The 222260-nt window shown below is 65.0% G+C and carries 217 protein-coding genes, 1 tRNA gene, 2 rRNA genes, 1 pseudogene and 1 riboswitch (2 of these 222 only partly in view); of the genes and pseudogenes, 101 read left to right on the top strand and 120 right to left on the bottom strand.

Going from position 1 to position 222260, the window contains the following annotated elements; genetic code table 11:
* From ACVCNR_RS06375 to ACVCNR_RS06360, 4 genes are all read left to right on the top strand, one after another.
* Positions 1–2255 (top strand): 23S ribosomal RNA (locus ACVCNR_RS06375) (it extends 559 nt beyond the left edge of the window).
* 198 nt (positions 2256–2453) lie between these two features.
* Positions 2454–2568, top strand: a 5S ribosomal RNA gene (gene rrf, locus ACVCNR_RS06370).
* A 233-nt stretch (positions 2569–2801) separates the two neighbouring features.
* A riboswitch (TPP riboswitch) is annotated at positions 2802–2916 on the top strand.
* Positions 2917–3005: 89 nt separating this feature from the next.
* Positions 3006–3653: a TenA family protein gene (locus ACVCNR_RS06365; protein ID WP_447074156.1), complete on the top strand. Its 648-nt coding sequence runs from the start codon at positions 3006–3008 to the stop codon at positions 3651–3653.
* Positions 3654–3656: 3 nt separating this feature from the next.
* Positions 3657–4322, top strand: coding sequence for a TenA family protein (locus ACVCNR_RS06360; protein ID WP_447074155.1), 666 nt, complete (start codon positions 3657–3659; stop codon positions 4320–4322).
* A gap of 95 nt (positions 4323–4417) precedes the next feature.
* On the opposite strand, the gene ACVCNR_RS06355 is transcribed toward ACVCNR_RS06360, so the two are convergent.
* Both ACVCNR_RS06355 and ACVCNR_RS06350 read right to left on the bottom strand, forming a co-directional pair.
* Positions 4418–5128 (bottom strand): L,D-transpeptidase, encoded by a 711-nt coding sequence (locus tag ACVCNR_RS06355; protein WP_447074154.1) that lies wholly within the window; start codon positions 5126–5128, stop codon positions 4418–4420.
* A 19-nt stretch (positions 5129–5147) separates the two neighbouring features.
* Positions 5148–5819 carry a DsbA family protein gene (locus ACVCNR_RS06350; RefSeq protein WP_447075650.1) on the bottom strand — a complete coding sequence of 224 codons (672 nt, stop codon included), beginning with the start codon at positions 5817–5819 and terminating at the stop codon, positions 5148–5150.
* Positions 5820–6078: 259 nt separating this feature from the next.
* On the opposite strand from ACVCNR_RS06350, the gene ACVCNR_RS06345 reads away from it, so the two are divergent.
* The gene (locus ACVCNR_RS06345) at positions 6079–7449 is read left to right on the top strand and encodes an ATP-binding protein (protein WP_447074153.1); all 1371 of its coding nucleotides are present in this window, start codon (positions 6079–6081) and stop codon (positions 7447–7449) included.
* Positions 7450–7451: 2 nt separating this feature from the next.
* Here the strand turns inward: ACVCNR_RS06345 and ACVCNR_RS06340 are convergent, their stop codons facing one another.
* The 4 genes from ACVCNR_RS06340 to ACVCNR_RS06325 all read right to left on the bottom strand — a co-directional run bounded on the left by ACVCNR_RS06340 (position 7452) and on the right by ACVCNR_RS06325 (position 11372).
* A complete protein-coding gene (locus tag ACVCNR_RS06340) occupies positions 7452–8252 on the bottom strand; it encodes a TlpA family protein disulfide reductase (RefSeq protein ID WP_354197598.1) in 801 nt (266 codons plus the stop codon).
* A gap of 10 nt (positions 8253–8262) precedes the next feature.
* Complete coding sequence (dsbD, locus tag ACVCNR_RS06335; RefSeq protein WP_447074152.1) at positions 8263–10083, bottom strand: protein-disulfide reductase DsbD; 1821 nt, start codon at positions 10081–10083, stop codon at positions 8263–8265.
* A 33-nt stretch (positions 10084–10116) separates the two neighbouring features.
* The gene (locus tag ACVCNR_RS06330) at positions 10117–10620 is read right to left on the bottom strand and encodes a thioredoxin family protein (protein ID WP_447074151.1); all 504 of its coding nucleotides are present in this window, start codon (positions 10618–10620) and stop codon (positions 10117–10119) included.
* An 89-nt stretch (positions 10621–10709) separates the two neighbouring features.
* Entirely contained in the window at positions 10710–11372 is a 663-nt protein-coding gene (locus ACVCNR_RS06325; protein WP_447074150.1) for a response regulator, read from the bottom strand.
* Positions 11373–11515: 143 nt separating this feature from the next.
* Between ACVCNR_RS06325 and ACVCNR_RS06320 the strand changes: the two genes are divergently transcribed.
* Together ACVCNR_RS06320 and ACVCNR_RS06315 are read left to right on the top strand one after the other, a co-directional pair.
* A complete protein-coding gene (locus ACVCNR_RS06320) occupies positions 11516–12964 on the top strand; it encodes a metal-dependent hydrolase family protein (RefSeq protein WP_447074149.1) in 1449 nt (482 codons plus the stop codon).
* A 7-nt stretch (positions 12965–12971) separates the two neighbouring features.
* Positions 12972–13787, top strand: a complete 816-nt coding sequence (locus ACVCNR_RS06315; protein WP_447074148.1) for a DUF481 domain-containing protein — start codon at positions 12972–12974, stop codon at positions 13785–13787.
* 4 nt (positions 13788–13791) lie between these two features.
* Here ACVCNR_RS06315 and ACVCNR_RS06310 read toward each other — a convergent pair whose 3' ends face one another.
* Together ACVCNR_RS06310 and iolG are read right to left on the bottom strand one after the other, a co-directional pair.
* On the bottom strand, positions 13792–14904 hold the full coding sequence (locus tag ACVCNR_RS06310; RefSeq protein WP_447074147.1) for a Gfo/Idh/MocA family protein: 1113 nt from the start codon (positions 14902–14904) through the stop codon (positions 13792–13794).
* On the bottom strand, positions 14901–15911 hold the full coding sequence (gene iolG, locus ACVCNR_RS06305; protein WP_447074146.1) for an inositol 2-dehydrogenase: 1011 nt from the start codon (positions 15909–15911) through the stop codon (positions 14901–14903). Before iolG ends, ACVCNR_RS06310 begins: the two co-directional genes overlap by 4 nt.
* Before the next feature lie 122 nt (positions 15912–16033).
* Between iolG and ACVCNR_RS06300 the strand changes: the two genes are divergently transcribed.
* The 9 genes from ACVCNR_RS06300 (at position 16034) to iolB (ending at position 25656) form a co-directional block, all read left to right on the top strand.
* Positions 16034–16870 (top strand): MurR/RpiR family transcriptional regulator, encoded by an 837-nt coding sequence (locus ACVCNR_RS06300; protein WP_447074145.1) that lies wholly within the window; start codon positions 16034–16036, stop codon positions 16868–16870.
* Positions 16871–16994: 124 nt separating this feature from the next.
* Positions 16995–17939: a sugar ABC transporter substrate-binding protein gene (locus ACVCNR_RS06295; protein WP_354197581.1), complete on the top strand. Its 945-nt coding sequence runs from the start codon at positions 16995–16997 to the stop codon at positions 17937–17939.
* A 117-nt stretch (positions 17940–18056) separates the two neighbouring features.
* A complete protein-coding gene (locus ACVCNR_RS06290) occupies positions 18057–19205 on the top strand; it encodes an ABC transporter permease (protein ID WP_447074144.1) in 1149 nt (382 codons plus the stop codon).
* A gap of 1 nt (position 19206) precedes the next feature.
* Positions 19207–19986 carry an ATP-binding cassette domain-containing protein gene (locus tag ACVCNR_RS06285; RefSeq protein WP_447074143.1) on the top strand — a complete coding sequence of 260 codons (780 nt, stop codon included), beginning with the start codon at positions 19207–19209 and terminating at the stop codon, positions 19984–19986.
* On the top strand, positions 19983–21905 hold the full coding sequence (locus ACVCNR_RS06280) for a bifunctional 5-dehydro-2-deoxygluconokinase/5-dehydro-2-deoxyphosphogluconate aldolase (RefSeq protein ID WP_447074142.1): 1923 nt from the start codon (positions 19983–19985) through the stop codon (positions 21903–21905). Before ACVCNR_RS06285 ends, ACVCNR_RS06280 begins: the two co-directional genes overlap by 4 nt.
* Complete coding sequence (gene iolD / locus ACVCNR_RS06275; RefSeq protein WP_447074141.1) at positions 21902–23728, top strand: 3D-(3,5/4)-trihydroxycyclohexane-1,2-dione acylhydrolase (decyclizing); 1827 nt, start codon at positions 21902–21904, stop codon at positions 23726–23728. Before ACVCNR_RS06280 ends, iolD begins: the two co-directional genes overlap by 4 nt.
* A 20-nt stretch (positions 23729–23748) precedes the next feature.
* The gene (gene iolE / locus ACVCNR_RS06270) at positions 23749–24657 is read left to right on the top strand and encodes a myo-inosose-2 dehydratase (RefSeq protein WP_447074140.1); all 909 of its coding nucleotides are present in this window, start codon (positions 23749–23751) and stop codon (positions 24655–24657) included.
* A complete protein-coding gene (locus ACVCNR_RS06265; RefSeq protein WP_447074139.1) occupies positions 24654–24863 on the top strand; it encodes a hypothetical protein in 210 nt (69 codons plus the stop codon). The genes iolE and ACVCNR_RS06265 overlap by 4 nt, the downstream gene beginning before the upstream one ends.
* Positions 24856–25656, top strand: a complete 801-nt coding sequence (gene iolB, locus ACVCNR_RS06260; RefSeq protein ID WP_447074138.1) for a 5-deoxy-glucuronate isomerase — start codon at positions 24856–24858, stop codon at positions 25654–25656. The genes ACVCNR_RS06265 and iolB overlap by 8 nt, the downstream gene beginning before the upstream one ends.
* A gap of 54 nt (positions 25657–25710) precedes the next feature.
* On the opposite strand, the gene ACVCNR_RS06255 is transcribed toward iolB, so the two are convergent.
* The 4 genes from ACVCNR_RS06255 to ACVCNR_RS06240 all read right to left on the bottom strand — a co-directional run bounded on the left by ACVCNR_RS06255 (position 25711) and on the right by ACVCNR_RS06240 (position 29053).
* A complete protein-coding gene (locus tag ACVCNR_RS06255) occupies positions 25711–26250 on the bottom strand; it encodes a copper chaperone PCu(A)C (RefSeq protein WP_447074137.1) in 540 nt (179 codons plus the stop codon).
* Positions 26251–26340: 90 nt separating this feature from the next.
* The gene (locus tag ACVCNR_RS06250) at positions 26341–26694 is read right to left on the bottom strand and encodes a hypothetical protein (protein ID WP_447074136.1); all 354 of its coding nucleotides are present in this window, start codon (positions 26692–26694) and stop codon (positions 26341–26343) included.
* A 116-nt stretch (positions 26695–26810) separates the two neighbouring features.
* On the bottom strand, positions 26811–27983 hold the full coding sequence (locus ACVCNR_RS06245; protein WP_447074135.1) for a Gfo/Idh/MocA family protein: 1173 nt from the start codon (positions 27981–27983) through the stop codon (positions 26811–26813).
* Between the two features lie 14 nt (positions 27984–27997).
* Complete coding sequence (locus tag ACVCNR_RS06240) at positions 27998–29053, bottom strand: sugar phosphate isomerase/epimerase family protein (protein ID WP_447074134.1); 1056 nt, start codon at positions 29051–29053, stop codon at positions 27998–28000.
* A 117-nt stretch (positions 29054–29170) separates the two neighbouring features.
* Here ACVCNR_RS06240 and mgrA point away from each other — a divergent pair, with 117 nt between their 5' ends.
* The 3 genes from mgrA to ACVCNR_RS06225 all read left to right on the top strand — a co-directional run bounded on the left by mgrA (position 29171) and on the right by ACVCNR_RS06225 (position 31334).
* On the top strand, positions 29171–30217 hold the full coding sequence (mgrA, locus tag ACVCNR_RS06235) for an L-glyceraldehyde 3-phosphate reductase (RefSeq protein ID WP_447074133.1): 1047 nt from the start codon (positions 29171–29173) through the stop codon (positions 30215–30217).
* Positions 30218–30331: 114 nt separating this feature from the next.
* Positions 30332–30736 carry a Fur family transcriptional regulator gene (locus tag ACVCNR_RS06230; protein WP_354197557.1) on the top strand — a complete coding sequence of 135 codons (405 nt, stop codon included), beginning with the start codon at positions 30332–30334 and terminating at the stop codon, positions 30734–30736.
* Between the two features lie 52 nt (positions 30737–30788).
* Entirely contained in the window at positions 30789–31334 is a 546-nt protein-coding gene (locus ACVCNR_RS06225; RefSeq protein ID WP_447074132.1) for a hypothetical protein, read from the top strand.
* Here the strand turns inward: ACVCNR_RS06225 and ACVCNR_RS06220 are convergent.
* From ACVCNR_RS06220 to polA, 3 genes are all read right to left on the bottom strand, one after another.
* Positions 31282–32358 (bottom strand): D-alanine--D-alanine ligase family protein, encoded by a 1077-nt coding sequence (locus tag ACVCNR_RS06220; RefSeq protein WP_447074131.1) that lies wholly within the window; start codon positions 32356–32358, stop codon positions 31282–31284. The two genes, ACVCNR_RS06225 and ACVCNR_RS06220, sit on opposite strands and share 53 nt — an antisense overlap.
* 134 nt (positions 32359–32492) lie before the next feature.
* Complete coding sequence (locus ACVCNR_RS06215; RefSeq protein ID WP_447074130.1) at positions 32493–32885, bottom strand: RDD family protein; 393 nt, start codon at positions 32883–32885, stop codon at positions 32493–32495.
* A gap of 49 nt (positions 32886–32934) precedes the next feature.
* Entirely contained in the window at positions 32935–35865 is a 2931-nt protein-coding gene (gene polA / locus ACVCNR_RS06210; protein WP_447074129.1) for a DNA polymerase I, read from the bottom strand.
* Positions 35866–36436: 571 nt separating this feature from the next.
* Between polA and ACVCNR_RS06205 the strand changes: the two genes are divergently transcribed.
* The 5 genes from ACVCNR_RS06205 to ACVCNR_RS06185 all read left to right on the top strand — a co-directional run bounded on the left by ACVCNR_RS06205 (position 36437) and on the right by ACVCNR_RS06185 (position 39327).
* Positions 36437–37822: a M20/M25/M40 family metallo-hydrolase gene (locus tag ACVCNR_RS06205; protein WP_447074128.1), complete on the top strand. Its 1386-nt coding sequence runs from the start codon at positions 36437–36439 to the stop codon at positions 37820–37822.
* 7 nt (positions 37823–37829) lie between these two features.
* Complete coding sequence (locus ACVCNR_RS06200) at positions 37830–38450, top strand: ribonuclease D (protein WP_447074127.1); 621 nt, start codon at positions 37830–37832, stop codon at positions 38448–38450.
* Between the two features lie 79 nt (positions 38451–38529).
* Positions 38530–38757 (top strand): hypothetical protein, encoded by a 228-nt coding sequence (locus tag ACVCNR_RS06195; protein ID WP_354197543.1) that lies wholly within the window; start codon positions 38530–38532, stop codon positions 38755–38757.
* A 146-nt stretch (positions 38758–38903) separates the two neighbouring features.
* Positions 38904–39158, top strand: a complete 255-nt coding sequence (locus ACVCNR_RS06190) for a GlsB/YeaQ/YmgE family stress response membrane protein (protein WP_354197541.1) — start codon at positions 38904–38906, stop codon at positions 39156–39158.
* Positions 39159–39180: 22 nt separating this feature from the next.
* Positions 39181–39327 carry a hypothetical protein gene (locus tag ACVCNR_RS06185; RefSeq protein WP_354197539.1) on the top strand — a complete coding sequence of 49 codons (147 nt, stop codon included), beginning with the start codon at positions 39181–39183 and terminating at the stop codon, positions 39325–39327.
* Between the two features lie 81 nt (positions 39328–39408).
* Here the strand turns inward: ACVCNR_RS06185 and ACVCNR_RS06180 are convergent, their stop codons facing one another.
* Positions 39409–39711: a DUF982 domain-containing protein gene (locus ACVCNR_RS06180; RefSeq protein WP_354197538.1), complete on the bottom strand. Its 303-nt coding sequence runs from the start codon at positions 39709–39711 to the stop codon at positions 39409–39411.
* Positions 39712–40041: 330 nt separating this feature from the next.
* Between ACVCNR_RS06180 and ACVCNR_RS06175 the strand changes: the two genes are divergently transcribed.
* The 9 genes from ACVCNR_RS06175 to ACVCNR_RS06135 all read left to right on the top strand — a co-directional run bounded on the left by ACVCNR_RS06175 (position 40042) and on the right by ACVCNR_RS06135 (position 50044).
* A complete protein-coding gene (locus tag ACVCNR_RS06175) occupies positions 40042–40491 on the top strand; it encodes a universal stress protein (RefSeq protein WP_354197536.1) in 450 nt (149 codons plus the stop codon).
* Between the two features lie 205 nt (positions 40492–40696).
* Positions 40697–42964 (top strand): transglycosylase domain-containing protein, encoded by a 2268-nt coding sequence (locus tag ACVCNR_RS06170; protein WP_447074126.1) that lies wholly within the window; start codon positions 40697–40699, stop codon positions 42962–42964.
* Between the two features lie 200 nt (positions 42965–43164).
* Positions 43165–44334 (top strand): MFS transporter, encoded by a 1170-nt coding sequence (locus ACVCNR_RS06165; protein WP_447074125.1) that lies wholly within the window; start codon positions 43165–43167, stop codon positions 44332–44334.
* A gap of 84 nt (positions 44335–44418) precedes the next feature.
* Positions 44419–45168, top strand: a complete 750-nt coding sequence (locus ACVCNR_RS06160; protein ID WP_354197657.1) for an SDR family NAD(P)-dependent oxidoreductase — start codon at positions 44419–44421, stop codon at positions 45166–45168.
* A 167-nt stretch (positions 45169–45335) separates the two neighbouring features.
* Complete coding sequence (gene cysG / locus ACVCNR_RS06155; RefSeq protein ID WP_447074124.1) at positions 45336–46784, top strand: siroheme synthase CysG; 1449 nt, start codon at positions 45336–45338, stop codon at positions 46782–46784.
* On the top strand, positions 46781–47086 hold the full coding sequence (locus ACVCNR_RS06150; protein WP_354197528.1) for a DUF2849 domain-containing protein: 306 nt from the start codon (positions 46781–46783) through the stop codon (positions 47084–47086). Before cysG ends, ACVCNR_RS06150 begins: the two co-directional genes overlap by 4 nt.
* Before the next feature lie 34 nt (positions 47087–47120).
* Positions 47121–48791, top strand: a complete 1671-nt coding sequence (locus ACVCNR_RS06145) for a nitrite/sulfite reductase (protein ID WP_354197526.1) — start codon at positions 47121–47123, stop codon at positions 48789–48791.
* The gene (locus tag ACVCNR_RS06140) at positions 48766–49533 is read left to right on the top strand and encodes a phosphoadenylyl-sulfate reductase (RefSeq protein ID WP_354197524.1); all 768 of its coding nucleotides are present in this window, start codon (positions 48766–48768) and stop codon (positions 49531–49533) included. Before ACVCNR_RS06145 ends, ACVCNR_RS06140 begins: the two co-directional genes overlap by 26 nt.
* Positions 49508–50044 (top strand): DUF934 domain-containing protein, encoded by a 537-nt coding sequence (locus ACVCNR_RS06135; RefSeq protein ID WP_447074123.1) that lies wholly within the window; start codon positions 49508–49510, stop codon positions 50042–50044. Before ACVCNR_RS06140 ends, ACVCNR_RS06135 begins: the two co-directional genes overlap by 26 nt.
* 18 nt (positions 50045–50062) lie before the next feature.
* Here ACVCNR_RS06135 and ACVCNR_RS06130 read toward each other — a convergent pair whose 3' ends face one another.
* Entirely contained in the window at positions 50063–50275 is a 213-nt protein-coding gene (locus ACVCNR_RS06130) for a hypothetical protein (RefSeq protein ID WP_447074122.1), read from the bottom strand.
* Positions 50276–50491: 216 nt separating this feature from the next.
* Here ACVCNR_RS06130 and grpE point away from each other — a divergent pair, with 216 nt between their 5' ends.
* Both grpE and ACVCNR_RS06120 read left to right on the top strand, forming a co-directional pair.
* Positions 50492–51100 carry a nucleotide exchange factor GrpE gene (gene grpE / locus ACVCNR_RS06125; protein ID WP_447074121.1) on the top strand — a complete coding sequence of 203 codons (609 nt, stop codon included), beginning with the start codon at positions 50492–50494 and terminating at the stop codon, positions 51098–51100.
* A gap of 99 nt (positions 51101–51199) precedes the next feature.
* Positions 51200–51832 (top strand): trimeric intracellular cation channel family protein, encoded by a 633-nt coding sequence (locus ACVCNR_RS06120; protein WP_354197516.1) that lies wholly within the window; start codon positions 51200–51202, stop codon positions 51830–51832.
* A gap of 422 nt (positions 51833–52254) precedes the next feature.
* Here the strand turns inward: ACVCNR_RS06120 and olsB are convergent.
* The 6 genes and pseudogenes from olsB to ACVCNR_RS06090 form a co-directional block, all read right to left on the bottom strand.
* A pseudogene (gene olsB / locus ACVCNR_RS06115) lies at positions 52255–53124 on the bottom strand (l-ornithine N(alpha)-acyltransferase); the annotation flags it as partial.
* Positions 53125–53242: 118 nt separating this feature from the next.
* Positions 53243–55537, bottom strand: a complete 2295-nt coding sequence (locus tag ACVCNR_RS06110; RefSeq protein WP_447074120.1) for an ATP-binding protein — start codon at positions 55535–55537, stop codon at positions 53243–53245.
* 86 nt (positions 55538–55623) lie between these two features.
* A complete protein-coding gene (gene acuI, locus ACVCNR_RS06105) occupies positions 55624–56613 on the bottom strand; it encodes an acrylyl-CoA reductase (NADPH) (RefSeq protein WP_447074119.1) in 990 nt (329 codons plus the stop codon).
* 49 nt (positions 56614–56662) lie between these two features.
* Positions 56663–57175 (bottom strand): signal peptidase II, encoded by a 513-nt coding sequence (gene lspA, locus ACVCNR_RS06100; RefSeq protein WP_447074118.1) that lies wholly within the window; start codon positions 57173–57175, stop codon positions 56663–56665.
* Positions 57172–58026, bottom strand: a complete 855-nt coding sequence (locus ACVCNR_RS06095; protein ID WP_447074117.1) for a TrmH family RNA methyltransferase — start codon at positions 58024–58026, stop codon at positions 57172–57174. The genes lspA and ACVCNR_RS06095 overlap by 4 nt, the downstream gene beginning before the upstream one ends.
* On the bottom strand, positions 58023–59063 hold the full coding sequence (locus ACVCNR_RS06090) for an RsmD family RNA methyltransferase (protein ID WP_435521593.1): 1041 nt from the start codon (positions 59061–59063) through the stop codon (positions 58023–58025). Before ACVCNR_RS06090 ends, ACVCNR_RS06095 begins: the two co-directional genes overlap by 4 nt.
* A gap of 185 nt (positions 59064–59248) precedes the next feature.
* On the opposite strand from ACVCNR_RS06090, the gene ACVCNR_RS06085 reads away from it, so the two are divergent.
* Complete coding sequence (locus tag ACVCNR_RS06085; protein WP_447074116.1) at positions 59249–60100, top strand: alpha/beta hydrolase; 852 nt, start codon at positions 59249–59251, stop codon at positions 60098–60100.
* Positions 60101–60107: 7 nt separating this feature from the next.
* On the opposite strand, the gene lhpI is transcribed toward ACVCNR_RS06085, so the two are convergent.
* The 4 genes from lhpI to sppA all read right to left on the bottom strand — a co-directional run bounded on the left by lhpI (position 60108) and on the right by sppA (position 62770).
* Positions 60108–61073 (bottom strand): bifunctional Delta(1)-pyrroline-2-carboxylate/Delta(1)-piperideine-2-carboxylate reductase, encoded by a 966-nt coding sequence (gene lhpI, locus ACVCNR_RS06080; protein ID WP_447074115.1) that lies wholly within the window; start codon positions 61071–61073, stop codon positions 60108–60110.
* A gap of 40 nt (positions 61074–61113) precedes the next feature.
* Positions 61114–61449: a DUF1049 domain-containing protein gene (locus ACVCNR_RS06075; protein ID WP_354197496.1), complete on the bottom strand. Its 336-nt coding sequence runs from the start codon at positions 61447–61449 to the stop codon at positions 61114–61116.
* Between the two features lie 3 nt (positions 61450–61452).
* A complete protein-coding gene (locus ACVCNR_RS06070; protein ID WP_354197494.1) occupies positions 61453–61737 on the bottom strand; it encodes an integration host factor subunit beta in 285 nt (94 codons plus the stop codon).
* A gap of 82 nt (positions 61738–61819) precedes the next feature.
* Positions 61820–62770: a signal peptide peptidase SppA gene (gene sppA, locus ACVCNR_RS06065; protein WP_447074114.1), complete on the bottom strand. Its 951-nt coding sequence runs from the start codon at positions 62768–62770 to the stop codon at positions 61820–61822.
* 232 nt (positions 62771–63002) lie between these two features.
* Between sppA and lptC the strand changes: the two genes are divergently transcribed.
* The 6 genes from lptC (at position 63003) to ptsN (ending at position 68216) form a co-directional block, all read left to right on the top strand.
* Positions 63003–63725, top strand: coding sequence for an LPS export ABC transporter periplasmic protein LptC (gene lptC, locus ACVCNR_RS06060; RefSeq protein WP_447074113.1), 723 nt, complete (start codon positions 63003–63005; stop codon positions 63723–63725).
* Complete coding sequence (locus tag ACVCNR_RS06055) at positions 63712–64287, top strand: LptA/OstA family protein (protein WP_447074112.1); 576 nt, start codon at positions 63712–63714, stop codon at positions 64285–64287. The genes lptC and ACVCNR_RS06055 overlap by 14 nt, the downstream gene beginning before the upstream one ends.
* An 8-nt stretch (positions 64288–64295) precedes the next feature.
* Complete coding sequence (lptB, locus tag ACVCNR_RS06050) at positions 64296–65096, top strand: LPS export ABC transporter ATP-binding protein (protein WP_354197486.1); 801 nt, start codon at positions 64296–64298, stop codon at positions 65094–65096.
* 227 nt (positions 65097–65323) lie between these two features.
* Entirely contained in the window at positions 65324–66847 is a 1524-nt protein-coding gene (gene rpoN, locus ACVCNR_RS06045; RefSeq protein WP_447074111.1) for an RNA polymerase factor sigma-54, read from the top strand.
* Between the two features lie 250 nt (positions 66848–67097).
* Positions 67098–67685, top strand: a complete 588-nt coding sequence (hpf, locus tag ACVCNR_RS06040) for a ribosome hibernation-promoting factor, HPF/YfiA family (protein ID WP_447074110.1) — start codon at positions 67098–67100, stop codon at positions 67683–67685.
* A gap of 66 nt (positions 67686–67751) precedes the next feature.
* On the top strand, positions 67752–68216 hold the full coding sequence (ptsN, locus tag ACVCNR_RS06035) for a PTS IIA-like nitrogen regulatory protein PtsN (RefSeq protein WP_354197480.1): 465 nt from the start codon (positions 67752–67754) through the stop codon (positions 68214–68216).
* 178 nt (positions 68217–68394) lie between these two features.
* On the opposite strand, the gene ACVCNR_RS06030 is transcribed toward ptsN, so the two are convergent.
* The 5 genes from ACVCNR_RS06030 to ACVCNR_RS06010 all read right to left on the bottom strand — a co-directional run bounded on the left by ACVCNR_RS06030 (position 68395) and on the right by ACVCNR_RS06010 (position 71759).
* Positions 68395–68664, bottom strand: coding sequence for a BQ00720 family protein (locus ACVCNR_RS06030; protein WP_354197478.1), 270 nt, complete (start codon positions 68662–68664; stop codon positions 68395–68397).
* Positions 68665–68723: 59 nt separating this feature from the next.
* Positions 68724–69149 carry an Hsp20 family protein gene (locus tag ACVCNR_RS06025; RefSeq protein ID WP_447074109.1) on the bottom strand — a complete coding sequence of 142 codons (426 nt, stop codon included), beginning with the start codon at positions 69147–69149 and terminating at the stop codon, positions 68724–68726.
* Positions 69150–69296: 147 nt separating this feature from the next.
* Entirely contained in the window at positions 69297–70208 is a 912-nt protein-coding gene (locus ACVCNR_RS06020) for a ribokinase (RefSeq protein ID WP_447074108.1), read from the bottom strand.
* A 72-nt stretch (positions 70209–70280) separates the two neighbouring features.
* Complete coding sequence (locus tag ACVCNR_RS06015) at positions 70281–71177, bottom strand: methylated-DNA--[protein]-cysteine S-methyltransferase (RefSeq protein ID WP_354197472.1); 897 nt, start codon at positions 71175–71177, stop codon at positions 70281–70283.
* A gap of 87 nt (positions 71178–71264) precedes the next feature.
* A complete protein-coding gene (locus ACVCNR_RS06010; protein ID WP_354197470.1) occupies positions 71265–71759 on the bottom strand; it encodes a DUF2244 domain-containing protein in 495 nt (164 codons plus the stop codon).
* A 22-nt stretch (positions 71760–71781) separates the two neighbouring features.
* Here ACVCNR_RS06010 and nth point away from each other — a divergent pair, with 22 nt between their 5' ends.
* Positions 71782–72582 carry an endonuclease III gene (nth, locus tag ACVCNR_RS06005; protein ID WP_447074107.1) on the top strand — a complete coding sequence of 267 codons (801 nt, stop codon included), beginning with the start codon at positions 71782–71784 and terminating at the stop codon, positions 72580–72582.
* 214 nt (positions 72583–72796) lie between these two features.
* Here the strand turns inward: nth and ACVCNR_RS06000 are convergent, their stop codons facing one another.
* The 3 genes from ACVCNR_RS06000 to ACVCNR_RS05990 form a co-directional block, all read right to left on the bottom strand.
* Positions 72797–73288 (bottom strand): NUDIX hydrolase, encoded by a 492-nt coding sequence (locus ACVCNR_RS06000; protein ID WP_354197466.1) that lies wholly within the window; start codon positions 73286–73288, stop codon positions 72797–72799.
* Positions 73289–73351: 63 nt separating this feature from the next.
* Positions 73352–73642 carry a hypothetical protein gene (locus ACVCNR_RS05995; protein WP_447074106.1) on the bottom strand — a complete coding sequence of 97 codons (291 nt, stop codon included), beginning with the start codon at positions 73640–73642 and terminating at the stop codon, positions 73352–73354.
* 125 nt (positions 73643–73767) lie between these two features.
* On the bottom strand, positions 73768–73977 hold the full coding sequence (locus tag ACVCNR_RS05990) for a Flp family type IVb pilin (RefSeq protein ID WP_447074105.1): 210 nt from the start codon (positions 73975–73977) through the stop codon (positions 73768–73770).
* A 312-nt stretch (positions 73978–74289) separates the two neighbouring features.
* Here ACVCNR_RS05990 and ACVCNR_RS05985 point away from each other — a divergent pair, with 312 nt between their 5' ends.
* The 3 genes from ACVCNR_RS05985 to ACVCNR_RS05975 all read left to right on the top strand — a co-directional run bounded on the left by ACVCNR_RS05985 (position 74290) and on the right by ACVCNR_RS05975 (position 76595).
* Positions 74290–74631, top strand: a complete 342-nt coding sequence (locus tag ACVCNR_RS05985; RefSeq protein WP_354197460.1) for a hypothetical protein — start codon at positions 74290–74292, stop codon at positions 74629–74631.
* 16 nt (positions 74632–74647) lie between these two features.
* Positions 74648–75313 (top strand): peptide-methionine (S)-S-oxide reductase MsrA, encoded by a 666-nt coding sequence (msrA, locus tag ACVCNR_RS05980; protein WP_447074104.1) that lies wholly within the window; start codon positions 74648–74650, stop codon positions 75311–75313.
* A gap of 343 nt (positions 75314–75656) precedes the next feature.
* Complete coding sequence (locus ACVCNR_RS05975; RefSeq protein ID WP_447074103.1) at positions 75657–76595, top strand: transposase; 939 nt, start codon at positions 75657–75659, stop codon at positions 76593–76595.
* Positions 76596–76651: 56 nt separating this feature from the next.
* On the opposite strand, the gene ACVCNR_RS05970 is transcribed toward ACVCNR_RS05975, so the two are convergent.
* Together ACVCNR_RS05970 and upp are read right to left on the bottom strand one after the other, a co-directional pair.
* Complete coding sequence (locus ACVCNR_RS05970) at positions 76652–76861, bottom strand: SlyX family protein (protein ID WP_354193885.1); 210 nt, start codon at positions 76859–76861, stop codon at positions 76652–76654.
* Positions 76862–76890: 29 nt separating this feature from the next.
* Positions 76891–77520, bottom strand: coding sequence for a uracil phosphoribosyltransferase (gene upp / locus ACVCNR_RS05965; protein ID WP_354193886.1), 630 nt, complete (start codon positions 77518–77520; stop codon positions 76891–76893).
* A gap of 243 nt (positions 77521–77763) precedes the next feature.
* Here upp and ubiE point away from each other — a divergent pair, with 243 nt between their 5' ends.
* The 5 genes from ubiE to coaBC are packed head-to-tail and all read left to right on the top strand — an operon-like array spanning position 77764 to position 82103.
* Complete coding sequence (gene ubiE, locus ACVCNR_RS05960) at positions 77764–78540, top strand: bifunctional demethylmenaquinone methyltransferase/2-methoxy-6-polyprenyl-1,4-benzoquinol methylase UbiE (RefSeq protein ID WP_447074102.1); 777 nt, start codon at positions 77764–77766, stop codon at positions 78538–78540.
* A gap of 13 nt (positions 78541–78553) precedes the next feature.
* Complete coding sequence (ubiB, locus tag ACVCNR_RS05955; protein ID WP_447074101.1) at positions 78554–80128, top strand: 2-polyprenylphenol 6-hydroxylase; 1575 nt, start codon at positions 78554–78556, stop codon at positions 80126–80128.
* 60 nt (positions 80129–80188) lie between these two features.
* On the top strand, positions 80189–80449 hold the full coding sequence (locus ACVCNR_RS05950; RefSeq protein WP_447074100.1) for a FitA-like ribbon-helix-helix domain-containing protein: 261 nt from the start codon (positions 80189–80191) through the stop codon (positions 80447–80449).
* Complete coding sequence (locus ACVCNR_RS05945; protein ID WP_447074099.1) at positions 80446–80874, top strand: type II toxin-antitoxin system VapC family toxin; 429 nt, start codon at positions 80446–80448, stop codon at positions 80872–80874. The genes ACVCNR_RS05950 and ACVCNR_RS05945 overlap by 4 nt, the downstream gene beginning before the upstream one ends.
* Positions 80871–82103: a bifunctional phosphopantothenoylcysteine decarboxylase/phosphopantothenate--cysteine ligase CoaBC gene (gene coaBC / locus ACVCNR_RS05940; RefSeq protein ID WP_447074098.1), complete on the top strand. Its 1233-nt coding sequence runs from the start codon at positions 80871–80873 to the stop codon at positions 82101–82103. The genes ACVCNR_RS05945 and coaBC overlap by 4 nt, the downstream gene beginning before the upstream one ends.
* A 54-nt stretch (positions 82104–82157) precedes the next feature.
* Here coaBC and ACVCNR_RS05935 read toward each other — a convergent pair whose 3' ends face one another.
* The 5 genes from ACVCNR_RS05935 to ACVCNR_RS05915 form a co-directional block, all read right to left on the bottom strand.
* Positions 82158–82634, bottom strand: a complete 477-nt coding sequence (locus tag ACVCNR_RS05935; protein WP_354193892.1) for a DUF992 domain-containing protein — start codon at positions 82632–82634, stop codon at positions 82158–82160.
* Between the two features lie 158 nt (positions 82635–82792).
* Positions 82793–83629 (bottom strand): tetratricopeptide repeat protein, encoded by an 837-nt coding sequence (locus tag ACVCNR_RS05930; RefSeq protein WP_447074097.1) that lies wholly within the window; start codon positions 83627–83629, stop codon positions 82793–82795.
* 148 nt (positions 83630–83777) lie between these two features.
* Positions 83778–84026, bottom strand: coding sequence for a 30S ribosomal protein S21 (gene rpsU, locus ACVCNR_RS05925; protein ID WP_035024510.1), 249 nt, complete (start codon positions 84024–84026; stop codon positions 83778–83780).
* Between the two features lie 164 nt (positions 84027–84190).
* Positions 84191–85699, bottom strand: coding sequence for a helicase HerA domain-containing protein (locus tag ACVCNR_RS05920; RefSeq protein ID WP_447074096.1), 1509 nt, complete (start codon positions 85697–85699; stop codon positions 84191–84193).
* Between the two features lie 148 nt (positions 85700–85847).
* Positions 85848–86606: an SDR family oxidoreductase gene (locus ACVCNR_RS05915; protein ID WP_447074095.1), complete on the bottom strand. Its 759-nt coding sequence runs from the start codon at positions 86604–86606 to the stop codon at positions 85848–85850.
* Between the two features lie 231 nt (positions 86607–86837).
* Here ACVCNR_RS05915 and ACVCNR_RS05910 point away from each other — a divergent pair, with 231 nt between their 5' ends.
* From ACVCNR_RS05910 to ACVCNR_RS05885, 6 genes are all read left to right on the top strand, one after another.
* Positions 86838–88091: a sarcosine oxidase subunit beta gene (locus ACVCNR_RS05910; protein WP_354193896.1), complete on the top strand. Its 1254-nt coding sequence runs from the start codon at positions 86838–86840 to the stop codon at positions 88089–88091.
* Between the two features lie 10 nt (positions 88092–88101).
* Positions 88102–88458: a cupin domain-containing protein gene (locus ACVCNR_RS05905; RefSeq protein ID WP_354193897.1), complete on the top strand. Its 357-nt coding sequence runs from the start codon at positions 88102–88104 to the stop codon at positions 88456–88458.
* A 12-nt stretch (positions 88459–88470) separates the two neighbouring features.
* The gene (locus ACVCNR_RS05900) at positions 88471–88767 is read left to right on the top strand and encodes a sarcosine oxidase subunit delta (RefSeq protein ID WP_447074094.1); all 297 of its coding nucleotides are present in this window, start codon (positions 88471–88473) and stop codon (positions 88765–88767) included.
* A gap of 46 nt (positions 88768–88813) precedes the next feature.
* The gene (locus tag ACVCNR_RS05895) at positions 88814–91810 is read left to right on the top strand and encodes a sarcosine oxidase subunit alpha (RefSeq protein WP_447074093.1); all 2997 of its coding nucleotides are present in this window, start codon (positions 88814–88816) and stop codon (positions 91808–91810) included.
* Positions 91803–92396: a sarcosine oxidase subunit gamma gene (locus tag ACVCNR_RS05890; RefSeq protein ID WP_447074092.1), complete on the top strand. Its 594-nt coding sequence runs from the start codon at positions 91803–91805 to the stop codon at positions 92394–92396. Before ACVCNR_RS05895 ends, ACVCNR_RS05890 begins: the two co-directional genes overlap by 8 nt.
* A gap of 71 nt (positions 92397–92467) precedes the next feature.
* Entirely contained in the window at positions 92468–92695 is a 228-nt protein-coding gene (locus ACVCNR_RS05885; RefSeq protein WP_447074091.1) for a hypothetical protein, read from the top strand.
* Between the two features lie 88 nt (positions 92696–92783).
* Here the strand turns inward: ACVCNR_RS05885 and ACVCNR_RS05880 are convergent, their stop codons facing one another.
* The 7 genes from ACVCNR_RS05880 to ACVCNR_RS05850 form a co-directional block, all read right to left on the bottom strand.
* Positions 92784–93023, bottom strand: coding sequence for a DUF680 domain-containing protein (locus ACVCNR_RS05880; RefSeq protein WP_447074090.1), 240 nt, complete (start codon positions 93021–93023; stop codon positions 92784–92786).
* Between the two features lie 256 nt (positions 93024–93279).
* Positions 93280–94218, bottom strand: coding sequence for a transposase (locus tag ACVCNR_RS05875; RefSeq protein ID WP_447073907.1), 939 nt, complete (start codon positions 94216–94218; stop codon positions 93280–93282).
* Positions 94219–94702: 484 nt separating this feature from the next.
* Complete coding sequence (locus tag ACVCNR_RS05870; RefSeq protein WP_447074089.1) at positions 94703–95392, bottom strand: TetR/AcrR family transcriptional regulator; 690 nt, start codon at positions 95390–95392, stop codon at positions 94703–94705.
* A gap of 50 nt (positions 95393–95442) precedes the next feature.
* The gene (locus ACVCNR_RS05865) at positions 95443–95913 is read right to left on the bottom strand and encodes a MaoC family dehydratase (RefSeq protein WP_447074088.1); all 471 of its coding nucleotides are present in this window, start codon (positions 95911–95913) and stop codon (positions 95443–95445) included.
* A 109-nt stretch (positions 95914–96022) separates the two neighbouring features.
* Positions 96023–99151 carry an efflux RND transporter permease subunit gene (locus tag ACVCNR_RS05860; RefSeq protein WP_447074087.1) on the bottom strand — a complete coding sequence of 1043 codons (3129 nt, stop codon included), beginning with the start codon at positions 99149–99151 and terminating at the stop codon, positions 96023–96025.
* Positions 99152–99267: 116 nt separating this feature from the next.
* On the bottom strand, positions 99268–100416 hold the full coding sequence (locus ACVCNR_RS05855; protein ID WP_447074086.1) for an efflux RND transporter periplasmic adaptor subunit: 1149 nt from the start codon (positions 100414–100416) through the stop codon (positions 99268–99270).
* Positions 100417–100641: 225 nt separating this feature from the next.
* Positions 100642–101469 (bottom strand): MurR/RpiR family transcriptional regulator, encoded by an 828-nt coding sequence (locus ACVCNR_RS05850; RefSeq protein ID WP_447074085.1) that lies wholly within the window; start codon positions 101467–101469, stop codon positions 100642–100644.
* Between the two features lie 142 nt (positions 101470–101611).
* On the opposite strand from ACVCNR_RS05850, the gene ACVCNR_RS05845 reads away from it, so the two are divergent.
* The 11 genes from ACVCNR_RS05845 to ACVCNR_RS05795 all read left to right on the top strand — a co-directional run bounded on the left by ACVCNR_RS05845 (position 101612) and on the right by ACVCNR_RS05795 (position 113829).
* Positions 101612–102412, top strand: a complete 801-nt coding sequence (locus ACVCNR_RS05845; RefSeq protein WP_354193907.1) for an N-formylglutamate amidohydrolase — start codon at positions 101612–101614, stop codon at positions 102410–102412.
* Positions 102405–102917 (top strand): TRAP transporter small permease subunit, encoded by a 513-nt coding sequence (locus ACVCNR_RS05840; protein ID WP_447074084.1) that lies wholly within the window; start codon positions 102405–102407, stop codon positions 102915–102917. The genes ACVCNR_RS05845 and ACVCNR_RS05840 overlap by 8 nt, the downstream gene beginning before the upstream one ends.
* Positions 102914–104239, top strand: a complete 1326-nt coding sequence (locus tag ACVCNR_RS05835) for a TRAP transporter large permease (protein ID WP_354193909.1) — start codon at positions 102914–102916, stop codon at positions 104237–104239. The genes ACVCNR_RS05840 and ACVCNR_RS05835 overlap by 4 nt, the downstream gene beginning before the upstream one ends.
* 75 nt (positions 104240–104314) lie before the next feature.
* On the top strand, positions 104315–105379 hold the full coding sequence (locus tag ACVCNR_RS05830) for a TRAP transporter substrate-binding protein (protein ID WP_354193910.1): 1065 nt from the start codon (positions 104315–104317) through the stop codon (positions 105377–105379).
* A 99-nt stretch (positions 105380–105478) separates the two neighbouring features.
* Positions 105479–106849, top strand: a complete 1371-nt coding sequence (locus tag ACVCNR_RS05825; protein ID WP_354193911.1) for a glutamine synthetase family protein — start codon at positions 105479–105481, stop codon at positions 106847–106849.
* A gap of 102 nt (positions 106850–106951) precedes the next feature.
* Positions 106952–108340 (top strand): aldehyde dehydrogenase family protein, encoded by a 1389-nt coding sequence (locus ACVCNR_RS05820; protein WP_447074083.1) that lies wholly within the window; start codon positions 106952–106954, stop codon positions 108338–108340.
* A gap of 133 nt (positions 108341–108473) precedes the next feature.
* The gene (locus ACVCNR_RS05815) at positions 108474–109646 is read left to right on the top strand and encodes an iron-containing alcohol dehydrogenase (RefSeq protein ID WP_447074082.1); all 1173 of its coding nucleotides are present in this window, start codon (positions 108474–108476) and stop codon (positions 109644–109646) included.
* Positions 109647–109869: 223 nt separating this feature from the next.
* Entirely contained in the window at positions 109870–110970 is a 1101-nt protein-coding gene (locus tag ACVCNR_RS05810) for an ABC transporter substrate-binding protein (protein ID WP_354193914.1), read from the top strand.
* Positions 110971–111068: 98 nt separating this feature from the next.
* A complete protein-coding gene (locus tag ACVCNR_RS05805; RefSeq protein WP_447074081.1) occupies positions 111069–111956 on the top strand; it encodes an ABC transporter permease in 888 nt (295 codons plus the stop codon).
* The gene (locus ACVCNR_RS05800; RefSeq protein ID WP_447074080.1) at positions 111953–112744 is read left to right on the top strand and encodes an ABC transporter permease; all 792 of its coding nucleotides are present in this window, start codon (positions 111953–111955) and stop codon (positions 112742–112744) included. The genes ACVCNR_RS05805 and ACVCNR_RS05800 overlap by 4 nt, the downstream gene beginning before the upstream one ends.
* Before the next feature lie 20 nt (positions 112745–112764).
* The gene (locus ACVCNR_RS05795) at positions 112765–113829 is read left to right on the top strand and encodes an ABC transporter ATP-binding protein (RefSeq protein WP_447074079.1); all 1065 of its coding nucleotides are present in this window, start codon (positions 112765–112767) and stop codon (positions 113827–113829) included.
* Here ACVCNR_RS05795 and ACVCNR_RS05790 read toward each other — a convergent pair.
* The 3 genes from ACVCNR_RS05790 to ACVCNR_RS05780 form a co-directional block, all read right to left on the bottom strand.
* Positions 113803–115539 (bottom strand): ABC transporter permease, encoded by a 1737-nt coding sequence (locus ACVCNR_RS05790; protein WP_447074078.1) that lies wholly within the window; start codon positions 115537–115539, stop codon positions 113803–113805. The two genes, ACVCNR_RS05795 and ACVCNR_RS05790, sit on opposite strands and share 27 nt — an antisense overlap.
* 42 nt (positions 115540–115581) lie before the next feature.
* Positions 115582–116604 (bottom strand): extracellular solute-binding protein, encoded by a 1023-nt coding sequence (locus tag ACVCNR_RS05785; protein WP_354193918.1) that lies wholly within the window; start codon positions 116602–116604, stop codon positions 115582–115584.
* Positions 116605–116718: 114 nt separating this feature from the next.
* Positions 116719–117750 (bottom strand): ABC transporter ATP-binding protein, encoded by a 1032-nt coding sequence (locus ACVCNR_RS05780; protein WP_447075648.1) that lies wholly within the window; start codon positions 117748–117750, stop codon positions 116719–116721.
* 235 nt (positions 117751–117985) lie between these two features.
* Here ACVCNR_RS05780 and ACVCNR_RS05775 point away from each other — a divergent pair, with 235 nt between their 5' ends.
* Positions 117986–118831, top strand: a complete 846-nt coding sequence (locus ACVCNR_RS05775; protein WP_354193919.1) for an EamA family transporter — start codon at positions 117986–117988, stop codon at positions 118829–118831.
* 10 nt (positions 118832–118841) lie between these two features.
* Here the strand turns inward: ACVCNR_RS05775 and ACVCNR_RS05770 are convergent, their stop codons facing one another.
* Positions 118842–119870 carry a serine hydrolase domain-containing protein gene (locus tag ACVCNR_RS05770; protein ID WP_447074077.1) on the bottom strand — a complete coding sequence of 343 codons (1029 nt, stop codon included), beginning with the start codon at positions 119868–119870 and terminating at the stop codon, positions 118842–118844.
* A 1662-nt stretch (positions 119871–121532) separates the two neighbouring features.
* Here ACVCNR_RS05770 and ACVCNR_RS05765 point away from each other — a divergent pair.
* The 3 genes from ACVCNR_RS05765 (at position 121533) to ACVCNR_RS05755 (ending at position 125699) form a co-directional block, all read left to right on the top strand.
* A complete protein-coding gene (locus tag ACVCNR_RS05765; RefSeq protein WP_447074076.1) occupies positions 121533–123209 on the top strand; it encodes a hypothetical protein in 1677 nt (558 codons plus the stop codon).
* A gap of 466 nt (positions 123210–123675) precedes the next feature.
* A complete protein-coding gene (locus tag ACVCNR_RS05760) occupies positions 123676–124764 on the top strand; it encodes a thymidylate synthase (protein WP_447074075.1) in 1089 nt (362 codons plus the stop codon).
* Positions 124761–125699 (top strand): alpha-glutamyl/putrescinyl thymine pyrophosphorylase clade 3 protein, encoded by a 939-nt coding sequence (locus tag ACVCNR_RS05755; RefSeq protein ID WP_447074074.1) that lies wholly within the window; start codon positions 124761–124763, stop codon positions 125697–125699. The genes ACVCNR_RS05760 and ACVCNR_RS05755 overlap by 4 nt, the downstream gene beginning before the upstream one ends.
* Here ACVCNR_RS05755 and ACVCNR_RS05750 read toward each other — a convergent pair.
* From ACVCNR_RS05750 to ACVCNR_RS05740, 3 genes are all read right to left on the bottom strand, one after another.
* Positions 125684–126721, bottom strand: coding sequence for an ImmA/IrrE family metallo-endopeptidase (locus ACVCNR_RS05750; protein WP_447074073.1), 1038 nt, complete (start codon positions 126719–126721; stop codon positions 125684–125686). The genes ACVCNR_RS05755 and ACVCNR_RS05750 overlap by 16 nt on opposite strands.
* Before the next feature lie 1148 nt (positions 126722–127869).
* Complete coding sequence (locus ACVCNR_RS05745) at positions 127870–128496, bottom strand: retropepsin-like aspartic protease family protein (protein ID WP_447074072.1); 627 nt, start codon at positions 128494–128496, stop codon at positions 127870–127872.
* A gap of 552 nt (positions 128497–129048) precedes the next feature.
* Entirely contained in the window at positions 129049–129417 is a 369-nt protein-coding gene (locus tag ACVCNR_RS05740) for a hypothetical protein (RefSeq protein WP_447074071.1), read from the bottom strand.
* 101 nt (positions 129418–129518) lie between these two features.
* Here ACVCNR_RS05740 and relB point away from each other — a divergent pair, with 101 nt between their 5' ends.
* A complete protein-coding gene (gene relB, locus ACVCNR_RS05735; RefSeq protein WP_447074070.1) occupies positions 129519–129767 on the top strand; it encodes a type II toxin-antitoxin system RelB family anti-toxin in 249 nt (82 codons plus the stop codon).
* Here the strand turns inward: relB and ACVCNR_RS05730 are convergent.
* The 3 genes from ACVCNR_RS05730 to cpdR form a co-directional block, all read right to left on the bottom strand.
* Positions 129764–130795 (bottom strand): site-specific integrase, encoded by a 1032-nt coding sequence (locus tag ACVCNR_RS05730; protein ID WP_447074069.1) that lies wholly within the window; start codon positions 130793–130795, stop codon positions 129764–129766. The genes relB and ACVCNR_RS05730 overlap by 4 nt on opposite strands.
* A gap of 106 nt (positions 130796–130901) precedes the next feature.
* Positions 130902–130976: transfer RNA gene (locus ACVCNR_RS05725), tRNA-Val, on the bottom strand.
* A 68-nt stretch (positions 130977–131044) separates the two neighbouring features.
* The gene (gene cpdR, locus ACVCNR_RS05720) at positions 131045–131407 is read right to left on the bottom strand and encodes a cell cycle two-component system response regulator CpdR (protein ID WP_183831847.1); all 363 of its coding nucleotides are present in this window, start codon (positions 131405–131407) and stop codon (positions 131045–131047) included.
* Between the two features lie 152 nt (positions 131408–131559).
* Between cpdR and ACVCNR_RS05715 the strand changes: the two genes are divergently transcribed.
* On the top strand, positions 131560–132501 hold the full coding sequence (locus ACVCNR_RS05715) for an N-formylglutamate amidohydrolase (protein ID WP_354193921.1): 942 nt from the start codon (positions 131560–131562) through the stop codon (positions 132499–132501).
* 93 nt (positions 132502–132594) lie between these two features.
* Positions 132595–133368, top strand: a complete 774-nt coding sequence (gene hisN, locus ACVCNR_RS05710; protein ID WP_354193922.1) for a histidinol-phosphatase — start codon at positions 132595–132597, stop codon at positions 133366–133368.
* Between the two features lie 54 nt (positions 133369–133422).
* On the opposite strand, the gene ACVCNR_RS05705 is transcribed toward hisN, so the two are convergent.
* Positions 133423–134388, bottom strand: coding sequence for an alpha/beta fold hydrolase (locus ACVCNR_RS05705; protein WP_354193923.1), 966 nt, complete (start codon positions 134386–134388; stop codon positions 133423–133425).
* 438 nt (positions 134389–134826) lie between these two features.
* Here ACVCNR_RS05705 and ACVCNR_RS05700 point away from each other — a divergent pair, with 438 nt between their 5' ends.
* Positions 134827–135297, top strand: a complete 471-nt coding sequence (locus ACVCNR_RS05700; protein ID WP_354193924.1) for an Hsp20 family protein — start codon at positions 134827–134829, stop codon at positions 135295–135297.
* Positions 135298–135365: 68 nt separating this feature from the next.
* On the opposite strand, the gene ACVCNR_RS05695 is transcribed toward ACVCNR_RS05700, so the two are convergent.
* Positions 135366–136415 carry a threonine aldolase family protein gene (locus ACVCNR_RS05695; RefSeq protein WP_354193925.1) on the bottom strand — a complete coding sequence of 350 codons (1050 nt, stop codon included), beginning with the start codon at positions 136413–136415 and terminating at the stop codon, positions 135366–135368.
* A gap of 446 nt (positions 136416–136861) precedes the next feature.
* Here ACVCNR_RS05695 and gltB point away from each other — a divergent pair, with 446 nt between their 5' ends.
* Positions 136862–141589: a glutamate synthase large subunit gene (gltB, locus tag ACVCNR_RS05690; RefSeq protein WP_447074068.1), complete on the top strand. Its 4728-nt coding sequence runs from the start codon at positions 136862–136864 to the stop codon at positions 141587–141589.
* A gap of 194 nt (positions 141590–141783) precedes the next feature.
* The gene (locus ACVCNR_RS05685; protein WP_354193927.1) at positions 141784–143238 is read left to right on the top strand and encodes a glutamate synthase subunit beta; all 1455 of its coding nucleotides are present in this window, start codon (positions 141784–141786) and stop codon (positions 143236–143238) included.
* 316 nt (positions 143239–143554) lie between these two features.
* Here ACVCNR_RS05685 and ACVCNR_RS05680 read toward each other — a convergent pair whose 3' ends face one another.
* Together ACVCNR_RS05680 and ACVCNR_RS05675 are read right to left on the bottom strand one after the other, a co-directional pair.
* Positions 143555–144793 (bottom strand): SGNH/GDSL hydrolase family protein, encoded by a 1239-nt coding sequence (locus ACVCNR_RS05680; protein WP_447074067.1) that lies wholly within the window; start codon positions 144791–144793, stop codon positions 143555–143557.
* Between the two features lie 98 nt (positions 144794–144891).
* A complete protein-coding gene (locus ACVCNR_RS05675; RefSeq protein ID WP_354193929.1) occupies positions 144892–146115 on the bottom strand; it encodes a lytic murein transglycosylase in 1224 nt (407 codons plus the stop codon).
* 209 nt (positions 146116–146324) lie between these two features.
* Between ACVCNR_RS05675 and galU the strand changes: the two genes are divergently transcribed.
* Positions 146325–147209: a UTP--glucose-1-phosphate uridylyltransferase GalU gene (gene galU, locus ACVCNR_RS05670; protein WP_354193930.1), complete on the top strand. Its 885-nt coding sequence runs from the start codon at positions 146325–146327 to the stop codon at positions 147207–147209.
* A 55-nt stretch (positions 147210–147264) separates the two neighbouring features.
* On the opposite strand, the gene ACVCNR_RS05665 is transcribed toward galU, so the two are convergent.
* Complete coding sequence (locus ACVCNR_RS05665; RefSeq protein WP_447074066.1) at positions 147265–148806, bottom strand: outer membrane beta-barrel protein; 1542 nt, start codon at positions 148804–148806, stop codon at positions 147265–147267.
* A gap of 181 nt (positions 148807–148987) precedes the next feature.
* Here ACVCNR_RS05665 and ACVCNR_RS05660 point away from each other — a divergent pair, with 181 nt between their 5' ends.
* On the top strand, positions 148988–149980 hold the full coding sequence (locus ACVCNR_RS05660; protein WP_354193932.1) for a KpsF/GutQ family sugar-phosphate isomerase: 993 nt from the start codon (positions 148988–148990) through the stop codon (positions 149978–149980).
* 114 nt (positions 149981–150094) lie between these two features.
* Positions 150095–150559, top strand: coding sequence for a DUF411 domain-containing protein (locus ACVCNR_RS05655; RefSeq protein ID WP_447074065.1), 465 nt, complete (start codon positions 150095–150097; stop codon positions 150557–150559).
* 33 nt (positions 150560–150592) lie between these two features.
* Here ACVCNR_RS05655 and ACVCNR_RS05650 read toward each other — a convergent pair whose 3' ends face one another.
* The 9 genes from ACVCNR_RS05650 to ACVCNR_RS05610 form a co-directional block, all read right to left on the bottom strand.
* Positions 150593–151060 (bottom strand): NfeD family protein, encoded by a 468-nt coding sequence (locus tag ACVCNR_RS05650; protein ID WP_354193934.1) that lies wholly within the window; start codon positions 151058–151060, stop codon positions 150593–150595.
* 21 nt (positions 151061–151081) lie between these two features.
* A complete protein-coding gene (locus tag ACVCNR_RS05645; RefSeq protein WP_354193935.1) occupies positions 151082–152032 on the bottom strand; it encodes an SPFH domain-containing protein in 951 nt (316 codons plus the stop codon).
* 94 nt (positions 152033–152126) lie between these two features.
* Entirely contained in the window at positions 152127–153140 is a 1014-nt protein-coding gene (gene hemH, locus ACVCNR_RS05640; protein ID WP_447075646.1) for a ferrochelatase, read from the bottom strand.
* 165 nt (positions 153141–153305) lie between these two features.
* Complete coding sequence (gene omp10 / locus ACVCNR_RS05635) at positions 153306–153686, bottom strand: outer membrane lipoprotein Omp10 (protein ID WP_354193936.1); 381 nt, start codon at positions 153684–153686, stop codon at positions 153306–153308.
* A gap of 83 nt (positions 153687–153769) precedes the next feature.
* A complete protein-coding gene (locus ACVCNR_RS05630; RefSeq protein WP_447074064.1) occupies positions 153770–155233 on the bottom strand; it encodes a homospermidine synthase in 1464 nt (487 codons plus the stop codon).
* Positions 155234–155359: 126 nt separating this feature from the next.
* Positions 155360–156292: a heme-dependent oxidative N-demethylase family protein gene (locus tag ACVCNR_RS05625; RefSeq protein ID WP_354193938.1), complete on the bottom strand. Its 933-nt coding sequence runs from the start codon at positions 156290–156292 to the stop codon at positions 155360–155362.
* Between the two features lie 35 nt (positions 156293–156327).
* Positions 156328–156993 carry an aminotransferase class IV family protein gene (locus ACVCNR_RS05620; RefSeq protein ID WP_447074063.1) on the bottom strand — a complete coding sequence of 222 codons (666 nt, stop codon included), beginning with the start codon at positions 156991–156993 and terminating at the stop codon, positions 156328–156330.
* The gene (locus ACVCNR_RS05615; RefSeq protein WP_447075644.1) at positions 156942–158042 is read right to left on the bottom strand and encodes an aminodeoxychorismate synthase component I; all 1101 of its coding nucleotides are present in this window, start codon (positions 158040–158042) and stop codon (positions 156942–156944) included. Before ACVCNR_RS05615 ends, ACVCNR_RS05620 begins: the two co-directional genes overlap by 52 nt.
* Positions 158043–158106: 64 nt before the next feature.
* The gene (locus tag ACVCNR_RS05610; RefSeq protein ID WP_354193940.1) at positions 158107–159954 is read right to left on the bottom strand and encodes a M3 family oligoendopeptidase; all 1848 of its coding nucleotides are present in this window, start codon (positions 159952–159954) and stop codon (positions 158107–158109) included.
* A gap of 147 nt (positions 159955–160101) precedes the next feature.
* Here ACVCNR_RS05610 and ACVCNR_RS05605 point away from each other — a divergent pair, with 147 nt between their 5' ends.
* Both ACVCNR_RS05605 and ACVCNR_RS05600 read left to right on the top strand, forming a co-directional pair.
* Positions 160102–161604: a sigma-54-dependent transcriptional regulator gene (locus ACVCNR_RS05605; RefSeq protein ID WP_447074062.1), complete on the top strand. Its 1503-nt coding sequence runs from the start codon at positions 160102–160104 to the stop codon at positions 161602–161604.
* Positions 161605–161878: 274 nt separating this feature from the next.
* Positions 161879–163633 (top strand): peptidoglycan L,D-endopeptidase MepK, encoded by a 1755-nt coding sequence (locus tag ACVCNR_RS05600; RefSeq protein WP_447074061.1) that lies wholly within the window; start codon positions 161879–161881, stop codon positions 163631–163633.
* Positions 163634–163724: 91 nt separating this feature from the next.
* Here ACVCNR_RS05600 and ACVCNR_RS05595 read toward each other — a convergent pair whose 3' ends face one another.
* Together ACVCNR_RS05595 and ACVCNR_RS05590 are read right to left on the bottom strand one after the other, a co-directional pair.
* Entirely contained in the window at positions 163725–164369 is a 645-nt protein-coding gene (locus ACVCNR_RS05595) for a 2-dehydro-3-deoxy-phosphogluconate aldolase (protein ID WP_447074060.1), read from the bottom strand.
* Positions 164370–164443: 74 nt separating this feature from the next.
* The gene (locus tag ACVCNR_RS05590) at positions 164444–165319 is read right to left on the bottom strand and encodes an N-acetylmuramidase domain-containing protein (protein ID WP_447074059.1); all 876 of its coding nucleotides are present in this window, start codon (positions 165317–165319) and stop codon (positions 164444–164446) included.
* Positions 165320–165512: 193 nt separating this feature from the next.
* On the opposite strand from ACVCNR_RS05590, the gene trhO reads away from it, so the two are divergent.
* The 6 genes from trhO to ACVCNR_RS05560 all read left to right on the top strand — a co-directional run bounded on the left by trhO (position 165513) and on the right by ACVCNR_RS05560 (position 170324).
* Positions 165513–166439, top strand: coding sequence for an oxygen-dependent tRNA uridine(34) hydroxylase TrhO (gene trhO / locus ACVCNR_RS05585; RefSeq protein WP_354193944.1), 927 nt, complete (start codon positions 165513–165515; stop codon positions 166437–166439).
* A gap of 166 nt (positions 166440–166605) precedes the next feature.
* The gene (locus ACVCNR_RS05580; RefSeq protein WP_354193945.1) at positions 166606–167340 is read left to right on the top strand and encodes a tellurite resistance TerB family protein; all 735 of its coding nucleotides are present in this window, start codon (positions 166606–166608) and stop codon (positions 167338–167340) included.
* Positions 167341–167519: 179 nt separating this feature from the next.
* Positions 167520–168275 (top strand): SDR family oxidoreductase, encoded by a 756-nt coding sequence (locus ACVCNR_RS05575; RefSeq protein WP_447074058.1) that lies wholly within the window; start codon positions 167520–167522, stop codon positions 168273–168275.
* A 96-nt stretch (positions 168276–168371) separates the two neighbouring features.
* Positions 168372–169058: a GNAT family N-acetyltransferase gene (locus ACVCNR_RS05570; RefSeq protein ID WP_354193947.1), complete on the top strand. Its 687-nt coding sequence runs from the start codon at positions 168372–168374 to the stop codon at positions 169056–169058.
* A 13-nt stretch (positions 169059–169071) separates the two neighbouring features.
* Positions 169072–170082: a cation diffusion facilitator family transporter gene (locus ACVCNR_RS05565; RefSeq protein WP_447074057.1), complete on the top strand. Its 1011-nt coding sequence runs from the start codon at positions 169072–169074 to the stop codon at positions 170080–170082.
* A 41-nt stretch (positions 170083–170123) separates the two neighbouring features.
* On the top strand, positions 170124–170324 hold the full coding sequence (locus tag ACVCNR_RS05560; RefSeq protein WP_354193949.1) for a hypothetical protein: 201 nt from the start codon (positions 170124–170126) through the stop codon (positions 170322–170324).
* Here ACVCNR_RS05560 and ACVCNR_RS05555 read toward each other — a convergent pair whose 3' ends face one another.
* The 3 genes from ACVCNR_RS05555 to ACVCNR_RS05545 form a co-directional block, all read right to left on the bottom strand.
* Entirely contained in the window at positions 170325–171401 is a 1077-nt protein-coding gene (locus ACVCNR_RS05555) for a nickel/cobalt transporter (protein WP_447074056.1), read from the bottom strand.
* Between the two features lie 10 nt (positions 171402–171411).
* Positions 171412–172086, bottom strand: a complete 675-nt coding sequence (locus ACVCNR_RS05550) for a DUF1007 family protein (RefSeq protein WP_354193950.1) — start codon at positions 172084–172086, stop codon at positions 171412–171414.
* Positions 172087–172157: 71 nt separating this feature from the next.
* On the bottom strand, positions 172158–173057 hold the full coding sequence (locus ACVCNR_RS05545) for a LysR family transcriptional regulator (protein ID WP_447074055.1): 900 nt from the start codon (positions 173055–173057) through the stop codon (positions 172158–172160).
* Positions 173058–173635: 578 nt separating this feature from the next.
* Between ACVCNR_RS05545 and odc2 the strand changes: the two genes are divergently transcribed.
* Together odc2 and ACVCNR_RS05535 are read left to right on the top strand one after the other, a co-directional pair.
* A complete protein-coding gene (odc2, locus tag ACVCNR_RS05540) occupies positions 173636–174769 on the top strand; it encodes an ornithine/lysine decarboxylase (RefSeq protein WP_447074054.1) in 1134 nt (377 codons plus the stop codon).
* Positions 174770–174916: 147 nt separating this feature from the next.
* Positions 174917–175510, top strand: a complete 594-nt coding sequence (locus tag ACVCNR_RS05535; protein WP_447074053.1) for a GNAT family N-acetyltransferase — start codon at positions 174917–174919, stop codon at positions 175508–175510.
* A gap of 61 nt (positions 175511–175571) precedes the next feature.
* Here ACVCNR_RS05535 and ACVCNR_RS05530 read toward each other — a convergent pair whose 3' ends face one another.
* The 7 genes from ACVCNR_RS05530 to flhA form a co-directional block, all read right to left on the bottom strand.
* Positions 175572–175856 carry an SCP2 sterol-binding domain-containing protein gene (locus tag ACVCNR_RS05530; RefSeq protein ID WP_354193954.1) on the bottom strand — a complete coding sequence of 95 codons (285 nt, stop codon included), beginning with the start codon at positions 175854–175856 and terminating at the stop codon, positions 175572–175574.
* A 157-nt stretch (positions 175857–176013) separates the two neighbouring features.
* A complete protein-coding gene (locus ACVCNR_RS05525) occupies positions 176014–176529 on the bottom strand; it encodes a hypothetical protein (protein ID WP_354193955.1) in 516 nt (171 codons plus the stop codon).
* 19 nt (positions 176530–176548) lie between these two features.
* Positions 176549–176971 (bottom strand): hypothetical protein, encoded by a 423-nt coding sequence (locus ACVCNR_RS05520; RefSeq protein ID WP_354193956.1) that lies wholly within the window; start codon positions 176969–176971, stop codon positions 176549–176551.
* 9 nt (positions 176972–176980) lie between these two features.
* The gene (locus ACVCNR_RS05515; protein WP_354193957.1) at positions 176981–177523 is read right to left on the bottom strand and encodes a rod-binding protein; all 543 of its coding nucleotides are present in this window, start codon (positions 177521–177523) and stop codon (positions 176981–176983) included.
* Positions 177524–177594: 71 nt separating this feature from the next.
* A complete protein-coding gene (locus ACVCNR_RS05510; RefSeq protein WP_447074052.1) occupies positions 177595–177978 on the bottom strand; it encodes a hypothetical protein in 384 nt (127 codons plus the stop codon).
* Positions 177979–177982: 4 nt separating this feature from the next.
* Entirely contained in the window at positions 177983–178744 is a 762-nt protein-coding gene (fliR, locus tag ACVCNR_RS05505) for a flagellar biosynthetic protein FliR (protein ID WP_447074051.1), read from the bottom strand.
* A 63-nt stretch (positions 178745–178807) separates the two neighbouring features.
* Positions 178808–180895 carry a flagellar biosynthesis protein FlhA gene (gene flhA / locus ACVCNR_RS05500; protein WP_354193960.1) on the bottom strand — a complete coding sequence of 696 codons (2088 nt, stop codon included), beginning with the start codon at positions 180893–180895 and terminating at the stop codon, positions 178808–178810.
* A gap of 153 nt (positions 180896–181048) precedes the next feature.
* Between flhA and ACVCNR_RS05495 the strand changes: the two genes are divergently transcribed.
* Positions 181049–181771, top strand: a complete 723-nt coding sequence (locus tag ACVCNR_RS05495; RefSeq protein WP_447074050.1) for a class I SAM-dependent methyltransferase — start codon at positions 181049–181051, stop codon at positions 181769–181771.
* A 27-nt stretch (positions 181772–181798) separates the two neighbouring features.
* On the opposite strand, the gene ACVCNR_RS05490 is transcribed toward ACVCNR_RS05495, so the two are convergent.
* From ACVCNR_RS05490 to ACVCNR_RS05340, 31 genes are all read right to left on the bottom strand, one after another.
* The gene (locus tag ACVCNR_RS05490) at positions 181799–183445 is read right to left on the bottom strand and encodes an MFS transporter (protein WP_447074049.1); all 1647 of its coding nucleotides are present in this window, start codon (positions 183443–183445) and stop codon (positions 181799–181801) included.
* A 171-nt stretch (positions 183446–183616) separates the two neighbouring features.
* Positions 183617–183883, bottom strand: a complete 267-nt coding sequence (gene fliQ / locus ACVCNR_RS05485; RefSeq protein WP_354193963.1) for a flagellar biosynthesis protein FliQ — start codon at positions 183881–183883, stop codon at positions 183617–183619.
* A gap of 48 nt (positions 183884–183931) precedes the next feature.
* Entirely contained in the window at positions 183932–184378 is a 447-nt protein-coding gene (gene flgD / locus ACVCNR_RS05480) for a flagellar hook assembly protein FlgD (RefSeq protein ID WP_354194288.1), read from the bottom strand.
* 5 nt (positions 184379–184383) lie between these two features.
* A complete protein-coding gene (gene flbT / locus ACVCNR_RS05475) occupies positions 184384–184824 on the bottom strand; it encodes a flagellar biosynthesis repressor FlbT (RefSeq protein ID WP_354193964.1) in 441 nt (146 codons plus the stop codon).
* Positions 184821–185168: a flagellar biosynthesis regulator FlaF gene (flaF, locus tag ACVCNR_RS05470; protein WP_354193965.1), complete on the bottom strand. Its 348-nt coding sequence runs from the start codon at positions 185166–185168 to the stop codon at positions 184821–184823. Before flaF ends, flbT begins: the two co-directional genes overlap by 4 nt.
* 15 nt (positions 185169–185183) lie before the next feature.
* Positions 185184–186233: a flagellar hook-associated family protein gene (locus ACVCNR_RS05465; protein ID WP_447074048.1), complete on the bottom strand. Its 1050-nt coding sequence runs from the start codon at positions 186231–186233 to the stop codon at positions 185184–185186.
* A gap of 8 nt (positions 186234–186241) precedes the next feature.
* Positions 186242–187678 (bottom strand): flagellar hook-associated protein FlgK, encoded by a 1437-nt coding sequence (gene flgK, locus ACVCNR_RS05460; protein WP_447074047.1) that lies wholly within the window; start codon positions 187676–187678, stop codon positions 186242–186244.
* A 26-nt stretch (positions 187679–187704) separates the two neighbouring features.
* Positions 187705–188949 carry a flagellar hook protein FlgE gene (locus ACVCNR_RS05455; RefSeq protein WP_447074046.1) on the bottom strand — a complete coding sequence of 415 codons (1245 nt, stop codon included), beginning with the start codon at positions 188947–188949 and terminating at the stop codon, positions 187705–187707.
* Positions 188950–189034: 85 nt separating this feature from the next.
* Positions 189035–189703, bottom strand: a complete 669-nt coding sequence (locus ACVCNR_RS05450) for a response regulator transcription factor (RefSeq protein WP_354193969.1) — start codon at positions 189701–189703, stop codon at positions 189035–189037.
* Between the two features lie 189 nt (positions 189704–189892).
* Positions 189893–190483, bottom strand: coding sequence for a transglycosylase SLT domain-containing protein (locus ACVCNR_RS05445; RefSeq protein WP_354193970.1), 591 nt, complete (start codon positions 190481–190483; stop codon positions 189893–189895).
* The gene (locus tag ACVCNR_RS05440; RefSeq protein WP_447074045.1) at positions 190413–191633 is read right to left on the bottom strand and encodes a flagellar hook-length control protein FliK; all 1221 of its coding nucleotides are present in this window, start codon (positions 191631–191633) and stop codon (positions 190413–190415) included. The genes ACVCNR_RS05445 and ACVCNR_RS05440 overlap by 71 nt, the downstream gene beginning before the upstream one ends.
* Positions 191630–192937: a MotC family chemotaxis protein gene (locus ACVCNR_RS05435; RefSeq protein ID WP_447074044.1), complete on the bottom strand. Its 1308-nt coding sequence runs from the start codon at positions 192935–192937 to the stop codon at positions 191630–191632. The genes ACVCNR_RS05440 and ACVCNR_RS05435 overlap by 4 nt, the downstream gene beginning before the upstream one ends.
* Complete coding sequence (locus tag ACVCNR_RS05430; protein WP_354193973.1) at positions 192934–194178, bottom strand: MotB family protein; 1245 nt, start codon at positions 194176–194178, stop codon at positions 192934–192936. The genes ACVCNR_RS05435 and ACVCNR_RS05430 overlap by 4 nt, the downstream gene beginning before the upstream one ends.
* Positions 194175–194786: a hypothetical protein gene (locus ACVCNR_RS05425; protein ID WP_354193974.1), complete on the bottom strand. Its 612-nt coding sequence runs from the start codon at positions 194784–194786 to the stop codon at positions 194175–194177. The genes ACVCNR_RS05430 and ACVCNR_RS05425 overlap by 4 nt, the downstream gene beginning before the upstream one ends.
* Entirely contained in the window at positions 194786–196456 is a 1671-nt protein-coding gene (gene fliF, locus ACVCNR_RS05420) for a flagellar basal-body MS-ring/collar protein FliF (protein ID WP_447074043.1), read from the bottom strand. Before fliF ends, ACVCNR_RS05425 begins: the two co-directional genes overlap by 1 nt.
* Before the next feature lie 118 nt (positions 196457–196574).
* On the bottom strand, positions 196575–197507 hold the full coding sequence (locus tag ACVCNR_RS05415; protein ID WP_447074042.1) for a flagellin N-terminal helical domain-containing protein: 933 nt from the start codon (positions 197505–197507) through the stop codon (positions 196575–196577).
* A 195-nt stretch (positions 197508–197702) separates the two neighbouring features.
* Positions 197703–198638, bottom strand: a complete 936-nt coding sequence (locus ACVCNR_RS05410) for a flagellin N-terminal helical domain-containing protein (protein ID WP_447074041.1) — start codon at positions 198636–198638, stop codon at positions 197703–197705.
* A gap of 186 nt (positions 198639–198824) precedes the next feature.
* Complete coding sequence (fliP, locus tag ACVCNR_RS05405; RefSeq protein ID WP_354193978.1) at positions 198825–199556, bottom strand: flagellar type III secretion system pore protein FliP; 732 nt, start codon at positions 199554–199556, stop codon at positions 198825–198827.
* The gene (locus ACVCNR_RS05400; RefSeq protein ID WP_447074040.1) at positions 199553–200044 is read right to left on the bottom strand and encodes a flagellar basal body-associated FliL family protein; all 492 of its coding nucleotides are present in this window, start codon (positions 200042–200044) and stop codon (positions 199553–199555) included. The genes fliP and ACVCNR_RS05400 overlap by 4 nt, the downstream gene beginning before the upstream one ends.
* Before the next feature lie 11 nt (positions 200045–200055).
* The gene (gene flgH, locus ACVCNR_RS05395) at positions 200056–200760 is read right to left on the bottom strand and encodes a flagellar basal body L-ring protein FlgH (protein WP_354193980.1); all 705 of its coding nucleotides are present in this window, start codon (positions 200758–200760) and stop codon (positions 200056–200058) included.
* Positions 200757–201335 carry a MotE family protein gene (locus tag ACVCNR_RS05390; RefSeq protein ID WP_354193981.1) on the bottom strand — a complete coding sequence of 193 codons (579 nt, stop codon included), beginning with the start codon at positions 201333–201335 and terminating at the stop codon, positions 200757–200759. Before ACVCNR_RS05390 ends, flgH begins: the two co-directional genes overlap by 4 nt.
* Positions 201336–201337: 2 nt before the next feature.
* On the bottom strand, positions 201338–202576 hold the full coding sequence (locus ACVCNR_RS05385; protein ID WP_354193982.1) for a flagellar basal body P-ring protein FlgI: 1239 nt from the start codon (positions 202574–202576) through the stop codon (positions 201338–201340).
* The gene (gene flgA, locus ACVCNR_RS05380) at positions 202573–203058 is read right to left on the bottom strand and encodes a flagellar basal body P-ring formation chaperone FlgA (RefSeq protein ID WP_354193983.1); all 486 of its coding nucleotides are present in this window, start codon (positions 203056–203058) and stop codon (positions 202573–202575) included. The genes ACVCNR_RS05385 and flgA overlap by 4 nt, the downstream gene beginning before the upstream one ends.
* Before the next feature lie 3 nt (positions 203059–203061).
* Complete coding sequence (gene flgG, locus ACVCNR_RS05375; RefSeq protein WP_354193984.1) at positions 203062–203850, bottom strand: flagellar basal-body rod protein FlgG; 789 nt, start codon at positions 203848–203850, stop codon at positions 203062–203064.
* Between the two features lie 10 nt (positions 203851–203860).
* Complete coding sequence (gene fliE, locus ACVCNR_RS05370) at positions 203861–204169, bottom strand: flagellar hook-basal body complex protein FliE (protein ID WP_435521550.1); 309 nt, start codon at positions 204167–204169, stop codon at positions 203861–203863.
* Positions 204169–204585, bottom strand: a complete 417-nt coding sequence (gene flgC / locus ACVCNR_RS05365) for a flagellar basal body rod protein FlgC (RefSeq protein WP_447074039.1) — start codon at positions 204583–204585, stop codon at positions 204169–204171. Before flgC ends, fliE begins: the two co-directional genes overlap by 1 nt.
* A gap of 5 nt (positions 204586–204590) precedes the next feature.
* The gene (flgB, locus tag ACVCNR_RS05360; protein ID WP_354193987.1) at positions 204591–204971 is read right to left on the bottom strand and encodes a flagellar basal body rod protein FlgB; all 381 of its coding nucleotides are present in this window, start codon (positions 204969–204971) and stop codon (positions 204591–204593) included.
* Positions 204972–205045: 74 nt separating this feature from the next.
* A complete protein-coding gene (locus ACVCNR_RS05355; protein ID WP_354193988.1) occupies positions 205046–205741 on the bottom strand; it encodes a hypothetical protein in 696 nt (231 codons plus the stop codon).
* Positions 205731–207128 carry a flagellar protein export ATPase FliI gene (fliI, locus tag ACVCNR_RS05350; RefSeq protein ID WP_354193990.1) on the bottom strand — a complete coding sequence of 466 codons (1398 nt, stop codon included), beginning with the start codon at positions 207126–207128 and terminating at the stop codon, positions 205731–205733. The genes ACVCNR_RS05355 and fliI overlap by 11 nt, the downstream gene beginning before the upstream one ends.
* A gap of 12 nt (positions 207129–207140) precedes the next feature.
* Positions 207141–207863: a flagellar basal-body rod protein FlgF gene (gene flgF / locus ACVCNR_RS05345; RefSeq protein WP_354193991.1), complete on the bottom strand. Its 723-nt coding sequence runs from the start codon at positions 207861–207863 to the stop codon at positions 207141–207143.
* A 7-nt stretch (positions 207864–207870) separates the two neighbouring features.
* Positions 207871–209682, bottom strand: a complete 1812-nt coding sequence (locus ACVCNR_RS05340; RefSeq protein WP_447074038.1) for a DUF1217 domain-containing protein — start codon at positions 209680–209682, stop codon at positions 207871–207873.
* A 165-nt stretch (positions 209683–209847) separates the two neighbouring features.
* Between ACVCNR_RS05340 and motA the strand changes: the two genes are divergently transcribed.
* From motA to ACVCNR_RS05310, 6 genes are read left to right on the top strand one after another with little or no spacing between them, the layout of a single operon-like run.
* A complete protein-coding gene (motA, locus tag ACVCNR_RS05335; RefSeq protein ID WP_354193993.1) occupies positions 209848–210723 on the top strand; it encodes a flagellar motor stator protein MotA in 876 nt (291 codons plus the stop codon).
* A 28-nt stretch (positions 210724–210751) separates the two neighbouring features.
* Positions 210752–211675, top strand: coding sequence for a FliM/FliN family flagellar motor switch protein (locus tag ACVCNR_RS05330; protein ID WP_354193994.1), 924 nt, complete (start codon positions 210752–210754; stop codon positions 211673–211675).
* 28 nt (positions 211676–211703) lie between these two features.
* The gene (fliN, locus tag ACVCNR_RS05325; RefSeq protein ID WP_354193995.1) at positions 211704–212081 is read left to right on the top strand and encodes a flagellar motor switch protein FliN; all 378 of its coding nucleotides are present in this window, start codon (positions 211704–211706) and stop codon (positions 212079–212081) included.
* A 55-nt stretch (positions 212082–212136) separates the two neighbouring features.
* Complete coding sequence (locus tag ACVCNR_RS05320; protein WP_354193996.1) at positions 212137–213153, top strand: flagellar motor switch protein FliG; 1017 nt, start codon at positions 212137–212139, stop codon at positions 213151–213153.
* A gap of 8 nt (positions 213154–213161) precedes the next feature.
* On the top strand, positions 213162–214244 hold the full coding sequence (gene flhB / locus ACVCNR_RS05315; protein WP_354193997.1) for a flagellar biosynthesis protein FlhB: 1083 nt from the start codon (positions 213162–213164) through the stop codon (positions 214242–214244).
* Entirely contained in the window at positions 214241–214690 is a 450-nt protein-coding gene (locus tag ACVCNR_RS05310) for a BspJ family T4SS effector nucleomodulin (protein WP_354193998.1), read from the top strand. The genes flhB and ACVCNR_RS05310 overlap by 4 nt, the downstream gene beginning before the upstream one ends.
* Here the strand turns inward: ACVCNR_RS05310 and ACVCNR_RS05305 are convergent.
* From ACVCNR_RS05305 to ACVCNR_RS05295, 3 genes are all read right to left on the bottom strand, one after another.
* Complete coding sequence (locus tag ACVCNR_RS05305; protein WP_447074037.1) at positions 214680–215441, bottom strand: helix-turn-helix transcriptional regulator; 762 nt, start codon at positions 215439–215441, stop codon at positions 214680–214682. The genes ACVCNR_RS05310 and ACVCNR_RS05305 overlap by 11 nt on opposite strands.
* On the bottom strand, positions 215438–216166 hold the full coding sequence (locus ACVCNR_RS05300) for a helix-turn-helix transcriptional regulator (protein WP_354194000.1): 729 nt from the start codon (positions 216164–216166) through the stop codon (positions 215438–215440). The genes ACVCNR_RS05305 and ACVCNR_RS05300 overlap by 4 nt, the downstream gene beginning before the upstream one ends.
* Positions 216167–216509: 343 nt before the next feature.
* Entirely contained in the window at positions 216510–217541 is a 1032-nt protein-coding gene (locus ACVCNR_RS05295) for a histone deacetylase family protein (RefSeq protein ID WP_447074036.1), read from the bottom strand.
* Between the two features lie 103 nt (positions 217542–217644).
* Here ACVCNR_RS05295 and ACVCNR_RS05290 point away from each other — a divergent pair, with 103 nt between their 5' ends.
* The 3 genes from ACVCNR_RS05290 (at position 217645) to amaB (ending at position 220956) form a co-directional block, all read left to right on the top strand.
* Positions 217645–218019: a YciI family protein gene (locus ACVCNR_RS05290; protein WP_354194002.1), complete on the top strand. Its 375-nt coding sequence runs from the start codon at positions 217645–217647 to the stop codon at positions 218017–218019.
* Positions 218016–219287 (top strand): RNA polymerase sigma factor, encoded by a 1272-nt coding sequence (locus tag ACVCNR_RS05285; RefSeq protein WP_447074035.1) that lies wholly within the window; start codon positions 218016–218018, stop codon positions 219285–219287. Before ACVCNR_RS05290 ends, ACVCNR_RS05285 begins: the two co-directional genes overlap by 4 nt.
* A gap of 154 nt (positions 219288–219441) precedes the next feature.
* A complete protein-coding gene (gene amaB / locus ACVCNR_RS05280; protein WP_447074034.1) occupies positions 219442–220956 on the top strand; it encodes an L-piperidine-6-carboxylate dehydrogenase in 1515 nt (504 codons plus the stop codon).
* Positions 220957–221004: 48 nt separating this feature from the next.
* On the opposite strand, the gene ACVCNR_RS05275 is transcribed toward amaB, so the two are convergent.
* Positions 221005–222260: the 3' portion of a helix-turn-helix domain-containing protein gene (locus ACVCNR_RS05275; RefSeq protein WP_447074033.1), read on the bottom strand. Its footprint extends 157 nt past the window's final position; the window shows 1256 of its 1413 coding nt (coding positions 158–1413); the start codon falls outside the window, past its right edge; its stop codon occupies positions 221005–221007.

Below are 222260 nucleotides of genomic sequence, written 5' to 3'. Positions count from 1 at the left end.
AGTACCTGAAACCGATTGCCTACAAACAGTGGGAGCCCGCAAGGGTGACCGCGTACCTTTTGTATAATGGGTCAGCGACTTAGTGTGTCGAGCAAGCTTAAGCCGGTAGGTGTAGGCGCAGCGAAAGCGAGTCTGAACAGGGCGTTCAGTTCGACGCATTAGACCCGAAACCGAGTGATCTAGCCATGAGCAGGTTGAAGGTAAGGTAACACTTACTGGAGGACCGAACCCATAACTGTTGCAATAGTTCGGGATGACTTGTGGCTAGGGGTGAAAGGCCAATCAAACTCGGAAATAGCTGGTTCTCCGCGAAATCTATTTAGGTAGAGCGTCGACCGAATACCCCCGGGGGTAGAGCACTGGATGGGCTATGGGGACTCACCGTCTTACTGATCCTAACCAAACTCCGAATACCGGGGAGTACTAGTCGGCAGACACACGGCGGGTGCTAACGTCCGTCGTGGAAAGGGAAACAACCCTGACCTACAGCTAAGGTCCCCAAGTTATGGCTAAGTGGGAAAGGATGTGAGGATCCCAAAACAACCAGGATGTTGGCTTAGAAGCAGCCATCATTTAAAGAAAGCGTAACAGCTCACTGGTCTAAATAAGGGTCTTTGCGCCGAAAATGTAACGGGGCTCAAGCCATACACCGAAGCTTAGGGTTCGTGAGCAATCACGAGCGGTAGCGGAGCGTTCTGTAAGCTGATGAAGCCGTACCCGTGAGGGGCGGTGGAGGTATCAGAAGTGCGAATGCTGACATGAGTAACGTAAGGGGAGTGAGAGACTCCCCCGCCGAAAGTCCAAGGGTTCCTGCTTAAAGTTAATCTGAGCAGGGTTAGCCGGCCCCTAAGGCGAGGCCGAAAGGCGTAGTCGATGGGAATCACGTTAATATTCGTGAGCCTGGAGGTAGTGACGGATCGCGTGTATTGTCAGGTCTTATCGGATTGATCCTGGCAGTGAAGCGGTCCCGGGAAATAGCTCCTCCTTATAGCCCGTACCCGAAACCGACACTGGTGGACTGGTAGAGTATACCAAGGCGCTTGAGAGAACTATGCTGAAGGAACTCGGCAAATTGCACGCGTAACTTCGGAAGAAGCGTGACCCTTTTGCGGGCAACCGTAAGAGGGTGGCACAGACCAGGGGGTAGCGACTGTTTATCAAAAACACAGGGCTCTGCGAAGCCGCAAGGCGACGTATAGGGTCTGACGCCTGCCCGGTGCCGGAAGGTTAAGAGGAGAGGTGCAAGCTTTGAATCGAAGCCCCGGTAAACGGCGGCCGTAACTATAACGGTCCTAAGGTAGCGAAATTCCTTGTCGGGTAAGTTCCGACCTGCACGAATGGCGTAACGACTTCCCCGCTGTCTCCAGCATAGACTCAGTGAAATTGAATTCCCCGTGAAGATGCGGGGTTCCTGCGGTTAGACGGAAAGACCCCGTGCACCTTTACTATAGCTTTACATTGGCATTCGTAGTGGCATGTGTAGGATAGGTGGTAGGCTTTGAAGCCAGGGCGCCAGCCTTGGTGGAGCCACCCTTGAAATACCACCCTTATTACTATGGATGTCTAACCGCGGCCCGTCATCCGGGTCCGGGACAATGTATGGTGGGTAGTTTGACTGGGGCGGTCGCCTCCTAAAGAGTAACGGAGGCGCGCGATGGTGGGCTCAGAACGGTCGGAAATCGTTCGCTGAGTGCAATGGCATAAGCCTGCCTGACTGCGAGACTGACAAGTCGAGCAGAGACGAAAGTCGGTCATAGTGATCCGGTGGTCCCGTGTGGAAGGGCCATCGCTCAACGGATAAAAGGTACGCCGGGGATAACAGGCTGATGACCCCCAAGAGTCCATATCGACGGGGTTGTTTGGCACCTCGATGTCGACTCATCGCATCCTGGGGCTGGAGCAGGTCCCAAGGGTATGGCTGTTCGCCATTTAAAGCGGTACGTGAGTTGGGTTCAGAACGTCGTGAGACAGTTCGGTCCCTATCTGCCGTGGGTGTAGGAATATTGACAGGATCTGTCCCTAGTACGAGAGGACCGGGATGGACGTATCTCTGGTGGACCTGTTGTGGCGCCAGCCGCATAGCAGGGTAGCTATATACGGACGGGATAACCGCTGAAGGCATCTAAGCGGGAAACCCACCTGAAAACGAGTATTCCCTCAAGAACCGTGGAAGACGACCACGTTGATAGGCCGGGTGTGGAAGAGCGGCAACGCTTGAAGCTTACCGGTACTAATAGTTCGATCGGCTTGATCGTTCTCATTCCTAATGTTCATCGCTGCGCGATGTCTGTTATCGCTCACGCTGGTTCCGCCCTTCGGGCGGCGCTGCGCGGGCGCGGCGCACAAGCGCCGACGGTCGGTCGACCTTGCAGCCTGACGGCTGAAAGGCGATCAAGGCAGACACGCAAAACATCAGCACAAAACAGCTTCTCAGATAACATGCGCTTTGCCGACCTGGTGGTCATGGCGGGGCGGCTGCACCCGTTCCCATTCCGAACACGGCCGTGAAACGCCCCTGCGCCGATGGTACTTCGTCTCAAGACGCGGGAGAGTAGGTCGCTGCCAGGTCTGCTAAACGCATGAAAATCTTCTCATCGTCATCCAGAACAGCTCATTTTCCTGATTTCGGAACGCCGCCCTTCGGGGCGGCGTTTTGCGTTTGCGGCGAGGCTGTGGCTGCCACGCCTCGTGGAGTTGACCGGACAGGGGGAGTCCCGCTGCCCCTCTCTGAAAATTTGGTGGACCCTTTGCCGTTGAAGCGAGGCGAGGGGTGACAGGCCAATCCTTATTTCCTAAAAGACGATCTCACCAAGGGGAGTCCCGCAAGGGGCTGAGAGACCGCTGGCGCAAGCAGCGCGGTGACCCTTCGAACCTGATCCGGATCATGCCGGCGAAGGGATGGCGAATTTCAAGCTGCCTTTTGCCGGCCTCCTTGCGAGGCCGCCCATGCCAGAAACAAAGCCTGAAACAGACGGTCTCGCTGTCATCCACGAAAGGACAGCACGATGACCGAACGCTTCACCGAAACCTTGAAACGAGAAAGCCAGCCGGCCTGGACGCGGGCGGTCGAGCACCGCTTCGTCCAGGAACTGTTTCAGGGCATGGTGCCCGACGAGGTAATGGCCTCCTATCTCGTGCAGGACCACCGCTTTCTCGACAGCTTCCTGACCTTGCTGGGCGCGGCCATCGCCACCAGCGACAGTTTCGAGGCGCGGCTGCGCTTCGGGCGCTTTATCGGCATGGTGTCGGGGGAGGAGAACACCTACTTCCTGCGCGCGTTCGACGCGCTCGGCGTCAGCGAAAAGCAGCGGGCGGCCATTGCCGACACGCAGCCCACCACCGGTTTCAAGTCGATCATGCGCGAGGCGGCGGCCACGCGTTCCTATGCGGCGGCACTTGCCGTGCTCAATGTCGCCGAATGGCTCTATCTCGACTGGGCCATGAAGGCGCTGGCGCCGCTGCCGCGAAACTTCGTCCACGCGGAGTGGATCACCCTGCACGACAATCCCGATTTCCGGGATTTCGTGGCTTTCCTGCGCGCCGAGCTTGACCGTGTCGGGCCGGCGGAATCGGAGACGAGCCGCGATTTCTTCTCGCGTGCCGTGGCGCTGGAACTGGCGTTCTTCGATGCAGCCTATGAGAGTGGAGAGTAAGCAATGGATGTGTTCGAACGGCTGAAGCAGGCTGCCGCCGCTGACTGGCAGAGCTATGTCGGTCATGAATTCGTGTGGCAGCTCGGCGCGGGCACGCTGCCCGAGGCGGCGTTCCGGGCCTATCTGGTGCAGGACTATCTGTTCCTCATCCAGTTCTCGCGCGCCTGGGCGCTCGCGGCTTACAAGAGCCGCACCATTCCCGAAATCCGGGCGGCGCAGGCGGGGCTTTCCGGCATACTCGACGAGACGGAGCTGCATGTGCGGCTGTGCGGGCGCTGGGGGCTCTTGCCCGAGCAACTCCACTCCGTGCCGGAGCATCAGGCAACCGTCGCCTATACCCGTTTCGTGCTCGACTGCGGCGCGGCCGGCGACCTGCTGGACCTCCATGTCGCGCTCGCGCCGTGTGTCATCGGCTATGCCGAGATCGGCAAGGCATTGGCGCCAAACGGCGTCGCCGCACTGAAAGACCACCCGTACCGTGAATGGATCGGCGAATATGCCGGGGATGCATTCCAGCAGCTTGCCGTCGGTTCACGCAACCTGCTCGACGATCTGGCGGCGCGCTCGATGACGGAGCGGCGTTTCGGGGAGCTTGCCGCCCTGTTCGGCAAGGCCTCGCGGCTGGAGGCGGATTTCTGGCAGATGGGGCTGGATGCCGCCCGAGGCTGACACGAAAAACCTCCCCGGCAGCGGTTTCGGCCGGGGAGTTTTCTGGCGGGAGGCATGTCGTTGCCGCAAAGCCGCCGCGCCTTTTTCGCGACTGCTTAGAGGATGACGATCTTTGAGCCGGGGCGGGCACGCTGATAGAGGTCGACGACGTCCATGTTCAACATGCGGATGCAGCCGGCCGAAACCGCCTTGCCGATGCTGTTCGGCTGGTTGGTGCCATGGATGCGGTAGTAGGTATCCTTGCCGTCCTTGAACAGGTAGAGCGCGCGCGCGCCGAGCGGATTGGTCGGGCCGCCTTCGACGCCGTTCTCATATTTCTTGTACTGCTCGGGCGCGCGGGCGATCATCGAGTCGGTCGGGCGCCAGCGCGGCCATTCCTGCTTCCAGGCGAGATCGGTGACGCCGCTGAACCCGCGCCCGGCGGCACCCACGCCGACGCCGTAGCGCAGCGCCTTGCCATTGGCCTGGACGAGGTAGAGGAAGCGGTTGGCGGGATCGACGACGATGGTGCCAGGCGCATAGTCGCTGCGATAGTCGACCATCTGGCGGTGATATTTTTCCGGGATCTTGGACAGGTCTTCCTGCGGAAGCGGGAAACGCTCATTGGGGCGCGGCCCATAGCGCGGCGGCGTGACCGAAGCCTGTTCGACCGGCGCGGGCGCGGGCTCGGCCACAGGCGGCGCGGGCGCAGGGCTGGTCACGGTCATCTCGGAAGATGTGGCGCAGGCGCCCAGCCCCATGCAGGCCAGAAGCGCCAGCGCAGTCCATACGCGCCGTGCCGGCCGCTCGTCCATTGCGTCGGTCATATGCCTGAAGTCCTTCGTATCAGTTGCTGTCGCGCGCTCGCGCGTCGGAGATAACCTGCCGGAAGCCCGCTTCGTCGAGCGCGGAGGCGACGAGGAAGGGGCCGATGAGGAAGACCGGGGTGCCGGCAAGGCCGAGCGCGTCGGCCTGCGCGCCATGACGCTGCAGGAGGGCGGTGATCTCGGCGTCCTTCGCCTTCATGTCATGCTCCAGCCGGGCCATGTCGAGCCCGGCTCCGGCCACCGCCTTGCGCATCCTGTCTTCCTCGACCCTGCCGCCCTTGATGGCCATCAGCGCATGATGGGCCTCGCCGTACCTGCCCTGGCGGTGGGCCACCAGCGCCAGCCTGGCGCCGTAGATCGAGGCCGAGGTGAGGATCGGCCAATCCTTGTAGACCAGTCGCACCTTGCCGTCGGCACGCACGACCTTGTTGAGCGGATCGACCGTCTTCTTGCAGAACGGGCAGTTGTAGTCGAAGAAATAAACGATGGTGACATCGCCCTTGGCGTTGCCGGCCTTCGGGTCCGCCGGATCGTTGAGGATCATCTCGGTGCTGAGCCCGTCGTCGGCGGATGCCTGCGCCGGGGTGACGATGCCGGCCGCCGCCAGCGCCGTCAGCGCCAGTGCCGCGCGGCGGTTGAGCGCTGTGGGGCCATGGGTTTCGGAAGAACCGATGTTCGCGAGCTGCGGCATGATCCGGTGCGGGGTGATCGACATGGAAACGGCCTCGATTTCTGCTGGTCGGGCCGACAGGGTTTGGTGGACCTTAAGGCAGGCTTAAGGGCAAAAGGAAAGCCTGCGTACACGTAAAAAATCCGGTGTTGCAGACAGCGCACAGCTTCCGTTCGGGCAGCCGGCGCTCCCTTTCTTAAGATTGCCTTAAGGCGCCGGCATGAGGCAGGGAAACCGTCATGCCGCCGAACAGGCGGCGAGGCGAGCGGAGACGAGGCTTATGCGTTCCATGCGAACCCGACTGTTCGCGATCCTGATCCTGATCACCGGGCTGGTGTGGCTTTCGGCGGTGAAGTGGATCTACTTTTCCACCGGTTCGCAGCTCGAGCGGGTGCTCGACGCGCGGCTGATGGAGGCGGCGCGCATGGTCAACTCCATGGTGACGCGGCGCGCCCTTGCCACGGCCGGGGATGCGATCGTGCCGCCGATCGCGACGGAGCCGCACTCCGCCTACAACCGCCAGCTTTCCTGCCAGATATGGTCGCTGGAAGGCACGCTGCTCAGCCAGTCGGACGGAGCGCCGCAGGCGAAGCTGTCGGAAAAGGCCCCCGGCTTTTCCAACGCCGTCATCGATGGCGAGACCTGGCGCGTCTATACGGTGGACAATCCCGAAGCCGGGGTGCGGGTGATGGTCGGCGATCGCGTCTATTTCCGCGATCATCTGGTGAACAACGTCATTGCCGGCGTGCTGCTGCCGGCGCTGCTTATCCTGCCGGTACTGGCGGGGCTGATCTGGCTGAGCGTCGGGCGGGGGCTGACGCCGCTCAGCCGCATCGCCAGGGAGTTGTCCACGCGGCCGGCTTCCGATCTCGGCTCCATCGAGGCTCCGGGCGCGGCGAGCGAGTTGCAGCCGGTGGTGAAGGCGATCAATGCGCTGTTCCGGCGCGTCTCCGAGGCGCGCGAGCGCGAGCGCGACTTCATCGCCTTCGCCGCGCATGAATTGCGCACGCCGATGTCCGGCCTGAAGACACAGGCGCAGATTGCGCTGGCGAGCGCCGACCCGGCGATCCGGGAAAAGGCGCTTTCCCAGATCGTGGCCGGGGTCGACCGGACCGGGCGCCTGGTGCGGCAGCTGCTGGATATCGCCGCGCTGGAAGCCGGGGCCGGGCCTGCCGCCGAAGAGCCCTTCGAGGCCGGCCCTCTGCTGCGGTCGGTCGCCGACGAGCTGGCTACCCATACGGCCGGGTCCGCCGCCATTGTCATAGACCCGGCGTTGGCCGGCCTCCGGATCACCATGCCGCCGGAAGCGTTCCGGCTGGCCGCCCGCAACCTCATGGAAAATGCGCTGCATCATTCGCCTGCGGGGAGCCAGGTCTCCTGCCGGCTTGGAGAGAGCGGCGATGAAGTCACGATCTGGATCGAGGATGCGGGACCGGGCATTCCGGAAGAGGAATTGCCGCGGGTGACGGAACGCTTCTTCCGTGGCCGCTTCCGCTCGGCGGCGGGCAGTGGGCTCGGCCTCAGCATCGTGGAGACGGCGCTGGAACATGCCGGTGCGCGGCTCGACATGCGCAACAGGGATCAGGGCGGGCTTGCCGCCGGCATCGTTGTACCCGCCGGCAAGGCGAGGCGGCTTGCGGCCGCTGCCTGAATCTACTCGCTCAGCTTGCCGATGCCGGCCAGAAGCGCCTCACGGGAAATCTCGCCCATGTGGACGGCACGCAACTGCCCGTCGGGGCCGATGAACAAGGTCGCCGGCAGGCCGGGCGTCGTATAGTGGCGCGAAAACCGGCTCAGCCCGTCGAGAAGCACCGGGTCGAGCGCCAATCCTTCCCTTTCGAGATAAGACCGCACGGTGCCTTCATCCTCACCCTGGTTGACGAACAGGAAGGTGGCGTCGCCATTGCTGGCGGCGACATCGGCCATCATCGGCATTTCGCGCCGGCAGGGCGGGCACCATGACGCCCACAGGTTGACGACCATCGGCTTGCCGGTGAGGGCCGAAGGCGTCACCGTGGTTCCCCCAAGCGCGGTGTAGGGGCCGGACGGCAAGGGGGTCGGCGGTACGCCGGCGGTGAGCTGGATGACCAGCGTGGCCATGAAGGCGGCGGCCGCGGCCGGAACCGGCGTCCACAGCAGCAGTCCGGGGTGGCGGCGCAGATGGAGGAGCGTGACGATCACCACGGCGGCAATGCCGGCCGGGATCATGAAGCCGCCCTGCCAGACGGCCAGCACGCGCCACGGCTCGGCCGCGAAACTGTCGAAATGGCGGATCACATGGCCGATACGGGCGGCGAGGAAGAAGGCGAGCGCGGCGCGCCACGACCAGCCGGCAAAGCGCCGGTCGACCGTGCGGGCCAGAAGCTCGGCCCCGGCAAGGAAGGTGAAAATGGCAAGCACTGCCGCAAGGCGCTCGGCCGAGAACATCAGCGGCCCGATGGTGAAGGCGTTCATCCTGCGGTCCTTATTTCCCGGCCTGGGTCGCCGAAGCCACCAGTGATTTCACCTCGATCTCGCCGACCAGCCTGGTGCCGTCGATCTCTGCCTTGTCGGTTCCGAAGAAGATCATCGTCGGCGGGCCAACCACCGCGAGGTCCCGCATCAGGGACTGGTTGGCCTCGTCGAGCCGCGACAGGTCGACCTTGATGCGGCGGAAGCCGGCGAGGCTGTCGGCGACCTGCGCGGCCGGCAGGACATCACGCTCGATGCCGGTGCAGGTCACGCACCAGTCGGCGGTGAAATAGACCAGCGTCGGCCGCTTCTCGGAGGAAGCGGTGGCGAGCACGCTTTGCAGTTCGGGCGCGGCGGAGATGTTGGCGAAGCCGAGCGCCCCCGTTTCCGCCGTTTGTCGGGACAGGACGATATGCGCCAGCGGCCGGGCCGGATCGCTGCCGCCGGATGCGGCGCCGACGCCGAGGATCAGGGCATAGAGGGCAAGCACCATGCCGGTACCCTTGCGCAGCCGACGTCCGGCAGTTGCATCGCTGCCCAACGCATCGAAGGCCCCGACGAACACGGCCGCCACCATCGCCAAAGCGGCCCACAATGCCAGAGTGGCGGGAGCGGGCAACAGGCGCGAGGCCATCCACACGGCCATGCCGAGCAGCACGAAGCCGAAGACATATTTCACATGGTCCATCCAGCCGCCGGTTTTGGGCAAGGCGCGGCTGCCGAAGGTGCCGAAGGCGATCAGCGGCAGGCCTTGTCCCAGCCCGAGGGCGAACAGTGCGGCCGCGCCCAGAGCGGCATCGCCGGTCTGGGCGATGTAGAGCAGGGCGGCCGCCAGCGGGGCGGTGACGCAGGGGCCGACGATCAGCGCCGAGGTGAAGCCGATGGCTGCCGCGCCGCCCAGCGAACCGCGCAGCCCGCCGCCGGTGCCGGCGACGCGGCTGACCCAGGCTGACGGAAGCTGGATCTCGAACAGCCCGAACATCGACAGCGCGAGGATGAAGAAGATCGCCGCCACGGCGCCGACCGCATAGGGCGATTGCAGGACGATCTGGAGGTTCTGGCCGGACCATGCGGCGGCAACGCCGAGCAGGCCGAAGGCCGTGGCCATGGCCAGCACATAGGCGAGCGACAGCGCAAAACCCCGGCGCGGCGTCAGCGTTTCGCCGGAGCGGGCGAGCGTGGCGCTCAGGATCGGATACATGGGCAGCACGCAGGGCGTGAAGGCGAGCAGCAGGCCGAAGGCCAGGAAGCTCGCCACCACCCACAACGCCCCGCCATTGGCCAGAAGCGAGGCGACCATGCCGCCCGAGGCAGCATCCTGCGACAGACGGAAGCCGCCGGTGTCGGCTGCGCCTGCCGCCTGCGCGGGCTCCTCCGAGGGCGGCGCAAACAGGCCGAGACCGGAGCCGGCGGTCCTGATCTCGAGTGTCTCGAGGTTCACCGCGCGCGTTTCGGGCGGGTAGCAGATCGAATCCTTCTTGCAGCCCTGGTAGGTCAGCAGGATTTCGGATGCGTCGCCTTTCGGCAGGTGGGCCGAGGCGGTTCTGTAATAGACTTCCGAGACGCCGAAATTCGGGTCGTCTTCCCGGGTGCCCTCGGTGGTTTCGAGCGCCACGGGCGCTTCGCCGTCGGCGTTCTTGGCCTCGATATGGTCGCGATAGAGGTAATAGCCGTCGGCGATCTTCCATTCGAAGGTCACGCCACCTTGCCGCGCCGGCGCGGCCGTCAGCCTGAATGCCTCATCGGCCTGTAGCAGGTCCGATTGCTGTGCAGCGGCGGGAAGGATGCCGACAAGGAAAAGCAGGGCCGAGAGGGCAAGTGTGATTTTTCTCAAAACGACGTTCTCGTGCTCACTTCGCGGATAGGCTTATCGACCGGCAAAGGGTTTTAGCCGGGCTATCAAGTTCTCGGTCGAAAAATTGCCGACCGAGCGGGTGTTTTCGTGCTCACCCCCGCTGGCGGCATCGACGATGAAGACGGTCGGCGGACCGTCGACCCGCAAATGCCGCAACAGGGCGCGATGGCCATCAGTCATGGCGGTGACGTCGATCCTGATCAGGCCGTAGCTTTGCATCAGTTTCGCCACCCGTTCGTCGGGCAGGATCTTCGTGTCGATGACCTTGCAGAAGGCGCACCATTCGGCCCCGACATCGACAAGCGCCACCGTTTTGCTTTGCGACAGATCGGCAAGGGCTGCCTGATATTGGGGCAGGCTTTCAACCAGATAGGTGGCGGCGGGTGCGGGGGCGGCAAGCAGGCCCGCGCCCGCAAGCAGGGGCAAGCCGAGCAGCAAGGTGCGGCGGGTCAGCGGACGGCAGACGGGGGCAGGGGCTTTTGCTGTGTCGCCGGCATGGGAAAACCTGTCCTGCATGGAACTTCGCTCTTTTTTACGCATCGGATTTGGCGGGCTTGGGTTGCGAAGCTTAAGTCAGGCTTAAAGCCTTCTTGCGGGCACAGGGCTCAGGGCTCCGGACCGAGGCGATAACCCAGCCCGCGCACCGTTTCGATGAGACCCGCCCCCAGCTTGGCGCGCAGATGGTGGATGTGCACCTCCACCGTGTTGCTCTCCACCTCTTCCTGCCAGCCATAGAGCTTGTCCTCGAGCCGGGCCTTGGAAAGGATCGCGCCGGGATGGCTCATCAGCGCTTGGAGGATGGTGAATTCGCGCCGTGAAAGCCGGACCTGCCGGCCCGCCCGCTCGACAAGCCGGCTGGCGGGCACCAGCGTCACGTCGCGCCAGCGCAGCTCTGCGCTGGAACGGCCGGTGGAGCGCCGTGTGAGTGCCCGGAGCCGCGCCGCTACCTCGTCGAGGTCGAAGGGCTTGCCCAGATAGTCGTCGGCGCCGGTGTCGAGCCCGGCGATGCGGTCGACAACGGCGTCGCGCGCCGTGAGCATCAGCACCGGCGTTTCGTCGCGGGCGGTCCGCAGCGATTTCAGCACGTCGAGCCCGGAGCCATCGGGCAGCATCAGGTCCAGCACCACGGCATCGAAGCGGTTCGCCTCCAGCGCGGCCAGCGCGCCTTCGCAGGTGGCGACGGCATCGGTGGTGAAGCCGGCCAGGGACAGGCCGACCTTCAGGCCGTCCCGCAGGATGTCGTCGTCTTCCACGATCAGCAGCCGCATCTTTTCCTTCCACGTGAATGTCCGCGCTTTGTCGATAGGCCTTAAGGCAGTCTTAAGCAAAGGCCGGCGCCGACGAACCGGTTTTGCAATGGGCGGCAAATCGATTATCGTCGCCTTGCTTGTTCAGTTTCGGGGAGACGGGTGTGGGCATCAATTTCGGGAAGAAATACAGCCATTTGACGCATGGCTTCGGCTGCCTGTGCCAAAGCCCGCTGGTGGCCGAGATCAATGCGCGGATCGATGGCGGCATGTCGCGGCGTTCCGTCCTGCGCGGCATCGCCGGTGCGGTCGGCACCATGGCGGTGGGGCTGCCGGCCTTCGCCGCCGATGGCAAGCCGGTTCTGCTGAAGAACTTCAAGGTGTTCGACGGCAAGTCCGCCGCCTACCTGGAGGGGCGCGACGTGCTGGTGTCGGGCAACCGGATCGAGGATCTGGTCGGGCAGGGCGAAACCGTTGCCGATGCCGAAATCATCGATTGCGGCGGGCGGACGCTGATGCCGGGGCTGATCGATGCCCATTGGCACACCATTCTGGCCGGAATCAACCAGGTGGCGGCGATGACGGCGGACGTTCCCTATGTCCATCTGGTTGCCGCGCAGGAGGCCGAGCGAACGCTGATGCGCGGCTTCACCACGGTGCGCGATGTGGGCGGACCTTCCTTTGCGCTCAAGCGCGCGATCGACGAGGGCCGGATGGCAGGCCCGCGCATCTATCCGAGCGGCGCCATGATCTCGCAGACCTCGGGCCATGGCGACTTCCGCATGCGCACCGACCTGCCGCGCAGCACGCAAAGCAATTTGAGCGCCACCGAGGTGTCAGGCATCTCGGCCCTTGCCGATGGTGTGCCGGAGGTGCTGCGCCGCGCCCGCGAACAGCTCATGCTGGGCGCCAGCCAGCTCAAGATCATGGCGGGCGGTGGCGTCACCTCGGTGTTCGACCCGCTGGATTCGCTGCAATTCACCGAGGCCGAGATGAGGGCCGCCGTCGATGCCGCTTCCGACTGGGGCACCTATGTGTGCGCCCATGTCTACACCTCGGCCGGCATCAGGCGGGCGCTGGACTGCGGCGTGAAAAGCATCGAGCACGGGCAACTGGCGGATGAGGACACGGTGCGCCGCATGGCCGATGCCGGCGTGTGGTGGAGCCTGCAACCTTTCCTCGCGGACGAGGATTCCAACCCCGGGAGCACGCCGGAGCAGCAGCAGAAACGCCTTGAAGTTTCGCAAGGCACGGTCCGCGCCTTCGAGCTCGGCAAGAAGCATGGCGTCAACATGGCCTGGGGCACGGACATATTGTTCAACCCCAAGGGTACGGCCGCGCAGGGCCGGCACCTGGCCAAGATCGCCCGCTGGTTCGACAATCACGAAGTGCTTTCCCTGGCCACCGGCCGCAACGCCGAACTGCTGGCGCTGTCGGGTCCGCGCAATCCCTATCAGGGCAAGCTCGGCGTGATCGAGGCCGGCGCCATGGCCGACCTTCTGGTCGTGGAGGGCGATCCGTTGCAGGATATTTCGGTGGTCGCCGATCCGGACAACACCATGAAGCTCATCATGAAGGATGGGCGCATCCACAAGAACACGCTCGGAGCCTGACGCCGCCATGATGATGAGAACGACCGCGGGGTTTGCCGCCCTTCTTGCCCTGACCGGGTCCGTGCTCGCCGCCGATGTGCTGCCGCCGGTGGCGCAGCCTGTGGCCGTGGAGGCGGAACGGCCGCTGTGGGCCTTCCAAGTCACGCCCTATATGTGGGCGGCGGGTCTGAAAGGCGATATCTCGCCGTTCCGGCGGGCGCCGACGATTCCCGTCGAGAAGGATTTCGGCGATATCCTCGACGATCTCAATTTCGGCGGCTTCATCAATGTCTGGGGCCGCTACGACCGCTTCGTGTTCTCGGGCGACATCATGTACACCAGCACGACGGACAGCCACAGTTTCGGGAACATACCCCAGCTGCCGGGTCTGCCGCCGGTGGCGAGCGCGGACGTCGATGTCGATACCAAGCAGTTCACTTCCACGCTGGCGGCCGGCTACAGGGTGTTCGACGTGCCCGGCACCACGCTCGACCTGCTTGGCGGCGTGCGTATCTGGCATGTTTCGAACAAGGTGACGGTGGATGCGGGCTTCATTTCTGCCTCGCACAAGGAAAGCTTCGGCTGGGTCGATCCGGTGGTCGGCGCGCGCCTGTTCCACGGCCTGACCGACAAGCTGTCCTTCCAGATGCAGGCCGATGTCGGCGGCTTCGACGTCGGCTCGAAATTCACCTACCAGGCGCTGGCGACGTTCAACTATACGTTCACGGACCACCTGTCGGCATCGGTCGGCTACAAGGTGCTGAGCGTCGATTACGACCATGACGGGCACGTCTTCGACACGACGCTGCACGGTCCCGTGCTCGGCCTGACCTACCGGTTCTGAAACCTCACAGGTCGATGCGCCGCCCGTTCGAGGCGGCGATGGCGTGGATGACCTCCTCGATGGCCAGCGCCTCCCTGAACGACGGCCAGGCTTCCGTGCCGGCCGCGATGGCGCGCAGGAATTCGGCCGCCTCGATGGTCTTGAGGTCGTTGAAGCCGAGCTGGTGGCCGGGGGCGAGCGTGAAGTTGCCATAGGGCGGGTGCGAGGGACCGGTGAGAATGGTTCTGAACCCCTGTTCGGCTGCAGGACCGTTGTTCTGGAACAGGTGCAACTCGTTCATGCGTTCCTGATCGAAGCGGATCATGCCCTGTGTGCCATGCACCTCGAAGATCATGCTGTTCTTGCGGCCCCAGGCTGAGCGCGATGTCGAGAACAGGCCCTGCTGGCCGTCTGCGAAGGTGAGGATGGCCGAGGCGATGTCGTCATTCTCGACCGGCCGGCGCTCGCCGCTTTCGGGGGAGGGGCGCGTTTCATGCACCGTGCGGATGTCGCCGATGACGCTGCTTATGGGTCCCATCAGGCCGATGGCCATGGACAGCATGTGGCAGCCCATGTCGCCCAGCGCACCGAGCCCGGCTTCCGCTTTGGTCGCCCGCCATGTCCACGGCAGGTCCGGGTCGGCCTGATAGTCCTCGTCGACGAAGCCGCGGAAATGGATGAGGCGGCCGATGGCGCCTTCGCCGATCAGCCGCCGTGCATGCTGGTAGGCGGGGTTGCGGATGTAATTGTAGCCGACAATGGTGCGCCGGCCGCTTTTTTCGGCGGCTTCCGTCATGGCACGGGCCTCGTCCAGCGTCAGTGCCATCGGCTTTTCGCAATGGACGTGCTTGCCGGCTTCAAGGGCGGCGATGGCTATGGTGGCATGCAGCTTGTTGGGCGTGGTGATGCATACGACATCGATGGCCGGATCGGTGACCAGCGCGCGCCAGTCGTCGGTCGAGCGGGCAAAGCCGAATTGATCGGCCATGGCGGACGCCTTGCCCGACGGCGTGTCGCAGAGCAGTTCCAGCCGTGGTGTCGGCACGTCGCCGAACACGGCCTTGACCGCGCCATAGGCCAGTGCATGGCACTTGCCCATGAAGCCGGTGCCAATCAGCCCGATGCCGATGTCGCTCATGCGCCGCTGTCCACTTCCGTCACCCGCACGGCACGGCCTTCCTGCACGGATTTCAGCGCCGCTTCGGCCAGAAGCAGCGCCGCAAGTCCGTCCGCCCCGGAGGGCGAGGGTGTCTGGCCGCCGACCATGGCGGCGATGAAGGCGGCGATCTCGGCCGCATAGGCTTCCGTATAGCGGGTCATGAAGAAATCGTGCAGCGGCGGCAGGCGGTAGCCGTCGGCGGTGGCCAGTTCCACCGAGACCGGCCGCTGGTTCTGTGCCGAAACGGCGCCCAGCGAGCCATGCACCTCGATGCGCTGGTCGTAGCCATAGGTGGCGCGGCGCGAATTGGAGATGCTGCATTGCCGCCCGGAGGCTGTCATGAGCACCAGCGAGGCGCTGTCGAAGTCGCCCAGCCGGCCGATCTCGGGATCGACCAGCACCGAGGCGGTGGCGAAGACGCTCTCGATCTCCTCGCCCAGCAGGAAGCGGGCCATGTCGAAATCGTGGATGGTCATGTCGCGGAAGATGCCGCCCGACGAGGCGATATAGGCGGGCGGCGGCGGGCCGGGGTCGCGCGAGACGATCTGTACCATCTCGACAGCGCCGATGCGGCCCTCGTCGATGGCCTGCCGCACGGCGCGGAAATGCGGGTCGAAGCGGCGGTTGAAGCCGACCATCAGCTTGGCCCCGGTCTCTTCCACCGTTTTCAGGCAGGCGCGCACGCGCGCCACGGAAAGATCGACCGGCTTTTCGCAGAAGATCGCCTTGCGGGCGCGGGCGAACAGCTCGATCAGGTCGGCATGGGTGTCGGTCGGCGTGCAGATGACGACCGCGTCGATGCTCTTGTCGGGGGCGATATCCTCTATGGAACGCACCGCGCAGCCATATTGCCTGGCAAGCGCGTTGGCGGCTTCCGGCACCGGATCGGCAACCGCCGCCAGCCGGGCGTCATGGTTGGAGGCAATGGCCTGCGCATGGACCTTGCCGATGCGCCCGGCGCCAAGAAGAGCGAAACTGATCGTCATGCCTGCCCTCGACAAACTGGGCGCCGCCGGTTCCATGCAAAACGCTCCGGCATTGCCCGCCTGAGTGAATTAGAATAAAAATTCCAAAATCACGGAAGATGGATCGTGTCAAGGAGCAAGCGATGGACCACGACGAAGCAGGCGCGCCGCACACCGTCGAAGCCTTCTATGAAAGGCTGCGGCGCGACGGCCACGACCTGCCCAAGCGGCTGCGGCAATGCGCCGACTATGTCGCGGCCTATCCCGACAAGGTGGCGGTGTCGACCGTGGCCGAACTGGCGGAGGCGGCCGATGTGCCGCCCTCGGCCTTCATGCGCTTCTGCCAGGAGCTCGGCTTTTCCGGCTTCTCGCACATGCAGAAGCTGTTCCGGGAGGAATATGCCCAGAAATGGCCGAACTATGCGACGCGGCTGACCAAGCTGCGCGACAGCGGCAACGACACGCCGGCGGCTCTTCTGGCCGAATTCGCCGAGGCCGGCCGCAATTCCATCGAGAATCTCGCCCGCACCATCGACCCCGACCTGCTCGACCAGGCGGTAGGGATGCTTTCGGGCGCGCGCACCATCCACCTGGTCGGCAACCGCCGGGCGTTTCCGGTCGCCTCCTATCTCGCCTATTCCTTCGAGAAGATGAGCATTCCCGCCATCCTGCACAGCGGCGTCGGCAATCTGAAGCTCGACAATTTGCTGGCCCAAGGCGACGCGATGATCGCCATCAGCTTCGCGCCCTACACGGCCGACACGGTGGAGCTTGCCGAGGAGGCGGAACGGCAGGGGCTGGACATCGTCGCCCTGACCGATCTGCCCACCAGCCCGCTGGCGAGGCTCGATGCGGTCAGGCTGTTCGTGTCGGAGATCGATGTCGGTGCTTTCCGCTCGCTCTCGGCGGCGCTGACGCTGGCCATGGCGCTGTCGGTCGCCGTCGGCGCGCATCGGCGCCGGCATGAAAATAGAAAATGAAAGTTGCTTTTTGAAAAAAATAGAATAATTATGTCATTTATGATCTCGGGGCGTCCGGGGTCGCTGCGCATGCACCGGCTTCCGGAGGAGGAAACCGGTATGCGGACGAAACGGGGAGGTTTCAATGAGAAGGACGTTTCTTGCACTCGCAGCCGCGGTCGCTACCGCTTTTGCGGGTCTTTCCACGCCGGCTCATGCCGAGGGCGAGCGCTTCGTTCTGGTCAGTCACGCACCGGACAGCGATAGCTGGTGGAACACCATCAAGAATGCCATCACGCTTGCCGGCAAGCAGATGGAGGTGACGGTCGAATACCGCAACCCGCCGACCGGCGACCTGGCCGACATGGCTCGCATCATCGAGCAGGCGGCGGCTTCCAATCCCAACGGCATCATTTCCACCATCGCCGATTACGACGTGTTGTCCGGCCCGCTCTCCAATGCGGTGGCCAAGGGCATTCCGGTCATCACCATCAATTCCGGCACCGAGGAGCAGTCGAAGCAGCTCGGCGCGCTGCTGCATGTCGGCCAGCCCGAGAAGGCGGCCGGTGTCGGTGCGGGCGAAAAGGCCAAGGCAGCGGGCGTCACCAAGTTCCTGTGCGTCAACCACTACATCACCAACCCGGCTTCCGTTGAGCGGTGCCAGGGCTATGCCGAGGCGCTCGGCGTGGAACTCGGCTCGCAGATGATCGATTCCGGGCTCGACCCGGCCGAGGTCAAGTCGAAGGTTCTGGCCTATCTGCAAAGCAACCCCGACACCAACGGCATCCTGACGCTGGGGCCGAACTCGGCCCATCCGACCATCGCGGCACTTCAGGAAAGCGGCAAGGCGGGCACCATCCACTTCGCCACCTTCGACCTGTCGAGCGAGATTTCGGCGGCCATCAAGGATGGCACCATCGCCTTCGCCATCGACCAGCAGCCGTTCCTGCAAGGCTATCTGCCGGTGGTGATCCTCACCAATCTCGCCCGCTACGGCGTCGTGCCGGGCAATTCGATCAATTCCGGTCCGGGGTTCATCACTAAGGACAATATCGAACTCGTCGAAAAGCTGGCCGGCGAATACCGCTAGCCCGAGACGCGGGCGCCGCCGGAAAGGCCGGCGCCCGCCTGTCCAGGATCGCCACCCAGAACAGGACCGGCGTGCTGCGTGTGGCGACGCGGCGGGCGGGCATTACCGGAGGCCGGCATGACCCAACAGGACTCCAAGACCAGACCTGTCGCGAGCGCGGCGGAACTGATAGCGGATGAGCGCGTCAAGCAGATCTCGCCGCTGCGCCGGGCGCTGATCCGGCCCGAACTCGGCGCCATATGCGGCACCATCTTGGTCTTCGTCTTCTTCTTCGCCATTGCCCGCAACAGCGGCATGTTCGCGCCGGAAGGGGTGCTGAACTGGGGCGTGGTGGCAGCGCAGTTCGCCGTCATCGCGGTCGGCGCCTGCCTGCTGATGATCGCCGGCGAGTTCGACCTGTCGGTCGGCTCGATGATCGGTTTTTCCGGCATCGTCATCGCGCTGATGTCGGTGACCTGGCAATATCCGGTGTGGCTGGCCATTCTGGTCGCCTTCGCCATCGCGCTCGCCATCGGCGCGCTGAACGGCTACCTCGTCATAAAGACCGGCCTGCCGTCCTTCATCGTCACGCTGGCCTTCCTGTACATATTGCGCGGGCTCACCATCTTCATCTCCATCTCCACCACGCGCCAGACCATCATCGGCGGGGTGCGGGAGGTGGCGGCGGGCGATCCGCTGGCCTGGCTGTTCGGCGGCAAGGTGCTGGGCTGGCTGTTCGTGTGGCTGGCCGATCTCGGCCTGATCGGCAAGTTCGTGGCCGGGCCGCGCGCCGGGCAGCCGGTGGTGGACGGCATCCCGATCCTCATCATCTGGGCGCTGGTGCTGGTCGCCTTCGGCCACGTCCTTCTCACCCGCACCCGTTTCGGCAACTGGATATTCGCCTCCGGCGGCGATGCGCAGGCGGCGCGCTATGTCGGCGTGCCGGTCGACCGGGTGAAGATCCTGATGTTCATGTTCTCCGCCTTCTGTGCCACCGTCTTCGCCACCTGCCAGGTGATGGAGTTCGGCTCGGCGGCGGCCGATCGCGGCCTGCTCAAGGAGTTCGAGGCGATCATCTCGGTGGTGATCGGCGGCGCGCTGCTCACCGGCGGCTACGGCTCGGTGATCGGGGCGGCACTCGGCGCGCTGATCTTCGGCGTCGTCCAGCAAGGGCTGTTCTTCGCCGGGGTGGAAAGCTCGCTGTTCCGCGTCTTCCTCGGCGCCATCCTTTTGATGGCCGTCATCCTCAACACCTATATCCGCCGCATGATCACGGGGGAGCGCTGAGATGAGCCAGCCGCTGATCGAACTGATAGACATCGAAAAGCACTTCGGCCCGGTGATCGCGCTGAACGGGGTGTCGATCTCGGTGATGCCCGGCGAATGCCACTGCCTGCTGGGCGACAATGGCGCGGGCAAGTCCACCTTCATCAAGACCATGTCGGGCGTCCACAAGCCGACGCGCGGGCGCATCCTCGTCGATGGCAGCGAAGTGGCCTTCGCCAGCCCGCGCGACGCCATGCAGGCCGGCATCGCCACCGTCTATCAGGACCTTGCCATGATCCCGCTGATGTCGGTGACGCGCAATTTCTGGATGGGCCGCGAGCCGATCCGGAAGATCGGGCCGCTCAGCTTCTTCGATTTCCGCAAGGCAAACGCCGTCACCATGGAAGAGATGCGCAAGATGGGCATCAACCTGCGCGAGCCGGACCAGGCGGTGGGCACGCTGTCGGGGGGTGAACGTCAGACCGTGGCCATCGCGCGCGCCGTCTATTTCGGGGCCAAGGTGCTGATCCTCGACGAGCCGACATCGGCGCTCGGCGTGCGCCAGACGGCCAATGTGCTGTCGACCATCGCCAAGGTGCGGGCCAAGGGCATCGGTGTCGTCTTCATCACCCACAATGTGCGCCACGCGCTGGCGGTGGGAGACCGCTTCACGGTGCTCAATCGCGGGCGTACGCTGGGCACCGCGCGGCGGGGCGAGGTGAAGCCGGAAGAGTTGCAGGACATGATGGCGGGCGGGCAGGAACTCGCGGAACTGGAGGGCTCGCTGGGCGGCACGGTATGACACAGAAGCTCGATGTCATCACCATCGGCCGGTCCTCGGTCGATCTCTACGGTGCGCAGGTCGGCGGGCGGCTGGAGGACATGCGCTCCTTCAACAAATATGTCGGCGGCTCGCCCACCAACATGGCGGTGGGCACGGCAAGGCTCGGCCTGCGCTCCGCCCTGATCACACGGGTGGGGGACGAGCATATGGGCCGCTTCATCCGCGAGCAGCTTGCCGCCGAGGGCGTGGACGTGCGCGGTGTCGTCACCGATCCCGGGCGGCTGACGGCGCTGGTGCTGCTCGGCATTCGCGACCAGCGGCAGTTCCCGCTGATCTTCTATCGCGAGAACTGCGCCGACATGGCGCTGTCGGAAGACGATATCGATCCGGACTTCATCGCCGAGGCGCGCTGCGTGGTGGCGACGGGAACGCATCTTTCCCATCCGCGCACCGAGGCGGCGGTGCTGAAGGCCCTGCGGCTTGCCCGCACGAACGGCGCGAGGACGGCGCTCGACATCGACTACCGGCCGAACCTGTGGGGGCTTTCCGGCCATGGCGACGGCGAGAACCGCTTCATCGCATCGGATAAGGTGACTGCCAGGCTGCAATCGACCCTTCCCCTGTTCGACCTGATCGTCGGCACGGAGGAGGAGTTCCACATCGCCGGCGGCAGCACCGACACGGTTTCCGCCCTGCGCAGGGTGCGCGAAATCACCGATGCGGTGCTGGTGTGCAAGCGCGGGCCGATGGGCGCCGCCGCCTTCACCGGGGCCATTCCGGATACGCTGGACGAGGGCCTGTCCGGCCCGGGCTTCCCGATCGAGGTGTTCAACGTGCTGGGGGCGGGCGACGGCTTCATGTCCGGCCTGCTCAAGGGCTGGCTGGATGGCGAAGATTGGCCGGTAGCGCTGAAATACGCCAATGCCTGCGGCGCGCTGGCCGTGTCGCGCCATGGCTGCGCGCCGGCCTATCCAAGCTGGCAGGAACTGACCTTCCTGCTCGAGCGCGGCGTGCGCAACCCGGCGCTGCGCTTCGACCGCGAACTGGAACAGATCCACTGGTCCACCAACCGCAAGGGCGACTGGCCGGTCATGCGCGTCTTCGCCTTCGACCACCGCCGCCAGATGGAGGCGCTGGCCGACGAACTGGGTGTGGGCCACGAACGCATCGGCACCTTCAAGCAGCTCTGCCTCGATGCCGCACTCAAGGTCGCGGCCGGCCGCAGCGGCCACGGCATATTGTGCGACGGGCGGCTGGGACCGGAGGCACTCTGTCGCGCGGCCGGGCAGGGGCTGTGGATCGGCCGCCCGGTCGAGGTTCCGGGCTCACGCCCACTGGCGCTGGAGATCGGGCCGGATTTCGGCTCCGACCTTGCCGAATGGCCGGCGGAACATGTGGTGAAGGTGCTGTGCTTCTATCACCCTGACGACGACGAGACGACGAAGCAGGCGCAGGAGGAGACGGTGACGCGTCTTGCCGATGCCGCGCGCGCCAACGGGCTGGAGTTCCTGCTGGAGATCATCCCCTCCAAGGTTGCGCCGGTGGGTGACGACACCACGGCGCGCGTCATCCAGCGCTTCTACGACATCGGCGTGTTCCCCGACTGGTGGAAGCTGGAGCCGATGACCTCGCCGCAAGCCTGGGCACTGGCCTGCGAGGTCATTCAACGCAACGATCCCTACACGCGCGGCATCGTCGTGCTGGGGCTGGAGGCGGAAATCGCGGACCTGCGCGCGAGCTTCGCCGAGGCGGCGCGCTTCAATCTGGTGAAGGGCTTCGCGGTCGGCCGTTCCATCTTCGCCGCCCCGGCGCGCAAATGGCTGTCCGGCGAAATCGGCGATGCGGAAGCGGTGGAAGATATGGCGGGCACCTATGCCGGACTGTGTGCGGCATGGGACGATGCAAGACGCGAAGCGCAGACAAGAGGCAAGCCATGAAGACGGTCAGGCTCACGGCGGCGCAGGCGATGGTGCGCTACCTCGCCGCGCAGAAGAACGAGGAAGGCGAACCGCTCATTCCCGGCTGCTGGGCGATCTTCGGCCACGGCAATGTGGCCGGCATCGGCGAAGCGCTCTACGAGGCGCGCGATGCGTTCCCGACATGGCGGGGCCACAACGAACAGGGCATGGCCCATGCGGCCATCGCCTTCGCCAAGGCCAGGAACCGCAGGCAGGCCATGGCGGTGACGACCTCCATCGGTCCCGGCGCGCTCAACATGGTGACGGCGGCGGCACTTGCCCATGTCAACCGGCTGCCGGTGCTTCTGGTCCCCGGCGACGTGTTCGCCAGCCGCGCGCCCGACCCGGTGCTGCAACAGGTCGAGGATTTCGACGACGGCACCGTCTCGGCCAATGACTGCTTCCGGCCCGTCAGCCGCTATTTCGACCGCATCATGAGCCCGCGTCATCTGCTCACCGCCCTGCCGCGCGCCATGGCCACGCTGACCGACCCTGCCCGCTGCGGGCCGGTGACGCTCTCCTTCTGCCAGGACGTGCAGGCCGAGGCCTTCGACTGGCCGGAGACGTTCTTCAAGGAACACATCTGGCGCAGGCGCAGGCCGCGCCCCGATCTGGACGAACTCGAACGGGCGGCGGTTCTGGTGCGGGCGGCGCGCAAGCCGCTGATCGTCGCCGGCGGCGGCGTCCACTATTCCGGGGCCAGCGAGGCGCTGGAGACGTTTGCCGAGGCGCATTCCATTCCCGTCGCCGAAACGCAGGCCGGCAAGTCGGCCCTGCCGTGGGATCACAAGCTGAATTTCGGCTCCATCGGCGTCACCGGCTCGTCGGCTGCGAATGCGATTGCGGAAGAGGCCGATCTGGTGATCGGCATCGGCACCCGCTTTCAGGACTTCACCACCGGCTCATGGGCGCTGTTCCGCAACCCGGAGCGGCGCATCCTGTCGATCAATGTCGAGCCCTACGACGCCGCCAAGCACGGCGCGACGGCGCTGGTGGGCGATGCGCGGGAAACGCTTGTCGAACTCGGGCAACTGCTGGACGGCCACCGCGCTCCCGCGCCCGATGCCGGCTTGCGCGAAAGCTGGCTGGAGGCGGTGGCGGCGGCTACGGCCATGCCGGAAGGCAATGCGCTGCCTTCGGATGCACAGGTGATCGGCGCCGTGCAGCGCGCCGTGGACGACGACGCCATTCTCATCTGTGCCGCCGGTGGCTTGCCGGGCGAGTTGCACAAGCTGTGGAAGGCGGCGAGGCCCAATGGCTATCATCTCGAATACGGCTTCTCCACCATGGGCTACGAGATCGCCGGCGGGCTCGGCGTGAAGATGGCGCAGCCCGAGCGCGAGGTTGTCGTCATGGTCGGCGACGGCTCCTACATGATGATGAATTCCGAGTTGGCGACCTCGGTGATGCTGGGGCGCAAGCTCATCGTCGTGGTGCTCGACAATCGCGGCTTCGCCTGCATCAACAGGCTGCAAAGGGCGACCGGCGGCGAGAGCTTCAACAATCTGCTCGACACCGCCCGCCACGAGGTGCCGAGCAGCATCGATTTCGTCGCCCATGCCGCCTCGATGGGCGCGACTGCCGAGAAGGCGGATTCCATCGCCGGACTGGAGGCCGCCATGGCCCGCGCCCGCGCTTCGGACAGCACTTATGTCATTGTCATCGACACCGATCCGATGCCGACCACCGAGGCCGGCGGCCATTGGTGGGATGTGGCGGTGCCGGAAGTGTCGAGCAGGGCGCAGGTGCGGGCCGCGCGCAAGGATTACGAGGCGGCGCTGGCCCGCCGCGACGAGAACTGAACCCTTCTGGAAACGCACGCATGATCCTCTACGGCACCAACCCCATCGCCTGGTCGAACGACGACGACCATTCCATCGGCGCCCATATCTCGCTGGAGACCTGCCTGCGGCAGGCCGGCGAGATCGGCTTTGACGGCATCGAGAACGGCCACAAATTCCCGAGAGAACCCGAGGCCCTGAAGGCCGTTCTGGCGAAGCACGGGCTGCGCTTCGTCTCGGGCTGGTATTCGCTGATGCTGCTGGAGCGTTCGGTGGAGGAGGAGAAGCAGGCGATCCAGCCCTGGCTCGACTTCCTCAAGGCCATGGGTTCGCCGATCTGCATCGCCTGCGAATGTTCCAATACCGTGCACGGCAACGACCATATCGCGCTCAACGACCGCCCGAAGCTCGATGCGGAGGTCATGAAGCGCTTCGGCGCGGCGGTGGAGGAGGTGGCACAGTTCTGCGAGGCGCAGGGTATCCTTCTTGCCTATCATCACCATATGGGCACGGTGGTCGAGGCCGAGGGCGAGATCGACGCCTTCATGGCGGCGACCGGGCCTTCGACCCGGCTGCTGTTCGACACCGGCCATGCCTATTTCGGCGGCGGCGATCCGGCGGCGATCATCGCCCGCCACATGGGCCGCGTCGTCCATATCCATGCCAAGAACGTGCGGCCGGATGTGATGCACACGGTGCGCGAGGAGGGCCTGAGCTTCCTTGAAGGCGTGCGGCGCGGCGTTTTCACCGTACCCGGCGACCCGGAAGGTGCGGTCTCCTTCGAGCCGGTGCTGGAAGTGGCGGCGCGGGCCGGCTATTCAGGCTGGGTGGTGGTGGAGGCGGAGCAGGATTCGGCCGTGCGCGACCCGCTCGTCTACCAGTCGATGGGCCTGCGCGCGCTGAAGGACATGGCCCGGCGCACCGGGCTGGACAGGGGCGAGGCTGCATGAAGATACTGGACGCCGGTCATCCGTTCTATCGTCCGCTGTGGCGGCGCATCGCCATCGTGGCGGTCGCCTTCCTGTGGGCGGCGTTCGAGTTGTCGAACGGCGAGACGATATGGGCAACGGTGTTCGGCGCCATCGGCCTTTACTGCGGCTGGGCGCTGCTGGTGGCCTACAGGCCCGTCATCGAGGAGGCCGACAAGGATGGCTGAACTGCTGGTCAAGCCCTCGGGCACGCACGGCAAGGTGCATGACATCACCCCGCAATCGGCCGGCTGGTCCTATGTCGGCTTCGGACTCCATGTCTTGCAACCGGGTGACCGGACCGGGGAGGCGACGGGCGACCGGGAGGCGATCCTGGTGCTGGTCGAGGGCAAGGCGCGCATTGCCGTGGACGGGCAGGATTTCGGTCTGCTCGGCGAGCGCATGGACGTGTTCGAGCGCAGGAAGCCGCATTGCGTCTATGTGCCGAACGGCGCGCGCTGGCAGGCGGTGGCGGAAACCGCCTGCACGCTGGCGGTGTGCACCGCGCCGGGCAAGGGCGGCCACCCCGCGCGCGTGCTTACCGAGATCGGCTTCGAGGAGCGTGGCAAGGGCACCAACACGCGCTTCATCCATCCCATCGCCATGGAAAACAGCGACGTCGCCGACAGCCTGCTGGTCACCGAGGTCTATACGCCCGCCGGGCACTGGTCGTCCTATCCGCCGCACCGGCACGACGAGGACGACTTCCCCAACATGACCTATCTGGAAGAGACCTATTACCACCGCCTCAATCCGAAAAGCGGTTTCGGCATCCAGCGCGTGTTCACCGAGGACGGGGCGCTGGACGAGACCATGGCGGTGGCGGACGGCGATGTGGTGCTGGTGCCGAAAGGGCACCACCCTTGCGGCGCGCCCTATGGCTACGAGATGTATTATCTCAACGTGATGGCAGGACCGCTGCGCAAATGGCGCTTCCGCAACCATCCCGATTTCGACTGGATCGCCAGGCGCGACGTGTAGCCAATTCCGGCAGGAGAAGGAGACGGGCGCAATGCGCCCGCCTCCGGTGGCCGGTCAGTGGCTGCCATTGCTGCCATGGTCCTCGGTCTTGCCGCCCATGGCGTCGACCGCGAATTCGACCTCGATCGTGCCGGCCTTCTCGAAGGTCAGCGTGCCGGCGAATTTCTCGCCCTTCTTGGGCTGCGATTTCAGGCCCATGAACATCAGGTGGTAGGAGCCGGGCTTCAGCTCCACCTTCTCGCCGGCCGGGATCTCCAGCCCGTCCGGCAATTGCCGCATGGTCATGACGCCGTCATTGACGGCCATTTCATGGATTTCGCCCTTGTCGGAAATGGTGGACGAAACGGCGATCAGGCGATCCGCCTCGCTGCCATGGTTGGTGATGCTGAGATAGCCGCCGGCCACCTTGGCGCCGGCGGGCGTCTCGCGCGACCACGGATGGCCGATTTCGAGATCGCCCAGCTTGAACTCATGGGCGGAGGCCATGCCGGTGCCGCCGGCGAGCAGGCCGAGCGGCAGCAGGAGGCCGCAGGCGAGAGCCGCGAAGCTGCGGCGGGAAAGGGAGGCGCGTGCGGGGACGTGCGTGTTGGACATGGAATTTCTCCACAGAAGGTGCGCCGCCGACGGGCGCGAAAATTGAAGCTTTCGGGTTCGGCTGCCGGGAAGGCAGGCCTTGGAGACTTTTCAGGCCGGAACCGGAGGCGCGCGCGGGATGGCCGGCGAACGCGGGCGCGCGAAGGAAAGGTGGTCCGGGGCGTTGGCCGGGAAAACCAGGACCTCGAATTTCAGCTCCGCGGCAAGGGTCGCGGCGGGCGGCGGGCCGGCCAGCAGCGAGGCGGCAAGATTGCAGCCGAGCACGCAGCAGGCGGGAAGATGCTGGCGTTCGGACCCATTCGGCAGTTCCGCAGTCCCGGCATGGGAGCAGATGACATTGCCGAAGATGTCGAGTTGCGCCGGTTGCGGCCCGGCCGCCAGCGCGAAGGTCCCGAGTGCCGATTGCAGAACGAGAAACCACGCCGCGGCAAGGGCCGCCGCCATGGTCCATCCTCTGCGCCTGCGTTGCATTCCTTGCCCGTCTCCGGCTGGTCGTGACAGACCTAGCATAACGGTAGAGTCCGGCAATCGGCCACTTTGTCGCCGGGGAGGGTGGGGCCCTAGAGTTTCGTCCAGGCGCCGTTCCTCTTCGAGGACTTCACGCAGGCCTCGATGAAGGCCATGCCTTCCACCCCGTCCTCTACGGTCGGGAAGAGCACGCCCTTCGGCGGCTTGCGCCCGTTACGGCTCGCGCGGATCGCCGCCGCGGCCTCGCGGTAGATATTGGCGAAGCCTTCCAGATAACCCTCGGGGTGGCCGGCCGGAATGCGGGTCAGCCGGTTGGCGCTGGCGAGCGCGCCCGCGCCGCCGCGCGTCAAAAGCCGCTTCGGTTCGCCGAAGGGCGTGTGCCACAGATAGTTCGGGTCGGCCTGCACCCATTCCAGTCCGCCCTTCGAGCCATAGACCCTGAGCTTCAGCCCGTTCTCGTGGCCCGGCGCGACCTGGCTTGCCCACAGCATGCCCTTGGCGGCCGGGGCCTTTCCCTTGGCCTTGAAGCGCAGCAGCACGTTGAGATTGTCGTCCAGCAGGCGGCCGGGCACGAAGGCGTCGAGGTCGGCGGCAAGGCTGTCCAGTTCCAAGCCGGTGACGAAGCGGGCGAGATTGTAGGCGTGGGTGCCGATGTCGCCGGTGGCGCCGCCCGCCCCCGCCTGCTTCGGGTCCGATCGCCATGACGCCTGCTTGTTGCCGCTGGCCGATACGTCCTCGGTCAGCCAGTCCTGCGGATATTCGACCTGGACCAGACGGATATCGCCGAGCATGCCCCTGGCGACCATTTCATGGGCCTGCCGCACCATCGGATAGGCGGTGTAGTTGTGGGTGAGCACGAACAGCTTGCCGGTCTTTTCGACGAGTGCCGCCAGCTTCTTCGCCTCGGCCAGCGTGGTGGCCAGCGGCTTGTCGCAGATCACGTGGATGCCGGCTTCGAGGAAAGCCTTTGCCGCCGGGAAGTGGTGGTTGTTGGGCGTGACGATGGACACGGCCTCGATGCCGTCGGGGCGTCCTGCCTCGGCCTTTGCCATTTCGGCATAGGAGGCATAGCTGCGCTCCGGATCGAGCCCCAGTTCCTCGGCCGAGGCTTTGGCCCGCTCCGGATTGGAGGACAGCGCGCCGGCCACCAGCACGAACTCTCCGTCCATGCGCGCGGCGATGCGGTGCACGCCGCCGATGAAGGCACCCTGACCGCCGCCCACCATTCCATAGCGGATCGGACCCTGCTTCTTGTCGCTCGCCATGCCGTCCTCCTCTGTCAGATGCCCATCATGGCGCGCAGCAGCTTGCGGTCGATGGTGCTGGCGGCGAAATCGTCGAAGGCCTTGTCGGTCACGCGGATGATGTGGTGGCGGATGAAGGGCGCGCCCTCGGCCGCACCGTCTTCCGGGTGTTTCAGGCAGCATTCCCATTCCAGCACCGCCCAGCGGTCGTAGCCATATTGCGCGAGCTTGGAGAAGATGCCCGAGAAATCGACCTGCCCGTCGCCCGGCGAGCGGAAGCGGCCGGCGCGGTCCAGCCAGCCCTGATAGCCCGAATAGACGCCCTGCCTGCCGGTCGGGTTGAACTCGGCATCCTTGACGTGGAAGGCCCGGATGCGCTCGTGATAGATATCGATGAAGGCCAGATAGTCGAGCTGCTGCAACAGGAAGTGCGACGGGTCGTAATTGATGGCGCAGCGCTTGTGGCCGCCGACGGCGTCGAGGAACATCTCGAAGGTGGCGCCGTCGAACACATCCTCGCCCGGATGGATCTCATAGGCGATATCGACGCCGTGTTCCTCATAGGCGTCGAGGATCGGCTTCCAGCGCCGGCCGAGTTCCGAAAAAGCTTCCTCGATGAGACCGGCCGGTCGCTGCGGCCACGGGTAGAGATAGGGGAAGGCCAGCGCGCCGGTGAAGCTCACCGAAACGTCGAGGCCGAGATTGCGCGAGGCCCGTGCCGCAAGGCGCATCTGCTCGATCGCCCATTCCTGCCGCGCCTTCGGGTTGCCACGCACCTGTTCCGGCGCGAAGGAATCGAACTGCGCGTCATAGGCGGGATGGACGGCGACGAGCTGGCCCTGGATGTGGGTCGACAGTTCGGTGATCTCGACGCCGGCCTCGGCGCACACGCCGCTTACCTCGTCGCAATAATCCTTCGAGGTGGCGGCGCGTTCGAGGTCGAACAGGCGCGCATCGCCGCTCGGCACCTGAATGCCCTCATAGCCGAGCCCGGCCGCCCATTCGGCGATGGCGGGGAGCGAATTGAACGGGGCTTCATCGCCGGCAAACTGCGCCAGGAAGATCGCGGGACCCTTCATCGTGGTCGGCATCGGCTTCTCCTTCAATTCCGCAACGTCCTGTGTTCCAGACCGGCGCGGATTTTTCAATCGGTTCGTGCCGCGAAAGCCGGTCATTCCCTATAGCCGGTCGATGGGCTAAGAAAGGGCATGGCTTACCTTCCCGCTCCCGACCGCTACGAGAAGATGATCTACAACCGCTGCGGGCGCTCCGGCCTCAAGCTGCCGGCGATCTCGCTCGGCCTGTGGCAGAACTTCGGCGACACCACACCGCATGAGACCCGCCAGGCGCTGGTGCGCAAGGCCTTCGATCTCGGCATCACCCATTTCGACCTCGCCAACAATTATGGCCCGCCGAAGGGCGCGGCGGAAGTCGCCTTCGGCGAGATCCTGCGTGCCGACCTTGCCGGTTATCGCGATGAACTCGTCATCTCCACCAAGGCCGGCTACGACATGTGGCCCGGCCCCTATGGCGAATGGGGCAGCCGCAAATATCTGCTCGCCAGCCTCGACCAGAGCCTGAAGCGGATGGGCCTCGACTATGTCGATATCTTCTATTCGCACCGTTTCGATCCCGAAACGCCGCTTGAGGAAACCTGCGGCGCGCTCGACCATGCGGTGCGCTCGGGCAAGGCGCTCTATGCCGGCATCTCCTCCTACAATTCGCAGCGCACCCGCGAAGCGGCCGATATCCTCAGGCGCCTCGGCACGCCGTGCCTGATCCACCAGCCGAGCTATTCCATGCTCAACCGCTGGGTGGAGGATGACGGGCTGCTCGACACGCTGGACGGGCTCGGCATCGGCTCGATCGTGTTCTCGCCGCTGGCACAGGGCATGCTGACCACCAAATATCTTTCGGGTATTCCGCAGGACAGCCGCTTGCAGAAGGGCGGCCCGCTGCGCGAGTCCTTCATCAACGAGGAGACGCTCGCCAATATCCGCGCGCTCAACGCCATCGCCGAACGGCGCGGCCAGACGCTGGCGCAGATGGCGCTGGCCTGGGTGCTGCGCGGCGGACGCGTCACCTCGGCGCTGATCGGCGCCAGCCGCGTCGAGCAGATCGAGGATTGCGTCGGCGCGCTGGACAGGCTGGAGTTCTCCGAGGCCGAACTTGCCGAGATCGACGCCTATGCGCTCGATGCCAACATCAATCTGTGGGCGGCGTCGGCCGAACGTGAGGGGCCGCCGCGCAAATAGTCCGGTTCCTGCCGGCCGGGGGCGGACGGTAGCCAGTGGCCCGCATAATCACTACATAGGTAGCACAGGCGCGCTGCGGCACCGTTCCCATGCGCGGCAGGATAAGGCAGGACCATGTCGGCAAGAAGCAGTCTGACCCGGAACCAGCTCTGGGTGCTGGAAAAGCTGGAGGCGGCGGGTGCACCGCTCAGTGCCTACACGCTGCTCGACCAGTTGCGCGAGAAGGGCTTTCGCGCGCCGTTGCAGGTCTACCGCGCGCTGGACACGCTGATGAAGGACGGCCTCGTCCACCGGCTGGAAAGCCTCAACGCCTTCGTCGCCTGCGCCGAGCCGCACGACCACAGCCATTCCATGACCGCCTTCGCCATCTGCGACACCTGCGGGCAGGTAGCGGAACTTAGCGACCACGATGTCGGCCACCAGCTCGAGGATTGGGTGCGTTCCACCGGCTTCGCGCCCAAGCATGCGGTCATCGAGTTTCGCGGCATTTGCGAAAGCTGCCGCACGAAGGCGGCCTGAGCCCGGTGAAGGGCACCTTGCGGCAATTCCGACCCTTGGCGCGGGAAAGATCGTGGCGGGTTTGAAGGACAGGCAAGCGCGGGAGGGCGGCGCGCGGGTCGCCTATCTCGTCTGTGCTCTCTTCGCCTTCATCGCGGCCATCTTCGGCAGCATAGCCGCCTATGTGGCCCTGGCCACGAAGGGGCCGCACGATGTCGTCGCCGTTTTCATCGGCTTCGTATGGGTGTTTCTCGCCGTCATCGTGGAGATATTGGTGATCGCCCGCGCCGGCCTGTTGCGGCAGAGCGACGAACCGGCGGAGCCCTTGCCGGCGGAAGCCTCGAAAGGCCGGAGCGTGTTCTTCGGCGAGCGCTATGAGGCCAGCGCTTCCGCCGAGGCCGAGGTGAAGGACCCGCAGATGCGGCTGAGGCTGACGGTCTTCATGTCCGTCTCGGCGCTGGCTCTGCTGGTGGTCCAGATCATGCTCTACCGGGCCGGGCACTCGACGCTCGGCGGGTTCCTGTTCTCCTGCCTGCCCGTCGCCTTCATGTGCTACTGGGCAACGCTCAAATTTCGCGCCCCGCACGGGCAAGGCCGTGGGCGACGAGCCGGTCGATGATTTCCGGATAGCTGATGCCGCTCGCCGCCATCGCCTTGGAATACATGGAAATGTCGGTGAAGCCGGGAATGGTGTTGAGCTCGTTGACGAGGATGCGCCTGTCCGTGGTGACGAAGAAGTCGGCGCGCGCCATGCCATCGCAGCCGAGCGCGCGGAAGGCTTGCGCCGCAAGCGTGCGGATTTCGTCCTCCACGCCTTCGGGCAATTGTGCCGGTACCTTGATGGCGGCGCCGTCGGCGTCGATATATTTGGCGTCATAGGTGTAGAAGCCGTGGCTTTCAGCCGGCACGATCTCGCCGGTGCGCGAGACGAACAGGCCGCCCTGCGGGTCCTCGATCACGCTGCATTCGATCTCGCGGCCGTCGATGAACTCTTCGGCCAGCAGCTTGGTGTCGTGCCTGAATCCTTCGGCCAGCGCCGTTTCGTAATCCTTTTCGCTCGCCACCTTGCTCACGCCGACCGACGAGCCCTGCCTTGCCGGCTTGATGAACAGCGGCAGCCCGAGCCTCGCCTGCAAATCCGCGAAGGAGGGCGCGGCACCGGGCAGGATGGTGACGGAGCGCGCCGCCGGCACGCCGGCTTCGTTGAACAGGCGCTTGGCGATGTCCTTGTCGAGCGCATTGGCAGAACCGATGATGCCGCAGCCGGCCAGCGGCACGCGCGCCACCTGCGCGAGGCCCTGCACCGCGCCGTCCTCGCCATGCAGGCCATGCAGCACCGGGAAAAGGATGTCGATCCTGTCCAGTTCATACGGCGCGCCGCTTTCCGGGATCGCCAGCATGCGGCCCTTGCCGCCCGGCACCAGGCAGACCTCGGTGCCGCTGTCCGGCTTGGCCAGCGTGCCGTCCTGGTAGCCGCCCAGCAGCCATTGGCCTTCGCGGGTGACGAAGATCGGGACGGCGTCATATCTGGCGGGGTCCAGCGCCCGCATGACATTGGTGGCGGACAGAACCGACACGTCGTGCTCGGCGGAGCGCCCGCCGAAGAGAACCGCGATGCGCAATCTGCTGCTGGTGTCGGCCATGCCCTGCCTTTCCTGTCCGGGGAGTAGGCGTATACGAAATGGAAACTGACTAAGAACAGGTGAAAGAGACGGAAAAATGCCTCCACCCGTCAAGGTCGACCTGTTGCTCCAGGACCCGGGCCGGGCACCGACGCTCAGCCTGCCCGTTTCCTGCGGTCGATGACCCTGGCGCCGCCCGACATGCGGTCGCGATAGAGCGGCAGGAACCACAGAGCCAGTGGACCGAAGACCATGTGGTAGAGCGCCTGCGTGAACTCCAGCCTTCGGCCGTCGGCCTGCACGACCTTCAGCCCCATTGCGAGCTTTCCGGGCGTGGCCATGAGCGCGCTGCTCTCGAAGCCCGGAAAATACCAGAGCAGGGCCACGATCATCCACAAAAGGGTCGCTCCCATCAGCGGTGTCGGCGGCTGCCCGGCCGGGGAATCCATAAGGTGAGGCAGATAGCTGGCCGCGACAAGCACGGGCGCCAGCGCCGTCGTGACGAGCAGGGCGATATCGATCGCACCGGCCGCCAGCCGCCTGAGCATCAAGGCCTCCGTCCCCTTTCGGGACCGGATTGCGCTATCGCCAGTGCCTTCAATGTGCCTCGTCCCAATTGTGGGCGGCGCGCGCATCGACCTTGAGCGGCACCGACAGCGACCTTGCCGGCATCGGCGCGTTTTCCATCACCTCGCAGATCACCGGGATCGTCGCCTCGACCTCGCCATCGGCCACCTCGAAGATCAGCTCGTCATGCACTTGCAGCAGCATGCGGGCGGAAAGCCTGGCCTGGGCGAGGGCCGGCTCCATGCGGATCATGGCGCGGCGGATGATATCGGCCGCCGTGCCTTGCAGGCGGGCGTTGATCGAGGCGCGCTCGTTGAAGGCGCGCACCGAAGGGTTGGGCGAGCGGATTTCGGGATAGTGGATGCGCCGGCCGAACACGGTTTCGACATAGCCGAACTCGCGCGCATAGGTCTTGGTCTCCTCGATATAGTCGCGGATGCCGGGGAAGCGCTCGAAATATTTCTTGATGTAGGCACCGGCCTCCTCGCGCGGGATGGAAAGCTGGTTGGCGAGGCCGAAGGCCGAAATGCCGTAGATGATGCCGAAATTGATCGCCTTGGCACGCCGCCGCACCTCGGAAGGCATGCCTTCCACCGGCACGCCGAACATTTCCGAGGCGGTGATGGCGTGGATGTCGGCACCCTCGGCAAAGGCCTGCTTCAACTGGGGAATGTCGGCGACATGGGCAAGCACGCGCAGCTCGATCTGGCTGTAGTCGGCCGAGACCAGTCTGTGGCCCTTGTCCGCGATGAAGGCGGTCCTGATCTTGCGCCCCTCGGCGGTGCGCACCGGAATGTTCTGCAGGTTCGGATCGGAGGAGGAAAGCCGCCCGGTCGTCGTCGCGGCCAGCGCGTAGCTGGTGTGGACGCGTCCCGTGTCGGGGTGGATGAAGCCGGGCAGGGCATCGGTATAGGTCGATTTCAGCTTGGTGAGCTGGCGCCAGTCGACGATCTTGCGCGGCAGCTCGTGGCCTTCGGCCGCCAGATCCTCCAGAAGCTGGGCCGAGGTCGACCACTGGCCGGTCTTGGTCTTCGAGCCGCCGGGCAGGCCCATGCGTCCGAACAGGATTTCGCCGAGTTGCTTGGGCGAGCCGATATTGATGCGCTCGCCGATCAGGCCGTAGATTTCCTCCTCGATCGCCGCGGCGCTCTGCGCCAGCTCGCCCGACAGCCGCGACAGGATCTGGCGATCCACCGAGACGCCGCGCTGCTCCATGCGCGCCAGCACCGGAACGAGCGGGCGTTCCAGCCGTTCATAGACCGAGACCAGCCCCTTGGCGGCAAGGCGCGGCTTCAGCACCTGCCACAGCCGCAGCGTCACGTCGGCATCCTCGCCGGCATAGCGGGTCGCCTTGTCTATGGCGACGTTCTCGAAGCCGATGAAGCTCTTGCCGGTGCCGGCGACCTCTCCGAACTGGATGGTCTTGTGGCCGAGCCACTTTTCCGACAGGGCGTCCATGCCGTGGCCGCGCGCGGCGCCGCCGTCGAGCACATAGGAAATCAGCATGGTGTCGTCATAGGGGGCGACATCGATGCCGTAGCGGCTCATCACAACAAGGTCGTATTTGAGGTTCTGCGCCACCTTCAGCACGGAAGGGGCTTCCATCAGCCGCTTCAGCTCGGCCAGCGCCTCGCGCACCGGCAGTTGCCCTTCGACCGGTCCGCCGCCGAGCAGGTCACCCGCCCCCTCCTTGTGGCCGAGCGGCACATAGGCCGCGCGGCCCGGGCGGGTGGCCAGCGAAAAGCCGACCAGTTCGGCCTGCATCGGGTCGAGCGAGGTGGTTTCGGTGTCGAAGGCGACGACGCCGGTCTCGAAGGCCTCGTCGATCCAGTCCTTCAGCGTCTGGAGGTCGGTTATGGTTTGATAGGCGTCGACGTCGATCTTTTCAGCCGTCGCCGCCTCGGCCCGCAGCGCCGAGAGCAGGGAAGGGGTGTCGCCTTCGTCCTTCGTCGTCGCGGCTTCGGTTCCTGCCTCGTCCGCCGCCTCGGCAGGCGTGGCTTCCATGTCCGGGCCGTGCGCGGTGTCGGCGCGCTCCACCGGCACTTCGGCGGCCTCGATCGCTCCGGCATCGGTGCCGGTCGCCTCGGCGACGCGCCGCGTCAGCGTGGTGAATTCCATCGCCTTGAGGAAGGCGACCAGTCTCGGGCCGTCGGAGGGCTCGAGCAGGAAATCGTCCGGCACCTCCTTCACCGGCACGTCGCGCCTGAGCGTGACCAATTCGCGCGAGATGCGCGCCTTGTCGGCGTTCTCGACGATCGATTCGCGCCGCTTCTGCTGCTTGATCTCCTCGGCGCGGGCAAGCAGCGTGTCCAGATTGCCGAACTGCTCCAGAAGCTGGGCGGCCGTCTTGGGGCCGATGCCGGGAACGCCGGGGATATTGTCGATCGAGTCGCCGGTCAGGGCCTGGAGGTCGATCATCTTTTCCGGCGGCACGCCCCATTTCTCGACCACTTCGGGAATGCCGATCTGGCGGTCCTTCATCGGGTCGTACATGGACACGGCCGGGCTGACGAGCTGCATCAGGTCCTTGTCGGAGGAAATGATGGTGGCGTCGGCGCCGGCCTCCTCGGCCATCCGGCAATAGGTGGCGATCAGGTCGTCGGCCTCATAGCCTTCCATCTCCACGCAGGGCAGGCTGAAGGCGCGGGTGGCGTGACGGATCAGCCCGAATTGCGGGATCAGGTCTTCCGGCGGGGCCGAGCGGTTGGCCTTGTATTCGGGATAGAGGTCGTTGCGGAAGGTCTTGGACGAATAGTCGAAGATGACGGCGAAATGGGTGGGGGTGACGCCGACATCGGTGTCGCGCGCGTCGCGCATCAGTTTCCACACCATGTTGCAGAAGCCGAGCACGGCGTTGGTCGGCAGCCCGTCCGACTTGCGGTTGAGCGGCGGCAGCGCGTGATAGGCCCGGAAAATATAGCCGGAGCCGTCGACAAGGAAGAGATGATCGCCTTTTTTCATGGCGCATGGATAGCGTGGCGGGGCGTCGCGGTCCATCGCAAAGGCGGCTTATGCCCGCTGCAACCGGCCTCTGCTGACAAGGGAAAACAGGCATCACGCCTATGTTACAAAGATGTAATCTTTGTGCCCTTGAATCGCCATGTTCCAATCCACAGATAGCAGGCATCGGCAGTTTTCGCCGAAGTCCGGAATCAAGGCCCGTCCCCCGCCTTTCCCGGACAACGCGGCAGCCTATCCCCCTCTCCGGGCTGCCGCGCCGTTTAAAGCAAGCCGCCGTGGTTCCCCCTCCGCCACGGCGGCACTTTTTTGTGCGTTTGACAGGGTTTCCCCGGCCTTCCGGCCTCGCTAACCGCCTTCCCGGTTCGCCGCGACAGCCTGGTTTTGCAGCCGCATTCGTGCAACGCCAGGCGTTTCCGTCTGGCTGCAAAATGCCCTGGAGCCTTTCAGCTTTTCCTCGAATCGCGAAAACGCTCTAACCTTTTGTTTTGACGCAATTCCGAACGCAAAACCGCTTCGCACTTTTGCTGGAATTGCTCTAGGGTTGCGCCCAGAATCGAAAGGCCTGAAATCCATGTCCAAACTTTCCCCCGTTCTCGACCGCATCGACCAGTCGCTCGACGACAGCCTCGACCGGCTGTTCTCGCTGCTGCGCATCCGCTCGATCTCGACCGATCCCGACTTTGCCGCCGACTGTCGCAAGGGTGCGGAATGGCTGGTCGAAGACCTGAAAAGCATCGGCTTCGACGCTTCGGTGCGCAACACGCCCGGTCACCCCATGGTCGTCGCCCATCACGAAGGCCCGGAAGGCAGCCCGCATGTGCTGTTCTACGGCCATTACGACGTGCAGCCGGTCGATCCGCTGGAACTTTGGAATGACGATCCCTTCGCGCCGGCGCTGAAGGAAGTGGAGCCCGGCCGCAAGGTCATCACCGGGCGCGGCTCGGCCGACGACAAGGGCCAGCTGATGACCTTCGTGGAAGCCTGCCGCGCCTGGAAGGCGGTGCACGGCTCGCTGCCCTGCCGCATCACGCTTCTGTTCGAGGGCGAGGAAGAAAGCGGGTCGCCGTCGCTCAAGCCGTTCCTGGAGGCCAATGCCGAGGAACTGAAAGCCGATTTCGCGTTGGTGTGCGATACGGGCATGTGGGACCGGGACACGCCGGCCATCTCCACCGCGCTGCGCGGCCTGGTGGGGGAGGAGGTGACCGTCCATGCCGCCGACCGCGACCTGCATTCGGGCGAGTTCGGCGGTGCGGCCGCCAATCCGATCCGCATCCTTGCGCGCGTGCTTGCCGATATCCATGACGAGAACGGGCGCGTCACCATTCCCGGCTTCTACGACGGCGTCGAGGAAACGCCGGCGCAGGTGCTGAAATCGTGGGAGAGGCTCGGCGAGACGGCCGAGACCTTCCTCGGAGAGGTCGGCCTCTCGATCCCTTCGGGCGAAAAGGGCCGCTCGGTTCTCGAACTGGTGTGGGCGCGCCCGACGGCCGAGTTCAACGGCATCACCGGCGGCTATACGGGCAAGGGCTTCAAGACGGTGATTGCCGCGCAGGCCTCGGCCAAGGTGTCGTTCCGCCTCGTTCACAAGCAGGACCCGGTGAAGATCCGCGCCTCATTCCGCAAATTCGTCGAGGAGCGCATTCCGGCCGACTGTTCGGTCGAGTTCCACCAGCATGGCGGCTCGCCGGCCATCCAGCTTTCCTACGACTCGCCGTTCCTCGCCAAGGCCAAGGATGCGCTGTCCGACGAATGGCCCAAGCCCGCGGTGATGATCGCCATGGGCGGGTCGATCCCGATCGTCGGCGATTTCCAGACCTATCTCGGCATGGAGTCGCTGCTGGTCGGTTTCGGCCTTTCCGACGACCGCATCCATTCGCCCAACGAGAAATACGAGCTGTCGTCGTTCCACAAGGGCCAGCGCTCCTGGGCGCGCATCCTCGACGCGCTGACGAAGTGAGGCGGGCATGAGCAATATCCGCTTTCACAAGGGCGATCTGCCCGATCTCGCCCATTACGACGTCGATGCGGTCGCCATCGACACCGAGACGCTGGGCCTCAATCCGCATCGCGACCGCCTGTGCGTGGTGCAGATCTCGCCGGGCGACGGCACGGCCGACGTGATCCAGATCGCGGCCGGCCAGAAGGAGGCGCCGAACCTCGTCGGCCTGTTGCGCGACGCCAAGGTGACGAAGCTGTTCCACTATGCCCGCTTCGACCTGGCGGTGCTCTACAACGCTTTCGGGGTCATGCCCGAGCCGGTGTTCTGCACCAAGATCGCCTCGCGGCTCACCCGCACCTACACCGACCGCCATGGGTTGAAGGACATCTGCAACGAGCTGCTGGGCGTCAGCCTGTCGAAGCAGCAGCAGTCGTCGGACTGGGCGGCAGAGATGCTGTCGCCCGAACAGCTCGAATATGCCGCATCCGACGTGCTCTACCTCCACCGCCTGCGCGACGTGCTGGCGGGGCGGCTGGCGCGCGATGGCCGCGTTCGCGAGGCCGAAGCCTGCTTCCGCTTCCTGCCGACGCGCGCAAGGCTCGACCTGATGGGCTGGGAAGAAACCGACATCTTCGCCCATAGCTGAGGCTGGAACCGGCAGGTGACGGAGCGCGTTGCAGTTCCGTCACCGCCCTTAAGGACAGGGCAGCAGAAAAGGATGGACCATGGCCGAGCGTGAACCGATCTCCACCGCACCGAAGGACGGTTCGCGCGTCACCGTCTACTGGACCGACAGCGACGGGGTGATGAACGAATCCGTCGCCCGCTGGGATGCCGGGGATCAGGCATGGTGGGCCTATACGGATTCGAAGACCCAGAAGAAGATCGAGCCGACGAGCTGGCGCCCGGAAACCGCCGATGACGAGGCGGATGAGACCGACGAGGAAGAATAGCCTCGCCAAGGCTTGACGGCCTGCAACCGCGCCCAATGTAACGGGTGGCGGCGGTGTGCATATTCCCATACCCTGCATTTGTTGAAACCCGAGGTTGATTCGGGGCGAGTCGCTCCGACTCGGCCATTTCTCATGGAGGGAATGTCATGGGTGTGGAAGGTCTTATCATCTTTCTCATTGTCGGTGCGATCGCGGGCTGGCTCGCCGGCCTGATCGTCAAGGGGTACGGCTTCGGTCTGCTCGGCAATATCGTGGTGGGCATTGTCGGCGCGCTTATCGCCGGGTGGCTGTTGCCGCGGATCGGCCTTTACATCGGCGGCGACATTATCGGCGCCATCATCAATGCGGTGATCGGCGCGGTGATCCTGCTGCTGCTCATCCGCCTCGTGAAGACAGCCTGAGACCGACCGAGAGAGCGTGCCTATGAACAAGAATACGCTTTATCTCCTCATCGGCGCGCTTGTCGTCGTGGTGATCGGGTTGGGTGTCTACGTTTATCGTGAGGAATCGAAGCCAAGCGGCATCGAGCTTAAAATCGATGAAGGCGGCGTGTCAGTCGAGCAGAACTGAACCTTCCTGCCCGGTGGTGATGAACTGCCGGGCAGTTTCCTTGCGACTTTCCAGAAAATGTCCTGCTTTACGTCCGCACGGTCAGGTGGCGGTGCGGCGCTGGGTCGAGCGCGTGGCCGCCACGAGGGGCGAGGGGCCGCTGTCGACCAGCAATCCGGTGATGCGTGCGAAGCCGGCAAAGGACTTGCGTGCTTCTTCCGCGCTCATCTGCGCCGCCATCGCCGCCGCACAGCAGTTCAGCGCGCAACGATAGACCGGACCGCGTCGCCCGACGGGCCATTCGCGCAGGAAGGCAAGCGCCTCGGCGACATTTTCGATGTCCTGGACGGGCTGGCCACGACCCCGCGAGACGCGGACAGACGAGAAGAACTGCAGGCGATCCATCGGCAACCTCCCTCGACATCGAACACTGGTGGAGAATTTACCCTAAACGCAGAAATATACATCCGGTTCCCCGCTCACAAAGCCTTACTGCAAATAAATATTACGTTGCGGAAAGGGCGGCTGTTTCGCTGCCGCAAATGCTGGAAAACCGGCCTTCGGTGAGCCGATTGACCTGCGTCAAGGTGGTGCAGGCACCTCCATGCGAACAGGATACAGGCGGAGCGCGGTTTGCGCGACGGCCGGCTTGATCATTGTCGGTTCGGCCACATCCACTTGCAGGCCGTGTGCGGCTCTGGTTTCCTTGAACCCGACACAACAAGAGGACCCACCATGTATTCCCATATCCTCATCGCCACCGACGGATCCGAACTGGCCCAGAAGGGCATCGATCATGGGCTCTCGCTGGCCAAGGCGCTGTCGGCCAAGGTCATCTTCGTGATGGTCACCGAACCCTTCCCCATCGCCGCGGGCGCCACCGCTTCCGGCTGGGTGGCCGGACCCAACGACATTTCGCGGTATGAAGAAGGCCAGAAGGAATTCGCCGGCGGCCTTCTGGAGAAGGCGCGTGCGGCCGCCGAGAAGATGGGGGTCGAGGCCAAGGTCGTCCATGTCGCGGATCGCTGGCCGGCCGACGCCATCATCGAAGTCGCCGAAGAGCATGGCAGCAACCTGATCGTCATGGCCTCGCATGGCCGGCGCGGCCTCGGCCGCCTGCTGCTCGGCAGCCAGACCGTGGAAGTGCTGACCCACTCCAAGGTGCCGGTGCTGGTCGTGCGCTGATATCCTTTATGCCACGACGCCTGCTGCCCGGCGTCGTGGCGCAAATACGGCGACGGCTTTCCGAATGGCCGTTGCCTTATCCTGCCGATGACCTGAGCGGCGGTCTTTTCCCTTTTCGGCAAGGCGGCGAAGTTAACCCGCCCTTAAATCGCCATGTCTAGCCTTCACCCCATCGCCATTGGCTGGGGAAGATACGGCATCGCGCATGGCGAACCGCAAGAACAGACGCATCGAACCGAGTTTCGACGAGCCGGCGCGCGACGCGTCGGTGGCGGGTTTTGCCGTGCACGAGGAGGATCGTGTCGTGCCCTCAAGCCGTAAGTCACGCAGTCGCAAGCCCGCAAACGCGCGCAGGTCCGGCGGCGGCAGGACCGCCCGTGGCGGTCGGCGCAAGCGGCGCGGGCTGTTCGGCCTTCTCACGCGGCTGGTCTACTGGGGCTTCGTGCTGGCCATCTGGGGCGGCATCGCCGCCGTCGGCATGGTCGTCTATTACGGCGCCAAGATGCCCGCCGCCACGACATGGTCGATCCCCGACCGGGCGCCCAACATCAAGCTCGTATCGGTGGACGGTCGCCTCATCGCCAATCGCGGCATGAGCGGTGGCGAAGCGGTGCGCCTGTCGGAAATGTCGGCCTATATCCCGAAGGCGGTCATCGCCATCGAGGACCGCAGGTTCTATTCGCATTTCGGCTTCGACCCGATCGGCCTGGCCCGCGCCATGGTCACCAATATCATGCATGGCCGCTTCACGCAGGGCGGCTCGACGCTCACCCAGCAGCTCGCCAAGAACCTGTTCCTGAAACCGGACCGCACGCTGGAGCGCAAGGTGCAGGAGGTGCTGCTCGCCCTGTGGCTGGAGCACAAGCACACCAAGGACGAGATCCTGGCGATGTATCTCAACCGGGTCTATTTCGGCTCGGGCGCCTATGGCGTGGAGGCTGCGTCGCGCCGCTATTTCGGCAAGAGCGCCCGCGATGTGAGCCTGTCCGAAGCTGCGCTTCTTGCCGGGCTGCTCAAGGCCCCGTCACGGCTTTCGCCGGCCCGCGATCCGAAGGCGGCGGAAGAGCGTTCGCAGCTCGTGCTGGCCGCCATGCAGGACGAGGGGCTGGTAAGCTCCCGCGAGGTGGCGCATGCCATGAGCGCGCCGGCGGCGCGCGTGCCGTCCTACTGGACCGGATCGGAGAACTACGTCGCCGACACGGTGATGGAGGAACTGCCGGCCCTCATCGGCGAGGTGCAGGGCGACATCATCGTCGACACCACCATCGACCTCGACCTCCAGAAGCTGGCCGAGCGCTCGATCCGCCGGCTGATCGACGAGAACGGCAAGACGCTCGACGTCAGCCAGGGTGCGCTGGTGTCGATCGACAATTCCGGCGCGGTGCGGGCCATGGTCGGCGGCTACGACTATTCGACCAGCCAGTTCGACCGCGCCTCCGAGGCGCGCCGCCAGCCGGGCTCGGCCTTCAAGCCGTTCGTCTATGCGGCGGCGCTGGAAGCCGGACGCACGCCCGACAGCGTGCGCAACGACGCGCCGATCCAGATCGGCAAGTGGAAGCCCGTGAACTATGGCGGCAAATACTACGGCAAGGTCACGCTGGCGACGGCGCTTGCCAAGTCGCTGAATTCGGTGGCGGCCCAGCTTACCATGGAGGTGGGGCCGGAGGCGGTGATCGAGGTCGCCAACCGCATGGGCATCCAGTCCGACCTGCAAAAGAACGTCTCGATCTCGCTCGGCACGTCGGAAGTGACGCCGCTGGAGCTGACGGCGGCCTATGTGCCCTTCGCCAATGGCGGCTACCGTCCGCAGGTGCATTTCGTGCGCCGGGTGACGACCGTCAAGGGCAAGGTGCTCTATGAATACAATGGCGGTTCGGCGCCGCGCGTGCTGAAGCCGGAGATCGTCGGCATGATGAATGCGATGATGGCGGGCACGGTGGAGGCCGGCACGGCGCGCAAGGCGGCCTTCGCCTGGCCCTCGGCCGGCAAGACCGGCACCAGCCAGAACTCCCGCGATGCATGGTTCGTCGGCTACACTGCCAATCTCACCACCGGGGTGTGGTTCGGCAACGACGACGCCCGGCCGATGAAGAAGGTGACGGGCGGCGCGCTGCCGGCGCAGGCCTGGCACGAATTCATGGTGGCCGCGCATGAAGGGGTGCCGGTGGCGCGCCTGCCCGGCGGGTGGCAGCCGGGCTGGCAACCGTCGCAGCCGGCGCCCGTGCAGGATGCGCCGATCGCCATGCCCCCGGCCGCGGTCGGCCGGTCTGCAAATCCCGCCCCGCAGCCGGCGGCGCCTGCGCCGGCCGCCGTTCCGCGCCCGTCCGTTCCGGTCGCCGGTGGCGGCAGGCCCGCCATGCCTTCCGATGGCGGATCGACGGCGTCGATCAAGCGCCCGGTGCCGCCGGGCGATGTCGGCGGTCCGATGAAGAAGGGCACCACCTCCATCCTCGACATCCTGACCGGCGGCTGAACCGGCACGGCTGCCGCGCGCCTCTTCCCCGGGTGCAGCCGGCGTGGTACTGCTTGGTCCTGGAACCTTTCGTGCAGCCACGAAAGGTCCTCGGGATAACCGAAGCCCAGCCTCGAAACCCGGACGTTCGACGCCCTGTCGTGTCCGGAGGCCAAGCCCGGCTTCCCGTGCATGGCAGCGCCGTGCATGGGAGAAACCGGATGGGCCTTGCAATCTACCTTCTTACATTGGCGACCTTCGCCACCGGAACCGCCGAGAACATCGTCATCGGCATCCTGCCGGATATCGCCGGCCATCTGGATGTGCCGATCGGGCTGGCGGGGCAGCTCACCTCCGTCTTCTCCGTCACCTTCGCGGTGACGGCGCCGCTGGCGCTGGTGCTGACCAGGCATGTTCCGCGCAAGCGCCTTCTGTGCGCCGCGCTCCTCCTGTTCATCGCCAGCAGCCTGGTGGCGGCACTGGCCGGCAACATCTGGGTGCTGTTTGCCGCGCGCATCGCCATGGCGGCCGCCAGCGCCACGGTATGCCTCGTCGCCACCCTGCTGGCGACGGAAAGCGCGCCGCCCGGCCTGCGCGGCCGCGCCATCGGCATGATCTTCATGGGCATCAGCGGCTCGCTGGTGCTCGGCGTGCCGGCCGGCATGGTGGTGTGCGGCCTGTTCGGCTGGCGTGCCGTGTTTGTCGCTCTCGCCCTTCTGGCCGCGGCCGTGCTGGCCGCCTGCCACCTGGCCGTTCCGGCTTCCGATGTCCTTTCCCGGCGAGGCGGCGGCTACAGGCGGCACCTGTCGTCGGTGCCGCTGGCCAGCGCGCAACTGGTCTCGATCCTGATGATCGGCGGGCATTTCGTGCTGTTCGCCTATCTGGCGCCCTATGTCGCCACTGTGGTCGGCGTGGCGGGGGACGGGCTGGTCCTTGCCTTCCTCGCCTTCGGCGTTGCGGGCGTTTCCGGCGGCTATCTCGGGGGCCTGCTGTCCGACCGGCTGGCGCCGCGCGCCGCGCTTCTGTGCACCCCGCTCGCCTATCTGCTCGCGCTGGTTGCGATCCCGCTGTTCGTCGGCCGGCCGGCGCTGTTCTTCCCGGCTATGATGGTGTGGGCCTGCATAAGCTGGATGATTTCGCCGGTAGTGCAGAATTTCCTCATGACCACAGATGCCGGGACGGCCGGGGCCGGTGTCAGCCTGAACCTGTCGGCCATGCATATCGGGGTGGGGCTCGGCACGGCGGCTGGCGGCGTGGCGCTTGAAACCATGCCGCTTGCGGCTCTGCCTCTGGCCGGTGCGGTGCTGGCGGCGCTGGCGGTCGTCTTCGCGGCGGCGGCCTTCCATCTGACCGCACGGCGGGGCACGGTGCGGGGTGCGGCCGGGACATGATGCCCGACGTGATGCCGGGGCACTCGCCACGGGCTTCCGGTTCGGATAGATGTCTTGACACCTAACAACGAGCCGATCTTTGCCATGACCCAGACAGACAGCAGAAAGACCATCGTGCTGACCGGTGCCAGCCGGGGCATCGGCCACGCCACGGTGAAGCGCTTCTCGATGGAGGGATGGCGCGTCATCACCTGTTCGCGGCAGGCCTTTTCCGAGAATTGCCCGTGGCCGGCCGGGCCCGAGGACCACATCAAGGTCGATCTGGCCGACCCGGAGGATGTCGGCGTTGCGGTGTCCGAAATCCGCCACCGGCTGGAAAGCCATGGCGGCCAGCTCAATGCGCTGGTCAACAATGCCGGCATCTCGCCCAAGCTGCCGGGCAGCCAGCGCATGAATTCGCTCGAGACGCCCATGCATGTGTGGCGCGACGTCTTCCAGGTGAATTTCTTCGCGCCGATCATGCTGGCGCGCGGCCTGTTCAAGGAACTGGCGGCGGCCAAGGGCTCGGTGGTCAACGTCACCTCGATCGCCGGCTCGCGCGTGCATCCCTTCGCCGGAACGGCCTATGCCACGTCCAAGGCCGCGCTCGGCTCGCTGACGCGCGAGATGGCGCATGATTTCGGCCCGCACGGCATCCGCGTCAATGCCATCGCGCCCGGCGAGATCGACACCGCCATCCTGTCGCCGGGCACGGAGAAGATCGTCGAGACCATCCCGATGCGCCGGCTGGGCACCACGGCGGAAGTGGCCGACATCATCTTCTTCCTGTGCTCGGGCCAGTCCTCCTATGTGACCGGCTCCGAGATCCACATCAATGGCGGCCAGCACGTCTGACCCTGCAGGTGTGACCACGGGGTTTTTTGCCCCGCTGGAATGATTTTCTTCTCCCCATGGCGGTCGGGCAAAAAATATTGCCTGCCGCCGAGGGCAGCGCGAGCCCGTTTCTTCGCGGCATCCTCCTGTCAGGCTAGAAATGCAAGCCTGTACAGGGTTTTACCGCGATGCCGCACGATCTTCCCAAGCTGAACGCTTTTCCCGTCTTCATGCGCGTCGAAGACGAGGCAGTCGTCATCGTCGGCGACGGCGAGGAGGCGCTGGCCAAGGCCCGGCTGCTCGGCCAGTCGTCGGCCAGGCTGCGCATCGTCGCGCCCGAAGCTTCCCCCGAACTGCTTTCCTGGATCGCGGCCAACGGCGCGGCGCATGTCGCGCAGGCCTATGCGCGCGGCCACCTGGAGGGTGCCGTCCTGGTCTTCGCCGCCAGTGGCGAGGAGGGGCTGGATCGGCGCGTCGTGGAAGACGCGCGTGCGCTCGGCATCAAGGCCAACGCCGTCGACCGGCCGGAACTGTGCGATTTCTTCACCCCGGCGCTGGTCAATCGCGCCCCGGTCGCGGTTGCCATCGGAACCGAGGGCGCCGGCCCGGTGCTTGCCCAGATGATCCGGTCGCGCATCGATCGCATGCTGCCGCCGTCGCTGGGCTCGCTGGCCGCGCTGGCCGTCAGCTTTCGCGAGGCGGCCGAGCGCCTGCTGCCCAAGGGCGCGCCGCGCCGCCGGTTCTGGCGCGAATTCTTCGAGGGCGCGCCGGCCCGGGCCGTCGCCGGTGGCGATATAGCGGCCGGCCATGAGGCCGCATCCGGGCTGCTTGCCAATCCGGAGCGCGCCTTCGGCCATGTCGCGCTGGTCGGGGCAGGGCCGGGGGCGGAAGACCTTCTGACGCTCAGGGCGCAGCGGCTCCTGATGGAGGCCGACGTCATCCTTTATGACGCGCTGGTGCCCGAGGCCGTGGTCGCCATGGGCCGCCGCGATGCCGAGCGCGTTGCGGTGGGCAAGCGCAAGGGCTGCCATTCCAAGACGCAGGCCGAGATCAATGCGCTGCTGGTCGCGCTCGGCCGCGAGGGCAGGCGGGTCGTGCGCCTCAAGAGCGGCGATCCGCTGGTGTTCGGCCGGGCCGGCGAGGAAATGGCGGCGCTTCGCGATGCCGGCATCTCCTACGAGGTGGTGCCGGGCGTGACCGCCGCCTTTGCCGCCGCCGCCGATTTCGAACTGCCGCTGACGCTGCGCGGCGTCACCTCGTCCATGGTGTTCACCACCGGCCATGACCTGAAGGGCGGTTCGCTGCCGGACTGGGCGAAGCTCGCCATCTCGGGCGCGACGGTGGCCGTCTACATGGGCCGCTCGGTCGCGGCGGAAGTCGCCGGCCGCCTGATCGAGGCCGGCCTGCCGCCGGACACGGCGGTTGCCGTGGTCGAGAATGCAAGCCTGGCCGAGCGCCGCCGCTTTCACGGCACGCTGGCCGACCTGCCGGCGCTGGAGCAGCGCCATGACCTGACCGGGCCGGTGATGACCATCATCGGCGATGCCGTGGCGGGTGCCCGCTTCGACCGCTCCGAGCCGCTTGCAGCGCATAGAAACCTTGCCGTGGAACGCATTTTCGAGGGATCGCACGCATGAAGATCATGACCGCCAACCGCCTGGTCGACGGCGAGGTCGTCTGGTACGGCAACGGCCAGTGGATCGAGACGATCGACGGTGCCGAGATCGTCGTCGACCCGGCCGAGGAGGCCCGGCTGGAGGCGCTCGGCAAGCAGGCGATGGCCGCCAACCTGATCCTCGATCTCGCCCTCATCGACATCGAGGTGGTCGACGGCGCCATCCGCCCGAAGCGCCTGCGCGAGCGCATCCGCGCCGCCGGCCCCACCATCCGCAACGACCTCGGCAAGCAGGCCCGAACCCAATTGTCCCGAGCGGCCTGACAGGCAGGCGGCCGCGCACGCCCGGAGAAGCAACATGTACCGTTACGACGAATTCGACCATGCCTTCGTGCAGGCCCGCGTCGCCCAGTTCAGCGATCAGGTCGAGCGCCGGCTTGCCGGTGAGCTGACGGAGGAGCAGTTCCGCCCGTTGCGCCTGATGAACGGCGTCTATCTGCAACTCCATGCCTACATGCTGCGCGTCGCCATTCCCTACGGCACGCTTTCCTCGCGCCAGATGCGGATGCTCGCCCATATCGCGCGCACCTACGACAAGGGCTACGGGCATTTCACCACGCGCCAGAACATCCAGTTCCACTGGCCGGCCCTGTCCGACATTCCGGCGGCCCTTGCCGATCTCGCCTCGGTGGAGATGCATGCGTTGCAGACGAGCGGCAATTGCATTCGCAACATCAGCGCCGACCATTTCGCCGGAGCGGCCGCCGACGAGGTTGCCGACCCGCGCCCCTATGCCGAGATCATGCGGCAATGGTCGTCGGTGCATCCGGAATTCAGCTACTTGCCGCGCAAGTTCAAGATCGCGCTGACGGGGTCCAACCGCGACCGCGCCGCCATCCAGACCTACGACATCGGCCTGCACCTCAAGCGGAACGAGGCGGGAGAACTCGGCTTCACCGTGTGGGTGGGCGGCGGCCAGGGCCGCACGCCGCTGCTGGCCAAGAAGATCCGCGACTTCCTGCCCCGCCAGCACCTGTTGTCCTATGTGACGGCGATCATGCGCGTCTACAATCTGCACGGCCGCCGCGACAACAAGTGGAAGGCGCGCATCAAGATCCTCGTCCATGAAATGGGCGCGCAGGAATTTGCCCGCCAGGTCGAGGCCGAATGGGAAACGCTGAAGGACGGCGACCTCAAGCTGCCGCAGGCCGATATCGACGCCATCAACGCCTATTTCGCGCCGCCGCCGCTGGTGGACAGGCCGGAAGGCGACGAGGCGGTGCGGCTTGCCAGGCTGGATTCCAGAAGCTTCTCCGACTGGCTCAACCGCAACGTCACCACCCACCATCACCCCGATTACGCGGCGGTGACGATTTCGCTCAAGAACATCGGCGAAACCCCCGGCGACATGAGCGACAGCCAGATGGACGCGGTTGCCGACCTTGCCGAGCGATATGCCTTCGACGAGATCCGGGTATCCCACGAGCAGAACCTGGTGCTGCCGCATGTCGCGCGCGCCGACCTCAAGGCGGTGTATGATGCGCTGGTGGAGATCGGGCTGGCCACGGCCAATATCGACCTCATCAGCGACATCATCGCCTGCCCCGGCCTCGACTACTGCACGCTGGCCAATGCGCGCTCCATCCCTGTCGCCCAGCAGATTGCGCTGCGCTTCGCCTCGCTGGAGCGCCAGCGCGACATCGGCGAGTTGAAGCTCAACATCTCGGGCTGCATCAACGCCTGCGGACATCACCATGTCGGGCACATCGGCATTCTCGGCGTCGAAAAGAAGGGCGCCGAACTCTATCAGGTCACGCTCGGCGGCGCCGCCGACGAGAACGCGGCCATCGGCGAGATCATCGGGCGCGGGTTCGGACCCGACGAGATCGTCGATGCGATCGAGACGCTGGTCGAGACCTATCTGGCGATCCGCAGCGACCGTTCGGAGCGGTTCCTCGACGTCTATCGCCGGCTCGGCGCCGCGCCGTTCAAGGAGGCTCTCTATGGAGCCGAGGCCAAGGCGGCCTGAGGTGAGGGCACGGGACGCCGCATCCCTCGAAGCACGACACGGGCAGCTTTCCGCCGCCCGTGTCATCGAGCTTGCGGCAAGTGATCTGTTTGCGGGAGAGATCGCGGCCGTCTCGTCCTTCGGGGCGGATTCGGCGGTGCTGCTGCATCTCATCGCCCAGGTGGACCGGCATCTGCCGGTCGTCTTCCTCGACACCGGCAAGCATTTCGAGGAGACGCTGAGCTATCGCGACGCGCTTGCCGACGATTTCGGCCTGACCGACATCAGGGTGGTCCACCCGGAAGCGGCAGCACTGGAGCGGGTCGATCCGGGCGGGCGGCTGCATGAAAGCGACGTGGAAGCCTGCTGCCATGTGCGCAAGGTGGAGCCGATGGCGCGCGGCGTCGAGCCGTTCCGGGCGTGGTTCACCGGCCGCAAGCGCCATCAGGCGCAAACGCGGACCGCGCTGCCGGTGTTCGAGGCGGTGGGACCGCGCGTGCGCATCAACCCGCTGGCGCATTGGACCACGGCCGATCTGGCCGACTATATGCGGGCCCATGCGCTGCGGGAAAACCCGCTGGTCGCCTATGGCTACCTGTCCATAGGCTGCTTTCCCTGCACCCGGCCCGTGGAGCAGGGACAGGACGCGCGCAGCGGACGCTGGGCCGGTCAGGCCAAGACCGAATGCGGCATTCATCTTGCGGGACTGGAACAGTCCCTGAGCCAGGAAAGACATGATGAGCGAAGAGAAACCGGCGCCTGAAATCCGCCTGTGGACTCCCGAAGGGTTCCGCGAGGACGAATGGGCGCATGCCGAAACGGCAGAGGCGCTGGCCGGCAACGACCGGCTCATCCTGCCTTTGCAGGCTTTCCTCGGTCTCGACCCGCAGGAGCGGACGCGAAATCGCGGGCGGCTGGGCGTTCTGGTGCAGCCGGGCGAGCAGATCGACACCCTCGTCGAACTGCTGGACGAGGTTGCGCTGATAGCGCTGGTTTTTCCGGCCTATACCGACGGCCGCAGTTATTCCAAGGCACAACTTCTGCGCGGCCGGCATGGGTTCGAGGGAACGCTGCGCGCAGTGGGCGAGGTGCTGGTCGACCAGCTTGCCCATATGCTGCGCGTCGGCTTCACCGAATTCGCGATTTCCAATCCGGTCCTGCTGCGGCGGCTGGAGAAAGGCGAGGTCGGCGGCCTGCCGGTCTATTACCAGCCGGCGGCGAAGCCCGCGGCCGCGACAGGCAGCTATTCCTGGCGCCGGGTGCCGCAATCCTAGCGGCACGGCTGTCGCGGTCTAGCTTGCGGAACCTTCTTCCGCTTGCAGTTCGACCGCTTCCAGACGGTCGAGAAGGGCTTGCAGGTGTTCGGGAACGTCCTTGACGACTTTGAACGCCGGCATGGAGTGCAATATGCCCCGTGTCCCATGGCTGCGGACCTGTTGACGGATCGTCGTCGCCAGCTTCTGGCGCACCGGGTCCTGCAGCATTTCCTTGCCTGTTCGGGTCATCGTTCCAAAATCCTTCCGGTTTCGAAACTCCCTGTATCCGGTGATGGTTCCCCTAAAGCCGGGCGATTGCAAACAGCTCCGTCGAACAGGGTAAAATTTGAATTAAATGCAGTTGACGCCATCGGAAGCGTTCCGCAGTGCGAACCCCTTGATTTTTGGCCGTCGAACCTCGATATCGGGCCCAACTCCGAAACTTCGAAAGAATGGAAATCCGCCATGAGTGACCAGGCCAAAGACGAGCGTATGCCCGACGAGACCGGGACCACGCAAGCCGCCGGCGAAGGCACCGAGAACGACTACGAGGCGCTTGTGCGCCTGCTGAAGGAAAACGAGGAACTGAAGGACAAGGCGCTGCGTGCCGCCGCCGAGGTGGAGAACATGCGCCGCCGGGCTGCCCGCGACGTGCAGGATGCGCGCGCCTATTCCATCGCCAATTTCGCCCGCGACATGCTGACCGTTGCCGACGACCTGCAACGTGCGCTCGATGCCATCCCGGCCGAGGCCAAGGCTTCCGGCGATGCCGGCTTCAAGGCCCTGATCGAGGGCGTCGAGATCACCGCGCGCGGCCTGCTGGCGGCGCTGGAGCGGCACGGCGTGAAGAAGCTGGTGCCGGAAGGCGAGAAGTTCGATCCCAATTTCCACGAAGCCCTGTTCGAAGTACCCAACCCGCAGGTGGTTGCCGGCACGGTGGTGCAGGTTGTGCAGCCGGGCTACTCGATCGGCGAGCGCGTGCTGCGACCGGCCAAGGTCGGCGTCTCCAAGGACGGGCCGAAACAGGCACCGGAGCAGGCGGCCAAGCCGGCCGGCGGGGACGCGCAGGGCTAAAGCAAGTCCAGCAAGGAAGCGGGCAAGGGACCTATCCCCTTCCGATTTGCCGGGCGGCTGCTACTGTTGCCGCCGCCTGCCATCGGATCGAAGCCTGCCATGAACCTCGTCACCATCCTCGATTATGCCGGCGTCGCGGTGTTCGCGGCCACCGGCGCGCTTGCCGCCTCGCGCAAGCAGGTCGACATCATCGGCTTCCTGTTCCTTGCCGGCGTGACGGGCATCGGCGGCGGCACGTTCCGCGACCTCATTCTCAACACCCCGGTGTTCTGGATCGGCAACCATGATTATGTGCTGGTCTGCGCCGCCAGCGCCATTCTCGTGTTCTTCACCGCGCATCGGGTGGAATCGCGCTACAAGCTGCTTCTGTGGCTCGACGCCGTCGGTCTCGCCGCCTTTGCGGTGATGGGCGCGGTCAAGGGGCTGGCGATCACCGGATCGCCGGTCGTCGCCATCATCATGGGCATGCTGACCGCCACTTTCGGAGGCATCCTTCGCGACCTGCTGGCCGGGGAGCCCTCGGTGCTGCTGCGGCCGGAGGTCTATGTCACGGCCGCGCTGGCGGGGGCTGGCGTCTATACGATCTGCGATCTCGCCGGGCTGGCGCCGATCGTCTCGCAGCTTGGCGGCTTCGTGGTCGCTTTGGCCGTCAGGGGAGGGGCGCTTCGCTTCGGCTGGCGCATTCCTGTCTACAAGAGCCGGCCCGGACGACGGCCGGAGGACATTCCCTGAAGCATGTCGCCCGAAAATGGGAACCTGTTTCGGCATGACGATAAGCCTTAAGCCCGGGCGACCTGCCACGCCTTGACCAGTCTGGCGGGAGCCTGTCGCATCCAGATCCGCTCCAGACGATGGCGCAGTTCCTCATCGCCGATGCGGTCCATCCTCACCAGCAATGCCGGCCAGCCCTTGTAATGGTCGGTCTCGAAATAGATGTCCGGCGACAAGGAGAGCAGCATCTCCTTCTCGTCGAAGGGGACGAACAGCACGACGGTGGCGGCATCCTTGACGCGGGCGAGTGGCTTCCTGCCGACCTTGAGCGCGGGCGTTCCGTAGGATGTGGTTTCGAGGACTTGCGGGAGGTGGCTTGTCGCGGCCTTCAGCCTGCCGAGCACGGCCGCGAGATCGCTATCCATCGCCTCAGGCCGCGTAGTCTGGCCTTCGCCGCCATAATAGCTGATGTAGCGGGCGCCGATTTCCTTGACCGGCATGACCACGAAGATGTCGACGGTGGCGAAGTCGGGGTCGATGACGCAGCCCTCGCCGATGCGGGCGCCGACGCGCAGATAGCCCTTCACCAGCGGCGGCATGGCGGCGATGGCCGACTTGGGGTTCACCGCATCGAGGGGCATCAGCTTCATGGGATGGTAGCGGCCGGTGACGGCGCGCACGTCCCAGTCGGCCGTGGTGCGGCAATGGTGCGCCAGATAGGTCAGCGCCTCGGCATGGGTCGCGGGGTCGGTGCCGGGGAAGGAGGCGCAGCCGACCATCACGTCGATCCGGTAATGGTTGAGATAGGCCCAGATGCCTTGCCAGAGCGCCTCGATGGTGCGCCGCGAGCGGTATTCGGGCAGCACGCAGGACCGCCCCAGTTCGAGGAAGCGGCGCTCCGGGTGGCGGGCGACGAGGCCCTGCAACTCGAATTCGTCCTGCGAATAGAATCCGCCGGCGGCTGCCGCGCTCTCCTGCCGCAGCAGGCGGTAGGTGCCGACGATGCGACGATGCTCCGGGCCGATCAGGCTGTTGTCGAACACCAGCAAATGGTCGCAGAGCGGATCGAAGCGGTCGGCATCGCGGCCGCCGAACCGGTGCAGGCCGCCGCGGGCGCCGAGCTCATCGTAGAAGATGCGGTAGCGGATTTCCTGCGCGTAGTCGATTTCGGCTTGGTTGCGGGCCAGCCGCACTTCGAGGTTGCCGATTCGTCCGAGCGGCGCTGCGAGGGTCGGCGCCTGCGGCCCGGTGGCGGTTCCCGAAACGGATGAAACGGGCGACCGGGTCTGCCCTTGCGGCATCGCTGTCTGCACGGGCGATTCTCCTTCGAGCCATCCCTCGTGGCGCGGGGATACGATTGTGGTGCAACAGGATTGTGACAGTAGCGTGATATGGCGTGATCGGCAACAAAGCTACCCTTGCCATGTCCATTTACGCTGGGGCCTGCTCCTGAACGGCGGCGATCAGCGCGTGCGGGTCGAGCGGCTTGGTCAGGAAGCCGGTGGCGCCATGGGCAAGCACGGCGTGCCGGGTCTTTTCCTGGCTGTCGGCCGACAGCACCAGGATGGGGATGGGGGCAAGGCCGCGGGCCTCTTCCTGGCGCCGGATATGGGCGATGGCGTCCATGCCGTCCATCACCGGCATGTGCAGGTCCATCAGCACGACATCGTGGCGGCGGCCGCCGCCGGCCGCCGCCAGCGCTTCCACTGCCTCCTTGCCCGTGCGCACCACTTCGACGCGATGGCCGGCCTTGGTGAGGCTGGTGCGGGCCAGCATGGCGTTTATCTCGTTGTCCTCGGCGATCAGCACCGAGAGCCCGCCGCCGCTGACGCGGGCGACGCGGCCTCCGTCGGGCTGCTGCGGCTGCGGTGCGGCCGGCATCAGGGACCTGCCGGCGATCAGCACCCGAAGCAGGGTTTCGCCGCGCACCGGGCGGGCGAGGAAGCTGACATAGCCGCTGGCGCGGTATTCGGCGAGCTTGCCCCGGTCGGTCGAGGCGATCAGCGTGATAGCCTGGCTGGTGGCGAAGCCGTCTCTGCGCAGCCTTTGCAGCAGGCGACCTTCGCCGCTTTCCAGCACCGCGTCCACCATCAGCGTGTCGCAATCGGCGGACAGCGCGAGCGCCCGGGCGGGCGTGTCGGCCACCTCGGCGACGCCGCCGAGAACGCGGATGGACTGCGCGATCACTTCCGCCTCCACCGTGTTCGGCGACAGGATCACCACCTTGCGGCCGGCAAGCATGTCGTCACTGTCGTGTGGCGGGTCGGTCGCCTCGGTCGCCGGCAGTTCGAAGATGAATTCCGTGCCCTTGCCCGGCGTGCTCGCCACCGAGATGGTGCCGCCCATGGCCGCGACGAGGCGCTTGGAAATGGCAAGCCCCAGCCCGGCGCCGCCATGCCTGCGGGTCGAGGTGCCGTCGACCTGCTCGAATTCGAGGAAGATGCGCTCGAGGTCGGCCGGCCGCATGCCCGGGCCGGTGTCGACGACGCTGAAGCGGATGCGGTCGATGTCGCGATGCCGCTGGCGGGTGATGGTGAGCGCGACGCCGCCGTCGTCGGTGAACTTGATGGCGTTGCCGAGCAGGTTGAGCAGCACCTGCCGCACCCGGCCGGGATCGGCGGTGATCATCTGGGGCACGTCGGGGCCGACGCGGCAGCCGAGGCCGATGTTCTTGCCGTAGGCACGGGCGGCCAGAAGCTCCACGACGTTGTCGGCCAGCTCGCGGATCGACACGGGCTGCGGCTCCGGGTCGAAGCGGCCGGCCTCGATCTTGGAATAATCCAGAAGGTCGTCGATCAGCGCCAGCAGGGCGCTGGCCGAGGTGGAGACGGCGTTGACATAGGTTCGCTGCTCCGGCGACAGCCTGGTGTCGGACAACAGCCTCGCCATGCCCATGATGCCGTTCATGGGCGTGCGGATTTCATGGCTCACGGTGGCAAGGAAGCGGGATTTGGCCTGATTGGCGAATTCGGCCCGTTCGCGGGCGGAGATCAGCGAGGCCTCGGCCTGCTTGCGGGCGGTGATGTCGCGGGCGATGGCGCGATGGGAAACGGTGCCGCTGTCCTTGTCGCGCACCGACAGTTCGATCCATGAGAACCAGCGGAGGCCGCCGGCGGTGCGGATGGCGACATCGGTGGAACTGAGGCACTCGCTGTCGGCGAAGGCGGCATCCGGCACGACACCCACTTCGACGCCAAGATCGGAAAGCATCAGGCCGGTGAGGTCGTTGACGTCCATGCCGATCAGGTTGGCGAAGACCTTGTTGGCATAGACGATGGTGCCCTGACGGTCGCGATGGACGACAAGGTCGCCCAAAGCGTCGATGAGGCCGTGGAAGCGCTCCTCGCTTTCCTGCATCTCCCACATGCGATCGGAGAGCGTCTCGAGCTCGGCTCGGGCAAGGGCGACGTCATGGCCATGCTGGCGCTCGGCACGGCGTTCGCTCGTCCTGAGATGCTGGTGCAGGAAAAGGCCGCTGAGCCCGGCCGCCAATATGCCGAGGCTGAGGAAGACCGGCGCGCCGGTGAGATGCGCAAGCCCGGCCAGCAGCAGGACAGCCGCATAGGTGACGAAGGCCAGCCCTCTGGGAATCGCCGGGGCAAGAGCCCCCGGTGCGTGCTGTTCCGCCGGCAGAGGTGCCGGCCCGACAGGCGCGGGAAACAGCCGGGCGGCTTTCGCCCCCCAGTCGTCCGGGTTCGTTCGTTTCGTGGCGATCTCCGCAACCATGCCGGGAACCATGGCAGATACACGTTAGGGAAGATTTCGGCGGATCGCTCGCATTTTAGCGTTTGCATAAAAACGAGCAAAGCGCGCTACATATCGACCACCACGCGCCCCCTTATCCGGCCTTCCACGATGTCGCGGGCGGCCTCGGTGATGTCGTCGAAGCCGATGGTGCGCGACAGCGCGGAAAGCTTGCCAAGGTCGAGGTCGCTGGCGATGCGCCGCCAGGCCTCGAGCCGCAATTCCTTCGGCGCCATCACCGAATCGACGCCGAGCAGGGAGACGCCGCGCAGGATGAAGGGCGCGACGGACGCCGGCAGGTCCATGCCGCCGGCCAGCCCGCAGGCGGCCACGGCGCCGCCATAGGCGGTCATGGACAGCACATTGGCGAGCGTGTGGCTGCCGACGGAATCGATGCCGCCGGCCCAGCGCTCCTTGCCGAGCGGCCGCGCGGGGCCGGACAATTCCTCGCGCTCGATCACCTCGGCGGCGCCGAGCTCGTGCAGATAAGCCGCCTCGGCGCTGCGGCCGGTGGAGGCGACGACATGATAGCCGAGCCCGGACAGGATGGAGACGGCGACCGAGCCGACCCCGCCCGCCGCGCCGGTGACGACGACCGGCCCGCGCTGCGGCAGGACGCCGTGGCGCTCCAGCGCCATCACGCACAGCATGGCCGTGTAGCCGGCGGTGCCGACCGCCATGGCGTCATGGGCGCTGATGCCGTCCGGCAGCGGCACCAGCCAGTCGCCGCTGACCCGGGCGCGTCCGGCATAGGCCCCGTAATGGACCTCGCCCACGCCCCAGCCGTTGAGGATGACCTTGTCGCCCTTGCGCCAGTCGGGATGGTCGGAGGACAGCACCGTGCCGGCGAAGTCTATGCCCGGCACCAGCGGCCAGCGCCGCACCACCGGCGCCTTGCCGGTGATCGCCAGCCCGTCCTTGTAGTTCACCGTGGTCGCTTCCACGGCCACGGTGACGTCGCCTTCCATGAGGTCGGCTTCGGAGAGTTCGGTCACCTCGACGGTCTGGTTCTTGTCCTCGTCGCGCGATATCAGGATGGCCTTGAAGGTTTCCGGCATGTCTTCTCCCCATTCTCAGGGGGAAGAATGCGACGCAGGCCCTCCGAAATCAATCGTTCGAAGGTCTTGCCTCGCGCCGCCAGCCGACGAATTCCTCCAGCACCACCAGAATCGCGCCGATGCTGATGAAGACGTCGGCAAGGTTGAACACGGCGAAGGACCAGCTCGGCGTGGGGAAGAGGATGTAATCGACGACATGGCCGTAGACCGCCCGGTCGATGACATTGCCCATGGCGCCGCCGAGGATCATCGCGAAGCCGAGGCGGGCGAAGAGCTGCCCCGGAGAACTGCGGAAGGCGAGATAGACGATGAAGGCCGACACGACGAGCGAGATGACGATGAGCCCGGTATCGCCGAAGGAGGACAGCATCGAGAAGGCGATGCCGGTGTTGTAGGTGCGAAACAGCGCCAGGAACGGCAGCAGGTCGATCTTCTCCTGAAAGGGAAGGCCGGTTTCGACCAGATATTTGATCCATTGGTCCAGCGCCATGGCGGCGACCGTGAGCACCGCATAGGGAACGAGCGTCCTGGCTGCGCCTGTCTTTTCGGGTGCGGGGGTCACGGGGAAGGCCCCTCCAGCTTGAGTGCGTCGCGGCGGATTTCGAACAGCATCACGCCGGTGGCGACGGCGAGATTGAGCGAATCCGCCCGCCCTGCCTGCGGAATGCGCAGCAGCCGGTCGCAGCTTGCCGCCAGATCGTCGGGCAGGCCCTGCTGCTCGTTGCCCATCAGGAGCAGGACGGGTTTGCCGGAGAAATCGACCGAGCGATAGTCGACCGCGCCTTTCAGATGCGTGCCGGCGACGAGGCCGGGAAAGCCCTTGCGCCAGGCAAGGAACGCCTCGGCGCCGGCCTTGGCGACAGGCACGGCGAAGATGGAGCCCATGGTGGCGCGCACCGTTTCCAGCGAAAAGGGGTCGGTGGTGTCGCCCACGAGGATCACGCCCTTCGCGCCGACCGCATCAACGGTGCGTATGACGGTGCCCAGATTGCCCGGATCGCGCACCCGGTCGAGCGCCACCCAGACATCGCCCTTGGCGGGGCGGATGTCCTTCAGCGGCACGAGGCGCTGCGTGAACACGCCCACCACCATCTGCGGATTGTCGCGGCGGGTGATGGAGGACAGCACCTTTTCCGAGACTTCCAGCACGTCGCCGCCGGCGGCAACCGTGCGCGCCGCGACCTTCTCGACCGCCGGATTGCCGCGCCCGGCCTTGGCGAAGATCAGCGTGCGGATTTCCCAGCCGAGATCGAGCGCGTCGATGACCAGCTTCAGCCCTTCGGCCATGAAGGCGTTGTTCTGGTCGCGGAATTTCTTCAGCGCCAGCGCCTTGATGTCCTTCACCAGCGGATTGGAAAGGCTGGTGACTTCCTTGACCCGGCCGACCGGGCGTCGTCTCTCATGTTCGCTCATCTGGCGACCCATCTGGAAAAGAGCGAGGTGGAAAGGGCGCGGCCGGCCGACTGCTCGCGGATGATCAGTTCGCCGGATTCGACGGTGCCGCCCATGCCGGCGAAGGTGTCGCGCATCAGGGCATGGATGGCGAAGAACGAGGCGCGGATCGAATAGGCGGTGAGCACCACGGCCAGCGGCTTCGGCGTCAGGATCGAGCGGCAGATGTCGGCAAGCGCCGGAAGATGCTCGAACAGTTGCCAGACCTCGCCCTTCGGCCCGCGCCCATAGGCCGGCGGGTCGAACAGGATGATGTCGTAGCGGCTGCCGCGACGCTCCTCGCGCTCGGCGAATTTCATCGCGTCCTCGACAATCCAGCGGATCGGCTTGCTGGTCAGCCGGGCCACTTCCTGGTTCTCGCGTGCCCAGCCGATGGCCTTCTTCGAGGCATCGACATGGGTGACCTCGGCCCCGGCGCGGGCCGCGACCAGCGAGGCGAGGCCGGTATAGCCGAACAGGTTCAGCACTTTCACCGGCCGCCGGGCGTTCTCGATCAACCCGGCCATATGGTCCCAGTGCGAGGCCTGTTCGGGAAACACGCCGACATGGCGGAAGGAGGTGAAGCGGCCGAGATAGTCGATGCCGTCATGCTTCATCGGCCATGTCTCGCCGAGCGGATTGCGCGGGAAATGCCAGCGGCCGATGCCCTCTTCATCCGTGTTGCCGGTGAAGATGGCGTCGGCGCGGCTCCATTCCTTGTCGGGCAGGGCGGGACGCCAGATGGCCTGCCCCTCCGGGCGCACGATGCGGTAGGGGCCGTATTGCTCCAGCTTGCGGCCGTCGCCGCTGTCGAGCAGGGCATAATCGGCGTTGGGCGCGACCTCGAGGATCAGCGGCAGCTTTTCCGCCGGCAGCGCGCCTTCGCGGCGAACGAGCTGGCGCTTCGGCTGTGGCGGTGCCTCGTGCTCCCGTTCGGGGCGCGGCCTTGCCTCCTGGCTTCTGTTGCGCGTGGCTTTCAAGCGAATGCTCCGGTGGAAATGTGCCTGCGCTTCTGCCATAGCGGCCGTCGAGCCGCAACATGCGGGGCTTTGGGCGGGATACACGATCATGAGAACCAGCGGGAAAACAGCTTTCATCGCCGCATGCGCTTTGCTGTGCTGTCTGCCTGCATGGCAAGCGGGGGCCGAGGACATGAGCGAAACCGAAGTCGAGGCAGGTCGCGAACGGCCCGCTGAAAGGCGCCATGCTGTTGCCGCCGCAGGCCGCGGGGCGGTCGGTGGTGGTCATCATCCCCGGGTCCGGCCCCACCGACCGTGACGGCAACAGCCCGATGGGCATCGAGGCCGGCTATCTGAAGATGCTGGCCGAGGCCCTGGCCGAAAAGGGCATAGGCTCGATCCGCGTCGACAAGCGCGGCATGTTCTCCAGCAAGGGCGCGTTCGCGGACCCCAATGCGGTGCTGTTCGACGACTATGCCGGCGACGCGCTCGCCTGGCTCAAGGTTGCGCGGGAGAAGACCGGCGCCGATTGCGCCTGGCTGCTCGGCCACAGCGAGGGCGGGCTGGTGGCGCTGATCGCGGCGCAGGAGGCAGGGCCGGACCTGTGCGGGCTGGTGCTGGTGTCGACGCCCGGGCGGCCGCTGGGCGAGGTCCTGCGCGAGCAGTTGCAAGGCAACCCGTTCAACAAGCCGATCCTGCCGCAGGCGCTTGCGGCCGTGGACGCGCTGGAGCGCGGCGAGAAGGTGGATACGGCCACGCTTCCACAGGTGCTTCAGCCCTTGTTCGGGGATCAGGTGCAGGATTTCCTGATCGACGGTTTCAGCCGCAGGCCGGCCGAACTGATCGGCAAGCTCGAAGTGCCGGTGCTGATCGTGCAGGGCGACAACGATCTCCAGGTGCGGATGGCGGATGCCAAGGCCCTGTCGCAGGGGCAACCGGCGGCGGAGCTGAAGGTCATTGCCGGCATGAACCATGTGCTGAAATCGGTGCCGCCGGGCGACATCGCGGCCAATCTCGCTTCCTACGGCGACCCGAAGCCGCCGCTGGCGCCGGGTCTGGCCGATGCGGTGGTGGATTTCGTAAGCCGCAGGGATTGAGGGCTGGTCAGGTCCTCAACGCCTCATAGACGGCGACCCCGGCGGCGAGGTCTTCCAGCGCCGCGCCGACCGATTTGAACAGGGTGATCTCGTCGGCCGAGCTGCGGCCCTTTTTCTCGCCGCGCGCCAGTTCATGCAGATCGGCGAGGATGTCGCTTTCGGCGAGGACGCCGGAAGCCAGCGGCTGGACGATGTCGCCGGCCTCCTTGGTGGCGCCGGTGCGGGTGTCGACGAACACGCTGGCGCGGCGGATGGTGTCGTCGTCGGCCTCGCGCATCTGCGGGGTGAAGCCGCCGACCAGGTCGACATGCGCGCCGGGCTTGAGCAGCGCGCCCTTGACCAGCGGCGTCTGCGAGATGGTGGCGCAGGAGACGATGTCGGCCTCGGCCAGTTCGGCGTCGAGATCCGTGGCGGCCTCGGCGGCCAGTCCTTCGGTACGCAGGTCGGCGGCGACCTTCTCGGCATTGGCCGGCGTGCGGTTCCAGATGCGGATCGTCCCGATCGGGCGAACGGCCGAATGCGCCTTGGCGAGGAAGGGCGACAGCGCGCCGGCACCGACCACCAGCAGGCGCGAGGCGTCCTCGCGGGCCAGATAGGAGGCGGCGAGCGCCGAGGCGCAGGTGGTGCGCCACTGGGTGAGGCGCTGGCCGTCGATGATCGCCTTCGGCTCGCCGGTCCGCCCGTCGAGCAGCAGATATTGCCCCATCACCGCCGGCTTGCCGATGGTGTTGTTGTCGGGCGAGACGGTGACGATCTTGACGCCGATATGGCCCTCGGCTTCGACGCCGACGCGCTTGAAGTCGGTCCAGGCCGGCATCAGCAAGAGGGTCGTTTCGCTGCCGGCCGCCCGTTCCACCGTGTGGTGGTGCCGGAGCGGCTGCACCGCCCCTTCGCGGAAGGCGGCGCGCAGCGTCTCGACCAGACCGGGAAAGGTCAGCGCGCGATCGACGTCGGCGGCCGAAATGGTCAACATCGCAAATCCCCCTGAAGATGCTTCGGCCGGAAAGGCCGGGTCAGTTGGTCGGCCGCGGCAGGACCGGGTCATTTCCCGCAGCCGGGGCCGGGCGGCCTGCGGCCTGCTTCAGGCTCTCGGCCTCGATGGCGCGCTGGCGGGCCAGCTTGCGGTAGCGGCCCTGCCGGAACCAGGTGGCCAGGCTGCCGATGATCAGGCCCAGCGCGAAGGCCGCGAACAGGAACACGAAGAAAGGCAGCGTGTAGGTCAGCGCCGGATTGCCGGGGTTGAACGGGTCGATGGTGAAGGGCACCGGCGCGCGGTTGGCGACGGCCAGCGCGATCAGCACGATGGCCAGCGGCACGAAAACAAGAACGAGGGCGAAGCGGTTGAACATGGCCTACTTCTCGTCGTTCAGCCTCTCGCGCAGTTCCTTGCCGGTCTTGAAGAACGGCACCCACTTCTCCTCGACCTCAACCGCCTCGCCGGTGCGCGGGTTGCGACCGGTGCGGGCGGGACGGTTCTTGACCGAGAAGGCGCCGAAGCCGCGCAGCTCGACGCGGTTTCCTTCGGCGAGGGCATCGGTGATCTCATCGAACACGGCGCTGACGATGTTTTCGACGTCGCGCAGGAACAGATGCGGATTGCGCGAGGCGATGATTTGCACGAGTTCGGACTTGATCATGCGGACGATCCCCTGACAGAAAACACGCGGTCGAAATTATGCAAATGATTTTATTTGCTTTTTTCACCCGAAAGGCGGGCTGTCAAGGGTGCCAGCGCGAGACCAGCCCGTCAAGGAACAGGCGCTCCATGCCAAGCTCCTTCAGCACGTCGCCGCTGGGCTCGGGCAGGCCGAGCGCGCGCGCCACCGTGCGGGCCAGCGCCTGCGACCATATCAGGCCCGTGGCGCCTTCCGAGGGCTTCCATTCGATGACCCTGAGGTCCGGGCCGACGCCCTGGCTTTCCAGCCATGCGACCGCTTCGTCCTCGCCGCCGAGGCTGTCGACCAGCTTGTTCTGCAAGGCCTGCCGGCCGGTGAAGATCGAGCCGTCCGCCAGGGTCAGCACCTGGTCGCGGGGCAGGGAACGGCGTTCGGCGACGAGACCGACGAACCAGTCGTAGCTGTCCATGATGAGCCGGCGCACCATGGCGCGCTCTTCCTCGGTGGTCGGCTTGAAGGGGGAGGGCGCGGCCTTGAGCGGCGAGGATTTCACCTCTTCCAGCTTGATGCCCATCTTGTCCATCAGCCCGGTGACGTCCGGATACTGGATCAGCACGCCGATCGAGCCGACGATCGAGGACTGGCGCGCGACGATGTGGTCGGTGGCGCTGGCGATCATGTAGCCGGCCGAAGCCGCCAGCGTGCTGACCTCCGCGACGACCGGCTTTTCGGCCGCGATCTTGCGGATCGCCTCGTAGATCGATTCGCCGCCGGTGGTCGTGCCGCCCGGCGAGTTGATCTGGACGATGACGCCGGCCACGCGCGACGATTTGCGGATCCGCTCCAGCCGCTCCAGCAGCTTGTCGTCCTGGGTGATGGTGCCTTCGATCTTGACCTTGGCGATGTGGGAGACGGCGCTCAGCCCGTCGTCGCGGAACCACGAGGCGATGCCGGCGATGGCGAGCGCGACGAGAACGACCGTCAAGGCCCGCCAGAAGGTCAATTTGCGCCGCAGTCTGCGCCGGTCGATCAGGTCATCGGCTCTTTGTGCCATGCTCGGCCTCTTTCCTCGGGATTGGCAGAGCCTATTTAGAGCATGGACGTGGCGGCGGCCACTGCTTTCACCATCCTCCCCGGCAAGGGGGCCTTGCCGGGCATTTGCGCCATCGTGTATCCTTATGCTGGTCATATTTTTACGTTTTTGGTCCATCCGGACTTGTTTAAGACGCCCCGCGTGCCGAATTACAGGGCGAGACGCGTGAGCTTCATTTGTAGAAAGTAGTGATTTGTCGCGAACGACAGACCCGATCGGCATGGAAGACATGCAGCCGATGCCCGGTGCGTCTCATGCCGGCGCCAGCGATCGCGCGGCGGCCTTCGGCCGCGCCCAGCAACATTCGCGCCGGGTGCGCAGGCTCAAATTCGTGGTTCCCGCCATCGCCATCGCCATGGCCGTCGCCTTCCCGCTCTATTCCTATATGATGGCGCCGGAAACGGTCCCCGTCTCCACTGAAAGCAGCGCCATCTCCGACGGCAAGCTGGTGATGTCCAATCCCAAGCTGGAAGGCTTCACCAAGGGCCTGCTGCCCTATGCGATGACGGCGGTGCGCGCCATACAGGACGTGACCAAGGAAGGGGTGATCGAACTGGAGGGGATAAGCGCCCGCCTGCCGATCAATGCCGAGACCACGGCGAAGGTCGATGCCGCCAACGGCACCTATGACCGTGGCAACAACACGCTCAACATCGACAGCGACGTCACCATCACCACGACGGACGGCATGGTGGCCAAGCTGAAATCTGCCTTCCTCGACATGGACAAAGGCAATATGAAGACGGAACAGCCCGTCGATATCAGCCGGCCAGGGTCTCGAATCACCTCCGACACGATGTCGGTGGAGAACAATGGCAAGGTCATGATATTCGAGAAGCGGGTTCGCGTGAACATCGACCCCGGCGCAAGCCGTGGGGAACAGAAGAAGAGCGGAGACAAGAATGCGACGCAGTGATTCGGCGAGGCTGGCTGTCCTCGCACCAGCGCTGTTGCTTGCCGTGGCGGGCTCCGCCCTTGCCCAGTCGGGCGCGACCGGCTCGATGCCGGGCCTGAAGCTGGCCGGCGACCAGCCGATCCAGATCGAGAGCGAAAAGCTCGAAGTGCGCGAGAACGAGAGCCTCGCCATCTTCACCGGCAATGTCCAGGTGGTTCAGGGACAGACCCTGCTCAAGGCCGGTTCCATGAAGGTGTACTATGTCAAGGACCAGCCCGACCAGTCGCAGCAGGCCTCCTCCGGCTCGGCCACCACCGGCACGGCGAACATCGACCGGCTGGAAGTCGACAACAAGGTCTACATCAAGTCCGACACCCAGGTCGCCACCGGTGATCGCGGCACTTTCGACATGAAGAGCGAGGTGCTGGTGCTGTCGGGTGACAAGGTGGTGCTGTCGGATGGCGACAATGTGCTGACCGGCTGCAAACTCACCGTGCAGATGAAGACGGGGCTTGCCCAGGTCGATGCCTGCGGCAAGCGGGTCATGATGTCGATCACGCCGGGTTCGCAGAAGAAGCCGTAGGATCGCGAATGCTTTCATTCCCCAAGCTGGGCAAAGCCGGCAAGCCGGCCGAACGGCCAAGAAGCAGTTCGGTTGCCGCCGGGCTGAAGGGCACGCTCATCGCCCGTGGCCTGAGCAAGAGCTACAAGGGCCGCAAGGTGGTCAACGGCGTGTCGCTCGGCGTGCGCGCCGGCGAGGCGGTTGGCCTGCTCGGCCCGAACGGCGCCGGCAAGACCACCTGCTTCTACATGGTCACCGGCCTGGTGCCGGTGGACGAGGGCACCATCGAGATCGACGGCTATGATGTCACTTCGATGCCCATGTATCGCCGGGCGCGGCTCGGCATCGGCTATCTGCCGCAGGAAACCTCGATCTTCCGCGGCCTGAGTGTCGAGCAGAACATCCGCGCCGTGCTCGAGGTCGTGGAAAAGAGCCGCAAGCAGCGCGAGAAGAACCTCGACGAGCTGCTCGAGGAGTTCCACATCAGCCATCTGCGCCATGCGCCGTCCATGGCGCTGTCCGGCGGCGAAAGGCGCCGCCTGGAGATCGCGCGGGCGCTGGCCAGCCGGCCGGCCTACATGCTGCTCGACGAACCCTTCGCCGGCATCGATCCGATCGCCGTGGCCGATATCCAGCAGCTCGTTCGCCATCTCACCCAGCGCGGCATCGGCGTGCTCATCACCGACCACAATGTGCGCGAGACGCTGGGGCTCATCGACCGGGCCTACATCATCCACGCCGGCGAGGTGCTGACCCATGGCCGGGCCGAGGAGGTGGTGGCCAACCCCGATGTGCGGCGGCTCTATCTGGGCGAGGGCTTTACGCTCTGACGCTTTGACCGGGCATCGGACCGGAAACCAGCCCGCTTTCCGATCCGATGTTTTCGCCGTCGCGGACGTCCCTTTTTGCCCCGCTTTATGATCCGGTAAAGGAATTAAGGGTCCGGCCGGCGGCCGGACACGTGGTTGCGCTTGACAAGCAAAAGCCGGGCCAGTTTCAATCGCTGGCCCGGAGAATTCGTTTCCGAAGCCGGCGCGAAGGGGAAACGCGGTACCAGATGGCGCTCTCAGCCAAGTTGCAGCTCAAGCAGACACAGTCGCTGGTGATGACGCCGCAACTGCTGCAATCGATCCGCCTCCTGCAATTCACCCAGGCCGAACTGGAGCGCTTCGTCGACGAGGAGGTCGAGCGCAACCCGTTGCTGGAGCGGGGGGAATCGGCTTCCGAAGATGTCGGGGAACCGGTGCGGGAGTCGGAAGCGGCCGTCGCGCGGGAGGCGGGCGACGACTGGTTCGGCAATGAGGCGGACCTGTCGGCGCAGACCATTTCCGATCGCCTCGATTCCTCGCTGGAAAACCTGTTTCCGGACGATCCCGGCCGCTCCGAACGGCTCGATCCGGCGCTGTCGACGCAATGGAAATCCGCCGCCGGCGGTGCCGGGGGCGGTTCCGAGAGCTTCGACCTGGAGGACCTGGCGGCGGCGCCGGTGACGCTGCGCGATCACGTCGGCGAACAGATCGCCTTTGCCTTCACCCAGCCGCAGGAGCGGCTGATCGCGGCCGAACTGGCCGACGGGCTCGATGAGGCGGGCTATCTGCGCACCGACCCGGCCGAGGCGGCCGAACGGCTTGGCGCGGACCCGGCCAGCGTTGCGGCGGTGCTGTCCCGTTGCCAGGGGTTCGATCCGCCGGGCCTGTTCGCCCGCGACCTTGCCGAATGCCTGTCGATCCAGTTGCGTGCCCGCGACCGGCTCGATCCCGCCATGCAGGCGCTGCTTGCCCATCTCGACCTTCTGGCGCGCCGCGACTTCCAGTCGCTCAAGCGCCTTTGCGGCGTCGACGAGGAGGACCTGCTCGACATGCTGGCCGAGATCCGGGGGCTGGACCCCAGGCCGGGGCTGGCCTTTTCCGGCGGGCCCAGCGAGGCGATCGTCGCCGATGTCGAGGTGCGCCCGGCCAGCGACGGCGGCTGGGCGGTGGAACTCAACCCCGATGCCCTGCCGCGCGTGCTCGTCGACCAATCCTATTTCGCGATCGTGTCGGGCCGCGCCCGCGATCAGGCGGAGAAGGATTTTCTGGGCGAATGCCTGCAAAGCGCCAACTGGCTGGCCCGCAGCCTCGACCAGCGCGCGCGGACCATCCTCAAGGTGGCCTCGGAGATCGTGCGCCAGCAGGATGCCTTCCTGGCCCACGGCGTGCGCCACCTGCGGCCGCTGAACCTGAGGACGGTGGCCGATGCCATCGGCATGCACGAATCGACCGTCAGTCGGGCGACGGCCAACAAATACATGCTCACGCCGCGCGGCGTGTTCGAGATGCGCTATTTCTTCACCGCCGCCATCGCCGCCTCGGATGCCGGCGAATCCCACTCCTCGGAAGCCGTGCGCGAGCGCATTCGCGAACTGATCGACGCCGAGCAGGCTGCCCATATACTTTCGGACGACACCATCGTGGACCTGCTCAGGAAGGAGGGTGTCGACATCGCCCGGCGCACCGTCGCCAAATATCGGGAGGGCATGAACATCCCCTCATCGGTGCAGCGGCGGCGCGAAAAACGGGCCCTTGCCGGCATCAAGGGCTGAGCACGGAGCATTTTCCACACTTTTGCGTTTCGTTGACAAGCTCGAACGAAGTGTCTAGAAGCCCGCCCGCATGAGGCGGGCGACGCCCGCACGGAGATAGCCATCGATGCATGAACGGCAGGCTGTCAGAGGCGACTGCAAAGTTCACGAGCAAATTCGGCAGATGGGGTGCTGCGCGGCTTGTACGAACGGACTACGGGTATAAACTCCAAGTTAGTTTGAAGCCTGTGCAAGGAAGGTCAGTATTCAGATGGCACTGCGGATAGCGGGAAAACACATGGATGTCGGCGATGCGTTTCGTACGCGCATCACCGAGCGGGTCACCGATATCATCGACAAATATTTCGACCGCGGCTTTTCCAGCCAGGTCACGATGATCAAGTCAGGGTCCCGCTTCACCTCCGACTGCGTCGTGCGGCTCGATTCGGGAGCGTCCCTGCATGCGACCGGCGAATCTCACGATCCTGTCCAGGCCTTCGAGGCGGCGGCGGAACGGCTGGAAAAGCGTTTGCGCCGCTACAAGCGCCGCCTGAAGTCGCACTATCCCGTCAACGCTTCGGCCGACGGCACCAGCATCGCCTATGCGGTGGTCGAGGCCCTGGCGGAGGATGACGAGGAGGACATTCCGGCGGATTTCGCCCCCACCATCGTGGCCGAATCGACGCTGGCGCTGAAAACCATGTCGGTGGCGTCCGCCGTCATCGAACTCGACACCACGGGCAGCCCCGTCCTCGTGTTCCGCAATGGCGGCACCGAACAACTCAACATCGTCTATCGCCGGCCGGATGGAAACATCGGCTGGATCGATCCCGCGACGGTCAAGACCGCGCAAGGGTAGGAGAGACGGCCGCGCCCCGGGGTTTCCCGGGCCGGCCGCGGCAGGCGAAGCAGAGGAATTTCAAGAATGGCTCTGAACGATCTTGTCGACGTTCCGGCGATCATGCCGGCGTTGAAGGCCAACTCCAAGAAGCAGGTTCTCCAGCTTCTTGCCGAGCGCGCTTCGGCTGTGTCGGGTATTCCCGAGCGCGACATTTTCGAGACCATCCTGCAGCGCGAGAAGCTGGGCTCGACCGGCGTCGGCAACGGCATCGCCATTCCGCACGGCAAGCTGGCCGGCGTGAAGGGCATCACCGGCGTGTTCGCGCGGCTGGAAACGCCTGTCGATTTCGAAGCCCTCGACGACCAGCCGGTCGATCTCGTGTTCCTGCTGCTCGCGCCCGAGGGCGCGGGCGCCGACCATCTCAAGGCGCTGTCGCGCATCGCGCGCGTGCTGCGCGACACCGACACGGTGGCGAAAATCCGCGGCACGCGCGACGCGCAGGCCATTCACGCGTTGCTGTCGGAAACCCCCGCCTCGCACGCGGCCTGAAACGCCCGCTAAGGGCGCGCCTCATTTCCCTGGAAAAATAAGCTTTCCTCAAGGGCCGCCCTGTGCGGCCCTTCGTCTGGTTGGCAGTCCATCCGGTGGAAAGCGCCACCGGTCACGATCCTCAAACACACCTTCTCGAGGCACCGGATTGGTTGCCGGTCCGGTTCCTGCCGCTGCCTCAGTGCCTGGCAACGGTGGTCAGGTCGTTCTCCATTGCTCCGGCCAGGGCGCGGTCGCGCTCGTCCGCGAGGAGGATCGGCTGACCGTTCGCCGCGAACAGAGCCCAAAGCTCCAGTCCGGGGGCGATCTGGTCGAGACCGGGGAAGCGGCCGCGCAGATCGTCGCTCGACATCTTCCTCAGATAGGCGACCGTACCTTCGCCAAGATGGGCCAGTTCGCCGGCGCTCATCACCGGCTTCGCAGCAGTGGTGTCAACGGTTCTGGTCATGTCCAGGCCTCCTGTCTATGAGCCGCCTTCAAAGGCCGGCTCCTCACCATCGGCAAAGATCAGTCTTTCACCGATATATTTATTTTCCGTACCAATCGTTCGGCCTCAGGTCGGTCGAGGTCGATGAACAGGAGCCCGTTCTTGAGTTCGGCCCCGATCACGCGCATGCCGTCTGCCAGCACGAAACAGCGTTGGAACTGGCGGGCGGCGATGCCGCGGTGGAGGAATTCGCGCTCGGTGTCGTCGGTTTGACGGCCCCTGACAACCAGCTGGTTTTCCTCGGTGGTCACGTCCAGGTCGCTTTCGGCAAAGCCGGCGACGGCGAGCGTGATCCGCAGCCTCTGCGCTGTTCCATCGGCGCCGCGAAGGCGCTCGATGTTGTAGGGAGGGTAGCCGTCACCCGATTTTGCCAGGCGTTCCAGCGTCTTCTCCATTGCATCGAAGCCGAGAAGCAGCGGGCTGGAAAAAGGCGTCATTCTGGTCATGCAATCCTGTCCTCTTGAGAGCGACATGTTTCGGAAGAACCCATGCGGCATTCCTCCTTGCACCAGATATGGTCTGCCGGGGCGGCGAGTTCAAGATTTGGGCATGGGCGCTGCACAGGAAACGAATGGCAGCCGGAGTGCGGGCTTTCAGCCGCCCGGTGGACTGGCGAGGGTAGCATCCACCTCCGCCGCAAGGGGAATGGAGGGCTGCGCGCCCTGTTTCAGGCAGGAGAGGGAAGCTGCCGCGGCGGCGCGTTCCAGCGCCTCGTCCAGCGCGAGGCCGGCAGCCAGCCCGGCAGCCAGATAGCCGCAGAAGGTGTCGCCGGCGCCGACCGTATCCACCGGCTCGACGGGCAATGCCGGCACGGCGAAGAAGCTGTCCGGCGTGGCGGCCAGCACGCCCCCGGCGCCCAGCGTCACGATGATCGTCCTGCCGGTGCCGGCCGCGAAGGCCCGCATGCGCGCCTCGCGGTCCTCGCCCGCGAGCCCGAGGGCCGTGCTGCACAGGTCGAATTCCGTCTCGTTGGCCAGGATGTAGTCGGCCCTGGCGAGGAACGACACGGCTTCTTCGCGATAGGGGGCGGTGTTGAGGATGCTCGTCGCACCCGCATTGCGGGCCGCCTCGAGCGCCGCCTCGACCGTTTCCAGCGGAATCTCGTGCTGAAGCAGGACAATGTCGCCCTTCGCCAGCCGTGCCTTGACGATGTCGCCGGGCAGCACCGCGCCGTTGGCGCCCGCTACCACGGCGATCATGTTCTCGCCGTCGCTATCGACCAGGATCAGCGCGGTGCCGGTGGAAGCGGCGCTCTCGGCCACGCCGGACAGGTCGACACCGCCGCTTTTCAGGAGGGCGAGCGCCCCGCCGGCAAAGGCATCCTTGCCGACCGCCCCGATCATGCGCACCTCGGCACCGGCCCGCGCCGCCGCCAGCGCCTGGTTGGCGCCCTTGCCGCCCGGTGCTGTGGAAAAGCCGCTGCCCTGCAAGGTCTCGCCGGGCGCGGGCAGCCGCTCCAGCCTTGCGATCAGGTCGAGATTGATCGATCCGACGACGACGATCATGCCTGCAAATCCTTGCCTTTGTGCACGAAACTATAGCGCGGCGAGGAGATTGCAATCGGCGGTGCGGCAGGTTCAGTGCGCCGGGACCTGGCCCGCTTCCCAGCCCAGTATGGCGCGCTTGCGAGTGAGGCCCCAATGGTAGCCGGTGAGCGCGCCGGACTTGGCCAGCGCCCGGTGGCACGGCACCACGAAGGAGATCGGGTTGGCGCCGCAGGCCGCGCCCACGGCGCGCGATGCCCTGGGCTCGCCGATCTGCTCGGCAAGGGCGGAATAGGTGCGCGCCCTGCCCATGGGGATGGACAAAAGCGCTTCCCACACCCGCACCTGGAAGTCGGTGCCGATCATGACCACCCGCAAGGGCTGGTCCGGCCGCCAGCGGGAGGGATCGAAGATGCGCTGTGCATAGGGCTGGGTGGCGGCCATGTCCTCGACATAGGTCGCGTTCGGCCAGCGGCCGGACATGTCGGCGAAAGCGGCCGCCTCGTCGCCGGGGTCGTTGAAGGAAAGGCCGGCCAGCCCCCTGTCGGTGACCATGATCAGCGCGATGCCGAAGGGCGAGATGTGGTAGCCGTAACGAATGGTCAGGCCTTCGCCACGGTTCTTGTAGGCACCGGGCGACATCGCCTCATGCGTCACGAACAGGTCGTGAAGGCGGGCCGGGCCGGACATGCCGACCTCCAGCGAGGCCTCCAGCAGCGGCAGGCCGGAACCGAGCAGCCGCCGGGCGTGGTCGAGGGTCACCGCCTGCAGGAAGGCCTTGGGCGACAGGCCGGCCCAGCGGGTGAACAGTTTCTGCAGGCCGGTGGGCGTTTCGCCGACATCCTGCGCCAAGTCTTCCAGCGATGGCTGGTCGCGATAGTCGAGGCTGATCTTCTCGATCACCCGGCGCACGATCTCGTAGTCGCTGCCCTCGGGCGTGATGTCCTTTTCCAGAACGGGAACGGCTTTCATCTGGGTGCGGGCGTTCATGGTTCTTCTCGCAAATCTGTGTGCGTTGACGCCAATATCGGCCCGCCGCTGCGTCTTTCCCACCCGATTCCTGCAGAAAGCTCTTTTCTAGCGGGCCTTGGCGGTTGCCAGAGCGCGGGAGAAGGCCGAGGCGAAGCTTTCGCGGTCGTCGGGATTGAGGAAGGAGCCGATCGCCACGGTCTTGTCGCGCGATTCCACCGCCATGCGGGTGATGCCGATTTCGGCATGGCGGGCAACCGCAAAGCGGGTCCAGAAGGGATTGAAGCGATGCTGCTCGGACTTGCCGGAGGGATAGGTCTTGTGGATATGCAGTTCCGTGCGCGACACCGAAACCTCCTCGCGCGTGCGGGCAGCGCGGTAGTTCAGGCGGAAGGCCACATAGAGCGCGACCACGTCGAGACCGAAAAAGCCGAAGACCGGCCAGGCGCCGTGGGAGAGGAAGATGATGCCGGTGACGGCCCAGGCGGCGAGCAGGGCGCCGATCAGGATCATGAAGCCGGTGCGGCCAAGCGATCTGTGCGGCTTCAGCAGCGCCTGGAAGAAGGGCTGGTCCGCGGCAAAGTCGGCATTTGTCTCGCTCATGCAGCGATACTATAGGATGGTTATGAGCAAGCCCAAGCCAAAAGATCGCCCCGCGCCTGGAAACGAGCGTCCACCTGCGGCGCGGCCGGGCAAACCCGCAAAGCGCACTGCGGCGCCGCGCCGCCCGCGCTCGCTCTACACACCGGCCGAGGTACACGAGATCTTCCGGCGGTTTTCCGTGCAGCGGCCGGAGCCGAAGGGCGAGCTGGAGCATGTCAACGCCTTCACCTTGCTGGTGGCGGTGGTGCTGTCGGCGCAGGCGACGGATGCCGGCGTCAACAAGGCGACGCGGCCGCTGTTCAAGGTGGCGGACACGCCGCAGAAGATGCTGGCCCTGGGCGAGGAAAAGGTGGGCGATTATATCCGCACCATCGGCCTGTGGCGCAACAAGGCGAAGAACGTGATCGCGCTTTCCGAGGCGCTGATCCGCGACCATGGCGGTAAGGTTCCGGACAATCGCGACGAGCTGGTGAAGCTGCCGGGCGTCGGCCGCAAGACCGCCAATGTGGTGCTCAACATGGCCTTCGGCCAGCATACGATGGCGGTCGACACCCATATATTGCGCATCGGCAACCGGACCGGCCTGGCGCCCGGCAACACGCCCGAGCAGGTGGAACAGGAACTGGTGCGCATCATTCCCGACGAATATATGCGCCACGCCCATCACTGGCTGATCCTGCATGGCCGCTATGTGTGCAAGGCGCGCAAGCCGGACTGTCCGGCCTGCGTCATCGCCGATATCTGCAAGGCACCGGTGAAGACCACGTCGATCCCTGCGCCGCTGGTGGAACTGGCCCCGCAGGAGGTTCCGCAGGCGCTGTAGGGCATCTCAGGTTTTGTCGGAAACGGCCGTCGCGCTTACCCTTGAAGCTGCCCCTCACCCTTACCCTCTCCCCGCAAGCGGGGAGAGGGGGCACCAGCGTTGCGGACGGCATCCTTCTCCCCGTGTGCGGGGAGAAGGTCCCGGCAGGGGGATGAGGGGCAAGCCCGCCTGAACCTGAATTGCTCTAAGGGCATTTTCGGAAGAGGAAGACGGTTTAGGCTTTCGCCTTTTCGGGGCGGGCCTTCGACCCCTCTTCGGGCACGGTCAGGTTCCTGACCAGGCTCGCCAGTTCCGGCTCGTCGATCAGCACCGCCGCCTGTGCCGGCGTCAGCCAGGCACGCTGGCGCGTTCCGGCTTCCCGCCAGTCCTTCAACTGCTCGGACACCGCCAGCATGTAGACGGTGACGTCGATGCGCACGAAAGCTGTCGGCAGCCGCTTCCAGTAGTGATAGGAGCCGGCCGGCTCCTTCAGCGTCTTGCCGGCGACGCCGGCTTCCTCCAGCGCCTCGATGGTGGCGGCCTTGCGGCCGCTCTTGCCCTTCATGGGCCAGCCCTTGGGCAGGATGAAGCGCTGCGTTTCGCGCGAGGTGACCAGCATCACCTGCAAGTCGCCGTCGGGGCCGATGCGGAAGGGGATCGCCGCCACCTGGCGGATCTTCTCGCCTTTCTTCGCCTTGCGCAGGACTCGTTTCTTCTGCTTCGCCATATTCTGCCGATTCGATGGTACCGAACAGAATAGTCGGCTAATTATTCGAGGCAACCCCGCCGGTCAGCGGCAGGTTCTGATATAGCTGTTGCCGGACAACTGGATTTGACAGTTCTGCTGGAATGCCGGCACCCGTGGCGGCGGTTGCGGCTGGGCGTTCTGCTGCCGGTCGAGCTGCTTGTAGATTTGCTGCTGCTGCTCGAACTGCTGGCGCTGGATGCGGTTCTGCAACTGGATGATTTCCGAGGCCTGATCCTGCACGACCGGCGGCCGCTGCTGCGCGGCGGCGGGGCCGGCGAGGGCGACGGCAAGCGCCATCATGGCGAGCGCCTTGCCGCTGTGTGCCTTCAGCATCGATTTCATCCGAGGGATCATAGGCTAGATATAAGCGCGCGGCGGAATTGTTCCAGCACCGGGCTCGCGAAAACAGAAAAGGCCGCCCGAAGGCGGCCTTTCCTGACTTATTTGGTGGCTAGAGATCAGCCGTCGGTGTCGCCGGTGCCGCCGCCCGTGCTCGGGGTGGCCTTCTTCAGTTCATCGCCGACCGTATTGAACTTCGCGTTCACTTCCCCACCAACATACTTCGCGCCGCCGATGATGGCGATGGCGATGAGGGCTGCGATCAGGCCGTATTCGATGGCGGTGGCGCCGGACTCGTCCTTGACGAAACGTGCGAAAAGCTTGGTCATTCCAGTATTCCTTGTTGCCCAGGTTGTGACTTTTCAGACGGTTTCTTGCTGAACCGTGGCCCCATATTCGCGGTCGCCGCTTTCGGTTGAGTTAAACGCAATGGTAAACGAAATGTGCGCGGCGGTTGTGCTTAATAAATGCAAAATCGCCGTGGTTGCTTTCTACAGGTCGACATTGAATCGTCAGTATTTTTTGACTTTCACGACCCTGCTTCGATGTAGGATAAGGCCTCCTGGTCCCGTGTTTTTCGTCTTCGCGCGATTGCGCGGGATGGCCGTCCGCCATATCTGTTGTGCCAGAAAGGTGCATCCATGTTCCGTTTCCTGTTCCGGCTTGCCGCGATGGTTTCGCTTTCCGTCGCCGTCATCATGGCGGTGCTCGATGCAACGCGCACGGTCGCGGCCTCGCAACTGGTGACGACGCCGTTCAAGACGAGCTGGAACGCGGTGTCGCCCGAGACACTCGGCGCGGCCGAGATGTTCGTGCGCGAGAAGGTCAACCCGCTTTTGTGGGACACGGCGGTCAACTGGGTGCTGGCCCTGCCGGGCTTCGTGGTTTTCGCCGCTCTTGCCCTGCTGCTCTATGCCGTAGGCTATCGGCGCGAGCGCCCGCAGGAGCGTTATGCCGCCGGCCGGCCGGCGGCGCATTCATGAGACAAGGAAGGTAGCGATGTTTTCCCTGAGCGATATCCTGAACAAGAAGGCCACCCTGCCCAAGGCGGAGGAGGCGCTGCCGGGCCGCGACAAGCCCATTCCCACCGCGCAGAAGCATTATGTGAACGGCAATCCGCTGAAAGGGCCATACCCTGAAGGGCTGGAAACGGCCCTGTTCGGCATGGGCTGCTTCTGGGGAGCGGAGCGGCTGTTCTGGCAGACGGCGGGCGTCTGGGCGACGGCGGTCGGCTATGCCGGCGGCTTCACGCCCAATCCGACCTATCAGGAAACCTGCACCGGCCTGACCGGCCATGCCGAGGTGGTGCTGGTGGTGTTCGACCCGAAGGTGGTTTCCTATGCCGACCTGCTCAAGCTGTTCTGGGAGAACCATGACCCGACGCAGGGCATGCGCCAGGGCAACGATATCGGCACCACCTATCGCTCGGTGATCTTCACTTTCGGCGACGAGCAGCGGAAGCAGGCACTGGCCTCGCGCGATGCCTACGAGGCTTCGCTGGTGGCTTCCGGGCGCGGCAAGGTGACGACCGAGATCGCGCCGGCGCCCGAATTCTATTTCGCCGAGGCCGAGCATCAGCAATATCTGGCCAAGAACCCCAACGGCTATTGCGGCTTGCAGGGCACCGGCGTTTCCTGCCCGATACCGACCGGCGTTTCCGCCTGAGCCCGGGGGGGCGTCATCCCGGCCAAGGGAACGTCAGCGACCGCGAGCCGGGATTCATGCCGGAACCTTGCAAAGTCACGGAATGGATCCCGGACAGCCTGCCTTCGCTTCGCTCATGCAGACTTCCGGGATTGTTTGATCGATATCGGGTAGGTTGAGCAGCGAGGCTGCGGGCCTGCAAACCCGCAGCCTCGGCGGCAGGCGACCGGTTCCGGGATCGGGCCGACACCCGACGTCATCAAGGTCTCTGCCGCCTTTGCACCCCCGCTTGGAGAGTTGATCGGGCCTCTGGCCCACCACCACGCCCGCAAACAATCCGAAGCCTGCAAAGGATAGCACCGTCATGACCTTCCTGCACCATGCGCCCGTCCGCTGCCTCGGTGTCGATGTCGCCAGGGACCGGCTGGCCGTCGATGACGGCATCACGGCTGCGACTGTCGCCAACAGCCGCGCAGCCATCCGCTCGCTGCTCAGGACCAGCCGCCCCGATCTCGTCGTGTGCGAACCGACGGGCGGCTACGAGTTGCTGCTCCTGGAAGAGTGCCTGAGGGCCGGCATCGCCTGCCACCGCGCCGACACGCTCAGGCTCAAGGCCTTCATCCGCTCCTTCGGAACGCTGGGCAAAAGCGACGCCATCGACGCCGCGCAGATGGCCGCCTATGGACGCGAGCGCTGGACGAAGCTGCCCTTGTGGCAGGCGCCCGACGCCGACGAGAAGCAGATGCAGGCCCTCGTGCGCCGAAGGGCCGACCTGGTCGCATTCAAGGTTGCCGAGCAGAACCGGTCACGGGCACCCGGTGCCAGGGCGATGGCCGCCTCGTTTCGGGCCATGCTCGCAACAATCACCCGGCAGATCGCGGCGCTCGAGCGGGCGATCGCCGCGCTGGTGGCGCAAAACGCGGGCCTGCGCCACCGCGTCGCCATCTGCACCGGCATGAACGGCATCGGCACGGTCAGCGCCGTGACGATCCTCGCCCTGATGCCCGAGCTCGGCCATCTCCAGCGCCGACAGGCCGCAGCGCTGGCCGGCACCGCGCCGCACCCCAACGAGAGCGGCACAGCAAGGGGCCGGCGACGCCAGCGCGGCGGCAGACCGCAGGTCAGGACCGCACTCTTCATGCCGGCCTTGCGCGCCGCTGCCGGACAAGGCGAGTTCGCCGCCTTCTACGCGCCCCTCATCGCCAACGGAAAACCACCGATCCTCGCAATCGCAGCGACCATGCGAAAGATCATCATAACCCTCAACGCAAGGCTCAGAGACAATCAAAACCATCAGAGTTGATGACGCGAAGTGGTTCAGGCAGTCCGAAAGCTCTCTTTCGCCTGATCGCCAGCCGCTCACCAATGCGGCGGCTTGGTCACCTGTATTTCGGGCGACGCCTGTTCCTCCAGTTCCAGAAACCGCGTAGTCAGCGCATCGAGCCTTTTTTGAAGGCGGTCGATCACCTTCCACTGTTCGGCGATCTGGCCCGACAGTTCCTCGATAGTCTTTTCCTGTTCGGCCGCACGCATTTCCAGCGTGACCAGCCTTTCCGCCTCGGTCGTCATCGGTCGCGTTTCCGGTTGTGCGTTGCCGCTTATTTCGTCCCGTACATGCGGTCGCCCGCATCGCCGAGGCCGGGCAGTATATAGCCCTTTTCGTTCAATTGCCGGTCGATCGAGGCGGTGTAGATCGGAACGTCGGGATGGGCGGCGGTGAAGCGCTCGATGCCTTCGGGCGCGGCCAGCAGGCACAGGAAGCGCAGATTGGTGGCGCCGCGCGCCTTCAGCTTGTCGACCGCGGCGATGGCCGAGTTGGCGGTGGCCAGCATGGGGTCCACCACGATCACCAGCCGGTCGCCGAGATCGCCCGGCGCCTTGAAGAAATATTCGATGGCCTCGAGCGTGTCGTGGTCGCGATAGAGCCCGATATGGGCGACGCGCGCCGCCGGCACGAGGTCGAGCAGGCCTTCCAGCAGGCCGTTGCCGGCGCGCAGCACCGAGGCGAAGACCAGCTTCTTGCCCTCGAGAACCGGGGCCTCCATCGTCTCGATCGGGGTTTCGATGGTGGTGGTGGTGAGTTCCAGATTGCGGGTCACCTCGTAGCCGAGCAGCAGGGAGATTTCCCGCAGCAGGCGGCGAAATCCCGCCGTCGAAGTGTTCTTGTCACGCATGATGGTCAGCTTGTGCTGGACCAGCGGATGATCGACGACGGTGACGCCCTGCATGGTCTTCTCCGGCTCGTTGCTTGCCTGACAATTCCGGACGGAAAGTCGTCCCGCTCTGGAATTGCGCCAATTCGTACTGAATAGTGAAGGGTGGAAGGAAATTAGAAAAGGCCTATGCAGGCTGCGGGCGCCAAAGTCCACAGGGACCCTGCGACCATTCACCGGTCAAATCGGGGGCCAAGGCCATGGCGCGGCGAAATCGGTTCCTGTATGGTCCGCCCGCATTCAAGGCGGATCATGATCATGTCAGTTGAAAGAACCACCGCCCACGGCGGCATGGAAACCTCCTACGGCTTCCGGCAGGTGGGCACCGGCGAGAAGCAGCCGCTGGTCAACGAGGTGTTCCACAAGGTTGCCAACCGCTACGACCTGATGAACGACCTGATGTCGGCGGGCATGCACCGGCTGTGGAAAGACGCCATGGTCGCCTGGCTGAACCCGCCGAAGCGGCCCGGCTGGAAGGTGCTGGACGTGGCCGGCGGCACCGGCGACATCGCCTTCCGCATCGTCGAGGCCAGCCGGCGCAACGCCCATGCCACGGTGCTGGACATCAACGGCTCGATGCTGCAGGTCGGGCGCGAGCGCGCCGACAAGAACGGGCTGGCCCCGCATCTCGATTTCGTCGAGGCCAATGCCGAGGAACTGCCTTTCGCCGACGCCACGTTCGACGCCTATACGATCGCCTTCGGCATCCGCAACGTGCCGCGCATCGATGTCGCCCTTTCCGAGGCTTTCCGGGTGCTGAAGCCGGGCGGGCGCCTCTTGTGCCTCGAATTCTCCGATGTCGATCTGCCGGGGCTCGACCGTTTCTACGAGGCGTGGTCGTTCAACGCCATTCCCCGGATCGGCAAGATGGTGACCGGCGACGGCGAGCCCTATTCCTACCTCGTGGAATCGATCCGCAAGTTCCCCGACCAGAACAATTTCGCCGAGATGATCCGGCACGCCGGCTTCGAGCGGGTGAGCTTCCGCAACTATTCCGGCGGCATAGCGGCGCTGCATTCGGGCTGGAAGCTTTGACGGGACAGGCCTCATGAGCAGTGCAGGGGCGGCGTTCCGGCTCGTCAGGGCCGGCTGGGTGCTGGTGCGCGAGGGCGTGGTCGCAGCCTTTCCGGGCGACCAGCTTTCGGGTCTGCCGAAGTTCGGCTGGCAGGTGGCCACCATGTTCACGCGCCGCCGCGCGCTGCGGCAGGGGCGCACCGACCGGCTGGCGCATGCGGTGGCGCGGCTCGGGCCCTCCTATGTCAAGCTCGGCCAGTTCCTGGCCACGCGCCCCGATGTCGTCGGCAACGACATCGCCCTCGACCTTGCCCTGTTGCAGGACAAGATGCAGACCTTCCCCAAGGCCGAGGCCGAGGCTGCGGTCGAGGCGTCGCTGGGGCGGTCGGTCGGGGAGCTTTACCACGGTTTCGGCGATGCGGTGGCGGCGGCTTCCATCGCCCAGGTGCATCCGGCCGAAGTGGACTATCCCGAAGGCCGCCGCAAGGTGGCGGTCAAGGTCATCCGCCCCGGCGTGCGCCGCCGCTTCCTGCAGGACCTTGAAAGCTACTTCCTCGCCGCACGCCTGCAGGAACGCTACATCCCCTCCAGCCGCCGGCTGCGGCCGGTCGAGGTGACCGAGACGCTGGCCCAGACCACGCGCATCGAGATGGATTTGCGGCTGGAAGGCGCCGCCCTTTCCGAACTTGGCGAGAACACCGGGGAAGATCCCGGTTTCCGCGTTCCGGCGGTGGACTGGGAGCGCACGGGCCGCGATGTGCTGACCATGGAGTGGGTCGACGGCATCAAGATGAACGATGTCGCCGCGCTCGCCGCCTCCGGCCACGATCTCAAGGCGATCGCCGCCAACCTGATCCAGTCCTTCCTGCGCCATACGCTGCGCGACGGCTTCTTCCATGCCGACATGCATCCGGGCAATCTGTTCGTGGAGGCGGACGGCACCATCGTCGCCGTCGACCTCGGCATCGCCGGGCGGCTCGGCAAGAAGGAGCGCCGCTTCCTCGCCGAAATCCTCTACGGCTTCATCACCCGCGACTATCTGCGGGTGGCGGAGGTGCATTTCGAGGCCGGCTACGTGCCGGCGAAGCACGATGTTGCCGCCTTCGCGCAGGCGATCCGCGCCATCGGCGAGCCGATCCACGGCCAGCCGGCCGAGACCATCTCCATGGCCAAGCTGCTCACCCTTTTGTTCGAGGTGACCGAACTGTTCGACATGCAGACGCGGCCGGAACTGATCCTGCTGCAAAAGACCATGGTGGTGGTGGAGGGCGTGGCGCGCACGCTCGATCCGGCCTTCAACATGTGGAAGACGTCGGAACCGGTGGTCGGCGGCTGGATCCGCGACAATCTCGGCCCGCGCGGCATGCTGGCCGACGCGCGCGAGGGGCTGCATGCGCTGTCGGCGCTGGCGCGGCACATGCCCGAGATGGCGCAGCGCACCGAGCGCCTGTCGCGCGAACTCGACCACATGGCCGAGCACGGGCTGCGCTTCGACGAGGCGACCGCGCACGCCATCGGCAAGGCCGAGGCCCGCCATACCCGCTCCGGCCGGCTGGCGCTTTGGGTGATTGCGCTGACGCTGCTCTATATAGCGTGGGAACTCGTCTGAGCGGCTGGATTGACTGCATTGCTAGCAGTGCCTACATTTGCGGCGTGACGGGAGGCTTCCATGGCGACGCTCACGGTTCGAAATGTAGATGAAGAGACGAAGCAGCAGCTCAGATTGAAGGCGGCCCGGCACGGCGTGTCGCTTGAGGAAGAGGTGCGCGCCATTCTGCGTCGTGAGGCTCGGCGAACCGAACAACTCGCCCAGTTCGATAATCTGTATGACGCGATCCGTGATCTGGTCGAGCCACATGGTGGCTTTGAACTGGAAGTCCCGGCCCGCGGCTTTGCAGAGCGCGATCCCCCTTTCAAGGATTGGGAATGATCGTCATCGATACCAATGTCGTATCCGAGGCAATGAAGCCATCTGTGGATGCCAAGGTGGCCGCATGGTTGCGGCGCCAGCCTATAGAAAACATTTACATCACGTCCATAACCAAGGCGGAGTTGTTGTACGGGCTTGCACTTTTGCCGGATGGAAGACGCAAGGAGGCCTTGGCGGAGGCACTCCACATTTTCCTCATGGAACGGATGAAAACCCCGATCCTTGCCTTTGGAGATCAGGATGCCCTTCCCTATGCCAGGTTATCCGCGCGACGGCGTAAGGCAGGCAAGCCGGTGAAGGAACTGGATGGCCAGATCGCCGCTATTGCGGCGTCCCACAACTTTGCCGTTGCCACGCGCTATGTCGTCGATTTCGAGGGCTGCGGTATCCACGTCATCAATCCCTGGGGCGTTCCCCCGGCATGACCCTTTCCGGCAAGCGCATCCTGCTCATCATCGGCGGCGGTATCGCCGCCTACAAGACGCTCGACCTCATCCGGCGCCTGCGTGAGCGGGGTGCCGCCGTGCGCCCGGTGATGACGCAGGCGGCGCAGCAGTTCATCACGCCGCTGGCGGTGGGCGCGCTGGCCGCCGACCATGTGTTCACTGACCTGTTCGACCGGCAGGACGAGCAGGATGTCGGCCACATCCGCCTGGCGCGCGAGGCCGACCTCGTCGTGGTGGCGCCGGCCACCGCCGACCTCATGGCCAAGCTGGCCAACGGCCTTGCCAACGATCTGGCCTCGGCGGTGCTTCTGGCAACGGACAAGCCCGTGCTCATTGCGCCTGCCATGAACCCCAGGATGTGGGCGCATCCGGCCACGCGCCGCAACCGTGAGACGCTGGCGAAGGATGGCGTCGCCTTCGTCGGGCCGATGCGGGGCGAGATGGCCGAAAGCGGCGAGGCGGGCGAGGGGCGCATGGCCGAACCGTTGGAGATCGTCGCCGCAATCGAAGGCTTGCTAAGCCCGGCCGCCAGGCCGCTCGCGGGCCGGCGCATCATCGTCACGTCCGGCCCCACCCATGAGCCGATCGACCCGGTGCGCTATATCGCCAACCGCTCATCCGGCAAGCAGGGCCATGCCATTGCCGCGGCCCTTGCCCGACTGGGGGCCGACGTGCAGCTTGTTTCCGGCCCGGTGACGATCCCCAATCCTGCCGGTGTCGCCACCACCCATGTCGAAAGCGCGCGGCAGATGCGCGATGTGGTGGAAAGCCTGCTGCCGGCGGATGCCGCCATCTTCGTCGCCGCCGTGGCCGACTGGCGCACCGCCTATGCCGCCGGCGAGAAGATCAAGAAGGTGGCGGGCAAGGGACCGCCGGCCCTGCAGATGGTGGAAAACCCGGATATTCTTGCCGGCATCGGCCATCATGCGCGGCGGCCTTTCCTTGTCGTCGGCTTCGCGGCAGAGACGCAGGAAGTGCTGAAGAATGCCCGGGCCAAGCTGGACAGGAAGGGCGCGGACCTGATCGTCGCCAACGACGTGTCGCATGACAGCGGCATCGGTCCGGGCGGGGTGATGGGCGGCGACCGCAACCGGGTGCGAATCGTCTCGAAGACGGGCGCCGAGGAATGGCCGGAACTGACCAAGGACGAGGTGGCCGCCCGGCTGGCGGCGCTGGTCGCCGACCGGCTGAAGGCGGCCGAAGTGTAAGAAAAAAGGGCGGAGCCGGGTCCACCCTTTTCCAGCTCTGGCTGTTTGCCGGACTTACTTCAGCGAATGCACCAGCTCGAGCGACTGCACCGCGACGGCGAGGTTGAGGCCGGTCTGCGCCTGGGCGCTGAGCGGCTGCAACGCATAGGAACGCTGGAAGCCGCCGAGCAACAGGTTGGCGCCGCCGCCGGTGATGACGCTGGCCTCGGCGTTGACGCCGAAATAATTGCCGGCCAGCTTGCCGCTGTCATAGTCGCGGGTGGCGGCCAAGACGGCCCAGGTGAGGCTGCCCTGATGGGTCTTGCCGAGGTCCACCCCCAGCTTGGAGATGATGCCGCTGTAATATTCCGCCGCGCGACCGTCGGACGGCTTGAAGGTGCAGGCCAGTCCCTTGTTGGAGGTGATGAGGTAACCGGTGCCGCCATCGATCTTGCAATCGAGCACGCCAAGCTCGAACTGGCCGGTCGCATTGGCGGCGGCCGTCAGGGACAAGAGGCCGAGGGCGGCAGCGGCGACAAGTTTCTTGATCATGGGAGAACTCCTGGAATCCTGATCGGTCAGTGGCGCAATCGCCATGCCGGTCAACGCTTGGGAGCTTCATACGTTGCGTCGAACCGTGGCGCGATCATGGCGCAGCCGTGTCGATCGGCTGCGGCCCGGTTTACGCATGGTGAGGCGAAGGAAGTCGCCTACTGGGTGCGGGAGAGACCGTCCTTGGCCGGCTGATAGGTCGGCTTGAGGCGCACCGCCTCGCGGTAGGACTTGGCCGCCTTCGCCTTTTCGCCGCGCTGCTCGTAAATCAGCGCCTGGTTGGTCCAGGCCTCGGCGTTCTTGGCATCGAGCTTGATGGCCATGTTGAAGTCGGCGAAGGCGTTGTCCTCCTGCTTCATGGCCAGATAGGAGAGGCCGCGGCCGTTGTAGGGCTCGGAGGCATCGGGCGCCAGCGAGATGGCGGTCGAGAAGTCCTCGATCGCATAGGCATGCTGGCCCTGGCCCTGATAGATCAGGCCGCGATTGTGGTAGGCGCGCGCATCCGTGGTGTCGAGTTGGATCGCCTTCTGGAAGTCGTTGAAGGCTTCCTGCGTGCGGCCGGCCTGCCGGTAGACATTGCCGCGGCCGATATAGGCGGCATCGTAGCTCGGATTGATCTGAAGCGAGCGGTTGTAGTCGGCCATCGCCTTGTTCTGATCGCCCATGAAGCGGTAGATCAGGGCGCGGTTGGCGTAGGCCTGATAGAAATTCGGGTTGAGCGAGATGGCGGTGTCGAAATCCTTGAGCGCCTGCTGGTAGCGGCCGCCGCGGCCATAGGCGGAGCCCCGCACATTATAGGCCTCGGGATCCTGCGGATTGGCGCTCACCACCTGCGTCAGCGAGGAAATGTTCTCGGTGGAAGCCTGCGCGACATCGACATTGGCCAGGTCCACGGCGGGACCGGACTGACAGGACGCCAGCACCAACCCGCCCAAAAGAATGGCGGCCGTGGAAAATCCGTAACGGGCGGCGCGCCGTTCGCTCAATGCTCCCATCGCTGTCTTGTCCTCGCTTTGTCCTGCTGACCCTAGCCCGCCGCTTGCGTCGTGTCCCGGCCAAAAAACCCGCTCAAATACAAAAGGTGGCCGCGACCGGAATCGCGCCACCTCGATAACCCTCGAAAAGGGCGAAAAACAGACCGGATCAGCGCGCGGCGCGGGCTGCCGGGGCCGGACGCGCGGCGCCGGGGAGGAGGCCTTCGCGCTGGGCGCGCTTGCGGGCCAGCTTGCGCGCGCGGCGCACAGCTTCCGCCTTCTCGCGGGCCTTCTTCTCGGACGGCTTCTCGTAGTGACCGCGCATCTTCATTTCACGGAAGATACCTTCGCGCTGCATCTTCTTCTTGAGGGCGCGAAGCGCCTGATCAACATTGTTGTCGCGGACGAGTACCTGCACGGGCGTTCCTGTCTCTCGGGTTAGAATCCATCAAGCGAACGGCCATAGCCGCCAGCCTCCGTGACGGACTCCGCCACGAATTTGCGGCGGCTAGTAGCAGAACGGGGGTTCCTTGTCCATACAAGAAATGGCGATCTGCCGTGGCTTTGCGGGTGTTTGCGCCTCTATTCGGCGGCGTCAGCCGAAGGTGCGGCCTCGTCGGGCGCGTTCGGATCGCCCGGTGCCGTCTCGCAGCCGAGATCGGGGAAGGCCACGACCCGGTTGTTGTGGAAATCGGTGCGGACCACGACGAGGTCGCGTTCCTCGAAATAGGTCAGCAGGCGGCGGGCGCGGCGTGCCGAATGGGTGCCATAGGCGCGCGCCAGCGTGGCGTCGGGCGGGCAGGGGGCGCCGGTGACGGCCGCCTGCGCCACCATCAGGAACACGCCCTGCACATCGTCGGGCAGGTTTTCGGAAAGCTGGAGGGCGAGGGGCCATGCCTCGCCGCCTGCCGTCTTGCGGTCGACGCCGGCGCGGGCGACGGCCAGCCGGCGGCGGAAGGCGGCGAGCTGCAGCGGCTCGCCGGCCACGCGGCGGATGCGGCATCGCACCAGGAAATCCTGGTAGAGAACGGCGTCGGTGCGGAAGCCGGCGTCGGGGTCTTCCAGAATCTCCCTCAGCACCGCATCGATCCCGGCTTCGCGCTCGGCCTCGTCGATTTCGGGGAACATCGGCTCGACCGGCAGCGGCATGGGCGCCGGTTGCGGGCGGGCGAGCTGGGCCATCAGGTCGGCGGTGGGGATGGGCTGGGGAGCCGGCTTGCGCACCGGCATGCGGGCTTCTTCCGGGCCCGGCGTGAAGACGAGGTCGCGGGCGTCCTGCGGCGTTTCCGGCAGGGGCATCAGCCTGGGGCTGACCGAGCGCGCCGAGGTCTCGACATTGCCGATGGTGATCGGCAGCGGGCGGCGCGACATGGCCGGCCCCAGCGCCACGAAGCAGCCGCGCCCAAGGTCGCGGAACATCTCGGCCTGGCGCTTCTCCATGCCAAGGAGATCGGCGGCGCGGGCCATGTCGATGTCGAGGAAGGTGCGGCCCATGAGGAAGTTGGAGGCTTCCGCCGCGACGTTCTTGGCGAGCTTGGCCAGCCGCTGGGTGGCGATGACGCCGGCCAGACCGCGCTTGCGGCCCCGGCACATGAGATTGGTCATGGCGGCGAGCGAGAGGCGGCGCGCCTCGTCGGAGACCTCGCCGGCTGCGGCGGGTGCAAAGAGCTGGGCTTCGTCGACCACCACCAGAACCGGATACCAGTGCTCGCGCTCGGCATCGAACATGCCGCCGAGGAAGGCAGCCGCGGCGCGCATCTGCTGGTCGACGTCCAGCCCTTCCAGATTGAGAACGGCGGAGACGCGATGCTGGCGGATGCGCCCGGCGATGCGGGTCAGCTCTGCCTCGGTGCGCTGGGCGTCGACGACGACATGGCCGAACTTGTCGGCCAGGGTGACGAAATCGCCTTCCGGATCGATGATGCATTGCTGCACCCAGGGTGCGCTCTGCTCCAGCAGGCGGCGCAGAAGATGCGACTTGCCCGAGCCCGAATTGCCCTGCACGAGCAGTCGGGTGGCCAGCAGTTCCTCAAGATCGATCATGGCCGGCTTCCCGGGGGAGGCCGTTCCCATGTCAATGTCGACTCTCATTGCAGCTCCTTAGAGCAATTCCAGCAAAAGTGCGCTGCGGTTTTGCGCTCGGGATTGCGTAGACGAATGATGAAAGCCTTTAGCACTACGCCGCCCGGCTTGCGAAGCTGGGGCGGCGCGATACCCACAGGTGGGATGAGGCCGGGTCTCAGGTGCGGTTGATGGAGACGCCGCCATCGGCCAGCAAAGCCGTGCCGGTGGTGAAGCTCGACGCTTCCGAGGCGAGGAAGAGCGCGGAGCGGGCGATCTCATCCGGCCGTGCGACGCGTTTCAAGGCATGCAGCCCGCGTATGAAGGCCCATTCCTCTTCGGTCGAGGCGGTGGCCATGGGGGTATCGGTGCCGCCGGGGAGCAGGGCGTTGACCCGCAGGCCGCCGGGCCCGTATTCGGCCGCCAGCGCCTTGGTCAGGCCCACGAGCCCGGCCTTGGCTGCGGCATAGGCGGCCATGCCCGGCATGCCGGCGGTGACGCCGACGAAGCTGGCGGTGAAGATGAGCGAGCCGCCGCCGCGGTCGAGCATCGCCGGTATCTGGTGTTTGGCGGCGAAGAAGGCGCTGGTGAGATTGGTGTCGAGCGTCTCGCGCCATGCGGCTTGCGTCATGTCCGGAATGGGGCCCATGCAGCCTGTGGTGCCGGCATTGTTGAAGGCGATGTCGAGGCCGCCGAAGCTGTCGCACGCCATCTCCACCAGCGCCCTGGCATAGGCTTCGTCATTGACGTCCCCGGCAAGGGCGACGGCCTGGCCGCCGCGTTGCCCGATATCGCTTGCGAGGGCGTCGAGTTCCGGTTTGCGTCGCGCTCCGATGACGACGGCCGCGCCCTGTTCGGCGAACAGCCTGGCCGCGGCGCGGCCGATGCCGGAACTGGCTCCGGTGACGATGGCGACCTTGTTGACGAGCGAGAACATGGTTTTCCCTTTCCTGCGTGGATGCCGGCCAAATCCGGCTTCGACGGGAGAGGTGCCAAATCGCCAGTGCCGGAGCCACCCGATACCTGCCCCTCGCGTCGTGGCCTTTCCGGCTCGCGCAAAGCGGCACCTGTCGTCGCAAACAGCGCATGGGGTGGCAGGGCGGTTTGGGTAGTGATAGTGATGGCATCGGCATTGGGGATGTCGCTGCTCATCGCGAGGCGTGGAAAAGTGAAGAAATACTCGGTGTTCGCCATCGCGCGGGAAGCCATGCGCGGTCACAAGGGATGGGAGGCGCAGTGGACGTCGCCGGAGCCGAAGGCCGAGTACGATGTCGTCATCGTCGGTGCCGGCGGCCATGGGCTCGGCACCGCCTATTACCTCGCCAAGGAACACGGCATCACCAATGTGGCGGTGCTGGAGAAGGGCTGGCTCGGCGGCGGCAACACCGGCCGCAACACCACCATCATCCGCTCCAACTACCTCTATGACGAATCGGCCGGCATCTACGACCACGCGCTGAAGCTTTGGGACGGGCTGTCGCAGGACCTCAACTACAACGTCATGTATTCGGCGCGCGGCGTGATGATGCTGGCCCACAACGTCCATGACGTGCAGGTGCTGAAGCGCCATGTCCATGCCAACCGGCTGAACGGCATCGACAATGAGTGGCTGACGCCCGAGCAGGCGAAGGAGTATTGTCCGCCGCTCAACATCTCGCGCGATGCGCGCTATCCGGTGATGGGCGCATCGCTGCAAAGGCGTGGCGGCACCGCGCGCCACGATGCGGTGGCGTGGGGCTATGCGCGCGGCGCTTCCGCGCGCGGCGTCCACATCATCCAGAATTGCGAGGTCACCGGCATCCGGCGCGGGCCGAACGGCGCCGTTACCGGCGTGGAGACCGCGCGCGGCTTCATCGGTGCCAAGAAGATCGGCGTGGTGGCGGCCGGCAACACGTCGGTGGTGATGAACATGGCCGATGTGCGCATGCCGCTGGAAAGCTATCCCTTGCAGGCGCTGGTGTCGGAGCCGGTCAAGCCGGTGGTGCCCTGCGTGATCATGTCCAACACGGTGCACGCCTACATCTCGCAGTCGGACAAGGGCGAACTGGTGATCGGCGCCGGCACCGACCAGTACACCTCCTATTCGCAGGCCGGAGGCCTGCATATCCTCGAACATACGCTGGACGCCATCTGCGAGATGTTCCCGGTGTTCACCCGCATGAAGATGCTGCGCTCCTGGGGCGGCATCGTTGACGTGACGCCCGACCGCTCGCCGATCCTCGCCAAGACGCCGGTCAAGGGGCTCTACGTCAATTGCGGCTGGGGCACCGGCGGCTTCAAGGCGACGCCGGGCTCGGCGCATGTCTTTGCGCACACCATCGCCCGCGACGAGCCGCACCCGATCAACGCCCCGTTCACGCTGGAGCGGTTCCGCACCGGCCGGCTGATCGACGAGGCGGCGGCCGCCGCCGTGGCGCACTGAGGGGCGTGGAATGACCAGTCAGACAGTCAATCTCGCCGAAAAGCTTTCGCTGTTCTCTGAGCGGTGGTCGCCCAAGATCGTTGCCGACTTCAACGGCCACGACGTCATGGTCGTGAAGGTTCTGGGCGAGTTCAACTGGCATTCCCACCCCGATACCGACGATTTCTTTCTCGTCCTGAAAGGCCGGCTGCGCATTCGCCTCAGGGATGGCGACGTCACGCTCGGGCCGGGTGAGCTCTACGTCGTTCCCAAGGGCGTCGAGCATTGTCCGGTGGCCGAGGAGGAAACGCATATCCTCCTTATCGAACCGGCCGGCGTTCCCAATACCGGCGATCCCGCGACGGCCGCCGCGAAAAACCGGATTTGAAGAAAGAAGACCATGCTCCTTATCCGCTGCCCCTATTGCGAGGAAGAACGCCCGGAGATCGAGTTCCGGCATGCCGGCGAGGCGCATATAGCGCGCCCGGCCGACATCGCCTCGATCAGCGACGAGGCGTTCGAGGCCTATTTCTTCATCCGCTCCAACACGCGCGGCACCGTCTACGAGCGCTGGCGCCATATGCATGGCTGCGCGCGCTTCTTCAACGCGGTGCGCGATTCGGTGAGCGACCGTTTCATCATGACCTACAAGGCGGGCGAGCCGAAGCTGAAGAAGCTGCCGGGAGCGGCCAAGTGAGGAGCTTCGCACCGTGCCGCCATCTGTCCGAGGGGACGCATTGACCATGGCCGAATTCTTCCGCCTTCCCGGCAAGGGTCGTCTCGCGCAGGCGAGGACCGCGCGCTTCACCTTCGACGGCAAGAACTACAGCGGCGTGGTCGGCGACACGCTGGCTTCGGCGCTGCTGGCCAACGGCGTTCATCTGGTCGGCCGCTCGTTCAAGTATCACCGGCCGCGCGGCATCCTGTCGGCCGGCGCGGAGGAACCCAATGCGCTGGTCGGCATCCACCGCGATGCCTCGCGCAAGACGCCCAATGTGCGCGCCACGGTGCAGGAGCTTTATGACGGGCTGACGGCGGTGTCGCAGAACCGCTGGCCGTCGCTCGCCCTGGACATGGGCGCGGTCAACGATCTTGCCTCGCCGCTGTTTTCGGCCGGCTTCTACTACAAGACCTTCATGTGGCCGAAGACGGCATGGAAATCCTTCTACGAACCGCGCATCCGCGCCGCCGCCGGCCTCGGCGTGGCGCCGGACCAGCCGGACCCGGACCATTACGCGGCGCGCTTCGCCCATTGCGAGGTGCTGGTGCTGGGCGGCGGGGCCGCGGGCCTTGCCGCGGCGCTTGCGGCGGCCGAGACCGGCGTGCGCGTCGTCATCTGCGACGAGCAGGCCGAACTCGGCGGCTCCCTGCGCTTCGAATCGGGCGCGGTTGTCGACGGGCAGGGCGGCTGGGACTGGGCGCAGGCGGCGGCTGCCAGGCTTGCAGCGATGGACAATGTGCGGGTGCTGACCCGCACCACGGCTTTCGGCTACTACCTCCAGAATTTCATCGGCCTCGCCGAGCGGGTGAGCGACCATCTGTCCAATCCGGAAAGCGGCCTGCCGCGCGAGCGGCTGTGGCAGGTGCGGGCGAAGCGCGTCGTGCTCGCCACCGGCTCCATCGAGCGGCATATGGTGTTCCCCGACAACGACCGGCCGGGCATCATGCTTGCTTCGGCGGCGCGCACCTACCTCAACCACTACGGCGTGGCGGTGGGCAAAAATGTCGGCGTCTACACCGCCAATGACAGCGCCTATGCGGCGGCGATCGACCTGAAGAAGGCCGGCATCAATGTCGCCGCGATCGTCGATTTGCGCGATAATCCGTCCGGCCCGATGGTCGACGAGGCCCGCACGCTCGGCATCGAGATCCATGGCGGGCGCGGCGTGGTCAGGGTCGGCGGGCGGCTGCGCATCAACTCCATGACCGTGAAGCCGAGGACCGGAGGTGACGGCGAGCGCACCATTCCGGTCGATGCGCTTTTGATGTCGGCCGGCTGGACGCCTTCGGTCCACCTGTTCTCGCAGTCGCGCGGCAAGGTTGCCTTCAACGACGAGGTGAAGCGCTTCCTGCCCGGCACCTATGCGCAGGACTGCATCTCGGCCGGCGCCTGCAACGGCACGGACGGCCTGGCCGCCACCATCGACGAGGCCTATGCGGCCGGCGCGAAGGCGGCGAAGGAGGCCGGCGGCAAGGCGGCCAAGGTTGCCAAGCCGAAGGTGGAGTCCAGCGAGAACTGGTCGCGCGGCATGCTGGGTGCGGGGCCGGGCGCGGAAGCCGGCACCACGGTCAAGGCCTTCGTGGACTTCCAGAACGACGTGACGGCCAAGGACATCCGCCAGGCGGTACACGAGGGCATGCATTCCATCGAGCATGTCAAGCGCTTCACCACCAACGGCATGGCGACCGATCAGGGCAAGACCTCCAACATGCATGGCCTTGCCATTGCCGCGGAAGAACTCAGCAAAGCCATTCCTCAAGTGGGTCTGACGACGTTCCGCGCGCCGTACACGCCGGTGACCTTCGGCACCATCGTCGGCCATGCGCGGGGCAGGCTGTTCGAGCCGACGCGGCGCACCGCCATGCATGGCTGGGCCGAGCGTCACGGCGCGGTGTTCGAGGATGTCGGCCAGTGGAAGCGTGCCTGGTACTTCCCGCGCGCCGGCGAGGACATGCATGCCGCCGTCAACCGCGAATGCGTGACAGTGCGCAAGAGTGCCGGCCTGTTCGATGCCTCCACCCTCGGCAAGATCGAGGTGGTGGGGCCGGATGCGGCGGCCTTCATGGAACTGATGTACACCAATCCGTGGCAGAAGCTGGAAGTCGGCCGCTGCCGCTATGGCGTGATGCTGCGCGAGGACGGCTTCATCTATGACGACGGTGTGGTCGGGCGCCTGGCCGAGGATCGCTTCCATGTGACGACGACGACCGGCGGTGCGGCGCGCGTCATGAACCACATGGAAGACTATCTCCAGACCGAGTTCCCGCATCTGAAGGTGTGGCTGACCTCGATCTCCGAGCAATGGGCGGTGATCGCCGTGCAGGGTCCGAAAAGCCGCGACATCATCGCGCCGCTGGTCGAGGGCATCGACCTTTCCGACGAGGCCATGCCGCATATGTCGGTGCGCGAGGGCAGGATCTGCGGCGTGCCGACGCGGCTGTTCCGCATGTCGTTCTCCGGCGAGCGCGGCTTCGAGGTCAACGTGCCCGCCGACTATGGCGAAGCGGTGTGGGAGGCGCTGTGGGCGGAAGGGCAGAAGCACGACGCCTGTGCCTACGGCACCGAGACCATGCATGTGCTGCGCGCCGAGAAGGGCTACATCATCGTCGGACAGGACACGGATGGCACGGTGACACCCAACGATGCCGGCCTCGACTGGGCGGTGGGCAAGAAGAAGGCCGATTTCGTCGGCATACGCGGGCTGAAGCGGCCCGATCTGCTGGCCGAGGGGCGCAGGCAACTCGTCGGGCTCAGGACCCGCGATCCCAATGTGGTGCTGGAGGAGGGCGCGCAGGTCGTCGCCGACCCGAAGCAGCCGGTGCCGATGAAGATGATCGGCCACGTCACCTCCAGCTACTGGTCGGAAAATTGCGGCCATTCCATCGCGCTGGCGCTGGTCGAGGGCGGGCGCAAGCGCCTGGGCGAAACGCTTTACGTGCCCATGCCGGACCGCACCATCGAGGTGGAGGTCACCGGCATGGTGTTCTTCGACGAGAAGGGGGAGCGCCTCAATGGCTAAGGCGGCAGCAAAGACTGTGCAGGCGGGCGCGGCGGCAGAGCGGCGTCCGGCTCTGGCCGGGCAGGAAGTTCTGGCCAGCGGGGTGAAGGTGACGGTGCTGCCGCCGGCGAACCGCGTGTCGCTGCGCGCCCCGGAGGAAGCCGTCGGTTCGCTGTCGCGGGCGCTGGGCGTCACCCTGCCACAAAAGCCCAAGACGTCCGCCGGCAAGACGTCCGCCGGCAAGGCGGGCCGCACGGTGCTGTGGCTTGGTCCCGACGAATGGTTCGTCATCGACGAGAAGGGCGGCGATGCGCTGGCCGATTGTGGCAAGGCCAAGGGCCTGCATTCGGCGGTCGACGTTTCGCACCGCAACGTCGCCTTCGCGGTGAGCGGGCCGGCGGCGGAAACCGCGATAGAAGCGGGATGCCCGCAGGACCTGGCACTGGCGGCGTTCGCCGTGGGCGCCTGCTCGCGCACGGTGCTCGGCAAGGCTGAAATCCTGCTCCACCGGGTGGGGGAGCAGGAATTCCGGGTGGAATGCTGGCGCTCCTTCTCCGACTACGTCTTCGGCCTGCTGGCGGAAGGCGCTCGCGACGCGGCCGCCTGAGGGAACCCGAGGCGGGGGAAGCGGGTTTCTCCTGAAGCCCCTTTAATGGGCGCCCCCGGGGAGAAACTGGAATGGCAAGCAACGCAAAACCGGCAAGCGCAGCACGCGGCAAGACAGCGGCGGTCAAGTCGCTCGAAAAGGAGCGAAAGGCCCATGACGCCATGGAAGAACTGGAGGAGGGCCTGGAAGATACGTTCCCGGCCAGCGATCCGGTTTCGGTGACGTCATCGGCCATTCCCGGCGGACCGAAGAAGCCCGGACAGTCCAAGACGGTGCCGGGCCGCAAGCCGGGTCGCTGACCGCATATCTTCCGGGACGGGCTGGTGAATCAAAACGGGCGGCCGAAAGCCGCCCGCCGTCTGGATTCATCCGGTCGTCAACAGCGAATCAGAGGCCCGGAACCCACGGGCTGACGTCGATGCCGAGACGCGGGCGAGCAGTCTTGTGTTGCGAGTCGGTCTTGTCGATCGAACCTGTCGACGCGCAATCGATCTTCACTTTCTTGCCGGACGCCGGGTCGACCGCGACGCAGACCGTCGCGGGAGTGGTCGATGCCGGCTGGGAAGCAGCCATGCTGACGCCCGACAGGGCGAGCAGGGCGGACAAGGCAACTATGGCGGTCTTCATGATCTTTCTCCGATCATCGTACGTGTATTTTATGGCGTACATGTACATTATACCGGAGGCGACTTCAAGTGAAATTCGTACATGTACGAATTAAGGGGGCCGGATTTCCTCACACCGACCGAACTGTGTCGCCCCGCCGCCATCTCTCTCTCCCGCAAAGGGGGAAGGAGGGGGTCGACGTGTCCTTCCTTCGCGAAGGCGGGAGATGGGAGCGTTTTTCCGGACCTAAATTGCTCCGGCAAATACTCCATCGTCATCAACTCTGATGGTTTTGATTGTCTCTGAGCCTTGCGTTGAGGGTTATGATGATCTTTCGCATGGTCGCTGCGATTGCGAGGATCGGTGGTTTTCCGTTGGCGATGAGGGGCGCGTAGAAGGCGGCGAACTCGCCTTGTCCGGCAGCGGCGCGCAAGGCCGGCATGAAGAGTGCGGTCCTGACCTGCGGTCTGCCGCCGCGCTGGCGTCGCCGGCCCCTTGCTGTGCCGCTCTCGTTGGGGTGCGGGGCGGTGCCGGCCAGCGCTGCGGCCTGTCGGCGCTGGAGATGGCCGAGCTCGGGCATCAGGGCGAGGATCGTCACGGCGCTGACCGTGCCGATGCCGTTCATGCCGGTGCAGATGGCGACGCGGTGGCGCAGGCCCGCGTTTTGCGCCACCAGCGCGGCGATCGCCCGCTCGAGCGCCGCGATCTGCCGGGTGATTGTTGCGAGCATGGCCCGAAACGAGGCGGCCATCGCCCTGGCACCGGGTGCCCGTGACCGGTTCTGCTCGGCAACCTTGAATGCGACCAGGTCGGCCCTTCGGCGCACGAGGGCCTGCATCTGCGTCTCGTCGGCGTCGGGCGCCTGCCACAAGGGCAGCTTCGTCCAGCGCTCGCGTCCATAGGCGGCCATCTGCGCGGCGTCGATGGCGTCGCTTTTGCCCAGCGTTCCGAAGGAGCGGATGAAGGCCTTGAGCCTGAGCGTGTCGGCGCGGTGGCAGGCGATGCCGGCCCTCAGGCACTCTTCCAGGAGCAGCAACTCGTAGCCGCCCGTCGGTTCGCACACGACGAGATCGGGGCGGCTGGTCCTGAGCAGCGAGCGGATGGCTGCGCGGCTGTTGGCGACAGTCGCAGCCGTGATGCCGTCATCGACGGCCAGCCGGTCCCTGGCGACATCGACACCGAGGCAGCGGACGGGCGCATGGTGCAGGAAGGTCATGACGGTGCTATCCTTTGCAGGCTTCGGATTGTTTGCGGGCGTGGTGGTGGGCCAGAGGCCCGATCAACTCTCCAAGCGGGGGTGCAAAGGCGGCAGAGACCTTGATGACGTCGGGTGTCGGCCCGATCCCGGAACCGGTCGCCTGCCGCCGAGGCTGCGGGTTTGCAGGCCCGCAGCCTCGCTGCTCAACCTACCCGATATCGATCAAACAATCCCGGAAGTCTGCATGAGCGAAGCGAAGGCGGGCTCTCCGGGATCCACTCCGTGACCTTGCCTGCACAGCGGCCAACCGTCACCCGACCGGCATGGATCCCGGCTGGCGGTCGCTGACGTTCCCTTGGCCGGGATGACGAGCGCTTCAAATCCACCAGTCAAACCTGAATACTGCCCCCCTATGGGGAGGTAATATCGGAGCCGGGAACCTGCCGTGACGCCTCCCGGCTCGCGGGCAGGGTGAGAGAGCCGCGCGTGAAGACGGCCTTTCCTACGTCCCGTTCGGCCGGCAGGATCTGCCGGGATTGTCGCTGAGTGGCGGCACGTCCTGTCCGCTCAGGCCCTTGAGCGCAAGGTCGCACATGCGCTTCACATAGGCTTCGCGGTCGCCGAAGGCGTGGAAGGGGAAGGTGATGAGCAGCGAGATGGTGCCATGGCCCACGCTCCACAACATGGTGGCGATGGCGAAGGGGTCGCCCTTGAGGTGGCCCGCGGCTATGCAGGCTTCGACGCGGCCGAGCAGCGCCTGCATGGCAGGATTGTTGGCGTCCAGTTCCTCGAAGGTCATGCCGGCCGGCGGGCGGGTCTTCTCGGTCATGAAGACGGTGCGGTATTCGTTGGGATTGCCGAGGCCGAAGGCCGCATATTCGGCCATCACCGCCCGCAGCGCCTCCAGCGGATCGTCGGCGGTGTTCTCCTCGATCCGGCGCGCCAGGATTTCGAACCGGTCCTGCGCCAGCGCCAGCAGGATATCCTGCTTGTCGGCGAAATAGGAATAGACCGACATCGGCGCATAGCCGACCCGCTTGGCCAGCTTGCGGATGGTCAGGCCCTCATAGCCCTCTTCCTGCACGAGCTGGCGCGCGGCGGCGATCAGGTCGGATCGCAGCGTCTCCTTGTGTCGCTCGCGGCGCTGCTGCACGGCCGACGACACGCTCTTGCCTTTGCGGGTATCCTCCACGGGTTTGAATATATCCCTCATGCGAGCGGGGGCAAGCCCGTGCCGCGGCGTCAGGCTTCGGGCTCGACGAAGGTCAGCGTCAGCCAGCGCGCGGTGAGCGCCGGCTTCTTCGAGCCCTCGATCTCCACCGTCACGTCATGGGTGACCTGCACCCAGCCGGAGGGGCGGGCCTTGACGTCGGCCAGCACGAAGCGGGCGCGGATCAGCGAGCCGGTCCTGACCGGCGCCATGAAGCGGATCTCGTCGAAGCCGTGATTGACCCCCATCTTGCCCTTGTCCAGCGGCGGCAGGGTCTCGAAGGTCATGGCCGAGAGGAGGGACAGAAGCAGGAAGCCGTGGGCGATGGTGCCGCCGAAGGGGGTTTCGCGCGCCGCGCGTTCGGGATCGCAATGGATGAACTGGTGATCGTCGGTCGCGTCGGCGAACTGGTCGATCATCGTCTGGGTGACCGCCCGCCATGGCGAGACGCCGACTTCCTTGCCGACGCTGGCCAGAAGCTGGTCGAGTGTGATCGGTTCCATGCGGGTGCCTTCTCCTGATCCCGGAATCGGTTGTCGCCCGGGCAGGAGCAATACAGGGCCGTGCCGGCCCTGTCATCCGCGCAATGGTGCCGCGCGGTGCGAGAACGACCTATTCGGCCGGCTCGACATTGGTGTAGGCGGCTTCTTCCAGCTCTCTGCGCAGGCGGTTCTGCTCCTGCACCTTGGGCGTTACGAAGCGGCCGAGCAGCAGATAGGCGACCGGCGTGAGGAACAGGGTGGAGACGGTGGCGAGGCCGAGGCCGCCGACGATGACCCAGCCGAGCGCGATGCGCGCCTCGGCACCGGCGCCGCTGGCCAGCACCAGCGGCAGGCCGCCGAGCACGGTGCAGATCATGGTCATCATCACTGGGCGCAGGCGCACATTGGCCGCCTCCTCGATGGCTTGCCGTACGTCCAGACCGCGGTCGCGGAGCTGGTTGGCGAATTCCACGATGAGGATGCCGTTCTTGGCCATCACGCCCACCAGCAGCACCAGCCCGATCTGGCTGTAGGCGTTGAGGCTGGTGCCGGTGAGGATCAGCGCGAAGATGGCGCAGGCGAGACCCAGCGGCACCGTCGCCATGATGATGATGGCCGAGACGAAGCTTTCGAACTGGGCGGCCAGCACCAGAAGGATGATGACCAGCGCGAAGCCGAACACGGTGATCATGCCGGTATTGGTCTCGCCCAGCGTGGCGGCTTCGGCCAGCGGCAGCAGGCGCGCGCCCGATGGCATCAGCGGCTCGGCGATGCGGCGCGCCTCGCCAAGCGCGTCGCCGAGGGCGAAGTCGGCGCGCAGGTCGGTGGTGATGGCCACCGAGGCCTGCCGTTGCTCGCGCGTCAGGGTGGGCGGCACCGACCTCTCGGTCAGGGTGGCGATGGTCGACATCGGCACGAAGCGGCCGTCGCCGGTCTTGAGGAAGATGTTCTCCAGATCGGTCGGATCGTTGATCGGGTTGGTGGTCGACACCAGTTTCACGCCGAAGGCGCGGTCGCCGACATAGACGTCGCCGATGTCGTTGCCGTCGAGCATGGCTTGCAGCGTGGTGGCAAGGCCGGTGATGTCGATGCCGAGGTCGGAGGCGCGCTCGCGATCGATGGCGACGGAAAGCTGCGGCTGCGAAGGGTCGATGGACAGGCGCGGCTGCTCGAAGCGCGGGTCCTGTTCCATGGTGGCGATGATGCGGTCGGCGGCCTGGCTCAGCGCCGTGCGGTCGTTGCCCACCAGCGCGAATTGCAGGCCGTTGCCGGCGCCGCGGATGCCGAGGCTGTTCGGCTGCACGGGAAACACGCGCACGGCCGGCATCTGGCGGGTAAGGCCGTTGATCTCCGACCAGATCTCCTGCTGGCTGCGGGTCCGGTTTTCCCACGGCGCCAGGGTGACGACCATGAAGCCGCTGTTGTAGTTGCCGTTGTTGCCGGCGAACTGGAAGGTGCTTTCGATCTCGCCGGTGCGGCGCATCGGCTCGATCAGGTCCTCGATGGTGCGCATCTGCGCGGCCGTGTAGTCGAGGCTCACCCCCTGCGGGGCGCTGACACGCAGCAGGACGGCCGAGCGGTCCTCGGTCGGGGTCAGTTCCTGCCGGATCGTGCCGAACAGGATGACAGCCAGGCCGGCGAACAGGACGGCCACCAGAACCACCAGCCACGGGGCGTTGAGGCAGGCGGCGAGGCAGCGCTTGTAGAGCGCGCCGAGCCTGGAGCCGATGCGGCCGCCGATGCCGGTGCCCCCTTCATGGTGGAGCGCGGCGGAGGTGAGCATGCGCGAGGCGAGCATGGGGCACAGCGTCAGCGCCACCACGCAGGAAAGCAGCACCGAAATCGCCAGCACGAAGCCGAATTCGCGGAACAGGCCACCGGTCTGGCCCGGCATGAAGGAGATCGGCACGAAGACGGCGACCAGCGTGGCGGTGGTGGCCACGACGGCGAAGAACACCTCCTGGGTGCCGAGCACGGCGGCCGCGCGGGGGCCGAGCCCCTGGTTGCGGCGGCGCACGATGTTTTCCAGCACCACGATGGCGTCGTCGACGACAAGGCCGGTGGCGAGCACCAGCGCAAGCAGGGTGAGGATGTTGATGGAGAAGCCGGCCAGGTAGATCGCCGCGATGGTTCCGATCATGGCCACGGGCATGGACAGGCCGGGGATGAGCGTGGCGCGCCAGTCGAGCAGGAAGGCGTAGATGACGATCAGCACGATCGACACCGCCAGCACCAGCGCGATCTCGACCTCGTGCACGGCGCCGTTGACGAACACCGCGTCGTCCGAGGTGACCTTGATGGTCATGCCCCCGGGCAGGTTCTGCTGGATGGTGCCGACCGCGGCCCTCACGCCCTCGGAAATGTCGAGCGTGTTGGATTCGGCGGCGCGCACGATGCCGATGCCGATGCCCGCCTTGCCGTCCGAGCGCAGCATGCTCTGCCCGATGTCGGGGCCGAGCGTGACCGTCGCCACGTCGCCGATGCGGGTGCTGCCGTCGATATAGAGCTGCTCGAAGGCTTCCGGCGTGTTGACCTCGGCGGTGGTGCGCACGATCAGATTCTGGTCGGAGGTGGTGATGGAGCCGGCCGGCGTGTCGAAGGCGACGGAGCCCAGGGCCTGGCGCAGGTCCGCCACGGTGAAGCCGAGGCTGGCGAGGCGTGCCTGGTTGACGTCGATGCGGAAGATCTTCTCGCGGTCGCCATAAATCTGCACGTCGGCCACGCCCGGCACGGCGGCCAGCGCGTCCTCGATCTGGTCCTCGACGATGACGGTCATGTCCTCGACCGACATGTTGTCCGAGGTGACGGCGAGCCGCATGACGGCTTCGGCATTGGCGTCGGCCTTGACGATGCGCGGCGCGTCCGCCTCGTCCGGCAACTGGTTGGTGACGCGGGCCACGGCGTCGCGCACGTCGGAGGCCGCGACATTGAGGTCGACGCCGTCGTTGAACTCGATGGTGATGCGGCTGGAGCCGAAGGAGGAGCGCGACGAGATCGACTTCACGCCCGAGACGCGCGCCACCGCGCTTTCGATGACGTCGGTCATCTCGCGGTCGACGGTTTCGGCGGCCGCACCCGTGAAGTCGGTGTTGACCGAAATCACCGCGCGGTCGACGTCGGGCAATTCGCGTACCTCGACCCCGTAGAAGGCGGCGATGCCGGCCACGGCGATCAGCGTGTTGAGCACGAAGGCCAGCACGGGACGGCGGATGAACAACGCCGTCAGGCCGGCTTCGCCATTCTTGATCTCATCGTTCATGCCGTGCTCTCGTCATTCCGGAGCGTCTCCGCTTTTCGCCGAATCGCGAGACGCTCCAACTCCTGGTTTTGACGCAATTCCGGGTGCAAACCGCCGCGCGGTTTTGCTGGAATTGCTCAGCCGTCCGCGCCCAGCGCCCTTGCCGCGTCGCCGGCAATGCGGACGCCGCCGCCTTCGCGCACGCTCTGCACGCCTTCGGTGACCACGACCGTGCCGGCGTTGATCGGGGCGTCGATCAGCACGTTCTCGGTGTTGCGCTGGACGATGCGCACCGGGATGCGCTTGGCCTTGCCGCCCTCCACGGTCCAGATGAAGGCGCCGTCCGTGCCCCATTGCACGGCAAGCGGGCTGACTGCCGGATAGGATTCGCCAGGGAACTGCATGACGATCTGGAAGGACATGCCGGCGCGCAGCGAATCGGAAGGGTTGGCGATGGCGGCCTGCACCCACAGGGTGCGGCTCTTCTCGTCGATGCGGTTGTCGATGGCGCTGACGGTGCCGGCATATTCCCGGTTGGGATTGGCCAGCGGCGTCGCCCGGATCGGCGCGCCGATCTCGATCATGGCCACGAAGCGCTCCGGCACGTGGAAATCGACGAGGATCGAGGAGCGGTCGTCGATGGTGGCGATCGAGGTCTGGCTGGTGACGTAGTTGCCGGCCTCGATGGGCAGGATGCCGACGATGCCGGAAATGGGGGAAGTGACCGAGCGGCGCTCCAGCGCGACCTCGGCATCGTGCAGGGACAGCTCGGCGTTGCGCAGGGCAAGCTCGGCATCGGTGAGCTGGACCTGGGTGGCGGCATTGGAGGAGCGAAGCTGGCGGATGCGCTCGACTCGGGCGGCCGCATCCTCGCGGGTGGCCCTGGCGCGCTCGACGGCGATCTCCTCGGTGGCCGAATCAAGCTTCGCGATGACCTGCCCGTTCTCCACCCTGGCGCCGGACTCGACCAGCAGTTCGGTCAGCCGGCCCGAGCCGTAGGGCGTCACCGCCACGGTCGCCTTGGCGCGGCCGGTGCCGATGGCGCTGAGGCGGTCGTTGATGGTCGCCATGGAGGCCGGAACGGTTATCACCGAGACGCTGCGGCCGCCTCCCTCTTGCTGGCCGGAGCCGCCGCTGATCGAGCCGGTGGCGGTGGCCGGGCCTTCCCCGGGACCGATGCCGAGGCGGGCCAGGGTGGCGGCCGATCCGGGCACGAACATGTAGCCCGCAACCGCGGCCACGGCGAGAATCGCTATCGCGAACAGGATCTGCTTCCAGGCTGTCATCAGCACTCCGGTCGTCTGCCAAGCTGCGCGTCGCGCTCCAGCCTCGGAGCCTTTGACGCAGGGTACCACGAAACGCATGAAATGCCCGGTACTGAGCCTTTATGACAATTCTCCGCCGCCAAAGCACATTAAATCTGCGTAAGGTTGTAGCGGCCGCTTTCCGGCGCGTTTGTGGTGTGCGCCTGGTTTCGTCTCCGAAGCGGCCCGGCGGTCCGGGGACCGGCGTCAGCGCAGCCCTTCCATTTCGCGGATGCGCCGCGCGCCTTCGGCCTCGAGGCGGCGGGTGGCGGCATCGATCAGCGATTCGGCGATGACGAAAAGCGCGGCGGAGGAGTCCCACGCCGAGGGCATGGCGGTACGGCCGGCCATGACGTGCCTGGCGAAGCGGGCGATGGGCGACAGCCACTGGTCGGTGATGAGCACGATGGCCACGCCGCGCTGATGCGCCTTCTCCGCGAAGCGCAGGAGGCTGTCCTGATAGCGCCTGATGTCGAAGATCAGCACCACGTCATGCTTGCCCATGTCGATGAGGCGGTCGCGCCACATGCTTTCCTGGCCGGCCAGATGGAACACGTTCGGCCGGATGATGGCCAGATGGGCGGCCATGTAGCGGGCCAGAGGATCGGTGAAGCGGCCGCCGATCAGGAACATGTGGCCGCGCCGCGCCGCCATGCAGGCGGCGATTTCCTCCAGTTGCCGGTCGGTGATGTGGCGGAAGGTCTCGCGCAGATTGTCGAGCGTCGCCTCCAGCATGGGCGATACCGCGCCCTTGCCGCGGCTGCTCGGGGCATAGGTGCGCGAGGCGGGCGACTGGAGCTGGGCGGCCAGCTCGTCCTGAAGCGTCGCCTGGAACTCCGCATAGTTGTGGAAGCCGAGCCGGGCCACGAAACGCAGGATCGTGGGAGAGGAGACGCCGGCCTGCTGCGAGAAATCGGCCACCGTCTTCAGGCCGATGAGCGGATAGCTGGCGACCAGCGTCTGGGCGGCCCGGCGTTCGCCGGCGGGCATCGTGTCGATGCGTTCGGCGATCAGTTCGGCAATGCTGGAGGTCATGCTGTCCCCATCGTGAAGGCGTTGTGCCGGTTCTTGCGAAAACGGGTTTGACAAAGCTGGACAATATGTATGAAATCATCCGTCAAGGCGAAATGAAAAACAATAAGTAATATATGATACATCGCCTGGGGAACGGAGCACGATGGGGAACGGGCAACCCAAACAGGCTATCGCGGAGCAGGCGGTCAGGGTCACCAACCCCGGCGGGACAAGCCCTTACGTGTTCACCTGCGACCACGCCTCCAACCATATGCCGCCCGAATTCGGCACGCTCGGCCTGGCCGAGGAAGAGTTCCAGCGCCATATCGCCTGGGACCCCGGCGCGCTGCCGGTGGCGACCATGCTGGCCAAGGCGCTCGACGCCACGCTGATCGAAACCTGCGTGTCGCGCCTGGTGATCGACTGCAACCGGCCGCTCGACGCGCACAATCTGATCCCAGAGGTCAGCGAGACCACCGCCATTCCCGGCAATGCCGGGCTGACGGCCGAGCAAAGGCAGGCGCGGGTCGACCTGGTCTGGCGGCCGTTCCACAACACGATCGCGGCAACCGTCGAGGAGCGGCTGGCCGCGGGGCGCGAGACGCGGCTGGTGTCGGTGCATTCCTACACGCCGGTCTATTTCGGCAAGCAGCGGCCATGGCATATCGGCATCATCCATGACGAGGACGAGCGCATCTCGGTGCCGCTGCTGCGGGCGCTGAACGGCGTGGCCGGCATCAAGGTGGGCGCCAACGAACCCTATTCGCCGGCCGATCTCGTCTATTTCACGCTGGAGCGGCATGCGCGCTCGCGCGGGCTGGCCTGCGCGATGATCGAAATCCGCAACGACGAGATCGCCGATACGGCCGGCCAGCGCAAATGGGCCGGACTGCTCGCCTCGCTGCTGGGCAAGATTCATATCCGCGGCGGGAAGGTGGTGGACAAGGGAGAAGCCGATGCCTGAACCGATCAGGCTTTACGTGCGCTATGTCGACGCGCTGAACTACCGGGTCGGGCGCATCGCCATGTACCTGTTCTTCGTCATGGGCGGCATTTTGCTGGCTTCGACGTTCTCGCGCGTCGTCACCGGCGTGCCGATCAACTGGGCGCTGGAGATGTCGCAATTCCTCATCTCCGCCTATTACCTGCTCGGCGGCGCCTACACGCTGCAACTCGACCAGCATGTGCGCATGGACCTGTTCTATGGCCGCCTCGACGCCAGGCGGCGGGCGATCACCGATGCCTTCACCATCCTCTTCGTCATCTTCTATCTGGTCGTGCTGTTCGGCGGCGGGCTGTCGAGCACGCATTATGCGATCGTCTACAACCAGAAGAACTATACGGCCTGGAGCCCGGTGCTGTGGCCGATCAAGACGATCATGACGGCCGGCGTCTTCCTGATGCTGCTCCAGTGCATCTCCGCATTTTTCAAGGACGTCGCCATCTGGCGCGGGAAGCCGATTACATGAGCTCGGAACTCATCACGCTTTTCATGTTCGGCACCATGATGGTGCTGCTGTTCACCGGGCAGCGCGTGTTCGGCGTCATCGGGTTCGTCGGCTCGGCGGCGGCCTTGTGGCTGTGGGGGCAGGGCTCCTTCGAGATGCCCTTCAACGCCACCTTCCAGGTGCTGAACTGGTATCCGCTGATCACGGTGCCGTTCTTCGTGTTCATGGGCTACATGCTGTCGGAATCCGGCATGGCTTCCGGCCTCTACCGCATGTTCCATGTCTGGTTCGGGCCGGTCAAAGGCGGCCTGGCGCTCGGCACGATCGGCCTGATGGTGCTGATCGCGGCGCTCAACGGCCTGTCGGTCGCCGGCATGGCGATCGGCGCGACGATCGCGCTGCCGCAACTGCTGCGTCACGGCTACGACAAGGCGATGGTGACCGGCGTCGTCCAGGCGGGCTCGTCTCTCGGCATCCTCATACCGCCGAGCGTGGTGCTGGTGCTCTATGCCATGATCGCGCGCACGCCGGTGATCGACCTGTGGCTGGCGGGAATCGGCCCCGGAATATTGATGGCGGTCATCTTCGCGCTCTACGTCTACATCCGCTGCAAGCTGCAGCCGGAAATGGGGCCGGCGCTGCCGGAAGAGGAACGGGCCGAGATCACATGGGAGGAGAAATTCCGGCTGCTGCGCTCCGGTATCCTGCCGCTGGCCATTTTCGCCGTCATGATGACGCTGTTCATGACCGGCGTCACCAGCCTCGTCGAAAGCGCGGCGGTCGGCGCCCTGCTTTCGGTGGGTGCGGCGTGGTGGGCAGGCAACCTCAACCGCCAGGTGTTCGAGGATTCCAGCCGCAACACGCTGGGCATCTCGTGCATGTTCATGTGGATCATCCTGGGGGCGCTGTGCTTCAGCTCGGTCTATGACGGGCTGGGCGCGGTCAAGGCCGTGAAGGCGCTGCTGGTCGACACCTACGACTTCTCGCCCTGGACCATCCTGATCCTGATGCTGCTGTCGTTCGTCATCATGGGCATGTTCCTCGACGACACCGCCATGCTGGTCATCGTCGCGCCGCTCTATATCCCGCTGGTGAAGTCGCTCGGCTTCAACCCGATCTGGTTCGGCATCCTCTACACGATCACCTGCCAGATCGCCTACATCACGCCGCCCTTCGGCTACAACCTGTTCCTGATGCGGGCGATGGCGCCGCCCGAGATCACGCTGGCCGACATCTACCGATCCATCATCCCCTTCTTCTTGCTGATGGTGCTGACGATTATCATCCTGATGATCTTCCCGCAGATCGCCCTGTGGCTGCCCGAAACCTACAAGGCGATGTGAGGGAGGAAGAAAAGGGCCCACTATCCGCAAGGACCCTGGATTGCCGCCTGATAAACCGACAGAGGAGAAACGGAAATGACCGAGAAAACCACGCTCAACAAACGCGATTTCCTGCGCAGGACCGTGTTGACCGGTGCAGGTGCGGCCGGCGCGACCGTGCTGGCGACACCCTATGTGAAGGCACAATCTCCGATCAAATGGCGCTTGCAGACCTATGCCGGCCCGGCGCTGGCGGAGCATGTCATCAAGAACTCCATCGACTGGTTCAACAAGGCCGCCAATGGCGAGATGGAGATCGAGCTTTACACCGCCGACCAGCTCGTGCCGCAGGGCGAGCTGTTCCGGGCGGTGCAGGCCGGCACGATCGACGCCGCGCAGAGCGACGACGATTCCGCCGCCGCGCCGGTCGACGTGAAGGTGTTCGGCGCGTATTTCCCGCTCGCCTCGCGCTACTCGCTCGACGTGCCGGCGCTGTGGCACTGGCATGGCCTGAAGGAAATCTGGGAGGAAGCCTATGCCGAGATCCCGGGCGTGACCTGGCTGTCGTCCGGCGCCTGGGACCCCTGCAACTTTGGCACCACCAAGCCGATCAACTCGCTGGAAGACCTCAAGGGCCTGCGCGTCTACACCTTCCCGACCGGCGGCCAGTTCCTTTCGAAGTTCGGCGTCATTCCGGTGTCGCTGCCCTATGAGGACGTCGAGCCGGCGATCCAGACCGGCGAACTCGACGGCGTGTGCTGGTGCGGCATCACCGAGATGCACACGGTGGGCTGGGCCGACGTGCTGAAATATTACCTGACCAACCCGCTGTCGGGCGCCTGGGCCGGCTCCTACTTCGTCAACACCGACAAGTGGAACGCCGTGCCGGAGCATCTGCAGCAGCTCTTCCGGCTGGCGATGGACGCATCGCACTACTATCGCCAGCATTGGTACTGGGCCGGCGAGGCGAAGTACCGCAACGAAGGCAAGCTCGAGCTGACCACCATTCCTTCCAACGAGTGGAAGACGGTGGAGGACGAGGCCTTCAAGTTCTGGGATGAGGTCGCGGGCCAGAGCCCGCGCGCGGCGAAGGTCGTCGACATCATCAAGAAATACAACGAGTCCATGACCAAGGCCGGTGCGCCATACCGCTATAGCTGACACTGACATCGCCCGGCCGCTCCGGCGGCCGGGCATTCCCCTCGACGAACATCAAACCGAACCAGCAATCATGCGGCCGCGCGCGCGGCGGAGAAAAGAATGGCCGGAAAACTCTCTTTCGAACAATTGAAGAGCGCAGTCGCCGCGGGCGAGATCGATACCGTGCTCACGGCGGCGATCGACATGCAGGGCCGCCTGATCGGCAAGCGCTTCCTCGCGCAGTTTTTCGTCGATTCCGCCTATGAAGAAACGCATGGCTGCAACTATCTGATGGCCGACGACATCGATATGGAGCCGGTGCCGGGCTACAAGGCGGCAAGCTGGTCGCGCGGCTATGGCGATTTCGTCATGAAGCCGGACCTTTCCACCATCCGCCCGGTGCCGTGGCTGGAGAAGACGGCGCTGGTGCTGTGCGACTCGCAGGACCACCACACCCACGAGGACCTGCCGCATTCGCCGCGCGGCATCCTCAAGCGGCAGATCAAACGGCTGGAGGAACGTGGCTACCTGGCCTATTTCGCCTCCGAACTGGAGTTCTTCCTGCTGTCGGAGACGTATGATTCCGCCCGCGAGAAGCGCTGGCAGAACCTGAACACGGCCTCGCCCTATATCGGCGATTATCTGATCGGCATCACCACCAAGGAAGAAGGCTACATGCGCCGCCTGCGCAACGAGATGCATGCGGCGGGCATCCCGATCGAGAACTCCAAGGGCGAGTGGGGGCCGGGCCAGGAAGAGATCAATGTGCGCTATGCCGAGGCCATGGAAATGGCCGACCGGCATGTGTTCCTGAAGAACGGCGCCAAGGAGATCGCCGACCAGGAAGGCAAGGCCGTGACCTTCATGGCCAAGTACAATTACGACCTGGCCGGCAATTCCAGCCATGTCCACAACTCGCTGTGGAGCGCGGACGGCAAGAAGCCGCTGTTCTTCGACAAGGACGCGCCGTGGACCCTGTCGGAACTCGGCCGCCAGTGGTCGGCGGGCCAGATCAAATATGCCAAGGAATACACCTACTTCCTGGCGCCCTACATCAACTCCTACAAGCGCTTCCAGGCCGGCACCTTCGCGCCGACCAAGATCATGTGGTCGGAGGACAACCGTACCGCCGGCTTCCGCCTGTGCGGCGAGGGCACCAAGGCCATCCGCATGGAATGCCGCATCGGCGGCGCCGACCTCAATCCCTACCTCGCCTTCGCGGCGTTGATCGCGGCGGGCCTTGCCGGTATCGACGAGAAGCTGGAATTGCAGAAGCCGTTCGTCGGCGACGCCTACCAGGCCGCTCGCCTGCCGGAAATCCCGAAGACCCTGCGCGACGCGACCGAGACCATGCTCAAGTCGAAAATGCTCAGGCAAGCCTTCGGCGAGGACGTGATCGAGCATTATGTGCATACGGCGCGCTGGGAGCAGATGGAATACGACCGGCGCATCACCGACTGGGAGCTGCATCGCGGCTTCGAGCGCTACTGATCGGCAAGCATGTCCGGGCGGGACCCTGCCTCCGTCCGGAACGGACAGACATGAGAACGGGCGGCTTTCCCGGCCGCCTCAACTGACGAAGGACCAACCACCATGACCGAGACGGTCAAGCTCATATCCCCCATCGATGGCTCCATCTATGCCGAGCGGCCGGTCGCGACCGACCAGGCGGTCAACGCCGCGGTCGAGCGGGCCCGCGCGGCGCAGGTCGCCTGGGCCCAGACCTCGATTGCCGAACGCGGCAAATACATGCTCGCCATGCTGGAGGCGCTGGTCTCCATGACCGACGAGATCGTGCCGGAGATCGCCTGGCAGATGGGCCGGCCGGTGCGCTATGGCGGCGAGTTCGGCGGGGTGAAGGAGCGTGTCTCCTACATGGTCGAGATCGCCGAGCAGGCGCTGAAGGCGGTGCCGGCTTCCAACGCGAAGAACGGTTTCCGCCGCTATGTGAAGAAGGAGCCGCTCGGGGTCGTCATGGTCATCGCGCCGTGGAACTATCCCTATCTCACCGCCGTCAACACTATCGTGCCGGCACTGATGGCGGGCTCCACCGTGCTCCTCAAGCATGCGGCCCAGACCCTGTTGGTCGGCGAGCGCTTCGCGAAGGCCTTCGAGATGGCCGGCCTGCCCAAGGGCGTGTTCCAGAACCTCGTGCTCAGCCACGGCCAGACCGAGAAGCTGCTCGGCTCCGGCAAGATCGACCACGTCAACTTCACCGGTTCGGTGGGCGGCGGGCGCGCCATCGAGAAGGCGGCGGCCGGCACTTTCATGACGCTCGGCCTCGAACTCGGCGGCAAGGACCCGGCCTATGTGCTGCCGGATGCGAAGATCGGCCACGCGGTCGTCAATCTGGTCGACGGGGCCTTCTTCAACACCGGGCAATGCTGCTGCGGCATCGAGCGCGTCTATGTGCATGAGAAAGTCTATGACGAATTCGTCGAGGGCTTCATTGCCGAGACCAGGAACTATGTCGTCGGCAATCCGCTCGAACAGGCGACCACCATGGGGCCGATGGCGCAGGCGCGCTTCGCCGACCTGATCCGCGAGCAGAAGGCCGAGGCCCTGCGCAAGGGCGCGACCGCCCACATCAACATGAAGGTCGACAAGGACGTCGCCGGCTCGCCCTATCTGGCGCCGGAGGTGCTGACCAATGTCGACCACCAGATGAGCGTCATGCGCGAGGAGAGCTTCGGGCCCATCGTCGGCATCATGAAAGTGCGCAACGACGAGGAGGCCGTCGCGCTGATGAACGACAGCCCCTACGGGCTGACCGCCTCGATCTGGACCACCGACACCGAGCATGCGGTGGCGATCGGCGACCGGGTGGAAACCGGCACCATCTTCATGAACCGCTGCGACTATCTCGACCCGGCGCTGGTGTGGACCGGCGTCAAGGACACCGGCAAGGGCGCGGCGCTGTCGGCCATCGGCTACGACAATCTGACCCGGCCGAAGAGCTATCACCTGAGGGAAGAGATCTGATGACTTTCGTCATCCCTGCCACGGGAGCAAAGCGACCGCGAGCCGGGGTCCATTCCCGAACGGCTCCACTTCCCGGTGTCGGGGACGACGCTGCCCCTGCCGCCACTTCAATATCCCGCTGAAAGACACTCACATGACCAATCCCGTCTCCAAATGGAACTACCCGACCACCGTGCTTTTCGGCGTGGGGCGCATCAAGGAACTGCCGGAGTCGCTTGCCGCTTCGGGCATCAAGAACCCGCTGTTCGTCACCGATCCGGGACTGGCGAAGCTTCCCTTGGCCGCGTCGACGCTGGCCATCCTCGACGCGGCCAAGGTGCCCCATGGCGTGTTCTCGGACGTGAAGCCGAACCCGGTCGAAGCCAACCTCACCGCCGGCATCGAGGTGTTCAACAAGGGTGGCCATGACGGCGTCATCGCCTTCGGCGGCGGCTCGGCGCTGGACCTCGGCAAGCTGATCGCCTTCCAGGCGGGCCAGAGCCGCCCCGTCTGGGATTTCGAGGACATCGGCGACTGGTGGACCCGCGCCGATGCGGACAAGATCGTGCCGATCGTGGCCGTGCCGACCACCGCCGGCACCGGCTCGGAAGTCGGCCGCGCCGGCGTCATCACCCATGAGGCCTCGCACACCAAGAAGGTCATCTTCCACCCGAAGATGATGCCGGCCATCGTCATCGCCGATCCGGAACTCACCGCCGGCATGCCGCCCTTCATCACCGCAGGCACCGGCATGGATGCGCTGGCCCACTGCCTCGAGGCCTATTGCGCGCCGGGCTACCACCCGATGGCCGACGGCATCGCGGTGGAGGGGGTGCGGCTGGTGCTGGAAAACCTGCCCAAGGCGTTCCGCGACGGCTCCGACCTGATCGCCCGCGCCAACATGATGAGCGCGGCGGCCATGGGCGCCACCGCCTTCCAGAAGGGGCTCGGCGCCATCCATTCGCTGTCGCATCCGATCGGAGCGCTCTACGACACCCATCACGGCATGACCAACGCGGTGTTCATGCCCTATGTGCTCGCCTTCAACCGCGAGGCGATCGAGGCGCGCATCGAGCGGCTCGCCGCCTATTGCGGCATCGAGGGAGGTTTCGACGGTTTTGCCGCAGCCATCCTGAAGCTGCGTGAGGAACTGAAGGTGCCGCACACGCTGCCCGGTTTGATCAAGGACCTCGACATGGATGACGCGCGCAAGGGACTGATCGCGGACATGGCGATCGTCGATCCGACGGCCGGCGGCAACCCGCTCAAGCTGACCAGGGATGGCGCGCTCAAGCTGCTCGAAAGCGCCATCGCCGGAACCGTCTGAGAAGCGGCGCAGGCCGCCCGGATCGGAACGCAACCACCAGAGGGGAACAGGAGGGAGAAGCTATTAGCCGGAAAACAATATCGGCCGATTGCTAGGATCGGCAAAACTGGTTTAGCCTTTCACTTTGGGGCGGGAAGGTTTCATCTGGCTTCATGCGAACGTCACATGAACTCGGTACCGCGTCGCAGGCGTCACAAGGCGTCAGCTCAACGGAGATAACGAGATGTACAAGTTTGCGGGGAAGGTACTGTCCATAACGGCAGCCACTTTGATGGTCACGTCGGCCATTTCGTCCGCCCAGTCGATGGACGAAATCGTCGAGGCGGCCAAGAAGGAGGGCATGCTGAGCGTTATCGCCCTGCCGCACGACTGGTGTGGCTGGGAAGGCATCCTGGCCGGCTTCAAGGCCAAATATCCGGAAATCAGCCTCAACGAACTGAACCCCGACGCGGGTTCGGCCGACGAGATCGAGGCGATCCGCGCCAACAAGGGCAACACCGGCCCGCAGGCACCTGACGTGATCGACGTGGGCCTCGCCTTCGGCCCGTCCTCGACCAAGGAAGGCCTGCTCCTGCCCTACAAGGTCTCGACCTTCGACGGCATCGAAGTGAAGGACCCCGAGGGCCACTGGTATGGTGGCTATTACGGCGTGCTCTCCTTCGAGGTGAACACCGATATCGTCAAGGAAGTGCCGCAGGACTGGGCCGACCTGCTGAAGCCCGAATACGCCAATTCGGTCGCGCTGGCGGGTGATCCGCGCGCTGCGAACCAGGCCATCCTGTCGGTCTATGCCGCCGGCCTCGCGGCTGCGGGCGGCGATGCCTCCAAGGCTTCGGAAGCCGGCCTCGACTTCTTCAAGCAGCTCAACGAGAAGGGCAACTTCGTGCCGGTCATCGGCAAGGCCTCGTCGCTGGCGCAGGGCACCACGCCGATCATCGTGCGCTGGGACTACAACGCGCTCGCCGACCGCGACACGCTGGACGGCAACCCGCCGGTCGAGGTCGTGGTGCCGAAGAGCGGCGTCGTCGCCGGCGTCTATGCCCAGGCGATCAGCGCCTACGCGCCGCACCCGAACGCGGCCAAGCTGTGGCTGGAATACATCTATTCCGACGAGGGCCAGCTCGGCTTCCTGAAGGGCTACTGCCACCCGGCGCGCTTCAACCAGCTCGTCTCCGAAGGCAAGGTGCCGCAGGAAGTCCTCGACAAGCTGCCGCCGGCCGAGGCCTACACCAAGGCCGTGTTCCCCTCGCTTGAGGAGCAGGACGCCAACAAGAACGCCGTCACCGGCGGCTGGGACAGCGTCGTCGGCGCCAACGTCCAGTAGGCAGAACCGACCACGGCGCGGCGCTTCCTGTGCCGCGCCGGAAGCGTCCGGGATACCGCTAAGGGTGCATGGCGGTCCGGCAGGAGGGATAATCGCGCATGAGTCAATCGATCGCCGCGCCGGCTGCGCAAACAGCGCGCCCGCGCCTGTCATACGCCTGGCTGGGCGTGGTGCCGTTCCTGCTGTTCGCGCTTCTGTTCCTCGTGCTGCCCACCATGCAGATCGTGGTCGGCTCCTTCCGCAACGCGGCGGGCGAGTTCACCCTCGACAACATCGTCAACCTGTTCCAGCCGTCGATCATGGCGGCCTACTGGATCTCGATCCGCATCAGCCTCGCCTCGGCGCTGCTCGGCTGCCTGGTCGGCTTCCTGATGGCGTGGGCCATGGTGCTGGGCGGCCTGCCGGGCTGGCTGCGCTCGCCGATGCTCACCTTCTCGGGCGTCGCCTCCAACTTCGCCGGCATTCCGCTGGCCTTCGCCTTCCTGGCCACCTTCGGCCGGCTCGGCCTCGTCACGCTCATCCTGCGTGACTGGTTCGGCATCAACATCTATGCGATGGGCTTCAACATCCTGTCCTTCGGCGGGCTGACGCTGACCTACCTGTTCTTCCAGATCCCGCTGACCATCCTGATCATGACGCCGGCGCTGGACGGGATGCGGCGCGAATGGCGCGAGGCCGCCTCCATCCTCGGCGCCTCGCCCTTCCAGTACTGGCGCATGGTGGCGCTGCCGATCCTGTGGCCGAGCCTGCTCGGCACCTTCGCGCTGTTGTTCGCCAATGCCTTCGGCGCCGTGGCCACCGCCTATGCGCTGACCGGCAGCTCGCTGTCCATCGTGCCGATCCTGCTGTTCGCGCAGATCCGCGGCGACGTGCTTCAGGACCCGCATCTCGGCTATGCGCTGGCCTTCGGCATGATCGTCGTCACCGGTATCGCCAACTTCATCTACATCTGGCTTCGGTCGCGCAGCGAGAGGTGGGTGAAATGAGGTTGAACCGCATCTGGTCCTGGCTGTTCTTCGGTCTCGGCGCGCTCTACTTCGTCCTGCCGCTGGTCAGCACGGCGGAATTCTCGCTCAAGATGCGTCGCGGCGCCTATACGCTCGACGCCTACTGGACGGTGCTGGCCGATCCGCGCTTCCAGCAGACCTTCACCTATTCGGTGGTGATGGCGCTCGCCACCATCGCGTTCGGCGTGCTGCTGGTGGTGCCGACCGCCTACTGGGTGCGGCTGAAGCTGCCGCGCTGGCGGCCGATCCTGGAATTCATCACGCTGCTGCCGCTGATCATCCCGCCGATCGTCATCGTCTTCGGCTATATCCGCCTCTACAACACCTCGTCCTGGCTGCCGCTGACCGGCTCGGCGACGGGCACCAACCTGCTCCTGATGTTCGGCTATGTGATCCTGTCGCTGCCCTATATGTACCGGGCGGTGGATACGGGCCTGCGCGCCATCGACGTCGCCACCCTGACCGAAGCCGCCCAGAGCCTCGGCGCCGGATGGGTGACCATCCTCGCGCGCGTCATCCTGCCCAATGTGGCGGTGGCGGTGCTGTCGGGCGCTTTCATCACCTTCGCCATCGTCATCGGCGAGTTCGTCATGGCTGCGCTGCTCAACCGGCCGTCCTTCGGGCCCTACATGCAATTGCTCGGCGCCAACCGCGCGTATGAGCCGGCGGCGCTGGCGGTGATCGCCTTCGCCATCACCTGGGGCTGCATGGCCCTGATCCAGTTCGTCTCGAAGTTCGCGCCCAAGGCGCCGGGCGTCCAGCATTGAGAATGGAGAGCGCTGAGCCAATGCCAGAACCCTTCCTGTCGATCCAGCATGTGCGCAAATCCTTCGGGACCGCGACCGTCGTGCAGGACTTCAATCTCGATATCGAAGCGGGGGAATTCGTGTCCTTCCTCGGCCCGTCCGGCTGCGGCAAGACCACGGTGCTGCGCATGGTCGCCGGCTTCGAGGAGCCGAGCGGCGGGCGCATCGTCATCGGCGGCAAGGATGTGACGACGCTGAAGCCCAACCAGCGCAACATCGGCATGGTGTTCCAGGCCTATGCGCTGTTTCCCAATCTCACGGTGGCGCAGAACATCGGCTTCGGCCTCAAGGTCGCGGGCGTGCCCAGGGCAGAGATCGACAGCCGTGTCGCCGAGATGCTCGACATCATCAAGCTGCCGGCAGGCGAGTTCGGGTCGCGCTATCCCTATCAGCTCTCGGGCGGCCAGCAGCAGCGCATCGCGCTGGCCCGCGCGCTGGCGCCGCGGCCCAAGGTGCTGCTGCTCGACGAGCCGCTGTCGGCGCTCGACGCCAAGGTGCGCGTGTCGCTGCGCGAGGAAATCCGCTCCATCCAGAAGAAGCTCGGCATCACCACCATCTTCGTCACTCACGATCAGGAGGAGGCGCTGTCCATCTCCGACCGCATCGTGGTCATGTATGGCGGCAAGGCCGAGCAGGTGGGCACCGCCTTCGAGATCTACAACCGGCCGGCGACACGCTTCGTGGCCGGTTTCGTCGGCACGCTCAACATCCTCGAAGGCCGGCTGGCCGAGTCCGGCAAGGTGCGGGTCGGCACCGGCGAGATCGCGCTCAAGGACAAGCTCGACGGGGCGCGGCCGGGCGATGCCCTGTCCCTGGCGCTGCGCCCCGAGGCGATCACGCTCGACCGCAGGAAGGGTGACGACGTGTTGCTGGCGGGCGAGATCGCCGACGTGCAGTTCCTCGGCTCGGTGATCCGCGTTCGCGTGCGCACGGGCGACAGCACGGTTTCGCTGGACACGTTCAACAATCCCGCTACGCCGCCGCCGCAGATCGGCGACAAGGTGGAGGTCAGCTTCTCGTCAGGCGATGTGATGCTGCTGAACTGACGGCAGCGCCTGGGGCAGGGGCGCGGCGTCCCCCTGCCGCAGATTGCGTTCCGAGCCCACCCGCGACAGAAGCGCCACCGGCAGCATGGCGATCAGCACGATGGCGAGCGCCGAGATCGACGCTTCCTCATAGGTGCCGCGCGCCGCTTCGCCATAGAGATGGGTGGCCAGCGTCTCGACATTGAGCGGCCGCAGCAGCAGGGTCGCCGGCAGTTCCTTCACGCAATCGACGAACACCAGCAGGGCGGAGGCGGCGAGCGCCGTCTTCGACAGCGGCAGGTGAACGCGCCGCATGGTGCCGGAGGCGGTTTCTCCCAGCGTGCGGGATACCTCGTCCAGCGACTGGGGAATGCGGCTGAGGCCGGCCGCCATGCCGCCGGCCGAGATGGCGAGGAAGCGCGCCGTATAGGCATAGACCAGTGCCGCGCCCGAGCCGAGGAAGATGAGGCCGGTGGAGATGCCGAACCAGGAGCCGGCCAGCGCGTTCACCGTGCGGTCGAAGCCGCCGAGCACGATCACCAGCCCGATGGCGACCACCGTGCCGGGCGCGGCATAGCCGATGGTGGAGAGCCGGAAGGCGGTGGCGGAAACACCGCCCGGCCGGATGCGGGCCGCGTAGGCTGCCGCAGCACCCAGAACCAGCGTCAGCAAGGTGGCGGCCGCCGAGAACACGATCGTGCTCGATGCTATAGGGAAGAACCGCGGCGGCAGGCCGGCATAGCCGATGCGCGCCCAGGCTTCGGTGGCCAGGTAGAGGGCCGGCCCGCCAAAGCCGATCAACACCGGGACCAGCCCGAGGAGGAGGAGCAGCAGGCCGACGGGAGCGGACACGCGCTGGCGCTCGAAGCTCTTGCCGCTGCGCTGGGCGCCGGCGGCGAAGCGCTGCCTGCGGCGCGCATATTGCTCCAGTGCCACCACCGCCACCACCACGACCAGCAGCGACAGCGCGATCTGCGAGGCGCCCGGCAGGTCGGAGCGGGTGATCCAGGTCGTGTAGATCGAGACGGTGAGGGTGCGCACGCCGAGGAATTCGGCGGCGCCGATGTCGTTCAGCGTCTCCATCAGCGCTAGGCTGATGCCCACGGCGACGGCGGGGCGGGCCAGCGGCAGGGCGACACGCCAGAAGACGGCGCGGCGGGAAACGCCGAGCGTGCGGGCCGCCTCGATCAGGCTGGCCGGCTGGGTCAGGAACATGGCGCGGGTGGCGATGTAGACATAGGGGTAGAGCACGAAGGCGAGCAGCAGGATGCAGCCCGTCATCGAGCGGATGTCGGGCAGGCGGAATTCGCGCGGGCTGGAATAGCCGAGGAGGTTGCGCAGCGTATCCTGCACGATGCCGATCGGGTGCAATATGTCGAGATAGGCATAGGCGACGATATAGGTGGGAACGGCCAGCGGCAGCAGCAGCGCCCATTCCAGCATGCGGCGCCCCGGAAACTCATAGGCGGTGACCAGCCATGCCGTGCCGGTGCCGAGGGCGGCGACAAGGAGGCCGACGCCGGCAAGCAGGACCAGCGTGTCGCGCAGGGCGACGGGCAGGATGGTCGAGAAAAGATGCGTCCAAAGCCCGTCGGACCCCTGCGTCGCCTCGACCAGAAGCGCGAGGAAGGGCAGGGCGACGGCGAATGCCGTGGCACCGGCCGCAATGAGCCAGACGGCGCCGGAGCGCCGCCTGCCGTTTTGCCTGAAGCCTGTCGCCGCCATGGTCATGAAAAAAGGAAGGGCACCCGTGGCGGGCGCCCTTCATCCATGTCAGTTGTCGAAGCCGACCTTGTCGACCAGTTCGCTGGCCGCCTTGCGGTGGCCGACGATCTCGGTGAGCGGCTTGGAGTCGATCTTCAGTTCGCCAAGCTCGGCGATGATCGGATCGGCGGCGACGCCGGCCTTGACCGGATATTCATAGTTCGCTTCGGCGTAGATCTTCTGCGCTTCGTCGGAAACCAGATATTCCAGCAGCTTGACCGCCTCTTCCTTGTTCGGGGCATGCTTGGCGACGGCCGCGCCGGAAATGTTCACATGGGTGCCGTCGTCCTTGAAGGTCGGCAGGACGACCTTGATCGCATCGGCCCACTGCTTCTGCTCGTCGCCGCCCTTGCCCGAGCGCATAAGGCCCACATAGTAGGAGTTGGCGACGGCAATGTCGCAGACGCCGCCGAGGATGTCCTTGGCGCCCTCGCGGTCGCCGCCGGCGGCCTTGCGCGCGAGGTTGTCCTTGAGGCCAGTCAGCCACTTCTCGGTGTCCTCCGGCCCGTAATGGGCGATGTAGTCGGCGATCAGGGCGGTGTTGTACGGGTGCTGGCCGGAACGGATGCAGACCTTGCCCTTCCATTTCGGGTCGGACAGGTCCTCATAGGTGATGGCGTCGAGGTCGAGGTCCTTGGCGGCGTAGACCACGCGGGCGCGCATGGACAGGCCGAACCAGTTCCCGTCGGCGTCGCGGAGCTGGGCGGGGATCGCCTCGCTCAGCACGGCGGATTCGACCGGCTGGGTCACGCCCTTGTCGACGAGGTCGACGAGGTTGCCGGCATCGACCGCCATCAGGATGTCGGCCGGCGAGCTTTCACCTTCGGAAGCCACGCGTTCGGCAAGGCCGTCCTTGAGGAAGACGGTGTTGACCTTGATGCCGGTGGAGCTGCTGAAGGAATCCAGCAAGGGCTGGATCAGGCCGGGTTCGCGGGTGGTGTAGATGCTCACTTCCGCTGCCGAGGCCACATTGGCAACGGCAAGTAATGAGGCGGCGGCGAGAAGCGTCGTCTTGAAATGTGCGTTGCGCATGGAACCTCTCCTCCTGTGTTGGGTTGCACATGCGCTGCACCATTTATGATCCAGTTAGTCAAGTTTCATTGGACCAGTTTGCGATCGATCACGGAAAGTTCATTGCGGCCTGGCTCAGGCGGCCGTGAAGGCCAGCACGGTCTCGGGGTCGATGCGGAAGCGCAGCTTGCCGTCCTGTATGTTCAGGCGCTGCGTGGTGCGCATCACAAGCGGCGCCGTGAGGCCTTCGACATCGAGTTCGAGCTGCTCGATCTCGCCGCGGAAGCTGCGCGAGCGCACCGCGCCCGAAAGGCCGTCCAAAGCCATGCAGGGGCAGACCGCCTGGGGACGGATGAAGGCCAGCGCTTCGCTGCCCTCGGCAAGATCGAGCCGGCACGGGAAGGCGCCGAGGGCGGTGTGGAGGGCGCCGCCGCGATAGATGCCGGGAACCCGGTTGAAGGTGCTGAAGAACTCGGCCGCGTAGCGGTCGGTCGGCCGGTCGTGCAGGTCCCGTCCGGTGCCGTTCTGGACGATCTGGCCGGACTTCATCAGCACGATGCGGTCGCCGGTTGACAGCGCTTCCTCCGGATCGTGGGTGACGATCACCGCGGTCGTCGCCGTGCGGCGCAGCAGTGCGATGGTTTCGTGGCGCACCCGCTCGCGCAGGTCGCGGTCGAGGTTAGAGAACGGCTCGTCCATGAGCACGATGGACGGCTCCGGGGCCAATGCGCGGGCCAGGGCGGCGCGCTGCTGCTCGCCGCCCGACAGCATGTGCGGATAGCGGCCGGCCATCGCGGTGAGCGCGGTGAGTTCGAGAAGCATGGCGACGCGTGCCCGCGCCTCCTCGCGCGGCCGCTTGCGCAGTCCGAACAGGATGTTCTGCTTCACCGTCAGGTGGGGAAACAGCGCATAGTCCTGGAACACGAAGCCGATATTGCGCTTCTCCGGTTCGACGAACACACCCGGCCCGGCCAGCGCCTTGCCGTCCAGCCTGACCGTGCCGCTGTCCGGCCGCTCGATGCCGGCAATCAGGCGCAGCAGGGTGGATTTGCCGCAGCCGGAATGGCCGACCAGGCACACGATCTGCCTTGCTCCGATCGACAGGTCGATCGGGCCGAGCGTGAAGCCCGGCCCCAACCGGCGCACCAGCCGCTCGATCTCCAGCATCGGCTGCGCCCGAGCATCGCCGTCATGGAGCTGATCTGCCACGAAATCTTCCTTCCCGGACCCGACTAACCCTCGGCTATACGGGCGATGCTTCCAAATCAAGCCGCTCCGGCACCGGGGTGGACCAAAGCATCGCCCCGCTCCTGCGCATTGCAAGAGGGGCGGCGAAGCTTTAGTTCCGGCTCGAAATGATAAGCCGGCTTGGTACACAACGCGAAAGCAGCAGGTGAATGACATGACCCTTGCCGTCTTCAGCGCCGTCCTTGCCGCGGCGCTGATGCATGCGTCGTGGAATGCGCTGATCAAGGTCCGGCTCGACCGCTTCGCCTCGATCTCGCTGACGGCGCTCGGCATGGCCGTCGCCTCGCTGCCGCTGTTGCCCTTCGTCGCCTTCCCCAACCGCATGGCATGGATCTGGATCGGCGTGTCGCTGGTGCTGCATATCGGCTACCGGCTGTTCCTGATCCGCGCCTATGAGGTGGGCGATCTGGCCCAGACCTACCCGCTGGCACGGGGCAGCGCGCCGCTCATCACCACCATCGGCGGCGTCGCGCTCATCCGCGAGGTGCCGGGCCCGTTCGCGCTTGCCGGCATCCTGCTCCTGTCGGCGGGCACCTTCCTGATGTCGCTGCGCGGCGGCGGCCGGCTGGCGGCGCTCAATCCGGCGGCCGTGGGCTATGCGCTCACCACCTCGCTGTTCATCGCCGGCTATACGCTGGCTGACGGGCTGGGCGCGCGCGAGGCGCACACGGCGCTCAGCTATGCCGCGTGGCTGTTCGTGTGCGACGGCATCGTGGCGACGCTGCTGGCGCTCGTCTATCGCGGCAGGCGGCTGGCGCAGACGCTTGCCGTGGAATGGCGGCTCGGCTTGTTCACCGGCCTGCTCAGCGGCGGTGCCTACGCCATCGCCATGTGGGCGATGACAAAAGCGCCGATCGCCTCGGTGGCCTCGCTCCGCGAAAGCTCGATCCTGTTCGCCATGGCGATCTCCGTGTTCGCGCTGGGCGAGAAGATGACCGCCTGGCGCGCGGCCTCGGCGCTGTTCATCGTCGCCGGCGTGGTGGCGTTGCGGCTGGGCTGACCGGCCGCCTTCAGTTGGATGTGGTGTCTCCGGTCTTCACCGCCTCGATGATGCGGCCGAGCACCCCATGCAGGTCCTCGCGGTGGCCGGTGCGTCCCGAGGGGGCGCTTTCGTCCGAGGTCATGACCACGGTCAGGCCGACGGATGGCACGATGTAGAGCATCTGGCCGCCATAGCCCCAGGCATAGGAGACGTCTTCGCCGGCAATGTTGCGCTGGAACCAGCCGTAGCCATAGCCGTCCTGCGTGAAGCGCGAATGGGTGCGCACGCGCCAGGATTCCTCGATCCAGCGTGCCGAGACTACCCGCTCGCCGTTTTCGGCGACGCCGCCTTTGCGGTACATCTCACCGAAGGCCAGCAGCGAGCGCGGGCTCATCGCCATCTGGTTGCCGCCGAAATAGATTCCCTGCGGGTCGCGATCCCAGGACGCGATCGAAAAGTCGTCGATGTCGGCGAACCATTCCCGTGCCAGGGCGAGGGTCGACTTGCCGCCGACACGGGTCAGGATCGCGGAGAGCAGGTGGGTGGAGCCGGTCGAGTACAGCATCGATCCGCCCGGCTCGTCGGCGAAGGGCTGGGCCAGGACGAAGCGGACCCAGTCCCGGCTCGCCACCCACCGTCCATAGTTCTGGCCCGAGGTCCGTTCGAGGCCGGCCTGCATCGACAGCAGATGGCCGATGGTGATGTCGCGCAGGCGCGGGTCCGGGGCATCGGGCAGGTAGCTGGCGAGCAGGCCGGCGACGGGCTGGTCTACGCCCTCGAGCAGGCCCTTGTCGATGGCGATGCCGACCATGGCCGAAACGATGGTCTTGGAGGCCGACTTGATGTTAGCGGGAGCGGTGACGGAATGGCCGCCATAGCCGCGCTCGGCTATCGTCTCGCCGTCATGGGCGATGATCACCGTACGCAGCGGAGTCAATGCCGCGACGTCGTCCAGGACGATCTTGAGCCGCTCCTGCACGTCGGCAAGCGCCGGCGCGGCCGACAGGCACAGGCTCGCCGAAATGAACACGACACCGGCCGCGATAAAAGCTCTCATTCTGCCCTTCCCGAAATAACGGCACGGATCCCGTGCGAGGGGACGCCGTCCTGGCTGCGCGAGCGCAGACAATGTTGACGGAATAAGGCGGATTCGGGCAGGCGGCGGACAAAGTCTCGTGACCGCGCAAAGGTTCGCCGAACCTGAGGGGAGCTATGTGCACCGCTGTCAAATGACTGGATTGGATGGTGGGCGTACCAAGGATCGAACTTGGGACCCCTTCGATGTCAACGAAGTGCTCTCCCGCTGTTCGCCTTTGGCGTCCGTCGAAAGACTGAATAAATTCAGCTACTTCGTAGTTGATACAATCTTTCTCCGAGCTATACAAGCCCGTTCATTCCTGTGCCCGTTGTGCCCATAGTGTGCCCCGTAGACAGAAAAGCTCTCGTGATTGGTTTACGGTTCGGATTCCCTTCAATCGTTGACAGCATTCCACCCCGCGCTTTGTTCTTGCAGTCTGTAAACTCAGCGGGAGGGAGCCTGCCATTGCAGAGGACAGAAGAAATCTTCCCTGTGATACCACCCGGTAGGGGAGGAAGTGACGGGCGGGGGTGCTCCGGGATTGCATATGGGCTCGGCCTAATTTCAGGAGAAATTCTAGCTGTAAATCCCTCCTGCTAGCCCAAGCGCATGTATGTGTCTGGTGGAGCTACAATTGCCTCTTGACAGAACGTACCAAGTACGTTAGCGAATTAGGATCGAATTCCTATTGCGGAATGAGTGAAGGCCAAGGGCAACGGCTGGACCCTAGAAATAGGTGGAGCCAATAAGTCCCCTACCCCTTCAATGTAGTCTGACAAACTACCTTTCCGGACCTAGGACAGGCTGTGGTGCAGCCAACCCGTTGGCCTCTTCATGGGCTGTTAAGACGGTAAAAAGCTCTCTTCGCAGAGTAGCGGGTATCAGCAATATCTTTTTCTAGAAATATTGTCGACTTCCTAATAAGCTATTGACTTTATTCCTATTTTGCAGTATCATAATTATATAGGGAAGATATGTGGCTTTTCCCATCTTCCTTATTTGCTCAAAAATTGCCGAAATGAGATAGAAATCAGGCTGGATTAATATCGGCTTGGTTTATCAGCTAATTCTGTTTGTTATTTTACTTCATATAATTGGATTTGATTCACAATTTTGTTGAAATTAATAAATAAGGGCAATTTCCACATTTCATATACTATTTAACAAAGCACAATATATTAAATAATTTTATATTAAATAATTTTATAAAGGATAATACCATATTTAATTCCTACATTTTTAAAATTCTATCCCACTTCTCACGAGATCACAGAGAGAGGAAGGCCGTCCCACTTAAAGAGGTCCCACAGGCGAGAGAGATTCAGCCTGTATATTCGAGCGAAAAAGATACGGACCAGCCCCTGGGACCGCTCTATGCCCCGAATAACGAGGAAAAAAGCGACGATAATTCGAGGGTTGTTATCAGAATAAACGATGGATGGAGAGTTATTGATTGCAATGACAACACTCAATGGATTCTTCAATCCCGAAAGGGTTCGTATAAAGGCAAGCCAGCTTGGCGAGGGTGGTCATATTGTCGAACAAAAGAAGGATTGATCAGAAGTATTCGCGAGAGAGTTGGTTTATCAACAGAAGAAGTTAAAAATATATTGATCAATTTTCTTAATCGGAAACAAAATAATGAACTACATAAATAACTCACCTTGGATGGATATTACATTAAAGTTTAGTGAGGTACTTGATGGTAAGATTTCTGATGTTGCTCACAAAATAGAATTATCAGAAGGAGGCTCGGGGCGGTCTGATGCGGTTCGAAATGTTGGAAACGCATTGAGTGTTATCTCAGCTAATATACTTAAGCAATATTTTGTTTTCCCCCATTTGAATTTGATGGTTGACCTTAGTAACGATGGCTATCCAAGTGGGGAATTCAACCCTTACAGAATAAGCATCTCTTCCGTTAGGAAGGTTATTCGTTATATGACGAAATCTAAACCTGCTTTTATCAGTATGGTTGGGGGGAACTATGATAAGAGTAGGAATATAGGATACCCAACTCAAATAAGAGGAACTGACCATTTCATTGAATTTTTAATGGGCCTAATTAATCATAAAAAACCATGTAATACCGGAACCTATCCCATTACTAGGAAGACTTTTAATTATGACTACTATTGCATGATAAAAGGTAACATATTTGATCTCTCTCCTGTTCCTATCATTCGTTTACGAGAGGGATCATCTAGAGGTAATTCGGAATTCATCTCATTTAATAATAATGACGCCATAAAAGATATGGAGGATAATCTAAATACGTACAATAACTATATTAAAAGCCACTGGCTGGATATATTTGTAGCCGATCAGGATTTTTATGGCCTGCAAAGACAAGAAGGCGAAAGGATTGACGAGTTTGGAAATATCAAGCTCTCTAAGCCTGTGATTGATCTGGTTTCAGGTCGTAGCCTTTATCGTGTGTTTAACAATGGCAACTTTGATCATGGTGGCAGATTCTACGGTGGTTGGTGGCAAAACATCCCAAGTGACTATCGCCGGTTCATAACCATCAATGGCATTCCCACAGTGGAGGTGGATTTCTCCAGCATGCAACTGGCGATGCTCTATGCCAAGATCGGGCAGGATTTGAAGGGGGACGCATACGCTATTGAGGGAATAGACCCGAGCTACCGGAACCTAGTCAAAACAACCACCCTGAAGCTGATTAATGGCAAAGGGCGTCTCAGCGCTCCACTCAAGTCAGCGTTGCCCGAGAATATGACATGGAAAGAGCTTCAGGCGCTTGTTCTCGAAAGGCATAAGCCTATTGCTGAATTTTTCCATTCAGGCGAGGGGATTCGGCTACAACGTCTGGATTCCGACATTGCCGAAGAAGTCATTATGGAGATGTTGGCCAAGGAGGTTGTTGCTCTGCCAATCCATGACAGCTTCATCGTTCCAGAAGGAAACTTGGACAGCCTTTGTTCCGTGATGCTCGCTGCCTACCAGAGGAAAATGGATAGGACGATAGGCTTGAAAAAGGCACGGAGCCTATTTGATGATTTGCTGATCGATCAAATAAACCTGACCGCCACCGAACGTCACCGATTGGGAATGGCTCGCTTTCTGGCGAAGAAGCAGGCACCTGAATACAGAGGGTACAGGAAGCGAGAGGAATGGGCCGCCGGGGCTGTCACAAATGGAATAGCAAACCTTGGGGATGTGAAGCAAATCCCTCCTAGCGTTCCACTCGCTGGAATAAATTTGACCGGTCCCAGGGCGTCGTTGGGGCATTCTGGCAGGAGATGGCTTCCTAGGCCGTTAGAGCGAGTGTGGGACCGTTCCCAGGGGGCTGTATAGCCTAACCACGCTTACGATACAGAATAATTATTAGACGAAAATGCTCTCGCCTTGGAAAATTACAGACGAACCAACTTATCTCATTCCGGGAATTTCTCTCGATGGGAAAGCTCGGCCGGCTTCAACCGATATGACTTTGAAGGAGGAAATCGAAACCCCTATAATATATCCATAATTAGTTGATTTATTCTTATAATTTTATAACCTGTCGATTAATTTTGTACCAAAAAATCTACCAAAACTATCGGCTTCTTTTGTGCATAAGTGATCTGATTGTTAGGGTATACGCAATATCTGACCTTGCAGAGAACTCAAGGATGGCTGGTTGACTGCGGAGGGCAGTTTGGTCGTGAGTATGCAGGGGATAACTTGAAATTCACTAGTGTATAAATCATTTACCGCCTAAATTATTGTTGCTTCTGTGAAGTTGAGGGTTGGGGCCAGCCAAAAATGAGGTTGAGGGAGATTGTTTCACGCGAGCGAAGATAGCCTAGATGATCTATTGAGAGCTGTTTTTAAACAGTTACTCACCGGGCGAGGAAATTTCGAGGTCGAGTCTGATAAAGGTAAAAGCACCGAAGTCTTCAGTGCTCTTTTGGAGCTGAGGAACCCCCGGGCGCGGCTAAGTCGATCTTTCTCGAAAGCAAAAGCTTTCAGTCCACTTGGAGAGTTGTTCTGGTACCTTTCTGGGAGTGATTGCGTCGAGTTCATTAAGCACTACATCCCGAGATACCCGAAATTGATCAAAGATGAGGTTAAGGCAAACGGCGCCTATGGTCCAAGAATTTTTGGAATGAACGCACAGGCTAAGAGTGAGGGCGCCAGCGAATGGGATAGAGTAATAGGTACGTTACGTGAACGAGAGGGTTCAAGAAACGCGCTTATTCAGATTTATGACAACTCAGATGCAAAGCCGAAAAATGGCGATAAGCCGTGCACCTGCACTATTCAATTCGTAGTGAGAAACAAGCAGCTTTTGATGCATACCCATATGCGTTCCAACGATGCGTTCTTCGGTCTTCCACACGACATCTTTACTTTTACGATGTTGCAAGAGATTGCAGCTCGCGAATTAGGCTTTGGATTAGGCCGATATACACACTCAGTGACCAGCCTCCATCTCTATCATGACAGTGACGCCACAAAGGATCGACCAGCAAATAAATCCATGTCCGGCGCAAAAATCTATTTTAATGAAGGGCTTCACGACTTCTCGCCGATGCCTGAAATGCCTTTGGGAAATCCGTGGACGAGCATCGAACAGGTGAAGATTGCGGAGAGAGAAATTCGAACTGGGAATATTGATTATCCCACACCAACAACTCTCGCCCCCTATTGGTGTGACTTCATAGAGATATTCAGGATTCACAAAATTTTTGAAGATATGAAGAAGCGTGGTGAGGATCTGAAGAGTGAAAGGCCAGAGTTACGAAAGGTCATCCATCTTATGCGCGGTATGTCACCAGTTTATAGAATATACATACTCGGCAGACTGGAACGAAAGCAAGTTCCTATTCGGGACCTTTTCGAGTATGCAAATGGGGACGGTGAATGATAGGCCTCCACAAAGACAGGATAGACGAATTCCTTACGAAAATCGGGCAGATAAACCAACATTTTGGCCCTCTTCCTGGCATTGCAACGGCTCCACGGAGGCATTGTTGGGCACAACAGATCGTGTCCAGCCTTCGTCGAATTTCGTACACTGACACTTTGCTTGTACGAGCGGTAGATTCGTTGAGATGCGTTCCGTATTCTGGAATTTTCGACCCGATTAGAGGAGTTCTTTATCTCCATCGCAACGGACATTTGGACGAAGCGGTTTGGCTTACGTTTATCCTCACCCACTTCGGCAAACACGCGGTGGACGAGTGGAAGCTTGCCGAGAATGTCTATGGTTCTTTCGGGGTAGGGCCCACTTGGACTTTTGCTGAATACACCTCCAATGTAGCAGCGTTCGAGAATATGCTCGCTGCAAATCAGAACAACCTGGAAAACGTCAACGTATCCGGTCGATTTTCAAACCATCGGAAATTCGAAAGCAAGAAACCACAAGAGATAGCAAAGACATTTCGTACTTTCCATGAATGGCAGACTGAGTTTGGCGATTTTCGTGAAAGGCTGATCGTAACGCATGCACAAGTCGGGCAAGAGCCGCAAGCGACTTTTGATGCGCTCTACAAATCAATGAGGAACGTTTCTCGCTTCGGTAGAGGACGCCTAGGTCGCTTCGATTTTCTTACAATGCTAGGCAAGCTGCAAATCGCTCCCATTTTCCCTGGCAGCGTCTACTTGGACAAAGCATCAGGGCCTCTCGATGGCGCACGGTTGTTGTTATTTGGTGATCGGAAACATAAGATCACAGGTAAAGCCTTGGAGCCGCGCGTTGATGCTCTGGACGACATTCTCCAGGTGGGAAAACAGGTTATTGAAGACAGCCTATGCAACTGGCAAAAGAGCCCAGATGCTTACGTTTATTTTCGAGGCTGAGAAAGAATCGGGAGCGTAGTGTTCCCATCCCATCTGTACCGACGCTTCAAATCGTTGAATTGGTGAGGCTGTAGAACTCCGGCTTTCTGAAGCTGTCCAACAATGATGCCCGGTGTAACGCCGGCTTTACGTGCGATTCTGCGGGCATTTGAGCGTGTTGGTATAGCGTTCAACATCTCATCCCTAAGATCAACTGGGATGAGCGTATTTTGTGCGAAAGTGTCAGCTTCGTCCTCGAATTGTGATCCACCTAGTGGGGAGGGGTCACCGCCATCCACCGAAATGTGGTCGGTACCATGTAGGATAACGTGTGCCGCCTCATGAAAAAAAGTGAACCAAAAATGGTCTTCGCTCAAATGGCGAAAACTAAGCAAGATGACCGGATTGCCTTTTGTGTTCGTCCATGTGGCACCGCTTGCTCGACACCCTTTCGGAGCCTTCGTACTTACCAAGCCAACGCCATACTTTGCACAGGCATGCTGTAATTTTGGAAAAAATGCGTCAGGGCGCTTGTAAACACAAAGTTTCTTTAACTCGGGTAGGTGCTTCTTAAAATCGCGCGCAGAAAATTTCTCAAGTGGTAGTTTTTCGCATTGCACCTCGCCCACGCGCAACCAAGCCAACGTTGCCATTTCGTCGGCCTCAAAGGCAAACGATGTTCGAAACGCCACTTGGCCAATCCCCGCGGAATATCGATCATTCCAGCTGCTAATGCTATCGCATCCAAAAAATCGCAGAATATCTTCAGATAAACGTTCGTCGCGCGATCCCTTTGGTAACCAGCCGAGTTCGCGCAGGGCTTGAACTGGGAACGATTTCCCCCAAGTGGACAGCGAGGGCGTATCCACCGAACTGCTAACCCGTGCCTTGTCGGCAATAAATTGATTGTATCGTTCGCTCCAAAACTGGCGTGACGCACCCAGTTCTGCGGACAATGCGTCCGCGATTTCATCGCTGATCCTAACACGCCCTTCCATTATTCCAGAGAACACGTCGTCTTCGAAGCCAATGCGCTCAGCCAATTCGTGTATCGGAACATTACTAATCGCTGCAATCCGAGAGATAGTGTCCCCCGGTGGGGAGGCCCAGTTTGGTTCAAACATTAAGCTACCACCTTCCCGTCAACCGTTATGGACTTCAGATGGATTCTATGAGCATCTTTCCACGCATCATGGTCTTTGCCGGAGGCGACCATCACGGTTTGCAACGTGCAACCAGTAGAGACAAACCACTCAAGTTCAAAGCACTCTCCGTTTCTTTTTGATGATCTTGGGCCACCTGGTACGTCAGCCGCGAACAAGGCCGCCCTGAAATCTGCCACCAAACCGATGAAAGCCTGACCGCTTTCACCTCCCAGATGATGGTAAGCTTTCTGGGGTTCTGTTGCCAAGTCCCTCATCAGTTTGCTCGAAAACGTCGGTTCCAAGAACTTCGCATCCCGCCGTCCATACGATTGCGGTTCCACTCGGCGTGCATGAAGCCGAATCATCGCGCAACTTATTATCAGAACAGATGAGCCATTCGGAAAGAGCCTACTTAGCTCGCCCTTCGAAATAAAATTGCCTTTTCTGGATTAAGGCAAACGGTAGATTGGTGCCGGAAGCGTCAACATGTTGGTGCAGTTGAGCGTTAGCTTTCGCATATTTGAAGTTCGCAAGCTAACAGTCCGCTTTCTGTCCCATTTTTGCTATGCCTTTCGGCTTACTGGTTAATGATTGGCGATATTCCTTGCTTGCGGAAGCACGCCGCCTGATGCGTTGCAGGTAGTGACCAGTATAATCACCAATCGTTCAGTTTGAACGGAAGCTGGAGATTTCGTTCGTAGAGGAGCCACCGTACAAAACGAATTGGTTCCAGATTGAAGACGCAGGTTATTTGGAAGGCGATTTTGATAAGATCACAGAAAACCTGATTGCCACACTAGATGGTCTGGGAGGCGATACCCCAGCATCTCAGTTTCTCAGGGCCGGACTGTGGGCGAACGAAGAGGTGGAGGTTTTCATCGGGGCGGTATCGGATGACGTTACCTTCACGATATGCGCAGGAACTGTCTCCGTTCATTTTCGAATCGATTCATCCTTTATTTCTGACGGTGACGCAGCTTGTTACGTCGAGAGCAATGTACCTTCTCAGATAGAGTTGACAGACCTAATTCGCCCCGTGATCGACGCTACTCCGCAGCTGAAACCACCCATTTGCCCTTCGCAAAGGTAATGTCGAATCTGGCGAGGAATGATCGCCCAAGCAGCCCGTCTATGTCCTCTCCCAGTGCATCGGATTGCTGCATCGCGATCCCTTGGACCTTCTCGGCCTTGACCTTTCCGACACGCACAGAATCCATTGTCACTCGGTTGCCCTTCGCAATTCCGTTAGCGGTGCCAAGAAGGATTTCACTATCCTTCGAATACTTCAGCCCGGCTCGCTCAGCAAACGATCTGGACACCGAAACCAGCGCAGCACCCGTATCGACCACGAATCTGCCCTTCACACCGTTCACATAGACGTCAGCATAGATAACCCCTGACGCGTTTGGCTGATGGCGGAATGTGTCCCGTCCCGTCGCATAGTCCGTTGTGCAGTCGCCCTTTTTCTTCAGGTTCCCAACAAGGAAATTGAGTTGGCTGTTGTCATGTTCCCCGTTGGCTGCCACCCATGTCTGAAGCGCGCTAGCAGCTTCACAGAACTCCCGTTTGGCTTCATATGCGAGAGACAAGCGCTTGAAGATGCCATAGCTTGTTTTTGACGGGTCGTTGATCAGGGAAATCGTCGTCAGATAATCGGATATGGCTTGATCCATGTTCCCAAGAGCCTCATTCGATCTGGCTCGAAGGTAATAACCGCCGGGATTTTCTGCCGTGTCCTCTATGTATCGCCCTATGGCTCTTAGCGCGGCAGGGTGGTCTCCAATTTGCTCATAGATATTGGCCGCGTACCAAGTGGCAGTGTTGGCCTTTCCACAAGACCTATCGTAATATTCATAGAGGGTTGCTGCATTCCGCCGCTGGCCATCCTTTGATAGCTGTTCAGCAAGATTGTAGACTGCATTCCAGTCACAAGGTTCGTTATAGGCACCTGTCAGATACCGCGAAAGAAGAGTTTTTCCATCAAGGGAAATAGATAGATTTGAGAAACCGAATTTATCCGAAATGGTTTTCAGATTTTTATTTTCTTCATCTATCTGTTAAACTCGTTTTTTAGCTTCTACTTCGTTTCTCTCCTGTTTTCTTTTATGCTCTTGATAGATAAAGTATCCAGAAACGGAAGATAGAATTAAAAATATCACCAGAAATACATATATGAACGTATTTCGACCTTCCTCATGCTCCATTGGTTTCCCGCCCTTACAACTCTATTTTCTGATATAAGCAGGTATATTGACAGGAAAAACAATTCTCATGTCTTTTTGAAGCGGTGTTTTCGAAAGTTTTATAGGGTTTTTGAAAACATCATTAACTAGATATGTTGCTTGCTTTGTAGCATTCTTATTTCGTATTTTTGTTGCTGTTCCATTTCCGTTCTTGTCGATAGTCATATGAACGAGAACTGATTGATACCGCCCATTTGTGACCTCGTGGAAGCGATATTCGTTCTTCCGAATGAAATGCTGAAGCTCACTTTTGATGCTTGCTCTCCACTTCTCTATTTCTGGTGAAGCAGCATTTGCCGTGCCTATCGCAACGATAAAAATACCAAGCGCCAAAATGATACGTTTGAACATGCTTCCCCCAGTTGCAGAGCCCATAGGCCCGCGCTGATTTGCCCCGCGATACACATTATAGTTGATAAACCGAAGCCGCCGAACCTGCAATCCGTCCGTGTATGGATATGCGGAAATTGGTTGGTCGGAACTTCGCCCGGTTGCGCCGGGAAGCCGGATTCACTCAGGAACAGGCCGCTGAAGAATCTGGTTTCAGCCAGCAATACATCAGCGATCTTGAGCGAGGTAAGCGCAATCCAACCGTCATTACCCTTTTCCATCTCGCCCACGCGCTCGGCGTGAGCCATGTCGATCTGGTAATGCCCGATGATGGGGAGGATGAGGGTAATCCTTCTGGAAAGCCGTCCTAGCCGTTCAAAGCGTCCTCACAAGTCCCATTCAGCTTTCTGGCCAGCTTCCCTTGGTCAGCGTGAGCGTATCTAAGAAGCATTCTTATGTCCCTGTGACCGCTGATCGATGCCACTTCCGGCACGGTAAGCCCTTTCTCGAAAAATCGGGAAATCGCCTCATGGCGCAGATCGTGGAAATGCAGATCGTCCAGCTTTGCCCTTTTGGTCAGCTTGTCCCATGCGAGACGCACCGCAACAGGGGTAAGCGGAAAGATACGTTCATTTTGGGCTTTGGCCTTGTCGCTCATGACGGCCATGGTTGTTTCAAGGAGGGCTACCGCCAGAGAAGACAGGGGAATGACCCTCGAATAGCCGTTCTTGGATTCCCTGATGATTGCCGTACAGCGTTCAATATCAACGTCACGGTATTTCAGGGCCAGCATCTCGCCCCGTCTCATGGCTGTTTCCAGCGCCAGCCGAACGATTGGGATCAGAAACGGGTTACGGGTCTTTTTCCCTGCTTCCAGCAGCTTGTCGAGTTCGCCTTCCCGTAGCCGCCTGTCGCGCTTGTTGTCTTTGACCTTCAAGGAAAGGTCCGAAAGCGGATTGCCACGGAGAGGAAGCAACCAATCCACTCTTGCAACCTCGAACATGTTGCTGAGCGGAGAAAGTTGGCGCTTGAGGGATTTTGCAGTGATCGTTTTCAGCCGCTCGTCTCGATAGGACGCAAAATCGGCTGTCGTCAGTTCGGAGAGGCGCTTTTTGCAGATTTTATGCCGAAGGAACGCCTCAAGCATGATCCTCTCGATGTCGGCTGCTTTTTTTGACGGGACGACTTCTTCCAGGTAGCGCTGCACAAGCTCGCCAAGCGTGATCCGTTCAAGTTCCTTTCTGTCGGGGCCAAGCTCGCCTCTATCCGCCAGTCTCTCTTGGTGTCTCGCCCATTCCTTGGCGTCTGCCAGAAGGGCAAATGTCTTGCTTAAAGGGGCAATGCCCTTTCTGCGAATCTGCACGTGATATTTGTCGCGCTTCTTCCGAATCGTTGCCATGCGGGACCCTTTGCTGTGCCCAGTTTGTGACCAGCAGCTAAATCAAGGGTCTTTCGGAGGGATTCGAATTGATAGCTAAGTTCTTGAAAAGCTATCAGAAATCGGATGGTGGGCGTACCAAGGATCGAACTTGGGACCCCTTCGATGTCAACGAAGTGCTCTCCCGCTGAGCTATACGCCCATCCAATGGCGCGCATACATCATTTTTGCCCCGGGCCGTCAATAGCGCGGGGCGGAAATTTTATCGCCTCACGCCGCCTGCAGCATCTTTTCCACCTCGTTGACGAGGTCGCGCAGATGGAACGGCTTGGACAGCACCTTGGCGTCGCGCGGCGCCTTGGAATCGGGGTTGAGGGCGACGGCGGCAAAGCCGGTGATGAACATCACCTTGAGGTCGGGATCGATCTCGGTGGCGCGGCGCGCCAGCTCGATGCCGTCCATCTCGGGCATGACGATGTCGGTCAGGAGCAGCGAGAAGGGCTCCTCGCGCAGCCTCTCATAGGCGCTCGCGCCATTGTCGAAGTCGCTCACCTGGTAGCCGGCGCGCTCCAGCGCCTTGACCAGGAAGCGTCGCATATCGTCATCGTCTTCCGCCAGCAGAATGCGTGCCATAGTGTCCCGTCCGAATCACCAACTCGGCCGGCTCATGCCAAGCCCGATAATTACGCTGTATATGAGTCGGTCGTGGTAAAGATCAAGTGAAGACGGCACTTGCCCTGCCGCGAGCGCTGCCGAAGCGAAATGCTGGACAGGCCCCGCGCCGGATGGCAGTTTCGAAATATGACGTGGCGTCCTCCAGAGGTTCAGCGAAATTGACGACAGCGGCCGAGGATTTTTCGGTTGTACCCGCCTTCGAGGTGCGGGCCGCCGCAGAGCAGCGTGTGCCCTTCGTGTTTAGCTCGCCGCACAGCGGCCGGCACTATCCCGAGCGCTTCCTGGCCATGAGCAGGCTCGGCGCGCATGATGTGCGCCGGTCGGAGGATTGCTATGTCGACGAGCTGTTCGGTGGTGCGGTCATGCTCGGCGCGCCGCTTCTGGCGGCCAATTTCCCGCGCGCCTATCTCGATGCCAACCGCGAACCTTGGGAGCTCGATCCGCGCATGTTCGTGGAGCCGGTGCCGCCCTACTGCAACATCCGTTCGGCCCGGGTGGCGGGCGGGCTCGGCACCGTGCCGAAGCTGGTGGGGGAGGGGTTCGACATCTACGCCGGCCGGCTGCCGCTGGCCGAGGCGGTGATGCGGATCGAAACCGTCTACAAACCGTTTCACGAGACGCTGAAGCGGCTTTTGGCGCGGACCCAGGCCGCCTTCGGCTTTGCCGTGCTGATCGACTGCCATTCCATGCCGGCCGGGGTGCGCGTGAGCGAGACCGGCCTGCGGCCCGATTTCATCGTCGGCGACCGCTTCGGCACCTCGGCCTCGGGCGCGCTGACGGCCACGGCGATCGATCTGCTTTCGGCGATGGGCTATTCCGTTGCCCACAACAAGCCCTATGCCGGCGGCTTCATCACCGAGCATTACGGACGCCCGGCGCGCAAGGCGCATGCGGTGCAGGTCGAGATCAATCGCGGCCTCTACATGAACGAGCGCACGCTGGAGAAGACCGCCGGCTTCGACGCGCTGGTCGCAGACATGACGCAGTTCTGCGCCGACCTGATGGCGCTGTCCGATCATCATTTCCTCGCCCCGCCGCTGGCCGCCGAATAAGTCCTCTCTGCCACGTGACTTTGCCGCCTTCTTTGCTATGACGAAGCCTTGCCCGGACAGGCAACGGCCCGTCGCATTCCTCAGGAGACCGAATTGCATATTTCACCCGATTTCCTCCGGCGGGTCGCCAAGGTCGCCGCGGCCGAGACCCTTCCGCGTTTCCGCGCCCAGGGCGCCGTCGACAACAAGGAGGCGGGCGGCTTCGATCCGGTGACTGAAGCCGACCAGCAGGCGGAACTGGCTATTCGCCGGCTCATCAACACGGAGTTCCCGGAACACGGCATTCTGGGCGAGGAACATGGCAGCGAAAACCTTACCAGCCGCCATGTGTGGGTGATCGATCCGATCGACGGCACCCGCGCCTTCATTTCCGGCTTGCCCGTGTGGGGCACCCTGGTGGGGTTGACCGTGGATGCCGATGCGGTGGCGGGCATGATGTCCCAGCCCTTCACCGGCGAGCTGTTCTATGCCGACGGTTCCGGTTCGCATTATGACGGGCCGGGCGGCGCGCGGCGGTTGTCGGCCCGCAAGACGGTGAACCTTGCCGACGCCATCTCCTTCACCACGACGCCGGCCCTGTTCAAGGGCGACATGCGCCAGCGCTACAACAGCTTCGAGGGCAAGGTGCGGCTGGCCCGCTACGGCACCGACTGCTACGCCTTCGCCATGCTGGCGGCGGGATGCGTCGATATCGTCATGGACCCGGGGCTGAAGCCCTATGACATCGTGGCGCTGATCCCGATCATCGAGCAGGCGGGGGGCGTGGTCACCACGTTCGACGGCGGTCCGGCCGAAAACGGCGGCGACATCCTGGCCGCCGCCACGCCGCAATTGCACGAGGCCGCCATGGCTGCTTTACGTGGATGAGCCTGTCGCCCGAAAGCGGGAGCCGGTTTCGACCTGCGTAAAGGCTAGGTCCGCTCAGGCGGCGGTGAAGATTTCTTCCTCGTTGCCCGGCACGAAGGCATCGAAGGCCGCGAGCAACTGTTCGCGGTAGAAATCGGCTTCCTGCAGGATTTCGTGGCGGGCGCCATCGATGGTCAGCAGCGACGACAGGCGCAGATATCTGGCGTAGCGGGCGATCGCCCGGGTGGAGACGACGGTGTCGGCCCCGGCTGCGACGATGAGCGTGGGGATGCGCATGCGGGCCATGAAGTCCGGCCGGCTGACAGCCAGGGCGGCGGCGCTTGCGGCGCGCAGCCAGCGCACGGTCGGCCCGCCGAGCGCCAGGCGGGGATGCGCGTCGAACATGGAGGTGTTGCGCCTGTAGCGCGCCGGATCGGATGTCAGCTCGTTGACTTCGAAGGGCGCAGCGGCCTTGGGCGGACCCCATTTGACATAGAGGCGGCCGAGGCCGAGCAGGGTGAGTACCGTCGTCATCAGCCGGATCGCCTTCATCGAATAGCACTGCCCCGGAATGCCGAGGAAGGGCGTGAGCAGCACCATGCGCTGGACGCGGTTGACCAGTCTGGGCGAAGCGAGCAGGGCGACCAGCGCGCCGGTCGAGTGGGCGAGAATGTAATAGGGGCCGCGACAGTCCGGCAGCACGATTTCCTTGAAGAATATGTCCAGGTCGTCGGCATAGTCGCGGAAGCTGCGGACATAGCCGCGCTGCGGGTCACGGATCAGCCTGTCGGAGCCGCCCTGGCCGCGCCAGTCGAGCGTCGCGGTGCCGAGGCCGCGTGCGGAGAGGTTGCGCACCGTCTCGAAATATTTCTCGATGCACTCGTTGCGGCCCTGGAGCAGGATCACGGTTCCCTTTTCGGGCCGACCCGTGGCCGCGAAACGGGCATAGCGGATCTGCCTGCCGTCACGGGCCTTGAAGAACCCGCCGACGGCATTGTCGGGAAGCGGGTTGTCCGGGGTGTTGAAGAAATGCTCTGTCATCCGGCCGTCGGCCTGTGCTGCGGGTCAGGCCATGGTGATAGGAAGGGCCGAGGCATATTGCAAAGGAAATCCCGTGCAAGAGCAATTCCAGCAAAAGCGCACGCGGAAAATGAGCAAGCGGAGCCGGAAGTCGCCTTAAACGACTTCCGGCCGCTGACGATCCGGATGGAAGGGACGTTACATCCGGTTCGGCTCTGGTCTGGCATCGGCGCCTTTCCGTTGCAGCTATAGGAATAGCCAAGGTCACCTGAACGGGTTTTGAGCGCCGCGTTCATCGGGCGTTCATCGACGCCTTCGCCGAGGCCTTGAAAGTGTTTTTGGGTGCCCCCAAATGTATCGGGCGGTCGCCGATGTCGGGGCTGCTGGCTCAGGAAGTGCCCAGTCAGGGCTTCCGAAGGGTCACAACGCAAACCTTGTTGCTCGACAGGAGAACACACCATGCGTCACGTTGATTTTTCCCCCCTCTACCGCTCGACCGTAGGCTTCGACCGCCTCTTCGGCATGCTGGACACGCTTGCCCAGCCCGAAGGTGGCCAGTCCTATCCGCCCTACAACATCGAGAAGACCGGCGAGGATGCCTATCGCATTTCCATGGCGGTGGCCGGCTTCGCTGAGGACGAGATTTCCATCGAGGCCCACCGCAATGTGCTGACCATCAAGGGTGAGCGCAAGGAAGAGACGGAAAGCGACGGCTCCGAGTTGCTTTATCGCGGCATCGCCTCGCGCGCCTTCGAGCGCCGCTTCCAGCTTGCCGATCACGTCGATGTCGTCGGCGCGGCCCTCCGGAACGGCCTGCTGCACATCGACCTGAAGCGCAACATTCCCGAGGAACTGAAGCCGCGCAAGATCGCGATCGCCTCGGTGAATGGCGATACGTCCAGGCAGATCGAGGCCAAGACCGTCAACTGATCTTCTCTCATTCCTCCCGAGAGAGAGGCGGCGCGGGGAAACCCGCGCCGCTTTTTTGTTGGCCGGTGTCAGCCGACGAGGGAGGCGAAGCGGTCGATGTCTTCCGCCGTGGTGGCGAAGCTGGTGACGAAACGGTAGAGTTTTTCGTTCTCGCCAAGCGTTTCCGTGGAGCCTGCCGGCAGCGGCCAGTCGTAGAAGGCGGCGCCTGCCGCCTGCAATTTTTCCGCACGGTCGTCGGTGATGACGGCAAAGACCTCATTCGCCTGCGGCTGCCAGCCAAGGCGCAGGCCGGGCGCAGCCTCGATGGCGGCGGCAAGGCTGGCAGCCATGGAGTTGGAATGGCGGGCATTCTCCAGCCACAGATCGTCACGGAAATAGGCGTCGAACTGGGCCGCGACGAAACGCGATTTGGAAAAGAGCTGGCCGGCGCGCTTGCGCAGGAAGGCAAGCTCGCGGGCCCGGCCAGGGTCGAACACGACGATGGCTTCCGCGCACCAGCAGCCGTTCTTGGTGCCGCCGAAGGACACGATGTCGACGCCGCGCTTCCATGTCATCTCGGCGGGCGTCGTCTCCAGCGCGACCAGCGCGTTGGCGAAGCGGGCGCCGTCCAGGTGGAGCGGCAGGGAATGGCGCTTGGCGAGGGCGGAAATCGCGGCGATCTCGTCCAGCGAATAGACGGTGCCGATTTCGGTCGACTGGGTGATGGAAACGGCGGTCGGGCGCCCGGCGTGGACGAATTCCGGCACGAAACGGTCGAGCGCGCGCTCCAGTTCGCCGGGGTCGATGCGGCCGAGCGCGCCGCCTATGCCATGCAGGCGCCCGCCGCCGGACAGATATTCCACCGCGCCGCACTCGTCCTCCATGACATGCGCCTGCGTATGGCAGAAGGAGATGCCGCCGGGCTTGCCGTATGAGGCCAGCGAAAGGGCGTTGGCCGCCGTGCCCGTCGCCACGAAGAACACCGCCACCTCGTGTTCGAAGATTTCGCCGAAGCGGTCGCAGACCGCCTTGTCGAGATCGCCATCGCCATAGGCGGCGCTGAAGCCGCCGGCCGCACCCGACAGGCGGGCGGCAATGGCAGGATGGGCGCCTGCCCAGTTGTCGGAAGCGAAGAACATTTGCGGCTCCATTGCTGAGGTGGGTTCCGGCGCGCAATTGAGCCGTTTCGCGGGCGGCTGACAAGATGCGCGGGATGACTGCGGCGCATGCATGCCGGGAGGAAGGGCAGCGGTCTTGCAAGGATCGACGGAAAGTTTCTCCCGGCTGGGTGCCTCCGCAACTTTCTATCCAAAAGCGCGAATTTTTTTCATGAATCGGTCTTGTGTGCTTTTTTGATTTCTGCCATAGAAATTTAGGACAGTAATGCTGTCTTATTTATCCGCGCAAGGCAGTCCGGATCAGCGTATAGTACGATGATCGATCCGACTGGTGGCGCAAGCGGCTTTTCCCCGCTGACCGGCGGGGCTCGAAGAGTTCTCGCCAGCGGTACGCATACCCAACCGGGAGCCGGATGCTCCCTAGGCAACCAGACGCCTCTCCGGCGCGAAAATGGAGGATGACAGCGATGACGCATGTGACGCCATCTGTGACGACGGACCTGAGGCCGGCCGCACAGACCGAGGCGGCCACCTTCAAACGCATCGCTACCCGAGGCATACCGCCATCCGCGCAGGGCCTCTACGACCCGCGCAACGAGCACGATGCCTGCGGCGTCGGCTTCATCGCCCAGATGAAGAACGTGAAGTCGCATCAGATCGTCCTCGACGGCCTCCAGATGCTGGAGAACCTGACCCATCGCGGCGCGGTGGGCGCCGACCCGCTGGTCGGCGACGGCGCCGGCGTGCTGGTCCAGATTCCGGATCGCTTCTTTCGCGAGGAGATGGCGGGGCAGGGCGTCGAACTGCCGCCAGCCGGCGGCTATGGCGTCGGCCACTGGTTCATGCCGCAGGACACCGCCTTGCGCGCCCATATCGACGATGTGATCGTCGAGTCGGCGCAGTCCGAAGGCTTCGCGGTGCTCGGCTTCCGCGACGTGCCGGTCGACAACGCCTCGCTGTCCCGGGCGCCGGACATCGTGGCCGCCGAGCCGTTCCACCGGCAGGTGTTCTTCGGCCGTCCCGCCGATGCCGGCGACGACGACGAGTTCGAGCGCCGGCTCTTCATCCTGCGCAAGGTCATCTCCGGCCGCATCTATGCCGAGAACGACAATCGCGACGTCGGCTCCTATTGCGTGTCGCTGTCGGCGCGCACCATCGTCTACAAGGGCATGTTCCTGGCCAATCAGGTGGGCGCCTACTACAGGGACCTTCTCGACCCGCGCTTCGAATCGGCGCTGATCCTCGTCCACCAGCGCTTTTCCACCAACACCTTCCCGTCGTGGAAGCTGGCGCATCCCTACCGCATGGTCGCGCACAATGGCGAGATCAACACGGTGCGCGGCAACAACAACTGGATGGCGGCGCGCCAGGCCTCGGTGGACAGCGAGCTGTTCGGCAACGACATCTCGAAGCTGTGGCCGATCTCCTATGAAGGCCAGTCCGACACGGCCTGTTTCGACAACGCGCTCGAATTCCTGTTCCAGGGCGGCTACAGCCTCGCCCACGCCATGATGATGCTGATCCCGGAAGCCTGGGCCGGCAACAAGCTGATGAGCGAGGAGCGCAAGGCGTTCTACGAGTATCATGCCGCCCTCATGGAGCCGTGGGACGGACCGGCCGCCGTGGTGTTCACCGACGGTCGCCAGATCGGCGCAACGCTGGACCGCAACGGCTTGCGGCCCGCGCGCTACATCGTCACCGACGACGACCGCGTGATCCTCGCCTCCGAGGCCGGCGTGCTGCCGGTGGCGGAAGAGCATGTCGTCACCAAGTGGCGCTTGCAGCCGGGGCGCATGCTGCTGATCGACCTCGAAAAGGGGCGCATCGTCACCGACGAGGAGATCAAGACCGAGATCGCCACCAGGCATCCCTACAGGAAGTGGCTGGCGAACACGCAGCTCATCCTGGAGGACCTCAACCCGGTCGAACCGCGCGCGCTGCGCAAGGACGTGTCGCTGCTCGATCGCCAGCAGGCCTTCGGCTACAGCCAGGAAGACCTGAAGCTGCTGATGGCCCCGATGGCCACCACCGGGCAGGAAGCCGTGGGCTCGATGGGCACGGATACGCCGATCGCGGCGATGTCGGACAAGCCGAAGCTGCTCTACACCTACTTCAAGCAGAACTTCGCGCAGGTCACCAACCCGCCGATCGATCCGATCCGCGAGGAGCTGGTGATGAGCCTCGTCTCCTTCATCGGGCCGCGGCCGAACATCTTCGACCTTATCGGCTCCTCGCGCCGCAAGCGGCTCGAGGTGCGCCAGCCCATCCTCACCAATGCCGATCTGGAGAAGATCCGCTCCATCGGCCATACCGAGGAGCGCTTCGACACCAAGACCATCGACATCACCTATTCGGCGACCGAAGGGGCGGCGGGCATGCCGGCCGCCATCGAGCGGCTGTGCGAGCGCGCCGAGGCGGCTGTGGCTGGCGGCTACAACATCATCATCCTCTCCGACCGCCAGATCGGGCCGGACCGCATCGACATCCCGACGCTGCTGGCCACGGCGGCGGTGCACCATCATCTCATCCGCAAGGGGCTGCGCACCTCGGTCGGGCTGGTGGTGGAATCGGGCGAGCCGCGCGAAATCCACCATTTCTGCTGTCTCGCCGGTTATGGCGCGGAGGCGATCAACCCCTATCTCGCCTTCGATACGCTGATCGACATGCACACCAAGGGCCAGTTCCCGCCGGAAGTGGACGCGCAGGAACTGGTGACCCGCTACATCAAGTCGATCGGCAAGGGCATCCTGAAGGTCATGTCCAAGATGGGCATCTCGACCTACCAGTCCTATTGCGGCGCCCAGATTTTCGACGCCATCGGGTTGCAGTCCGAATTCGTGGACAAGTACTTCACCGGCACCGCCACGCTGATTGAGGGCGTGGGGCTCGAGCAGATCGCCGCCGAGACGGTCGCGCGCCACGCCTCCGCATTCGGCGACGACCCGGTGCTGCGCCGGGCGCTGGAGGTGGGCGGCGAATACATGTTCCGCATGCGCGGCGAGGCCCACGCCTGGACGCCGGATGCGGTGGCGACCCTGCAGCATGCGGTGCGGCACGGCTCGGCCGAGACCTTCAAGCAGTTCTCCGAGCAGGTCAACGACGCGGCTGCCAGCGCCCACGCCATCCGCGGTCTGTTCCGGATCAGGACGGCCGAGGAGGTCGGCCGCAAGAAGGCGCGGCTGGACGACGTGATGCCGGCGTCGGAGATCGTCAAGCGTTTCTCCACCGGCGCCATGTCCTTCGGCTCGATCAGCCGCGAGGCGCACACCACGCTGGCCATCGCCATGAACCGCATCGGCGGCAAGTCGAACACCGGCGAGGGCGGCGAGGAGCCGGACCGCTACCTGCCGCTGCCGGGCGGCGGGGCCAACCCCGAGCGCTCGGCGATCAAGCAGATCGCGTCCGGCCGCTTCGGGGTGACCACCGAATATCTCGTCAACTCCGACATGATGCAGATCAAGGTCGCGCAAGGGGCCAAGCCCGGCGAGGGCGGTCAGCTTCCGGGCCACAAGGTCGATGCCACCATCGCCAAGACCCGGCATTCGACGCCGGGCGTCGGCCTCATTTCACCGCCGCCGCACCACGACATCTATTCGATCGAGGATCTGGCGCAGCTCATCTACGACCTGAAGAACGTCAACCCGCGGGCCGATGTCTCGGTTAAGCTGGTGTCGGAGGTGGGCGTCGGCACGGTCGCGGCCGGCGTCGCCAAGGCGCGCGCCGATCACATCACCGTCTCCGGCTATGACGGCGGCACGGGCGCCTCGCCGCTCACCTCGCTGAAGCATGCCGGCAGCCCGTGGGAGTTGGGCCTCGCCGAAACCCACCAGACGCTGGTGCTGAACGGCCTGCGCAGCCGCGTGGCCCTGCAGGTCGACGGCGGTCTGCGCACCGGTCGCGACGTCATCATCGGCGCGCTGCTGGGGGCCGACGAATTCGGCTTCGCCACCGCGCCGCTCATCGCGGCCGGCTGTATCATGATGCGCAAGTGCCACCTCAACACCTGTCCGGTGGGCGTGGCGACGCAGGACCCGGTTCTGCGCAAGCGCTTCAAGGGCACGCCCGAGCATGTCATCAACTACTTCTTCTATGTGGCGGAAGAGGTGCGCGAGCTGCTGGCGGAAATGGGCTTCACCCATCTCGACCAGATCATCGGCAACACCGAACTGCTGGAGAAGCGGGCACTCATCGACCACTGGAAGGCCAGGGGGCTCGATTTCTCCCGCCTGTTCCACAAGCCGGACGCGCCGGCCGAGCAGACGCACTGGACCGAGCGCCAGAAGCACCCGATCGACGATGTGCTCGACCGCAAGCTGATCGCGCAGGCCATGCCGGCGCTGGAGGCGAAGCAGGCGGTGCGCATCGAGGTGCCGATCCGCAATGTCGACCGCTCGGCCGGCGCCATGCTGTCCGGCGAGGTCGCCAGCCGCTTCGGCCACAAGGGGCTGCGGCCGGACACCATCTCGGTCACGCTGACCGGAACCGCCGGCCAGTCCTTCGGTGCCTTCCTGGCGCGCGGCGTGTCGTTCGACCTGATCGGAGACGGCAACGACTATGTCGGCAAGGGCCTGTCGGGCGGCCGCATCGTCATCCGCCCGCCGCAGGACACCAGGATCGTCGCCGCGGACTCCATCATCGCCGGCAACACCGTGCTCTACGGCGCCATCGAGGGCGAGGCTTATTTCGCCGGCGTTGCGGGCGAGCGCTTCGCGGTGCGCAATTCCGGCGCCATCGCCGTCGTGGAGGGCGTGGGCGACCATGGCTGCGAATACATGACCGGCGGCGTGGTGGTGGTGATCGGCCGCACCGGGCGCAACTTCGCGGCGGGCATGTCGGGCGGCGTCGCCTATGTGCTCGACGAGGAGGGCGATTTCGCCCAGCGCTGCAACATGGCCATGGTCGAGCTGGAGCCCGTGCCGGAGGAGGATGACATGCTGGAGAAGCTGCATCACCACGGCGGCGACATCGACCACAAGGGCAGGGTGGACGTGTCGGACGACATGACCAGCCATGACGAGGAGCGGCTCTACCAGCTCATCCTCAACCATGTTCATTATACGGGGTCGCAGCGGGGCCGTGCCATTCTCGATGACTGGGCGAGCTACCGGCCGAAATTCCGCAAGGTGATGCCGGTCGAATACCGGCGCGCCCTGCAGGAAATGGAGCGGGCCCGCATGAACGTGGCAGCGGAATAGGGATGGGCACGCTGCTCTTCCTCTATGGGGTTCCGCCAGACCTCAAACCGGGAGCGCGTCCGCGCTAAGCTGCGGGCCGCATGGTTGCGGCTCCCGAACCGCCCGGGCGTCTGGCGCCCGGAATTGTCGGCACCCGTACGAACGGTCCGCGCGCCATGCGCCTGCGGGCCGCACGAAAAGGTCAAGGAACCATCATGGGCAAGGTAACAGGTTTTCTGGAAATCGACCGGCAGGTCCACAAGTACCAGCCGGCCTCCGATCGTATCCGTCATTTTCGCGAGTTCACGCTGCCCATGTCGGACAGCGAGGTGGAAAAGCAGGCGGCGCGCTGCATGGATTGCGGCGTTCCCTACTGCCACGGGCCGACCGGCTGCCCGGTGCACAACCAGATCCCGGACTGGAACGACCTCGTCTACAATGGCGAGTGGGAGACGGCGATCCGCAACCTGCACTCCACCAACAATTTCCCGGAATTCACCGGCCGCATCTGCCCCGCGCCGTGCGAGGAAGCCTGCACGCTGAACCTCGAGGACATTCCCGTCGCCATCAAGACGGTGGAACAGGCGCTGGCCGACAAGGCCTATGAGATCGGCTACATCCGGCCCTATCCGCCGCAGACGAAGACCGGCAAGCGCGTCGCCATCATCGGCTCCGGCCCGGCCGGCATGGCCGCCGCCCAGCAGCTCGGCCGCGCCGGCCATGAGGTGCATGTCTACGAACGCGAAAGCCGCCCCGGCGGGCTGATGCGCTACGGCATCCCGGACTTCAAGATCGAGAAGCACTTCATCGACCGGCGCATCGAGCAGATGCAGGGCGAGGGCGTGACCTTCTTCTGCGGCGTCAATGTCGGCGTCGACAAGAGCATGGACAGCCTGCTTTCCGAGTATGACGCGGTGCTTTATTGCGGCGGCTCCGAAACGCCGCGCGCCGCCGGCATTCCCGGCGCCGATCTCGACGGCGTGCACGACGCCATGCCCTATCTCGTGCAGCAGAACCGCCGCGTCGGCGGGGAAGACATCCAGTCGGTGGCGTGGCCGGCGCCCCCGATCCTCGCCAACGGCCAGCATGTCGTGGTGGTCGGCGGCGGCGACACCGCCTCCGACTGCGTCGGCACCGCCTTCCGGCAGGGTGCGGTGCGCGTCACCCAGCTCGATATCCGCCCGCAGCCGCCCGAGAAGGAGGACAAGCTTTCGGTGTGGCCCTATTGGGCGACCAAGATGCGTACCTCCTCCAGCCAGGCCGAGGGCGCCAAGCGCGAGTTCCAGGTGGCGACGCTGGAATTCATCGGAGAGGACGGCAAGCTCACCGGCGTGAAGTGCTGCGAGGTGGATGAAAAGCGCAAGCCCATTGCCGGTAAGGAATTCGTCATCCGCGCCGACCTCGCCTTCATCGCCATCGGCTTCGCGGGTCCGTTCAGCCAAGGGGTGCTGTCGGAACTTGGCGGGCGCATGAAGACGATGATCGACAATCGTCGTTCCACCAACATCGCCGCCAACGACCGCGATTACCGCACCAGCGTCGAGCGTCTGTTCGCCGCCGGCGATGCGCGGCGCGGCCAGTCGTTGGTGGTGTGGGCGATCCGCGAGGGCCGTCAGGCCGCGCGTGCCATCGACGAGGCGCTGATGGGCGCGACGCTGCTGCCGCGCTGAAGCATTTTGTAGGCAAGTGGAATCACTTGACGTCGCATAAATGCGGCGAAAACAAACAGATAGAGCGGCAGCCCGAATTTATTCGGGCGTCCGCCGCTCTTAGATCATTTCCAGTTCCGGTAGAAACGGCCCCTCACCCTTACCCTCTCCCCGCCTGCGGGGAGAGGGTAAGGGTGAGGGTCGCGAATAGTAGCCTTCCTTCGTGCAGGCGGAGAGGTTGGGGGCCTCACCTGAATTGCTCCGGCAACCACGCCATCGTGATCCCGGAAGTCTGCCGCAGCGAAGCGAAGGCGACCGGAAAGGGTCTCTCCAGCCGTCAGTTCCCGCGCGCTACCGAACCCGTGGCGCCGTCCGGCGCGGCAATGGTCGCCTTGCGCTGCGGCGGCCAGGTGAAATTGTCGGCCCGGCCGGGAGAGGCGGTGGCGGGCTCGCGCTTGTCCTGCGCCTTCCCGGCGTTGTTGTTCGGAGTCGGCAGCGAGGCGCCGAGCAGTTCGGTGCCGCCGTCCAGCGCCGGATCGCTGAGCAGCATCGGCGGCGTGCGATCGAGCGGGGCCAGCGGGGCACTGGGTGCGTCCGGGGCCGGCGCCAGCGGCACGGGAGCGGCGGTTGTCGCATTGGGCGAGGCCAGCCCGAGCAGCTTCAGAAGCGGCTTTTCCGTGTAGAAGGCGACCTTGCGCTTGCCGGCGCGGGTCATGTTGATGCCGTCCTCGCCGCGCAGCGTCACCGGCTGGCCGTTGATGTCCGGCCCGCGCGAGATGAAGGCGCCGTTCTCGTCGACGAAGCCTTCCCAGATGTCGACGAACTCGCCGCCGGCCGTTTCGGCGGCGTCACGGTAGATCTCGTTCAAGGCCAGCATGTCGGAGGTCATGCTGCCGGGCCTGAAGGAGGGCATGCCCACCCACAGGAAGGGAAGCTTCGCGTGGGCGATCTGCTTGCCGAAAGCCACTGTGCGCTTCTGGTATTCCGCGGTCCAGCCTTCCGTGCGCGGGGCCTCGCGGGTGTCGCCGACCTTCATCTGCTGGCGGTCGTTGGAGCCCATCATTACCAGCACGACGGCGGGTTTCTCGGCCTGCAAAATGGCGCCGATCTCGCCCGGCCAGTTGTAATAGTCGTCACGGACGAAACCGGAGGAGCCGTTGGAGCGGTCCACCACACGCACGGCCGGGTTCTCGGCGAAGACGGTGGTCAGCCCGTCGGCCAGGCCGCTGGCCATGAAATCGCCCACCACTAGCACGACCCGCGCATCCTCGGCCTTCTCGACCACGGGTACGGGAGGCGGTGCCGGTTGCGTGGGCTTGCTGCGCGCCGTGCTCTTCTTGCGGGGCTCGCCCCCGCCTGCCCTCGGCCGTTGCCGTTGCGGAGCCTCGGCCGGAGGTTCAACGCGCTCGGCTCGGCGCGGTGAAAACAGGTTGCGCAGCCAGGGCCGCAGCTGCAAATCCTGTGCAAGGGCCGGCGGGGCCTGCAAGGCCGCGCCCATGCCGAAGATCAGGACGACGACGCCCGCGAAAGCGGGCTTCCTGATCCTTCCGATCCGTTGCGCCAGTGGCAAAGCCAAGCCGACCTCTCCTTGTGACCCCTTCCTTGGGCGACCCTTCCCTGCGAAAGCGCCGGTCGCGACATAGACGGCCGGCGCTGGGGGATCGGATGTGGCGGCTACTTGCGCCGAAGCCGCGACAGCACTTCCATGCTCGGATGGCCGTCCTGCTCCATGCCTGCCTGCGCCTGGAAGGCCATGATCGCCGCCCGCGAACCCGAGCCGATCTTACCATCGAACTTGCCGTCATAGTACCCGTAGGCCGACAGGCGCTGCTGCAGCTCCTGCCGCTCGGTGAAGCTCAGCTTGGTGAAGGGGCGGTTCCAGTCCTGCGCCAGCCCGCCATAGCCGGCGATCTGGTCGGCCAGGAGGCCCACGGCCAGCGCATATTTGTCGGCATTGTTGTAGCGCTTGATGACCGAGAAGTTCTTGATGACGAGGAAGGCGGGTCCCTGGCGGCCGTCGAGAGCCTTCAGCTCGGCCTGCTCCGAACCGCTGACGAAAGGCTTGCCGTTGGCGCGCTTGACGCCGATGGATGCCCATTTGTCGAGCGACATCGAGCCGCTGGGGAACTTGCGGCCGGGCGGCAACACCACCTCGTAGCCCCAGGTGCGGCCGCTCTGCCAGCCGTTCTTGCGCAGCAGGTTGGCGGCGGTCGCCAGCGCGTCGGGAATCGAGCCCCAGATGTCGCGCTTGCCGTTGCCGTCCATGTCCACGGCATAGGCCTGATAGCTGGTGGGGATGAACTGGGTGTGGCCCATCGCGCCCGCCCACGAGCCGGTGAGGTGGCTCTCGTCGATGTCGCCGCTTTGCAGGATCTTCAGCGCGGCGATGAGCTGGGTGCGGGCGAACTTGGCCCGGCGCTTGTCGGCATAGCCCAGCGTGGCCAGCGAGCGCACAACGGAGCGCATCACGTCCTGCCGCTTGAGGATCTCGCCGTAGTTGGATTCCATCGACCAGATCGCCAGCAGCACATGGCGGTCGACGCCGAAGCGCTGCTCGATGCGGTCGAGCCACGGCTTCCACTTGCGCGCCATTTCACGGCCGGTGGCGACCGACTCGTCATGGACGCGGTTGTCGAAATAATCCCAGGCAGGCGCCACGAATTCGGGCTGGTAGCGGGCCTTTTCCAGAACCACCGGATCGATCTCGGTGATGCCCCGGAAAGCGCGGTCGTAGACGGCGCCGGAAACGCCGCTCTGCACGGCGGTGGTGCGGAAACTGGCCACCCATTGGCGGAAGCCGGCATCGGCGAAGGCTGAACCCGCCGGCATCAGCAGGGCGAATGACAGGCCTGCCACGGTCAGGGCGCGCATGAAGGGGCGTGCTTTGCGATCGGACATCTGGTTCTCCTAAGATCTGCCGGAAAGCCATCCATTGCCGGAATTCGGTTAGGATTTAGTTTACCATAGGTCCCTGCGGGAACGAAAATGTGCATGGACGGGTTTAAAGCAGGGGGAACGCCCGAATTTGGTCATTCAGTATTCCTCAATGCTAGCCGTGTGATTGTCGGCCGTTTGCGGCCGGCAGAAGAAAGTGAGACGCTGAGATTATGAAGAAAGTAAGAAAGGCAGTCTTCCCGGTTGCGGGGCTGGGCACGCGCTTCCTTCCGGCCACGAAGGCCATCCCGAAAGAGATGCTGACGGTGGTCGACCGGCCTGTCATTCAATATGTCGTCGACGAGGCGCGCGAGGCCGGCATCGAGCACTTCATCTTCGTCACCGGCCGCAACAAGGCGGTCATCGAAGATCATTTCGATATCCAGTTCGAGCTTTACGACACGCTCGAGCAGCGCGGCAAGACCGACCAGCTCGAACGCCTGCAGCGCCTCCAGCCGGCTCCCGGCCAGACCAGCTTCACCCGCCAGCAGGTGCCGCTGGGCCTTGGGCATGCCGTGTGGTGCGCGCGCGAGCTGGTGGGCGACGAGCCTTTCGCCCTGCTCCTGCCGGACATGATCATGCAGTCCCGCAAGAGCTGCCTCGCCTCCATGGTCGAGCTCTACGAAAAGTCCGGTTCCAACATCGTGGCGGTGCAGGAATGCGATCCGGCCGAGGCCCACAAATACGGCATCGTCGGGCGCGGCGAGGACGTCCATACGGGCTTCCGCATCACCGGTATGGTGGAAAAGCCGGCGCCCGGTACCGCGCCCTCGAATTTCTACATCAACGGCCGCTACATCCTGCAACCGGAAATCTTCGAGATCCTTGCGGGGCAGGAGAGAGGGGCCGGCAACGAAATCCAGCTCACCGACGCCATGCTGCGGCTCGCCGAGGAACAGCCCTTCTACGGCTATCGCTACGAAGGCCGGACCTATGACTGCGGCTCGCCGGAAGGCTTTGTCGAGGCCAATGTCGCGTTCGCCCTGTGGCGCAGCGATCTGAACGGGTCGATGGCCGGAACGATCCGCGGGCTGCTGGACGAGATCAAGCCTGCCTGATCGATGGCTTGGGGGCGGTCCAAGGCCGCTCTAAGCCTCCGAGTTCATGGTCTGTCTAGCGTCTCGCGGTGAGGCCCAGATAAATGCTGTTGGTCTTGGCGCTGCGGCCGGTGATGTTGCTGTCGACCGTTTCGTGGGAGGCGCGCACGGTCAGCCCGGCATAGCGGTTCATCCACCAGGTGAGGCCTGCCTCGGCGGTGTAGATCACGTCGCGGTCGTTCGATCCGCTGTAGTTGCGCCAGTCGATGCCGAGAAGCGCATTGGCGGTCAGGTTGGCGCGGATTTCGCGCTCGCCCGTCAGGCGCAGAGCATAGAGCACGGAGCCGCTTTCGCCCGGCGCGGTCGTGCCTTCAAGGGAGGTCGTGCCCCGCAACCCGATATTGGTGCCGCGCTGCGGCGACCACCTGATGTTGGCGTCGATGGTGGCGGCCGACAGCGCGCCGAGGCGGTCGTCGTCGAAGCTCTCGCGCAGCCAGCCGGCGGCGATCTCGCCGCCCAGCTTCTCGCCGAAATCGAATTGCGTGCCGATGCTGGCGCCCAGCAGGTTGCCGGAACGGCGGTAGCCGTCCGGATCGACGCGCTCGTCATAGATGCGCCGTCCGCCTTCGGCCTGCACGAAGGGGGTCAATGCCGGCGAAATCTCGTAGCCGGTGCGCAGCCTTGCCGCGTAGAGCGTCGAGTTGCGGTGCTTCTGCGAGAGGTTGCCGCCGGTGGAGAGCCTGGCATCCTCATAAATTTCGCGCTCGACCTCGCCGGTGAGGCCGAGATGCAGCTTGCCCAGTGCCTTCTCGAGGCCGATGCTGCCGTCGATCTGGTGGCGGGTGGGCCGCGACGCGGTTCCGGTGATGACCACGGGGGAGGAGGCCGATTCCGGCGACGCTTCATAGCCGAGCCTGCCGGTGGCACGCCATTCATGGTCGAGGTCGAGGTTCAGCCGGGCGTCGATGCGGCCGCGGGCGTCTTCCACATCCTGGCCGGAAATGGACTTTCGATAGGTCGTGTAGCCGTCGATCCCGGCCGAGTGCCGGTTCCAGTCGGAGGCGGCGTTGAGGCGCAAGGTCGTTTCGGACAGCACGGCGGAGCGACCGCCGGCGCCGCCATCGGCGTTGGAGGTCGCCGTCAGGCCCTGTTCGAGGGAGGGGCGCAGCAGGAAGGTGCCCATCCTGATGCCGGGCGCCGCGAAGGGATCGTCCTCCGGGGCGCGGCGCACCTGCTCTATGGCGCCGGTGGGCTCTTCGCGCGGATTGAGACGGGTCGGCTCCTCGGGGTTGACGGCGGCGGCGCGCGGGTTGGGCGGCGAATCCACATCCTGCTCGGTAATGGCGGAGGCCGGTCGGCGGCGCGGTTCGGGTTCCGGTGTCGCGGTCAGCGGGGGATCGACCAGCGGATCGACACCGTCGGCGGAGCCGCCGCCGGCATCGGGCGCATCCGCTGCGGCACGCGCGGCAGGCGGCGAAGGCGGCGTGCCCTGCCGGGTGCGGATGTCGGGGACCAGCGGCTCGGCCATGTTGCCGCGCAGCTCCATCTCCTGCGCCAAAGGGGCGGTGAAGGGCATCAGGATGCTGGTCGCAAGCAGCAGCGCGCGCAGCTTGCCCACGCGCCGGACGGCTCCCGATGTGGAGTTGAAACGCGGCATCACGACCCCAAAAGGCGCTGGCGCGCCATGCTTACCGAACCGTAAACGGCGATGGTTAATGGAGGGTTGAAAGCGGGCCGGCGGCAGGCGGGCGGGAGCAAATTATTGGACATGGAGCGCCCGACGCGCTAAGCGCACGCCCATGACCAAGCCCAAGATCCCCGATTATCAGCAAGCTGCCGTGGAATCGGCGCTACGAACCCTCGCGACCGAGCAGGAGGGCCTCGCTACCCTCACCAAGGCCTTGCAGGACGGTTTGGCAGCCCAGTTCTGCGACGCGGTCGAAACCATTTCCGCCATCAAGGGCCGCGTGATCGTCACCGGCGTCGGCAAGAGCGGCCATATCGGTTCCAAGGTCGCGGCGACGCTCGCCTCGACCGGTACGCCGGCCTTCTTCGTGCACCCTTCGGAAGCCAATCACGGCGATCTCGGCATGATCGCCCCTGACGACGCCATCATCGCGCTGTCCTGGTCGGGCGAGACGGCGGAGCTGAAGGGCATCATCACCTATTCGCGCCGCTTCTCGATCCCGATGATCGCGGTCACCTCCGGCCAGAAATCGGCGCTGGCGCGGGCATCCGACGTGGTGCTGCTGTTGCCGCGCGTGACGGAAGCCTGCCCGCACGGCCTGGCGCCGACCACCTCGACGCTGCTGCAGCTCGTCATGGGCGATGCGCTGGCCATCGCGCTTCTGGAAGCGCGCGGCTTCACGCCGGAGCATTTCCGCACCTTCCATCCGGGCGGACAGCTCGGCGCGAACCTGACGCGGGTTTCCGAGATCATGCGCATGGGCGACCAGATTCCGGTGGTGCGGCCCGGCACCAAGATGCCGGAAGCGGTGGCGACGCTGGCCCAGAAACGGGTCGGCTGCGTGTGCGTGGTCGACGATGCGGGCAAGCTGGTCGGCATCATCACCGATGGCGACCTCGCCCGCAACCTGCACCGCAACCTGGCTGAGACCGTGGTGGACGACGTGATGACGCGTTCGCCCAAGACGATCGATCCCGACATGTTCGCGGGCGCGGCGGTGGCGCTGCTCAACCAGCACTCGATCAGCGCGCTGGTGGTGGCCGAGGAAGGCCACCCGGTCGGCATCGTGCATTTCCACGACCTGCTGCGCCTCGGCGCTGCCTGACCCTCGCCTGATTCTTCGCAAGCGGGCTTGACCTTCCAGCGCTGGAAGGTCGCATCCTGCCCTGCGCCGGCGGCCTTGCCGCCGGATCGTGCGATTTGCGAAAGGACCGCCCAGATGAAAAGACTGAACCGCCGCACCCTGTTCGCGTTGGCGGGCGCCTGCGTGAGCCTTCGTTTCGGGGCAGGTCTGGCAGGCACGGCACAGGCCGCAGCGGCGGCGGTCGAGGTCGCACGCTCGCCGACCTGCCAGTGCTGCGAGGCATGGATCGGCCACATGCGCGCCGAAGGCTTCGAGGTCCGTGAGCGGCTGGTGGAAGACCTCACCCCGCTGAAGATGCAGCTTGGCGTTCCCGCCGCGCTCCAGTCCTGCCACACGGCCGTCGTCGATGGCTATGTCATCGAAGGGCATGTGCCGCCAAAGGAAGTTCGGCGCCTGCTTGAGGAAAAGCCTTCCGGCATAGGCCTCGCCGTGCCGGGCATGCCGATGGGTTCGCCCGGCATGGAAACCGCCGGCACCCCGGATACCTATGAGGTCCTGTTGTTCGGGGCCGAACGCAGCACGGTGTTTGCGCGATACTGACTCGGCGGGTTCAGGCCGCTTCCCGGAGTGGCTTTATTCGATGGGCTCGACGGTCAGTTCCAGATCGGTGTCGCTGGCGCCGGTCACCCGCACGCGGGTTCCGGCCGGAAGGTCGGGGCCTGAAATCCGCCACAGCGTGTCGCCGAGCTGGACGCGCCCGCGCCCGTCGCGGATCGGCTCCGCAAGCGTGGCGGTGCGGCCGATCATCTGCGCGCTGCGCCGGTTGAGCAGCGGCTGGTCGGTGTCGCCCTGGCGCGAGGTCACGAACCTCTTGCCGAAATAGGCGCAGGCGAGCGACAGGATCAGGAACAGCAGCACCTGGACCTGCCAGCCCCAGAAGCCAGTGTCCCACAACAGCAGCGATGCGGTGCCGACGATCAGCGCCGCGATGCCGATCCACAGCAGGTAGACGCCGGGCGCGAAAAGCTCGAGCCCGAGCAGGATGAGGCCAAGCACCATCCAGTTCCATGGGCCGAGTTCGGAAACAAGATGCGCGATCATGGCCGTTGCCTGCCGTCTGCCTCAAGTGTCGGTCGGGCGCACGACCGGGGGGCGGCCGCCAGCCTGGCGCGCGGCGCTGGCGGAACCACCGTTGCCGAACACTTCCTTGGTGATCTCGCCGATACCGCCCAGCGTGCCGATCAGCGACGACGCCTCCATCGGCATCAGAACGACCTTGGAGTTCGTGGCAGAACCGATCCTGGCCAGCGCCTCGGTGTATTTCTGGGCGACGAAATAGTTCAGCGCCTGAAGGTCGCCCTTGGAGATGGCTTCCGAGACGACCTGGGTGGCGCGCGCTTCGGCCTCGGCTGCGCGCTCGCGCGCCTCGGCATCGCGGAAGGCGGCTTCGCGCCGGCCCTCGGCCTCGAGGATCTGCGACTGCTTGAGGCCCTCCGCGGCGAGGATCTGGGCGCGCTTGTCACGCTCGGCCATCATCTGGCGGGCCATGGATTCGACCAGATTGGCCGGCGGGTTGATGTCCTTGATCTCGACGCGGGTGACCTTGATGCCCCACGGATGGGCGGCCTCGTCGACGACGCGCAGCAGGCGCTCGTTGATGGTGTCGCGGTTGGAGAGCAGCTCGTCGAGGTCCATGGAGCCCATCACCGTGCGGATGTTGGTCATGGTCAGGTTGAGGATGGCGTTTTGCAGCCCGGCCACCTGATAGGCCGCCTGCGGGGCGTTCAGCACCTGATAGAAGGCGACGCCGTCCACGGCGACGATGGCGTTGTCGCGGGTGATGATTTCCTGCGTGGGGACATCCAGCACCTGTTCCATCATGTTCATCTTCGCGCCGATGCGGTCGACGAAGGGAATGATCAGGTTGAGGCCGGGGGTCAGGGTGCGGGTGTAGCGGCCGAATCGCTCGACGGTGTAGTTGTAGCCCTGCGCAACCGTCTTGATGCCGGTAAACAGCACCAAAAGCACCAGCACCGCCAGAACCGGTATGACGATATCGAATCCTGCAAGCATCGGCTTCTATCCCTCGACTGTATCCGCCACCTTAACCCTTAAGGGTGTTTCGGTGGCGTGACAATCAGGGCTTGCTCAACAGGTTGGCACGGCCTCAGGCCCAGCCGGCCAGTTCGCGCCGCACCAGCGTTTCGATCACCGCCATGCCCTCGGGGCTGTCGTTGAGGCAGGGGATGTGGCTGAACTTCTCGCCGCCGGCGTGGATGAACTCGTCGCGAACCTCGCGGCCGATTTCGTCCAGCGTCTCGATGCAATCGGACGAAAAGCCCGGATTGATGACGGCGATGCGCCTGATGCCGTCCTTGGCCAGCTTCTCGACCGTTGCGTCGGTGTAGGGCTGGAGCCATTCCTGCGCGCCGAAGCGGGACTGGAAGGTGGTTATCAGCCTGTCTTCGCCCCAGCCCAGCTTTTCGCGCAGCAGGCGCGTGGTTTCGAGGCAGTGGCGGCGATAGGGATCGCCCTTGTCGGAGAAGGCTTTCGGAATGCCGTGGTAGGAGGCGAGGATCATCTCCGGCTCGAAATCGAGCGTGGCGAGGTGGTTGCGGATCGATGTGGCAAGCGCCTCGATATAGACCGGCTCGTCATAGTAGGGCGGCACGCTGCGCACGGCCGGCGCGCGGCGCATCTTCATCAGGGCCCGGAAAAGCTGGTCGTTGGCGGTCGCCGTCGTGGTCGCCGAATATTGCGGGTAGAGCGGGAAGGACACGATGCGGTCGCAGCTGCGCTCGACCAGCTTCTTGGCCACGCTGCCTGTGGACGGGTTGCCGTAGCGCATGGCCCAGTCGACGGTGACGCCGGGCAGGTCGCGCAGCGCCGCCGCGAGTTTCTCGCTCTGCGCGCGGGTGAAGGTGTGGAGCGGCGACTCGTTGCGCTCGCGATTCCAGATGCGGGCGTAGTTTTCGCCGGATTTCTTCGGACGGACCGTCAGCACCAGACCATAAAGGATCGGGTACCAGATCAGGCGGTTCAGCTCGACGATGCGCGGATCGGACAGGAATTCCCGCAAATAGCGCCACATCGGCTTGAACTCGGTGCCGTCCGGCGTGCCGAGATTGAGCAGCATGACGCCGACCTTGACGGGGCGGGCGGCGGACTGGCCGGCCTGCATTGCCGAAGGGGTAACGGTGGTGACGGCGGTCTGTGCGGTGTTGGTCATACGCTCGCTTTCTCTACGAGCCGCAGAACCTAGCGTCGTGATGCAACTATGCAATGCTGCGTCTAGCCGCACCTGCATGCGGCGGACGATACGCCGCATGCCCTATCTCGTGCGGGTCTACGCCCGGCGCGTCAGGACGAAGTTCTGGCCGGTGGCGCTGGTGCAGTTGAGCTGGCTGGTGGAGACCATCAGGCAATTGAAGCTGATCGGCGACTGGCGGATCAGCGAGGTGCCGGTGATCTCGACGGAACTCGGGCCGGTCATGCGGTAGCTGCCGTCGGACAGCTTCTGTCCGGTATCCGTGGCCACGGTCTGGAAGGCGCCGCCGGTGAAGGTCGAAAGGCCGGTGCCCTGCGCATCGATCCACGAGCCTTCGACACCGCTGCGCATGCCGCCGCCGGCGCCGGGCGGGGGCGGCGGGCTGGTGGTGCAGGCGGCAAGCGCGCCGGCCGCGACCATGGCCATGCCGGCCGTTACGACTTTACGGGGAATGTTCATCTTGCGCTTCTCCTCGATCCGCCTCTGTTCAATCGCGCGATTTCGGCACGATTGCAAGCTGTGCGGGCAGGGGGTCTTGCCGGCTATCGCACCAATATGTTGCGGAACTGCCACGGGTCCCTGGCGTCGATGTTTTCCGGAAACAGGCCAGGGCGATTCTCCAGCGGGGTCCAGTCGGTATAGTAGCCGTTCACCGGTCCGAGATAGGGCGACTGGATATCGAGGCAACGCCGGTAGTCCATTTCATCGGCCTCGACGATGCCGGCCTCCGGGTTCTCCAGCGCCCATACCATGCCGGCCAGAACGGCGGAGCTGACCTGAAGGCCGGTGGCGTTCTGATAGGGTGCCAGCTTGCGCGCCTCGGCCAGCGAAAGCTGCGAGCCGTACCAGTAGGCGTTCTTGTCATGGCCGTAGAGCAGCACGCCGAGTTCGTCGACGCCGTCGACCAGCTCGTTCTCTTCCAGAACGTGCTGTATGTCCTGCGGGCGCCCGGCCGCGCCGAACATCTCGTGCACCGACAGCACGGCATCGTTGCAGGGATGGTAGGCATAGTGGCAGGTCGGGCGGTAGTGCACCTTGCCCTTCTTGCCGCCCCCCTTCTTGCCGCGCAGGGTGAAGAAATCGGCGATCGAGATCGCCTCGTTGTGGGTGACGAGGAAGCCGTATTGCGGGCCGGGCGTCGGGCACCAGCTTCGCACGCGGGTGTTGCCGCCGGGCTGGTCGAGATAGATCGCCGCGCCGCAGCCCTTCTTGTGGGTGCGGGCGTTCTTCGGCATCCATTTCTCATGCGTGCCCCAGCCGAGCTCGGCCGGCTGGAGGCCCTCGGCGATGAAGCCCTCGACCGACCAGGTGTTCCAGAAGGTGCCGAGCGGCTTCGGCTTCTTCGCCCGCTGGGTGTCGCGCTCGGCGATGTGGATGCCCTTCACGCCGGCATCGCGCATCAGCCTGCCCCAGCCCTCGCGGTCGCCCGGGGCCGGCGGTTCCGGCAGGTCGAGGCCGAGATCGCCGGCAAGGTTCACCAACGCCTGCTTGACCAGCCAGGAGACCATGCCCGGATTGGCGCCGCAGGTGGAGACGGCAGTGGTGCCGCCCGGCCGCTTGCGCTTCTCCTTCAACAGCGTTTCGCGCAGCGCATAGTTGGTGCGCGAGGCATTGTCGGCCTTGTCGTCGAAATAGAAGCCGAGCCAGGGCTCGATCACCGTATCGACGTAGAGCACGCCGAGTTCGCGGCAGAGCCGCATGAGGTCGACCGAGCCGGTATCGACGGAGAGGTTGACGCAAAAGCCCCGGCCTTCGCCGGCGGTGAGCAGCGGCGTCAGCAATTCCTTGTAGTTTTGGCTGGTGACGGCCTTCTGCACGAAGGCGATGCCGCGCTCGTCCAGCAGCTTGCGGTTGGCGTCGCTTGGATCGATCACGGTGAGGCGCGACTTGTCGAAGCGGAAATGACGTTCGATCAGCGGCAGCGTCCCGCGCCCGATGGAACCGAAGCCGATCATGACGATGGGGCCGGTGATCTCGCCGTGAACCGGCCATTTCGCATTCGCCATTCTTCGCATGCTCCCTGTTGGGTGACGGTCGGCGGCGTTGCCGCAGGTGGGCGCTACAATCACAGATTTCTGTCACATACCAGTGAAAACCGGCAAGCCGAATGCCGGTTCCGCGATCCGGTCCGCCTATCTCGACATATGGTGAAGCAATGCCACCAGCCGGTCGCGGTCGGCGGCCAGGCCCTTGTAGTCGAGCTGCGACTGATCCAGCGCCGAAAGCTGGGCGGCGAAGGACGCGGCAAGCACCGCCCGATCCGCATGGCGTTCCAGGACGCCCAGCGGGTCGAGGAAGATGCGGATGGTGAACAGGATGTCGCCGCTTGCCGGCAGCTTGCGCAGGGTCTGGCGCTCGACCCGCATGAAGGTGCTGGCGGCGAGATCGTCGCCGTCGAGACGCGACAGCCGCCGCCCGGAGCGATCGATGCGCTGCCGGTCGGACAACGGATGGTAAAGGGCGTCGCCGGCCTGGATCGACCAGTTGAAACGCTCCACCGGCTGCTCGACGGCCAGATTGTCGAAAATGCGCTCGATGAGCCCGGCCGTGCGGGTGCCGGGGCCGAAGGCGGGCACGGGAATGTGGATGTCCTGCATGGTGCGGCCGAACTTCTCGCGCAGCGACCAGGAAGACGGAAAGCACAGCGCGCCGGCCACCAGCCGCCAGCCATCGGCGCTCCTGCGCATCACGATGAGGTCTTCCTGAATGAGCAGGGAGGCGGTTTTCAACGGCGGAAGGCCGGGCTCAGGCGGCGGTTGCCCGATGGCGGCGAGTTGGCCGTCATGGTCCTGATAGCGCTCGGGGAAATATGCCCGCAAATGGGCGGTCAGAAGCTCCAGCACCTCGACTTGCACCGCCTCGGTGCCTTCTTCCTCCACGAAAGCCAGCGCACCGTGCTCGGCATAGACGCGCCGCTTCTCGGCCATCTGGAACTCGAAATGGCGGTCGATCTCGATCCATTTCGCCAGGTCGAGCGGCTTCAGCCCGATGGTGAAGGGCCTGGTTGAGCCGTCATAGGGCGTGTAGGCCGGCTCCGCTGGCAAGGGCGATAGTGCTTCTGTCACCACACTTGCATAGCAAGCAGCGGGAAGGTCGGCAATCAGGGCACCAGCCGGGCACGAATGAGGCCACGCAACGAATTGCCGACAAACAGCGCCTGCGCCGAGCGCAGGGATTCGGGCGTGACGACGGCTTCAAGGGCGCGGCCCTGATCGATCAGCTCGCCGCGCAGCACGCCGGCCAGCAGGCCGCAGCCGAGCGGCGGGGTGGCAAGCACGCCGTCGCCGAAATCGGCGAACAGGCTGGTGATGGTGCCTTCGCAGACCTCGCCGCGTTCATTGGCGAGCAGCACCTCGTCCGCTTCGGTCGCCGGATGTTCGGCGCGGGCGCGGTCGTAGAGATCGCGACGTGTCGTCTTGTGGCGCAGCAGCGTGTCGGTGGAGGAAAGGCGCGTTGTGGCCAGCCGCAGCTTCCAGACCGTGCCGTCTGGCAGCGGCTGGAAGGGCTGGCCCGTCACGTCCAGCTCGCCGTCAGGCCCAAGAAGCAGGCGCATGCGCTGCGGCGCATCCTTCCCGGCAACCGCCCGGTGCAGCGCCTGTCCGGTTTCAGCCGGGTCGCGGGCGAAGCCGAGTTCGCGTGCCGAGGCGGCAAGGCGTGCCAGATGCCGCTCCAGCCGCAGGAAGCTGCTCGCCGGCTCCCAGCGCAGCGTCTCGATCAGCTTGAAGCCGGGACCATCCCCGTCGCGAAACGGGCTTTCAGCAGGCATTCGCGATACTCCTCCTCGGCCGTGGAATCGAACACCACGCCGCCGCCGACATTGTAGACGGCCTCGCCGCCGGCAAAGAGCGAGATGGTGCGGATGGCGACGGAGAAGCGCATTTCTCCACCCGGCGCGACCCAGCCGATGGCGCCGCAATAGACGTCGCGCGGACCGGTCTCGAGGTCGCGCAGCACCTCCATCGCCCTGATCTTCGGCGCACCGGTGATCGACCCGCACGGGAACAGGGCCGCGAAGATGCCGCGCAGCGACAGGTCGGGCAGGAGCTTCGCCCGTACCCGGCTCACCATCTGGTGGACGGTCGGGTAGCTTTCGATGCGGAACAGTTCCGGCACGTCGAGCGAGCCGACCTCCGAGATCAGCGAAATGTCGTTGCGCAGCAGGTCGACGATCATCCGGTTCTCGGCCTGGTTCTTCTCGTCGGTGCGCAGGAATTCCCTCAGCCGCTCGTCTTCCGCCGGCGTCGCGCCGCGCGGCGCGGTCCCTTTCATCGGATGGGTCTCGATCCAGCCCTCGGCGTCGACCTCGAAGAACAGTTCGGGCGAGCGCGACAGCACGACAGGGCCTGAACCCAGCGAGGCCAGCGCGCCATAGCGCACCGGCTGGCGTTCGGTCAGCGCATCGAAGGCGGCCAGCGGCTGGCCCGACCATTGCGCGTCGACGCGGAAGGTCAGGTTGCCCTGATAGCAGTCGCCCTCGCGCAGGTGCCGGTGCAGGCGGGCAAAGCGCTTTTCGTAGTCGGCGAACGACCAGCTCGCCCGTGCATCGTAGATCGGCCCGTTGCTCGGTGCATGGGCGGGGGCGGGAACGTCCCGCTCCTGCGGCGCGTCGAAGATGCCGATGCACAACAGCGGCGCGCGCCGGCCATCGGGCAGGAGCGGCACCAGCTTCGGTTCCAGCAGATAGCCGGCCTCGTAGGAGAGATATCCGGCCAGCCATTTCCCGGCTTCATGCGCGGCCTGGAGCTTGTCCCATGCGCTCTCGAATGCGCCGGGCTCGAAAGGCGCAACGATCTCGGACGGGCGCTCGAACAGCATCTCGCTGCCGTCCGGGTCGTTGCGGAACAGGATGAAGGGAGGACTGGACACGTCGCACCCGGTTTCAGGCCGTCGCCTTGTCCAGCGTCTCCAGCTCGTCGATCAGCGAGGAGATGACGCCGAGGCCGATCTGCCAGAAGCCGGGGTCGGTGGCGTCGAGGCCGAACGGCTTCAGCAGCTCCGAGTGATGCTTGGTGCCACCGGCGCGCAGCATGTCGAAATACTTCTCCTGGAAGCCGCTTTCGGCGTTCTGATAGACGGCATAGAGCGAGTTCACCAGACAATCGCCGAAGGCATAGGCGTACACGTAGAAGGGCGAGTGGATGAAGTGGGGGATGTAGGCCCAGAAGGTATCGTAGCCCTCGCGCAGCCTGATCGCCGGGCCGAGGCTCTCGGCCTGCACCTCCAGCCAGAACCGGCCGAGCTGCTCGGACGTCAATTCGCCGTTCTTGCGCTCGGTGTGCACCTTGCGCTCGAACTCGTAGAAGGCGATCTGGCGCACCACCGTGTTGATCATGTCCTCGACCTTCTGGGCGAGCATGGCCTTGCGCTCGCGCTTGTCGGAGGTGCGGTCGAGCAGCGAGCGGAAAGTCAGCATCTCGCCGAACACGGAGGCGGTTTCGGCCAGCGTCAGCGGCGTGGAGGCCATCAGCGCACCCTGTCCGCCGGCCAGCACCTGATGCACGCCGTGGCCGAGTTCATGGGCAAGGGTCATCACGTCGCGCGGCTTGCCCATGTAATTGAGCAGCACATAGGGATGGACGGAAGGCACGGTCGGGTGGGCGAAGGCGCCCGGCGACTTGCCGGGGCGCGTCGGGGCGTCGATCCAGTTGCGCTCGAAGAACCGGCTGGCGATGTCGGCCATCTGCGGCGAGAAGCCGTGATAGGCGTCGAGCACGGTGCGCTTCGCCTCGTCCCAGCCGATGACCGCCTGCGGCGTCTCGGGCAGCGGCGCGTTGCGGTCCCAGTGGTTCATGGCTTCCATGCCGAGCCAGCGCGCCTTCATGGCATAATAGCGATGCGACAGACGCGGATAGGCCTCGCGCACGGCGGCCGCCAGCGCGTCCACCACTTCGCGCTCCACGCGGTTGGCGAGGTGGCGGGAATCGGCGATGTCCTCGAAACCGCGCCAGCGGTCGGAGATTTCCTTGTCCTTGGCCAGCGTGTTGGTGATGAGGCTGAAGGTGCGGATGTTCTTGCCGAAGGTCTCGGAAAGCGCCTCGGCCGCCTTGCGGCGCACGTCGCCGCTGGCGTCCTGCAACCGGTTCAGCGTCGGCTCCAGCGTCAGTTCCTCGCCATCGATGGTGAAACGCAGCGCCGTCATGGTCTCGTCGAACAGGCGGTTCCAGGCGCCGCGCCCGGTCACGGACTTTTCATGGAAAAGCTGCTCGACGCGGTCTTCGAGCTGGAAGGGCTTTTCCTTGCGCAGGTCCTCGATCCAAGGCCGGTAGCGGCCGAAGCCGGCATCTTCCGACAGTGCCTTCTCGATCAGGGCGTCGTCGATCTTGTTCAATTCCAGCCCGAAGAACAGGAGATGCGAGCCGGCATCGGTCATCTTCTCCTGCACGTCGCCGTAGAACTTGGCGCGGACCGGGTCGGAGGTGTCGCCGGTGTAGAGCAGCCCGGCATAGGAGACGATGCGGCCGACCAGTTCCTCCAGCGCCTCATAGTCGCGCATGGCCGCGTCCAGCCCGCCCTCGCTGCCGCGCCCGGCCTCGGCGGCGAGCTTGCCCTTCCAGCGCGCCTCGAAGGCCACCGCATCCCTTGCCGCCTTTTCAAGGTCATGCTTCAGTTCGGGGGCGTCGATGCCGGCATAGAGGTCGGACAGGTTCCACTCCGGCAGGTCGCCGAGCTCTGCCTTGCCATGCGCGGCAGATGACGCGGCAAACTGTCTGTCCGGGAAGAGGGGCATGGGAAACCTTTCGAGACTGGTGGTTCGGTGCGGGTCAAAGCCGGTCAAATGCGAAACAATTCATTCACCGGCTTTTTTGAAACCTTATTTAGAACCCTGTGCCAAGTTGATCCATAGGGGAAAAATTCGGCGGGTGTTCGGGCATTGATGTCAGGTTCCGTGCTCATAGTCGATGACGATCCGGTCCAGCGCAGGCTGCTGGAGGCGGCCGTCTCGAAATTCGGCCACAGGGCCGTCGTCACCGATGGCGGCGAGGCCGGCCTCGAAGCGCTGGAGGGGCCGGGCGATATCTCGGTCGCCATCCTCGACCTGGTGATGCCGGGCCTCGACGGGATCGGCGTGCTCAAGGCGATGCGCGAGCGCGACATCCGCGTGCCGGTCATCGTGCAGACGGCGCAGGGCGGCATCGAGACGGTGGTGCAGGCGATGCGCCACGGTGCCTTCGATTTCGTGGTCAAGCCGGCATCGCCGGAGCGTCTTCGGGCGGCGATCGACGGGGCCCTGAAGGTCGGCGCCGCGGAGGGCGCGACCCGGCGCGCGGCAAGGCGGGGCGGGGTGCTCACTTTCCGGGACCTGTTGACCCGCAGCCCGGCGATGGAGCGCGTGGTGCGGCTCGGCCAGAAGGCGGCGGCCTCGCGCATCCCGATCCTGATCGAGGGCGAGTCCGGCGTCGGCAAGGAGATGGTGGCGCGCGCCATTCAGGGCAGCAGCGACCGCCGCACCAGGCCCTTCGTCACCGTCAATTGCGGCGCGATTCCCGAGAATCTGGTGGAATCGATCCTGTTCGGCCATGAGAAGGGGGCGTTTACCGGCGCCACCGAGCGCCATACCGGCAAGTTCGTGGAGGCGCATGGCGGCACCCTGTTCCTCGACGAGATCGGCGACCTGCCGCTCGACGTGCAGGTGAAGCTGCTACGCGCCGTGCAGGAAGGCGAGGTCGATCCGGTCGGCGGGCGCCAGACGGTGAAGGTGGACATCAGGCTGATCTCGGCCACCCATCGCGACCTGATCCAGCAGGTGAAGGACGGCCGGTTCCGGGAGGATTTGTTCTACCGGCTCAACGTCTTCCCGATCTTCGTGCCGCCGCTGCGCGAACGCCGCGAGGACATCCCGCTGCTGGTGCGGCATTTCATGCACAGCGTGGTGGTGAGCAGGCCGCCGCGCGCCATATCGGACCGTGCCCTTGCGCTGCTCGAGGCCTATGACTGGCCGGGCAATATCAGGCAGCTCGAAAACGCCGTGTTCCGCGCCGCCGTGCTGTGCGAAGGCGAGACGTTGACCGAGGAGGAGTTCCCGCAGATCCGGGCACTGGTGGAGGGCACCGTCGATCTCGATCGTGGCCGGGCGCCTGCTGCCGATCCGGCCGTCGCCAGGCCCCGCGAGCCGGAAGCGCAGGCAGCCCCGGAAGGCCCGCCGCCGAAGCTGCGACCCGGCCTGCTGCCGATGCTCGACGAGCGCGGCGATGTGCGGGCGCTGGCCGCCGTCGAACTGGAAATGATCCGATTCGCCATCGACCATTACAATGGCCGCATGAGCGAAGTGGCGCGCCGTCTCGGCATCGGTCGCTCGACGCTTTACCGCAAGCTCAGGGAATATGGCATTGACCCCGACGCCGTACGCGGCGCAGCCGATGATGAGTCGCAGACTTAGCGATCCCCGGCAAGAAGCTGTTAACGTTTCATAAATTTCTCGTTTACCATGACGGACCTTCTGTGCATTTGGCCCAGATCCTGCCACGGTGTCACCGCATTTGGCCTTCAATAAGCGTTGATTAACCATTAGGATTGATATTCGGGTTTGGTTAATCCATATCCGTTTGCTCAAATCCGGGGACAAACGGCAGCCTGCAAGGCCTTTTGATTTGAACAGAAGCGAACGGCATAAAATCGGTCGGCATCCCTGCGGCAGCTTCACCAAATGGCTGGTGGCAGCGGTATGCGCTTTCGGTCTCTATTCGGTTTCCGCCACCGCCGCGCAGGCGGAGGTGAGGGCGCTCAAGCTCCACAATCTCCACACCAAGGAGAAGGCGGAGATCGTGTTCAAGCGCAACGGCCGCTACGATCAGGCCGGACTGAAGAAGCTCAACGTCTTCCTGCGCGACTGGCGCCGCAACGAGCCCACCAAGATGGACCCGCGCCTGCTCGACCTGGTGTGGGAAGCCTATCGGGCGAGCGGCTCGCGCGACTATATCCACGTCGTCAGCGCCTATCGTTCGCCGGCCACCAATTCCATGCTGCGCGGCCGCAGCCGCGGCGTCGCCAAGAAGAGCCAGCACATGCTCGGCAAGGCGATGGACTTCTTCATTCCCGGCGTGCCGCTGAAGAAGCTGCGCGACATCGGCCTCAAGATGCAGGGCGGCGGCGTCGGCTACTATCCGACCTCCGGCTCGCCCTTCGTCCACATGGACGTCGGCAATGTCCGCCACTGGCCGGGCATCAGCCGCAAGGAATTGGCGCGCGTGTTCCCCGACGGCAAGACGCTGCATGTGCCGAGCGACGGCAAGCCGCTGCCGGGCTATGAGCAGGCGCTGGCCGCCTACAAGGCGCGCAGCGCCGCCGGCTCGCCCGCCATCGCGCTGGCCGGTTCGCCCAAGTCGACCGGCAAGTCCGGCGGCCTGCTCGCGGCTCTCTTCGGCGGCGGCGCCGACGAGGAAGAGGATAACGGCGTGGCCGTGGCGGCCGCACCGGCGCCGAAGAAGCCGGTTGCGACGGCTGCGAAGAAGCCGGCCTCCGGCGGACAGGAGACGCTGCCGGGCATCGCCGTCCTGTCGCCCGACCAGGCCAACCGCGCCGAACTGCCGCAAATGGCCGACGAGCCGCAGGAGACGCCGGAGACCATCATCGCGGCCCTGCCTGCCAGAAGCATTCCGCTGCCGGGTGCCGCGCCGCGGCCCAAGGCCGAGGTGGGCGTCGAGACGCCTGACACGGTTCCGTTCGGCGCGGCCGATGTCAGCCCCGTGCAGACGGCGGCCCTGAGCCCGACGCCGGACAATGTGCCGTTCGGCCAGGCCAGCGGCGAGCCGGCCCCGCAGGTTGCTGCCAATGAGGGTCCAGCCGTGATCCCGGTGCCGAGCTTCCGGCCGGAGCAGGCCCTGAAGCCTGAGGCCGCGACCGAGGATGCGCCGGCGTTGCTGGCGCTGGCCGCCGACGAGATGCGCCCGGGTGCGGACAATCTTGCCGTGGTGCCCACCGCCCGTCCGAACGACGAGGTCAAGGCATTGCTGGAACAGGCCGATGCCGGCGAGTATCAGGTGGCGGCGGTACCGTCGCCGCGCTCGGCTTTCGTCGACCCCACCGGTATCGACGCCGTCACCGCTTCGCCGCGCGCGGCGGCCATCGAGCAGCCGGCCGATCCGGCCGGCGCCATCGGCGGATCGGTGAAGACGACGCGCAAGGACGCCCGCCCGACCGCCGGCGCCGCCAAGCCCGATCCGAAGGCCGTCGTCGTCTCCGCAGAGCCGCAGCTTGCGCGCTGGGCGCTCAATTCCGGCGAGTATGTGGTGAAGGCCTCGAACGCCGCCACGGCACCGCGCTATGCCTACAATCTGGTTCGCACGGCGCCGACCGAAGTCTACACGACCGGCTTCAAGGCCCGCAACGAGATGGCCAAGGCCAACCAGTTCACCGGAACGGCGGTGAACTTCCTCTCCGTGGCCCGCTTCGAGCCCAAGGTGAACTGAGGTTTCGGGCTGACACCGAAAGCGGCCCGGTGCCGGGATCGATCCAAAAAGCGCCTGCCCGCAGGCGCTTTTTTTCATGCAGGCCGGCTTTCTACACTGGCTTGCGCAACCCCGCCGCCTCGCGCACCAGTTCCTCGATGCGGCCCCAGTCGCCTGCCCTGACGAGATCGTCCGGGGCGACCCATGAGCCACCAACGCAAATCACGTTCGGCAGGTCGAGATAGCTGCGGGCATTGACGGCGCTGACGCCGCCGGTGGGGCAGAATTTCACGTCGGCGATGGGTGAAGCCAGCGCCTTGAGGAACGCGGCGCCGCCGGCCTGTTCGGCGGGGAAGAATTTCAGGAAGGTCAGCCCGGCCTGCCTGCCGGCCATGATCTCGCCCGGGGTGATCGCGCCGGGCAGGAAGGGCACGTCGCTGTCGGCCGATGCTTTCAGCAATTCCTTGGTGATGCCGGGGCTGACGATGAAGCGCGATCCTGCCGTGGCTGCGGCGTCATATTGCGCCGGATCGAGGATGGTGCCGGCGCCGACCATGGCCTCCTCGACCTCGCCGGCGACGCGGCGGATCGCTTCCAGCGCGTCGGCAGTCCGCAGCGTGATCTCGATGGCCGGCAGGCCGCCTCGCGCCAGCGCCCGGGCCAGCGGCACCGCCTGTTTGGCGTCGGCGATCTTGAGCACGGGGATCACAGGCTGGCCGCCGAGCAGGGAAACCAGCTTTTCGGACTTGTTCAACATGGCAATCTTTCACTGAACCGGTAATTCAACCGATTTAACACAGGCAATTTGGCAAGTCCATGTGAGCGACGAGGTCAGGTGCGACGAAAAAGCCCGGCAATGCCGGCCTTCACCCTGCGCCACCATCGCGGCAGCAGGCCGGCGTCGGCCTTTGCCAGCGCGGCATGGGTTTGCGGGCCGGCTATACCATCCGGGACGAGGCCACGATCCCTCTGGAAGTTGCGCAGAGCCGCCTGTGTTGCCCGGCCGAACAGGCCGTCCGCCTGCAAGGGATAGCCGAGCCGGTTGAGGCGGCGTTGCAATTCGGCAACCGCATCGCCTCGGGAGCCGAGCCGAAGCAGGGGACCCACGGAGGAAGCCTTCGCTGCGGCTGCATGGCGCTGGTAGGCGGCGGCAAGTTTCTTGTCATAGCCGTTCCGGGCGTAGTCGGGGCCGTTGTAGCCGCGCGCAAAGGCCGGCCAGTCATGGGCGTGGAGCGATCTGGCCAGCCCGGCCTTGTCGATGTAGCGCACCATCAGCCGGATCTGGCCGGCCGCGCCGGAACGCGCCTCGGCCACCAGGGCCTGCACATTGGGATAGCCGAGCCACAGCCAGTGCGCGCCCATCACCTGCCCGATGCCCCAGGAAGTGGATTCATAGGCCGCCTTGGCGTCGATCTCCGTCGCCATGCCCAGCAAGGCCCAGCGTCCGGCCTGGGTCGAGGGATTGGCGACCGCGCCCGCTGCCGGGGCCGCAAGGCCGAGTTCGCGGGCGCGGGCCTGCTTTTTGCCGGTTAGGCGGCGGTCGAAATAGTGGCCCTCGAAACGGATCAGCGGTTCGCTGCGTTCGTTGACGGTGGCGAACAGACGCCCGCCGCTCTCCACTTCCATCACGGCAAGCAGCGCGGCGGGCTCGATCCCCGCCGGCCCGGCGGCGGCATGTGCTTCGCGAATGACGGCATCGCTGAACATCGGCTCTGGCTCCCCCTTGGAAACTCCTGTTGACGGGGGCCAGTTTCAGCCGGGTTCGCAGAGCGGGCATAAAAAGCCGGCCGAAATCCGTTATCCTAGGCCTCGAACGCCGGAAACGCATGGCAATTGCGTGCCTTTCGCTTTGCGTGCAGGCATCTTGAATCCACGATCGGGAAGCGCTAGGCCCGGGGCCATGAACGAAAACCCCGCTCCGGAGCCCTTCCGCGTCGCCGCCCTCTACCGCTTCTGCCGGCTGGAGCGGTTCGAGGAACTGCGCGCGCCGCTAGCCGCCTTCTGCTGCGGGCATGGCATCAAGGGCACGCTGCTTCTGGCGCACGAAGGCATCAACGGCACGGTCGCCGGCAGCGAGACGGCGGTTGCCGAACTGGTCGCGTATCTGGACGCTCAGCCCGAGCTGGCCGGGATCGACGTCAAATACAGCCAGGCGGCCGAAATGCCTTTCCACCGCATGAAGGTGCGGCTGAAGCGCGAGATCGTGACCATGGGTGTCGAGGGCATCGATCCTCTGGAGAGTGTCGGCACCTATGTCATGCCGTCCGAATGGAACGAGCTGATCTCGGACCCCGATACCATCGTCATCGACACGCGCAACGACTACGAAGTGGCGCTCGGCACCTTCAAGGGCGCGGTCGATCCGCGCACCGCCACGTTCCGTGAATTCCCCGAATGGGTGGACGGGCACAGGGGCGAACTGGAAAACCGCAAGATCGCCATGTTCTGCACCGGTGGCATCCGCTGCGAGAAGGCGACCGCCTTCGTGAAATCGCTCGGGTTCGACGAGGTATTCCACCTCAAGGGCGGCATTCTCAAATATCTGGAGGAGGTGCCGGCCGACCGGAGCCTGTGGGAAGGCGAGTGCTTCGTCTTCGACGAGCGCGTGTCGGTCACGCACGGGCTGGAGGAAGGCGAGGCGGAACTGTGCCGCGCCTGCCGGCATCCGCTGACGCCGGCCGAGCGCGCCTCGCCGAAATTCAGCCCCGGCATCTCCTGCGATTACTGCCATGACAGCCGCACCGACGCAGACCGGGCGCGCTATGCCGAGCGCCAGCGCCAGGTGGAACTGGCCGCCCGCCGGGGCAGGGAACATATCGGAAGCTGATCCGCCGCTCTTTTATTCGGGCTCGACGCGCGGCGTCATTGTAATGACAAGGTCGCCGCCCTACCTATCCCCGACAGGAAACGGCCGTCAGGGATAATGGCGTTTACGCAATTCCGAACGGAAAACCGGTTTCCACTTTTCTGGAATTGCTCTAGCGGAGGTGCCGATGTTCGATCCCAAGAAGCTTCTCGACGACCTGCTCGGTTCGCAGGTGCCCGGAACCACCGGAACGGTGCGCGACAAGGCCGGACAGGCGATCCAGATGGCCAAGGACAATCCCCTGGCGGCCGGCGCGATCGCGGCCGTTCTTCTGGGCACGGAACCCGGCCGCAAGGTCGGAGGCGCGGCGCTCAAGCTGGGCGGGCTGGCCGCCATCGGCGGTCTTGCCTACAAGGCCTATCAGAACTACCAGAACGGCAAGAAACCGGCTGAAACCGCGTCGACGGACGAGCAGGTGCTGCTGCCGCCGCCGGCCGATACCGAGTTCCATCCCTCGCAGGCGCCGCAGGGCGAGGCCGAATTCGCCTTGACGCTGGTGCGCGCCATGATCGCCGCCGCCAAGGCGGACGGCAAGATCGATGACGAGGAGAAGCGCCGCATCGGCGAGAAGCTCAGCCTTTCGGGGCTGGATGCCGAGGCTGAGGCTTTCCTGAAGGCGGAACTGGAATCGCCGCTCGACCTCGACGCGCTGGTCGCCACGGCCAGGACGGAAGCGCAGAAGGTGGAGCTTTACACCGCCTCGCGCCTTGCCATCAACGCCGACACCCGCGCCGAGCGCGGCTATCTCGACCTTCTGGCGGGCCGGCTCGGTCTGCCCGACCAGCTCGTCGATCATGTCGAGGCGACGGTCACGTCGTCCGGCGCGCCGCAGCCGGCACCGGTTCCCGGTTCGCCCTGGTAAGGCGCCAAGCCCGTTAAGGTCTTGTTAACCTTATGGGCGCAGCATTCCATCCAGGCGCGGCGCCTTCCTCCTCCCGGGCGCTGTACGCAAATTGGGGCGGTCGCGAATGACCGCCCTTTTTGTATGCTTGCCTTGGATGCCCGGTTCTGCAATCGCTGGGCGGGTATGGAGGAAGAGGCATGGCAATCAAGGGAACGGCAATCGTTACCGGCGCAGGCTCCGGCATCGGCAGGAGCGTGGCGCAGGCTTTGTTGCGCGACGGCTGGAACACGGTGTTCTGCGGCCGCCGCAAGGAGCCGCTGGACGCGGCGGTGCGTGAGATTACCGGCACCGAGGCGAAGGGTCTGGCGGTTTCCTGCGACGTGACCGTGCCGGAGCAGGTGGAGGACCTGTTCGCCGTCGCCATCGAGATGTTCGGGCGGGTCGATCTGCTCTTCAACAATGCCGGCATGGGCTGCAAGGCTGCCCCCATCGATGAAATTCCGGTCGAGAGCTGGAACGAGGTGGTGGGCGTCAACCTCACCGGTTCCTTCCTGTGCGCCCGGGCCGCGTTCGGCGCCATGCGCCGGCAAAGCCCGATGGGCGGGCGCATCATCAACAACGGGTCGATCTCGGCTCATGCACCGCGTCCGGGCTCGGTGCCCTACACCACCACCAAGCATGCGATCACCGGGCTTACCAGGACGCTGGCGCTCGACGGCCGGCCGTTCGACATCGCCTGCGGCCAGATCGACATCGGCAACGCCATGACCGAAATGGCAGCCCCCATGGCGGCCGGCATCCAGCAGGCCGACGGCAGCGTTGCGGTCGAGGCGGTGATGGATGTCGAGCGGGTGGCGGAGGCGGTCGTCTACATGGCCGGCCTGCCGCTCGATGCCAATGTGCTGTTCATGACGGTGATGGCGACCAAGATGCCTTTTGTCGGCAGAGGATGAAGCGCCAGCTTGGAACATTTCTCCCGCTTCGCTGGTTCTTACCGGCCGGGCGCTTTCCTGTGAGCCTTGTACGGCAAATCCGGAGGGAGAGTGACCATGGCTGAAGACCTGACCGACTGGCAGGCCAGACCGCGCCCCGAGCGCAAGGTTTTCGAAGGCAGGTTCGTGCGGCTGGAGCCGCTGGATGCAGGACGCCATGGCGATGGCCTGTTCGAGGCCTCGTCGGTGCCGGATGCCGGTTCGCGCTTTGCCTGGCTGCCGGATGTGCCGCCGCCGGATCGCGCCGCCTTCCAGCCATGGCTGGACAAGGTCGAGGCGAGCCCCGATCCGCTGTTCTTTACGGTCATCGACAAGGCCAGCGGCAAGGTGGCCGGGCGCCAGACGCTGATGCGCATCGATCCGGCCAATGGCGTCGCCGAGATCGGCAACATCTATTGGGGGCCGCTGATATCGCGCAAGCCGGCCGCCACCGAGGCGCAGTTCCTGTTCGCGGCCTATGTGCTCGATGAACTGGGTTATCGCCGCTATGAATGGAAGTGCAACGACGCCAACGCGCCCTCCAAGCGCGCGGCGGAACGCTTCGGCTTCCGCTTCGAGGGCCTTTTCCGCCAGCACATGGTGGTGAAGGGCGCAAATCGCGACACGGCATGGTATTCGATCATCGACAAGGAATGGCCCGCATTGAAAAGGGCCTATGAGACCTGGCTCGACCCGTCGAATTTCGACGCGGAAGGCAGGCAGGTGAAAAGGCTGGAAGAGTTTCGCGCCGCCTTCGGCGCCTGAAAGGCTGCTTGGCATGGCCCATTCGCATGACCATGACGGACCCGACCACGCACCGCATGATTATGGTGCCCATGGACATGGCGGGGGCGGCGCGCATGTGCACGGCTCCACCGACAAGCGCCGGGTCATGTTCGCGGCCTGCCTCACCGGCGGTTTCATGGTGGCCGAAGCGCTGGGCGGCCTGTTCACCAACTCGCTGGCGCTGCTGGCCGATGCCGGTCACATGCTCACCGACACGCTGGCGCTCAGCCTAGCCTGGTATGCCTTCCATCTGGCCGAGCGGCCGGCCACCAGCCGGATGTCCTACGGCTTCGGGCGGGTCAAGACGCTGGTCGCCTACACCAACGGCATCGCCATTTTCGTCATCGCGATATGGATCGTCTACGAGGCATGGCAGCGCTTCCTGGAGCCGCCGCCGGTGCTTGGCGCGCCGATGCTGGTCATCGCCACGCTCGGCCTGCTGGTGAATATCGCCGGCTTCCTGATCCTGCACGGCGGCGACCGCGAAAGCCTCAACATGCGCGGCGCGATCCTGCATGTGGTGGGCGATCTGCTTGGCTCGGTCGCGGCGATCGCGGCGGCGCTGATCATCCTTGCCACCGGCTGGAACCCGATCGATCCGATCCTGTCGGTGCTGGTCGCGGTCATCATCCTGTCGACGGCGTGGCGGCTGATGCGCGAGGCGGCGCACCTGCTTCTGGAAGGCACGCCGGACACGCTCGACCGCGATGCGATCGCGGCCGACCTCAGGGCCAATGTCGCCGGCCTGCGCGAGGTGCATCACGTGCATCTGTGGTCGCTGGACGGTTCCAGGCATATGGCGACGCTGCACGCCTGCCTCGACGAGGGCGTCGAGGCATCTCCGGTCGTCGCCGCCATCAAGGCCCGCCTTGCGGCGGAGCATGGCGTGGAGCACGCGACGGTCGAGACCGAGTTCGACCGCTGCGCCGACGGCGAGGGCGATCATGACGGACACCATGGCCATTCGCAGCCGGACGTGGCAAAGCATCGTCACTATCATTGAGACGGGCGGCCCGAGGGCCGCCGGCCAGCCGAGGAACGACGATGGACCGCGAAACCAGACAGACGGCGCTCGCCACCTTCCTGATCCTGGGGGTCTTTTGCGTGTTCCTCTATTTCGTGCCGACCATCATGCTGGCGGTCGGTAAGATCTCGCCGGTGCTTGGCGCGCTGGTCGTCGCGCTGGTGCTGCTGGCACCGTTCGTGTTCTTCTGGCTGCGCTCCCGCAGCCGCAACAAAAACTAGCTATACGCTGAGGCTTGCCGACAGCAGCGTCAGGCCGACGAGGAAGATGAAGGCGGCGGCGCCGATCTCGATGGCGGTGTGGATGCGGTTGCCGAGCCTGCCGCCGCCGGCCAGCATCACCGCCCAGTTCTTGGCCGTGACGGCCAGCACCGCCAGCGCCGAGACGGTGATCGCCGTGCCGAGCGCCATGGCCAGAACCGACAGGATGCCGGCCAGCCACAGGCCGTTCAGCAGGGCGAAGGACAGCACGATCAGCGCGCCGGAGCAGGGCCTGAGGCCGACGGCGGCGACGGCCGACCATGCCGTGCGCCAGTCGAAGCGCTCGGACGAGAGCAGCGTGGGATCGGGCGCGTGCGAGTGGCCGCAAGTCGAGCACACGGCGCCGTCCTCATGGTGATTGGCATGGTCGTGATGGTGGCCATGATGATGATCGTGGCCGCAATGTCCGTCGTGATGATCATGATCGTGATGCGCATGGGATGCATGCGCGGCTGACAGGCTGTGCGCGGGAGCGGCGCCGGCGAGCCGCTTCACCAGCGGTCCGGCCTTCTTCCACAACAGCCAGGCGCCGAAGCCGGTGACGAAGACATAGCTGGCGATTTCGAGGAAGTGCGCGGCGTTGGTCATCGACACGGACGTACCGCGCAGCACGAAATAGGCGAGCAGCATGACCGCGATGGCGGTGGCCGCCTGCAGGAAGGCGGAGACGAAGGAGAGCATGACGCCACGGCGCAGCGCCACCTCGTTGGCCAGCATGTAGGAGGAGATGACCGCCTTGCCGTGGCCCGGCCCGGCGGCATGGAACACGCCATAGGCGAAGGACAGGCCGACCAGCAGCCAGACCTGGCCGCCGTCGTCGCGCAGCGCCTTCATGGCGGTGGACAGGGAGCGGTAGAAGGCCTGCTGGTGCTGGTTGATCCAGATCATCAGGCTGGAAAACAGGCCGCTCGAGGGCACGATGGCGTCGTTGGTGCCGATGCCGAGCGAGCTCTGGGCATGGGCGTGACCGGCGAAATGGGCCACCACGTAGGCAAGGGTCAGGAAAGCGAGCGTCGTGCGCACGAAGGTCTTGTTCACGGGGCGGTCCTCATGCCTGACATTTCAGTTCGAGCTTGGTGGCGAAGATCTTGCTCATGTCGGTGCCCGCCGGGTCGTTGAAGAAGGCCTCGGTCAGGGTCTGCTGGTTTTCGGCCAGAGCGGTGTCGGGATCGGGCCGGATGATCGTGCGCGTGCAGGAGGGCGGCAGGCCCTCCACCGCCATGTTGGCGTCTTCGGTGAAGTCGATGGCCGTATAGAAAGTGGGGTCGTAGACGCCGAGGCGAATATCGCCGGCGAGCCTGATCGGCGTTTCCGGCTGCGATTCGAACAGGATGATGAGCTGGTTGTTCTCGAAATTGGCCATGATGCTGGCCGGCGCTTTCATCTTGACGTCCTTGCCGTCCACGGTGACGAGCTGGAAATAGTTGAACTCCGCCAGCGACGCGTGGATGGTGCTGGCCACCTCCTGCAGCTCGGCATCGTCGAGCTTGAGGTCGGCATTGGCGTCGAACTCCATCAGCACGGTCGAGGAGAACAGGTCGTCGAAGCGCCACAGATGGCGCAGCGCCGTCACTGTCTGATGGTCGGAACCGAGCACCACGTCGAGGCGCGCTTCGGCGAACACATGCGGATGCACGCTTGCCGGGACGGTGCAGGCCAGCAGTGTGGACAATGCCACCCCGGCCTTCAGCACCGTGTGTTTGAAGGGCTTCTTTATCGTCATGGTTCCCGTGCTTGCGCCGCGTGCCCGAGGATTATCACAAACGGGGCGAAAATGGGACCGGACCGCCATTGTCACGAGGTTTCGCGGGCCTTGAACCAGTTGGCCAGATAGTCGACGAAGACCCGCACCTTGGCCGGCAGGTAGCGGCGGTGCGGATAGACCGCGAAGATGCCGCCACCCTCGAGGGCCCTGTCGTCCAGAACCGGCACCAGCCGCCCGGCGGCGATCTCCGGGGCGGCGATGAAGTCGGGCAGGCCGGCAAAGCCGAGCCCGGAGACGGCGGCGGCGCGCGCGGCGATCGGGCTGTTCACCTCGATGGGGCCGGAGACGGTCACGCTGATGGTGTCGCCGCTTTCGCCCTTGAACGGCCAGTTGGCAAGCCAGCGGCCGTTGGTGTCGACTATGCAGGGCATGCCGGCAAGGTCCTGCGGCCGGGTCGGCGTGCCGTACCTGGCGATCAGGTCCGGCGCGCTGCAGACGCGCACCGAAAACGGCGCCAGCTTGCGGGCGATGAGCGACGAGCTTTCCAGCCGCGAAATGCGGATGGCAAGGTCGAAACCCTCCTCGACCAGATCGACGAAGCGGTCGTCGAGATTGATCTCCAGCACGATGTCGGGATGCGCCTTGGCGAAATCGATCAGCGACTGGCCGATCGGTGCGTCGGCCAGGGTGCGGGGGGCCGAGAGCTTGATGCGGCCACGCACGTCGCCCGATGATTCGCGCACCGAATCAGCGAGGCTGTCGATCTCGCGCACGATCTCGGAGGCCCGCTTGTAATAGGTGTGCCCCGCCTCGGTCAGCGAGAACTGGCGCGTGGTGCGGTTGAGCAGAAGCGCGCCCAATTCGTCCTCCAGCTCCCGCACATATTTGGAAAGCAGCGCCTTGGAGCGGCCAATCTTGCGTGCCGCGGCCGAAAAACCCTCCGCTTCCACCACATCTATGAATGCGCGCATGCGGGTCAGCGTATCCATGGATCTTCCTTCAGCGGGACAAGCGGGGCAGCCATCGTCTCCATACATGAAACGATGATGACAGGATTGTTCGATGCCGGTGTTTTTTCAAGGCAGGCGAAGAATTTAATTGATTGTGACGGACGATGTACCTATATCGCGCTTGCCCAAAGTCGCACGTGCCTGTGGGCGTCCCCCGGCCCCTCGAATGGCGAGGACAGTCGGGACGGTACCCGGGAAGTAACGAGCCCGGTCGGTCAAGTGGCCAACCACCTGATCGAGGACGTCTTGAAGCAACGACGGTGCGGGCCTTTCTGGTGTCTGCCGATCGTCCATAGATCGGGGTTACTGAAGAGGCACACCTTCATTGCCGGCAGTGCGGTTGGGATCTCCCATCCAAGCCAAGGCAGACAAAGCGAGCCGAAGCCGGGCAAGGCTTCAGCTCATCGCCGCGGAAAGGCGTTTCGGGGTTCCGGTGTCTCCACCGGCCGGCTCCCCGCAGATTCCCTTCCCGCTTTGTCCACCGCGTTCAAGCGAGGCCGCGCGCCCGCATGACGCAGCCTTTGCGCGCGCCTTTCAGGCGTGATGGAGACAAGCCGATGGCCACTCAGCGTATCCTCGATTTCCTCGCCACCCGACGTCCGAGCGGGCCGTGCCTCATCGTCGATCTCGACGTGGTGCAGGAGAACTATCGCGCCTTCGAGAAGGCGCTTCCCGATTCGCGCATCTTCTACGCGGTGAAGGCCAATCCCGCGCCCGAGATTCTGCGCCTGCTCGCCTCGATGGGCTCGTCCTTCGACACCGCCTCGGTCGCCGAGATCGAGATGGCGCTGGATGCCGGCGCGTCGCCCGACCGCATCAGCTTCGGCAACACCATCAAGAAGGAGCGCGACATCGCGCGTGCCCATGAGCTCGGCATCCGCCTCTACGCGGTCGACTGTGTGGAAGAGGTCGAGAAGATCGCCCGCGCCGCCCCGGGTGCCCGGGTGTTCTGCCGCGTGCTGACCGACGGCGAAGGCGCCGAGTGGCCGCTGTCGCGCAAGTTCGGCTGCGTGCCGGCGATGGCCGTCGACGTGCTGCGCCATGCCGCCGCGCTCGGCCTCGATGCCTATGGCGTGTCGTTCCATGTCGGCTCGCAGCAGACGGACCTCACCGCTTGGGACCGCGCGCTGGCGGATGCCGCGGACGTGTTCGGAAAGCTTGCCGCCGAAGGCATCGTGCTCAAGCTCGTCAACATGGGCGGCGGCTTCCCGGCGCGTTATCTCAGCGACGTGCCGGCGGCGCAGGCCTATGGCCAGGCGATCTTCGAGGCGCTGTCGCGGCATTTCGGCAACCGCCTGCCGGAGACCATCATCGAGCCGGGCCGCGGCATGGTCGGCAATGCGGGCGTCATCAAGTCCGAGGTGGTGCTGATCTCGAAGAAGGCCGACAACGACAATGTGCGCTGGGTCTATCTCGACATCGGCAAGTTCGGCGGCTTGGCCGAGACCATGGACGAGGCCATCCGCTACCCGATCGTCACCCCGCGTGACGGCGATGCGGTGGAGCCCTGCGTGCTGGCCGGCCCGACCTGCGATTCGGCCGACGTCATGTACGAGAAGAAGCCCTATCCGCTGCCCCTGTCGCTGACCATCGGCGACGAGGTGCTGATCGAAGGCACCGGAGCCTACACGACCACCTATTCGGCGGTCGCCTTCAACGGCTTCGAGCCTCTCCGATCCTACGTGATCTGACGGGTCGCAAACCCGCCAGATCATCTGTGCGCCGGTGAAACCTCACTGACGCATGGTCCTTTCCGAAGCAAACAGGCTTCGGGGCCATGCGTTTGCCGGCGCGCAGGTTCGCTCGTGGAAATTATCCGCCTGTGAAGGATCGCGGACATGAACAGCCTTGCCATCGCCACCACCGATTTCCAGACCGCCGGTGTCGTCCAGCACCTGCCGGCATTCACTGTGGAAGCCGAACTGCCTGCCGACGTGGCAGCGCGGGAGGCCTTGCTCGACCGTGCCATGGGGCCGGGGCGCAAGCGCAAGTCTTCCGAGAAGCTGCGGCGCGGCCGCAGGCCGGCGGAAGGGCTGGCGCTCGTCGCCCGCTCGGCCGAGGGCGCGCTGCTCGGCACGGTGCGGCTGTGGAACGTCACGCTTGGCGCGGGCGGCCGGCCCGCGCTGCTGCTCGGGCCGCTGGCCGTCGAGCCGGCGGTGAAGAGCGCCGGCATCGGCTCGGCGCTCATGCGCCAGGCCATCGCCGAGGCAGAGCGCCTTGGCCATGGCGCGATCCTTCTGGTGGGCGACGAGCCCTATTACAGCCGCTTCGGCTTTTCGGCCGAGCGCACCGGCACGCTTGCCATGCCGGGCCCCTACGAGCGCCATCGCCTGCTGGCGCTGGAACTGGCGGGCGGCACACTGGACGGTGCGTGCGGGATCGTCACCGCCTCCGGCCGCAAGCTGCGCAACGAACGGACGCACGCTGCCTGAACGAAAAAAAGCCGCCTTGCTCAGGCGGCTTTTTCATTTCTGCGGATCGGCGTCTCGCGGATCAGCCGATGAGCTGGCTGAGCTGCATGGCGATCGACATGTCGCCCTCGATCTTCAGCTTGCCGCTCATGAAGGCCATGGTCGGGTTCAGCTCGCCGGCAAGCAGCGCTTCCAGATCGTCGAGCGAAAGCTTGATGGTGCAGTCGGCCGGGCCGTCGGTGGTGGAGATGCTGGCGCCGTCGATCAGGATCACGCCGTCGCTTCCCGTATCGAACTTCACCGACCGGTCGAAACCGGAACTCTCGACCTGCGACTTCAGCCTGTCTGCAATGTCCTGCACGCCCATGGCTCTCTTCCCGTGATTTTCGCGCTCTTGCGCTGTTGCGTTTACGGGGCAATGCTCGCGCCCAAGAGAGGGCACATCGCGCACCGTTCGCCGCTTTATAGGTTGGTATTGACGTTTACGTCAACGTGATTTCAAGGGAAACGCTCAATCCGTCTCTTCAATGTGTGCCGGCCTGCGGTGCCTCCGCTGGCTGCGTGGCGGGCTTTCGGCGACGCTTGGCATTGTCACGGATGTCGTCCTTGGTCAGGAAATCGACCTGTTCGACCAGCACTTCGTGGACCAGCTTGTCGCCGACGCGGGCATTGATGTTGTCGCGAACCCCGGCGCGGAAGGCATCGAGGTCCAGCGCGGCGCGGTCGGAGAAATCGAACTGGGGATTGGAATAGAGGTAGGAATAGACCTGATCGGCGATCAGCGCCGAAGGCGGCACCGAAAGCTTGTTGAGCTTGGCAGGCTCGGCGGTGAACACCAGCCTGGCGATGAAATAGCCGTCGACCCTGGCGTTGCGCACCACCGGTACGGTGATGATGTCCGTCTTCACATAATCGAGGCCGCCGAAAAGGGCCGGTGCCGGTGCCGCATTGTCGTCCTTGCCGGAATTCTGAAACGAATAGAACACGGCGCCGACCGTGGCGGCGCTTATCCAGAGGGCTGCGACGACGAACTTTATCATGGCGCGGGGGCTGTCCGGATCATGGCTGCGCCCAGCCGAACCCGCCGGCGGAATAGGTGCCGTCGGCCTCGGCGTGCTGGATCGCATTCTTCAGCAGGTTGGCCACTTCGGTCACCGCGTTGAGATGCGCCAGGATCGCCGCCTCGTTGCGGGCCAGTTTCTGGCGCAGGCGCTGGAGCCCGTCGCGATGTTCGGCCAGGTTTTCCGGTCGCCCGGTCTTCATCGCGCGGTTCAGTTCATAGAGATAGCGGCTCTTGCGGGCGTTGGAGGCCTTGATGTCGAAGCCGGGATCGGTGCGGATGGCGGCGGTTTCGGCTTCGACGGCCTCCTCGATGCGGCCGATGATGGCGGCAAGGCTTCCGGGCGCGACGGACGAGGCGGCAGGGTCCGCGGAACCGAGGCGGGCGGGCAGGGCGGGAGTGAATTCGGAATATTCGTTCATGACCCTGCCTTACTTGCTGGGGAGCTCTGTCTGGGCCGGACCGGCATCGCCGAGCGAGCGCACGATCCGCATCTGGATCTGGTGGACGAGCGACGAGGACATGCTGAGCTGATCGTTCAGTTCGGCTTTTTGCGGATTGGCCGAGACCGGCACGATGGTTTCCCCGTATGATCCGGTGAGATACTGGGCGGCAGCCAGCGATTTGGCGATGCCGATGCCGCCGCGATCGGAAACCACGTCGGCAAGATGCTCGGCCATGCGCGCCTTCCACATATCGCCGGCGAACCCCTTGCCGTAGACGCCTTCGGCGTCCTTCGGCAGCATGGTCTCGATGAAGGTTTGCAGCACCATCGCCTCGAAGCGCTTGAAGCTGCCGGCGCCGTCCGCCGGCTTTGGCGCGCGCGCCGCAACGGATGCGGTCCCGGCGGCCTCGAATGCGGCGTCCGTGCCGCCGGTGCGGTTCAGCAACTCGGCATGGGCCTTGCGGACATCGGCCGGATCGGCGGCGCGGGCCACGTCGAGCACGATGTCGCTGGGGGGAGAGATCGCCAAGAAAAGAACCTTCCGCCGTTTTTCTCAAGTTAGATCATGCCTCGGAAAGCTTGCCGCAGGCTGACGTGAGTCTACTTGCCGGCCTGCTTCTGCTCGATGAGGTCGAGCAAAGTGCGCTCGGCGAGGCGGCGTTCGTCGGCGCGCCGGGCCTCGCGGTAATCACGCTGCACCATGTTGGTGCGTGCCGTTGCCGTGGCCAGTTGCGCCGCCTCGCCGCGAGCCATCTCAAGCTCGGTCCCGGCGCGGGTGACGGCATCGGCGATCCTGCGATGGTAGACCTCCGGAAACAGGGAAGACAGCGAGCCGGGTGCGTCGAACCCGGCGACCAGTTCCTCGGCCTCGCGCTTTGCGGCGGCGGCGGCGGCCAGGTGCATGGCGTGGCGCATTTCGTGCAGGGCCTTGAGCTGGTCCTGGACCTTGACGAGTTTCTTCAGGCGCCGGGTGCGTGGCGTCATGGGGTCACCTTGCCAGCGTCATGCCGAGGAAGCCGTCGGCGAACAGCGAAAGCATGGTCGAGAAGGCGAAATAGAACAGGATCAGCCCACCTGCGACGACGAAGGGCAGGGAGATGAAGTAGATCGGGATCTGCGGCGTCAGCTTGTTGACGAAGCCGACGGTCAGGTTGACCAGTATGGCATAGGCGATGAAGGGGCTGCCCAGCCGCAGCACGAGGAAGAAGCTCTCCGACACCGTGTCGGCCACGTCGATCAGCGCCGCCTGCGGGTTGAAGAACACGTTGACCGGCGCGATCGAATAGGAGGCGATGAGGGCGCGGATGATTTCCTGATGGAAGTCGAACACGAACAGGAGAAGCAGCGCCGACATTGAGATGAGGGCGGCAAGCGGCCCCTGCGGATCGGCCTCCTCGATCGCCGTGCCGCCCATGCTGTTGAACCCCATCAGCATGGCGATGGCGGTGCCGATGAAGCGCATCGCTTCCATGTAGAGCCGGGTCAGCGCGCCGATCAGGCCGCCCACCAGCAGCTCCGAGACGATCATCGGCGCGAGGATGGACGGACGCACATCGACGAAGGGGTGGATGCGATCCCACAGGAAGGCGAGCAGGGCGATGGTGACGGCGACGGCGGTGAACAGGCGCACCTGCATGGGCACGCGCGCGCTGGAGAAGCCGGGCATCACCATCATGCACGCGCCGATGCGGCAGAAGGCTAGGAAGGCCGCCAGTATGGCGGTCTGGCTGAGATCGGCAAGACCCGTCATGGACCCGTTCCGGGCAGGGGTGGGGGTACAGCCCCGGTCACGCTCACAAGTGCCTCAAGCGGGTCACGAAATCGTCCCCAGCACGCGGATTTCGACGCCCCGCGCGATCTCGACATGGCTGAGCACCGGCAAGGTCGGGTAGAGGCGCTCGATGATCATGCGCACATAGGGGCGTGCGTCGGGCGCGGTGACCAGCACGAAACGCTCGCCGGCCTCCAGATGGCTGCGGATCGCCTTGGTGGCGTCCTGTCCGAATTCCTCGAGCTGGCGCGGGTCGATGTCGAATTCGCGGATTTCGCCCTTGGCGTCGCGCTTGAGGCTCTGGTGGAAGGCGAGGTCCCAGCGGTTGCCGAGCCGCAGCACCTTGAGCACGCCGCCTTCGGACAGGTCGCCGCAGATCTGCTGGGCCATGCGGATGCGCACATGCTCGACGATCTGCTCGGTGCGGCGGATATGCGGCGCGATCTCGGCGATGGCCTCGATGATGAGGTGCAGGTTGCGGATCGACACGCGCTCGGCCAGAAGCAGCTTCAGAACCGCCTGCAGGCCCGGATAGGAGAGGTGGGTGGTGCAGATCTCGTCGGCAAGCTTGCGATATTCCGGGTCCTGGCGTTCCAGAAGCGCCTTCATGTCCTTGTAGGAAAGAAGCTGCGGCAGGTTGTTGCGCACCACCTCGGAAAGGTGGGTGAGCAGCACCGACATGTTGTCGGCGAAGGTGAAGCGCTCGCGCTTCAAATCCTCGGCGAAGGTTTCCAGCACTGAATAGGCGCGCATGCCGAAGGCCGGTTCCTTGACCTCCTCGCCCGGAATGTCGGGCAGGGTGCGGTTGCCCAGCAGCACCATGATCTCGCCGACGCGCATCTCGTATTCGGCCACCACCGTGCCGTGGATCTTGATCTGATAGCTCTTGGGCGGAATGGCGAAGTCATCGGTCAGCCGCACTTCGGGCACCACGAAGCCGTATTGCTGCGCGAACTTCTTGCGCATCTTGCCCATGCGGAAGGCGAGTTCCTGATGCGAGGTGAGCAGCCGCGTCGAAAGCTGCTTGCCGATCAGCAGCTCGATCTCGGCGGTGGCGAGGGAGGCCTTGACCGAGTTCTTTTCCTCGTCGGCCTTGGCGGCGGCCTCGGTCCTGCGGGCGTTCTCCTCGGCGGCCTCTTCGCGCTTCTGGCGCATCGGGATGACGTAGCCGAGCCCGGCCATGGCGCAGGCCAGCACCAGGAAGGGGAACAGCGGCAGGCCGGGCATCAGGCCGAGCAGGGCCAGCAGCGAGGCGGCGACATAGAGCGCGCGCGGGTAGGCGCCGAGCTGGCCGAACACGGCCTGGTTGGCCGAGCCGCGCGTGCCGCCCTTGGAGACCAGCAGGCCGGCGGCCAGCGAGACGATCAGCGCCGGAATCTGGGTGACGAGGCCGTCGCCGACCGAAAGCTTGATGAACACGTCGGCGGCCTCGCCCATGCTCATGCCGTGGCGCAGATAGCCGATGGCGATGCCGCCGACGATGTTGATGGCGGTGATGATGAGGCCGGCGATGGCGTCGCCGCGCACGAATTTCGACGCGCCGTCCATGGAGCCGAAGAAGGAGGATTCCTCTTCCAGTTCGCGCCGGCGCAGCTGCGCGGTCTTGTCGTCGATGGTGCCGGCGGAAAGGTCGGCGTCGATCGACATCTGCTTGCCGGGAATGGCGTCGAGGGTGAAGCGCGCGCCGACCTCGGCGATACGCGTCGCGCCCTTGGTGATGACGATGAAGTTCACCACGATCAGGATCAGGAACACGATCAGGCCGATGACGAAGTCGCTCGACATGACGAGCCTGGAAAAGCCCGAGATGACGTGGCCCGCCGCATGCGTCCCTTCGTTGCCGTGCGAGAGGATGACGCGCGTCGTGGCGATGTTGAGCGACAGGCGCAGCATCGTGGCGATCAGCAGGATGGTCGGGAACGAGGAGAAGTCGAGCGGGCGCTGGATCCATAGCGCGACCATGAGGATCAGCACCGACAGCGCGATGGAAAAGGCCAGCCCCATGTCGATCAGGAAGGCGGGAATCGGCAGGAACAGCACCGCGAGAATGACGACGATGCCCAGCGCGAAGAAGATGTCGCGGCTGTTCTTGCCGGCGCTGCCGGATATCGCTGTTTCTGCCAGGGCCACCTGCTTCTCCACATTCCATGCCCGCCGGCGCGCAGTTCGGGCGCTGCAACCTTAGAAGGCGAAGCTTGTGCGAGAATGGGAGGGCGAAGGTGGAAACCGCCCCGCCGGTCCGCTATAGACCGCGCCTTTGCGATGGAAAGCACAGGAGGCGTCATGAACGGGCAGGATGACAAGGATCATTGGACGCGGGTGGCGGCGGACTGGATCCGCTGGGCGCGGGCGCCGGGGCATGACGCGTTCTGGGCCTATCGCGATGCGCTGCTGGCGTTCATCGGCAGCGGCACAGGCGATGTGCTCGACGTGGGCTGCGGTGAGGGCAGGGTGTCGCGCGAATTGAAGGCGCTCGGCTATCGGGTGACCGCCCTCGATCCGGTGGCCGAGATGATCGAGGCTGCCCGGCAGGCGGATTCGGCCGACGCCTATGTGGTGGCCGGCGGCGATGCGATACCGTTCGAGGACGGGCGTTTCGACAAGGCCGTCGCCTACAATGTGCTGATGGACGTGCAGGACGTGCCGGCCACGGTGAAGGAAATCCGCCGCGTGCTGAAGCCGGGCGGCGAGCTGATCGTTTCGCTGGTGCATCCCTTCCGCGATCGTGGCCGCTTCGCGGGCCCCGAACTGGACGCCCCGTTCATGCTGGAAGGCAGCTATTTCGGCATCGAGCGCTTCGAGGGCATGGAAGAGCGGGATGGGTTGCGCATGGATTTCGCGGGCTGGTCGCAGCCGCTCGAATCCTATGCGGCGGCGCTCGAAGATGCCGGGCTGGCCATCACGGCGCTGCGCGAGCCGTTGCCGGCGCCGGAGACTGCGGGCCTTCGGCGCTACAATCGCATCCCGCTGTTTCTCTGGCTCAAGGCCCGGCCGCTGGCAGGCTGACGCGAGGGGCATTCCCGGACGGCACGGTCAGTGCAGGTCGATCGGACCCTTGGGTGTGACGATGGCCTGCTGTGCGCTGGTCTGGCGCTCGATCATGCGGCGCACCCGCGGCCGTTCCGAGCCGCTGTGCAGCGCCCGGATGCGCTCGGAGATCTCCGCATCGGCAAAGGTGGCGCGGGTGTTGTGGCGCACATATTCCAGCCAGGTGGGCGTGTGGTAGCTCTCGATCCAGATGTCGGGGTTCTCGAGATCGCGCGCCAGCGTCCAGTTGCGGGCGCCGTCGCGGCGGCGGATGCGGCCGCGCTCGGCCATCAGCTCGATGAATTCGGGCAGGTCCTTTTCCCTGATGACATATTCGATCAGGATGGCGATGGGGCCGCTGCGCGGTTTCAGGTCGAGCGACAGGAGCGGCTCGGTCCAGCGGTTGAGCGGATCGAGGTTCATCGTCGTCAGTTGCGGCAACGGCACGGCGAAACCGAGGGCGCCGCCGACCAGCATGGAGATGGAGGAGGCGATGAGCGCCGCTTCGACGCCATGCGCTTCGGCCACCACGCCCCATACCCAGCTTCCAAGCGCGATGCCGCCGAAGGTCGATGTCTGGTAGATGGAAAGCGCCCGCCCCACCACCCAGCGCGGGGTAGACATTTGCACCGTGATGTTGAAATGCGACAGCGCCAGCACCCAGCAGGCACCGCCGATCAGCAGGCCCGCGGCGGTAAGCCAGGCATTGGAACTGAGGGCCGCCGTCAGCGCGCAGATCGAGAAGCCGATGAAGGCACAGCGCACCATCACCTCGCTGGCGAGCATCTGGCGCAGCCGGCCGCTGAGCAGTGCGCCGACCACCGCGCCGAGGCCGAAGGCCCCCAGCATGATGCCGTAGGTGAGCGGGCCACCCCTGACCAGATCGCGTGCGACCAGCGGCAGCAGCGCCAGGATCGAGCCGCTGGTGAAGCCGAATACGGACGACCGCAACAGGACCTTGCCGATATTGGGCGACATGGCGACGTAGCGGATGCCGGCGCCCATCGCCGCTCCCAACGTCTCGCGCGGCAGCTTGGAGGCCATGAGGTTCGGCTGCCACCGAGACAGGACGGTGAGCAGCGCCACATAGCTGGCGGCATTGACGGCGAAGGCGGCGGCGGCACCGGCCGCCGCGACGATGATGCCGCCGATGGCCGGGCCTACCGAGCGGGTCAGGTTGAAGCCCATCGAGTTCAGCGCCACGGCCGCCGGCAGGTCCTCGCGCGGCACCATGTCTCCCACTGATGCCTGCCATGAGGGATTGTTGAGGGCGGTACCGCAGCCGATCATGAAGGTGAAGGACAGGAGCAGCCAAGGTGTGATGAGGCCCTGGTAGGCGAAAATGGTGAGCAGCACCGACACGAGCAGCATGAGGCCCTGCGCCACAAGCATCACCTTGCGGCGGTCGAAGCTGTCGGCAATGGCCCCGGAGACGAGCGAGAACAGCATGATCGGCAGTGCCGTCGAGGCCTGGACCAGCGCCACCATGTTGGAGGAGGTGGTGATGGAGGTCATCAGCCATGCCGCGCCGACGCTCTGGATCAGCCCGCCGAAATTGGAGGCGAGGCTGGCTGTCCACACTGCGCGGAAAATACCGTGCCGGAAAGGGGCGAGGGTCGAGCTCTTATGCGTGCCGTTTTCGTCGTCGATCAAGCGTCTCGTTCCGCCATTGGCGGACCTCTTCAATCCGGATGGTTCATCGCCAATATGGAGCGGGGCCCGGTTCGGAGAAGGCCTGTGCCTAACAAGGATGCGTCGCGCCGCGCTGTCAAGTGCCGGGGCAGGTGGTGGCGGACGTGGACCGGTGCAGGGGGCGGAACTGGTCTAGAAACCGTTTTCGACGCGCTCGAAGATGACGTTGGCGAAGGCGGAAATCTGGCTGCCGACAAAGGGACCGGACAGCGCCACCACCAGCATGATGGCGACGATCTTGGGCACGAAGGTGAGGGTGATTTCCTGGATCTGGGTCAGGGCCTGCACCAGGGCGATGCCGATGCCGACGATCATGGCGACCAGCACCACGGGCGCGGAGGCGACGAGCACCGTCCACACCGCATATTGCATGATGTCGAGCGCATCGGCTTCGTTCATGGCTTCAGCCCGGTCCTCCGCTCCGGGGCTCGCATGCCCCAGGCGTTCCTACGCCGGCGTTTCTCCGGTTTCCCCGTCCGAATTGCCGGCCGGCGGCGCGCTGATGCTGACGCCGGGGCCGATGAGCACCTGGGTCCCGTCCTCCAGGATGCCGACCATGCCGTCGGAGAAGATGCGCACCTCCTTGACGATACCGGAAACCTCGCCGTCGAGGGAGCTGATATGATGGCCGATCAGGTCGGTGGCCTGTGACAGGCTGGATGCCTGCAGGATCTGGTCCAGCTTGGTGTTGGCCTGCATGGACTGCTCCACCTGCGAGAAAGTGGCGAGCTGGGCCACATACTGGGTGGAATCCATCGGCTGGGTGGGATCCTGGTTCTTCATCTGGGCGATCAGCAGCCGCAGGAAGGAATTGTAGTCCACCATGGCCTTGGACCGGGCGGAGGAAGCCTGGTTGGCGCCATTGGGGATGGAGGTGGTCATGTCGACGTTCATGGTCATCAGGCTCCCACGGCTATCGGTTCGCGCTCGTGCAACTCCCGGTCGCGGCCGCCCCGCAGGGCGGCCTCCTCGATCGGATAGAGGGCGCGGATGGCTTTCAGCGCGCCATAGACATCGCCTTCGCCGACCATGCGGTCGACCTGCTTGAGGCTGGCAAGGATCTGCTCGTCCTTGAAGCTGGCCAGGAGCAGCGGCAGCGATTTGCGGAACATGTCGCGGGCATCCGGCGCGCCTTGCGGGTTCATCAGCATCACCTGCAGTATGAAATAGAGCTGGCGCAGCGGCGTGCTGGCGTCCTCCGGCTGGAGCACGTGGTTCTCCAGCAGGAACTGGACATCGTTCATCAATTCGATCGTGACCTTGCGGTCCGGGCGGATGACGGCGCCGTTGATGTAGATCTTCTCGTTCGCCTTCAGGGAGAGCTTGAGGGTGCTCTTCATTGGATGCCGTCCCGGATGATCTGAGAGATTTCGATGATGCCCTGGAAATCGGTCGTCCGGCCCTGGCGGATGTCCTCGGCCTCGCGCAGCACCCACAGGCCGATCGAGATGAGGTTGGCGCGCAGTTCCTTCGGCAGGGCGTTGTCGCTGGAGCCGAGGTCTTCCAGGAGCGTGGCCCACACGCGCGCCGTGAAATGGAGAGCCTCGACGGCCTCGCGGGTCTCGGGGCCGGCGGCGGCGGCCGCCGTCAGCATGTCGATGGAACGGCTCAGCAACTGGTGCTCGCGGTCCCTGGCGTCGGCCACCGAGTCGGTCTGAATGTCGGCGTAGGAGAATTGGTACATCGCAAATCCGCCCCGTCAGGTGAGGTAGTTCAGCAGGCTGAGCTGCTGGATGCGCGCTGTCAGCGCGAAGGAAGTCTGGATATGGGCCATCAGGTCGTTGACGCGGTTGGCGGCCTCGTAGGGGTCGACGCCTTCCAGGTCGATGATGTGCCGCTCGAACAGGTCGATCTGCGTGTTGATGCGGGTGCTGGCTTCCGAAACGCGGTTCTGGATGATGCCGGTCTGCGACTGCAACTGCCCGAGATCGGCGATGGCCTCGCCGGCGAGAGCCTGCGCGCGCCTGGCCACGGCCGACTTGGCCTCCTCGTCAAGATTGCCGGAGAAGGCCTCATAGGCCAGCACGGCGGCCATGGCGGCCTTGCGCAGCCCTTCGTTGTTGGCGCTGACCGAGGCCGGGGTCGTCTCGTTGAGGGCGATGCGGCTGACGATGGTCTGGTCGGTGGCGTTCGACCAGTTGGCCTCCCAGCCGGCGCCGAGGAACTGCGGCTCGACGAGGTCGGTTATGAAGGATTCGATGTCCGTCGCGGAGATGTCGGCGGCGGCCGGGTCGTCCTTGGTGAAGCCGAAACGGGCATGAAAGGCGGCGTCGAAGGCCGCCTTGGCCGGCGAGGCCGGGTCGAGGTAGTCCTCGACCGGGCGCACATCGGTGTTGGTGCCGGCGAACAGATATTCGCCGTTCATGCTGGAATTGAGGATCGTGGTCAGCGATTGCAGCATGGTGCTGCCGCTCTTGGCGGTGACGCTGTCGGGCGAATCGCCGGCGACGGCCACGGTGAGCGCATTGACGAGATCCTGCGTGACCGAGACGATCTGGCCGAGCGAATCCTGCGTCGACTTCAGGCGTGCGGACACCAGCGCGTTGGAATCGACCAGCGCGTTCAGGCGGTCGAGATCGCGGTGGAAATTCACCGCCTGCGCGCTTCTGGCCCCCAGTGCGAGGCCGGTATCGGCGACCCTGCCCGAGTCCATCTCCTTCTGGGCCTTGACCAGATCGACCTGCATGCGCGTCTGCGAATAGCGCATCGCGTTGGAGATGGCGGCGGAGGAGACGGAAACTGCTTTCATGGCAGGTCCTAGACGGCGTTCAGTAGCGTTTTCAGCATCTCGTCCACCGTGCTGAGCAGACGGGCGGATGCCTGGTAGGTGTGTTCGAGGTCGAGCATGAGCGACATTTCCATGTCGATGTTCACGCCCGTGGCGTTGGACAGGGCCTCGGCGGTGCGCGCGGCCAATGCTTCCTTGGTGTCGGCAGACGTCGTCGCCTGCTGACGGGCATTCTCCAGCCAGCCGATGGCGTTGGCGGAATAGGCGGTGACGCTGGCAGCGGCGGTGATGCCGGCGGCGGGATGGAACGTCATCGGCTGGTCGAGCCTGTCGCCCAGCGCGATCAGCCGGTCCGCGAAGGAGGCCGTGCCTCCCGTGTTCGCCACATAGGCGGCGCCGTTGGCACCACCGTCGCGCAGCAGGTTGACGTTGCCGCCCTGGTCGGGATCGAAAGCGGCATTGATCGAGATCTGTCCGGCCAGGCCGTTGACCAGGGTTCCGGGCACGCCCGGCGCGCCCGACCAGGTGAACAGGCCGGCTGCGTCCGGCAGCGGCGGCGCGGTTTCGGCGAAGGCGCCGATGAGGCCGCGGGCGATCTCGTCGAGTTGCGCCTGCATAGTGACCGAGGCGCCGTCGCGCAATTGCAGCAGGCCGGCCAGCTTGCCGGAAGCCTCGCCGGTGCTGCCGGAGACCGGCACGTTGTCGATGTAGACCGTGGCGCCCGCCATGCCCGGCGCGTAGGCCGGCGAGGGCGTAAAGCTTACCGGGCGCGCCACCGTCTCGAACATGGTGACGCCGCCCGTGGTGGTGATGACCATGTCGTTGTCGGCGCGCAGGTGGGTGGTGACCGGCACATGCTCGGCAATCTTCTTCAGCAGCGCGTCGCGCTTGTCGAGCGCGTCCGAAACGTCGGTGCCGGTGCGGGTGCCGGCAACGATCGCCTTGTTGACGCTCTCGAACTGGGCCAGCAACTGGTTGAACTCGCCAACCGAGGTCGCGATCTGGCTGTCGATGTCGGCGCGGAAGGCCTGGATGGCTTCGCTGCCGCTGTTGAGCGAGCGCACCGCCTGTCGGGAGGCGTCGATGACCGTCGCGCCAACATTCGGGTTCGACGGCGTGGTGGCGTAGAGTTGCAGCGCATTGTGCAGCTTGCCGATGGCCGTGGAGGCGGAGCCGGCATTGTCGACGCCGTTGACGGCGAGTTGCAGCCGGTCGAGCCCGCTCGACAGGATGCTCTGGCCGCTCCAGGCCGACAGGGCGGACAGGTTCTGGCGGAAAAGCTGCTGGTCGACGGCCCGCTGGACGACGACCATGCGCGCCCCCGGCGCATTGGAAACGACCTGGGCGATGCGGCGCGAATAGTCCGGATTGGAGGCATCCGCCACGTTGCGCGTCACAACATTGGTCTGGCGCGACGTCGAAAGAAGCGCCGATTGTGCGATGCTGAGTGCGGATGACAGCGACATGCTAAAGGTTCACGGCTGGCGCCGCCTTATCTCTTGAGGTTGACGAGGACGTCCATCAGTTCCGAGCCGGTCTGGAACACCTTGGAATTGGCCGTGTAGCTGCGCTGCGCGGCAATCATGTCGGTCAGTTCCTCGGCGATATCGACGTTGGAATTCTCCAGCGCGCCCGAGACGATGGACCCGCGCGACTCGCTGTCGGCGCGCCCGATCGTGACGGGACCGGAATCGCCGCTGACGGTGAACACGTTGCCGGGCAGGACGGTGAGGCGGTCCGGACTCGGCACCTCGGCCAGCGGGATCGTGTAGAGGGCCAGCGTGGTGCCGTCGCTGTAGAGGGCATAAACGGTGCCGTCGCGGCCGATTTCCACCTTCTCCACGGAAGTGGCCGGGTGTCCGTTCACTTCGCCGATGGCCTTGAACTCGCTGCCCACCTGCTTGAGGCTGGACAGGTCGAGGTTGAGGGCCGCGCCGTTGGGCACGGTCAGCGCCAGGGTGCCGGCGCCGGCAAGCGTTCCATCCGGGTTGAAGTTCAGGGTCGTGGTGCCGAGCGGCCCGTTCGCGTAGGGGAAGGAGCCGCCGGTCGCGGCATCGTCACGGTCGAACACCGACACTTCCCAGCTATCGGGGCCGGTGCTGGTGAAATACACGTCCAGCGTCTTCTGGTTGCCCTGCGTGTCATAGACGACGAGGGACGATTTCGCCGTGTACTGGGCGCTGGCGCCGTTTGCGGAGGGCAGGTCCCCGGCTGCGACCGGGGTTGCGCCCGATGGCAGGCTGCCGTGATAGGCGCCCTGCGTGCTCGCCTCGGGATCGGAACCGGCCTGCGGGATCGTCACCGGAACGAGGCCGCCATAGTCGCCGACGCCGCCGGTCGGGGCCGTGCCGTATTCATAGGCCATGAGCTGGAAGCCGCCGGCATTGACCAGCCGGCCCACCCCGTCGGGCACGAAGGCGCCGGCGCGGGTGAGGAAATTGGTGCCGCTGGGGTCCTGCACGACGAAGAAGCCGTTGCCGTCCACGGCCAGATCCGAGGCCGAGGTGGTGTATTTGTGGATGCCCTGCTTGCTGATCGAATTGATGACCGTCGTGGTCACGCCGCCGGAGGTGTAGCTGCGCCCGGTGTTCGGCATGATCATGGACGAAAATTCGGTCGAGGCGCGCTTGTATCCGGTGGTGTCGGAATTGGCGATGTTGTCGGCTGTGGTCGCCAGCCGGCTTGATTGGGCAGCCATGCCGGAAACGCTGGTCCGCATCATTCCATAGAGGCTCATCGAGACGTCTCCTCAGATCCACCTTGTGTGGGAAACAGGATAGGCCGTCTGTCTTGCGCGAGGCTGGTGCGGGCCTCGGTGCCCATCACAGCACGAGCCGGTAGCCGAGGAAGCGCTTGGACTCGATCGGATCGTGGCCGAGCCTCTCGCGCAGCTTCTTGCGCAGCTTGGAGATGTGGCTTTCCACCACGTTCTCCTCGACCTCGTCGTCGAAGATGCCATAGATGGCGTTGAAGACCTGGGTCTTGGTGACGCGCCGGCCGCGATTGGCGGCCAGGAATTCCAGGATGCGGCGCTCGCGGCGTGGCAGCGGCAGCGGCTGGCCGTCGATTTCGGGATCGCGCCCGTCCATGAAGATGCGCATGCGGCCGACCTCGGTATAGTCCGGTTCGGTCTCGGCGCGGCGGCGGATGGCGGAGATGCGGGCGAGGATCTCGCGGATGTGGACGGGCTTGCGCACCACGTCGTCGACGCCGCTTTCGAACAGTTTCAGCGTGTTCTCCAGCGAGTTCTGTTCGCTGAGCGCGATCACCGGTGCGCCGGTGCGGCCCCTGATCTGGCGCGGCGAGATGCTGCCCTCGCGGCAATCGCCGATGAGGAAGGCGCTGACGCAGCGCAGATCGTCTTCCGCCGCGCTCGACACCCATTCGTCGAACTCGGTCGGCGCGAAACCCGTGCAGGCTACGCCTTCCCTGTCGAAAAGTGAGTTGAAACCCGCAGTTACGAGTTCGCGTTCGTCTACGACCACGATCATCGGCCCGCCTTCCGAATCAATTCATTAACCCCTTGGAAAGGGTTAACGGCGGGCCGGAATCCTGACCAACCGTCAATTTTTATGGCCATGATTTTGGGGAGTGGACAAACGCTCTGGTTGTAGGCGGTTCCGCTTGTTTCTATGTCGTTCGGGAGGTTTTCATGCCGGACAGGGTGGCCTGGCTACAATTCACGGCCGGCAGAAGGCGCGGGCATTGTCCGTCCACTTGCCGAACCCGACCGCCACCATGTTGGCGATGACGCGGCACACATAGACCTTCTGCGCGGGGTCGTTGTCCGGGCCGGCATGGTAGCGGGCCACAGCCATCGACCATGTCGTGTGGCGGGCATGGAGGCTGGCAAGGAAGCGGGCGGCGTAGTCGACATTGCGGCGCGGATCGAGCATGTCCTCGACGCTGCGGAAATTGCCGGCATGATAGTGGTGGTTGACCTGCATGCAACCCAGATCGATCAGCTTCCGGCCCTGCCGCTGGGCGTCGTTGAAAGCCGCCACCGCTTCCGCCCGGCTTTTGGGAAACAGGGCTTTTCCTTCTATATTCAAGGCGTTGGGCTGGAGGCTGCCTTTCCTTCCGGTTTCCGTCAGGCCGACGGCGTAGAGAATGCCGGCGGGGATGCCGTAGCGTTCCGAGGCGCGCAATATCTCCCGTTCGCAGGCATTGGCAGAAGCTTTGGCCGGGAGCGCCGGAAAGCTAGATGTAAAGGCCGCCGCCGCTATCGCCGCGAGGAGACGATGGCGGATGCGCGCTGGTTTCGCTGTCATACGCGGTGCCTCCGGATGCATGTCGTTCCCCTTGAGAGCCGCCCCCGCTGCCTGACTGGCCGGGCTGGAAGGCCGAACCGTCGCGGCCGGCAAAGCCTGCCGCATCCGCGCGCGCGGCCGGCGTTGCAGTGCCCGAAGGCGGCAGCACCGTGACCTTAGCGATGTCGAAACCGAGATCGCGCATGGAGCGGACGATGGTTTCGCTGTCGGAGGACAGGTGGCGCCATGCCTCATGGGTGTCCGGCGCGATTTCAATCGAGAGTTGATCTCCCGCCAGATGGAGGCGGGCGCTGACCATGCCAAGCTCCGCCGGGTGCAGCTCGATCCTGAGCGTATGGGCCGGGGCGGCGTTTTTTTGCGCCCAAGAAGCTGGCAAGGCGGGGGCGGAAACGGCCTGTTTCAAGCCTTCGTCGCCGGCGATCGATGCCACCAGTCCCGCCAATGTCGGGTCGGAAGCGAGGGGTGCGGGCGCTGCGAAACTCTGCGCTGCCGTCACCGTCACACGCGGAACGGGCTCCTGCCGGGGGCGCGCATCCGCACGCGGACCGGGCGTGGCCGGGTCGTCGGCTTCGGCCTGCGGCCGGAGGCTGACGGGCAAATCCGGTTCCGGCTGGCTTTCGGCCTGCATGCCGGCTGGTGTGGCAGCCGGCGAAGCCGGTTCGCTCATGGCCGGCTTCTCCGCTGCGGGGAAGGCCCTGAAGGCTTTTGCCTCGTTCGGGACCGGATGTCCGGAGCGGCCGTCGTTCATTGCCGGGATGGCGGCGGTTTCCGGCCGCCGCGGCAGCGGCTCCTCCGGGGCCATCTCCTCACCGTTGGTGTTGTCGGCGGGAGAGGCGGCGCGTTCCATTTCGCGCCAGCTCATCAGCAGCGGCAGGCGCTCGGCAACTGGCGGAGCCATGCCGGGCATGGTGCCGGCTTGGGCGCTGTCTTCTTTGTCGTGCCGTGCCTCGTCACGTTCGACCGTGCTTTTGTCCCCGTCGTCGGAGGGACCGGGGACGGCCATTTTCCTGCCGGTCCCGGTTTCAGCGCGCCTGTCGGGGTGGCGGTCGAGTACTTCGCCGAAACCGATGATGTCTTCCTTGCCGCCGTGTCGGCCGGTTGCCGTTTGAGGCTCGGCCACGGTCAGGGCCTGTACGATGCTGACACTCATAGCGGTGCGGTCCCCAGCAACTGGTCGATCTTGTCGATCGTGCGGCGCATGTTGGCGATGGCCTCGTCGGTTTGGTCCGGCTTCGTCGCCACGGGTCTGTCGGCGGCGACTGCCGGTGTCGGGGCAGCCGGATTCGCTTCCGGCTCCGGCATGATGCCTTCGACCAGAGGCAGTTCCGCCTCGTCCTGCGGCGAAACCGCCTCGGGCGTCGTGGCCTGCCGGGCTGCCGGCTCGGCCTTCGGTGCGGGATCATCGGCAAAGACGCCGGCAGGCGGGGCCACCACCTCGCTGGTGATGGCGCGCGCCGCATCGAGCAGCATGCGGTCGCCGGGGGAGAGCTTGTCGCGGTCGATCCCGCGCAGCTTCTCGGCCAGGTCCTTCACCGGCTCGCCCGTCACGTTGGACAGGCCGGAATAGAGCAGGGTGCGCGGGTCGTCGCCTCCACCGGTGCCGCCATCGCCGAGCCTGGCCTTTGCGGCGGCGAAAGCCGACAGGTCGCTCAACCCCTCGATGGCGGCGCTGCGGGCGATACGCAGCCAGATAACCCGCCCGCGCTCCGTATCCATCAGCGACACGATGCCGGCCAGCCTGTCGCGCCCCATGGCAGGGTCGAGCGCCACCGCGCCGGCGACGAAAGCGTCGGCGAACTGGCTGGCATAGGGCGAATGCAGGAAGCGGGCCACATATTGCGTGGAGGCTTGCGAAAAGCGGTCGGCGTCCGCGGCCGTCGCGGCAATGGTGATCGAGCGGCGCAGGGCCGCTTCCTCCACCAGCGTCCCGGGGGCCAGAAGCCGTGCTTTGTCGAGCAGGCCGAGGGCCGTGGCGGGAGCCTCGCGTGCCAGCAGCGAGCCCTTCACCAGCGCCACGAAAGTTGCGATGTCGTCGGGAAGGGCAGTCAGGTCGAGGCTTTCAAACGCCTTCAGCGCGGTGGCCGGGTCGCCGTCCAGGTATGCGATCACGCCAGTGGCCAGCGCCTTGTCGCGGTGGTCGAGCTGGAGGCGGGAGACGGCGGTCTGCAAGGTAACGGGATTGCCGCCGCTCATACCGTAGACGAGCAAAGCGCGGAAGTTGCGCGGCTCGGCGAAGTCCGCCGTGGCGGCCTTGCGCAGGCGCACGTCGGTGAGTTCCAGCAGCTTGCCCTGCATGGGCAGGGCCGCATGGTCGCCGGCCGCGATGCGGTCCTGCACCAGTTGCAGCGAGCGCACGAGCTGATAGGGCTGCAAGCCTTCGCTCGGCGCCGCGGCCTGCGCCGGCAGGGCGAGCCAGAGGCCGGCGAGTGACCAGCACAGGGCGAGGCGTCTCATCCTTGCGTCTCCAGAAGGATGGCGATGCGGCGGTTGACGGCGGCCAGCGGGTCGGCCTTGTTCCTGGGCTCGCGGTCGGCGAAGCCGGACACTTCCTTGATGCGGCTCTCGTCGACGCCGCCGCGCACCAGCATATAGTAGGCGGCATGGGCGCGGGCGGTGGACAGGCGCCAGTTGTCATAGGCGGCGCTGCGGAAGGGGCGGGCGTCGGTGTGACCCTGGATGGACAAAAATCCCTTCTGCTCCTCGAGGATCTTGCCGATCTTCTCCATGGCGATGACGAGCTCGCGCCGCGGCAGCGCCGAACCGATCTCGAACATGCCGAAGTCGAGCTGGTCGGTGATCGAGAGGATGACGCCGCGATCCGTGGCTTCCACCGATATGCCGTCGCCGATCTTGTCGCCGGTCCCGAAGGCCTGCGCGATCTGCTCGCGAATGTCCGCTGCGGCCTGCCGGGTCTTCTGGCTGGGCTCGGCCGGTGCGGGCTTGTCTTCGCGCGGTTCAATCTCCGTCTTCGGGGCCTCGGCCGCCTCCAGGATGCGGTTCACTTCCTCCACGACGGTTGCGGGCTCGGCCTGCTTGGCCGGCTCGGCAGGCTCCGCCTTGTCCTGTCCCTCGGATTTCGGACCCTCGGCGCTCGCCTCGGCCATCGGGTCGGTCATCTGCTGCGACCAGAAATCGGGCGCGAACGGATCGCGGTAGAATTCGCCGCCGGAGGCGCCGGAAGCAGGCCCGGAATTCTGCGCGCCGCCGTCGCCCTTCTCGCTGATGTTCTGCAGCCGACCGGTATTGGCGGCAATCTCGGCCAGCACCGCATAGGGGTCGGCGAACAGCTTCTCGTCCGCCGAAAGCGTCGGCGCACCGGCGCTTTCCAGCTCGTTCTGTTCCTTCACGGAACCGGCATTGCCTTCGCCGTCCGTGCCGATCTTGGCCAGGGCTTCCAACGGGTCGTTTTCCGCCCGTCCGGAAGAGGCGGGGCCATCGCCGAGATCCTCCAGCCCCTTGCGGCTGGCATTGCGGTCGATCAGCTTGATCGGGTTGAAATAGCTGGCCACCGCGGCGCGGGTCTGCTCATTGGCGGCGTTGATCAGCCACATGACCAGGAAGAAGCACATCATAGCCGTCATGAAGTCGGCGAAGGCGATCTTCCACACGCCGCCGTGATGGGCCTCGTCCTCGTTGTGCTTGCGACGGACGATGATGATCTCCTGCCGGGGTTCGTCGGTGGCGCTGGTGCTCATGACAACATCTCGGACAAGGCTGTCGACCATTCGCTCATGCGGGTCTCGATCACCGTCTCATCGATGGAGACGGTGAGGTCGAAGCCGGGAGCCTCGCTGAAGTCGAGGTTTTTCGTGCGGTCACCGAGCATGACGGCAAGCTTTTCGTAGAGATGCGCCGGGCCGTGAACCTGGATGCGGATCGCCTCGGCGTCGTCGAGGGCCGCGCCGATGCTTTCGGCCAGTGCGGCCAGCGACCGCTCGCGCAATGCATCCGAAAGGAGGCCGCCGATTGTGCGGGCGGCCGCCGCGCCGATCGCCTGGGAAACCTGCTCCTGCAACTGGTCCATGCGTGCCGCGATGCGCTCGCCGATATCGGCGCCGAGGGTTTCCATGAACGCCCGCGACTCGTTTGCCGCAGCTTCCTGGACTGCGGCCAATTGCGCCGCGTGCGCCTCGGCCAGACGCGCTTCGAGTTCGGCCTCGGCGTTGGCGACCGCCTCGGCGATCAGCGTGCCGATATCGGGTTCCGCCGGTCTGTGCATGGGCGCCGCATGGGCCGGCGCTTCGGCTTGGCCCTTTGCGGGGCCGAAATCCGGCAGCAGATCCCAGAGCGCGAGCGTGGACATCAGGCGGCCGCCTCGATGGGCGTGGCGGCGCTTTCGGCGGCGGCCCATTTGCGCAGGATCTGGGCGGCGCGTTCATCGTTGAGGTCGACCATGCGCACCAGCCGCTCCTGAGGAGCAGGGCGCAGCTTGCGCCCGATGTCGTCGAGTTGCGGGGCAGGGGCCGGGGCATAGGTGGCATCGGCCAGCGCCGGCATTTCGGCGCTGTCGGCGGCGATGTCCGGCGTCGGCAGGGAGCGCTGCATCTCCTCGAAACTCGAGCCGGCCAGCGCCGGGGCGGGCCGGGCGGTCAGCGCGGCCGCCATCGGCCGCAGCCCGAAGAAGGCGACCAGGAAGGCGACGGTCACGAAGGCGGCGGCGTTGATGAGGGTGCCGGTGTATTTGCCGAGCGATTCCATCATGCCGGGCTGCGGCAGGGCTTCCCCGTCGAGCCCGTCGATGAACTCGACCGCCGACACGTCGATGACGTCGCCGCGCTTCTCGTCGAATCCGGTGGCGGAGGCGACGACCTTGCGGATCTCGGCCACGCGCTCGGCAAGCTGTTCGGGCGTGGCGTCCTTGCCCAGCACGGACAGCAGGCGCTGCTGGTTGACCACCACGGCGACCGACATGCGGTCGACCGTATAGCCGTTCGAAACGGTGGCGACGCGCCTGGAGTTGATCTCGTAGTTGGTGATCTCCTCGCGGCGGTCGTTCTGCGAGCTGGACTGCGGCCCGTCGGAGGCGACCGGCTGCGTCTCGGGCAGATTCTGCTCGACGCTGGTGGGGACGGCGGACTGGCGCTGGCTGCTCGCCTCGTTGTTGCGCACGCTCTGCACCGAACGCTCGACGCGCGAGGCGGGATCGAAGGTGGTTTCCTCGATCTGCCGCGAATCCGTGTTCACGTCGGCCTTGACGCTGGCGCGGAAATTGTCGGTGCCCAGATAGGACGTCAGGGCGCGCCGGATGTTGTCCTCGATCTGGGCTTCGACGGTCTGTTCGACACCGAGGGCGCGCGCGGCGCTGGTGTTGGACGGATCGTCGCCGGCGGCCAGGAGCTTGCCGGCGGAATCGAGCACCGTCACCTTCTCGGCGCCGAGGCCGGGCACGGCGGCGGCAACGAGATGGCGGATGGATTCGGCCGTGCGCACGCCATCGACGCCGCCGTAGCGGATGACGACGGAAGCCGAAGGCTGCTGTTCCTCGCGGCGGAAGTTCGCCCGCTCCGACATGACGATGTGGACGCGCGCGGCCTTGATGCCGGCGAGCGACTGGATGGTGCGCGCGATCTCGCCTTCCAGCGCCCGCACGCGGGTGATCTGCTGCATGAAGGAGGTCAGCCCCAGCGAACCGACATTGTCGAACAGTTCGTAGCCGGCATTGGCGCTGTTGGGCAGGCCCTTCTCGGCCAGCAGCATGCGGGCGCGGGCGGTGCTGCCCGTCGCCACCAGCACGCTGGTGCCTTCAGAGCCGACGTCGAAGGGAATGCCGGCATCGCCCAGCACCACGCCGATCTGGCTGATGTCGGAGCGTTCCAGTCCCACGTAAAGGGTCTCGTAGGCGGGCCGGTTCAGGTAGATCGAACCGACGACGATGGTGGCCATGATCAGGGCCGCCATGGCCCCCATCAGCGCCAGGCGCCTGGTGCCGAACCCCTTGAGGTTGTCGATGATGGTCTGGATCTGCTCCGGCACTGCCCCACGGCTCCCGCATGTTGGCCCATGCAGAGCCTAGCTGGCGAAGCTTGTGCGAAAATGAAATCGGGCCGCCGGTGGGGCAGCCCGATCAGGCAGAAGCAGGAGGGCGGTTACCTCAGCCCTTGAACAGGGCGAGGATGTTCTGCGAATTGGTGTTGGCGATCGACAGCGACTGGATGCCGAGCTGCTGCTGCACCTGCAGGGCCTGGAGGCGGGTGGACTCCTTGTTCATGTCGGCGTCGACGAGCTGGCCGACGCCCTTGTCGATGGAGTCCATCAGCTTGGAGACGAAATCCTTCTGCATGTCGATGCGCGACTTGGCGGCGCCAAGCTCGGCGGCAGCGTCCGTCATCTTGGCCAGGGCAGATTCGATGTCGGTCAGAAGATTGTCGAACTTGGCCGTTTCGTCGGCGCCGGTCACGCCCGAGAGATCGGTCAGGTCGATGTTGAGGATCGAGACGCCCGAAACGGCGCCGGTGGTCGTGTCCAGGATGCCGGTTCCTGCCGCCGGCGGCGTGACGCCCGAGTCGATCAGCCTGATGTTGGTGAAGGCGATGTCGATGGTGGTGGTGGAAACCGCGCCGCCGGAATCACGGTTGTAGGCCGAGATGATCGAGACCTTGCCGGTGGCACCGGTGGTCTGGAGCAGGTTCGAGCCGGCATAGCTGGCGCCGCCGATGCTGTCGCGGAGCTGGGCGACATAGGTGTCGATCTCGCTCTGGATCTTGGCGCGCTCTTCGACGCCGCTGGCCTTGGCCAGCAGGACCTTCTGCTTGATCTTGTCGACCACATCGAGCGCCGAGTTCATGGCGGTGTAGGCGGTGTCGACCTTGCCGGCACCGAGGCCGAGCGCATCCTGCACGACCGAGTTGGCCTTGTTGTCCGAGCGCATGGTGGTGGCGATCGACCAGTAGGCGGCGTTGTCGCTCGCCTCGGCCACGCGGAAGCCGGTCGAAATGCGCCCTTGAGTCTGCTCAAGGGCCTTGTTGGTCGCGCTCAGGCTTTGCAAAGCCGTCATCGCGGATGCATTCGTCATGATGCTCGACACTGGTGCCACCCCTCGGTCAACAAATCGTTCCGTTTTGCCATGTGGCGAAACTTCCGGTTAACCATAACTACGCAGTCGTGGTTAACAGACGATTAAGAGGCTTGAGGGAACCGGCCGCAGAGCAGGAAAAGGCCGCGCTTCGGGTGAAGCGCGGCCTTCCATCTTGTTGGGATGCCGGCTGAAGCCGGCCTGTCCTTAACGGAACAGCGACAGGATCTGCTGCGAGTTGCCGTTGGCGATCGACAGCGCCTGGATGCCGAGCTGCTGCTGGACCTGCAGGGCCTGCAGACGGGTCGACTCCTTGTTCATGTCGGCGTCGACGAGCTGGCCCACGCCCTTGTCGATCGAGTCGGAAAGGCTCGACACGAAGGAGGACTGCAGGTCGATGCGGGCCTTGGCGGCGCCGAGTTCGGCAGCACCCGTGGCCATGTCGGCCAGGGCGGACTCGATGTCGGTCAGCAGCTTGTCGAAGGAAGCGCCTTCATTGGCATCGGAGTGACCGGTAACGCCGGTAACGTCCGTGACGTCGATTTCCAGGATCGAGGCGCCGGAGGCCGTGCCGGTCTTGTCGAGAATGCCGGTAGCCGCGCCGCCGGCGTCGGAATCGATGAGACGCGTGGAACCGAAGGAGACATCGATGGTGCCGGTGGTCACCGCACCGGTGTCGCTGCGGTTATAGGAGGTGATGACGCTCAGCTTCTGCGAGTCGGCGGTGGAGTCGGTCTTGAGCAGGTTCGAGCCGGCGTAGTTGGCACCGCCGACATTGTCCTTGAGCTGGGCGACGTAGGTGTCGATTTCGCTCTGGATCTTGGCGCGGTCCTCGGTGCCGGCGGTCTTGGCCAGCAGGACCTTCTCCTTGATCTTGTCGACCACCTCGATGGCCTTGTTCATCGCGGTGTAGGCGGTGTCCACCTTGCCGGCGCCGAGGCCGAGGGCGTCCTGCACGACCGAGTTGGCCTTGTTGTCCGAACGCATGGTGGTGGCGATCGACCAGTAGGCGGCGTTGTCCGAAGCGGTGGCGACGCGGTAACCGGTGGAAATGCGGCTCTGGGTGGTTTCGAGCGACTTGTTGGTGGCGTTCAGGCTCTGAAGCGCCGTCAAAGCCGACGAATTGGTCATGATACTGGCCATGGATACACGTACCCTGATTTTACTGGGAAAATGACATACCGGGCCGGCCGGTATGACGGTACGGCATCATGCCAATGATCTGCTAAGCGCGATCAACCGCCATTTCCGGGACTATGGCGGAAAGTTGCTTCGAAAAGCATAAGCAGCATGGTTAACGATTGGTAAGCAGGCGTTTTCCGGCCGTCTTCAGGTGAAGGAGCGCACCAGAGAGCCGACCAGAAGGTTCCAGCCGTCGATCAGCACGAAGAACATGATCTTGAACGGCAGCGACACCACGGTGGGCGGCAGCATCATCATGCCCATGGCCATGGTGATGGTGGCCACGATCAGGTCGATGACGAGGAACGGCAGCACGATCAGGAAGCCGATCTCGAAACCGCGCCTGATCTCGGAAATCATGAAGGCCGGCACGAGGATGCGCAGGTCGACCTCCTCGCGCGACACGGTCTGGCCGCGCTCGCGGGCAAGGTCGGCGAACAGGTCGAAATCCTTGTCGCGGACATTGTCGAGCATGAAGGTGCGGAACGGGTCGGCAATCTTGTCCATCGCCTCGGCCTGTTCGATCCGGTTTTCCATCAGCGGCTGCACGCCCTCGTTCCAGGCCCGGTCGAAGGTGGGCGACATGACGTAGAAGGTCATGAACAGCGACAGCGAAATCAGGATCAGGTTGGCCGGCGTGGATTGCAGGCCGATGCCGGCGCGCAGGATCGAGAAGGCGATGATGAAGCGGGTGAAGCTGGTCACCATTATGAGCAGGCCGGGCGCGACCGACAGCACGGTGACCAGCCCGAAAAGCTGGATGATGGTGCCGACCGTCGAGCCGCTCATCTGGCCGATGCCGCCAAGGTCGATCTGCTGCGCGGCGGCGGCGCCCGTCAGAGCCAGCAGGACGGCGCCTGCGAGTGCCAATGCTCTCATTCGTATACGAGCGTCCTGATGAGCACGTCCCGGACCTTGCCGTCGCTGCGGATCACGGCCCGCTCGCGCAGGTCCGCCTTGAGATGCTGGAAGCCGCTCGGCCCCTCGACCTGATGCATCTTGACGGTACGCATGAAGGCCAGGAGGTCCTGGTGTATGGCGGCCGCCGTCTCCGTCGGCAGTGGAAGATCGAGCAGCAGCGACAGGTCCATGCGCACCCAGGTTTCCGTCGGCGCGGCCATGTTGGTGGTGATCGGCGGAAGGTCCTGCGTGACCAGCTTGACGCTGGAAGCCGCCGGCGCCGCCTCGGAACCGGCGGCTTCGGCCGGCGGCGGCTTCGGCGCTGCGGCCTGCTGGCTTTTCAGGTAGGCACCCGCGCCCCAGCCCATGCCGAGCGCGACCACGGTGAGGCCCGCCAGCATGGCGATCTGGATGAAGATCGACGGTCCTTTGGCCATCGGTGCGGTTTCGGCATCTGCCATCGCCATCGCGCTGCTTCCTAGAACGGCAGGACCTGATCCAGTATCTGCTGGCCATAGGCCGGCTGCTGGATCTCGGAAATACGGCCGCGTCCGCCATAGGAGATGCGGGCCTCGGCGATGCGCTCATAGGAAATCGTGTTCTGCGCCCCGATGTCGGAGGGGCGCACGATGCCGGCGATGTGCAGCACCCGCAACTCGGCATTGACGCGCACTTCCTGCGAGCCCTTGATCATCAGGTTGCCGTTGGGCAGCACCTCGGTCACCACCGCTGCCACGTTGAGGATGATGTTTTCCGAGCGCTCGGTCGCGCCGTCGGCATTGGTCACGGTCTTGGATTTCAGGCTGCCGTCGCCCGCGCCGCCGGTGGAGGAGCCGTCCCAGCCGATGTTGGCGTCGAAGCCCAGCGTGCGGCTGGCGGTGCGGCTGCGGTCGTTCTGGTTCTTGAAGCGGGCGCGGTCGTTGATCTTGATGTTGACGGTGAGGATGTCGCCGGCGCGCAGCGCGCGCGGATCGGTGAACAGGCGGCTTTGCCGGTCGTCCCATAGCGAGAAGCGCTTGACCGGCTTGGCCGGCGTTTCAGGATACTGGTAGACCGAGACGCTGCCGCCTTCGATGCCGGAACCGACCGGGGAGAGCGTCGGCTCCCTGTTGACCTCGCGCAGGTCCGAGGCGCAGCCCGCCAGCGCCGAACAAGCCAGGATGAGTGCAAGCCTGCGCATCATGAGGGGTCCGTCCTGCGTGCGGCGCTCGCCATGACGCTGGTCAGCCTGGCGGCGGCCTTCTGGTCCATTTCGTTGAGGATGACGCTCGCCTTGCGGGCATCGAGCTTCATCAGGATCGCGGCGGCCAGTTCCGCCTCGACCATCGCCAGCCGCTCGGCGGCGGCATCGGGCTTCATGCCCGAATAGATCGAAACCACGCCCTCTTCGGCGCGGGCGAGGAACACCTCGCGGCGCTTGAGCCAGGTTTCATACTCGAGGCGCTTTTCCTCCAGCGCCTTGATGCGCTTGTCGACTTCCCCCTGCAATTGCTGCAGCTCGGCCGCCTGCAAGGCATAGCGGCGGTCGCGGGCGGCGTCGGCGATGTTGGAGCAGAAGCGCTGGACCTCGCTGGCATTGGGGTCGAGGGCCGAGGCATCGAGGGCAGGCGCGGCCTCCCGCGTCAGTTCCTGCGGGGGGAGGGGAGCCGGTGCGCCGGGCAGCACCTGACGCACCTCGCCGGCACCGGCGGGCAGGGATGCCAGCGCGACGAAGGCTGCGCAAAGAAGGATCTGACGGCTGTTTTTCGGAATCGGCATGGCTACTGCACCACGAGATCGGCTTGCAGGGCACCGGCGGACTTGATGCCTTGCAGGATGGCGATGATGCCGTCCGGCTTCACGCCGAGGCGGTTGAGGCCGGAGACCAGCGTTTGCAGATCGGGGCCGTCGAGTACGGCGACGCGCGCGTCCGGCTGCTGGACGTCGATGGCGGTATCGGGCTCGACCGCCGTCACGCCCCTGGAAAAGGGCTCGGGCTGCACGACACGCGGCGCCTCGGTGATGCGCACGGTCAGCGTTCCATGGCTGATGGCGACGCGCGAGATGCGGACCTGATTGCCGATGACGATGGTGCCGGTGCGCTCGTCGATCACCACCTTGGCGGGGGTGTCCGACTGGATGATGAGGTTCTCGATCTCGGCATAGAAGCGGGCTGCCGAGATGTTCTTCGGCTTGCGGATGGAGATGGTACGGGCATCCCGCTCGGCCGCCACCCGCGCGCCGAAGCGCTGGCGCGTGTAGGCGTTGATGGCGTCGGCGATGCGCACGGCGGTCGAGAAGTCCGGATTGCGCAGTTGCAGGGTCAGTTCGGCCTGATCGCCGAATTCCGCGGCCACGGAGCGCTCGATGATGGCGCCGTTGGGCACGCGGCCGGCGGTCGGCACGCCCTGCGTCACCTGCTCGGCCTGTCCCTGTGCACTGAAGCCGGAGACGATGACCGGGCCCTGGCCGACCGCGTAGATTTCGCCGTCGGCCGCCTTCAGCGGCGTCATGATCAGCGTGCCGCCGGCCAGCGAGGTGGCGTCGCCCATGGAGGAGACGGTGACGTCGATGCGGGCGCCGGACTGGACGAAGGGCGGCATGTTGGCGGTGACGATGACGGCGGCGACGTTGCGGGCGCGAGCGCTGCCGCCCTCGGTGGCGATGCCGAGGTTTTCCAGCATGGCGCGGATCGACTGCTCTGTGAAGGGCGAGTTGCGCAAGCTATCGCCCGAGCCGGCAAGGCCGATGACGAGGCCGTAGCCGACGAGCTGGTTGTCGCGGGCGCTCTGCAACTGGGCCACGTCCTTGATGCGCGCCGCGATCTGGCCGGGCGGCAGATTGCTGGGCGCGGACGCGACCTCGAACATGCGCGCGGCCGTGGCGGGATCATAGTCGGTCTCGACGAGGCCGCCCTGCTGTGCCGCAAGGGCGCGCTTCTGCTTGTCGGTGAGGCCGTCGGCCAGCACCGGCTGCAACGGGATCAACACCGCGAGGGCGAGGACGAGCGCGCGCTTCATGTGCCGACCCTGATGCTGCCGTCTTCCATCACCGTGCCGGTTAGCACCTTGCCGCTGTCGACATTGCGCACCTTCACCACGTCGCCCGGCGATCCGGGTTGCAGGGTCACGGCGGTGGCGGAGATGGTCAGCCCGCCGGCGATGAAATTGACCTGCACGGAAGCGCCCTGCTCGACCAGCCAGGCATTGCGCAGGGCAGCAGTGGGAATGTAGCGGCCGGGCAGCAGCGTGCGTCGCGCCACCTTGCCGTCGAGTTCGGCAAGCGTCGTGGCGACGGCGTCCGGCTTCACCTTGCCCGGAACCAGCGTCACCTGCCGCAGCGCGCCGGCCGAGATCGTCTCGCCCGGATAGATGACGCGGCTGGGGATCAGCACCACCTCCTGCGCCCATGCGCTCGCCCATGCCGGCACGCAGACCGCCGCGGCCGTGGCGGCGGCGAGAACGATGCGGCGAAGGGCGGTGAGGGGGTGCGGGATCGGCATGGATTATCTGAGGTTCTTGGACACCACCGAGGCCATCTCGTCGGCGGCCTGGATGACCTTGGAGTTCATCTCGTAGGCGCGCTGGGCCGAGATCAGCTCGGTGATCTCCTTGACCGGGTCGACGTTGGAGCTTTCCAGATAGCCCTGCTCGACGCTGGCGAAGCCCGGGTCGCCGGGAATGCCGGTGACGGCCTGTCCGGAGGCGGCGGTTTCCTGGAAAAGATTGTCGCCCAGCGGCGCCAGGCCGGCTTCGTTGGCGAAGTTGGCGATCTGGAACTGGCCCAGTTCCTCCAGCTCGTTGACGCCCTCGAAGCGGGCGAAGACCTGCCCCGTCTTGTTGACGACGACCTCGACGGCATCGTCCGGCACGGTGATCGCCGGAATGACGGCGGCGCCGTTTATGGTGACGAGCTGGCCTTCGGCATTGGTGTTGAAGGAGCCGGCGCGGGTGTAGAGGGTGCCGCCGTCGGCGCCCTCGATCTGGAACCAGCCCTTGCCGACCAGCGCCAGGTCGAAATTGTTGCCGGTATTGGTCAGCGGCCCCTGTATGTGCACGTTGCGCACGGCGGCCGTCTTGACGCCGAGGCCGACCGAGACGCCCTCGGGCACGATGGAGGCGTTGGCGCGGCTCGGCACGCCGCGGGCGCGGTCCACCTGATAGAGCAGGTCGGAGAATTCGGCGCGGGCCCGCTTGTAGCCGGTGGTGTTGATGTTGGCGATGTTGTTGGCGATGACTTCCAGATTGGTCTGCTGGGCGTTCATGCCGGTGGCGGCGATGGCGAGTGCTTTCACGGTCCGGCTCCTAGATGCTCATCCGGCTGACTTCGAGATAGGCGGTGACGATCTTGTCGCGGATGGCGACGGCGGCCTGCAGCGTCTGCTGGGCGCTCATCACCGCATCCACCACTTCGCGGGTGTCGGCGTTGCCCTTGAGCGCCTCCAGCGACACCTGCTCGGCGTTTTCGAGCTTGCCGACGGTGCGCGAGGCGGCCTGCGCCAGCGCGTCGGCGAAGGACGACCCGGCCACGGCGCCGTCCTGCAAGGAGGAGGTCCTGGCGGTTTCCGTGCCGAGGGCAGGGGTGAGGCGCAGGGCGCCGACGGGACCGATCATCACGGCGTCCTCATCAGGTCGATGGTCATGGAGATCAGGTCGCGGGCCTGGCGGATGACCTGGAGATTGGCCTCGTAGGAGCGGTTGGCCTCGGTCATGTCGGCCATCTCGATCAGCACGTTGACGTTGGGCAGCTTGACATAGCCGTTCTCGTCGGCGGCGACGTTGCCGGGCTGGAATTCGAGCGGGAAGGCGCTGGGGTCGCGGTCGATGGCGCCGACTTCGACGACCGAGCCGCCGGAGCCGCGATCCAGCTCCGAAACGAAGGTGACGGTCTTGCGCTGGTAGGGGTCCGCGCCCGGGAAATTGCCGGTCGACTGGGCGTTGGCGAGGTTTTCCGAGACGATGCGCAGCCGCTCCGACTGGGCGCCGAGGCCGGATGCCGCGATCTTGAGGGTGGCGGTCAGGGCGTCCATTGCGGTCAGCCCTTCGAAACGGTGAGCAGCATGGAGTGGAAGGCCTTGACGATGGCCGTGTTCAGCTCGAAGGCGCGGCGCACCTCGCCGGCCTTCATCAGCTCGGTTTCCATCACCACGGTGTTCTTGGAGGGCAGGATGGCGCCGTCGTATTCCTGGACCCTGGTGCCAAAGGCGGCCTCGGTGGCGCCGAAGCCGAGATGACCCTGCTGCGTGGCGCTCAGCGAAACGGCGGTGCGCTCCAGAACCTTCTCGAACGGCTCGACGTCACGCGCCAGATAGCCCGGCGTGTTGGCGTTGGCGACGTTGCCGGCAATGGCCGTCTGGCGCACGGCCAGCCATTGCGACTGCCTTGTGGCGAGATCGAAGAGGTTGACGGGCTCCATGGGGTTCTCCGGTAACGTGCCCATGGTAGGCGCCCAGTCTTGCGCGGGCCTTGCGGCTGCCGCTCGCTTCGGGGCTACTCGGAGATCTCGACCACCCTGTCCTTGCTCGTCACCAGCACCCATTTGCCGGCGCGCTGCTCGATGGCGGCGACGCGGCTGGAATCGGGCAGCCGGGAGCCGTTCTGCACCACCCACAGGCCGGCGTCGTCCTCGATCATCGCCCTGCCGTTGGCGACGTGGACCAGCCGGAATTCGGTCGCCGCGCCGGGGAAGGGTTGCTCGTCGAGGCCGGGCGGGGTGCCGGTGGCGCTATCGGCGATGTTGCCGGTGCTGAACAGGTCGAGGTCGCCGGGCAGTTCGGGAATTTCCCGCACCCGGGCCGGCGCCGAGGCGGCATCCACCATCACGCGGCCGGAATTGGTGCCCTGTCCGCCCAGCCGCATGGCGCGGACGCCGAACTGCTCCTGATTGAAGAAGATGTACCATGGAAACAGTGCGCAGATCAGGCCGAGGGCCACGCCGAGGCCGGCGATGATGAGGTCGCTGCGGCGGTCGGCCCGCCGGGATGCCTTGTCGATCCGGGGAAAGGGTGTCGGCGGTGGTGCCGGCCAGCTTTCGGGAATCGGGGCGGGCGCTGGCTGCCGGGCCTTCGGCCTGTTGAACAGGCCCGAAAGCAGCGAGGCGCGGGCGGCTTCCGCTTCCTCCTCGGCGCGCGCCTTGGCGAGCAGGTTCTGGAGCAGTGCCTCGGTGCGCTGGCGCTCAGTGGCCATGGTCGCCGCTCCTGCTCCTCAAGTGGCGCGCGAGATCGGAGAAGGCATCGGCCGAGGCCGGATCGGCCGGCGATTGCCGCAGGGCCTCGTAGATCAGCGGCACCTGCGTGACCGCCATGTCGAGTTCGGGATCGGCGCCCGGCTGGTAGGCGCCGAGCAGCCGGATGTCGCGTGTGTCCTCGAAGCGCGCGATCATCGCCTTCAGCTGCGTGACCAGCGTGCGCTGCTCCGGTGTCCAGGCGCGCCCGGCGAGACGCGAGATCGACGCCAGTGGATCGACCGAGGGCAGGCGCCCCTGCTCGGCGATGGCGCGGTCGAGCACGACATGGCCGTCGAGAATGCCGCGCACGGAATCGGCGACGGGATCGTTGTGGTCGTCGCCGTCGACAAGAACGGAAATGATGGCGGTGATCGAGCCGGCGCCTTCCGCGCCCGGCCCGGCGCGCTCCAGCAGCTTGGGCAGTTCGGTGAACACGGAGGCGGGATAGCCGCGCGCCACCGGCGGCTCGCCCGTTCCGGTGGCGACCTCGCGCAAGGCATGGGCGAAGCGGGTGATGGAATCGAGGACCAGCAGCACCCGGTCGCCGCGGTCGCGGAAATATTCCGCCACGCGCATGGCGGTATCGGGCGCGCGCCGGCGCATCATGGCGCTTTCGTCGCTGGTGGCGACGACGGCCACGGTCTTGGCCATGTTCTTCTCGCCCAGCGTGTCCTCGAGGAATTCGCGCACCTCGCGGCCGCGTTCGCCGATCAGGGCGACGACCACCGTGTCGAAGGCATCGGCGCCGGCCAGCATGGCAAGCAGCGTCGACTTGCCGACGCCCGATCCGGCAAAGACGCCGAGGCGCTGGCCGAAGCAAAGGGGGGTGAAGATGTCGATGACGCGCACGCCGGTGTGGAAACCGGTGCCGACGCGCTGCCGCTCCATGGCCCCGGGCGTTTTTTCAGCATGCGGGGCATCTTCGGCGCCGCGCAGCAGCGGCGGGCCGCCGTCCATGGGACGGGCCAGCGCGTCGATGGCGCGGCCGCGCCAGGAAGGATGGGGCGCAACGGCCAGCGGGCCGCGCCGGAACACGGCATCGCCGATGCCGGCATCGGCATTGCGCTCGAAGGGCGCGATCACCACCTCGCCGCGTGCGATATGGACGACCTCGCCCAATGTGCCGCCGCGGCGGCCGCGATGCTCGACCAGATCGCCGAGCCGGGCAAGTTCGCTGAGGCCGCCTACCTTGTAGTGCGTGGAGGACACCTCGCGGACGTGGCCGCCGCGTTTCAGCAGCGCCGAAGGCTCGTCGAAGCGACGCCAGACATGTTCCAGCAGCGTCAGCGGGTCGGTGGGCGTGGAATCGCGCTCCGATGTCCTGACAAGCGTGCGGTCCTGCGTCATCTGGCCCGGCCGCTATTTGGAGCCGAGGGTCTTGATCGCCTCGTCGACCGAGGAACCGGCGTTGCGAATCAGCGCCGACACGTTCTCGAAGGCGCGCTGCACCTGGATCAGCCGCGTCATCTCCATCAGGGGGTTGACGTTGGATTGTTCGACGAAGCCCTGCGACACGCCGATATCCTGCCGGTCGACCAGGGGTTGCGGCGGTGTTTTCGGCACGATGCCGGAATTGCCGTAGCGGGTGAAATCCGGGCCGGGATCGAAGGCGAAGAGGCCGATGGCCGCCACCAGCCGCCCGTTCTGTGTGAGCGAGCCGTCGGCGCCGGCCTGCGGCGGGCCGTCATTGGGGTCGAGCTGGATCGGCGCGCCGCCGGCATCGAGCACGGGATGGCCCTCGACCGTCACCAGCGCGCCCGAATTGGCCAGCGTGAAGCGGCCGTCCCGGGTCATCACCGTGCCGGCCGGCGTGGAGATCCCAAACCAGGCATCGCCCTGGATGGCGAAATCGAGCGGGTTGCCGGTCTCGACCATGCTGCCGCTGGAGGTGGACAGGAAGGTGGAGCCGGAGGAGGCGAAGGACACCGAGCGGGGACCGGTGCCCGACACCACGTCCTCGAACTTCACGCCGGTGGCGCGGAAGCCGACCGTGGAGGAGTTGGCGACATTGTCGGCGATGGTGTTGAGCCGCCGCTCCAGCGCGATCTGCGAGGAAAGGGCGACATAGAGGCTGTCCTGCATGGCGGGCCTATCGTGACCTGAGCTGCTGCATGGCCATCAGCAGGTTGGTCGACACGCCCATCGTGGTGGGCTGCGCAAACAGGATGCTGGCGGCATTCAAGGCTGGCGAAGTGGGGTTGTTGATCTCGTAGAGGCTGGTGAAACGGGTCATGAACTTTGCGAGCTTGGCCGGATCGGCGAAGTCCTCGATCTTCATCTTCGATTCGAACAGCTTCACCTGCCGGTCGATGTCGGCGGCGGCGAAGGATTCCGGCAGGCCGAAGGCGGTGCGCACGACGGTGGCCAGCGCCTTGTCGGCCAGCACCTCGTACCAGTTGGTCAGGCCGGCGGCCTTGCGCTCGAAATAGAGCGCCAGCCGCACGCCTTCATTGCTGTTGCCGGCATCTTCCTCCAGCGTCTGGCGCATGTACTTGTCGACCACGTCCTGCCGGCTTGCATTGTAGGTCGTGGCGCCCTCGCCATGGGCGGTGAAATCGAAGGCCTTGGCGAGCGCGATGTAGCGCTTGTCGCCGGTCTTGTTGGCGAAGCTGGCGGGGTCGGCCTCGCCGCTTTCCAAAACCTTGCGTATGGTGGCCCGGTCTTCCTTGTCGGGGTCGAGCCCGAAAGACGCGATGGCGTAATTATAGAGCCGCTTGTCGGCCATCAGGTCGTCCACCGACTGCACCTTGCCGATATTGGCCTGGTAATAGGCGGTCTCCGCCTGGAACCAGGCGTTGCTCGGCTTGGACAGGCCCAGCTCCGACTTCACCACATAGAAGCGGCCAGTGTCCTGCAGCACCTCGGGGCGCGAGGTTGTCGCCACGCCGTACTCCGCGAAGTTGAAGGCCTTGACGAAGGCGGCATAGCGCTTGTCGGTTTCCTTGTTGGCGGGGCTGGCCGGATCGGCGATGCCGCCCGCCAGCATCTCGCGGATGCGCTGCGGCGATTCCGCATCGGCATCGAGCCCGAACGCGGCCATGGCGACGGTGAGCAGGCGGCGGTCGGACAAGAGGTCGCTGATCGAGGTCACCTTGGAGATGTTCTGGGCGTAGTAGGTGGCTTCGGCGGCGATGTGGTCCGCATCGGTCTTGATGAGCAGCAGGCCGGATTCGTCCATGAAGGCCTTGGGCACGCCCCGCAGCACCTCGTCGCGCAGGGTTGCCTGGTCGCCATGAGCGGCGAAATCGAAGGCCGCGACGAGTTTGGCGTAGCGCTTGTCGGGATGGCGGTTGGCCGGGCTGTCGGGATCGGAGATGCCGCCTTCCAGCATCTGGCGGATGCGATCCGGCGATTCGGTCTCGGCATCGAGGCCGAAAGCGGTCATGGCATAGTCGAGCAGCCGCTCATTGCCCATCAGGTCGTCGATCGACTTCACCGAGGTGACGTTGGCCAGGAAATAGGAGGTTTCCGGTTCCGCGAAGGTGAAGCCTTCCTGCACCGGGCCGAGTTCGAACTGGAGCGCGAAGTTCTTCACCACGCCTTGCTTCGCCTGGCTGTAGACGGTCGCCTCCTCGCCATATTTTGCGAAATTGAAGGCGGCGACGAACTCGGCGTAGCGCTTGTCGGTCAGCTTGTTGGCGAAGCTGTCGGGATCGGTCACGCCTTCCTTCAGCGCCTTGACCATGAAGGCCTTGGCGTAGCTCATGTCCTGGAGGCCGAACGCCTTCATGGCGTATTTGAACAGCCGGTCGTCCTTCACGAACTCGTCGATGGAGCGGACCTTGCCGATATTGTCGAGGTAATACTTCGTCTCGCGGTCGACCATCGGCTGGCGCTCGATGCGATCGATCGCCTTGGGTATGTCCCGCGCAATCAGCTGGTAACTGATGTAAGTGTTCAAAACGACATGCCTCCGGCCGAAGCTGCATGCCGAGAATAGGCCTACTTCCTTGCGCGAAACTGAATCGGGTTCCGGTCGCGCGATCCAAGCCTCACGCGATTCAAGCCTCACACAAGGCACGCGCGCTATTCAAATTGCCTGATGTGAGAAGCGGAAGGACGGATAGTGGGCATTCTGATCGGATTTGTGGTCACGCTCGGCTGCGTTCTCGGCGGCTTCATGGCCATGGGCGGTCACCTTCATGTGCTCATGCAGCCCTGGGAACTGGTCATCATCGGCGGCGCTGCGCTCGGCGCCTTCCTCGTCGCCAATCCGATGAAGACGGTGAAGGACACCGGCCGCGCCATCCTCGAGGCCATCAAGCAGTCCGTGCCGAAGGAGCGCGAATATCTGGAGACGCTGGGGGTGCTGCACAGCCTGATGCGCGAATTGCGCTCAAAGTCGCGCAGCGAGGTCGAGGCCCATATCGACAACCCCGAGGAATCGGCGATCTTCCAGGCCTTCCCGACGGTTCTGCAGAACAAGGACCTCACCAATTTCATCTGCGACTATTGCCGCATCATCATCATCGGCAATGCCCGTCCCCATGAGATCGAGGCGCTGATGGACGAGGAGATCCAGACCATCCGCGCCGACAAGCTCAAGGCCTATCATGCCATGGTCGCCGTGGGCGACGGCTTGCCGGCGCTCGGCATCGTGGCGGCGGTTCTGGGCGTGGTGAAGGCGATGGGCGCGCTCGACCAGTCGCCGGAAATCCTCGGCGGGCTGATCGGCGCCGCGCTGGTCGGCACCTTCCTCGGCATCTTCCTGTCCTATGCCATCGTCGGGCCGGTGGCGTCCAAGATCAAGTCGGTGCGCGAGAAGAAGAACCGCCTTTACATCATCGTGAAGCAGACGCTGCTGGCCTATATGAACGGGTCGCTGCCGCAGGTGGCCATCGAGTTCGGCCGCAAGACCATTTCCTCGTACGACCGGCCGTCCATCGATGCCGTCGAGCAGAGCACGATGAACGCGGTCATCGCCGAGAAGAAGGCGGCGTGACGGCCATGACGGCGTGCGGAACAGTTCCATGACCGGTCCGGCGAGCCCCTCGGGCACCCGCTCCCTGATCATCGAGCGCCTGCTCGGCGACAGCGGCGACGCCGGGCAGGTGATCGGCGCCGGCCGGTCCATGGCCGAGCGCGCGCTGCCGCTGGTCATGAAGCGGCTGGCCGAGGAGATCGGCGCGCCGGTGCGTGTCGACCTTCAGGCCGTCGAGGTTTCGCGCGTCGCCGAGGCGCGCTCGCGGTCCGGCGAGAGCTTCGCCATGACCATCGTCGCTTCGAGCATATCCTCCGACGCCATGACGCTGGTGATGGATGCGCCAGCCGTCTCCGTCATGGTCTGCGCGCTGTTCGGCGGCGATCTCGACCAGCCGGTCGCGGCGATCGAACGCGACTTCTCCCATGTCGAAATCGACGTGGCGACCCTGGTGTTCCAGCAATTCGCCGACATTCTCAACGGCACCGGCCGCCGCTCGCTCGATCTCAAGCTGCCGGTGCCGCGCGCCATGGCCGGCCTCGAAGCGCGGCGGCGGGTGCTGCGCGACGGCCCGGCGGTGTGCATCGTCTTCGCCCTTTCGACGCCCACCGACAGCGGCACCGTGGCGATCACCATTCCGCAGCGCGTGCTTCTGGCGCGCAACGCCGTCGAGGCCGACGCCGAGGACACATCGCGCTGGCAAGCGCATTTCTCCGAGGAGGTGATGCGCTCGGCCATCACGCTGCAGGCGACGATGCCGCTGACCCGGCTCACGCTCGGGCAACTGGCCGGCCTGCGCGTCGGCGACGTACTCGAGCTTGGCGACATGGCGCAGACCCAGGCGCAGCTTGCGGCACGGGACCGCACGCTGTTCGTCTGCGAATTCGGCAAGCTCGGCCAGAACTACACGGTGCGTATCAAGCAGCCCTACGACGACGCCCAGGATTTCATGGACGGGCTGCTGCCGGGTTGATCCGGCGGGACGACAGGAGAAGACCACTATGAACCAGGCCAAGGCGGAAGCCGTGAGCGAAGTCCCGGACGAACAGCTCGACCGGGCCATCGAGGAATTGCGCGGCGTGCTCCAGCAGGAGGAAAAGCGCCCGCAGGACGAGGCTGCCGGCGCCTCCAACAGCAGCATCATCATGGACATTCCCGTCGACGTGCAGATCGTGCTCGGCAGCACCGAAATGTCGGTGTCGGAACTGATGACCCTGCAAAAGGGCTCCACCGTGGCGCTCGACCGCCGCATCGGCGAGCCCATCGACGTGGTGGTCAACGGGCGGCGCATTGCGCGGGGCGAGATCACCGTGCTGGAAGGCGATTCCTCGCGCTTCGCCATTCGCCTGACCGAGATCATCACCGCCAAGGGCGCCTGACATTGCGAGTGGCCGGGCAAATGGCTGGCATGGGCCGGAAGCAGGGGAGAGCCGCATGACGACATCGCTGACGCTGACCCGGCCGCAGAAGGCGGCGGCGATCCTTGTGGCGATGGGCAAGCCGGCCGCCGGTCGCCTGCTCAAGTTCTTCAAGCAGGAGGAACTGAAGGCGCTGATCGAAGCCGCGCGCATGCTGCGCACCATTCCGCAGGCCGATCTCGAAAAGATCGTGGCGGAGTTCGAGGCCGAATTCACCGAAGGTGCCGGCCTGCTCGATTCGGCCGACAAGATGGACACGCTGCTCAGCGAAACGCTGTCGCCGGAGGAAGTCAGCGCCATCATGGAAGGCCGGCAGAAGAAGCCGGACACCGGGCCCTTGCCCGTCTGGCCCCAGGTGGAGCAGCTCGAGCCGATGCGCATCGGCGGCTTCCTTGCCGGCGAGCATCCGCAGACCGGGGCGCTGATCCTGTCGAAACTGTCGTCGCAGCTTGCCGCCCAGGTGCTGCTCACGCTGGAAAAGCCGCTGCGCAGCGAGATCATGAAGCGCATGGTGACCATGGCCAGCGCGCCGCAGGCGGCGATGCGGCTGGTGGAGAACCAGATCCGCACGCGCCTGCTCGACGGCTCCTCCTCCAAGGACACATCGACGGGCCAGGCAAGGCTGGCCAGCGTGCTGAACGAAATGGACAAGACGCAGCTCGACGAGGTGATCCAGGACCTGGAGGCCGTGGGGACGCCCGATCTCGCCGGCGTCAAGGCGCGGGTGTTCTCCTTCGACGACATGCATCTTCTGTCCCAGAAGGCGCGGGTGCTGGTCTTCGACGGCATGTCGACCGACGTCATCACGTTGGCGCTGCGGGGCGCGCCGGAAGAACTGGTCGAGGCCGTGCTTTCGGCCATCGGCGCCCGGTCGCGGCGGATGATCGAATCCGAGCTTTCCACGGGTTCGGAAGGCATCGCGCTGGCCGACATCATGCAGGCACGCAAGACGGTCGCCTCGGCCACTGTGCGTCTCTCGCGCGAAGGCGCGTTCGAGTTGCCGGGCGCGCAGGCGGCTGCCGAAGCGGCATAGCCTGAGCCATGTCCGAGGGCGTCGACAAGGACTCCAAAACCGAGGAAGCGACCGAGAAGAAGATCCGCGACACCGTCGAAAAGGGCAAGCTGCCCCATTCGAAGGAAACCGCGATCTTCTCCTCCTTCGTCGCCATTCTCGCCTTTACCGTCTTCTATGCGCGCGACGCGGCCGTGGAGCTGGGCGTCTTCCTGTCCCTGTTCCTTGAAAAGCCGGATGCCTGGCCCATGGCCAACGAGACGGACATCATCGCGCTGTATCGCAGCGTGATGATGGAGATCGGCCGGGCGGTGGCCGCCCTGCTGGTGCTTCTGGTGATAGCCGGGATCGTCGGCTCGGTCGCGCAGAACATGCCCCGCTTCGTCGGCGAGCGCATTCGCCCCCAGGCGTCGCGCATCTCCCTCGCGCAGGGGTGGAAGCGCATGTTCGGCGTGCAGGGCTTCGTTGAATTCCTCAAGTCCGTCGCCAAGGTCGGCTTCGCCATCCTCGTTCTGGTGATCGCGCTGTCCGACAGTGTCGGGCGCCTGCTGGCCGGCATGCTCACCAACCCGGTCGAGTTCGGCAGCGTGATCCGCGGCTTCGCGGTCGACATCCTGGTGGTGATCGTCTTCGTCATGGGCGCGATCGCGGCTGCTGACTTCATCTGGCAGCGTTTCCACTGGAAGCAGGACCTGCGCATGACGCGCCAGGAAGTGAAGGACGAGCTGAAACAGTCCGAAGGCGACCCGATCGTGAAGTCGCGCATCCGTTCCGTGGCGCGTGACAGGGCGCGCCGGCGCATGATGGCGGCGGTGCCGCGCGCCACGCTGGTGATCGCCAACCCGACCCACTACGCCATCGCGCTCAAATATGTGCGCGAGGAGGATTCCGCGCCCGTGGTGCTGGCCAAGGGGCAGGACCTCGTGGCGCTCAAGATCCGCGAGCTTGCCGAGGCGAACGGCATTCCGGTTTTCGAGGACGTCGCGCTCGCCCGCTCCATGTACAAGCAAGTTTCGGTGGATAGCGTGATACCGCAGCAATTCTATCAGGCCGTCGCCGAACTGGTGCGGATCGTCTATTCCAACAAGGCCAAGCGCCGGCAGGTGACATGATAAGGCAGCCACACGCAGAGACACGCGAAAGCATCGTGGCCCATGCCATCGAACAGGTGGTGGGCGAGTTGCGCCTGGTTGACGTGGCCGACTACATCGCCTTCATCCGGCTGGAGCATTTCGCCTGCCTGTCCGATCTGGTGGATTCGGCGGCCGAACTCTATTTCATGCCCGGAACCCTCAAGCTCGGCCATGGCGGCGAGGCCTATGTGGACTGGAGCGGCAGCCCGCGCATCGTGCTCGACCTCGAGCTGCGGCCGACGGGCGTCACCGTCTATTTTCAGCTCACGCTGGAGGAACAACAGGCTTCGGTGGTGGTGAACTATGTCGCCTTCGAGAAGCCGCGCGAGGACCCGCAGTCCAACACCGCGCTGCTGCGCCAGGTGATCGAGCAGGCCCGCATCAGGCCGACCGAGGCGATCGACCTCGACCGCGCTATTCGATGAGGCCGAGCCGGAGCGCCTTGGCCACGGCCTGGGTGCGGCTGACGGCGTTCAGCTTCTGCACCGACTGGGTGAGATACTGGTTGGTGGTGTGCACCGACAGCTTGAGCAGGCGTGCGATCTCCTCGCTCGTATAGCCGTTGGCCGTCAGCTTGAGGCATTCCAGCTCGCGCCGGGTCATCGCCCGTGCCGGGCCGGCATGGCCGGGGCGCAGGCGGGTGAGCGCGGCAAACAGCGAGAAGCAGCGGCCGTGGATGTCGTAGAGCATGTCCTGCGCCAGCGTGATCCGCTCTCCGGCGAAGACCGCGAGCCCGCACTGGTTGCGCTCGGCATGGACGGGGAAGGCGATGCCGCAGGTTCCCTCTGCCAAGGGTGAAATGCGCCTCGTCCATGACAGGCTGCCGAGCGCCGTCGCAGCCGGAGTGTCCTCGCCGGCGCTCCACCACAGCGGCTCGGTCGAGGCGCGGACATGGCGCACGACCTGCTCGTCGTCGGTGGCTATCTTCTTCGAGAAGTCGACGGCCGGATAGTCGGAATCGAGGCACGGCACCAGCCGGGCCCGTTCCTGCACCGAGGGAACGAGCAAAAGCGCGAAGGAATCCGCGTTGATGTCAAGGGCGATCCATCGGCAGCGGCGCACGGCATCGGCGAAGGTCAGCGCATGGCTGCCGCCTTGCGGGCCGAAGGCGCCGAACGGACCGGGCTGGTCGTTCGGCGGCGTACCGGCGTGCTGGTTGACGGCTGCGTGGATCAAATGATGCCGCTCCTGATCGCCGTGGCGATGGCCATGGCCCGGTTGCTGGCGGAGAATTTCTGGATGGCGTGGGTGATGTAGCTGTTTACCGTATTGGAGGACACGCCGAGGATAACGGCCACCTCATCCGTGGTCTTGCCCTCGGAAACCCAGAACAGGCACTCGCGCTCGCGGTCGGAAAGCGGGTCCTCGGCTGCGCCCTGCGCGACGAGGTCGGGAATGCGCGACAGCGCGTAGCAGCACTCGAACTGGGCGCGGGCCAGCGCGGAAAGGTCGATTTGCCCGGCCTGTTCGGACGACAGCAGCATGAACAGGCGCTGGCGCCCGACATTGAGGCCAAGCGAATAGATTTCGCCGTGGCCGAGCACGTCCAGAAGACGCGCTTCCTCGCCGTTGATCAGCGCTCCGGTTCCCGGCGCCGCGCCGGCGATCAACGCCGTGGGGCGCATGCCCGGCGTGGCGGCCCAGGGGCCTTGCGCCAGGGTCGCGATGAGTTGGCGTCCGATCAGCTCAATGGTGTCGAACTGCCAGTTGGAGGCGACGATGCGTGCCTGGTTGCGGGCTTCCCCGTGCATGATGGCGACCAGCATATAGCTGTCGGCACCGACATTTTCGGTCATGCCCGCGAGGAAGCCGGTGAGGTCGCCGCGCGAGGCGAGGCGGTTCGCCAAAGTGCGGATGCCCGAGGAGGATGCGGTGCCTGAGGAGGATGCGGGACTGTCCATCGCGGTTTTCTGGCCGGAATCCATCATTGTCCGCCGCAGGAGGGAGGCCCGCGGCAGGGTGGGTACGCATCACATTCACGAAGGAACGCGTATGGTTTGGGAACGCAAATGCCGGAAAACACAAGAGTGCCGACGACACCCGATCGGACGAATCCGTCAGGGAACGCGAAAGCCATCGCGTCTTGCCTCGGGCTGCTGTCCCCGAAACGTCAGACTTGTGATTGCCCGCCTCGCCCCCGAAGGATCGGCTGATTCGGGTTAAATCTACCCTCACTCGAATCCGACATCAAATGAGAATTGACAAAACTTCGATTCGGAGTCCGTTCGCGACTCGCGGCGGTACTCAGCCGCCCTCGAAACCGGTCAGGACACCGACGGTGTTGATGCCGATTTCCTCCACCGCATAGCCGCCTTCCATCACGAACAGGGTGGGCAGGCTGAGCCCGGCGATGCGCCGGCCGATCAGCGGATAGTCGCTGCTTTTCAGCTTGAACTCGCTGATCGGGTCCTTCTCGAACGTATCGACGCCCAGCGAGACGATGACTGCGTCCGGTCCGTAATCGGTGATCCCTGCGCAGGCGTCGTCGAGGGCCGCGCTCCAGCGTTCCCAGGTGGTTCCGGCCGGCATCGGGTAGTTGTGGTTAAACCCCTCGCCGGCATCTTGCCCGCGCTCGTCGGCATGGCCGAGGAAGAAGGGATATTCGGTCAGCGGATCGCAGTGCAGGTTGAGCACCTGCACGTCGCCCCGCGCATAGAAGATTTCCTGCGTGCCGTTGCCATGGTGATAGTCGACGTCGAGGATGCTGACCCGCGCCGCGCCCTGGTCCCGGAACCATTGGGCGGCGACGGCGGCATTGTTGATGTAGCAATAGCCGCCCATGAAGGCGGAGCCGGTATGGTGGCCCGGCGGCCGGCGGAGCGCGAAGGCGGCGCGCTCGCCGTTGTTCACCAGCGCGGCGGCGGTCAGCGCGACGTCGTAGGACGATTTGATCGCGTCCCATGTGCCCTGCACGAACGGCGCGCCGCCGTCGAAGGAGTAGAAGCCCAGCCGGGCTTCGATGGCGTGGGGCCTGACGTCGCCGCGCAGGCCGCGCGTCGGCCACACGAAAGGCAGCGCCGGGCCGCTATGGCCCGCCGCCTCCCAGGCGGACCAGACCGTGGGCAGGAAATCGATGTAGTCGGCCGCATGCACCCGTTTGGCCGCCGAAAGGTCATGCGCCTCGGGCGGCAGGATCGGCCCCAGTCTTTCGCTTTCCACCCGCGCCTTGATGAATTCGGCCCGCGACGGCTTCTCGAAGCCGGGGACCAGTTCCCCCGCGACCAGTTCCAGCGTGTCGGAATGGCCGGCATGCAGCGGCGAGAATATGGTTTTCATGCGATCCTTCCCCTCGGGACACCTGCTTTCCAGAAAATTATCGACGCCATGTCGGGAGCGACCTAACTTTCCCGTCCTTTGATGAGAAGTGAAAGGCCTTCCGATGCTGTATGCCATACTTTGTTACGCCTCCGAGGATGTCGTCTCCGGCTGGAGCAAGGAACAGGACGACGCCGTCATGGCCAAGCTCGCCGCCGTGCAGGAGAAATATGCCCGTGCCGGCAAGCTCGGTCCCGTCGCCCGGCTGTTGCCGACCACCGCCGCGACCACGTTGCGCAAGGTGAAGGGCGAGCCGGTGGTGATCGACGGACCGTTCGCGGAAACCAAGGAGCAGTTCCTCGGCTTCTACACGGTGGACTGCGCCGATCTCGACGAGGCGGTGCAGTTCGCGCGCGAGATTTCGGACGTAAACCCGAGCGGCGGCTCCTATGAGATCCGGCCCGTCGGCGTGCTCAACCCGGTCAAGGCCACGATATGAACGATGCCGAATGGATCAGCGCGGCACTTGCAGCGGCCCGGCCCAAGGCCATGGGCGCGCTGCTGCGCTATTTCCGCGACCTTGACACGGCCGAGGAGGCGTTTCAGGACGCCTGCCTCCGGGCGCTGAAGAACTGGCCGCAGAACGGGCCGCCGCGCGATCCTGCCGCCTGGCTGATCCTTGTCGGGCGCAACAGCGGCATCGATGCGGTGCGCAAGCGCAGCCGGCAGGCCGAAATGCCGGACGAGGACAAGATTTCCGATCTCGAGGACGCCGAAACCGATATCGCCGACCGGCTCGACGGCGCCCATTATCGGGACGACATCCTGCGGCTCCTGTTCGTCTGCTGCCATCCCGACCTGCCGGCCACGCAGCAGATCGCGCTGGCGCTGCGCATCGTCTCGGGCCTCAGCGTGCGGCAGATCGCGCGCGCCTTCCTGGTGAGCGAGGCCGCCATGGAGCAGCGCATCACGCGGGCCAAGGCACGCATCGCCGCTGCCGGCATTCCCTTCGAGACGCCGGGGCCGGTGGAGCGGGCCGAGCGGCTCGCCTCGGTGGCGGCCATGCTCTATCTGGTCTTCAACGAGGGCTATTCGGCGGGCAGCGGCGAAGCGGAAGCGCGCGGTGCGCTGTGCGACGAGGCGATAAGGCTGGCGCGGCTCCTGCTGCGCCTGTTCCAGACGGAGCCCGAGATCATGGGACTGACGGCGCTGATGCTGCTGCAGCATGCACGCACGCCGGCCCGCTTCGATGCCGATGGCGAGATCGTGCTGCTGGAGGACCAGGACCGCAGCCTGTGGCACCCCAAGATGATCGACGAGGGGCTGGCGCTGGTCGACAAGGCGCTGCGCCATTGGAAGCCCGGCCCCTATCAGGTGCAGGCGGCGATTGCGGCGCTGCATGCCCGCGCCAGGCGGGCCGAGGACACCGATTGGGGCGAGATCGACCTGCTCTATGGCCTTCTGGAGCGCCTGCAGCCTTCGCCGGTGGTGACGCTGAACCGCGCCGTGGCCGTGTCCAAGGTGGAGGGGCCGGAGGCGGCGCTCGCCATGGTCGAGCCGCTGGAGGAGCGGCTCTCCGGCTATTTCCATTTCCACGGCCTGCGCGGCGGCCTGCTCATGCAGCTCGGCCGCAGCGAGGAGGCGCGCATCGCTTTCGACCGCGCCATCGCGCTGGCCAATACACCTGCCGAGGCTGCCCATATCCGCCGCCATATCGACCGCCTGGCCAGCAAGGCCACCGCACCCCAGGCCGCAAGCCGCCGCTGATCTGGTTCAATTCCCGGTTCCCGCCTTGGTCCATGGCGGGGTGGCGGAATCGTGCCGGAGACGTTAAGTCATGGACAAAATCCCTGACCGTGCGGGGCAGGGGCAGGGCGGCCGTCGGGGCCGTCGAACATGGTTTCGTTCCGGAAGGTGATTTATGTCCATAGCGAAAGAAACTGGCGAGCTGCTTTCGAAGCTCGGCGTGTCGGGTTCGGCCCTGTCGGGCGGCGAGCTTGTGGTGAAGAGCCCGGTGACGGGCGAGGAGATCGCGGGGGTCGCGCAGGTGTCCGGCGCGGATGCGGGCAAGGCGATCGATGCCGCCCATGCGGCGTTCCTGAAATGGCGCTTGGTGCCGGCCCCGCGTCGCGGCGAGCTGGTGCGACTCTTGGGCGAGGAACTGCGCGCCCACAAGGAAGAACTCGGCCGGCTGGTGTCGATCGAGGTCGGCAAGATCCCGTCCGAGGGACTGGGTGAAGTGCAGGAGATGATCGACATCTGCGACTTCGCCGTCGGTCTTTCCCGCCAGCTCTACGGCCTGACCATCGCCACCGAGCGTTCCGGCCACCGCATGATGGAAACCTGGCATCCGCTCGGCGTGGTCGGCGTGATCTCGGCTTTCAACTTCCCGGTCGCCGTGTGGTCGTGGAATGCGGCGCTGGCGCTGGTGTGCGGCGACAGTGTGGTGTGGAAGCCATCGGAAAAGACCCCGCTGACCGCGCTCGCCTGCGAGGCGATCTTCGCCCGTGCGGTCAAGCGCTTCGGCGACGATGCGCCGGAGGGGCTGCTCAAGGTGCTGATCGGCGGTGCCGATGCCGGCGAGGCGCTAGTCGATCATGCCAAGGTGCCGCTGGTGTCGGCGACCGGCTCGACGCGCATGGGCCGCGCGGTCGGCCCGCGCCTGGCCGGCCGCTTCGCCCGCGCCATTCTGGAGCTTGGCGGCAACAATGCCGGTATCGTCTGTCCCTCGGCCGATCTCGACATGGCGCTGCGCGCCATCGCCTTCGGGGCCATGGGCACGGCCGGCCAGCGCTGCACCACGCTGCGCCGCCTGTTCGTGCATGAGAGCGTCTACGACCAGATCGTGCCGCGGCTGAAGAAGGCCTATGAAAGCGTTTCCGTCGGCAATCCGCTGGAGGGCAAGGCGCTGGTCGGGCCGCTGATCGACAAATCCGCCTTCGACAACATGCAGAAGGCGCTCGAAGCGGCCAAGGCCGCCGGCGGTTCCGTGACGGGCGGCGCCCGCGTCGAGACCGATCATGCCGGGGCTTACTATGTGCGCCCGGCCATCGTGGAGATGCCGTCCCAGACAGGCCCGGTTCTGGAAGAGACCTTCGCGCCGATCCTCTATGTGATGAAATATGCCGATTTCGACGATGCGCTCGCCCAGCACAACGCGGTAGGGGCCGGCCTGTCGTCGTCGATCTTCACGCGCGACCTTCAGGAGGCGGAGCGCTTCCTGTCGGCCGAAGGCTCGGACTGCGGCATCGCCAATGTCAATATCGGCACGTCGGGCGCCGAGATCGGCGGGGCGTTCGGTGGCGAGAAGGAGACCGGCGGCGGGCGCGAAAGCGGCTCCGATGCCTGGAAGGCCTATATGCGCCGCGCCACCAACACCATCAACTACTCCAAGGCCCTGCCGCTGGCGCAAGGCGTGTCCTTCGACATCGACTGAGCGGCTGATGGCCGACAACGGGAAAGGCGGTGCCCGGCACCGCCTTTTTCATTCGAGCCGGTAGGGCACCGGCGGGCGCAGATCGTGATCGACCCGCAGCCGCCGCTTGAAGGGCGGCGTCGCGCGCTGGTCGCAATTGGCGCGCTCGCAGATGCGGCAGGAAATGCCGATCGGATCGAAGGCGGCGCGGTTGGTCAGGTCGAGCCCGTCCGCATAGACGAAGTCGCCGGCATAGGCGACCTCGCAGCCGAGCGCGATGGCGTAGCGGCGGCGCGAGGCGTTGAAGCCGCCGCCCGACTTGGCGATTTCGGTGGCCACGCACAGATAGCGTACCCCGTCCGGCGTCTCGGCCAGTTGCCGGATGATGCGGCCGGGCATCTCGAAGGACTGGTGCACGTTCCACAAGGGGCAGGCGGCGCCGAAGCGGGCGAATTGCAGCTTGGCGGCGCTGTGGCGCTTGGTGATGTTGCCGGCCCGGTCGAAGCGCGCGAAGAACACCGGCACGCCCTTCGTGCCGGGGCGCTGCAAGCTGGAGAGGCGGTGCGCCACCTGTTCGAGGCTGGCGCCGAAGCGGGCGGCGAGCAGTTCCAGATCGTGGCGCAACTCGCGCGCGGCGGTGAGGAAGGCCTGGTAGGGCAGGGTGACGGCCCCGGCGAAATAGTTGCGCAGGCCGATGCGGCAGATCTCGACCGATTCCGGCGAGCGGAATTCGGCCCGGCGGGCGATGGCGTCGATCTCGGTCTTCAGTTCCAGTGCCGCCACCTGATAGGCCATCTGGAAGCTGCGCGTCGCGGCCGGCGAATAGGCATTGAGATAGAGAAGCTTCGAGGCGGGATCGTAGCGGCGCAGAACGTCCTCGCCCTCGGCCGTTTTCAGGATGCGCACGCCGTGCCGCTTTTCCAGATGCGCGGCCAGCGCGGCGCCGGCCTCGCGCTCGCGAATGCCGATCGACTGCGCCAGCTTCTCGCCGGCCATGTCGATCTCATGGATGTAGTTGTCCATGAAGTGGAAGAAGTCGCGCACCTCCTCATAGGGCGTTGGTTCGGCAAAGGCATTGGTGCGCGACATCTGGTCGTCGAAGCCGGCCAGCTGCTCGCTGTTGCGGCGATAGGCCTGGTGGCAGGCGATCAGCGCATGGGCGAGCCCCGGCGCGTTCTGCACCACAAGCTTCAGTTCCTGCGTGCTGGGCGAATAGGTCTCGAACAGCGGGTCGGTCAGCGCTTCCGAAAGCGCCGAAAGCAGGCGGTCGCTGCTCCCGGCCGAAAGCTCGGACATTTCGATCTGGAATTTTTCGGCCAGCGCCA

This window comes from Aquamicrobium terrae (assembly GCF_052978165.1).
Note: the sequence above shows the minus strand (reverse complement) of the source record. Positions and strands in the feature narration are given on the sequence as shown.

Bases quoted from the DNA above. Each gene is read 5' to 3' on its own strand.
- ACVCNR_RS05905 (WP_354193897.1), top strand. From the start codon at position 88,102: ATGACCAGTCAGACAGTCAATCTCGCCGAAAAGCTTTCGCTGTTCTCT.
- ACVCNR_RS05660 (WP_354193932.1), top strand. From the start codon at position 148,988: ATGACCAAGCCCAAGATCCCCGATTATCAGCAAGCTGCCGTGGAATCG.
- ACVCNR_RS06120 (WP_354197516.1), top strand. From the start codon at position 51,200: ATGAACCTCGTCACCATCCTCGATTATGCCGGCGTCGCGGTGTTCGCG.
- ACVCNR_RS05435 (WP_447074044.1), bottom strand. From the start codon at position 192,937: ATGAGACGCCTCGCCCTGTGCTGGTCACTCGCCGGCCTCTGGCTCGCC.
- ACVCNR_RS05285 (WP_447074035.1), top strand. From the start codon at position 218,016: ATGAACGATGCCGAATGGATCAGCGCGGCACTTGCAGCGGCCCGGCCC.
- ACVCNR_RS05410 (WP_447074041.1), bottom strand. From the start codon at position 198,638: ATGGCCAGTATCATGACCAATTCGTCGGCTTTGACGGCGCTTCAGAGC.
- ACVCNR_RS05595 (WP_447074060.1), bottom strand. From the start codon at position 164,369: ATGTTGAACAAGTCCGAAAAGCTGGTTTCCCTGCTCGGCGGCCAGCCT.
- ACVCNR_RS06310 (WP_447074147.1), bottom strand. From the start codon at position 14,904: ATGAGCGACATCGGCATCGGGCTGATTGGCACCGGCTTCATGGGCAAG.
- ACVCNR_RS05715 (WP_354193921.1), top strand. From the start codon at position 131,560: ATGGCAGTTTCGAAATATGACGTGGCGTCCTCCAGAGGTTCAGCGAAA.
- ACVCNR_RS05695 (WP_354193925.1), bottom strand. From the start codon at position 136,415: ATGTTCTTCGCTTCCGACAACTGGGCAGGCGCCCATCCTGCCATTGCC.
- ACVCNR_RS06150 (WP_354197528.1), top strand. From the start codon at position 46,781: ATGAAGATCATGACCGCCAACCGCCTGGTCGACGGCGAGGTCGTCTGG.
- ACVCNR_RS05705 (WP_354193923.1), bottom strand. From the start codon at position 134,388: ATGACAGAGCATTTCTTCAACACCCCGGACAACCCGCTTCCCGACAAT.
- cysG (WP_447074124.1), top strand. From the start codon at position 45,336: ATGCCGCACGATCTTCCCAAGCTGAACGCTTTTCCCGTCTTCATGCGC.
- ACVCNR_RS06300 (WP_447074145.1), top strand. From the start codon at position 16,034: ATGGACCACGACGAAGCAGGCGCGCCGCACACCGTCGAAGCCTTCTAT.
- iolB (WP_447074138.1), top strand. From the start codon at position 24,856: ATGGCTGAACTGCTGGTCAAGCCCTCGGGCACGCACGGCAAGGTGCAT.
- ACVCNR_RS06090 (WP_435521593.1), bottom strand. From the start codon at position 59,063: ATGGCAGAAGCGCAGGCACATTTCCACCGGAGCATTCGCTTGAAAGCC.
- ACVCNR_RS06215 (WP_447074130.1), bottom strand. From the start codon at position 32,885: ATGCTCAGGCGGCTGGCGGCCGGTGCGATCGATATCGCCCTGCTCGTC.
- ACVCNR_RS05805 (WP_447074081.1), top strand. From the start codon at position 111,069: ATGAGTCAATCGATCGCCGCGCCGGCTGCGCAAACAGCGCGCCCGCGC.
- iolG (WP_447074146.1), bottom strand. From the start codon at position 15,911: ATGACGATCAGTTTCGCTCTTCTTGGCGCCGGGCGCATCGGCAAGGTC.
- relB (WP_447074070.1), top strand. From the start codon at position 129,519: ATGGATATGCGGAAATTGGTTGGTCGGAACTTCGCCCGGTTGCGCCGG.
- ACVCNR_RS05745 (WP_447074072.1), bottom strand. From the start codon at position 128,496: ATGGATCAAGCCATATCCGATTATCTGACGACGATTTCCCTGATCAAC.
- ACVCNR_RS05825 (WP_354193911.1), top strand. From the start codon at position 105,479: ATGGCCGGAAAACTCTCTTTCGAACAATTGAAGAGCGCAGTCGCCGCG.
- ACVCNR_RS05990 (WP_447074105.1), bottom strand. From the start codon at position 73,977: ATGACCAAGCTTTTCGCACGTTTCGTCAAGGACGAGTCCGGCGCCACC.
- ACVCNR_RS05620 (WP_447074063.1), bottom strand. From the start codon at position 156,993: ATGCCTGCTGAAAGCCCGTTTCGCGACGGGGATGGTCCCGGCTTCAAG.
- hemH (WP_447075646.1), bottom strand. From the start codon at position 153,140: ATGCAGGCCGGCCAGTCCGCCGCCCGCCCCGTCAAGGTCGGCGTCATG.
- ACVCNR_RS06175 (WP_354197536.1), top strand. From the start codon at position 40,042: ATGTATTCCCATATCCTCATCGCCACCGACGGATCCGAACTGGCCCAG.
- ACVCNR_RS05800 (WP_447074080.1), top strand. From the start codon at position 111,953: ATGAGGTTGAACCGCATCTGGTCCTGGCTGTTCTTCGGTCTCGGCGCG.
- ACVCNR_RS06000 (WP_354197466.1), bottom strand. From the start codon at position 73,288: ATGGCGAAGCAGAAGAAACGAGTCCTGCGCAAGGCGAAGAAAGGCGAG.
- ACVCNR_RS05885 (WP_447074091.1), top strand. From the start codon at position 92,468: ATGGCAAGCAACGCAAAACCGGCAAGCGCAGCACGCGGCAAGACAGCG.
- ACVCNR_RS06350 (WP_447075650.1), bottom strand. From the start codon at position 5,819: ATGCCGCAGCTCGCGAACATCGGTTCTTCCGAAACCCATGGCCCCACA.
- ACVCNR_RS06325 (WP_447074150.1), bottom strand. From the start codon at position 11,372: ATGCGGCTGCTGATCGTGGAAGACGACGACATCCTGCGGGACGGCCTG.
- ACVCNR_RS05575 (WP_447074058.1), top strand. From the start codon at position 167,520: ATGGCAATCAAGGGAACGGCAATCGTTACCGGCGCAGGCTCCGGCATC.
- ACVCNR_RS06020 (WP_447074108.1), bottom strand. From the start codon at position 70,208: ATGATCGTCGTCGTCGGATCGATCAATCTCGACCTGATCGCAAGGCTG.
- ACVCNR_RS05450 (WP_354193969.1), bottom strand. From the start codon at position 189,703: ATGATCGTGGTCGTAGACGAACGCGAACTCGTAACTGCGGGTTTCAAC.
- ACVCNR_RS06140 (WP_354197524.1), top strand. From the start codon at position 48,766: ATGGAGCCGAGGCCAAGGCGGCCTGAGGTGAGGGCACGGGACGCCGCA.
- lhpI (WP_447074115.1), bottom strand. From the start codon at position 61,073: ATGTTGACCATTTCGGCCGCCGACGTCGATCGCGCGCTGACCTTTCCC.
- ACVCNR_RS05290 (WP_354194002.1), top strand. From the start codon at position 217,645: ATGCTGTATGCCATACTTTGTTACGCCTCCGAGGATGTCGTCTCCGGC.
- fliE (WP_435521550.1), bottom strand. From the start codon at position 204,169: ATGATCGGTCCCGTCGGCGCCCTGCGCCTCACCCCTGCCCTCGGCACG.
- ACVCNR_RS05790 (WP_447074078.1), bottom strand. From the start codon at position 115,539: ATGACCATGGCGGCGACAGGCTTCAGGCAAAACGGCAGGCGGCGCTCC.
- ACVCNR_RS05355 (WP_354193988.1), bottom strand. From the start codon at position 205,741: ATGGCCACTGAGCGCCAGCGCACCGAGGCACTGCTCCAGAACCTGCTC.
- ACVCNR_RS05525 (WP_354193955.1), bottom strand. From the start codon at position 176,529: ATGATAAAGTTCGTCGTCGCAGCCCTCTGGATAAGCGCCGCCACGGTC.
- ACVCNR_RS05700 (WP_354193924.1), top strand. From the start codon at position 134,827: ATGCGTCACGTTGATTTTTCCCCCCTCTACCGCTCGACCGTAGGCTTC.
- ACVCNR_RS05820 (WP_447074083.1), top strand. From the start codon at position 106,952: ATGACCGAGACGGTCAAGCTCATATCCCCCATCGATGGCTCCATCTAT.
- amaB (WP_447074034.1), top strand. From the start codon at position 219,442: ATGTCCATAGCGAAAGAAACTGGCGAGCTGCTTTCGAAGCTCGGCGTG.
- ACVCNR_RS06250 (WP_447074136.1), bottom strand. From the start codon at position 26,694: ATGGCGGCGGCCCTTGCCGCGGCGTGGTTTCTCGTTCTGCAATCGGCA.
- ACVCNR_RS06180 (WP_354197538.1), bottom strand. From the start codon at position 39,711: ATGGATCGCCTGCAGTTCTTCTCGTCTGTCCGCGTCTCGCGGGGTCGT.
- ACVCNR_RS05795 (WP_447074079.1), top strand. From the start codon at position 112,765: ATGCCAGAACCCTTCCTGTCGATCCAGCATGTGCGCAAATCCTTCGGG.
- ACVCNR_RS05655 (WP_447074065.1), top strand. From the start codon at position 150,095: ATGAAAAGACTGAACCGCCGCACCCTGTTCGCGTTGGCGGGCGCCTGC.
- ACVCNR_RS05580 (WP_354193945.1), top strand. From the start codon at position 166,606: ATGTTCGATCCCAAGAAGCTTCTCGACGACCTGCTCGGTTCGCAGGTG.
- fliQ (WP_354193963.1), bottom strand. From the start codon at position 183,883: ATGAACGAAGCCGATGCGCTCGACATCATGCAATATGCGGTGTGGACG.
- ACVCNR_RS06255 (WP_447074137.1), bottom strand. From the start codon at position 26,250: ATGTCCAACACGCACGTCCCCGCACGCGCCTCCCTTTCCCGCCGCAGC.
- ACVCNR_RS05445 (WP_354193970.1), bottom strand. From the start codon at position 190,483: ATGACAGCGAAACCAGCGCGCATCCGCCATCGTCTCCTCGCGGCGATA.
- upp (WP_354193886.1), bottom strand. From the start codon at position 77,520: ATGCAGGGCGTCACCGTCGTCGATCATCCGCTGGTCCAGCACAAGCTG.
- gltB (WP_447074068.1), top strand. From the start codon at position 136,862: ATGACGCATGTGACGCCATCTGTGACGACGGACCTGAGGCCGGCCGCA.
- ACVCNR_RS05610 (WP_354193940.1), bottom strand. From the start codon at position 159,954: ATGCCCCTCTTCCCGGACAGACAGTTTGCCGCGTCATCTGCCGCGCAT.
- cpdR (WP_183831847.1), bottom strand. From the start codon at position 131,407: ATGGCACGCATTCTGCTGGCGGAAGACGATGACGATATGCGACGCTTC.
- fliR (WP_447074051.1), bottom strand. From the start codon at position 178,744: ATGACGGGTCTTGCCGATCTCAGCCAGACCGCCATACTGGCGGCCTTC.
- ACVCNR_RS06195 (WP_354197543.1), top strand. From the start codon at position 38,530: ATGGCCGAGCGTGAACCGATCTCCACCGCACCGAAGGACGGTTCGCGC.
- mgrA (WP_447074133.1), top strand. From the start codon at position 29,171: ATGGCTTACCTTCCCGCTCCCGACCGCTACGAGAAGATGATCTACAAC.
- ACVCNR_RS05300 (WP_354194000.1), bottom strand. From the start codon at position 216,166: ATGGACAGTCCCGCATCCTCCTCAGGCACCGCATCCTCCTCGGGCATC.
- omp10 (WP_354193936.1), bottom strand. From the start codon at position 153,686: ATGAACATTCCCCGTAAAGTCGTAACGGCCGGCATGGCCATGGTCGCG.
- ACVCNR_RS05430 (WP_354193973.1), bottom strand. From the start codon at position 194,178: ATGAGCACCAGCGCCACCGACGAACCCCGGCAGGAGATCATCATCGTC.
- ACVCNR_RS06205 (WP_447074128.1), top strand. From the start codon at position 36,437: ATGTCCAAACTTTCCCCCGTTCTCGACCGCATCGACCAGTCGCTCGAC.
- ACVCNR_RS05915 (WP_447074095.1), bottom strand. From the start codon at position 86,606: ATGTTCTCGCTCGTCAACAAGGTCGCCATCGTCACCGGAGCCAGTTCC.
- coaBC (WP_447074098.1), top strand. From the start codon at position 80,871: ATGACCCTTTCCGGCAAGCGCATCCTGCTCATCATCGGCGGCGGTATC.
- flgH (WP_354193980.1), bottom strand. From the start codon at position 200,760: ATGATGCGCAGGCTTGCACTCATCCTGGCTTGTTCGGCGCTGGCGGGC.
- ACVCNR_RS05740 (WP_447074071.1), bottom strand. From the start codon at position 129,417: ATGTTCAAACGTATCATTTTGGCGCTTGGTATTTTTATCGTTGCGATA.
- ACVCNR_RS06070 (WP_354197494.1), bottom strand. From the start codon at position 61,737: ATGATCAAGTCCGAACTCGTGCAAATCATCGCCTCGCGCAATCCGCAT.
- ACVCNR_RS05845 (WP_354193907.1), top strand. From the start codon at position 101,612: ATGGGGAACGGGCAACCCAAACAGGCTATCGCGGAGCAGGCGGTCAGG.
- msrA (WP_447074104.1), top strand. From the start codon at position 74,648: ATGTTTTCCCTGAGCGATATCCTGAACAAGAAGGCCACCCTGCCCAAG.
- ACVCNR_RS06285 (WP_447074143.1), top strand. From the start codon at position 19,207: ATGAGCCAGCCGCTGATCGAACTGATAGACATCGAAAAGCACTTCGGC.
- ACVCNR_RS06290 (WP_447074144.1), top strand. From the start codon at position 18,057: ATGACCCAACAGGACTCCAAGACCAGACCTGTCGCGAGCGCGGCGGAA.
- ACVCNR_RS05510 (WP_447074052.1), bottom strand. From the start codon at position 177,978: ATGACGCCACGCACCCGGCGCCTGAAGAAACTCGTCAAGGTCCAGGAC.
- ACVCNR_RS05775 (WP_354193919.1), top strand. From the start codon at position 117,986: ATGACCCTTGCCGTCTTCAGCGCCGTCCTTGCCGCGGCGCTGATGCAT.
- ACVCNR_RS05765 (WP_447074076.1), top strand. From the start codon at position 121,533: ATGAACTACATAAATAACTCACCTTGGATGGATATTACATTAAAGTTT.
- ACVCNR_RS05785 (WP_354193918.1), bottom strand. From the start codon at position 116,604: ATGCGCAACGCACATTTCAAGACGACGCTTCTCGCCGCCGCCTCATTA.
- ACVCNR_RS06025 (WP_447074109.1), bottom strand. From the start codon at position 69,149: ATGACCAGAATGACGCCTTTTTCCAGCCCGCTGCTTCTCGGCTTCGAT.
- ACVCNR_RS05945 (WP_447074099.1), top strand. From the start codon at position 80,446: ATGATCGTCATCGATACCAATGTCGTATCCGAGGCAATGAAGCCATCT.
- ACVCNR_RS05770 (WP_447074077.1), bottom strand. From the start codon at position 119,870: ATGAGAGCTTTTATCGCGGCCGGTGTCGTGTTCATTTCGGCGAGCCTG.
- ubiB (WP_447074101.1), top strand. From the start codon at position 78,554: ATGAGCAGTGCAGGGGCGGCGTTCCGGCTCGTCAGGGCCGGCTGGGTG.
- ACVCNR_RS06170 (WP_447074126.1), top strand. From the start codon at position 40,697: ATGGCGAACCGCAAGAACAGACGCATCGAACCGAGTTTCGACGAGCCG.
- ubiE (WP_447074102.1), top strand. From the start codon at position 77,764: ATGTCAGTTGAAAGAACCACCGCCCACGGCGGCATGGAAACCTCCTAC.
- ACVCNR_RS05920 (WP_447074096.1), bottom strand. From the start codon at position 85,699: ATGAGAGTCGACATTGACATGGGAACGGCCTCCCCCGGGAAGCCGGCC.
- ACVCNR_RS06355 (WP_447074154.1), bottom strand. From the start codon at position 5,128: ATGACCGACGCAATGGACGAGCGGCCGGCACGGCGCGTATGGACTGCG.
- flaF (WP_354193965.1), bottom strand. From the start codon at position 185,168: ATGTACCAATTCTCCTACGCCGACATTCAGACCGACTCGGTGGCCGAC.
- ACVCNR_RS05930 (WP_447074097.1), bottom strand. From the start codon at position 83,629: ATGGGAGCATTGAGCGAACGGCGCGCCGCCCGTTACGGATTTTCCACG.
- fliI (WP_354193990.1), bottom strand. From the start codon at position 207,128: ATGACGCAGGACCGCACGCTTGTCAGGACATCGGAGCGCGATTCCACG.
- lptB (WP_354197486.1), top strand. From the start codon at position 64,296: ATGCTTTCATTCCCCAAGCTGGGCAAAGCCGGCAAGCCGGCCGAACGG.
- ACVCNR_RS05310 (WP_354193998.1), top strand. From the start codon at position 214,241: ATGATAAGGCAGCCACACGCAGAGACACGCGAAAGCATCGTGGCCCAT.
- sppA (WP_447074114.1), bottom strand. From the start codon at position 62,770: ATGGCACAAAGAGCCGATGACCTGATCGACCGGCGCAGACTGCGGCGC.
- ACVCNR_RS06075 (WP_354197496.1), bottom strand. From the start codon at position 61,449: ATGTTCAACCGCTTCGCCCTCGTTCTTGTTTTCGTGCCGCTGGCCATC.
- ACVCNR_RS05550 (WP_354193950.1), bottom strand. From the start codon at position 172,086: ATGACGATAAAGAAGCCCTTCAAACACACGGTGCTGAAGGCCGGGGTG.
- ACVCNR_RS05895 (WP_447074093.1), top strand. From the start codon at position 88,814: ATGGCCGAATTCTTCCGCCTTCCCGGCAAGGGTCGTCTCGCGCAGGCG.
- ACVCNR_RS05425 (WP_354193974.1), bottom strand. From the start codon at position 194,786: ATGTCCACGCTCGCGCTCTGGGATCTGCTGCCGGATTTCGGCCCCGCA.
- ACVCNR_RS06340 (WP_354197598.1), bottom strand. From the start codon at position 8,252: ATGAACGCCTTCACCATCGGGCCGCTGATGTTCTCGGCCGAGCGCCTT.
- flhB (WP_354193997.1), top strand. From the start codon at position 213,162: ATGTCCGAGGGCGTCGACAAGGACTCCAAAACCGAGGAAGCGACCGAG.
- ACVCNR_RS05840 (WP_447074084.1), top strand. From the start codon at position 102,405: ATGCCTGAACCGATCAGGCTTTACGTGCGCTATGTCGACGCGCTGAAC.
- flgB (WP_354193987.1), bottom strand. From the start codon at position 204,971: ATGGAGCCCGTCAACCTCTTCGATCTCGCCACAAGGCAGTCGCAATGG.
- ACVCNR_RS06010 (WP_354197470.1), bottom strand. From the start codon at position 71,759: ATGAGCGAGACAAATGCCGACTTTGCCGCGGACCAGCCCTTCTTCCAG.
- flgK (WP_447074047.1), bottom strand. From the start codon at position 187,678: ATGTCGCTGTCATCCGCACTCAGCATCGCACAATCGGCGCTTCTTTCG.
- ACVCNR_RS05890 (WP_447074092.1), top strand. From the start codon at position 91,803: ATGGCTAAGGCGGCAGCAAAGACTGTGCAGGCGGGCGCGGCGGCAGAG.
- ACVCNR_RS05855 (WP_447074086.1), bottom strand. From the start codon at position 100,416: ATGACAGCCTGGAAGCAGATCCTGTTCGCGATAGCGATTCTCGCCGTG.
- rpoN (WP_447074111.1), top strand. From the start codon at position 65,324: ATGGCGCTCTCAGCCAAGTTGCAGCTCAAGCAGACACAGTCGCTGGTG.
- grpE (WP_447074121.1), top strand. From the start codon at position 50,492: ATGAGTGACCAGGCCAAAGACGAGCGTATGCCCGACGAGACCGGGACC.
- ACVCNR_RS06185 (WP_354197539.1), top strand. From the start codon at position 39,181: ATGAACAAGAATACGCTTTATCTCCTCATCGGCGCGCTTGTCGTCGTG.
- ACVCNR_RS06330 (WP_447074151.1), bottom strand. From the start codon at position 10,620: ATGCAGGACAGGTTTTCCCATGCCGGCGACACAGCAAAAGCCCCTGCC.
- ACVCNR_RS05850 (WP_447074085.1), bottom strand. From the start codon at position 101,469: ATGACCTCCAGCATTGCCGAACTGATCGCCGAACGCATCGACACGATG.
- ACVCNR_RS05950 (WP_447074100.1), top strand. From the start codon at position 80,189: ATGGCGACGCTCACGGTTCGAAATGTAGATGAAGAGACGAAGCAGCAG.
- ACVCNR_RS05900 (WP_447074094.1), top strand. From the start codon at position 88,471: ATGCTCCTTATCCGCTGCCCCTATTGCGAGGAAGAACGCCCGGAGATC.
- ACVCNR_RS06130 (WP_447074122.1), bottom strand. From the start codon at position 50,275: ATGACCCGAACAGGCAAGGAAATGCTGCAGGACCCGGTGCGCCAGAAG.
- hpf (WP_447074110.1), top strand. From the start codon at position 67,098: ATGGCACTGCGGATAGCGGGAAAACACATGGATGTCGGCGATGCGTTT.
- trhO (WP_354193944.1), top strand. From the start codon at position 165,513: ATGAACGAAAACCCCGCTCCGGAGCCCTTCCGCGTCGCCGCCCTCTAC.
- ACVCNR_RS05565 (WP_447074057.1), top strand. From the start codon at position 169,072: ATGGCCCATTCGCATGACCATGACGGACCCGACCACGCACCGCATGAT.
- ACVCNR_RS06160 (WP_354197657.1), top strand. From the start codon at position 44,419: ATGACCCAGACAGACAGCAGAAAGACCATCGTGCTGACCGGTGCCAGC.
- ACVCNR_RS05685 (WP_354193927.1), top strand. From the start codon at position 141,784: ATGGGCAAGGTAACAGGTTTTCTGGAAATCGACCGGCAGGTCCACAAG.
- ACVCNR_RS05530 (WP_354193954.1), bottom strand. From the start codon at position 175,856: ATGGGCGTGCAGGACATTGCAGACAGGCTGAAGTCGCAGGTCGAGAGT.
- ACVCNR_RS05970 (WP_354193885.1), bottom strand. From the start codon at position 76,861: ATGACGACCGAGGCGGAAAGGCTGGTCACGCTGGAAATGCGTGCGGCC.
- ACVCNR_RS05560 (WP_354193949.1), top strand. From the start codon at position 170,124: ATGGACCGCGAAACCAGACAGACGGCGCTCGCCACCTTCCTGATCCTG.
- ACVCNR_RS05675 (WP_354193929.1), bottom strand. From the start codon at position 146,115: ATGTCCGATCGCAAAGCACGCCCCTTCATGCGCGCCCTGACCGTGGCA.
- ACVCNR_RS05995 (WP_447074106.1), bottom strand. From the start codon at position 73,642: ATGCTGAAGGCACACAGCGGCAAGGCGCTCGCCATGATGGCGCTTGCC.
- ACVCNR_RS06095 (WP_447074117.1), bottom strand. From the start codon at position 58,026: ATGAGCGAACATGAGAGACGACGCCCGGTCGGCCGGGTCAAGGAAGTC.
- ACVCNR_RS05545 (WP_447074055.1), bottom strand. From the start codon at position 173,057: ATGGATACGCTGACCCGCATGCGCGCATTCATAGATGTGGTGGAAGCG.
- ACVCNR_RS06145 (WP_354197526.1), top strand. From the start codon at position 47,121: ATGTACCGTTACGACGAATTCGACCATGCCTTCGTGCAGGCCCGCGTC.
- ACVCNR_RS05880 (WP_447074090.1), bottom strand. From the start codon at position 93,023: ATGAAGACCGCCATAGTTGCCTTGTCCGCCCTGCTCGCCCTGTCGGGC.
- ACVCNR_RS05570 (WP_354193947.1), top strand. From the start codon at position 168,372: ATGGCTGAAGACCTGACCGACTGGCAGGCCAGACCGCGCCCCGAGCGC.
- ACVCNR_RS05645 (WP_354193935.1), bottom strand. From the start codon at position 152,032: ATGCTTGCAGGATTCGATATCGTCATACCGGTTCTGGCGGTGCTGGTG.
- ACVCNR_RS05975 (WP_447074103.1), top strand. From the start codon at position 75,657: ATGACCTTCCTGCACCATGCGCCCGTCCGCTGCCTCGGTGTCGATGTC.
- ACVCNR_RS05320 (WP_354193996.1), top strand. From the start codon at position 212,137: ATGACGACATCGCTGACGCTGACCCGGCCGCAGAAGGCGGCGGCGATC.
- fliN (WP_354193995.1), top strand. From the start codon at position 211,704: ATGAACCAGGCCAAGGCGGAAGCCGTGAGCGAAGTCCCGGACGAACAG.
- ACVCNR_RS05935 (WP_354193892.1), bottom strand. From the start codon at position 82,634: ATGATCAAGAAACTTGTCGCCGCTGCCGCCCTCGGCCTCTTGTCCCTG.
- ACVCNR_RS05465 (WP_447074048.1), bottom strand. From the start codon at position 186,233: ATGAAAGCAGTTTCCGTCTCCTCCGCCGCCATCTCCAACGCGATGCGC.
- ACVCNR_RS05390 (WP_354193981.1), bottom strand. From the start codon at position 201,335: ATGCCGATTCCGAAAAACAGCCGTCAGATCCTTCTTTGCGCAGCCTTC.
- fliP (WP_354193978.1), bottom strand. From the start codon at position 199,556: ATGAGAGCATTGGCACTCGCAGGCGCCGTCCTGCTGGCTCTGACGGGC.
- ACVCNR_RS06345 (WP_447074153.1), top strand. From the start codon at position 6,079: ATGCGTTCCATGCGAACCCGACTGTTCGCGATCCTGATCCTGATCACC.
- ACVCNR_RS06230 (WP_354197557.1), top strand. From the start codon at position 30,332: ATGTCGGCAAGAAGCAGTCTGACCCGGAACCAGCTCTGGGTGCTGGAA.
- flgD (WP_354194288.1), bottom strand. From the start codon at position 184,378: ATGAACGTCGACATGACCACCTCCATCCCCAATGGCGCCAACCAGGCT.
- ACVCNR_RS05810 (WP_354193914.1), top strand. From the start codon at position 109,870: ATGTACAAGTTTGCGGGGAAGGTACTGTCCATAACGGCAGCCACTTTG.
- ACVCNR_RS05440 (WP_447074045.1), bottom strand. From the start codon at position 191,633: ATGAGTGTCAGCATCGTACAGGCCCTGACCGTGGCCGAGCCTCAAACG.
- ACVCNR_RS06190 (WP_354197541.1), top strand. From the start codon at position 38,904: ATGGGTGTGGAAGGTCTTATCATCTTTCTCATTGTCGGTGCGATCGCG.
- ACVCNR_RS05400 (WP_447074040.1), bottom strand. From the start codon at position 200,044: ATGGCGATGGCAGATGCCGAAACCGCACCGATGGCCAAAGGACCGTCG.
- ACVCNR_RS05520 (WP_354193956.1), bottom strand. From the start codon at position 176,971: ATGAACGAATATTCCGAATTCACTCCCGCCCTGCCCGCCCGCCTCGGT.
- ACVCNR_RS06015 (WP_354197472.1), bottom strand. From the start codon at position 71,177: ATGAACGCCCGCACCCAGATGAAAGCCGTTCCCGTTCTGGAAAAGGAC.
- ACVCNR_RS05495 (WP_447074050.1), top strand. From the start codon at position 181,049: ATGAACGGGCAGGATGACAAGGATCATTGGACGCGGGTGGCGGCGGAC.
- ACVCNR_RS06055 (WP_447074112.1), top strand. From the start codon at position 63,712: ATGCGACGCAGTGATTCGGCGAGGCTGGCTGTCCTCGCACCAGCGCTG.
- ACVCNR_RS05860 (WP_447074087.1), bottom strand. From the start codon at position 99,151: ATGAACGATGAGATCAAGAATGGCGAAGCCGGCCTGACGGCGTTGTTC.
- flbT (WP_354193964.1), bottom strand. From the start codon at position 184,824: ATGAAGAGCACCCTCAAGCTCTCCCTGAAGGCGAACGAGAAGATCTAC.
- polA (WP_447074129.1), bottom strand. From the start codon at position 35,865: ATGAAAAAAGGCGATCATCTCTTCCTTGTCGACGGCTCCGGCTATATT.
- ACVCNR_RS05605 (WP_447074062.1), top strand. From the start codon at position 160,102: ATGTCAGGTTCCGTGCTCATAGTCGATGACGATCCGGTCCAGCGCAGG.
- ACVCNR_RS05985 (WP_354197460.1), top strand. From the start codon at position 74,290: ATGTTCCGTTTCCTGTTCCGGCTTGCCGCGATGGTTTCGCTTTCCGTC.
- ACVCNR_RS06165 (WP_447074125.1), top strand. From the start codon at position 43,165: ATGGGCCTTGCAATCTACCTTCTTACATTGGCGACCTTCGCCACCGGA.
- ACVCNR_RS06315 (WP_447074148.1), top strand. From the start codon at position 12,972: ATGATGATGAGAACGACCGCGGGGTTTGCCGCCCTTCTTGCCCTGACC.
- iolD (WP_447074141.1), top strand. From the start codon at position 21,902: ATGAAGACGGTCAGGCTCACGGCGGCGCAGGCGATGGTGCGCTACCTC.
- ACVCNR_RS05295 (WP_447074036.1), bottom strand. From the start codon at position 217,541: ATGAAAACCATATTCTCGCCGCTGCATGCCGGCCATTCCGACACGCTG.
- ACVCNR_RS05830 (WP_354193910.1), top strand. From the start codon at position 104,315: ATGACCGAGAAAACCACGCTCAACAAACGCGATTTCCTGCGCAGGACC.
- ACVCNR_RS06200 (WP_447074127.1), top strand. From the start codon at position 37,830: ATGAGCAATATCCGCTTTCACAAGGGCGATCTGCCCGATCTCGCCCAT.
- ACVCNR_RS06030 (WP_354197478.1), bottom strand. From the start codon at position 68,664: ATGACCAGAACCGTTGACACCACTGCTGCGAAGCCGGTGATGAGCGCC.
- odc2 (WP_447074054.1), top strand. From the start codon at position 173,636: ATGGCCACTCAGCGTATCCTCGATTTCCTCGCCACCCGACGTCCGAGC.
- ACVCNR_RS05330 (WP_354193994.1), top strand. From the start codon at position 210,752: ATGACCGGTCCGGCGAGCCCCTCGGGCACCCGCTCCCTGATCATCGAG.
- ACVCNR_RS06265 (WP_447074139.1), top strand. From the start codon at position 24,654: ATGAAGATACTGGACGCCGGTCATCCGTTCTATCGTCCGCTGTGGCGG.
- ptsN (WP_354197480.1), top strand. From the start codon at position 67,752: ATGGCTCTGAACGATCTTGTCGACGTTCCGGCGATCATGCCGGCGTTG.
- ACVCNR_RS06110 (WP_447074120.1), bottom strand. From the start codon at position 55,537: ATGGTTGCGGAGATCGCCACGAAACGAACGAACCCGGACGACTGGGGG.
- ACVCNR_RS06085 (WP_447074116.1), top strand. From the start codon at position 59,249: ATGCTGTTGCCGCCGCAGGCCGCGGGGCGGTCGGTGGTGGTCATCATC.
- ACVCNR_RS05615 (WP_447075644.1), bottom strand. From the start codon at position 158,042: ATGCTGTTCGAGCGCCCGTCCGAGATCGTTGCGCCTTTCGAGCCCGGC.
- ACVCNR_RS05780 (WP_447075648.1), bottom strand. From the start codon at position 117,750: ATGCTGGAGATCGAGCGGCTGGTGCGCCGGTTGGGGCCGGGCTTCACG.
- ACVCNR_RS05755 (WP_447074074.1), top strand. From the start codon at position 124,761: ATGATAGGCCTCCACAAAGACAGGATAGACGAATTCCTTACGAAAATC.
- flgC (WP_447074039.1), bottom strand. From the start codon at position 204,585: ATGGACGCCCTGACCGCCACCCTCAAGATCGCGGCATCCGGCCTCGGC.
- flgF (WP_354193991.1), bottom strand. From the start codon at position 207,863: ATGCAGGACAGCCTCTATGTCGCCCTTTCCTCGCAGATCGCGCTGGAG.
- ACVCNR_RS05385 (WP_354193982.1), bottom strand. From the start codon at position 202,576: ATGAAGCGCGCGCTCGTCCTCGCCCTCGCGGTGTTGATCCCGTTGCAG.
- flgA (WP_354193983.1), bottom strand. From the start codon at position 203,058: ATGCCGATCCCGCACCCCCTCACCGCCCTTCGCCGCATCGTTCTCGCC.
- ACVCNR_RS05455 (WP_447074046.1), bottom strand. From the start codon at position 188,949: ATGAGCCTCTATGGAATGATGCGGACCAGCGTTTCCGGCATGGCTGCC.
- ACVCNR_RS05650 (WP_354193934.1), bottom strand. From the start codon at position 151,060: ATGATCGCGCATCTTGTTTCCGAACTCGGCCCATGGAACTGGATGGTG.
- iolE (WP_447074140.1), top strand. From the start codon at position 23,749: ATGATCCTCTACGGCACCAACCCCATCGCCTGGTCGAACGACGACGAC.
- nth (WP_447074107.1), top strand. From the start codon at position 71,782: ATGAGCAAGCCCAAGCCAAAAGATCGCCCCGCGCCTGGAAACGAGCGT.
- ACVCNR_RS05535 (WP_447074053.1), top strand. From the start codon at position 174,917: ATGAACAGCCTTGCCATCGCCACCACCGATTTCCAGACCGCCGGTGTC.
- galU (WP_354193930.1), top strand. From the start codon at position 146,325: ATGAAGAAAGTAAGAAAGGCAGTCTTCCCGGTTGCGGGGCTGGGCACG.
- ACVCNR_RS05875 (WP_447073907.1), bottom strand. From the start codon at position 94,218: ATGACCTTCCTGCACCATGCGCCCGTCCGCTGCCTCGGTGTCGATGTC.
- ACVCNR_RS06245 (WP_447074135.1), bottom strand. From the start codon at position 27,983: ATGGCGAGCGACAAGAAGCAGGGTCCGATCCGCTATGGAATGGTGGGC.
- ACVCNR_RS05815 (WP_447074082.1), top strand. From the start codon at position 108,474: ATGACCAATCCCGTCTCCAAATGGAACTACCCGACCACCGTGCTTTTC.
- ACVCNR_RS05730 (WP_447074069.1), bottom strand. From the start codon at position 130,795: ATGGCAACGATTCGGAAGAAGCGCGACAAATATCACGTGCAGATTCGC.
- ACVCNR_RS06365 (WP_447074156.1), top strand. From the start codon at position 3,006: ATGACCGAACGCTTCACCGAAACCTTGAAACGAGAAAGCCAGCCGGCC.
- ACVCNR_RS06135 (WP_447074123.1), top strand. From the start codon at position 49,508: ATGAGCGAAGAGAAACCGGCGCCTGAAATCCGCCTGTGGACTCCCGAA.
- ACVCNR_RS06240 (WP_447074134.1), bottom strand. From the start codon at position 29,053: ATGCCGACCACGATGAAGGGTCCCGCGATCTTCCTGGCGCAGTTTGCC.
- acuI (WP_447074119.1), bottom strand. From the start codon at position 56,613: ATGCCGGAAACCTTCAAGGCCATCCTGATATCGCGCGACGAGGACAAG.
- ACVCNR_RS05835 (WP_354193909.1), top strand. From the start codon at position 102,914: ATGAGCTCGGAACTCATCACGCTTTTCATGTTCGGCACCATGATGGTG.
- ACVCNR_RS06295 (WP_354197581.1), top strand. From the start codon at position 16,995: ATGAGAAGGACGTTTCTTGCACTCGCAGCCGCGGTCGCTACCGCTTTT.
- ACVCNR_RS06220 (WP_447074131.1), bottom strand. From the start codon at position 32,358: ATGGCCGACACCAGCAGCAGATTGCGCATCGCGGTTCTCTTCGGCGGG.
- ACVCNR_RS05865 (WP_447074088.1), bottom strand. From the start codon at position 95,913: ATGGAACCGATCACACTCGACCAGCTTCTGGCCAGCGTCGGCAAGGAA.
- ACVCNR_RS06360 (WP_447074155.1), top strand. From the start codon at position 3,657: ATGGATGTGTTCGAACGGCTGAAGCAGGCTGCCGCCGCTGACTGGCAG.
- ACVCNR_RS05590 (WP_447074059.1), bottom strand. From the start codon at position 165,319: ATGTTCAGCGATGCCGTCATTCGCGAAGCACATGCCGCCGCCGGGCCG.
- ACVCNR_RS05630 (WP_447074064.1), bottom strand. From the start codon at position 155,233: ATGGCGAATGCGAAATGGCCGGTTCACGGCGAGATCACCGGCCCCATC.
- ACVCNR_RS06280 (WP_447074142.1), top strand. From the start codon at position 19,983: ATGACACAGAAGCTCGATGTCATCACCATCGGCCGGTCCTCGGTCGAT.